Here is a 174,793-nt window from a genome sequence, read left to right as displayed (position 1 = left end):
GTCCTTGACGATGGTGCCCGCGGTGCGCGCCGGGCGCGCCGCCGCGGAGTCGACGGCCGTCCAGGCGCCCTCGAGGCCGACCTCGTCCGCCTCGAGGTCCAGGTCGGACAGGTCCCAGGACTGAACCGGCTTCTTCTTGGCGGCCATGATGCCCTTGAAGGACGGGTAACGCGCCTCGCCCGACTGGTCGGTGACCGACACGACGGCCGGCAGGGAGGCCTCCAGCTGCTCGGACGCGGCATCGCCGTCGCGGCGGCCCTTGACCGTGCCGTCCTCGACCGACACCTCGGACAGCAGGGTGACCTGCGGAACGCCCAGACGCTCGGCCAGCAGCGCCGGGACCACACCCGCGGTGCCGTCGGTGGAGGCCATGCCGGAGATCACCAGGTCGAAACCGGCCTTCTCGACGGCCTTGGCCAGCACCAGGGAGGTACCGATGACGTCCGTGCCGTGCAGGTCGTCGTCCTCGACGTGGATGGCCTTGTCGGCACCCATCGACAGCGCCTTGCGCAGCGCGTCCTTGGCGTCCTCGGGACCCACCGTCAGGACGGTGATCTCCACGTCGTCGTCCGAGTTCTCGGAGATCTGCAGCGCCTGCTCGACCGCGTACTCGTCGAGCTCGGAGAGCAGACCGTCCACGTCGTCCCGGTCCACGGTCAGGTCATCGGCGAAGTGCCGGTCGCCAGTGGCGTCGGGCACGTACTTCACAGTGACAACGATCCTCAAGCTCACAGAACGCCCCTCGGCAGTGGTTCGGCACGCGTGCAGTCGGCACAGCATCTCCGTACCGGAAAGGCATCGGTTGATTTCACCCTTGCGGTACTCAGTACCTCATTGTGCACACCGAGTGCCATTGAGTGGTCGTGCGATCTGTCACATGAACGTTCGATCAGTGCGCCGTGGAGCAGCGGTCGGGAGGCGACCCACCACTGACGCCGCCCCTTCGAACAGGGCTGTCATACGCCCGTGCGGCCCTCCACGATGCGCCGCAGCGACGGGAGGAGAGCGTCCATGTCCTGGCCGGTCCTGAAAGCGATGACGGTGGTACCGGGGCCTGCCTCCGGTATGGCGCCAGGGCCCGGAAAGAGGGCCAGCACCTCTCGCATCGCCTCGTCCATTTCCGCGACCGGACCGGAGGACTCCCCCCTGAGCCATCGGCGCAGTACGTGATTGTGAGCCGCGACCACCGCCGCGGCCATCAGTTCGGCCGAGAGCGACGCCGACTCGGTCGAATCCCCTCTCCGGTCGGCGATGAATTCCCGGAAAAGGCGCTGGTACCGGGCCACACTGGCGATCTCCCGGTCTCTCAGCGCCGCCACCTTGCTCGTAAGGGCATATCGGCGCCTGGCCAGATCACCCTCGTCCAAGTAGTGCAGCAGTACGAGCCGAACCGCGTCCGAGACCGCGCCCAGAGCCGTGTGGCGGCTCGATGTCCTCAGCCGGTCCCTGATCAGTTCCAGGAGGCGGTCGTGGTCGGGGAAGATGACATCTTCCTTGGACCGGTAATGCCGGAAGAACGTCGTACGCCCGAGGCCCGCTCGCCCCACGATGTCGTCTATGGTCGTCTGCTCGTATCCGCGCTCGTCGAAGAGGGCGAACGCGGCGTCTGCCAGTCGGGCTCTTGCGGGTGGCTTGCTCATGACCGGTCATCCTTCCCGGTCAGACCGCGGAGATGCCACTTGCCCAGCGGAACGAGCGTCGCCCTCCTGTCGATCAGTTGGGTCCCCGCCTGTTCACCATCGCGGCCGCCGGCCCCGCACAGGACGCGCCGGCCGAAAAGTCGGCGACACCGACCCCTGTGGACACGGGCCTCACCTCTCTTCATACGCGAGACGACGGCCGACAAGCCGGCTCGGGGCGCCGCGTGCCCGGCGGCGCCCCCTCGTCTCCCTCAGCCGGCGGTGGCGTAGTCCGGCAGGGCGGGTTCAGCGGAGACAGGTGGCGCCGTCAGGTACTCCAGGCCGAGGTGGGCGACAGTGCCCAGCAGAGCGACGGACGCGATCATGTCGGCGTCGTCGTACGCGACCTTCAGGCAGTCGATGCGACTGACGCGGCGTGGATCGGCCGGGCCGGAATGGTCGAGGGCGTCGGTCACCAGGGCGAACCCGACCGCGTCCCAGAGCAGTCCGGCGTGACCGGTGACCCTCAGCGGGCAGACGTCCTGAAGCCAGCTGGTGGTGATCCCGGGCATCCGCGCGGTGGACGGCTGGGGAACCGCCAGCTCGTCCTGGAGCGTGGCAATGGATGTGTACGACGGACCGGCGGGCAGCGGCGCCCGACGCAGTGCGGCGATGGCCGCCGAGCCCTGCCGCATCTGCCAGGCTATGCCGGAACAAGAGCCCAGGGCGCAGCGGAGGTTGGCCTGCAGAGTGCCGTCGAGCGGAGCACCCAGGCCGATCACGTCGTCCAGGTCGGCGGCGATGTCCGGCCAGAAGCGGGCGGCCCACAGAGGGTAGAGCGCGCCCTGGCTGTGGCCGACGGTGGAGATCGGGCGGCCGCTGGTGGCACGCATGACGCGGATGGCGCGGACCACGTACTGAGCGGACTGCTGGAGGGGGACGCCCGCCCGCTCGGGCAGGGTCACCGTGCACACCGGGTGTCCTTGGGCGGCCAGCGCGCGCTGGTAACCCCAGCTCCAGGATTCCTGCGGGGTGGAGCTGGTGCCGTGGACCAACAGCACGGGGGTGTCGGCCGGATGCGCCAGGTCGGCGGAGCAGGACAGCGCCGCGTCCAGGGTGGCGACCGGTGTGGTCAGCGCGGGCCCGGGCGGGACGGTGGTCTCGGCTCGGGCGGCGGGAGCGGCGGTCACAGTGGCGATCAGCACCAGGCCGAGAGACCAGAGCGCGGCGGATGCGCGAGCCCGCATGTCTCCCGCCGCCCTTCTCATCGCTCTCCTGGCGGTTGTGAACATGGTGGAACTCATGGGGCGACTCCGTGGGGAGGGCGACGCGTCCGGTGCGCCGCCGCTGCCTGTCATGGCAGCACGGCGTCAACCTGCTGTTAACAGGCACGAGTTGGAACGGGAGGGACGGCACAATGCGGGCCTGGAGCCGCTGTGGCGCCACACACGTTCAGGTCGGGCAGCCCGTCGACCACTCAAGGTTTCCCGGGAGGGCCGGCCCATTCCGAGGCGGTGGCAGCGGGCAGGTGCCCTGTCGTGTCCGACGACGGAACTGACCGATTGCGTGCCACGGCCGACGGGGGCCCGGATGGTGGTCAGTCCGTGACCGGGAATGCCGGCGAATCGACCAACGCCTGTACAGAAAGGGCGAGTTCGACCATCTCCCCGGGTACGCCGAGCCTGCGGCCCGTCAGTTGCTCGAGGCGCCGCAGCCGGTTGAGAACGGTGTTGCGGTGACAGCCCAGGCGTTCTGCGGCCGGTCGTGTGGAGCCGTCGTTGTCCAGCCAGGCGATGAGGGTGTGCAGGAGCTGGTCTCGCTCCTCGACGGGCAGGACCAGGACCGGGGCGAGGATCCTGCCGCCGAGGACCCCGGCCAGCTCCGCGTCGGCGGCGACCATGGCCGCGATCGGCGCGTCCTCCCAGAGCACCACCGGACGGCCGGGCGCGGCGGCGGCACGGGCGGCCCGCGCCAGCCGGGCAGCCTTCGGCAGCTCGGCCAGGCCGCCGACGACCGGGCCGATACCCGCGTACGGGGCGGCCCGGCCGTCGCTCGTTGCGGCCCCGGCAACACTGTCGGAGTCCGCGGCCAAGGCCTGTCGAACGGCATCCGCCAGCACTTCCAGCGGCTGGTCGCGCAGCCACGCCACCAGCACCTCACCGTCCGGCAGCGCGGTGGCGAGCACCCGGCCGGTGAACTCCGGCAGCTCGCCCAGGCGGCGTCCCGTGACGGCGACGGCGTAGCGGCCCTGGCCCGGCACCCCCAGCAGGGCCGCGGCTCCGCCGCGCACCAGGCCGTCCGCCGGACGCTCCAGCATGGTGGCGAGAAGGGCCCGGCCGCGGGCGACCGGATCGACGGCGGCGGGACCGAGGATCTGCCGGTAGGTGTCCACCACCACGGCGGCGTTCCGCTCCCGTGCCTCGCGCATCCGCTCGGTGACGTGCAGCAGCAGATGAGCCTCGGTGGGCTGCAGTTCGGCGGCGGTGTCGATCAGCCGCTCCCACAGCAGGGCCCCGACGGTGGCCAGTGCCTGGAGCATGGCGTCCAACGGGACACCCTGTCGGGCACGCTGCGCGGCGATCCGGTGGACGGGCCCGGCGGCGTGGTCGGCGTCCGACCCGTCGGCGAGCCGGTCCAGGGAGGCGGCGACGGCGGCGCCGAGGGTGGCGTGCAGGTCACCCGGTCCGGAGAGGTAGCCGGGCACACCGCCTTCCAGTGCGCGCAGCCTGTCGGCCAGTTCGGTAGTGAGCGCGTCGTGGGCGGGCGCCAGATGGCGGGCGGCTTCGGCGAGCAGCGCATCGGCGCGTTCGGGGTCGCCGGGGACAACCGGTGCTCCGGGCACTGGTGCGGTCTTCGGCGCCCCTCTGTCTGCCGAGGAAATGTCGCTCACCGCTGCCCCGACAGTTGACAGGCGTTCAGCGCGAGGGTCAGTTCGATGAGGTCGCGGGGCCGGAAGACGGAGCGGCCGGTGAGCTGTTCCAGGCGGTTGAGCCGCTTCAGGACGGTGTTGCGGTGGCAGTAGAGCATGGTGGCGGCGCGCTCCATGGAGCCGTCCGCGGTGAGCCAGGCGTCCAGCGTGCCGAGCAGGGTCGTCCTGTCCGCGGGCGCCGCCCGCAGCACCCCGCCCAGTGTCCCGTCGGCGAGCTCCCGAGCCAGGTCCGGCCGGCCGGCGGCAACAGCAGCGGCGAACCGGCAGTCCAGCAGGGCCACTTCGCTGTCCCCTAGGCAGGTGCGCAGCGCGCGTTCGGCCAACCGCCGCGCCTTGGGGAGGTCGGCCACGCCCTCGACGGGTGGGCTCACCCCGGCGCGCGTGCCGGGTGGGGCTGTCAGCGTCGCGGCGAACGCGGTGGTACTCATCGTCCCGGTCCCGGCGATCAACAGCCCGTCCCATGGGCGCGGCAGCCTGATCACGGGCACGGTGGCCGTGCAGCGGACGGCGTCGCGGCCGCGTGCCGCCACCACGGTCAGGCCACCCTGCCGGGACAGACCGAGGATGTCGGCCGCGGCGTACGCGTTGCCCACGGGGAGCTTGCCGTCCAGGTAGCGGCCGAGGGTTTCCCCGGCTCGACTCCCGTCGGCGCCTTCGAGGCTTCGGCTCCTGACGGCCTGACGGTAGGCATCGGCGATCATACGACTGTCGCGGTCGAAGAGGTCCCAGACGCTGGTCGCGGCGCGGGCCATCAGTGTGGCCCGCGCCGCGTCGTGGGCCTCGGCGGCGGCGACCAGGGACTGCCAGAACAGCTCGGTGCCGGTCTTGTAATTACGCAGCACGCAGTCCAGCGGTACGCCCTGCCGGGCACGGTGGGTACCGAGTCGGTAGAGCAGCTCGGCGGAGTCGCTGCCTGCGGCTTCAGGGTCGGCGAGGCCGGTCAGGGCGGCTGCGAGGATGTCGCGGATCACCTGGTCGATGTCTGTGGGCGCGTGTACGGGGTCGCCGTACAGCGGTTCGCTCTCCCGGATGACGCGGGCCATCCGGATGGCCAGAGGGCCCAGCTGCTCTTGGACTCGCAGCGCCGCAGCGCTCAGCAGTTCGTCGGATGCCCTTTCCACGTGGACACTCCTTTTTGCAGTGCGGTGCGGTTGTTCCTGTGAGGACCCGGTGTCGCTCTCCGATGAACATAAATCGAACGCTCGATCAAATCGGACGTCCTTGTTGTACCCGAAGCAGCCGCCCGCCGGGAAGACGCGTGCCAAGGTTCGGACAACACACCGGAAGGGCCGGCCGCCCGTCCGGGCAGCCGACCCCGAAAGTGCGCGCAGTGCCGACTACCCCGTGAAGGCCACCGGGAGGCACGGCACGGACACCGGGTGCGCCGGGTCCAGAGCATTCAGTACCAGGGCCAACGAACGGCGGCCGAACAGCAGCTGGACGTGTCCGGACAGGTCGGCCGGGCAGCCGTCCTGGAGCGTGACATTGGTGACATCGGGGCCGGACAGGAACGCGCTGGTGTACGGGGTCACCAGCTCGTCGTGTCGGCTCGCGATGGCGACGTACCGGACACCGGGCTGCGTGTCACCGCCCGCGTTCAGGTTCGCCAACCAGTCCGAGCCAGTCAGGAACTGGGTGCACGACTGGCAGGCGATGCCGACCAGTTTGTTGCTGTACCCGATCGTCCCGAGGTACTGCTCCAGGCTGACCACCCCGCTCACCGAGGTGCCGTGGTCGGGCCCGGCCAGTCCCACCATCGTGCCCGTCTTGGCGGCCCCTCCGAGGTACTTGAGGTAGTAGCGGGGCATGGTGGCACCCTGGGAGTGACCCACCAGATCCACCTTGGCGGCACCGGTGGAGGAGCGCACCTTGTCGACGAAGGACGACAGCACGACGGCACTGTCCTCCATGGGGGCCAGGCCCTTCACGGGATCGCCGGCCGGGGCGCCGTAGTTGAAGGTGTAGACGCAGTAGCCCGCGTTCCGCAGGAGCGGGGCGAGGGAGTCCCAGGCGTACCGCATGTTCTCGAAAGTGCCGTGGACCAGCACCACCGGGCGGGGATGGGCGTCGGAGGGCGTACAGGACCAGTCGTTGGCTCCGGGCGGCGCGTTCTCCGGGGCGGCCAGACTGGGGGCCAGACCGGTCACCTCGGAGTACGGCACGGGCAGCGGGAGCGCCGACGCGGGCGTGGCCATGGCCATCCCGGTGAACGCTGCCAGCGCGGTAGCCACCGCGGAGAGCGCCGTGAGGCGGCGCGGCCGTAGTCTGCGGGACGGAAGGACCGCACGGGATCTGCGGGCCATGCGGGATGTGCGCATCGCGGCTCCTATGGGGAAGGTCCCCCGGTGGGGTGGGGGTCGTGCGAGGTGATGTGCGGTGCGGGCCGTCCCTCATGACAGGGACGGGTGGCCGGGTCCTGCCGCACCTGGCAGCGGCGCGGTGCGGCAGAACCCGGGATCTTGGGTGGGGGCAGTCAGGAGCGGGTCGTCTCGGCGGGCTCGTCCGGGGTGACGGCCCCTTCGGCACCGGCGGCCCCTGCGCCGCCGTCCTGCCGCTTCCGGCCCAGCAGCGCCGCCCAGAGCGCCAGCCCGAGTGCGAGCAGCAGCGCCCCGGCAGGGGCGACGGTGCCGATCAGCAGCCGCCCCCGGTCAGCGGTCTTCGCCCTGTCCACGGCCTCGGCGGTGGACTTCTTGGTCAGTTCCATCCGGAGGTCGGTCACCGGCAGCACGTCCACCGGCCCCGCGGCACCCGCGGCCTGTCCGACCACTCTCTGGTGGACCCTCTGCCCGAGGACCACTCCGGTCCCGGTGTCCACCCATGCCGTCGCGGTGCCGGTCGCCCTGTAGGTGAGCGGCACTGTGGTGCCCGCCGACTTGAGCGTCTCGGCGAGCTGCCCCTGGGCGTCCGCCGGGAGAGTCCTGGCCAGCCCGCCGACCAGCGCGGTGGGCAGCGCCGGGGGCAGGGCGCCGACGGTCGCGGCATTGGGCGCGGCCGAGGACTCGATCAGGAACTTGTAGGCGGTGCGCCCGGCGAAGGACACCGTGCCCTGGTAACGGGCCTCGACGGAGGTGCCGGTGAGGGTGTCCCAGAACTGGTAGTTCCTGGCCTTGGGGTGCACCGGGAAGCCGGCGACCAGGCCCTGGTGGTCCTCGGCCTTCCAGCCGTCCGGACCCTTGGCGTCACCAAGATTCTCGCGGTCCACGGCCCAGATGTGGGTGCCGTCGGTCAGCTTGGTGCCGCCGGCGGCCGTGACCACGGTGTGGTCCTGCATCCGCGCTGTACCCCCCTCGACGGCGGTCACCTCGACGGTGCGGGTGGCGGTGATCGGCACATCGCGGTCGACGACGTGGGCGATGTCCCCGGTGGACAGCGCCTTCTTGTCCAGGACGGCCGCGGTGCCGGTGTAGTGGACGGCCGACTTCAGGTCCGAGGGGACCTGGTCGACGGCGGGGAGCACCGCGAATCGGCCGACTCCGGCGGCGGCGGCCAGCACGACCGCTCCGGCGGCACAGGCGACAACGGACTTCTTCATGGCACTCCTACGGGAAGGAACACGTGGCACGGGGCGACTCGCCGCACCACGACGCGCGAACGAGAACAGGAACGGAACGTGGGGGGCGTGGGGGAGGCAGCAGATGCGGCGGCGCAGTGACGCCGGGGGCTCCGCCGGAGCTCGTGGCCCGGGGTGACGCGAAGCACAGCAGCACCTCGCACCGGCCGTCCAGATCTGTCGCCGCTCGGTGGGTGGCGGCACAACGCGGGGCTCCGCCGCTGTGGGCGCACACGGGATTGCCTCGCCGAGGATGGGCTTCCCCGGCTCCGCGGGTCAGGCTGCCGGTGCGGGCGGCACGCCCGCGAGAACCATCGCCGCGTCGCCGGACGAACGTCACGCGGAGCGCGGCCGCACACGCGCCGCGCTCTAGGGAAGAGGACCTGATGGCCACTGCAGTCGAATACGACCGCCTCTACATCGGAGGCCGCTGGGTCGAGCCCCATGGCACCGACACCATCACCGTTGTGTCGCCGCACACCGAGGAGGTGATCGGCCGCGTGCCGCACGCCTCCACCGAGGATGTGGACGCCGCGGTGGCCGCCGCCCGGGAGGCGTTCGACCACGGCCCCTGGCCCCTGACACCGATGGCCGAGCGGCTGGAGGTCATCACCCGGATCAAGGACGGCCTCACGGCCCGTGCCCCGAAGCTCGCCGCGCTGATCTCGTCGCAGAACGGCTCCCCGATCACCTGGGCCGTGCCCGGTCAGGTGATGAGCGCGGTGGCCACCTACGCCACCACCGTCGGTGTCGCGCGCGAGCTGGTGTTCGAGGAGCCCCGGCACGGCATGGGCGGGCCGGTCCTGGTCCGTCAGGAGCCGGTGGGCGTGGTGGCGGCCGTGGTGCCGTGGAACGTCCCGCAGTTCGTCACCGCCACCAAGCTGGCCCCGGCGCTGGCGGCCGGTTGCACCGTCGTGCTCAAGGCCTCGCCGGAGACGCCGCTGGACGCGTACGTCTTGGCCGAGGTCGCCGAGCAGGCCGGACTCCCGGCGGGTGTGCTCAACGTTCTGGCCGCCGACCGTGACGTCTCCTCGTACCTGGTCGGTCATCCGGGCATCGACAAGGTGGCCTTCACCGGCTCGGTCAGCGCCGGCAAGAAGGTGATGGAGTCGGCCGCGGCCAACCTCCACCGGATCACCCTGGAGCTGGGCGGGAAGTCCGCCGCGATCATCCTGGAGGACGCCGACCTCGCCCAGGTCGTACCGGCGATCATGGCCGGTTCGTACATGAACAACGGCCAGGCCTGCATCGCGCTGACCCGGATCCTGGTCCCCGCCTCCCGCTACGACGAGATCGCCGCCGCCCTGACCAAGGCGGTCGCCTCGCTCCGGGTGGGAGATCCCCTGGACCCGGCCACCCAGGTCGGCCCTCTGGTCGCCCGGCGCCAGCAGCAGCGCAGCCTGGACTACATCAGGATCGCCCGCGAGGAAGGCGCGACCCTGCTCACGGGCGGCGGCGTCCCCGCTTCGCAGGACCGCGGCTGGTACGTCGAGCCCACCCTCCTCGGCGATGTCGACAACTCCATGCGGATCGCCCGTGAGGAGGTCTTCGGCCCGGTTGTCTGCCTGATCAGGTACGAGAGCGAGGAGGAGGCCGTACGGATCGCCAACGATTCCGACTTCGGTCTCTCCGGAGCCGTCTGGGCCGGTGACCTCGAGCACGGCCTCGCGATCGCCCGGCGGATCCGCACCGGCACCATCAGCGTCAACACCCTCCGGGTCGACTTCCTCGGCCCGTTCGGCGGCTTCAAGAACTCCGGCATCGGCCGCGAGTTCGGGCTGGAGGGCCTGATGGCCTACCTGGAGCCCAAGACCGTCTACCTCCCCCAGACCGCCAAGCTCCCCGCGACGACCCCTCGAAGGAAGACCGTGCGCGCAGCCATCCTGCAGCAGACCGGCGACGACACCCTCGACATCCGGGACGACGTCACCACACCGGCGGTGACGTCGGGCAAGGTCCGGATCCGGATCCGCGCCGCGAGCCTGTGCCACTCCGATGTCTCCGGGATGAACGGCACGCTGGGCCTGCCCACACCCTTCGTCCCCGGCCACGAGGGCGCGGGCGAGATCCTGGAGGTCGGCGAGGGCGTCACCCACGTCAAGCCCGGCGACCGCGTCGTGGTCTGCTGGATGCCCCCGTGCGGAAGGTGTCCGTCCTGCGCGCGCGGCGAGGGCAACCTCTGCCCCAGCGGCATGGCCAACCTCACCACCCCCAACTTCGGCGCCGCCGGGAGTCCGGTCTTCGGGTTCATGGGCACCGGCACCTTCGCCGAGGAGATCGTCGTCCCCGCCAACGTCGCCGTCGCCATCCCCGACGACGTGCCGTACGAGGTGGCCGCGCTGATCGGCTGCGGTGTCACCACCGGCGTCGGCGCGGTGCTCAACACCGCGAAGGTGGAACCGGGTTCGAAGGTCGCCGTGATCGGCTGCGGGGGCGTCGGGATCAGCGCGGTCCAGGGCGCGAAGGTCGCCGGCGCCTCGGTGATCGTCGCCGTCGATCCGGTGGAGGGACGTCGGCAGTGGGCGCTGGACCTGGGCGCCACGCACGCCGTCGCCCCCGAGGGCCTTTCCGCGCTCAGCGCCGAACTCACCGGCGGCGAAGGCTTCGACCACGTCTTCGAGGTGGTCGGCAAGCCGGCGACGCTGCGCTCGGCCTACGACCACACCCGGCGCGGCGGCACGGTTTGCCTGGTGGGCGTGGGCGCCAAGACCGACTTCCCCCAGATCAACATGAGCGAACTCGTCCTGCACGAGAAGAAGATCGTGCCGTCCTTCTACGGCGGCGCGGACGTCCTCAAGAGCTTCGAGCGAATCATCGAGCTGTGGCGGTCCGGGGAGATCGACCTGGAGAAGATGATCACCCATCGGGTTCCGCTGGGCGAGGCCGACGAGGCGGTCCGCCAGATGCACAGCGGCGAGGCCCTGCGTACCGTCCTCACCATGGACTGACACAGCGTCACCATTGCCAGGCGCCCTGGCGCGGGAACCCTTCCGGCTCCCGCGCCAGGGCGCTTTTGCTCGTCAACAGAGCAGCACCTGGCCGAATATGACGCAACATCAGAACGAGATTCACGAACCACGGCGAGTAAACACGCACAACCGCGGGGCAACCGCCTGTGCCGGCACAGCCTCTCCGAGGGAAGACGTCGACACTGCGGTCGAATGCCGACAGGGTCGAGGTGGCATCGCCCCACAGCGACTCCCGAAGTGCCGACGGCACGCCGGCGGGCGCGTGCCCCTTCCCGCGCATTCGGCGCACCCCCTGTCACGGAACAAAGGAACACTGTCGTGCGGCCACCGCCCTACACCCCTGCCCACGTCCCGGCTCCCGACTCCGGGCCCGCCCGCACGGACCGGGCCCGTTGGACCGCCCTCGCGGTGGGCGGCTCCGCTCCCCTGCTGCTGACGGCCCTGGAGCTGGGACCCGGCGCAACACTCGGCGCAGACCTCGGCGGCGGGTTCACCCTCGGAATGCTCCTGCTGGCCCTCCAGACGGTGCTCGCGGTGGCCACGGCCTTCGCCTTCGACCGGTGGTGCGCCCGCTCCCACGACGACGCGGAGGCGGAACTGTGATCACCGCCGTCCTCGCCACCGCCGCCCGTGACCAGCCGACAGCGCTGGGATTCTCCCTCAAGACCCTGGTCGTCATCGCGTTCATCGTGGTGGTCGACATCGTGATCCTGCTCAGCCTGATGGCAGCCGGACAGCGTGACGACCCCGAGGAGTTCTACACCGCCGGCCGCCGCCTGGGCCGGATCGGCGGCGCCTTCGCACTGGCAGGCGACTACGTCTCGGCAGCCACTCTCCTCAGTGCCACCGGCCTGGTCACCCTCTACGGCTACGACGGACTCACAGTGGCGGCCGGCGCGGTCGTGGGCCTGGGACTGCTCGCCCTGCTCGCCCAGCCGCTGCGCCGGGCCGGACACTTCACCATCGGCGACATCCTCGCCTCCGGAGTGCCCGGCAGCGCCCCTCGCATCGCGGCAGGCGTGGCGACCCTTGCCGTCTCGCTGCCCTACCTGGTGCTCCAGCTCTCCGGAGTCGGCAGTGCCACGGCCCAGCTGATCGGCCTGGCCTCGAACGGGTCCCAGCAGGCATGCACGGTCTTCCTCGGCCTGCTGATGATCCTCTTCACTGTCGTGGGCGGGATGTACAGCGCCAGCCGGCTTCAGGTGATCAAGGCGGCAGTGGTGTTCGTGGTGGTCGCCGGCACCGCGCTGGTGACCCTGAGCCGGTTCGACTGGGACCCAGGGGCCCTCGTCCACGCCGCCGCGGAGAACAGCACCGACCCGGACCACTTCTATCAGCCGGGGATGTACCTGGGCCGGGACTTCGCCGGACGACTCGACCTGATCAGCCTCCAGCTCTCCGTCGCACTGGGCGCGGCCAGCCTTCCTCACCTGACGATGCGGTTCGCCTCCGCGCCCGACGGTCCCACCGCACGCCGCAGCGCCACTCTCGCACTGGGCGGGGTCGCCGTCTTCGTCCTGGCCTCGATCGTCCTCGGGTTGGGCGGCACGGCGCTGCTCGGCTCGGCCACGGTCGCCGAGGCCGACCCCAGCGGCAACAGCGCGCTGATGATGCTCACCAGCGGACTCGGCGTCACGCTCGGCCCCGCCGTCGCGTCCCTTGTGTTCGTGGTGATGGCGCTGGCGGTCTTCCTCACCGTACTGGCGGTGGTCTCCGCGATCACTCTGGCCTGCGGGGCCGCGCTGGCGCACGACATCCGCGCCCAGCTCGCCCGGCGACGCGACCGAGAGGCGGGCGACGAGATCACCGCGGCCCGCTGGGCCATGGTGACCGTCGGGACGCTGGGTATCCTCTGCGCGCTGGGGGCGCAGGGGTCCAACGTCCAGTTCATCGCGGGGCTGGCACTCTGCGCGGCAGCCTCGTCCGTACTGCCCGCACAGATCTACAGCCTCTTCTGGACGCGCTACAACCGCACGGGGCTGCTGTTCACCCTCTACGGCGGGCTGGCGGTGGCATTCCTGCTGCAACTCTTTTCCCCGACCGTGTCCGGCACGCCCCAGGCGCTCTTCCCGCACCAGGACTTCGCGTTCGTGCCGCTGCACTTCCCAGGCCTGATCGCCATACCGGCAGGATTCCTGCTGGGCTGGCTGGGCACCTGGGCGGGGCCGCCGAAGCCCCTGCCGGAAGCCGACGTGCCGACGCGCCCTGAGCCCCGTGGGTCCCGGAGCCGGCACCGGACCGAAGTCGCGGCGACAGGCCGAGGACGGCGGCACCGCTGGACCGAATGAAATCCCTGCCACCGCGTACGCCTGCGCCGGGCACTCTCCTTCGGGTTCGGCCGAACGCGCACGGGTGCGGCCGGCCCGGGCGTACGCGGCAGCACGCCCGGACCTGCCGCCCGTTGCGCGGCGCGCCCGGAACCTCCGGCCTTCACGGCACCCCGAGAGCCGCAACAAAAACAGTCAGGTCTGACTCTTAACCCTTCCGCACTAAACAGTCAGCACTGTATGTTTAGTGGCGGCCGGCACGGACGTCGGCGCAGTCGACGCCCCGCTGCGGGGCGAAACAGCAAGGAGCAGCCATGCCCGCGGACGTGCCGGAGTACCGCACACTCTTCATCGGTGGCCGCTGGGTCGAGCCCTCCGGCACGGACGTGATCGAGGTGGTCTCACCCCACGACGGCGCTCTCGTCGGCCGGGTCCCGCACGCGACCCGCGAGGACGTGGACCGCGCGATCACCAGCGCCCGTGCCGCGTTCGACGACGGCCCATGGCCTCGGATGACCATGGAAGAGCGCCTGACGGTCCTGGACCGGATGCAGAAACTCATGGCGGCCCGCGCGCAGGAGTTCGCGGCCCTCATCTCCCGCCAGAACGGCTCCCCCATCGGCTGGAGCGTCACCAACCAGGTCCTCGGAGCCGTCGGACACTTCGCCGTCACCGCCCGGGCCGCCGCCGCCCTTCCCATGGAGGAGCAGCGCCAGGGCATGCGTTCCCCGCTGGTGGTACGCCGCGAACCCGTAGGTGTCGTCGCGGCCGTCGTCCCGTGGAACGTGCCCCAGTTCACCGCGGCCTCCAAGCTCGCCCCCGCGCTGGCCGCCGGCTGCACCGTGGTCCTCAAGCCGTCGCCGGAGACACCTCTGGACGCGTACCTCCTCGCGGAGATCGCCGCCGAGGCAGGCTTGCCCGAGGGTGTGCTGTCGGTGCTGCCCGCCGACCGTGAGGTGAGCGCGTACCTCGTCGCCCACCCCGGCGTCGACAAGGTCGCGTTCACCGGATCCGTCGCCGCCGGCAAGCGCGTGATGGAGGCAGCCGCCCGCAACCTCACCCGCGTCACCCTCGAACTCGGCGGTAAATCTGCCCTGATCGTGCTCCCGGACGCCGACGCCGACATCGTCGTCCGTACGGTCCTGACCGGCTCGTTCCTCAACAACGGCCAGGCATGTGTGGCCCTGACCCGCGTTCTGCTGCCGCGTGCCCGGTATGAAGAACTGGCCGTCCGCCTGACCGAGGCGGTGGCCGCCCTCAAGGTCGGCGACCCGCTGGACCCCACCACCGAGGTCGGCCCGCTCGTCACCAAGCGCCAGCAGGCACGCAACCTCGACTACATCCGCATCGGCGTCGAAGAGGGAGCGACCCTGCTGACCGGCGGCGGGGTGCCGCAGGGCCTGGAGGCCGGCGCCTACGTCCAGCCCACCCTCCTCGGTGACGTCACCAACGACATGCGCGTCGCCCGCGAAGAGATCTTCGGCCCCGTCGTCTGCCTCATGCCGTACGACGACGAGGACGAGGCCGTACGCATCGCCGACGACTCCGACTACGGCCTCTCCGGCGCGGTCGTCACCGCCGACACCGACCACGGCCTGGAGATCGCCCGCCGCATTCGCACCGGCACCTTCACCGTCAACGGCTTCTCCATCGACCTGACCGCGCCCTTCGGCGGCTTCAAGAACTCCGGAATCGGCCGCGAGTTCGGTACCGCGGGCCTGACGGCCTATCTGGAACAGAAGGCGATCGCGCTGCCCGCGACCTGAGCGGTCCACCCCGCGTTCCGGCCTCGCTCAGCCCAAGAGGCCGGAATCCAGGGCCCCGGTCGGGCGATCTTCCCCCGGACCCCCCGACCGGGGCCCACTCCCCCACCCTCATCACCCACTGGTGGCAGCGCTGCCACCCTGAGGAGTCACCATGCTCGCCGCCCTCATCACCACGCCCGGCCAGGAGAAGCTGGAGATCCGCGACGACGTCGAGGCCACCGGCTTCGGCCCCGGCAAGGTCCGCGTCGCCATCAAGGCCACCGGCCTGTGCCACTCCGACCTCTCCGGCATGTCCGGCAGGATCCCCGGCCCCGCCCCGCTCGTCCTCGGCCACGAGGGCGCAGGCGAGGTCCTGGAGGTCGGCGACGGCGTCACCCACGTCCGGCCCGGCGACCGGGTCATCGTCAACTGGCGCCCGGCCTGCGGCCGTTGCCCGCACTGCCGCATCGGCGAGTCCAACCTGTGCGACAGCGGCTCCCAGGCCATGCGCACACCGGGGTTCACCTCCCAGGGCACGGACCTGTACCGCTTCATGGGCGCCGGCACCTTCGCCGAGGAGGTCGTCCTCGACGCAGGATTCGCCGCACCGCTGCCCCACGATGTCTCGTACGAGGCCGCCGCTCTCATCGGCTGCGGTGTCACCACCGGAATCGGTGCAGCGATCAACTCCAGCGGCGTCAAGCCGGGGGAGAACGTGGCCGTCATCGGATGCGGCGGTGTCGGGATCAGCGCCGTGATGGGCGCGAAGGCCGCGGGCGCCGCGCAGATCGTCGCCGTCGACCCGGTGGCCCGCCGCCGGGACTGGGCTCGCGACTTCGGCGCCACCACCGCCGTCGCCCCCGACGAACTGGCCGACGCCGTGGCCGACCTCACCGGCGGCCTCGGCTTCGACCACGTCATCGAGGCCGTCGGGCGGCCCGGCACCGTGCGCTCCGCGTACGAGGCCGCCCGTCGCGGAGGGACCGTGTGCCTCGTCGGAGTCGGCGGCTTCGAGGACATGCTGCCGGTCAATCTCCTCGAACTCTTCGCCGGCGCCAAGCGCATCGTCCCCTCCGTGTACGGCGGCGACGACGTGACCCGCACCTACGACCGCATCATCGGCCTGCTGCGCGCGGGCCGGATCGATCTCGAAGCCCTCGTCACCCACCGCCTGCCTCTGTCCCAGGTGAACGACGCCCTCGACCTGATGCGCAGCGGTGAGGCCCTGCGCGTCATGCTCACCAGCGACTGAGTTCCGCCTGCGCGGGTGGCTGCCTCCCTGCGCCGCGCACAGCAGCCACCCGCCACCGACCCGTAGACTTTCCGCATGTCACAGCCCTCCCGCCCGACTCGTACCCGGCGCGTTCAGCAACGCGCCCTGAACACCCGGGAGCTGCTGCTCGACACCACGGTCGACGTTTTGGTCGACCAGGGCTACGCGGGTTTCTCCACGAACGCCGTCGGAGAGGCCGCTGGCGTCACCCGGGGCCGGCTCGTCCACCACTTCCCGACCAAGCTCGCGCTCATCGAGGCCACCCTCGACCACCTCGTCGAGCTCTACCGGTCACGGGTCCCCCTGCATCTGCGGCTCATCACCGAGGGGCCGGCCGAGGGCCGTCTGGTTCGGGCACTCGACACCTTGTGGAGCCTGAAGCGGACTCGTGAGTACCAGGCCTGTCTGGAACTCATGGCGGGAGTCCGGGGCGACCCGGACATACGGCGCACCCTGCGCGCGTTCGAGCGCAACCTGGACACGGCGCTGTCCGACGCGGTCCACCAGCTTGCCGGCACGCGCGCCGAGCAGCCCGGCTTCGAGCCGAGCCTGACCACCACCATCCACGCCATGCGCGGTCTCCTGCTCACCGCCCGGGCGCTCGGCCTGAGCGACGGGGAACTGGAAGCCGAATGGTCCGCCATGCGCGGCCGCCTCGTCCTGCTCTTCACCGAGTTCGATCCCGAGGGGATCTGACGCAACCTGTCAGGGCCCGGACGAGGGGGATCGCTGCGGCGGCGACGTGTGCAAGAGAGCCGTAGTTCCTGCGCCGGCGGCAACCGTGGCAACCGTCGTCACCACCGCGAGCAGCAATGCCGTGACTGGTGCGCTCAGGGATGACAGTTTCCTCCCACTGGGTATGGCCGACCATGGCGGCAGGGCTGCTGTGACAAGTCTGCGTTCCCCATAGAGGCCCAGGAGCATGCTGGATTCCAGGAGTTCACCCAGACGAAGCAGTACGGTGCGCGTCGCCGCGCGCGGCGACGCGCTCATCACTCCTTCGGTCACCCGTCGGCTCATCGCCGAGTTCGCCGACCGCCCGGACAACACTCGCGAACCCGACCAGCGCCTCGACGCCCTGACCAGCCGCGAACGTGAGGTCATGCGACTGATCGCAGCCGGCCGCACCGACGACGAAATCGCCACGCAACTGGTGGTCTCCCCGCTGACCGCGAAGACCCACGTCAGCCGCATCATGGCCAGACTCGGTGCCCGCGACAGATCCCAAGTCGTGGTCATGGCCTACGAGTACCGCATGGTCAGCCCCGGCCGGCTCACGGACTGAACCCACGCCTGCCGCAGGTCCATCGCTCGTCGCGTTGGGCTGTGGGTTCTCATCCGATCACGTGGACGCAGGAAGGCGGCGTGACCCCATGTGTGTCAGGGACTTGGCGCTTCTGCCACTCCCTACAGTTGCTTCGCCGGCCTCGGCGCAGGGACTCACGGTGTGACGATGGGGAAGTCCTGGTCCCCGGGATCCAGCAGGGCGGTGAGGCGGCCGAGCACGGACGCATCCCCCTCGACCCTTACGCCCGCCCGCTCCAGCGCCTCCGGGGTCAGTCCGGTGCCGACCAGTTGCGACATGGCGGGGACCGTGGTGGTGAGGCTGACGTCGGCGGCGGTCCGCTGGGGTGCCGCGCTGTAGCTCAGCACGCCGTTGGTCAAGCGGAGCCGGTAGCACGTACCGACGTCGGTGAGGTGGACGTCGACGGTGAGCTTCTCGTCCCAGGCCCTGGGGCCGTCGATCTGGATGGCGATGGCGTCGAACAGCATCGTCGGTGTGAGGTGGGCGATGATGTCCGGCGCCGCGGTGACCGTGGGAGTGCCGAACCGGCCCTCGCGCAGCTCGGTCGCGCCGGAGAGGTAGAAGTTGCGCCAGGTGCCGTTCTCGGCACCGTATCCGAGCTGCTCGAACGTATCGGCCAGCAGGTCGCGGCCCGCCGCGTGGTCGGGATGGGCGAAGACGAGGTGACTCAGTACCTCCGCCGCCCAGCGGAAGTCGCCCGCATCGAAGGAGGCGCGCGCCTTCTCCACCACGGCGTCGGCGCCGCCCATGAACTCCACGTAGCGCTTGCCTGCCTCGACCGGGGGATGCTGCCACAGCCGGGCCGGGTTGCCGTCGAACCAGCCCATGTAGCGCTGGTAGATCGCCTTGAGGTTGTGGCTGACGGAACCGTAGTACCCGCGGGTGTTCCAGGCGTTCTCCAGCGCCGGCGGAAGCGGCAGGTGCTCGGCGATCTCGGTTCCGGTCCAGCCCTTGTTGAGCAGGCGCAGGCACTGGTCGTGCAGGTAGCCGTACAGGTCGCGCTGAGTCTCCAGGAAGTGGACGACGCGCTCCTGCCCCCAGGTGGGCCAGTGGTGGGAGGCGAAGACGACCTCCGTCGCCTCGCCGAACAGGTCGATCGTCTCGGTCAGCGCGCGCGACCAGGCCCGCGGGTCACGGACCACCGCGCCGCGCAGGGTCAACAGGTTGTGCAGGGTGTGAGTGGCGTCCTCGGCCGCGCACAGCGCCCTGAAATCGGGGAAGTGGATGAGGATTTCGGCAGGTGCCTCGGTGTTCGGGGCCATCTGGAAGACCATCCGGACCCCGTCGACGGTCTCCTCCTGGCCCGTCGTGGTGATGGTCACGGTCGGCGGGATCAGGGTGACCGTGCCCGTCGAGGTCGTCTGCCCGAGTCCGGCACCGACCTGCCCCTGCGGGCCGCGGGCAAGCGCGGCGCCGTACATGTAGGCGGCGCGCCGACCCATCGCCGTGCCGGCGTACACGTTCTCGGCGACGGCGTGCTCGGTGAAGTCCTGCGGCGCGATCACGGGAACACGCCCGGAATCCACATCCTCCTGCGTGGTGACGCCCTTGACACCACCGAAGTGGTCGACGTGCGAGTGCGTGTAGACGACGCCGACGACGGGCTGATCGCCACGGTGTTCGCGGTACAGCGCCAGCGCCGCCGCGGCGGTCTCCGTCGAGATCAGCGGATCGATGACGATCACGCCGGTGGCGCCCTCGACGAAGGTGATGTTCGACAGATCGAGCCCGCGGACCTGGTAGATCCCCTCAACGACCTCGAACAGCCCTTGCTGCGTCACCAGTTGAGACTGACGCCAGAGACTCGGGTTCACCGTGTCGAGGGCATCGCCCCCGAGGAAGGCATAGGTGTCGTCGTCCCAGACGACCCGGCCATCCTCTGCGGTAACGGCACTCGGTGCGCGCCGGGCGATCAGCCCGCGCGCAGCGTCCTCGAAATCCTGCGTATCGGAGAACATGAGGCGCTGCCTGAGCTCCGCCTGCTGCTGGACGATACCCGGCTGAGCTTCCTTCGATGGAGAGGCCATACCGGAATTTACGCATGATGAGGTGACATGGCCGGGCAGCGACTCGGATCACCGGTCTGCTTCACACGTCAGCGGATCCTCGTGGACGTGGCGATGAAGAAACCGACGGTCCGTGAGCCCCGTCATCCGAGCTGGTGTGCGCTGCCGGAGTGAACCGCCCCGGCTCTGGTCGGGACTCCAGATATCAGGTCGACCGCTCCGTCGCCGAGGTCACCACCCCGACGACGCGGCTCATCCTCGCCCTCGCGGGGTCCACGCCGCCCGGGTCGCCCAGATCGCCAACTTCATGCTCGCGGACGTCGATCTCGGCGACCGACGGCTGACCATCGCGGGACGCGCCCGCCCCCTTGACGACCTCACCTTGAAGCTGTTGCTGGACTGACCGAACTGCAGGACCATGCCGCCCTCGGGCGCATGGGCGAGATCCGTGCGACCGATGTCGTCACCAGCGCTTCCCATGCACTCGTCGCCGGCCTCGACAGTCCCGCCCTGCAGATGTTGGCCGCGTGTACACACGCGGAGGCGGATCACGACGTCCCAGATCTCCTCCCCTCAGCGCTCGACGAACTGGGCCTCACCTTCTAGTGACCTGAGTCAGAGATCCGCGGCCGGCCTGCCGCGGGCGCGAGCTGAGGCCAGGCCCTCGCGGGTACCGGAGACGTACAGCTCGCGGATGAACTCCGCCAGGGCGGCGAAGACGTGGAAGACCAGGCGCCCGCCGGTGGTGGTGTCCAGGCGCTCGTGCAGCGAGGTGAAGCCGATCGCCCCGCTCCGCAGCTCGCCGACCATGTTCACCAGGTCCTTGAGCGAGCGGCCGTAGCGGTCGAGCACGGGGACCACCAGGGTGTCGCCGGGCTGGAGAAAGGCGTGGCACGCCTTCGGCTCTGGCCGCAGGTCGTCCTTGCCGTCCGTCCGATGGCCCCCTCTGGCGTCGGCCCGGTCTCGGCCGCGCGTCAGGAGTGGCCGGGGTCGAGGTGTCCGGCCGCGGTGGCGTTCCATCCGTGTTCGAGGAGATCGAAGGCGGCGTCGACGGCTTGTTCGGGGTTCTCGGATCGGTGGGCGAAGGCGGAGGCCTCCAGGGCGAAGCGGGCCAGGGCGGCGCTGCGTGGGTCGCCCGGTGCGGCGCCGGCGTCGTGGGTGATGGCGCTGGTGAGGGCGTCCTGGTGGCGCATCCACATGCGGTGGGCGTAGTCGCTGAGGGCGGGGGTGTTGGCCACCAGGGTGAAGAAGTCGGCGTAGCGGGGGTCGGAGTCGGCTCCACGCAGGCGGACGCGCTTGACGTGTGCGCACAGCGCCTGGGGGACGCTCGTGCCAGGGGCGCGGTCGCGGACGGCGGCGACGAGTGCGGCTTCCTGGTGGGCGTCCTCGTCGAAGACGAGGGCCTCCTTGCTGGGGAAGTGCTTGAGGAGCGTGGTGGTGGAGACGTCGGCCGCCTCGGCGATCTCGTGCAGGGTCACCGCGTCGTAGCCGCGGGCGAGGAAGAGGTTCAGGGCGGCGTCGGCGAGCGCCTGGCGGGTGGCGGCCTTCTTGCGTTCGCGCCGTCCCGCCGGAGCCGGCGTCGAGGTCGGGCCAGGGGTTGTCATGCCGCCATCGTACATAAAGATGCCTGACTCAAAAAGTTGCACCGTTGCACTTTTTTGCTGGTTGTGTTTTTCTGGAACGGCGGGAGTGCGAATCGCCGCCCCGTCCCTCCTTCCTCGTCCCATCCCTCCCTGTCCGAGAGGACTGGATCAGCCATGTCCCATGCCGCCCCACCCTCCGCCCCGCCCGCGGTACCCGAGCACGTGCACCGGGTGCCGCCGGGCGTGAAGCGCCCCGAAAACGCCCCCGCCGGCGCGGCCCACTGACACCACCCCGCACGCCAGGACCATTTCCGCGCCGGCCACTCAGCGCCGCACGACGAACGGAGTACCACCGTGAACACCACTCCCGCGCCCCGCATCGCGATCATCGGCGCCGGCCCCGGCGGCCTGACCTGCGCCCGCATCCTCCAGCGCCACAAGATTCCCGTCACCGTCTACGACGGCGAAGCGGGCCCCGACGTGCGCAACCAGGGCGGAACCCTTGACCTGCACGAGGACAACGGCCAGATCGCCCTGCGCGAAGCCGGGCTGCTGGAGCAGTTCTTCCGCCTGTCCCGCCCCGAAGGGCAGGAGATGCGCCAGATGGACCCGGGCGGCGCGATCCTCTTCCACCACACCCCCGAGGAGGGCGAACTCTTCAAGCCGGAGATCGACCGCGGCGACCTGCGCGACCTCCTCCTCGACTCCCTCACCCCCGGCACCGTCCGCTGGGGCCACTCCCTCACGTCCGTCGACGGCGCCGAGCAGGGTCCCCGCCTGCTGCGCTTCGCCGACGGCACCACCGTCGAGGCCGACCTCGTCGTCGGCGCCGACGGCGCCTGGTCGAAGGTGCGACGAGCCATCTCTCCGGCCGTCCCTGAATACAGCGGGGTGAGCTTCCTCGAAGCCTGGTTCCACGACGTCGACAACCGGCACCCCGAGATCGCCGAACTCGTCGGCCGGGGCAGCGCCGCCGCGGCCGACGGCGAGCGTGGCCTGTTCGCCCAGCGCAACAGCGGCGACCACATCCGCGTCTACATCATCCAGCGCGTCCCCGCCGACTGGATCACCGCAAGCGGCCTGACCATCCAGGACACCGACGGCATCCGCGCACTCCTGTTGGAGCGCTACCGCGACTGGTCGCCCCGCCTGCGCCGACTCCTCACGGACAACGACGGCCTCTACGTGGACCGCCCGATCAACGCCCTTCCGGTGCCCCACACGTGGCAGCACAACCCCACCGTCACCCTGCTCGGCGACGCCGCCCACCTCATGCCCCCGCTCGGCGTCGGCGTCAACCTCGCCATGCTCGACGCCTGCGAACTCGCCCTTGCCATCACCAACAGCAACAGCATCGACGACGCCATCGACTCCTACGAAAAAATCATGCTGCCCCGCTCCCACAAGATGCAGGAACTCCTTGAACACGGCGCCGAGGAACTCCTGTCCACCGAACTGCCCGACTTCGCCACCAACGACAACAGCCACTGACTCCTGCGCCAAGGGGCGTCACCCCGGGCCGCAACAGCAGCCACCGCACACTCGAACCCCAGGCCCGCTACGGCTTCGACGGGCAAACCATCGGACGCGGCCCTTCCGACCCTGTTGCGCAACGGCATGCCGGACATCGATCATTAATTGGGCATCCCATATGCGTGATATGCGAAAATTTGCGAAGAGAGCCGATGTCATATGACCAGCGGGATCGTTGAGCACCGAAAGCTGCTGGTGGGTGGGGAGTGGAGGGCGCCGCATGCGAGCGGCCTGATCCACGTCTACTCCGCCAACACCGAGAGGGAGATCGGCTCGGTTCCCGACTCCGACCGGGCCGATGTCGACGCGGCTGTCACCGCGGCGCGCGCCGCATTCGACGACCCGCGGGGGTGGGCCCACTGGGCGCCAGGCGCGCGGGCCGACGCGATGCTCAGGTTCGCCCGTGCCGTCGACGACCGGGCCGAGGCCATCGCCCCGCTGGTGAGCGACCAGATGGGCATGCCGCTCTTCCTGTCGAACTCCGCCGACTCCCGCCGTCCAGGGCATCTGCTCCGCTACTACGCCGGACTGATCTCGGCCGGTCCCGATGGCGTGGGCGAGGAGATCCGCGAGGGTGCCGCCGGTAGCCGGACGTTGGTGCGCCGGGTCCCGCTCGGTGTGGTGGCCGCCGTGGTGCCATGGAACTTCCCCAACACGATGGCGGCTCTCAAGTACGCGCCCGCGCTGGCCGCCGGCTGCACCGTCGTCCTCAAACCCTCCCCCGAGACCGCCCTTGACGCCGTCCTGGTCGGCGAGGCTGCGCTGGAGGCCGGCCTGCCCGCCGGGGTGATCAACATCATGCCGGGCGGGCGTGATACCGGTGCGTACCTGGTGGGGCATCTGGGGGTGGACAAGGTTGCCTTCACCGGCTCCACGGCGGCGGGCCGACGGATCGGCGAGGTCTGCGGTCGGCTGCTGCGCCCGGTCACGCTGGAGCTCGGCGGCAAGTCCGCGGCCGTGGTGCTCGGCGACGCGAACCTCGACCTGGGCGCGGTCGGGGCGCAGCTCGCGCCCACCCTGTTCGCCAACAACGGCCAGACGTGCTTCCTCACCAGCCGTGTGTTGGCGCCACGCGGCCGGTACGAGGAGGTCGTGGACACCGTCGCCACCCTGGCACGGTCCCTGACGGTGGGTAACTCCCTCGACCCGGCCACCCAGGTGGGCCCCCTGGTGAGCGCGCGGCAGCGCGACCGCGTGGAGGGCTACATCGCCAAGGGCAGGGCGCAGGGCGCGCGTATCGTGGTCGGCGGAGGCCGTCCCGCCGGGCAGCGGACCGGCTGGTTCGTCGAACCGACCGTCTTCGCCGACGTGGACAACTCCCACACGATCGCCCGCGAGGAGATCTTCGGCCCGGTCGTAACGGTCACCGCATACGAGGACGACGACGACGCCGTACGCATCGCCAACGACTCGGAATACGGCCTGGCCGCCACGATCTGGACGAGCGACCACGACCGCGGTGTCGGCCTGGCCCGGCGCATCGTGACGGGCAGCGTCGGCATCAACCACTACGCGCCGGACCTGGAATCCCCCACGACGATGATCAAGTCGAGCGGGATCGGTCTGAAGTTCGGCCCCGAGGCGCTGCTGTCGTACCAGCGCTACCAGTCCGTCTACCTATGACACACGGGAACGAAGGCTGGTGACCGCCGTGGAGCACTTCGACTACATCGTGGTGGGTGGTGGCACCGCGGGCTGCGTCGTCGCCGCCCGGCTGTCCCAGGATCCGGGCGTGCGGGTGCTCCTGCTGGAGGCGGGCGCCGCCGAACCTACCGCCGACATGGCCGACCCGACGGCCTGGCCGCGGCTCGCGCGCACGTCGGTGGACTGGGGCGACGAGACCGTACCGCAGCACGGCACCCACGACGACGTGATCGTTTTCCCGCGGGGAAAGGTGCTGGGCGGATCCAGCGGCATCAACGGCATGATGCACATCCGGGGTCACCGCTCGGCGTACGACGCCTGGGAGGCCGCGGGAGCGGCGGGCTGGAACTACGAGGCTCTGCTGCCCTACTTCAAGCGCAGCGAACGGGTGGACGGGGGCGACCCGCGCTACCGCGGCACGACAGGGCCGATGCACATCGGCCCCGCGCCCACCACCGACCCGCTGTGGGACATGTGTTTCGAAGCCGCGGTGGAGGCGGGCCATCCCCCCAACAACGACAGCAACGCCGCGGATGCGGAAGGCACGTCCTGGAACGACATGACCGTCGTCGACGGACGACGGCAGACCGCGGCGGACGCCTACCTGACTCCCGCGGCCGGACGGGCCAACCTGACCGTCATCGCCCGCGCCCACGCGAGGCGGCTCCTCATGGACGGCACGACGTGCCGGGGCGTCGCCTACTGCATCGGCGACCGGTCGCACACAGCGACCGCGGAGCGCGAGGTGGTCCTCACCGCTGGCGCCGTCGGCACACCGCAGCTGCTCCTGCTCTCCGGGATCGGACCGGGACAGCACCTGCGCGAGCTCGACATCGAGGTGCGATGCGACCTGCCGGGCGTCGGGGCGAACCTCCAGGACCACCCGAAGTCCCAGGTCGCCTACACCACCACACGCCGCGTGCACAACGGCCGGTACGCGCGCAAGCCGCATGTGCTGCTGCGCAGCGAACCCTCGGTCGAGCCCGACCTCCAGATCCTCTTCGTCGAGTTCCCGGTCCACCCCCGGTGGGTACCGGGCCCGCAGGACGGGTACTCCGTCATCTTCTCGCTGATGACCCCGGCCGCCCGCGGATCCGTGCGGCTGTCGAGCGCTGACCCCGAGCGCGCGCCCCTCATCGACCCCGGCTACCTGAACCACCCGGACGACATCCGCCGCATGGCCATCGGACTGCGCGTCGCCCGGCGGATCGGAGCGGCCCCCGCCTTCGCCCCAGCACGCGACAGGGAACTCTTCCCGGGCCCGGAAACGCAGACGGACACCGCCTGCCACACCTATCTGCGAGCCACCGCCACCACCTACTTCCACCCCGCCGGGACCTGCAGGATCGGCACCGACGCACTGTCGGTCACCGACTCCCGGCTGCGCGTCCACGCAGTCGCCAACCTGCGCGTGGCCGACGCCTCGGTCATGCCGTCCCTGGTCTCCGGCAACACCAACGCCACCGTCCTGGCGATCGCGGAACGTGCGGCGAGCATCATCTCCGGCGAAGAAACACCCGGCTCCTGAACTCCCGCACAGACGTTGCCTTCCCTGGGCATGAGAGACAACCGACCTGAGCCGTACCGAGATGTGTGGAGTCCCTGATGCCAGGGTCACAGTCCTGGGGCCAGCAACGAGTCCCGCAGTCCGTCTGAAACAAGATCACCGGACTCCACGAAACTCGAGGCAGCTCACCGGTGCGGCTTGACGTCCCCGACTACCGAGCCTTGGTCGGTGAGCGGACAGCAGTCCGAGGCCACGGCGGCGGGCTCTGCAGGCACCGACATCCCTTCCGCTCGGCACCGGCGAGAACGAATTCGGCCCCGGCACCTCGCAAAGAGGTGCCGAGACCGCCGTAAGTCCGCGTCAGACCACGTAGTCGAACCACTTGCACGTGTCGTCGTCTAGCGCGGTGACGGTGTAGACGGCGGCACCAGTGCCGGAGAAAATGAGGTACGAGTGGTTCTGGTTCTGTGCGGGCCCGCCCAGGACCGGTCGGATCGCTACCGGGGCGAAGCCACTTGGCCATGGTGCAGGCGTTGTCCGGTTCCCGCGTCCCCCGGCCCGCCACAGGAGCAACGGGGCCGCGCCGACACTCGCTGCGGAGGACAACTGCCGTCAGGTGGCGGCGGCCGAACCCTCCAGCCCCGTCCGCCAAGGAACACCTGCCGCATATGCGCCAAGGGTTCCCGGAGGTGTTTGAGAGCAAGCCTGAATTCGGCGAAGCTGGGGCACTCACGCAGAGCGAATGCCGTGCAGCGAACCTCCTGCCGGCCAGCAGGAAGCAGCCGATCAGCAGGGGGGACCGGGCATGGCAGCGCCGGAGCATGCGGAGCACGACAAGGATGTTCCTGCGGCTGCGCCTGCTGCCGCGCTCGCAAGGGCACTGAAAGCCATCGGGGGCGGGGCGTACATCGTCGACGAGCGGGGTCGCATCATCGCCGTCAACGCCCACGCCGAAGACCTGCTGGGGCGGCCGGCCGGCGATCTGCTCGGCCAGGACGCACACGACCTGCTGCACAGGGACGCCCATGGTCGTCCTCTACCGGCGACGCAGTGCCGTATGCGGCAGGCCTTCCACGCCCGCCGCGTCGCCCAGGCGGAGCTGGACCACTTCGTACGCGGAGACGGATCTGTGCTGCCCATCTCCTGGACGATCGCCCCCTACGAAATCGACGGCAAAGCGAGCGGCACTCTGGTGGTTTTCGACGCCTCCACTCGAGCGCCTGAAGCGGGTTCTCGGCCAGAGGCGGTGGACGGGCCGCTGCCGGAGTTGGAGCGGCTCGCGCTGTTGGCGGAGACCACCACGCGGCTGACCTCGACCCTGGAGGTCGAGGAGACGCTGCGCCGCCTGGTGGCGCTGGTGGTGCCGCGACTGGCGGACTGGACCGTCATCGACTTGATCACCGAGCACGACGAGGTGTGGCGCAAAGCAGTCGTCCGCGCCGAGGGTGACACTCTGGTGTATCACGAGGAACTCCAGGGCCCGATGCCGCCGATCCCCAAGGAGTCCCCGATGCCGCTGTCCCGGGCACTGCGCGGAGTGGCGTCCACTCTGGCCGGACCCGAGACCTACCAGCGGGAGCCGGACTCCGGTATCGCGGTGGAGCAGCGCCGTCTCTTCGACGCCACTGGTATCCGCTCGGCAGCCATCACCCCCATCCGCAGCCCCCGCGAGGTACTCGGAGCCCTTACCCTGGGCCGCGCCGGCCATCGGGCAGACTTCACCCCCACCGATCTGTCCCTGATCGAGGACATCACCCGCCGGGCCGGCCTCGCCCTGGACAACGCCCGCCTCTACCAGCGCCAGCGCAAGGTCGCCGAGACCATGCAGAACCATCTGCTGCCCCAGATGCCGCGAGTGCCTGGTCTGGAGATGACGGTCCGATACCTGCCCGCACCCGACGCCTCGCAGGTCGGCGGCGACTGGTACGACGCCTTCCCTCTGTCCGACGGCGCCACCGCCCTTGCCATCGGCGACGTCGTGGGACACGATCTTGAAGCCGCGGCAGGCATGGCGCAGGTCCGCAACATGCTGCGCGCCTACGCCTGGTCCCAGACGAAGCCCCCCAGCCGGATCATCGAACGGCTCGACGAAGCGATCCGGCACATCACCGATGTCACCCTGGCCACCATGATCCTCGCCCGGCTGGAGGAGGCGGACCATGGTCATTGGAAGCTGTCCTGGAGCAACGCGGGCCATCCACCACCCCTGTTGATCAGCCACGACGGCTTGGCCGAGTACCTCACCGACGGCCACGGCATCCTCCTGGGCGTCGCAGCGGGCAGCCGCCCCGACGCCACGGCCCTGCTGCCGCCCGGATCCACCCTCGTGCTCTACACCGACGGCCTCATCGAAGAACTCGGTCACACCCTCGACGAGGGCCTGCAACGGCTGCGCCGGAACGCCGCCGCCCTCGCCCACCGCCCGCTGACCTCGTTCACCGACCAACTGCTGTCCCGGGTCCGGCCCGCCGAGAACGACGACGACGTCGCCCTCCTCGCCCTGCGGGCACCTGCCCCGGCATGACCTGGCCGGCAAGCCAGGGATGATCCGGTCAGCTGCAGTCCCTCGGCGTCGGTGCGGGAATGCCGTGCTGCAGGACGTTGAGCGGTCCCCTGGTGATCGGCTCGGGCGTGTCGGCACGGACGAACATAATTCGGCTGTGGACCTGAGACCGGAGTTGTTACCCCAGCCCGTGAGTCAGCAGCGGCTCGACGAGCTGTGCGCCGAGGTGGAGCGGATCGCTGACCTGCTGGAAACCCGCCCGGAGGCAGCGGGCGAGGCGATCGAGGCCTTCAACGCGATGACCGGCCACGACTACGAAGCTCTCGACTTCGCCGAGTACTACGGCAGCAGGAGCCTGGAGGAGTTCGCGCGGGAGGCTGCCCGGCTGGCTCGCCCCGTGGTCGCGGACATCACCCGTGACGAGCTCGTGGAGATCGTTCGCAGACTCCTGATGGCCACCCCGGAGAGCGACCACTACCTGCAGCTCCTGGAGGCGAACGTGTCGCATCCCCGGGTGAGTGACCTGATCTTCCATCCCTCAGACGCCCTCGAAGATGCGTCTGCGGAGCAGATCGTCGACGAGGCTCTCCAATACCGACCCATCGCACTCTGAGCTGCGGGGGAGGTCAGCCGGCCGTGGCCCGCTGTTCGGCGCGGGCGCGGGTCGTGGTGAGGCGGTAGGAGTTGGAGTACCGGTGAGCACGCTGTTGCCGGCCGCAAAGGAGGGTGCCATCGGCACCCGCCATCCCGCGTCCTCACTGTTTCTTGCCGCCAGGGCCGGCAGTCGTTCTCGGGTGCGCTGGTCCATGCGGGCCTTGATTCGTTTGGTGCGCTTGTCCGGTGCCGCAACGGCATGAAATGCGCCGGACTTGCGGCCGCGTTCAAAGGCCGGCGGAATCCGCGGTCGGGGTCGCGGGCCTGATCGGGGATCGAAGGCGGCGAATCAGTCGTGCGGGACTGGATTGACCATGCCCGGTGACGTATGGATCTCGTCGTCAGGCTGCTCGATGCCGTCGAGGAAGTGGTCGAACAGCATCAACGCGTCGTGGTCCTGGAAGCGGACGCCGGAACAAGCAGCGGCAGGGGTGCGGAACGTGCCCGGGGCGAAGACGTCACCTGGATCGCCCACGGCAGCCCGGCCGACGCCAGACCGCGAGTCACGGCAGGTGCCCGCGGCCGGTGAACCGCACTGCCATGCCCGGGTCCGGGGAGATGTGACGGACACTGGGCGGCAGGAGAAGGGAGGCCGACCGTGCTGACCATGGTCCGTGAGCAGCTGGGCCAGGCCCTGTTCCGTCGTGTCGCGGGCCCCGACGGGCCGGTGACACGGGCCCGTATCCACGACACCCCCGGCCCACGCTGGTTCGGACCGCACCGCCCGATCCGTACGGTCCACGGTGATGCCTCGATGTTCATCGGCGGGCTGAGCGCACTGCTGTTGCAGTCCTTGCATCCGCACGCCATGGCAGCGGTGGCCGGGCACTCCGGCTACCGCGGGGACCCCTGGGGCCGGCTCCAGCGCACCAGCACCTTCCTGGCCGTGACGACCTACGGCACCGCCGCGGACGCCCAGCAAGCGGTCGACCAGGTACGTCGCATCCACGAGCGGATCCGAGGAACAACGGCCGAGTGCGTGCCGTACCACGCAGCGGATCCGCACCTGCTCGGCTGGGTGCACGCCGCCGAGACCGACAGCTTCCTGCGGGCCCACGAACGCTACGGAGCCTGCCCCCTGGACGCTGCCGGCTACGACGCCTACGTGGCCGACGCCGCGCGCGTCGCCGAGGCGCTGGGGGTGAGCGACCCACCGTGCGACCGCCGCGAGCTGTCCGACCGCCTGACCGCCTACCGGCCCGAGCTGCGAGCCACGGCCGAGGCCCGGAGTGCCGCCCGCTTCCTGTTGCTCCGACCTCCTGTGCCACTTACGGTGCGGCCCTTCTACGGCGGTCTGGCTGCAAGCGCCGTCGCCCTGCTCCCGCCGTGGGCCCGCGGCATGCTGTGGCTACCCCGTGTGCCGGTCGTCGAGGACCTCGCCGTACGCGCCACCGGCCAGGCCCTGACCCGGACCATCCGCTGGGCCATGGCACCACGACAGTCCCGGCCGGAGTGAGCGATTACCCGGCTCCTCCCTCCCACCGTCCTCCGGCCACATGTCCACCGGGGACGCCCGAGCCCAGGAACCATTCGCCCGTCGGTGCGCGGCAGTGTGACCCGCTCTCGCGATCACGCCGCCCTCGCCCGCCGCGCCGTCCCCGCCCGAGCTCCCTCTCGCGTGCAGGACGCCGTTGGTGACGCCGGTCAGCTCCGTATGCCGACGCAGAGATTGCGCCAGGTTGCCCTGGCCGGGGGGGCCTTGCCGGTCCGCAACTGGGAGGCGTCCTGGGAGAAGGCGGTGTACCGGACATGGTGGCGGGCCCCGTACCCCAGTGGCCGCAGGCACTCGACGCCCTGTGATCCGACTGGAAGACCGCGCCTGCCGACGCTTCGGAGAAGACGTCGAGGGGATGAAGCGGCCCTCCGCCCCGGATGGGCTGCCTTGCCGGTGCGCTTGACAGACGGGCCCGGCCCCCTGTTGTAATTGAATCTGTTACAACACGAGCCGCCCGAGACGGGAGAGTCCGATGGCCGCCAGCAGTCGCATGACCGTGGCCGTGCACGCATTGACGTGGATGGCGCTCACCTGCCCTCGACGCCCCGGCGGGATCGTGACCTCCGACAGGATCGCGGCGAGTGTCAATACGAACCCGGTGGTGATCCGCCGGGTCCTCGGCGGCCTGCGAGCGGCCGGCCTGGTCGCGTCAGTGCGTGGTCAGGGTGCAGGTGTGAAGCTCGGGCGACCCCCGGAGTCGATCACCTTGAAGGATGTCTACGAAGCCGTCGAATCCGACCCGCTCATCGCATTGCATTCAGCCCTCCCCAATCAGGAGTGCCCCGTCGGCCTGGGTCTCCCGCCGGTGCTGCAAGGCGTGTACGACCGCGCCGAGGACGCGATGAAGAAGGAGTTGGCAACGATCACCATCGCCGACGTCCTGAAGCAAACGATCACCGCTGCCTGAAAGGTGGCGGTTCGGTAATACCCGTTTATTTCCGGTCGATCTTCGGATCGGCCATTCTTTGAACCAGTGATGTAACAGACATGGTTACATCACCAGGAGGACCCCCGCGTGTACCGATCACTCCTCGTACTGACTGCGGCGCTCTTCGCCATCGGCACGGACAGCTTCGTCATCGCCGGCATCCTGCCCGACGCCGGGCGCTTCCTGGGTGTCGGCATCGGAGCCGCCGGATGGCTGATCACGGCCTACGCCTTCACCTACGCCGTCCTCGGTCCCGTCATGGCGGCACTCACCACGCGCTGGCCACGACGCACCCTGTTCCTCACCGGGCTCGGCATCTTCGTCGTGGGCAACCTTCTGACCGCATTTGCTCCAAGCTTCGGTATCGCCCTGTCCGCACGGGCGCTGGCCGGGCTGGGCGGCTCGATGGTGACCCCGACCGCGATAGCCGCGGCCGCCGCGCTCGCTCCGCCGGAGCGCCGGGGGCGTGCGATATCCACGGTGATGGCCGGCCTCAGCGCGGCGACCGCGCTCGGTGCACCCATCGGCACGGCCATCGGCAGCCTCACCGGCGACTGGCGCATCACCATGGTGTTCGTCTCCGCTCTCGGAGCTGCTGCGGCGCTGGCCATCGCGCTTGTGCTGCCCAAGATCCCCAACCCGCCGCCGGTCCCGCTGCGGACGCGTCTGGCGCCGCTCGGCGACCGCCGTATCGGCATGGGCCTCCTGACGACACTCCTACTGTTCACCGGCCTGTACATCGTCTACTCCTACATCGCGGACGGCCTGGACCGCGCGACCGGTGGCAGCGGCACCACGCTCGCAATATTGCTGTTCGTCTGGGGTGCGGCCTCGACGATCGGCACGCTCGGTTCAGGGCACCTGGTCGACCGGATCGGCGCCCGCCGGATCATCAACATCGCCCTTGCGGCACTCGCCATCGACTTCGCGCTGATGCCATGGTCCAGTGCGCACATCGGCACAGCCGTCGTCGCGCTGATCGTGTGGGGCCTGTGCGGCTGGGGATTCATCACGCCGCAGACCCACCGCCTGATCGGAGCAATGCCGGCGGCTGCCCCGATGCTGACGGGCCTCCACTCCGCGACGCTCTACGTCGGAGTCTCCATCGCCCCCGTCGTCGGCCAGGGCGCGCTGAACTGGTCCGGCGTGCACTGGCTCGGCCCCATCAGCGCCGTACTGATCGTCCTCGCCTTCGCCGCTGCCGAGATCACACACCTGATCATCCGCCACCACCAGCAGGAGCAGGAGCAGCCTGCTGCCGAACCGGCTCTGGCCCGGTGACCGCGAGCGCCGCACTGCCCTGACACCGAGGGGTGCCGCACAGGAGCGTGAAAACGCGCTCAGCCTGGGCACACCGCGCACGCCGCTGGACGCATCACACGCCCCCCACGGACTCGGCGACAACGGGGTCGCCGATCCCGGCGCGAACATTTCGCGCGTTCCCGGCAAACATAAGAACGACGCATCGAAAGCACAGAAAGTAGCTCATCATGGCTCTCGCATACGACGTCCTCGTCACCCTTCCTCCTCCGGCGGTCCTGCCCGACGGTTCCTCGGTCCGGCCGCTGCCCGCCTGGTCCCCGATGTCGGCGACCCTCATCCACGGGGAGCGGGACGCCATCCTGATCGACGCCCCACACCTGCAGGAGCAGTCCCGGCAGGTGGCCGAGTGGGTACTGGCCTCGGGCAAGAACCTGGTCGCCATGTACGCCACTCATGGCCACGGCGACCACTGGTTCGGTTTCTCCGAGGTCGCCAAGCACTTTCCCGAGGCGCGGATGATCGCCACCGAAGGCACCGTGGCCCTGGCGGAGTTCACCGCCGGAAAGCGCATGGCGTTCTGGAACAGCCAGTTTCCAGGTCAGATCGTCAAGGACATCGTGCTGCCCGAGGTGATCGACGACTACACCTTCCTCCTGGAGGGCGAAGAGGTCCGGTTCGTCGAGGCCGGCGACAGCGACGGACCGGACACCACGTTCGTGCACGTGCCCTCCATCGGCCTCGTCGTCGCGGGCGACATCGTCTACAACGGCGTCCACCCCTACCTCGCCGGCGGCGAGAAGGCCCGGCCGCTGCCCGAGCGGCGCGCGGACTGGATCGCCGCCATCGACAAGATCGCCGCGGTCCATCCCCGCGCCGTCGTCGCCGGACACAAGAACCCCGCCAACGACGACGACCCCCGCCACCTGGACGAGACCCGCAAGTACCTGCAGGACACCGAGGAAGTGGCCGCCGTCGCCCGCCACGCCAAGGAGTTCGCCGACCTGATGCTGCTGCGCCACCTGGACCGCATCAATCCCACCATCCTGGCCCTGACCGCCGAACACCTCTACCCCGGAACGACCGTCGACGGACGCGCCGTCGAGTGGTGACACACCACTCCCGCGGGCACCGGCACCACGGCCCAAACCGGCCACGTCGGGCCAACCGCCAAAACGACGGGGGGCTGACACGAAAACGACTCGTGAGGCAGTCAGTCGGTCAGGCTGTGATGGGTCCGAAGCGGATGGTGGACCTTCCCGCGTGAGGTGGACACGCGTCTTTGATCACGCGGCGAGCGTGAGCTCGGCGGCGCGGTGTCTGCGTTCATATTCGTCGAGACTGAGGTGGCCGTTGACGGAGTGCCGACGGCGGGTGTTGTAGAGAGTCAGCCTGATCGTCGCTCCCCAGCTCCGTGGTTGCCGGTAGGAGCGCACGTGACTGGTCGGAGGCCCGGCTACTGCTGATCGTGGCCGGGCCGGCAGCGTTGGCCACCGACCCGGCCCGATGGGTCACGTTCCAGGTCACCACCCAGTGGGCCGTCGGCTTCCCCGGCTCCGCCGTGTCAGGCCGGCCGGAAGAGCACCAGCGCCTGTCGCCGTCCCACGAGAATGCTCGGACGACCGTCTTGAGCATGTGACGGAAACCACCCTCGACAGCGACCCGTTTCCCACTGGAACGCGATCAGTGCCAGAGCGTGTGGCGGTGCGGACGCCACGGACCATGGCCCGGCGTCACGGTCCCTGCCGACGGTGCGGCGCTCGGGCCGCCAGTGGGCTGAATCACCGTGGCCGGGGCCTGCGCTCCCCCGCTGGCCCACAGCGCGTCGACACGCGCGCGCTCGGTGGCATCGGGGTAGCGGTTGGTGCAGGACGGGCCGGGGCCGCCACCCGACATCAGCTCGCTGCACGGCCCGCTGTAGTTGTCCGGCAGGCCCAGCACGTGCCCGGTCTCGTGGGTGACGACACGGATCGAGTCGTTCTGCTGGGTCTGGGTGTAGTCGAGGAAGATCTGGCCTCGTCCGTGCCCGTCGGTAGAGGCGTGGGACCCGCGCGGGTCGTTGCCCTCGTAGTAGGAGAAGTCGGCCCCGCTCGAAGCCTCCTCGAGCTTCACGTTGGACTCGGAGCTGTTCCAGATCGCCGCCGCGCTCGATATCTGCGAACGGAAGCTCGGCGCCTGGGAGGCGTTGTAGTGAAGGGTCACCGCCTGCCCACTGGGCAGGGTGGCGCCCTTCTCGGCGGCCGACTTGACCACGGCCTCGAAGAACGCCTTGTTGTTCGCAGCCTCCTCTGCCGACCCGTCGTACCCCGCCGCGGAGATACCGGCGGAAGCGGACGGAACAACGGCCGGCTGAGCGCTCGCCGGCACCGTGGCCCCAAGCGCGCTGGAGGCGAGACCCAGGCCGAGAGCGAGGGCGAGGAGTCGCGGGGACATGCGGAACGAATTCATGTGGGGGGCTCCTACTGACTCGGTGACGCCGAGCACCACAGCGCGCGGTCGACTCGGCGTAAACACCGGTTCCGAACTGCAGCGACGTCCTGTCGGTCGAATTTTTAGAACGGCTCGACAGGACGCGCAATGGGTCCCATCACTACGACGCTTCGTAGGCTCCAAGGCCTCGCCAGGGCGGTGCGCGGGCCTCTGGTCCGCACATGGCGGCAGGAGGCAGAACTGTCGCAGCGTCAGAAGCCTTACGTCATAGGGCAGTGGGCGCGCGGGCCAGACGGGTGGAAGTCCGGGATGCTCAGCGGTATCCACATTCGGACCAATTCGGACAAATGCCCCGAGTTCACTGCGTCGCGTCTACTAAGCGCGCTAGTTGCCTCGGGGAGCCCTGTGACCGACGTCATGGAATATGGGCTTTTTGCTTCTTTCGCACCCCTTGGCCACAAGTGATCCCCCATGCAGTCACTCTCGACGCTGGGCACCCGCCCTCCCCGCTGAGCCGCCGCCGCTCAGCCCTGATCAAGATGGAAGCCGGTCACGTCCGCTGCCGTGGTGCACCGACAGCTACTCGGTGAAGTCGTTCCGAGGCTGAGCGGTCACTTCGGTGGGCAGGGTGGCGTCGCCGGTCTCTGACTCGATCAAGTGGAGGACGGCCTTCGCGAGGAGGCCTAGGAGGTGTCTCTTTGATCCCTTGGTTCTTGGAGGTACAGGCCTCCACCTGACGGTTGGCGGCCACACGCGTGAGACTCTGTCCTGATGAATACATTCACGGCCCGGCTGGACGACGCGTGGGAGTGGTGGGCAGCCGCTATTGAGGAAGCGCAGGAGAGACGCTGGGTTCGTGATGCCGTGGAGCGGCAGGTGGTGGCGGACATCATGGCCGCGACCAACGCCCTGCATGGCGGCCGACTAGCTCCGTTCACCGAGGACTCGTGGCACGTACGCATCGGGCGGATCGCCAACTGGGCGGGGGTACTCCGGCTTGCCGCCCGAGCAGGAGGGTGGGACCTCCAGCCTGTTGTCGGTCACCGCCCGAAACACTCTGCGGGTATGTCCGAGCTGTTGTCTGGCATCTACGCGATCGGCGAGCAGGGCGAGGAATGGATGACACAGCTTCTTCGGGAGGGCCGGGTACCGCCAGAGAAGGAGATCGCTCAGGCGGAGGGTTTCCTGACCGGACCAGGGTCCATGGAGGATCTTGAGCTGTTCTTCTACGACAGCTGATAGACATCCCGCGCGGTCAGCACCGCGCCCAGATGAGGATGGCGGCGAAGTGGAGTGCAGCCTCGTAAGCGACGGCGAGCTTGTCCGTCCGCATGGCCTGCGGTGACGCGGAGCGTCAGAGGGCGAGCGCGACTGTCGCTGGCCAGGTGGACCTTCGTGCTCAGGCCGCCGCGGGAGCGACCGAGCGCGTGGTCGTCGGGTTCGGCCCGGTCCGGCGCCCCCTTTCCTGGCCTCGGCGGCATGCTGATGGGCCCGGCAGACGGTGGAGTCCACTGACACGGTCCAACCGATGTCGTCATCATTGTCGGCTGCGGCCAGGACAGCGACGAGGATTCTTTCCCAGGCTCCGTCCACGGCCCACCGGATCAGCCGTTCGTGAGCTGTCTGGAACGTGCCGAGTTCGTCTGGCAGGTCCCGCCAGGGCGAGCAGGTGCGGCACTTACACGCGATGGCCTCAAGGGTCCTGCGATGGTCGGCCCATCGCCGACCGCGGACCGGATCGGCCGGCATCAGCGGCTCGATCCGGCCCCGCATCGCATCAGTGATCACTAACCGGACAGACACATCCGATCAACTGACCAGCTGATCAAAGAGACACGCTCTCGCCCCATGCAGCAGCGGGCCTCGGTCTGGAGCGCACCGAGGTGACCGCCGTCGGGGGCCCGGCTCCGTGAGTGTCGACCTGCAGGTCCGGGAACCTTGCGAGCATGCAGCGCTGCCGGAAGCGCTCGTACCGGTGGACGGTCCAGTCCATGACCCGTCAGACGCCTACGCCGGCGAGATCCGGACACGGACAGACCCTCTGCCAAGGACGTGGTCAGGACTGCGCCCATCGGGGCATCACCGCCCGATACAGCAGACCCACTACCACCGAGGGCATCGCCAAGCAGGCCGACGACTTCGAACGCCGTTGGCGCGCCCTTCCCAAGAGTGCCGACGCAATGTAGTCCAGCTGGTAGTGCCTCCTCGTCCTGCACCAGGCCCTCACCCCCCAGGCGGCCGCGAACGCTCTGGTCATCGGCGCGAGCAAGGGAGCCGTACGGACCGAAGTGGGCCGCAGCCAGACAGCGGTCCCACCGAGCGCTTCCTGACCGACGGTTCCCGCGACGGCCCCGCCGGCTACGCGGAGGTCCGCGCGGCGCCGGCAAGCAGGGCGCGCAGGGGCGCCGTGTCGGGCGTGTCGGCCACGGCGGTGTCGACGGCGTCGTCCATGGCCTTCTCCCACTCCTCCGGGAGGGCGAGTCCGGGCACCCCTGACCATGCGATGTCGGGGGTGGCGTGTCCGTCCTTGACCAGGCGCAGATGGATCAGGCCCACGAGCCCGTCGAAGATCCTGGGACGGACGAAGTTGCGGGCCGACGGCCCGACCAGCCGTGAAGCCTGCGCGGGCTTGGGCATGCGGTCGGCGACCGCCGACCACAGCAGACCACAGCAGACCATGGTCGAACGCGTCGAGCACCGTCTCCAGGCAGGGCGGTTCGACGTCCGCTCTCGAAGCCGGGGCATCGTGCTGCGCGAGCTCCGTCTTCCCGGCATCCCGCGCCTGGGTGTCCTGCGCTTCGGCGCGCAGCGCCCTGGCGACGGCGAGCCGGAGCGGCCGGGACCACTCCTCGGCGTCGACGATCGCTCGGGCCATGACGAGGTCGTCCCAGCTCATGCGCCGCAGCAGCGTGGCCTCGGGCGGCAGTGTGCGGGTCTCCAGCTCGGCGAACACCCGGTCCGGGTCATGGAGCAGGGTGAGCCCGGTAGGCGCGTCGGCCGACTCGGTTCCCCCCATCGTCCGTGATCTCCGTGAGCACCTCGTGCCACTGAAGAAGGCAGCCCATCATGAGTGAAGCCCCGCACTTGAGGTCGTCCACCCGTACGGTCGTCATCGGCGCCGGCATCGCCGGCCTGCTGGCTGCCGCCGCGGTCAAGGACCATGTCGACTCCGTGGAAGTCCTCGAGGCCCACGAACTGCCTGACAGACCCGGACCGCGCGTGGGAGTCCCGCAGGGTGTTCACATCCACTTCCTGCACGCCGGCGGGGCCGAGGCCATCGACAGCCTCCTGCCCTCCACCATCGACCTGCTGCTGGACGCCGGCGCCAACCGGGTACCCATGACCACCAACATGGTCATCTACTCGCCCGAGGGCTGGTACCGGCGCTGGCAGCGGACCACGCACTTCCTGATCTCCGCGAGCCGCGACCTCACCGACTTCGTCGTCCGGCAACAGCTGATCAAGGACCCCAAGGTCAGCATCCGGACGAACACCAAGGCAGTCGGACTGCTCGGGGACCGGCGCAAGGTCACCGGCGTGCGTATCCTCGCTGCCGGTCACAGGGAGGCAGTGCTGCGCGCCGATCTGGTGATCGACGCCTCCGGCCGGAGCACTCGCATGCCTCAGTGGCTTGCCGAGCTGGGTATCACAGGTCTGGGCGAGGACCGGATCGAGTCGGGCCTCGTCTACGCCAGCCGTTTCTATCGTGCGCCGGTACCTACCAAGGACTGGCCCGTGGTCGGAGTGAACGCGGACCCCCGTCTGCCTCAGCCCGCAGGCGCCGGTGGGATTCTGCCCATCGAGGGTGACCGCTGGCACGTCAGTCTGATGGGTGCCCCCGGCGGACACCCCACACGGGACGCTGATGCTTTCGTACCCTTCGCCCGCACCCTTCGCCACCCCGTCCTGGCCGACCTCCTCCGCCACGCCGAGCCGCTCACCGACGTCAGCGTCACCCACAGCACCGCCAACCACCGCTACTTCTACGAGCGACTCGCCGCCTGGCCCGACGGCCTGGTGGCACTGGGCGACTCCGTCGCGGCCTTCAACCCCGTATACGCACAGGGCATATCAGTAGCCGCACAAGGCGCCGTCGCCCTGCGCGACCAACTCTCGAACGTCCTTGCACCAGGCCTGGCGCGGCGCGCCCAGCGTGCTGTCGGCCGCCCCGTCACCACCGCATGGGACCTGGCCGTGGGGCAGGACATCCTCTTCTCCACCACAACGGGCAGAAGCCCCAACCTCGCCGACCGCCTTCTGCAGCGCTACGTCAGCCATCTGTCCCGCACCGCCACCGGATCCTTCCACGCCGCCACAGCCCTCACCGACGTACTGGCCCTCCAGGCACCGCCCACCTCCCTCGTCAAACCCAGCGTGTTACTCGCCGCCCTGGTCGGCCCCCGGCGCCCGCAACTGCACCAGCCCCCCTTCACACCGGCGGAACGCAGACTTCTGGACAGCCTCAACACGGTCTGATCGGACAGACGCCGGCCCGGCGGCGGCTCACGCCGAGTCCTGCAGGCGATCGGGAAGCCGCCATCGGGTCATCAAGCGGATGACGTCATGACTGTTCGGTTATCAACTCCCGAGCCCCGATGGGGCGAAATCCCCGCGACTGCCCCGCCTTTCCCAGGTCAACCGCAGTCGGGCCCCCTTCACCGCGCGGCCTGAGATCATCCGTTCAACGATCATTTCGAGCCAATTGGTGATCGTTGAAATCTTGGACAGGAGGCGCGTACAGTGCCCGGCAAGCGCAGCGTTCACTCCAGAACCTCCGGGGAGTACGTCGATGAATCCTGCCCCGTCTCTGGCCGAGACACTGGAACGCCTTGAGGCACTCATCAGTGAGCAGAGCTTGCAGCGGTTGGACTTGCTCGACGCCAAGAAGCTGGCGGCGAAAACGGCTCTGCCCGAAGACGCTGTCCTCAGCCTGCTGCGGGGCGACGCCCTCCCGGCCGACACCGTCAATGACCGGGTCCGGACTCGTCTCAAGGCCCTGTCGAACGCGTACCTGGCACGCAACGGCCTGCGGATGTCGGACCTCGCCGGCAGCATCTCCCGACAGCTGGGAGTCTCCTCGTTCTGGGCGCGGCAGGTCTGCGCCGGCGACAAGGTGCCCAGCATTGAACTGCTGCACGGCCTGGTCGACTTCTTCCACGTCGAAGGAGGGGAAGCGTTCTTCACCGCCCCGGCGTCCGAGTCGCTCAACCGTGTGCTGCTGGGCGTTCTCGCCGCGCGGCAGCCGGAAGCTTCGGCGACGACAGCCGTCGGCGATCCTCTGGCTCCGGCGTGGTCCGGACATGACGATGTCAGGGGCATTGCCCTTCGGCAGGCTCTGGACCTGCCACCTGAGCGGTGGAAGGTGCTCAACGCGACGTTGAAGGCCCTGCTGGAAATCGACGAGAGCGAAGAAGGCCAGTGAGAACAACACAGCGGGTCGATGCAGGCCTCGCAGGGAACTTACGGCCGTCCGCCGACGACGAGGACTCGGAATCCTCGATCGGCCTGTCGGTAGGTCAGGACCTGCGGGACCATACGCCCTGCGCGTTCCCGCCTGTGGAAGTCGTCCCGGCGTTCGGCCGTGCTCCGCAGGATCCGCTCCGGGAACCGGAACGTGAGTCCTGGGCTCAGTCGCCGACAGATCACAGCAGCGCTCAACGGATCACCTCCCGGTGGGAACGGACTTCACCGTCCAGGCGACGGAGCGCACCCGAACCGTCCGCGGATGCGCGCCTGGGGCGGGCGCCTGGCGTGAACGAAGGTGCGCGGTGAGCACGGGAATACGGGCCATGAGACGGCTGAGTGCCCTGCTGGTCAACGCCTTCAAGGCGCCGGGCCGCGACGAGGACCTCATACCGGCCGTCAGCGCTGCCCTGGCCAAGGTGCGGGGCCGCCCTGTCCGGCTGCGGGCTGTGGCGTTCCCGCGCGGGACCGCCAGCGGACTGTGGATCGACCGCACAACCCATGATGTGATCGCCTATGAAGAGCACACGGACCTGGACCACCAGATGGTGATCATCGGACATGAGGCCTGGCCCATGTTCGAGGGGCACTGCGGCTCCCTCACTGCGCACGGGCCTGCAGCGGCGCGTTCCATGGACGAGCAGGTAAGCAACGCAGTACGGGACATCGTGGCTGCACTCTCCGAGCCCGAAGAGGCGGAACCGCCGGCTGGCCCGGATGGACATCGGCCTGCATGTCGCCATGCGAGCGGACGACGCCGGCGCCCTCCACCAGGAGGAGGCCGCTGAAATCTTTGGCGTCCGTTTCGCCACGGCTGTCCAGGCCGTCCTGGCGGAGGCGCGTGCCGCCGTGGATCCGGTGAATCTCGCGGGCCGTATCCAGGTCTCCCTGATTCACCGCATCCGCTGATGCCCATCCGAAGCGCAAGGGGCTGCCCGCGCCACGCCCCGAGGAGGACCACAGCCCGGTGAGCCATGGACCCAACAACATTGCCTTCTACGCATGCGGCTTCGCCTTGCTCCTGATCTGCCTGCTCAAAGTCCCAGCGCTCTTACGCAAACGCCACGACATGCTGCTCAGCGCAGTCGTCCTGCTGCTCTTCGACGGGGCTCTGGTCTTCTTCTTCGCCGCGCCGGACTCCATCGCCGCCATCAACCGATTCACCGGGGTGCCCAACTTCGCAGCCCCTGTGGCGTATTCGGCACTGACTGTCTTCGGGGGCGCGAGCCTTCTACTGATCATCAACTGGCGCCCGGCACCACCCGAGCAGACCCGGTGGGCATCGCGGGTCTGCATCGCCGCCTACAGCTTCGCGGTGGTCTCCATCAACGTCCTCTTCTGGCTGGGCAGCGCACCGGTGGAGCAGCTCACCGTCTTCGACGGGTACTACGCCGGCACCCCGTTCATACGAGAGATGATCCTGACGTACCTCGTGGCTCAGGGCGCGGCGACCATGACCACGGCTGTTCTGTGCTGGCGATGGTCGCGGGAGGTCCAGGGTTCCCTCCGTGTCGGTCTGCGGATTCTGGCCTGGGGCTATGTGCTTCACGTGTGCTACGACGTCATCAAGCTGGTCGCGATCGCGGCTCGCTGGACGGGGCACGACTGGGACTTCCTCATCGACCAGGTCGCTCCGCAGACGGCGGCCCCGTCCGCCGTACTCGTCGTCCTCGGATTCGGTCTTCCCCTGGCCGGACCACGAATAGCCCAGGCTGTGCAGTCCTTGAAGCAGTTGCGGGAACTTGCGCCGCTGTGGACTGAACTGGAGCGTGTACCCACTCCCGGAGCCTACGACGCTCTGCTCGCGCTGGCGCCGTACTACGACACCGCGGTGCGTGAGCAGGCCTACCACAGCGCCGTGGCCCGCGGCGAAGCCCGGCAGACCAGCGAGGTCATAGCGGACGCCGCCATGATCGAAATTGCCGGCACACGGCAACGCCGAACAGGCGCCGGCCTCGACGAGCCCGCGGAGACTCAGCCCTGGCGCTCGCGTGACCTGATCCCCTTGTCCAACGCCCTTGCCTCGCCCGTCCTGTCAGGCATCCGTGCGCACTACAGTGCCCCCGCCGAAAGCAGCCATCATGACTGAAGCATCGCACCGGAGATCCACCAGCGCCGTCGTCATCGGCGGCAGCCTCGCAGGGATGCTCGCGGCGGCCGCCGTCCAGGGCAGCGTCGACACCGTCGAGATCATCGAAGCCGACAGCCTGCCGGACGGCCCAGAGCCGCGCACCGGCGTTCCCCAGGCCGCGCACTTCCACCCGCTCCTGTCGGGCGGAGCAAAGGCGATCGACGCACTGCTGCCCGGCACGGTCGAACGGCTGCGGAACGCGGGCGCCAACCAGGTACCCATGACGACCAACATGGTCTACCTCTCCCCTGAAGGCTGGTACCGCCGGTGGCAGCACGACACCCACTACCTGCTGGCCGCCAGCCGGAATCTGACCGACGCCGTGATCCGCCAACAGGTCCTCCAGAGCCCTCGGGTCAGCGTGCGACCGAACACCCGGGTCACTGCCCTCATGGGCGATTCCCGCAGAGTCACCGGGGTTCGGCTTCGCACCGCCGGCGGTGACGAGACACAGATCTCCGCCGACCTCGTCATCGACGCCTCCGGCCGGGCCACTCGCACCCCGCAGTGGCTACCGGAACTGGGCGTCGACGGCCTGGTCTCGGACAGCGTCGACTCGGGCATGGCCTATGCCAGCCGGATCTACCGGGCTCCCGTCTCCACACGAGACTGGCCGGTGATCAACGTACTGGCCGATCCTCGGTACCCCGGCGCGGCGGGCGGCATTCTCCCGATAGAGGACGACCGCTGGCACGTCAGCCTCTACGGTCCCCCCGGTGCGCACCCCACGCGTGAACCGGGCGCCTTCGAGGAGTACGCGCGCAGCCTGCGCCACCCGATCGTGGCCGATCTCATTTCCCGGGCGGAACCACTCACCGACGTCACCGTCACCCACAGCACCGCCAACACACGCCACTACTACGAGCGTCTCAAGGCTTGGCCCGAGGGTCTGATCGTGCTGGGGGACGCCGTCGCAGCGTTCAATCCCATTTACGGCCACGGCATGTCGGTGGCCGCCCAGGGGGCACTCGCCCTGCATCGCCTGCTGTCCTCCGGACCTGCCGAGGGCCTGGCCCGAAAGGCCCAGCGGTCCATCGCCCGTCCTGTGAACATCGCCTGGTCCCTGGCTGTCGGACAGGACATCCACTACCCCACCACCCAGGGCAAGAAGCCCAACTTTACCGACCGACTACTGCGCCGCTACGTCAGCCGCCTGTCCTATACGGCAACGGGCAACTTCCGCGTCGCAACAGCACTCACCGACGTACTGACGCTGGAGGCGTCGCCCGACACCCTGGTACGCCCCGCCATCCTCGCCGCAGCCGTCGCCGGTCCTCTGCGGCCCCGCACGAACGGACCGACTTTCACTGCCGGAGAACGGCATCGTATGGAAAACGCGGCTATACCGCTTCCCACTGGACCGTAGGACGCTTTATCGGACCGGGCGATGTCGAGGGTGGTGCACAGCCGCTTCACGCTGTACCGGCTTTGGCGGTCGGCGACGAACTGAAAGCAGTTCACCTGCGCGTCTCCGCCGGAATCCTTCGCCGGAACGCGCAGGATCTCGCATTCCTCCTCCAGCTCGCGGGCCTTCTTGCACAAAGCGGCATTCCCCGACTCCGACGGCGTCGGCGGTTCGGTCGGCACCTCCGCCCGGTATCTACGCGACCGGCTCGCACCAACTGCCCGCACCCAGTTCCGCAGGGTCTCGGGATTGGCGGCGCCACGGTGACCTGCCATGGCCCAGGCACGGTCTACCGGGCTTCCGCCGGCATGCCGCAGTCTCCGACCTGCGGTCACGTCTATGCCAGGACGTCGGCTGCCGCGTCCGGCGACAGGTACGCGCTGATCGCCACGCCGACGTGGTCGATCGCCTGGCGGGTCACCGCCTGCGGCGGCGGACAGACCGGCCAGCTCACTCAGACTCAGCGGTCCCAGTTGCATGTGGCGATCGGCGAGGTCCGGGTCGTCAGGTAGCGCCGCCGGAAGGACAGAAAACGGTGAGCAAGACCCAAGAACGCTTGGACGCAGCCCCCCACGGATTACCCGGGCACGAACGGGTGGCAAGGTCGGTGGCACCGCCAGCCTTTCGGGTTGTCGGCACGGAACATGGGGGCGCCGCCGGGGGCCGCGCGCGGGCAGCGCCCTCATGTGGTCCGTCAGCTCGGGATGGCGTCGCCCGCGGGGGCCTCGCTGCGCCGGTCGGGCTTGGCGACGAACAGGTACACCAGGCCCAGGCCGATGACCAGGACAGCCGAGATGATCACCAGGTAGTTGTCGTACCAGGCCGCGGCCGGGGTGCGCGGCCACGCCATGTTGACCGCGGCCGCTACTCCGTAGACCAGGGCGGCGATGTTCACCGGCAGGCCCCAGGCGCCGAGGCGGAACGTGCCGCTGGGCCGCCAGCCCCTCAGCCGTGCCCGCAGCGCGGCCAGGACGACCATCTGGAAGCCGATGTAGATCCCCAGCGCGGCGAAGGAGACGATGCGGGTCAGCGCGTCGGCGGAGATCGTCGAGCCGAGGATCACCAGCGCGGGCAGGATCGCGGTCACGGCCAGCGCGTACGGGGGCACATGCCGGGCCGGGGAGAACCGGGCCAGGTAGGTGCTGCCGAAGATCATGCGGTCGCGGGCGTAGGACTGCAGCAGCCGGCTGCCGGCGGCCTGCAGGCTCAGGGCACAGGACAGGAACGAGATCAGTACGACGCAGAGCACGATCCGTGTGCCGATGTCGCCGAAGGCGCCGCGCAGGACCGTGTACACGGGGTCGGCGTCCTGGCCGCTGATCACCGCCCCGAAGTCGGGCACCGCGAGCAGCAGGGCGACGGCCACGAAGGTCGCGGCGGCACCGCCGACGTAGATCGTCATGCGCATCGACTTGGGAATGCGCCGGGTGGGATCGCTGACCTCCTCCGCGACGTCACCGCAGGCTTCGAAGCCGTAGTAGAGATAGAGGCCGACCAGACCGGACGCGAGGAAGGCGGAGGTGTACGAGCCCGACGACCCGGCGCCGAAGGTGTGCAGCACGACACCCAGACCGTGCTCGCGATGGGTGGTCAGCAGCCAGATCCCCACCACTACGGCACCCGCGAGCTCGGCGGCGAAGCCGAAGATGGCGGCCGAGGTCATGACCCGGGTGCCGCCGAGGTTGAGCAGGGTGGCGATGAGGATGACGGCCAGGGCGCACAGGACGGTGCTGGTGGTCCCGGGTGCGAATCCCAGGATCAGCGCGACGAACGGGCCGGCGCCGTAACTGACCGAGGCGATGGTCGCCAGCAGTGCCAGCGCGTACACCCAGCCCGCCATCCAGGCCCAGCGGCGTCCCCACAGCCGGCGTGCCCACGGGTAGATGCCCCCGGAGACCGGGAACTGGGCGACGATCTCGCCGTACACCAGGGAGACGAGCAACTGGCCGACGCCCGCGATGACCAGACTCCAGATCATCGGCGGGCCGCCGGTGGCCAGGGCGAAGCCGAACAGGGTGTAGACGCCGACGACGGGCGAGAGGTACGTGAAACCGAGGGCGAAGTTGCCCCACAGGCTCATCTCCCGCTTGTACTCGGAGGTATAGCCGAGGGCGGCCAGCGCGGCGTCGTCCGCCGGCGGAGAGGATTCGTCGCCCGTTCTCAATGCATTGGTTTCGGCCATCGGGGCTCCCAGGTCTGTTCTCGGAGGCTCGACGGGAACGCTTCGCAGCCCCGTTCGAGTGGGCTCATGCTAGGTTTCCGCCACTCGGCGGCAGCCGCGCCGAATCGTTGAGATTCAGCCTCGCCGCCGCTCCAACCTGTCCAGGGACGTGACGTCTTGGACCAGTGCTGTCCGGAGCGTTGACATGCCGGTGACCATCGCCGATCTCCTCAGCCTTCCCGGGCTGGGCCTTCGCCTGCTCACCGGGGATCCGCAGCGGGTCGTACGGTGGGCGCACACCGTGGAGTTGCCCGATCCGGCCCCCTGGCTGCAGGGCAGCGAGCTCGTGCTGACCACCGGTCTGCGGCTCGGCCGCTCCGCACAGGCGCAGCGCGAGTACGCCGACCGGCTGGCCGACGGGAAGGTCACCGGGATCGGCTTCGGCACCGGCCTGAGCTACGACCGGACGCCGACGGCGCTCGTCAAGCAATGCGCCGCCCGCGGCCTGGTGTTGGTGGAAGTCCCGCTGGCCACACCGTTCCTGGCCGTCATCCAGGCTGTCGCCGCAGCACTGGCGCAGCAGCAGAACGCGGCCTTCAGACGGGTGTTGGCCCACCAGCACCAGATGACCAGGGCCGCACTCGGCAAGGGCATCCCCGGCATCCTGCGGCACCTGGCCAAGGCGCTCGACGCCGAGGTGGCGGTGACCGACGCCCATCACCTGGTCCTCGGATCGGCGCCCGGGGACGGCGCCGCTCTTGTCGAACGGGTGCGGGTCGAGGTCGGTTCGGACGGCGTCCGGGCGGCGGGACCGCTGGGGCTGAGCGTCTGCGACGGAAGCAGACACCTCATGGTCCAGTCGCTCGGGGTCGCCGGGACCCGGCGCGGGCTGCTGGCGGTGGCGGCCGACGCGGAGTTCACGCCCCTCGACCAGTTGCTGCTCACCCACGCGGCCTCACTGCTGTCGCTGGAACTCGAACGGCCGCAGGAGGTCGTACAGGCACACCGGGCGCTGCGCGCAGCCGTCCTGGGCACACTGCTCGACGGCGGCCTCACCGCGCAGGCCGCACACCGGTCGTTGCGGCACCTCGGCTTCGCACCGGCCGACCGGCTGGTGGTCCTGCTGTTGCTGCAGTCCAGATACCAGCGGCCGGCCCTCGTGCAGCAGGCCGCACGCAGCCTCGACGACCTTGCCTCATGTCCCTATCTCCTGCGGGAGGAAGAGGACGGCGTGGTGGTCGTGACCCGCATCGCGGATCTGGAGACGGTGCTGGACGCCCTCGAAGCGGCCGACGTGACCATCGGGGTCAGCGGCGGCACGACACCGGACGACCTGTCCGCCGCGCTGCGCGCCGCACGATACGCGGCCGCCCAGGCAAAGGCGGATCGCCGACGAGTGGCGCGTTACGGGCAGTTGCGGCTTCCCGCGCTCCTCGCGGACGCCACCGTGCGCACGGCCGTCGGCCACCTGGCCGACGACCTGCTGACGCCACTCGAGGAACATCCGGTGCTTTACCAGTCGTTGGAGGCCTTCCTGCAGCACAACGGCGGGTGGGAACCGGCTTCCCGGGCACTGGGCGTGCACCGGCACACCTTGCGCCACCGCATGGCACGCGTGTCGGAACTCACCGGCCTCGACCTGGAATCGGCCCAGGACCGGGCGGCCCTGCTGCTGGCGGTCCTCTCACGCCGGTTGTAGAGCGGTACGGAGCGGTCCTCGCGCCATCCCCGGCCCCGCGGGCGCGACCGGGGATGTCTTCCGTCCCGGCCGGATGCCTGCGGCCCGCGACGCCGCCGACAGGGCGACGGCCTGTGTCAGCTGTCCCGCAGGATCCCCTCCAACGCGGCCACCGCGTGCCCCCGGTGCTCGTCGAGCAGGCGTACCGCTTCCTCCACCTGCCCGGCCCGCAGCGCGTCCAGCACCATGCGGTGCTCACGCAGCACATGGTCGCGGTGGCCCTCTTCGGCGTAGTACAGGGCGCGGTAGGCGTCGGTGGTGTCCCAGAGGGTGGCGATCAGCCGGACCAGGCGCGGCATGCCCGCCGCCTCGTAGAGGATGAAGTGGAAGTCACGGTTCGCCAGCGTCATCGCGGTGACGTCGGCTGCTTGCGCCGCGGTCTCCACCTCACCCTGGGCCGCCTCCAGCGCCTCCATCGTCGCCGCGTCCCACCGCGCACCCGCCTGCCGTACGGCCTCGGCCTCCAGGATCTCCCGCAGGCGGTAGACCTCGCGGAGGTCGACCAGGGACAGGACGGCGACGAAGTAGCCGCGGTGCGCCTCGTGGCGCACCAGGCCCTCCGCCTCAAGCGTCTTCAGGGCCTCCCGCAGAGGGAGCCTGCTGACGCCGAGCCGCTCGGCCAGCGCGTCCTGCCGGACCGGTGCGCCCGGCTCCAGCTGTCCGCTGGTGATGGCCCGTCTGAGCTCCCCCAGCACGAACTGCTGGGTGGTGGGCGGTCGCCGCCTCGGGGTCGGGCTGGTCATGGCGGAGCTCTCCAATAATGCCGTCGTGGCCGGTGGAACAGGCCGGTGGATCAGGCCGGTGGAACAGGCTGGTGGAACAGATGGGCGGGTCAGTGGTCCGGTCGCCTGATGGTGGCAGCCCGTGGAGCAGGGTGTTCGGACGGACGGTCTACGGAGTCGCGTCCAGCGGGCCGGGACGCCGCCCGAACCGGGCGAGGACCTCGCCGGTGTGCTCGCCGAGCCGCGGCGGCGCGCTGCGGTAGACGGCGGGCGTGGCACCCAGCCGGATGGGGTTGGCGACCTGCTCCACCGGCTGGTCGCGCCGCGGATCGCGGATCGTGACCCGGGCTTGCAGACCGAGCCCGTCGGCGAGCTCGAAGGCCGCCGCCAGATCGTTGATCGGTCCGCACGGCACGCCGGCGGCGGTGAGGACCTCGAACCATGTCTGCGCCGGACGCGTGCGCAGCGGTGCGTCGAGTGCGGCGAGCAGGTCCTCACGGTGGGCGACCCGGGCCGGGTTGGTGGCGAAACGCGGGTCGCCGGACAGTTCGGGGACACCCAGCTCGCGGCAGAGCGCCGCGAATTGCCGGTCGTTGCCGACGGCGAGGGCGAGGGGCCGGTCGGCCGCCTCCACCACTTCGTACGGCGCGATGGACGGATGCCGGTTGCCCATGGCCTGCGGGACGATCCCGCCGGCGACGTACGCCGAGGACTGATTGCTGAGCGCGGAGAGAAGCGAGGCGAGCAGGGAGACCTCCACCCGCTGCCCCTCCCCCGTGCGCTCGCGATGGCGCAGCGCGGCGAGCACGCCCATGCCCGCGTGCAGCCCGGTGATGATGTCGACGAGGGCGACACCGGCCTTGGTACCGGATCCGTCCGGCTCGCCGGTGACACTCATCAGGCCGCCCATCGCCTGTACCAGGAGGTCGTATCCGGGCAGCGCGGCGCCGCCGTCCGTCCCGAAGCCGGTGACCGAGCAGTAGACCAGGCCGGGGTTGAGGGCGCTCAGCGCCTCGTAGCCGAGGCCCAGGCGCTCCATGGTGCCCGGCCGGAAGTTCTCCACGAGCACGTCGGCGCGTACGGCGATGTCCCGTGCGGCGGCCCGGTCTCCGTCGTCCGTCAGGTCCAGGACGACGGAACGCTTGTTGCGGTTGACGCCCAGGAAGTAGGTCGCCTCGCCGTCGGCGTAGGGCGGGCCCCAGGCCCGGGTCTCGTCGCCGCTGACCGGGCGTTCGATCTTGACGACCTCGGCGCCGAGGTCGGCCAGGAGCATCGTCAGGTACGGTGCCGCCAGCACGCGGCCGAAGTCCGCGACGACGATCCCGGACAGGGCCCCGGGCGGGGCCGTTCGGTCAGGTGACATGCGGGCTCCCTTCATGTCTTGGCAAGCACTGGGCGTGCGGCTACGATCCGAATTGGATCCAACATCCCAGATCCGATATCCGTGACCGGCATGCTAGCGCCACCCCTCACCGTTGTCAGCACGTCAGGAGAGCCCGTGTCCGCCCAGCCCGTGCACCCCCTCGATCTGTTCGGGATCGACACCCTGCTCAGCGACGAGGAGCGCGACATCCGCGACACCGTCCGCGCCATGGGCGACCGCGAGCTACGGCCGCACATCGCCGAATGGTTCGAGACGGGCACCATCCCGGCCCGCGAACTCGCCCTCTCACTCGGCGAGTTGGGCGTCCTCGGAATGCATCTGCAGGGCTACGGCTGCGCCGGCACCAGCGCGGTCGCCTACGGCCTCGCCTGCATGGAGCTGGAAGCCGTCGACTCCGGCCTGCGCAGCCTGGTCTCCGTCCAGGGCTCGCTGGCGATGTACGCGATCTGGAAGTACGGCTCCGAGGAGCAGAAGCAGCAGTGGCTGCCCGGCATGGCCGCCGGCCGCTTCATCGGATGCTTCGGGCTGACCGAACCGGACGCAGGCTCCGACCCCGGCTCCATGCGCACCCGCGCCACGCGCGACGGATCCGACTGGATCCTCAACGGCACCAAGATGTGGATCACCAACGGCTCGGTGTCGGACGTGGCGGTGGTCTGGGCCCGCACCGACGACGGCGTGCGCGGCTTCCTCGTCCCCGCGGGCACTCCCGGCTTCACCCGCAACGACATCAAGCAGAAGCTGTCCCTGCGGGCCTCCGTCACCAGCGAGCTGGTCCTGGAGGACGTCCGCCTCCCCGCGGACGCGATGCTGCCCCAGGCGCGGGGCCTGTCCGGCCCGCTCGGCTGCCTCAACGAAGCCAGGTTCGGCATCGTCTTCGGCGCGCTGGGCGCCGCCCGGGACTGCCTGGAGACGGCGATCTCGTACGCCGTCGACCGCACCGTCTTCGATCGCCCGCTGGCCGGCTTCCAGCTCACCCAGCAGAAACTGGCAGACATGTCCCTCGAACTCGGCAAGGGCATGCTGCTCGCCGTACACCTGGGCCGCCTGAAGGACGCGGACCGGATCACCCCGGAGCGGATCAGCGTCGGCAAGCTCAACAACGTCCGGGAGGCGATCGCGATCGCCCGCGAGTGCCGCACCGTCCTCGGCGCGAACGGCATCACCCTCGAATACCCGGTACTGCGTCACGCCAACAACCTCGAGTCGGTTCTCACCTATGAAGGCACCAGCGAGGTCCACTCGTTGGTCATCGGCGGCGCGGTGACCGGTATCGCCGCCTTTCGCTGAGCGTCTCGGCCCGACGCCGGCCCCGGAACGGGGCCAGGCGCTCGGAGCGGGCGCTTCCTGGGCCCGTTCGCGCCCCAACGAAGCACCGCGCCGGACGGCATCGCCACGGAACCACTTCAGGCACACGCCAGGGGAACAGCATCGCAGGCATGCGTTGCGGAAGACGGTCGGCCGCATGCTCACCGGTCTGCGGCCGGTCGCCATCCCCGTCCGCCGCCAGGGCACTTCGATGACGACATCTGCATGGGCCAGCTCAGTGGCGGCGTGTTGGGCGGCTGGGAGTAGCTCGCGACACTACGAAGTGCCCCGCTCCCTTACCTCATCAGCGGCGAGGCAGCGGGGCGCTCGTGTCCGGTCAGCCGCCTTCGCCGTCTCACCCTGGGCAACCGTCCAGTCACAGGTCGGTGACGACGGGTGAACTGCCTACCTCGGGCGTGACAGCCGTGCTCTAGCGTGGTCCGCCTGAACCAGGACCACTCGGGGGGAAACGTGCGAACCCGCATCATCGGCACCATTACAGCAGCGGTCACCATCGGCCTGCTCGCAGCCTGCGGACCCAACGACACAGGCACAACATCGCCTGATACGCCGTCGGCCGGACAAAACACCAGCCGTGCCGCCGACGGCAAAGCCGGCAACGCCAAGGCCAGCGTCCCCAACTTCGTCGGCATGGGCCTGCAGTCCGCCCAAGACGGAGCGCAGGCGGCAGGCTTCTACACACTCACCTCGCATGACTCGCTGGGCAGAGACCGCATGCAGATCCTCGACCGTGACTGGAAGGTCTGCTCCCAGAACGTGAAGGCCGGCAGCAAGCAGGCTACGGACACCAAGCTGGACTTCGGGGCGGTGAAGCTCGACGAGACCTGCCCCGCGAAGGATCAGGCCCCGCCGTCTGCCGCGGACGGCACCATGCCGGACTTCCGCGGTAAGAGCGTGAAGGCGGCCCGGGGCGCCCTCGACTCGGGCACGTCGATCACCGTCACCGACGCCGGCGCCGACGACCGCATGGTGCTGATCGAGTCCAACTGGCAGGTGTGCACCCAGAGCCCGGCCGGCGGGGCGAAACTGAGCGGGCAACCAGTGACGTTCACTGCGGTCAAGTTCGGCGAGTCCTGCCCCTGACACGGCAAGTCGCCCCGCTCGTCCTGCCGGGGCAGGACGAGCGGGGCGTCCTCAGTTCTCGTCGTCGGGCATGGGCCGGGCACGGTCAGTTCGCGGGCGCTGACTATCCGGCAAGTGGTGTTGCCGGAGCAGCCTCAGTTGCCGTGGTGCACGGTGAGCTGTTCCCCGTCCCAGAGGAGCGTGTCGCCGGGCCCGGCAACGAATGGTGTTTCGCTGCCGCGTTGGATGACGTATCCGTCGGGTCCTGCGATGGCCTGGTATCCGTGTTGCCGGCACCAGCGTTGGGGGATGTCGATGAGTGTCGCCCAGGTGATGGTGATGCGGGTGGGGTCGACGGCTTCGCGGTTGCCGACCATGCGCCGAAACAGCTTCGCCGTCTCCTGGAGCGCCCACCGGTCGCGTTGCCACACCCGCAGGCCGACGGCCTCGGACTCGTAGTCCTGAGCAAGGTCGAGGAGCGTGCCGCTTACGACGCCCACTCGTGACCCTCGCGGTCGGGGTGCCCGGCGAATGACAGGGTCATAGCCTCGACAGCCGCCATCATCTGGCTTCGCACGTCGACGCGGCCTTCGGGCTCGCCCCAAAAGATCCGGTTCACGACGCGCTGTTGGACTTCCTCGGCCACGCCCTCATTGGTCATGGCGCGGTCGGCGGCGATCAGCATCTGCCTCATCGACTCGACCTGTGCCTGCTGACCGGGACCACGGAGGAGTGTCTCTCGCATGCCGGCCTGCTGGTCAAACCAGCGGCCGAGGGTGTCGTCCACGAACTCGTTCACGTGCTTGCCTTCCTCGCCCACACTCGGTGCAACTCCACACCCAGTCTGTCCCTGTCTGCGTTGCCGGTCTCATCGGCAGCTTGATCGACTTCTTCGCCCCGGACCGCCAGCCCGTCGGCGAAGATGGCGCCGCGGCAGGAGGCGGCGTAGTCGCGGGCTGTGCTGCCCAGCCCGCTCATGGCGTGGGTGGTGAAGGAAACGACGGTCTTGCCGGTGAAGTCGTGCTGCTCCGTGGATGCCGTCATGATCATAGGTGCGCGGACGTTCCAGATGGGACTTCCCAGCAGCACGGTGCTGTACCCGTCCAGATCGGGCAACGCGCTCTTGATGGCGGGGCGGGCGTCGGTGTCCTGTTCACGGACGTTGCGCTTGACGGTCGCGTCGTAGCTTTCCGGGTAGGGATCGGCGGGCTCGATCCGATGCACGTCGCAGCCGATGAGGCCGTGGATCTTGCGAGCCAACACCTCGGTGTTACCGGCCTTCAGCGTGGTGCGGTCGCCGTAGTGGTAGTTCTCGCCGGGCCGCGAGAAGTACGCGAGCAGCACCCTGCCTCGTACCGAGCCGCTCGTGGTTGGTCTCGTCGCGGCGCTGCGCCGGCCGGATGCTCGGTCGTTGTTCGCGGCTGAGCAGCCGGCGAGGGGCGGTGCGGTCATGGCGGCGGCTCCGGTGAGCAGCGCGGCGCGCAGGATCGTGCGGCGCCGGGCTGACGCACGGTCCTGCTGGTTCACAGAAAGTCCTTCGCGCGGGTGGGCCGAAGCGAGAAGGGACGAGCGGCTGCCCGCGATTGCGGCCTACCGCCCGTCCCGGAGCGTGTGCGTGTCAGGCGTCCAGGCGGCGCCCCGCGAGCCAGGTGACCATCTTGGGATCGTGGTGGTCGAAGAACAGGGAGCTGCCCGTGTCGAGGGTGGCGATCCGGGCCATCTGCTCGTCGGAGAGCTGGAAGTCGAAGACGTCGATGTTCTCGGCCATGCGCTCGGCGCGCACCGACTTGGGGATGGCGACGACGCCGCGCTGAGTCAGCCAGCGCAGCACGACCTGCGCGACCGACTTGCCGTACTCCTTGCCGATCCCGGCCAGGAGCGGGTTGGTGAACAGGTCGTTCCTTCCCTCGGCGAAGCCGCCCCACGACTGGATCTGCACGCCGTGCTCGCCCATGAGGTCCTGGTAGTCGGCCCGCTGGAAGAACGGGTGGGTCTCGATCTGGTTGACCTGCGGGGTGATCTCGTTGTTGAGGATCAGGTCGATCAAGCGGTCGGGGTAGAAGTTGGCGACGCCGATCGCCTTCGCCGCGCCCTCGCGGTTGAGTGCCTCCATGGCGCGCCACTGACCGTAGACGTCGCCGAAGGGCTGGTGCATCAGGTACAGGTCGAGGTGGTCCAGGCCCAGCTTGCTCAGGGACGTCTCGAACGCGCGGCGGGTGTTGTCCTGGGCGGGGGCGTCCTGGACCCACAGTTTCGTGGTGACGAAAAGCTCCTCGCGCGCGATGCCGCTGGACTTGATGGCTCGGCCGACGGCTTCTTCGTTGCCGTAGGCGGCGGCGGTGTCCAGCAGGCGGTAGCCGGCGGCCAGAGCCTCGGAGACGGCGCGCTCGGTGTCCTCGGCGGGGATCTGATAGACGCCGAACCCGAGGATCGGCATCTCGACGCCGTTGTTGAGGGTGACGGTCTGCATGAGCGGGATGTCCTTCGCTGTGCGGGTGGGAGCGGGTGGTCAGAGGCGGACGAGGGCCTTGAGGACCTGACGGTCGGCCATCGCCCGGTAGGCGTCCGGTGCCTGGTCGAGGGTGAAGGTCCGGTCGAAGACACGGCCGGGGGCGATCGTCCCGTCCAGGACGTCGGGCAGCAGCTGCTCGATGTAGGCGCGGGCGGGGCTGGCACCGCCGGTCAGGGTGATGTTCCGCATGAACTCCGCCGGCCCGATCGGACCCTGCTCGTACTGCGGGACGCCCAGGCGGCTGATGGTGCCGCCGTCCAGGACCGCGCCCAGCGCGGTGTCTAGGGCCTGGCGGGTGCCGACGGCCTCGATCACCTTGTCCACGCCGCCGGTCAGCTCACGGATACGGGCGATGCCCTCCTCGCCCCGCTCGGCGACGACGTCGGTGGCACCGAACTCGCGGCCCAGGCCGGTGCGGGCTTCGTGGCGGCCGGCCAGCACGATCCGCTCGGCACCGAGTCGCTTGGCGGCGATCACCGCGCACAGGCCGACCGCGCCGTCCCCGACCACGAGCACGGCATCGCCGCGGCCTACGCCGGCGGTGACGGCGCCGTGGTGGCCGGTGGTCATCACGTCCGACAGGGCCAGCAGCGACGGCAGCAACGTGGAGTCGGCGGCCACCGGCAGCTTCACCAGGGTGCCGTCCGCGCAGGGGACGCGGACGGCTTCGCCCTGGCCGCCGTCGACGCCGTCGAAGCCGTACCGACCGCCGTTGCGGCACGAGATGTGCAGGCCCCTGGCGCAGTAGTCGCAGGTGTTGTCGCTGTAGGTGAACGGGGCGACGACCAGATCACCGGCCTTCAGGCCGGTCACTTCCGCGCCGGTCTCCTCCACGACGCCGAGGAACTCATGCCCCATGGGGCGGCCGGTGTCGGTGGCGGGCATCGACGCATACGGCCACAGGTCGCTGCCGCACACACAGGAGGCGACGACGCGCACCACGGCGTCGGCCGGCTGGACGATCTTCGGGTCGGGCCGGTCCTCGACACGGACGTCACCGGCTCCGTACATCACTGCTGCACGCATGAAAGGTGTTACTCCAAACGGGGGTCGTGCTGTGTGGTCGGGACGACGGATGTCAGCGTTCGAGCATGCGGGCCTGGGCCTCGGTGTGGGTGGCGCCGGCGGCGGGCGGCAGGCTGGCGAGCCGGTCGAGCTGCTCGGCGGTGAGCGTGACCGTGTCGGCTGCGGAGTTCTCCTCGACCCGGCTGACGCGCTTGGTGCCGGGGATCGGGGCGATGTCGTCACCTTGGGCGAGCAGCCAGGCCAGCGCCACCTGCCCGGGCGTGGCACCAGCCTCATCGGCCAGGGCCTTGACCTCGTCGGCCAGCGCCAGGTTGCGCTGGAAGTTCTCCCCCGTGAAGCGGGGATTGTCGCGCCGGAAGTCGTTCTCGTCGAACTGGTCGGTGGAGCGGACGGTGCCGGTCAGGAAACCGCGGCCCAGCGGGGAGAACGGCACGAGACCGATGTTCAGCTCCCGCAGAACAGGCAGCACGCGCTCCTCGATCCCGCGGGTGAACAGCGAGTACTCGGACTGCACCGCGGTGACCGGCTGGACGGCGTGGGCACGGCGGATCGTGTCCGGGCCCGCCTCCGAGAGGCCGAAGGCGCGCACCTTACCCTCGGCAATCAGCTCGCCCACTGCGCCGGCGGTCTCCTCGATCGGCGTGTTCGGGTCCACCCGATGCTGGTAGTACAGGTCGATGTGGTCGGTGCCCAGCCGCTTGAGGGAGCCCTCGACGGCGGTGCGTATGTTGGCAGGGCTGGAGTCCAGGTTCCAGGCACCGTCGCCGCCGTGCGAGACCAGGCCGAACTTGGTGGCCAGCACCACCTTGTCCCGGCGGCCCTTCAGCGCCCGGCCGAGCAGTTCCTCGTTGGTGTAGGGGCCGTAGATCTCGGCGGTGTCGATCAGGGTGACGCCCAGCTCCTGCGCCCGGTGCACGGTCCTGATCGACTCCGCGTCGTCGGTGCCTGAGCCGGTGTAGCCGTGGGACATGCCCATCGCGCCCAGCCCGATCCGGGAAACCTCCAGGTCACGCAGCTTGATGTAGCGCATTTCGCCTTCTCCGGTCCGTAGCGTTGCCCGTTCCTCACACTCGCCCGGCCCGGCAGGGCATCCCGGTCAGAGCCAGGCGGCGAGGAAACGGCGTCTTCCTCACTCACCTTCGCCCGGATTGCGCCCCTGTGGCAGGGCGGGCTCTTCAGGGGTAATGACAGGGCCCCCCACGGCCCCGCGGGGCGGGTGCCCGTCGGGTGAGACTGGAGTCATGGCATCGACGAGCGCGCCCAGCGAGGGCGCCGAGCTGGGCCGCTACCTGCGCGCCCGCCGCACCCAGACCAGCCCCGAACACGTCGGCCTCACCATCGGGGCCGGCATCCGCCGCACCCCCGGCCTGCGCCGCGAGGAGCTGGCCACCCTCGCCGGCATCAGCATCGACTACTACGTGCGCCTGGAACGCGGCAAGGAGACCCGCCCCAGCCCCGCCGTCCTCGACTCGCTCGCCCGCGCCCTGCACATGGACGACCAGGAGCACCAGCACCTGCGCGAGCTGGCCGCCCGCGCCGCCCGCTATGTCTCCGAGCCGCCGCCCGCTCCCAGCCGCACCGTGCGCCCCCATCTGAAGCTGCTGCTGGAGTCACTGCGCCCGAACCCCGCGTACGTCATCAGCCGCAGCATGGACATGCTGGCCTGGAACCCCGGCGGCCTCGCCCTGTACGCGGGCCTGGAGGACTGGCCCGTCAAGCACCGCAACCTGGCCCGCTACCTCTTCCTCCACCCGGCGGCGCGCGACCTCTTCACCGACTGGGACCGGCAGATCACCTCGTGCGTCGCCCGCCTGCGCGCCATCGCCGGCACGGCTCCGGACGCCCCCGACCTCACCAACCTCGTCGGTGAGCTCCTTCTGAAGAGCCCCGACTTCGCGGGCCTGTGGGAACGCTATGAAGTCACCGGCCGCAAGCCCGCCCACAAGACGTTCCAGCACCCGCAGGTCGGAACCATCACCCTCACCTCGCAGTCACTGCACGTCGAAGGCACCCCCGGCCAACGTATCGGCGTCTACACCGCCGAACCCGGCAGCCCCGACCACGACGCCCTGCTGCTGCTCGACATGACCGCGCCCCAACCCACCGGACGTCCTGCTGCCACTCCGAAATCCACCGGCCGCCAGCGGTAAGCAGCTTGCGCCCTGATTGGCTTCCTGCCCCCGGATCGTCACCCGCGCCCGGCAGAAAGCCCAGGGCCCGTCGGCCACCGGGTCACGGTGAAACACCAGTCGGCGGTCCTGTCTCGCATCCCGTGACCACTCCCTGCAGCGGCAGGCACGCGTCCGGCACGACTGCTTCGCCCTCCCCGACCGTCGCGAACCCCGCTGCCCGCGCCGGATTCGGGCGCGGCCGGTCACGGCTGCATGCTGCGAGGGGTGACGTCCGTGAGGGGCTGTTCCGCCCATATGGTCTTGCCGACGGCGTCGTAGCGGGTTCCCCAGCGGTGGGAGCACTCGGCGACGAGGAAGAGCCCGCGCCCGCCTTCGTCGACGGTGGCGGCCCGCCGGATGTGCGGTGAGCTGCTGCCCGCGTCGCTGACCTCACAGATCAGCATCCGGTCCAGGACGAGCCGCAGCCGGATCGGCGGGGCGCCGTAGCGGATGGCGTTGGTGACCAGTTCGCTGACGATGAGTTCGGTGGTGAAGGTCAGATGACTCAGCCCCCACTGGTCGAGCCTTCGTGCCACGAGCGAGCGGGTCCTGGCGACGGCGGCGGGGTCGCAGGGCAGGTCCCAGGTGGCGACATGCGCGGCGTCGAGCGAGCGGGTGCGGGCCAGGAGCAACGCAAGGTCGTCCTCGGCCGCCAAGTGGGGGGCTACTGAGTCAGCCACGGCCTGGCCGATGTGGTTCGGCGAAAGGCGGCTCTGTGCGATGAGCGCGCTGAGCCGTTCCCGCAGTGCCGGATCTGCGTGACTGGCTGCCAGCAGGCTTCGTCCGTACAGGACGAGGGTGCTGCCCTCGGTGAGTTCGATCTCGTGCGGCTCGAAGACGGGATCGCCCAGTCCCAAGGGCTCGTTGGAGGGCAGATCCGCCAAGTGGACCTGGCCGGCCGGATCGGAGACGACGGGCGGAGGGTGTCCGGCGCTCGCCATGACACAGCGGCGGGAAACGGGGTCGTAGACCGCGTACAGGCAGGTGGCCCCGACGAGTTTCTCCAAGATGGCTGCGGACCCTGCCGTATGTTCGCGTTCGACCAGCCGCGGCACCATGTCGTCGAGCCGGGCCAGTACCTCGTCGGGGGCGAGGTCGAGCTGGGCGAGCGTGCGTACGGCGGAGCAGATCTGTCCGATGCAGGCGACGGCCTCGACACCGGTGGCGGGTGTGTCGCCGACCGCGAGGGCCACGCGGGCGCCGGAGAGGGGGATCACGTCAAACCAACAGCCGCTCCCTCCGGCGTGCGCGTGGGCCGGACGGTATTGGTGCGCGACCTCGACGGCGCTCTGATCAGGGACGCTGCGTGGGAGCATGCTCTGCTGGAGCGTCACGGCGGCGGCACGCTCATGGGTGTAGCGGCGGGCGTTGTCCACGCAGACGGCGGCGCGGGCGACCAGTTCCTGCACGAAGACCAGGTCGTCGGGTTCGAAAGCGTCCGGACGGGCCGCCGTGCGGTACAGATGGGCCACCCCGAGAACGGTGTCCCTGGCGCGCAGGGGCACCACCATCATGGAGTGGGTCCCGTGCGTCAGCATGGTTCGGATCCTCGGGTCAGGAGAGTTCCGGACCCAGTCGACGTCGGGGCCGACGGCAGTCAGCAATCGGGGCTGCCCGTCGGAGAGGGTCTGGGCATGGGGTGAGTCGGGGCGGAACTCCTGACGCTCCCCGAGCAGCCGGAGCCCTTCGGTGAGCCCCGGATGGGAGGCCTTGCGGGCCACGAGGCGCAGCGCCGTGTCGCCAGCACCCGAGGTCGTGACTGCCTCGCCCGTGACGACGTCATCCAGGAGGTCGATCGCGGTGAAGTCGGCCAGGCGCGGGACGAGTGCATCGGCAAGTTCCTGGGCCGTGCGCCTGACGTCGAGTGTCGTTCCGATGCGGGCGCTGGCTTCGTCGAGGAGGGCCAGTCGCTCACGGGCCCGGTGACGGTCGGTGATGTCCATGACCAGATCTGTGACGCCCAGGCGCCGGCCGTCCTGTCCGGTCAGCGCGAACGACGACGTCATCCATACGTGGTCCCTGCCCGGATCAGCAGGCGTACGACCACGGTGCTCCGTACCGACGACGGACAGGCCCGTCTCCAGGACCCGTGCGAGCTGGCTCTCGATCGCGGCGACGTCGAGCCCAGGCAGGACCTCACTGAGCCGGTGGCCGAGGAGCTCGGCGTTGGGCACACCATGCATGCGTTCCAGCGCAGGGTTCGCACGGACCAGGCGCAGCTGGGTGTCGAACACGGCCACGCCGATCGGTGACTGTGTGAACAGCGCGTCCAGGATCGCCAGGTCCGCCTCGTGCGGCATGGGCCCCGCCGGCGCATACGCTCTCCAGCGGCGGCCGGGTGTTTCGGCCGGAACGCCCATCCCATGGGTCCCGTCGTTCGCTGTCGACATCCCTCTCCGTCCCAGGGTAGGCAGGCACCGGGAGGTCCGGCCCGGTGATCAATGCCGTCTCCCCGGCAGGCCGCCCACTCCGGCCGATCATCGGTTTCGGAGATCGGCCGGGCGGGATTGTGCTCGGGTACTGCTCAGACGTCGGCCCCGATCGCACGCTTGAGGATCTTGCCGGTGGGCCCCTTGGTCAGGGCGTCGACGAGCCGGATCTCACGCGGGTACTTCTACGGAGCCACCCGCCGGCGCACGAAGTGCTGCAGTTCTTCGGCGCCGGCCCGGCTGCCGGGACGCAAGGCGACCACGGCGGCGACCTCCTCGCCGAGGAGGTCGTGGCGAACGCCGATCACCGCCGCCTCCGCGACGGCGGGGTGTTCGTAGCGCGCGATGAGGAGCGCGGCGGTGCGGCCGGCCAGGGCGTGCAGTTCGGCGTAGGTGAGCTGCTGGTCCTCGAGTTCGACGGCGACCCGGTCGCCGTGGGCGTGGGCGGCGCGCGTGAGGAAGTCGTTGAGGTTCCTTCGGGTTTCCTCCTGGTCACCCGCGCAGAGCGGAGGCGAGGACGGCGGGCAGTCGGGCGGGGCTCGGCATGGTGGTGAAGCGTGTGACGTGTTCGAGGGTGGTGCGACCGGTGCGGTTGGTGACGAAGTACGGCGGCTTGGGCGACAGCGAGGGGGAGCCGGTGAACAGGCCGCGGGGGGCGGGGGCGAAGGGGGCGCGCAGCACGGTCTTCTCGATGTCTTCGATCATGAAGGCGTTGTTGACGAAGCCGATACCGCTGCCGATCGCCTGCCGGGTGTGGCCGGGATGGGCACCCCAGGGGGTGTATCCCAGCAGGAAGCCGACGCCGGACCAGGAGTTGACGCCGATGGTGCCGTAACGCAGTTCGTCCAAGGCCGCTTCCACCGCACCGGACCCGGTCCGCTCGGTCCGGGGGTGCACGATCAGGGTCGCGCCCAGTGTGCCGGGCAGGACGGTGTTGGCGAAGTCGACGGCATGGCGCAGGAAATGTGCGGGAGTCTCTCCCGGCAGGCGCACGACGCCCAGCGCGCTGGCGAAGACCTCGCCGGTGAGGAGCATGTCGTCGTGGTCGGTGATGTCCGGGACCAGTATCCGGCTGTCGCCGGCGTGGCGTTCGGCCTGCGGGTGAGCCGCGAGGACGGCCTGAAGCCGGTGGTGGGCCCCGGGGTAATAGTCGGTGCGCGCCGGCAGGGCACGCAGCACCCGTCCGATCTCCTCCAGCAGCAGTTCGGTTCCGTGCCAGGAGCGGGGCAGCACCAGCACCTGGCTGGCGATGCAGTTGTGGCCGGAGTTGTTCATCTTGCTCGTGACGATGTGCTCGGCCTGGAAGCGGAAGTCCGCCCTGCTCCAACGCCCCGGCACCACGATGCACGGGCTGACCCCGCCCAGCTCGCTCGTGAACTGCTTGTCGATCAGCGGGGTGTCCTCGCGGCGACGCCGCTCGGCGTGTTCGTCGGTGCCCCAGACGATGGCGTCGTGGGTGCGGTCGCTCCCGGTCACGTGGATGGAATCCACACCCTCGTGGGCGGTGAGGTAGGCGCCCTCGAACGGGCCTCCGTCCACGAACCGCAGCCAGCCTCGCTGGATGTACTCGGCGAAGATCCGCTCGAAGTGCGGCCGCAGATAGGCGTTGACCGGGTTCATCTTGGCGATGACGACCTGGCCTTCGGCGTAGAGCTTGTGCAGGATGTCGGTCGCGGTGAGCGCGGCGACGTTGCCGGCGCCCAGGACCAGCGCCACGCCGGGCTGCTGCACGCCGTCCCGGTACGGTGCGGCCGCGCGGCTTCGCACCTGCTCGGCGGTGATACCCGCCTGTATCCGCACCTGGGCGGAACAGCCGCCCAGCAGCACGCGGTCCCAACCGGTGGCAGGAAAGACGTCCACCCAGGTACGGCCGCCCCGTTCGTGCACCGCGTCGGCGTGCAGCGGTTCGAGGTCTGCGGCCAGGCGCCGCAACACGTGCAGCCGCGCGGTGACGTGCTGGGCCAGCGCCCACGGACCGCCGGCCCAGTCCTCCGCGGCCCAGGCAGAGTCGGGGCCGTATCCCTTGGCTCGTGCGCCCGCCGCGGCCAGGTCGGCCGCGCCGTCGCGGATCCTGGGCATGAGTCCTTCCAGCAGTCCGACGCGTTCGGCCAGTGGCGCGGTTGCCCAGAACGCGGCGTTTTGGCGCAGCTCCCTCAGAGCGTGGTCGAGGACGGTCGTGTCGAGGGCGGGGCTGTTCACGTCACTCCCTGGCGGGGCCAACAAGCAGAGTCGGAAAGGGGATTTCAGGCGGCGCGACGGCGAACGTCGCGGTCGAGACGATCAGCGTGAAGGTGGCCGCGCCACCGAACGGGCGGCACAGCCACCAGGGGCCGTTACGGCAGTGGACCGACAGCGCTCGGGTGGTGCCGGTCGAGGAGAAAGGTGCTCAGGACAGCGGGACGCCGGCGATCGCGATGCGCTCCATCACCCGGCGCTGGGGGTAGTAGTCGTTGATCGCGTAGTGCTGGACGGCGATGTTGTCCCAGATCGCGATCGAGTCGGGCTGCCAGCGGAAACGCACCTGGAGCTCCGGAATGCGCGCCTGCAGACCGAGCTCGTGCAGCAGGCTCCGGCTCTCGTCCTCGGGCAGTCCGACGATGCGGGTGGTGAAGGGCTCGTTGACGTAGAGGGTCTTGCGCCCGGTGCGCGGATGCCGCACGACGACCGGGTGCTCGACCGGAGGCAGGGTCAGGCGCAGGGCCGCGATCTGGTCCGGGGTCATGAACGTGCCCCAGCTCGGCTCCCAGTCGTGTACGGCGGTCAGGCCCTCGATGCGCTGCTTCATCTCGTCGCTGAGGTTGTCGTATGCGGCGCCCATGTCGGCCCACATGGTGTCACCGCCTGCCGCCGGGACCTCTACCGAGCGGAGCACCGACCCCAGGGCGGGCGCGGCCATGAACGAGTGGTCGCTGTGCCAGATGTTCTCCTGCCCGATGGCCGTCGCATCCTTCGCCAGTCGGGAGACGCCGACGGTGTCGCCCTTGGGAAAGAACGGGTTCGGCTCCGGCTCGCCCCACACCGCGGCCAGGGCCAGGTGGGTGTCGACGTCGAAGTCGTGCTGGTCGCGGAAGAAGATCACTTTCCACTCGAGCAGCGCCTGCCGCAGCTCCTCCGCCAGCACCGCGTCGATCGGCTGCGTCAGATCCACCCCGCTGACGGCCGCCCCGATGTGCTGCGTCATCGGAGCGATCTGCAGCAGCCGGTACTCGGCCGGTGCCGTACCGGGCGCGGTCCGTTCCAGCACACGCCGACCGAAGTGGATCAGCGGCTTCTCCAGCAGGGGGTTCTTGTCGGCTCCGGCGGTCTTCATGCGTTCCTCCACGGGCGCATCCAAAAATCGTTACCGGAAGTATCGATATCGAAGGGCATGACCGCAAGAGCCCTTCCATGATCATCTCGCTGCGCCACCCCGAGAGCCACGACCTCGACCCGGCGGCCACAGCGGCAGACGGTCGCCAGATGGGCGACGAACCCTCGCGAGCCTCTTGCTTACGGTAAAAACGGGCATATCCATCTCCCGTCACCTGAAGGGAGCTCATGCGCCGAGGCTGTGAGCGTCGCGGCCACTCATGCGACAAGCGCCCCACCCGGGTCGCCATCGGTCAATTGCAGGGCACAGGTCTTGCCGCCCCACCCAACCGTATCGATACTGCACGTAACTTTTTTCTGTCGCCGTGATCGGCGCGGGCCGACGCACCTCCGATCCGCCACGCCCTCTTCCCCGTGCTGCACGGCGACCACTCGTACCCCGGATCAGCTACTTTCGCGGAGCCCCCGTGCCCAATACCGATCTCACACCCGTCACGCTCATCGCCCCCTGCACGACGAGCCGCAGCCACAGACGACAGGCCTGGACGGTCACCGGTTTGCTGGTGGTCTTCATGATGGTCAACTTCGCCGACAAGTCCGTCCTCGGGCTGGCGGCCGATCCGATACGCCATGACCTGGGCCTTTCGGCGACCGGATTCGGCCTGGCCAACAGCGCGTTCTTCCTGCTCTTCTCACTGTTCGGCGCCATGGGCGGGCTGCTGGCGGACCGGGTGCGACCACGATGGCTGCTGCTGGGGATGGCACTGCTGTGGTCGATCGCCCAGATACCGATGGCCCTGGGCGGAGGGCTGGCCGCATTGGTCGTGTCGCGGATCGTGCTCGGTGCCGCGGAAGGACCTGCCTTTCCGGTGGCCCAGCACAGCGCCCTGGCGTGGTTCCCGGACAGCCGGCGCAACCTGCCCGGAGCACTGCTCAGCGTAGGCATCGCGCTCGGCGTGGTGCTCGCCGCGCCGAGCCTGACCTGGGTGATCCAGCACCACGGCTGGCGCTCCTCCTTCGCCGCCGTCGCCGTCGCCGGCGTGATCTGGGCGGCGATCTGGACCGTCTTCGGAGGAGACCGACCATCGCAGGCCGGGGCTCACCATGTCATGGCCGAACCCGGAAACGACGAGGAAGAAAGCTCCCCCGCCCCCTCGTACCGCCGCATCCTGACCACCAGAACCTGGATCGGGGCCACGATCGGCTACTTCAGCACCTACTGGATGATCGCCCTGTCACTGGTGTGGGTGCCCTCCTACCTGCACGACGGCCTGGGCTACTCCACCACCACGGCCGCCGGCCTGGTCGCCGGACTCTGGGCGATCAACGCCATCATCTTGCTCAGTCAGGCAGGGGTGACCGGCTGGCTGCTGCGACGTGGCGTGAGCAGCCGGTGGGCCCGTGGCCGCGTCGGCGGCATCAGCCTGCTGGTCTCCGCACTCGGCTGCGGCGCACTGTCGCAGACCGCTCGCGGACCGGTCACCGTGCTCCTCCTGTTCGTCGGCTTCGGCCTGTGCGGGGCGATGTCTACCGTCGCGGTGACAACGGTCGCCGAACTCGTTCCGGCCCGTCGGCGCGGAGGCGCACTCGGCCTGATGAACGCCGCGGTCACCACAGGCGGTCTGATCGCCCCGGTCCTGACCGGATACCTGGTCGACACCCAGGGCAGCACCGGCTACCAGCACGCCGTACTCCTCGCAGCCGCTCTGCTCCTGCTGGGGGGAACGGCCGCTGTGACACTGATGGACCCAGCCCGCGACGCTCGGCTTCTGACCCCCTCGACGGTCGCCGCCGACCGCTGATCCGCGCTGCCCCCTGGCGACGGGCGGGAAGGTCCGCAGGCACCCCGCACCCACAGCCCGCGATTCCTCAGGCCTCTGAGTGACCGACCGCCCGGACGACCAGGTCCACCAAGTCCTCCACGAAGCGCTCGTTGGGCAGTTCGCGCTCCGCCAACAAGCGGTACACCATCGGTGCCGCCACCAGCGTGGCGGCCGACCGGATGTCGACATCGGGCCGCACCTCGCCCCGGGCGATGCCCCGCTGGAGGACGCGGCGCGTCTCGGCCATCATCCGCTCCGTGTAGTCCACGTACTCACCGCGGGCCCCGTCCGCCTCGGCGGCCGACGCCATCAGCTCCGTCAGCAGCCGCGCCGTACCCGGCTGGCGGTACGCCACCAGGCGCGCCGCCAGCACCTCACGCAGCTCGGCCCGAACGTCCCCGAGGTCCGGAACCGACAGCGGACCGATACGTGACTCGGCCGCTGCGATGATCAAGGCCTGCTTGGACGGCCACCGCCGGTAGATGGCGGGCTTGCTCACCCCGGCACGCGCAGCCACGGCATCCATCGTGACCGCTTTCACGCCCTGTTCGGTCACCAACTCGATCACTGCTTCGAGGGTGTCCTCCGTGACCCGCTCCTGCCGCGGCCGCCCCGGTCCGCGCTCGGCCCTCTGCGTCTGTGCCCCGACCATGCTCCGAGAATACCGGGCTCGAAGAGCCCCCAGCGCGTGAGAGGCCACCGTCGGACGGCAGGCCGAATCCCCGCGAACAACGCCATCCACCGAAGGGCTTCGGCACCTGGCAGCGGGTCCGCTCGTTCCCCGGCACCCTCCGCAGACCTATGTCGATGTTGAGCTGCAGTCGGCGGCCGGCGGGGCCTCGCGCGTCATCGGCAAGGTGGGCAGCATGCCTCGCCACAGGTATCGCTCGCCTGTGATCTCGAAGCCGTGGCGTCGGTAGAAGCGGATCGCGCGTTCGTTGTAGTCGACGACGCCCAGACGAATGCGTGCAGGTCCCGCCCAGGCAAGGAACTCGGTCATCATCCGGCCACCGAGTCCGTGCCCCTGGGCTTGGTTCAGCAAATACATCGGTCCCAGGGTGACCGACTCCGATTCGTCCCAGTGCCCGCAGAAATAGCCGACGATCTCCGTCTCGGACCGGACGACACGGCAGAAGTGCGGGGCCGGGTGCCGGTTCGCCACCTCGATGAACTCCCGCCACTGCGCGATGCCTTCCGCGGTGGCGGACGAACCGCGGTGCTCACGGATCCAGGACTCATCGATACCCGCCTCTGCGTTGGGGTAGTTCTGCAGCCAGTTCCGCAGGTGCAAGGGCCCCAATGTTGTGGCGTCGTCGGGGTGAGCTTCGGTGATCGCAAAGGTCATGCCAGGCAATACTGGTGCCTTGGCCAGGTCACCGTGCAACCGCCCCCGGGGAACGGCTGCCGGCCCGACGGGACTTCCGGGTGCCGGCGAGCGGGCAGGAGTCGGTGCCGGTCTCCATGACGGGCCCGGCTCGGATGAGGATCGCAGCAAGGCAGAGGGCTGCCTGGCGGACGGTGGAGCCAGGTCTGTGCCAGAGAGACCCCATCACAAACAGAACAGCGATTCTGTTAGGGTCGACCACAAAAGGAGCCACCATTCTTTTTGTGGGAGGTGCGGTGCCTCGCCTCACCGACGCGCGCAAGGAGCTCCGGCGTACGCAGATCGCCGAGGCCGCCGTCCGCTGCTTCAGCCGCAACGGCCTGGAGCGGACCTCGATCGCCGACATCAGCGCCGAATCCGGCCTCTCGACCGGCTCGATCTACGCGCACTACCGCAACAAGGCCGACCTGGTCCGGGCCTCCGCCCGCGAAGTACTCGCCAAGCGCGCCGACGTCCTCGGCGAGTACGCCGCGGCCGACGCCCCACCCGGCCCCGACGAACTGCTCTCCCGCCTGATCGCCGCGATCGACCCGGCCGAGGCTCGGGTCGGCGTACAGACCTGGGGCGAGGCAACCACCGACCCGGACATCCGCGACATCGTCGTCGACACGACCGACCGGATGCGCGCGATGCTGCACGACTGCGTCACGGCCTGGCTCATCAAGGTCGAGCACCACGAGCCGGCCCGGGCCCGGGAGCATGCCACCCCGATCGCCCACCGGGTCATGGCGCTCTACCAGGCCGAACTGCTGTACACCGCCTTGCGTGCACCGACCGAGGAGACAGCGCAATGACCACCCTGACCGCTTCGTTGGCCGCCCGCACCGTTTTCCGGATCGGCTACGGCGCCATGCAGCTCGAGCGCCTGCACGACCGCCGCGACGAGGCCGTCGCGCTGCTGCGCCGCGCGGTCGAGCTGGGCGTCGACCACGTGGACACCGCCGAGTTCTACGGCTTCGGATTCGTCAACGACGTGATCCGCGAGGCACTGCGCCCCCAGGACGACGTCCTGGTCGTCACGAAGGTGGGAGCCGACCCCAACCCCGGCGGGCACCTGCCGCTGCGTCCGGCACAGCGGCCCGAGCAGCTGCGCGCCAGCGTCGAGGACAACCTGCGCAGCCTGGGCGTCGACCGGCTCACGGTCGTCAACCTGCGCCGCCTGGACACCGGCCCCGGGCTGCGCCCCCAGGGCGACCAGGTCGTCGACCTCGACGACCAGCTCGCGGTGATGACCGCCCTGCGCGACGAGGGCAAGATCGGCGCGATCGGTCTGAGCAGCGTCACCCTCGACGGCCTGCGCCGCGCCCTGCCCGCCGGCGTCGTCTGCGTCCAGAACGCCTACAGTCTCGTCTCCCGCGGCGACGAGGACATGCTGCAGCTGTGCGCGGCCGAGGGCATCGCCTGGGTGCCCTTCTTCCCGCTCGGCGGGTCCTTCCCCGACCTGCCCAAAGCGACCGACGAGCCGACAGTGCACGCCGTGGCCGAGTCCCTGGGCGTCACCCCCTCCCAGGTCGGCCTCGCCTGGCTGCTGCACCACGCCCCGAACGTGCTGCTCATCCCCGGCACCGCCAACACCGCCCACCTGGAAGCCAACATCGCGGTCGGCGAGATCACCCTCGACGCCGCGGCCCTCGCCGTCCTCGACGGCATCGAGTCCCGCTCCAACGACGTCGCCATCGGCTGACCGGCCTCAGCGCGGCCCGGCTCGCGACCGCGCCCCACACGCCGAACACCTGACGAACCGCCAGGCCACGCTGGCAAAGCCGGCGTTATCCGACACGAAGGACAGATCATGAAGGCCATCATCTACCGCGACAACGGCGCCCCCGACGTTCTCCGGTTAGTCGACCGTGACGTGCCCGAGCCCGGGCCCGGCGAGGTTCGTGTACGGGTCGCCGTGTCCGGCGTCAACCCGACCGACTGGCAGGCGCGCTCCGGTGCCGGCCACCCCAAGCACTTCCATGAGGTCACCCCGCACCTCGACGGCGCCGGCACGATCGACGCCGTCGGCGAGGGTGTCGACCACAGCCGGGTCGGCCAGCGCGTCTGGCTGTTCATGGCCGCCGCCGGGCGGCCCACCGGCACCGCCGCCGAATTCACCGTCGTACCCGCCGGACAGGCCGTGCCGCTGCCCGACGACACCGGCTTCGACATCGGCGCCTCACTCGGCGTCCCCGCGCTGACCGCGCACCGCGCCCTCACCGTCGCCGAGGACGGGCCGCGTCGGCTGGGGCCCGGGGCACTCGACGGGAAGGTGGTGCTCGCCGCGGGCGGGGCCGGAGCGGTCGGACACGCGGTGATCCAGCTCGCCCGCTGGGCCGGCGCCACCGTGATCAGCACGGTCAGCAGCCCGGAGAAGGCCCGCCTGGCCACCGCCGCCGGAGCCCACCACGTGATCGACTACCGCGAGGGCGACCCGGCCGCCGACATCCGCAAGATCACCCCGGACGGCGTCGACATCGTTGCCGAGGTGGCGCTCGGGGCGAACCTCGCCCTGGACCTTGCCGTACTGCGAACGCGCGGCACGATCTCGACCTACGCCAACGACGGCGGCGTGCCGGTCGAACTGGACGTACTCCAGAACATGGTGCTCAACGCGCGCTTCCAGTTCCTGATCCTCTACTTCGCCGGCCCCGAGGCACGCGACGCGGCCGCCCGGGACGTCGCCGCCGCAGTGCGCGACGGCGCGCTGCCGGTCGGCGAGGAGCACGGCCTGCCGCTGATCCGCTTTCCCCTCGACCGCACCGCCGACGCGCACCGAGCGGTCGAGAGCCGCGCGGTCGGCAAGGTCCTGGTGGACGTCACGGTCTGACGTCCAGTCGGCCACCGCGCACACGCCGCGACCACCCCCGGCAACCCGGCCTGCGGCGGCCGGGTGGGGGCGTCACCCCGGGGCCAGGTGAGGGCCGTGTTCACGTGCGATGAATCTCGTCCAGGCAATCAAGCCCGAGGTGGTTTGCGATTCCGGCCAACAGCCCGTGCCATCGCGTGCGTTGCGACCGTGGCAGCCGCGGCCAACGCAAGGCCCTGCACGACGTCGCGGGGACGGGCCGGGCGCAGCACCCCGGCCCGCCGCAGACGGCCGCGGGCCCAGAGTGTGAAGGGAATGACCACCATAGGAGAGGTGGCCGAGCCCGGTGTGTATCCGCGGACCACGGCGGCCTGGGCGAGATGCACCAGACCATGCAGCCCAAATCCGTTGAGGGCCCCCTGATAGAAGGCGGAGCGCCCACCGGTGCGGTACCCGTCGGCCGCCGCTGCGGCCACGACGACGGCCATCCCGGCAACGGCGGTCGCGAACTCGCGCTCGTCGATGGACTCCAGATGCCGCCATATCCGATCCGGTACCCGCGGAAACCGTCCCCGCAGCCCGGGCACCTGAGAACGCGCCCACCGCGGTACCAGAATCACTTCCTCCGCATCGTGCGCTGCCCACGCGGCGAGTAACCCGAATGTCACACCCGCACCGACGCCCCATTGCCCGCCCTCATGTCCCCGCATGGACGGACAGTCTCGCAGCACAGCCGGCTCCACGAACAAGACGCGAGCGACAAGCTACGACTTGGGCGAAATGGCCAAGTGGGGTTGTTCGGCGGCGCCTTGCACCAGCGGCTAGCGGGCCGCTCCCATCGCGCGGGCCGCTGCGGCGAGTTGGGCATCGGACAGGTCGAGCCCGACCACGGTGGCGCCCTCGGCGGCGGGTCGCTCAGTTCCACGAGGCTCGGATTGCTGGTGTAGAGCCGCCGGCTTCCCCCGGGCGGACGGCTCACGCCGTGTGTGTGCAGAGATCAGGGTCGGCGGCGGAGACGTAGGCGTCCTGGGCCGCTGGACGACACCGGCCGGGGCCGGCGGCGGGATTCGAACCCGCGTCACCCGCTTGATAGGCGAAGTATCCGCAGCCTGCGCACCTGCACGTCGAGGACCCTAGCGGACCGGGCTGGTGTCGGGCATCCGCGATTCCCCGGTGCCGAGGGCACCGGGGTGGCGTTCCCGGACGTGGGCGACCGGGGGCGGTGTCGCCAAGGTCGAACGCGCCGCCGTCGGTGGTGGGGCTCAGGCGCCCAGGGCGTGGACCATGTTGACGATGGCGGTCATCTGCGGTGCGCTCCGTACGGCGTAGTCGGATCCGGTGTAGCCGAACCAGTCCCAGCAGCCCTGCGGGTTGATCGGCCAGACGCTGGAGACGGCCTGCGGGTAGAGGACGACCAGGTTGTTGGTGTCGGCGTAGGTGTCGAGGTTCCCCTTCTCCGCAAAGGCCGTACCGAGGAGTTGCTGGGCGGACAGGCAGCCGTGCAGGGCCACCACCAGCTTGCAGGGAGCGCCGTTCGCGCAGGCCGGAGGGACGTAGAGCTGCCCGGTGGAGTCCATCGACAGGGCACGGGCCGAGCCGCCGGGAGCGTAGGCGTTCTGGTCGAAGTGCGTGAGGGTGCCCTCGGGGGTGCCGGTGTTGCGTGGATCGACCCCGCCGAGCCAGGTGGTGAGCATCTCGCGCTGCGGGTCGTTGTGACAGTCGTTCAGGAACGGCGGCAGGGTGAGGGCGCAGGGGACGACGCCGTCGGGGGTGGGCCACGAGTGTCCGGCCGGGTCCCAGTCGTGGTACGTGACGTCGGCGCCGAAGTGCCGGTAGAAGTCGACGCCGGCCCGGGAGACCAGCGGGTTGACCACCGGGTCGAGGTAGCCGTGGTACGTGTAGACCGGCTTGCCCCGCAGGTTCGCGACCGGGTCGATGCGGCCCTCGGACGCCCAGTCCTCGGCCTGCCGCTCCAGGTCGTCGACGCCCAGGCCGAGGTCGCAGGTGACGAACTTGATCACGTGCCCCTGACCGCAGTCGTACGGCCCGGCGGCGAAGACGCCGGCGCCGTCGAAGGTGGCGGAGTAGGCGACCTGGAGCTGGGTCGCCATGAAGCCGCCGGAGGAGACGCCGGTGACATAGGTGCCGGTGATGTTCAGATCCGGAAGGGTCGGCGTGGCCGCCCTGGCCGACACGGCCGGGCCGGCCGCCGCGAGGGTGAACGCGACCCCGAGGGCGGCGAGGGCCTGCGTCGCCCTGCGCAGGGAGCGGAATCTCATGGAGCACACTCCGTTGTGTGAGGAGGGGAGGACCGCCCGGGCGGACGGTCTCGTACGGAGGCACGGCGGCGACGGAACCGGAAGGTCCGTGCCGTCCGGCCCGGAACGCTTCGTGCCGGCCGGGCGGGACCCGGCCGAGGGCACAGGAGAGGGGGACGCGGACACGGGTGGACCGGTGAGCGCGGGCACCGCGCACGCCGCCCGGATCAGCCGGGCGCGTCGGCAGGGTCCGCCGACACCGTGATCGCGCGTTTGAGGATCTTGCCGGTCGGCCCCTTGGGCAGGTCGGCGATCCGGACGAGACGCGGGTACTTGTACGGGGCGACGCGGGCGCGGACGAAGTCGCGCAGCTCGTCGGGGCTGCTGACGGCGCCGCTTCGGAGGGTGACCACGGCGGCGATCTCTTCCCCGAGGGTGGGGTGCGGGACGCCGACCACGGCGGCTTCGGCGACCGCGGGGTGCTCGTAGAGAACCTCCTCGATCTCCCGGGGATAGACGTTGAAGCCGCCGCGGATGATCAGGTCCTTCTTCCGGTCGACGACCCGGAAGAGGCCGTCCGGGTCACGGACGCCGATGTCACCGGTGCGCAGCCAGCCGTCCACAATCGTCTCGGCGGTGGCCTCGGGGCGCCGCCAGTACCCCTTCATGACGTTGTGTCCGCAGACCGCGATCTCGCCCGGCTCGCCGTCCGGGAGCGGGCGGCCCCGGTCGTCCTGGATCCGCATCCGCACGCCCTCGATCGGGGTGCCGATGGTGCCGGGCCGGCGGGGGCCCTCCGGGTGGTTGAAGGAGGCGACCGGCGAGGTCTCCGAGAGGCCGTACCCCTCCAGGACGGTGCAGCCGAAGGCCGTCTCGAAGCCGCGCAGGACCTCGACCGGCAGGGCCGCGCCGCCTGAGATGCACAGACGCAGCGACGACGCGTCGGCCGTCCCCGGTCCGCCCCGGGCGAGCAGCGCGGCGTACATGGTCGGCACGCCGAGGAAGACCGTCACCCGGTCGCGCTCGATGAGCGCCGGCACCTCGGCGGGGTCGAACCGCGCCAGCAGGGTCAGACAGGCGCCCGCCGCGACGGCACAGTTCAGGCCGACGACCTGGCCGAAGGAGTGGAACAGCGGCAGCCCGCCGAAGATCACATCGTCCTCGTCGAGCCGCAGCAGGGTGCGGGCACAGACCTCGGTGTTGCGCATGAGGTTGGCGTGGGTGAGTGCGGCGCCCTTGGGGGTGCCGGTGGTGCCCGAGGTGTAGAGGATGACGGCCGTGTCCTCGCCGGCACGGTCCGCCACCTCGGTTACGGGCTCGTGCGTCGCCACCGGTTCGCGCAGGCCTGCGGGGCCCACCACCAGGTGCGGGGTACCGCAGTCCGCGGCCGCCGCACACCCTTCGGCCGCGTGGTCCTCCCAGGTCAGCAGCAGCGCCGCGCCCGAGTCGGCGAGACAGTGGCGGACCTCGCGCGCCTTGAGCAGCGGGTTCATCGGCACCACCACGGCACCGGCGCGCAGGATGGCGTAGTAGAGGACGGCGAAGGCCGGGACGTTCGGCACCATCAGCCCCACCCGGTCGCCGGGGCCCACGCCGTGGCCCCGCAGCACGGCCGCCGTCCGTGCCGAGCCGTCCTCCAGTTCGGCGTAGCTGAGGGTCTCCGTGCCCAGGCGCACGGCGATCCGGGCGGGGACGCGTGCCGCGCTCGCGGTCAGCAGGGTCGCGAGGTTCGCCGGCTCGGCAGGGCGGGTGGCGGGACGGCTCACGGGCGGGCTCCTCCGGGGATGGCGGCGGGCTGCCGGAGTGGACAGCACGGCCAGGCTTCCAACCAATCGATTGGTTGTTTCAGGAACGTTGCGAGACACCATCCGGCTTCTGGGTTACGGTGTCAACCAATCGATTGGTTGGAAATCTCGCCGAGTCCTCAGGAGCAGCCGTGGAACTTCCCGACTGGGAGCCCCGCCGGGTCGTCGCCATGGGGGTGGCTCTCCCCGAGGGCGTCACACCGCCGGGCACCCGGGGCAAGATCCTCGAGGCGGGGCTGGAACTGTTCGCCGAGTCCGGCTTCGCCGGCGCCTCGATCCGGCAGATCGCGGGCATCGTCGGCATCAACTCCGCCACCCTGTACGCGCACTACCCGTCCAAGGGGCACGTGCTGGCCGAGCTGGTGCGCATCGGCCACGAGGAGATGCGCACCCGGCTGACGGAAGCGGCCGACGGCACCCGTGACGACAGCGCCGCCCGGCAGCTGGCCGCCCTGGTCCGTGCTCATGTGCTGCTCCACACCGACTATCCGCTGCTTGCGGTGGTCACCAACAGCGAACTGCACGCCCTGTCACCCGAACTGGCCGCGCCTTCGCTCCGGTTGCGCGAGGAATGCCGCCGCCTGCTCGCCGACGTCCTCGAACGCGGCATGAAGAACGGCGAGTTCGAGCTCGACGACCCGCTGCTGGCGATCACCGCGATCGGCGGCCTCGGGGTGCAGGTCGCGCAGTGGTTCGGCCCCGCTCTCCAGCGCACCCGAGAACAGGTCGCCGAACAGTACGCGCACTTCGCCCTGCGCATCGTCAGCGCCGGACACTGAGCAAACCGGCTCCCCGTACCCCCTGTGCACGAAGGAGTGCCCATGCGACCGGTCCTCGCGACCCGCCACGGCCTGGTCCGCGGTGTCACCGGCCCTGCCGGGATCGCCGGCTTCAGGAACATCCCCTACGCGGCCGCTCCCACCGGGCCGCTGCGCTTCGCGCCGCCACGGCGGCCGGCCGCGTGGGACGGGATCCGTGACGCCGACGCGTACGGCCCCACCGCGCCTCAGGCACCGTACCCGCCGCCGATGGACCGCCTGCTCCCCGAGGCACTCGTCCCGGGCGACGACTTCCTCAACCTCAACGTGTGGACCCCGGAACCGGCCGGACGGCTGCCGGTCCTGGTCTGGCTCCACGGTGGGGCCTTCACCAACGGCTGCGGTTCGCTCACCGGCTACGACGGCACCGCGTTCGCCCGCGACGGCGTCGTCCTGGTCACCCTCAACTACCGTCTCGGCGTGGAGGGTTTCCTGCACCTCGGTCCCGGCGACCCCGCACCGGCCAACCTCGGTCTGCTGGACCAGATCGCCGCGCTCGAGTGGGTCCGCGACAACATCGCCTCCTTCGGCGGCGACCCCGACCGCGTCACCGTCTTCGGCCAGTCGGCCGGCGCCATGAGCATCGGCGCCCTGCTGGCCATGCCTGCGGCCAAGGGCCTCTTCCACCGCGCGGCGCTGCAGAGCGGAGCGGCCCATCACGCGCTCTCCCCCGAAAGCGCCGCCCTGGTCGCCGCCCGCCTCGCGGCGATCCTCGAGGTACCGCCGACCCGGCCCGCCCTCGCCACCGTGCCCGTCGACCGGCTGCTGGCCGCGCAGCTCCGGCTGCGCGGCGAGATCTCCGCCCGCCCCGACCCGGCCCTGTGGGGTGAAGCGGCACTCAACCTGATGCCCTTCGAACCGGTGGTCGACAACGACACCCTCCCCCACGCACCGCTGGACGCGATCGCCGCGGGCGCAGCGGCGGGTGTCGACGTCCTGGTGGGCTGCACCAGTGACGAGTTCCACCTGTTCACCGTGCCCTCCGGGCTGAGCGCCCTGGTGACCGACGAGCTCGTGGAACGCACCGCCGCCGCGTACGGCCTGCCGCCCGGCAGCGGCGTCGCCGCCTACCGCGCGGCCGCCCCCGGAGCGAGCCCCGGCGAGGTGTTCGCGGACATCGCCACCGACTGGTTCTACCGCCTGCCCGCGCTGCGCCTGGCAGAGGCCCAGGCACGCCACGGTGCTCGCGCCTTCGTCTACGAGTTCGCCTGGCCCTCCCCCGCCTTCGGCGGCACGCTGGGCGCGTGCCATGCGCTGGACGTCCCCTTCGTCTTCGACAACCTGGCCGACCCGGCCTTCGCACCCCTGCTCGGCGACCACCCGCCCCAGGCGATCGCCGACAGCATGCACGCCGCCTGGGTCTCCTTCGCGACCACCGGCGATCCCGGCTGGCCCGCCTACGGGGCTCCGCAGCGGACCGTCCGCCGCTTCGCGGCGACGGCGGCCACCGGTCATGACCCGCACAGCGGTCTTCGGACCCTGTGGGACGGTCTGCGCTGAGGGCGCGCGCCGTCCGCCTTCGCGCGGCCGGACTTCACGTCGTACGGGGTTGCGGATTTCGGAAGGGGCGTCCTGCTCGTGCTCGAAGGGCACGGTGTAGGTGCTGGCATCGTCTGCCACCTGGTATCGGAGGGGCTCGCCCAGGGCTGTCAGATGCCCTTGAAGACCGGGGGTCGGCGCTCGATGAGGGAGACGATGCCTTCCGTGGCATCAGCGGTCGCGAACAGCCGCGGCCCGACGTCGTTGCGCAGGCCGGCGCCGGATGCCTCGATGTGTGCAGCCAGTACGGTGCGTGCGTCGGCCAGGGTGGCCTGCACAGCGAGCGGGGCCTGGGCGGCGATGCGGCGGGCCAGCTCCAGGGCGCGACCCAGTTCCTGGCCTGCCGGCACCACTTCCTGCACGATGCCCATGCGCCAGGCTTCCTGGACATCGAACTGGTCGCCGGTGAGCAGGTAGCGCATGGCGTTGCCCCAGCCGACGCGGTGTGGCAGGCGTATCGTCGCTCCGCCGAGTGCCAGGATGCCGCGCGTGACCTCTTGCTGACCGAAGACCGTGTCGTCCGCTGCGATGCAGATCTCGCTGTTGAGGACGAGTTCCAGCCCCGCGGTGAAACAGCGGCCGTGGACGGCGGTGACGACGGGCTTGGTTGCGGGCTCCCGGTACAGACCCCATGGGTCACGTCCGCCCTCGGGGATGATGCTGTCGTCGCCGACGGCCAGTCTCGGTGCGAGGGAGGCCAGATCGAGTCCTCCGGTGAAATGCTTGCCGTTGCCGTGGATGACCGCGACGCGCAGGTCGGGGTCGTCCGAGAGCCGGGTGAGGGCATGGGACAGGTCCGTGATCATGTCTGCGTCGACGGCGTTGGCCTTGTCGGGCCGGTTGAGCGCGATGCGCAGGACGGGGCCGTCCTGCTCGACCAGTACCTTGGCGGAAGCGGTGTGCGAGCCGCCGTTTGTCTGCTGCGTGGGTGCCATGTGGTTCACCGTAGGAAGTGCGCTGGTGCCCGATGCGACATCGGCAGGGGAGTTTGCGACATGCAGATCGGTGTGGTGGCGCTCGACGGATGCTGGGACTCAGGGGTCACTTCCGTGCTCGATGTGCTGCGGACGGCCGATGCTGCCCGGCCGCGCGTCGATGCCACGATCCCCGCGCTGGAGTGCATGTTCGTGACCCCGACGGACGAACCGGTCCGCACGGCGGGTGGCCTGCTGATACCGGCGGGCCGCTTGATCGACAACTGTGTGGCCGCGGCAGATCTGGATCTTCTCCTCGTTCCCGCGCTGGCCGCGCAGAGTCCGGCGACCGTGGTCGACTTCCTGATGCGACCGGACGTCCGAGGGGTACGCGCGGCGCTGCGGCGCTGGGCGGACGGTGGCGGATCCCTTGCGGCGGCCTGCACGGGCACTTTTGTTCTCGCCGAGGCCGGACTGCTGGATCAGCGGCAGGCCACCACCACGTGGTGGCTGTCCGATCTTTTTCGGCATCGCTATCCGGCTGTGCGGCTGGACATGTCGCGGATGGTGGTGAGCGATGCCGGCGTCGTCACAGCGGGCGCGGCCTTCGCGCACATCGATCTGGCTCTCGGTATCGTCGCACGGGTCAGTCCCCGACTGGCTGCCGAGACAGCCGGCGCTCTGCTCATCGAGGAGCGTCCGACGCCGAGCACCGGGGCGATGTCCGACTATCTCGAGGGTCATGATCAGTTGACCAGCGACTTCGAGGCATGGGCGCGTGCGCATCTGCACAGTCCTGTCGGAGTGGCTGACGCGGCGCTGGCTCTCGGGGTCACCCGGCGCACTCTGGAGCGTCGTGTCCGGGACCGGCTGGGAACGTCCCCCTACGCTTTCATCCGGTCGCTGCGGGCGGAGCGGGCGGAACATCTTCGTGTCACAACGGCGATGCCGACCGCGGACATTGCCCGGCAGGTCGGCTACCAGGACGCCACCACGGTGCGTCGACTCCGGGGCGGCAGGCAGCAGTTCCCGAGATGATCAGGCCACCCGCCCGTCGGGGCGATTGATTTCGACAGCCTGTCCCGCGCAGCAGCGGCAACTGCCGTCGGCGGCCAGGTCGATCTCGGCGGCCGGTGTGCCCCGGGAGCACCTGAGGCTCACTGACTCACACCGTCATCCGTACTGCTCGGTCATCCGTACTGCTCGGCGCAAGGGACCTCAGTACATCGAGGCAGGCTCGGATCGCAGGTTCGTGGCCTGCCTCGATCCGGGTGACGATCTCGATCGTACGAGCGAGCGCGGGGTCGGCCACCGGCCGCGCGACAAGCGTGGGCGGGAGATGAACCGCGGCCATGCGAGGGAGGACGACAGGGTGGCCGCCGCTCGCTGCGAGGGCGATCATGGCGTTGAAGTCGGAGCAGGTGTGTTGTATCCGCGGGGTGAATCCCGCCGCCCGGCAGGCGTGGAGGACGGATGCGCCGCAGGCGGTGTCCGCGGGGGCCATGATCCACGGAGTGGGTGCGAGATCCCGCAATGCGATGGGAGATCCCTCCGCGGCGGCCGCGGGGTGATCACGCCGGACTACGGCGGTCAGCGGGTCGACATGCAACTGGTGGGTCTCGACGCCCAGGGGCACGGGATCAGCGAGGTTCGTGTAGCGGTAGACCAGCGCGAGGTCGACGCGCCGCTGGAGCAGCAGGCGCACGGCGAGCTCGGGTTCGGCCTCGGTGATGTGCAGGCTCAGCCCGGGGTGGGCGTCCTCCAGCGCCTGGCCGAGCGGGGCTGCCAGCGGGGCGAGGGCACTGGGGAAGGCGGCGAGGTGCAGTGGCCCGATCGGCTCCGTGGCATGGCTGCGCAGGTGGCGTTGCGCGCGCTCAAGAGCGTCGAGCACGTGCTCGGTGTCTTCGGCCAACCGGTGCCCGGCTGGCGTCAGGTAGATGGACCGGCCCGTGCGTTCCAGCAGGCGCGTGCGGGTCTCCTCCTCCAGGAGCCGGAGCTGCTGCGAGACGGCGGAGGGGGTGACACCGTGCAGGTCCGCCACAGCGGTCACGGTGCCGTGTGCGGCCAGATCACGCAGAAGGACCAGTCGTCGAACATCGAGCATTAGTTCAGCTTAAATGAATGGTGTACCTGATGTAGCTGGACAGAAACGACCTCGTGCGACGACGCTGGGCGGCCTGTCCCACCCCGTTCAGCAGCATCAGGAGTCCCCCGCATGCGCGCCACCGTGATCCATGGACCGAACGACATCCGCATCGAGGAGGTCCCGGACCCCCGGATCCAGCACCCTGCGGACGCTGTGGTGCGCGTGGTCAGCGCATGCATCTGCGGCAGCGACCTCTGGGCCTACCGCGGGGTGGCCTCGCGCGTGGCCGGGCAGCGCATCGGGCACGAGTTCCTCGGCGTCGTGGAGGAGGTCGGCTCTGCGGTCACCGGTTTTGCTCCAGGCGACTTCGTGGTCGCGCCCTTCGTCTGGTCGGACGGCACGTGCGACTACTGCCGGCAGGGTCTGCAGACCTCCTGCACGCACGGCGGGTTCTGGGGAGAGGTCGGATCCGACGGGGGCCAGGGGGAAGCGGTCCGTGTGCCCTACGCCGACGGGACCCTGGTCGCACTGCCCCAGGACGCCGTCACCGACGAGAAGCTCCACCCCGGTCTGCTGGCCCTCTCCGACGTGATGAGCACCGGACACCACGCCGCCGTCTCGGCGCGGGTCCGTCCCGGAGCCACGGTCGCCGTCGTGGGCGACGGAGCGGTCGGCCTGTGCGGCGTGCTCGCCGCCCGCCGTCTCGGCGCCGACCGGATCATCGCGCTCGGCCGCCACCGCACCCGCACGGACATCGCCCGCTCGTTCGGTGCCACCGACGTCGTCGCCGAGCGCGGCGAGGCCGCTGTCGAGGCGGTCCGGGAAATGACCGGCGGCCAGGGCGCACACGCCGTACTGGAAGCCGTCGGCACCGAGGAATCGATGCGTACCGCCATCTCCATCACGCGTGACGGCGGTGCCGTGGGCTATGTCGGCGTACCGCACGGCGGCAGCGCCGGCGCGGACATCGCTCAGATGTTCAACCGCAACATCACTCTGGCGGGTGGCGTCGCCCCGGCCCGCGCCTACATGTCCGAACTGCTCACCGACGTGCTGGCGGGCGTCATCGATCCCGCGCCGGTATTCGACCGCACCGTCGACCTCGACGGTGTGCCCGACGGTTACCGCGCCATGGACGACCGGTCGGCGCTGAAAGTGCGCATCACCTTCTGATTAGTCCAAAGGGGAGCTTCATGAAGATCGTCATTGCCGGCGGGCACGGCCGGATCGCCCGGCGTCTGGGCCGCCTGCTCACCGCCCGGGGAGACAGCGTCGTCGGGCTCATCCGCAACCCCGTCCACAGCAGTGAACTGTCGGACGACGGTATGCGGCCGATCGTCTGCGACCTGGAGGCGGCTACGTCCGACGACGTCGCTGCGGCCCTGGCCGGAGCCGATGCCGTGGTCTTCGCCGCCGGCGCAGGCCCGGGCAGCGGAGCCGCCCGGAAACACACCGTCGACCATCAGGCCGCCGTGCTTCTGGCCGAGGCCGCCTTGCAGGCAGGGATCCGGCGGTACGTCATGGTCTCCACCCGCGGCGCCGGCAGTCCGCCCCCAGCTCACGCCGACGAGGTCTGGGCCGCCTACGTGCACGCCAAGACCGCCGCCGACGACCACGTCATGGCACAGGACCTCGACTGGACCATCCTGCGCCCGGCAGCCCTCACCGACGATCCTGGCACCGGCACGGTGCGTCTCACCGCGGAGCGGAGCGTGGGCCAGGTCACCCGCGACGACGTCGCCGAGGTCCTGGCTGCCCTGCTCGCCACACCTGTCACCGCGGGGCTCGTCCTGGAACTTGCCCAAGGACCTGATCCCGTCGCCGAAGCGGTGGCCGGTGCAGCGAACAACCGCACGGGCGACCCCTGCCCATGACAGCCGACGCCGGCGGGGCAGTCCACTGCACAGTTCCACGTCCGCAAGAATCTGCCGCTCCATGCCACCATGCTGGGCATGGAAGCCTCTGACGCGACAGCCGCTGCCCGCCAGGTGCACCACCGGTGGCGTGTTCGGGAGGTACCCGACGGAGACTTCATCGTGTTCGCCGACGGCTCTCTGTCGGTGATGAACCTCGTACGTCTCTCCCCACCCGGACAGCCTGACAGCCTACGGGCGGAGCAGTGGCAGTGGATCGAGCACCTGCGAGCCACCGAGTGGAGTTCCAACAACTGGGCGGAAGTCGGCTCTGTGCTCTCCTCGCAGACTCGTGCCGGAAGCCGAGCCCTGGCAGGAGAGTCAGCCAATCACGGGAGTATCGGCTGGGTCGCCCTGACCCGGGACGATGACGAATGCACCTTGGAATGGGTCGCCATCTCCAACTGGTCCAATCCGTTCTCCGAGGTCACTCTGGACGAGACCACAGTGACCGCTGTCAGCACTGCAGGCCGTATCTGGACCTTCCCTCGAAGCGTCCCTCAGCAAGTGAAGATCGCCGAAGATCCGGCCTACCCGTGGTGTGGTTGATGCGCGCCGTCCTCTGGCGCTGCTTGGGGAATCGACGGCGCAGGGAAGAGACCCTTGCCGGCCACCTCTTGCTTGTTGTTGGCCAGTCTGCTGCTGACTGTGCTGACGCAGGCCCAGGTCGTGCCCCAGGAACTCCGCACAGCGGGTGCGAGGTTCGCGGTGAGCGGTCCGGGTGGAGTGCAGGCCCGGACCGCCCAGCGAAGTCGCCGGCCGCGGCTCAGGCGCCGGTTGCCGCGGAGTAACGGGCGGCGACGTCTTCCCAGTTGACCAGATCCCACAGCTTGGTGACGTAGTCCGGACGGACGTTCTTGTACTGCAAGTAGTAGGCGTGCTCCCAAGCGTCGAAGACCAGCAGCGGGGTGGCGCCCTGGCCGACGTTGCCGTGGTGGTCATAGACCTGTTCCACGATCAGCCGCTTGCCAAGGGGCTCCCAGGCGAGCACGCCCCAGCCGGAGCCCTGGACGGAAGCGGTCGCGACGGTGAGCTGCTTCTTGAATGCTTCGAAGCCTCCGAGATGTTCGCCGATGGCGTCGGCGAGGGCACCGTCGGGGCGGTCGCCGCCGTCGGGAGAGAGGTTCTGCCAGAAGATCGAGTGCAGGACGTGGCCGGAGAGGTTGAAGGCGAAGGTCTTCTCCAGCCCGACCAGCGAGGTCGGGGTGATCTGGTCCTTGTCCCGGATTTCGGCGATCTGCTCCAGGGTGTCGTTGGCTCCCTTCACGTAGGCGGCGTGGTGCTTGGCGTGGTGCAGTTCCAGGATCTGCCCGGTGATGGCCGGTTCCAGCGCGGCGTAGTCGTAGGGCAGGTCAGGAAGCGCGTAGGTGCCCATCTGGCACGTCCCCTTTCCGGGTGGGTGATCTTCCGGGCACAGCCTATGCTCTTATTGCGATGAACTTGCAACAACGAAGTAGGTGCATCAATATGGGTGGTGGCGGGGTCGGCCCGTCAGTCTCCGGTGTCAGAACGCCTTCCGTCCGTCGGCGTGTCCTTCCTGGAGAGTGATCGTCTTCTCACCCGGCGTCCGCCGGATCCGGCCGGCCCCGCTCGTTCGCGGCCTGACTCTGCCGGGAAGTCAGACAGCGCTCTGGTCCTGGTCGGGGAGGCGGTCGGCCGTCGGTCCGGAATGGAACGGCCACCCTCACACAGAGGACGCCGTCCACGCCGCCTGGCCGCCGAATGCATTCGAGCCCGCGGGCGCCGCCTCGCACGGCTTGACGAACGCCGTAACCGATCAGGCGGACTTGTGGCGGGCGCCGCCCTCGATGTGGATCGTCTCGCCGGAGACGAAGCCCGCACGCAGGAGCCACATCACCGTGTCCACGACGTCGCCGGCCTCACCGTGGCGTCCGACGAAGGTTCCGTCCGCGCTCTTGCTCAGCAAGGCGGTCTTCTTGTCACCGAGGCGATCCCATGCACCCGAGTCCACGACGCCGGGCGAGACGGCATTGACCCGTACCGGTGCCAGATCCGCCGCCAGGTGGCGCGCGGCGTACTCGACCGCACCGTTCGTGACGCCCTTGACGAGTGATCCCCGCCCAGGGCGCCAGCCGACCACACCGGAGAACAGCACCATCGACCCGGTCGGCCGCAGGACCGGCGCAAAGTGCTTGGCCACCAGCATCGGGCCGACCACCTTCGCCGTGAACGCGGCCAGCAGCCTGTCGCGGTCCAGCTCGGTCGCGCGAACATCGTGCGGCGCCGAACCGGTCGTCACGATGTGGTCGATTCCGTCCTTCAGCCGTTCCGCCGCGGCCGCGAGCGTCGACTCGTCCTGCAGATCGACCCGCACCGCCGTGGCACCGATCTCGCCGGCCAGCACGTCGGCCGCAGCCAGATCGCGGGCACCGACGACAACCTCGTACCCGTCCTTCGCCGCACGCCTCGCGACCGCCGCGCCCAACGCCCGCGCACCGCCGATGACAAGGATCCGTTCCATGTCTCTCGACTCCCTTCCGTTAGGATCGAGCACCACGGTATGGATTTGATACCGGTATCTTCAACGGAACCGGGAGCAGCGATGGGCAAGGCATACAACGTCATGGCGGCGACCTGCCCGAGCCGCACGGTGCTGCACCGAATCGGCGCCCGCTGGACCGTGTTCGTCGTCAACGCCCTCGACGACGGACCTCGCCGCTTCAGTGAACTGAAGGGGCATATCCGGGGCATCACCCCGAAGGTCCTGACCGAAACCCTGCGCTCCCTGGAAGCCGACGGTCTGGTCAGCCGCCACGCGTACGACGAGAACCCACCCCGCGTCGAATACGCCCTCACGCCCCTGGGCCGCTCTCTGCTCATCCCGCTCCGCGCCGTACGACTCTGGGCCGAGGAACACGTCCCTGACATCGAGGCGGCCCGATCCCGCCGACCAACGCTCTGACCCATGCGTCCACTGCCGGCATGAACCGGTCGCGGCCGTGCGGCGGGCCGAGCGCTCGAGTTGGCGAGCCGTGCCTTCCGATGGGCAGGACAGGGCTGCAGGCAGGCGGGGGCAGAGCCACACCGACGCTTGACCTCAACCAAACTTGAACTTCTAGGTTCCTTCCGGAGCCGCAGGAACCGACCAGCGGTGCCTTTCGAGGAGGTTCGCCGTGACCGAGCGCACAGCCCACATCGAGATCCCCGACCGCTATCACTATGCCGTGATCCCGCACATCATGGTCGACGACGCCGCCGCGGCGATCGACTTCTATCAGCGGGCGTTCGGCGCCCGTGAGGACTTCAGGATCGACGCTCCGGGCGGCGGAATTCTGCACGCCGAGATCACCGTCGGACGGTCGGCCCTGATGCTGGGCGACGCCGGCGTGGACGAGGCAGAGGCAGCCTCCTTCGCCGCACCGACCTCGCTCGGCGGAGGTACGTCCGTCACGCTGCACGTCTTCGTGCCGGACGTCGACAGCCTGGCGGAGCGTGCAGAAGCCGCCGGCGCTGAGATCCTCCAGCCTCCGAAGGACATGTTCCACGGTGACCGCACCGTCATTCTCAAGGACCCTTCGGGGCATATTTGGGTATTTCTGACCCACGTGGAGGACGTCTCGCAGGAGGAGCTTCGGCGCCGCCTGACCGCAGCCGGCTGACTGGACCCCGTGCGTGCGGTGATCCGGACCGAATTCCGAGCGCCGTACCTGACGGAACTCGCCGACTGAACCGCTCGATCAAGCCTGGGCTGCTTGCCGCCGGTAGCAGCCGGCCCGGGATCGGGCCTGGTGACGACGCCGCCAGTGGGACCATTTGAGGAGCGCGGGGTGGCTCCACAGCAATGCAGAGCCACCCCGTCAGGTGTCCTCCCGTCCAAACGTCTCCCGGACGCGATTCACTTCGTGCGCGTCCCCGCATGCTTGGTTCCAGCCCAGGTCATTCGTCGTCGGTGGATTTCTGGACGAAGGTGGCGTGGAATCGGCGTGTTTCATCCACGATGCGGCTTGGGCCGGTCAGGGTGACGGTGGCTGTCAGGCGAGCAGCTGTACTCGATGACGCCAGACGGAGCTCCAGGTCGCCTGGTTCGACGATGCGGTAGCCGTCATGGCCGGTGAAGGAGGCGATGTCGGCGGGAACGGTGATGTGAAGGCGACGGGTTTCGCCCGGTGCGAGGGGCACTCGGCTGTAGCCGATGAGGCGCTGTACCGGCTGGACGACGGAGGCGACCGGGTCGTGGAGGTAGAGCTGGACGACTTCGGTGCCGGGCCGTTCGCCTGTGTTGCGGATGGTGCAGGCGAGGGTGAACTCGTCTTCTGTTGAGGCCTGCTGAGTCTGAACCGTGAGATCGCTCCAGGCGAATGTCGTATAGCTGAGGCCGTGGCCGAATCCGAACGCGGGGGTCGGATCGATATTGGAGACATCGCTGGCCTGGGCCAGGCGGGCACCGAGGTATGTGGTCGGCTGGGCGCCGGGGCTCCGGGGCACGCTGACGGGCAGGCGTCCCGAGGGATCGGTGCGGCCGCTGAGTATGCCGGCGATCGCGCGGGTGCCTTCGGCTCCCGGGAAGAAGGACTGCACGATCGCTGCGGACTCCTCCACGGCACGGCCGAGGGCGTATGGCCGCCCTGCGAGCAGCACGGTGACGACCGGGCGGCCGGAGTCGAGGAGTGCGTCGAGGAGGTGCTGCTGGGCTCCGGGGAGGGTGAGTGACTCCGCGTCGCATCCTTCGCCGCTGGTGCCACGGCCGAACAGGCCGGCGCGGTCGCCGAGGACAGCGATGACGATGTCCGCGTTCCGGGCGGCATGTACTGCCTCGTCGATCCCGGAGAGGTCTCCGTCGTCGATGCCGGTGCCACGGGTGAGGGTGATGTCCGTGTCGGGGAAATCGGCCGTAAGGGTGTCGTGGAGGGTGGGCAGGTCTATCCCGATGGGGATGTCCGGGTGCTGGACGCCGACGTGCATGGGGAAGGAGTAGCAGCCGAGGACGGCTGTGGCCTCTGCCGCGTTGGGGCCGATCAGGGCGATGCGGCGTGGCGCTGCCAGCGGCAGCACACCGTCGTTGCTGAGGAGGACCACCGCCTTCTCGGCTATTTCGCGGGCCAGTTCGCGGTTGGAGGCAGGATCCAGGTCGACCTTGCCGCGCAGTGCGTCGGGGTCGTCGAGGTCGGCACCGCTCAGTGCGGCGGGCACTGGACTCCAGTCCGGGTCGAGCATGCCGAGCTGAGCCTTTTGGTGGAGGACCCGGCTCAGGGCGCCGTCGATGAGCGACTCCGGGATGCGGCCGTCCTTGACCGCCTCGACGAGTGGTTCGCCGAAGGTCTTGACGGTGGGCAGTTCGACGTCGACGCCCGCTGTGAGGGCCGTGTTTGCGGCGCCGGCCCAGTCCGCTGCGACGCCGTGCAGGGTTTTGAGGAACGCGATGCCGAAGTAGTCCGCTACGACCGTGCCGTCGAAGCCCCAGGTGTCCCGGAGCAGGTCGGTCAGCAGCCGCCTGTCAGCGGCGGCGGGTACGCCGTCGTTGTCGTTGTAGGCGTGCATGACGGAGCGGGCGCCGCCCTCGCGTATGGCCATCTCGAACGGGGGCAGCAGGATGTCGGCCCGTTCCCGGGGTCCGATCGCCGAGGGAGCGAGGTTGCGTCCTGCGCGGGAGGCGGAGTAGCCGACGAAGTGCTTGAGGGTGGCGACGATTCCTGCCGCCTCCAGTCCTTGCACGTACGCTGTGCCGATGGTGGCCACGAGGTACGGGTCCTCGCCGATCGTCTCCTCCACGCGGCCCCAGCGGGCGTCGCGCACCACGTCGAGGACTGGTGCGAGTCCCTGATGGATGCCGACCGAGCGCATGTCACGGCCGATGGTCGTGGCCATGCGCCGCACGATCTGAGGGTCGAATGTGGCACCCCAGGACAGCGGGACGGGGTAAGCGGTGGCTCCCCAGGCGGCAAAGCCGGCCAGGCATTCCTCGTGTGCGAGAGCGGGGATGCCGAAGCGGTTGGTCGAGACGATACGGGCCTGGGTGCGCTGAAGGGAAAGGGCCCCGAGCGCGGGGTCGACGGGCACGGTGCCGAAGGGCCGGGTCAGCTGTCCCAGTCCGGTGGGCATCAGCGCGTCGAGGTCGACAGGGTCCTCCATGTCGTGCTGGTGGGGAGCCACTTCGCCACCGTGGGCGGAGGCGCCGACCCACACGCCATAGAGCTGGGCCGTCTTCTCCTCCAGAGTCATCGCGTCCATCAGGGAGGCGACTCTGGCGGCTAGGGGACGGGCCGCATCGTTCCAGGGCGGGGTCTGGGGGGAGGTCTCTACGGCCACGGGGCGGTCACTTTCCTCCGACGCCCATCAGGCCCTGGACCAGGGCGCGACGGGCGAACAGGTAGACGAGCAGGACGGGCAGCATGGACAGCATCACGGCCCCGAGGAGGCCGGGGATGTCGATGCCGTGTTCGGTCTGGAAGTTGTACAGACCCAGCGTGATCACCTTGGTGGAGTCGGACTGGGTCAGCACGAGCGGGAAGAGGAAGCCGTTCCATGCCTGGAGCGCGGAGAACACGGTGATCGTGGACAGGCCCCCACGGGACAGTGGTACGACCAACTGGAAGAACATGCGCCGCGGAGTCGCACCGTCCACGGCCATGGCCTCGAACAGTTCGGGCGAGATGTCCCGCATGGCGCCACTGAGGATCAGCGCCGACATCGGCAGGCAGAACGCGGCTGTCGGCAGGATGACGCCGAGCAGGTTGTCGTACAGCCCTGCTTCGCTGATGAGGTAGAACATCGGGACGATGACGGCCTGGGCCGGAATGGCAAGGCCCAGCAGGAACAGGCGGAAGACCACAGAGGTCACTTTGCTGCGGCTGCGGACGATGGCGTACGAGAGCGGCGGCACCAGTACCAGCACCAGGCCTACCACGGCTGCCGTGACGACAATGGTGTTGACGAAGTATCGGCCGAAGCCTGAGTCGAAGGCGTTGAGGTAGTTGTCGAAGGTGAAGGTGTCAGGCACCGACACCGGGCCGTTCTGCGCGTAGTCGCCGCGGGTGCGCAGGGTCGCCGCGAGCATCACGTACAGGGGCAGGCCGACCAGGAACAGCCAGACGACGGAGCCGACGCCGGCCAGGTAGTTGGGACGGCGCCTCATGACACACCCTCCATGGAGCTGCGCATCTTGTCGTAGCCCGATACGCGGACGACGATGAGCGAGATGATGGTCGACGCGACGACCAGGGTGAGGGCGATGGCGGACCCGGTACCGAAATCGAAGCTCTTGAAGGCCTTTTCGTACATGTAGTAGGCGCTGATGGTGGTGTCGGTGCCGGGGCCTCCCTGCGTGAGGATGAGGACCGTCTCGAACGTGGTCAGACCGCCGACCGTCATCAGGATCATCGAGGTGATCATCGCGTTGCGCAGTTGCGGCAGCGTGATGTGGAAGAACTGCCGGTAGCGGCCTGCTCCGTCGATCTCTGCGGCCTGGTAGAGCACCTGTGGGACGGCTCGGGCAGCACCTTGGTAGATCAGAGTGTGGAAGGGAGTGAACTGCCAGGTGCTCACGAACGCCAGCACCCCGATGGCCGTGGTCTGCTCGCCGAACAGGTTGCCGTCACCGAAGAGCCAGGTGGCATCGGCTGGGATGCCGAAGTTGGGGTCGAGCAGCGCTCGCCACAGGACGGAAACCGCGGTGGCCGACAGCAGCAGCGGGACGAAGTAGATGGCGGACAGCACGGCTCGGTTGCGCTGGTAGCCGGCAGCCCAGACCCCCAGGACGATGCTGAGCGGCGTCTGTATGAGGATGCCGAGTGCCGTCAGGAGCAGGGTCACCCAGATGCTCTTGAGCATCACAGGGTCGTCCAGAAGCCGTGACCAGTTGTCCGTGCCGACGAATTGAGGCGATCCGAGCCCGTTCCAGCTCATGAAGGACAGCACCGCAACCATGACCAGGGGAACGATTGCGAAGACAGCGAAGAACAAGGTGGCGGGCAGGGCCCAGGTGAAGCCGGGTCTTCCCACGTTTGCTGCGGACGAGCCGGCCGGCCGCCGCCGGGCCTCCTTGCGAGACCTGGCGGCGGGCTGGGTGCTCGTGATCTGTGTCGTCATGAGCCGTTCATTCGTTCGGAAGTGCTTGCATGGCCTTGATGAAGCCGTCCGCGTCCATCTGACCGTTGAAGAACTGCTGCACGGCCTGCTGGATCGGGGTGCCGGCCGACGGCGGGTACGCCTGGTCCCAGGACAGCTGGAACGCGGGGGCCTTTGCGACCAGGTCGTACTGGAAGCGCGAGTAGTCGGGATTGGCCGAGGAGTCCAGGAAGGACGAGGTGTTCGTGGTCGTCGGCAGGTTGCCGATGGCCAGCTGCGCCTTCACGAACTCATCCGAGTACATGAGCTTCAGGAACTCGGCGACGGCTTCGGGGTGCTTGGTCTTCTTCAGCACCGAGTAGAAGTTGTTGGTGTTCCCGACGACGTTCGCAGCGTCGCCCTTGCCGCCGGAAATGGCCGGGAATGTGGTGTAGCCGAGGTCCTTCTCCGCGAAGTCCTTGGCGTCCGTCTGCTGCTGGGCGTAGTACCACGAGCCCATGAGCTCGAAGCCGGCCTTGCCGGAGGCCAGCAGTGCCGGTGAGGCCCCGTTGGTGTACTTCACCGAGTCGTAGTTCTTCCCGAAGGCGCCGGCGTCCACGAGGTCCCTGAGCATGCTCAGTGCCTTCTTGCTGTCGGCGCTCTCCCACACCGACTTGTCGCCCTGGATGGCCTTCTCGAACAGGCCCGGTCCTGCGACGCGGTCGTAGAGGTACTCGAACCACATGAGGGTCGGCCATCTGTCACCGCCGCCCAGGGCGATGGGCGTGACGCCTTCGGCCTTGAGCTTCTTGACCGCGGCGAGCAGTTCGTCCCAGGTCTGGGGCGGCTTGATTCCCGCCTGGTCGAGAACCTTCTTGTTGTGGAACAGCAGGACGGGCTGGGTGCCACGCATCGGCACGCCGTAGGGCTTGCCGTCGACCACTGCGCTGTTGAAGACCGAGGGGAGGAACTTGTTGTCCAGATCCGGGTTCTTCTTGATGAAATCGTCCAGCGGCAGCAACAGGTCGGCCTTGACGAACGGCTGGATGCTGCCGCCGCCCCAGTTGAAGAAGATGTCCGGCGCCTGCGGGGTGTTGATGATCGTCTGGAGCTTCTGCTGATAGTCGGCACCGGGGATGGTGTCGAGGACAGCCTTGACGTCGGACGTCTTGTTGAACGTGCTGACTATCTGCTTCTCAACCTTGTTGCTGGCGTCCCCGTAGACCAGAACATGGATCTTGCCGTCGTCCGACGACGCCTGGCCGTTGCCGGCGCCGCAGGCGGACAGGGGCAACGCCAGGGCAAGCGTCGCACCGGCGGCGACCAGTCTGGGCAAGCGTGCGCGTGTCTTCATCGTTCGCCTTTCGAAAGTTTCGGCCTCATTACCGAAATTCTCTGCGGTGGGGACACTAGGACAGGCCCGAGACTCGGTCAACAGTCATGCATGCACGCGTCTGAACCGTTACCGATGTCGGTGCCTATACCCTGCACACATGGGCAATGACGACGAGACGAACGGCCGGGTGACCCTGGCTGAGGTGGCGAAACTTGCGAGCGTCTCGCTTCCGACAGTTTCGAAGGTCCTCAACGGCCGTACCGACGTGTCCCGTGCGACCCGGGCCAAGGTCGAGCGGCTGCTGGAGGTCCACGGCTACCGCCGCCGCCCCCGGACGGCACCGTGGCCCGGGCTTGTTGAACTCGTGTTCCACGAGCTGGACAGCATCTGGGCGATGGAGCTGGTCAAGGGGGTGGAGCAGGTCGCGAGGGAGAACCATGCGACGGTGGTGCTCACCGTGAGCGGCACACGGCATACGCCTGGGCCGGAATGGCTCGAAGGAGTGCTGCAAAGACGGCCGCTGGGCGTCGTCCTGGTCTTCTCCACGCTTCCGCAGGACGTCAAACGGCAGCTCAGGTCAGCGGCCATTCCCTTCGTGGTCGTCGACCCCGCAGGCGACCCCGACCCCGATGTGCCGTCGGTGGGCTCGGCGAACTGGGCCGGCGGTCTTGCGGCCACCCGGCATCTCACGGCACTGAACCACGAGCGGGTCGCGATCATCACCGGACCCAAGGACATGCTGTGCTCACGCGCCCGCCTGGACGGCTATCGCTCCGCCCTGGCGATGGCGGCCCTGGACGTGGACCCGCGGCTGATACGGTTCGGCGATTTCCATGTGCAGGGCGGCTTCGAGCACGCGATGAGCCTGCTGGACGAACAGGACCGGCCGACGGCGATCTTCGCGGGCAGCGATCTCCAGGCGCTCGGCGTGCTCGAGGCGGCGCGACTCAAAGGGCTGCGCGTACCGCAAGACCTGTCCGTGGTCGGCTACGACGACGTACCGCTCGCGCAGTGGTCGAGCCCGCCGCTGACCACGGTGCACCAGCCACTTCGCCAGATGGCCGAGGAGGCGTCGCGCATGCTGTTCAACCAGGACGAACCCGGTAAGGGTGCCCAGCGCATCGAGCTGGCCACGCATCTGGTGGAGCGACAGAGCACGGCCCCGCCCGGCAAGTCGTGAGGACCCCGACCCCGACCCCGCCCCGCCCCGCCAGCAGCGCCGAGCTGGGCGAGCTGGGCGAGCTGGGCGAGCTGGGCGAGCTGGGCGAGCTGGGCGAGCTGGGCGAGCTGGGCGAGCTGGGCGAGCTGGGCGAGCTGCCACAGGGAGCGGTTTTGAGCGGCGTACTCCGCCGGTCCCCCGCGTCGGCAGCCGGGCTCGCGACCAGGGGCAGCAGGACCAGGAAGGACGTCATCGCATCGGTCATGACATATTGCGGGGCCTTCACTCACACTCCTCGGCCGGGACAGCACGGAAGGTGACCAAAAGCCGGGCAGGGCTTCACTCACCGTGTACGGTTCGAATGTTTCGATACTTTTCTCGCAACGCGTGATGCGCCATCGTATTGTCCGCTCACGCAAGGGCCAACCCTGGGCGCAATCAGCACAGTTGACAGGCCTGCAACCCGCATCGCATCAGTCGGTCAGCGCGGCAGTGCCGGCGACCACCTGCCCGGCGGGGCATCCATGCGGCCATTCCCGGTTCCGGCAGATCGACACCGTCTGCGGCGCGGCGGTCGGGCATGTCCGGTCCAGCGCCGCTGTGCCGGGCCGAGGAGGAGGTCCTCGAGCCGGTGGCCGAACGCGCCGCCACCACGGATCCTGAACTCATGTCCGATGCAGCATCCCGAGCCGAGCGGCGGATCGCGCTGGTCCGGGACGATGTGGCCGCACGCCTGGCGCTGGCGCAGGATTTCTACGCACAGGCCTGCGAGCCCCTGCGCCGATACGGTCACGCCGAGCTGAGCTTTCTGCGATGGTCGGCCGCACGCGGAGTGCTCGCCGCAGAGTCCGGTGCGCGTCCGGGCAGCGCATGGTGGCGTGCCGTGAACGAGGGGCTTCTCAGGGACAAGGTGGAGGCGCGTCTGCTGTGCGCCGGTGCCCCTGGGGAGGCAAGCGCCAGAAGCGTCGAGTACTGGGTGGACTGCATCCGCAGGCCGTCGCCCGCCGCCTGGTACCGCGCCCACAACGCCAGCATCGTCGCCGGCTACCTGCGCCACGAGAACCTGGCCGCGCCGGAAGCACAGGTGGAGCGGTTCATGATGAACGTCGCCCTGCTGCGCGTCCTGTTCACCCACGCCATGCTGGTGCGACCGCGGCTCATGCTGGGGTGGCTGGCCCCGTTCGGGCCACGGCTGGTCGACCCCCGCTACGCGACCGTGAAGTGGTTCCTCGACCTCGGCCGGTCCTTCCCGCCGGTGTACCCCGTCGCGTTGCCCACCGAGGACACCATCCTCGACGAACACGCCCTCGCCCGGATGCTCGACTACGGCGTGATCGCCCCCAGACTGCCGGCGCTGTACGCACTCTCGGCCGCGACGCTCGAAGAGCCCCGCCTGATGACTCTCCTGGACGCAGGCGTGCCGGCGTACGTCTGGACCAGGGCGGAACGCCCGCTCTGGTACGTCGGCAACACGGGCGCCCATCTGCGCCTCATCGCCCGCATGACCGGCGTACACCTTCGGTGGCCCCCCTCACCCGCCGGCCGCCGCAATGTCCCGCTGTACGGCTGAAGCCCACTGCCCCGGTCGCCGGCCGCCGTGGCCGCGGCGGCCGTCACCGCCCCGGACACACCCGTCCCCCGCAAGCGATCTGGCACTCTGGTGAGGTGCACCCCACGCCCATCACGCCCGAGGCGCCGGACGCAGTGCTCAGTCCGCTCCTCACCCAGCAGTGGCTCGACCTCACCTTCATCCACTGGGCCGTCGACCCCGCAGACGTCGCCCCGCTGCTGCCGCACGGGCTCACCGCGGACACGTACGACGGGGTCACCTACGTCGGTCTGGTCGCCTTCCGGATGGAGAAGGTGGGCTGGCTACGGCTGCCCGGGGTGCCGTATTTCGGCTCCTTCCCTGAGACCAACGTGCGCCTCTACTCGGTCGACGCGCATGGCCGCCGCGGGGTCGTCTTCCGGTCCATGGACGCCTCCCGGCTCGTGCCGGTGCTCCTGGGACGCCTCGGCTTCCGGCTCCCCTACCTGTGGTCCCGCATGGACGTACGAGCGGACGGCGACACCGTCACGTACCGCAGTGACCGGCTCCGCCCCGGAACCTCCCGGGCACGCAGCCGGATCGTCGTCACGGTCGGCCACCCCATTCCGGAGCCGACGGAGCTGGAGCATTTCCTCACCGCCCGCTGGGGCATGCACAACACCTTCGCCGGCGGTACCGGCTACCTGGCCAACGACCATCCGCGCTGGCCGCTCCACCGCGCGCAGCTGCTGGACTGCGAGGAGAACCTCCTCGCGGCGGCCGGACTCCCGGCTCTCGGCGGGCCGCCGGTCAGCGTCCTGTACTCGCCCGGAGTCCCGGTACGCCTCGGCAAGCCCACCGGCCTGCCACCCCGCAGCCATGTCCCGCCGAGGCAGCCCTGACCCCGGCCGGAGTCCCGTACGGGGACGGGCGGTCGGCGTGGTCACGGCCGCCGGCCCTGGAGACCCTCACCTGAAATGCCGATGCGGCGCACCGGACCGGGCAGCGTGGCCCGTTCGCCTTCTCCCTGATGGCACCGGGAACGAGGCACGATTCCCGAGCCGCTCGCGGACGCGCTCGCGGACGCGCTCGCGGACGCGCTCGCGGACGCGCTCGCGGACGCGCTCGCGGACGCGGTCGTGGACGCGGTCGTGGACGGTCGGCGCAGGTGTCAGCCGGCGCGAAGACCGACCGCCAGCGTCAGTTCAAGGACCCGGTGCGGCAACGCAAGATCCGGAAACAGCTCCCGCAGCTGCGACATCCGGTACCGGACCGTCTGGGGATGGACGAACAGCGCCGCCGCCACCTCGTCCCGCCTGCCCTGGTGCAGCAGCCACGCCCGCAACGTCTCCTCCAGCCGCCGTGCCGTCGCGACAGGCAGGCTCCGCAACGGTGCGAGGGCTCGGGCACGCAGGTCCGCGAACGCGTCCACGTCGGCGCTCAGCACCAGCTCGGGCAGGTGGTCCTCGGTGTCGCGGATATCGGAGGAGAAGGAGCGCGCGCGTACGGCTCGTGCGTACGAGGCGGACGCACAAGTCCATGGTCGGGCCGGGCCGACCACGGCGGTGCGGTCGGTCAGCTGCCGCAAGAGATGTGATCGGTCGGCATCGGGGACGAGCAGCACACCGGTGGCGTCCGGCAGATCGTCGAGGACGAGGGTGCTCGGGTCGAGCGCGCGGCAGGCAGGCCGGGCCTGGGCGGCGGGCAGCAGGACCGCGGTCAGCGAAACCGGAGGCTGCCACCCGGCCCGTTGAGCGGAGGCCAGCAGCACGTCCGGGCTCGCGTCGGCGAGGAGGTCGCGGGCCAGCTGTTCCAGGTGGCGCTCGTGGGCCCTGCCCCGGGCGGCCAGTTCGTCGGCGTGGCCCGCGGCGCTCGCGGCGGAGAGCTCGTCGATGTAGGCGAAGGTCAGCTCGGCGAACTTGGCGACCTCGGCGGCGGGCAGACCTGCGGGTACGGCACCCTCTGCCAGGCATCGCCAGGCCACTCGGGCGCCGACGCGGTAGGCGCTGAGCAGGGCGTCCATCGAACGACCGTCGCGGACCTCGCCGCGGCCCAGCTCGTAGGCCGCGTCACCGCCGTCGCCGCCTGTGGCGTTCCCGCTCGCAAGGTCCAGGTAGTGCCCCAGGGCGGTGCGGACGGCTCGGCGGATGGTGGCGCCCATGTGGCCCGAAAGGGCGTTGGCGTAGGGAGGGACCTCTTCGATGATCGCCTGGACGACTTCGTCGGCGGTGGTCTTCAGCGCGGCCCGAAGTACGGTGACCGTCGTCTCATCCAGAGCCAGTTCGCTGGCCTTCCGGGTTACATGGCTCACGTTTTTATTCCCTGCGAACAATTCCGCTGATCAGTTTCACGTCCTGCGGTCAGGACTTTACGCCCTGGGACGCAGCAAGCTGGGGTCATGACGAGTACAACCCTCCGCGGCAGGGCGTGGAATCTGCTGGAGATGGTCACGACACCGCTGCTGCCGTCGGACTACCTCGACCTGGTCAGCCCGCTGCGTGCGGGCGCCGACCTGCGGGGGCGCATCGAGGCCGTGCACCCCGAGACGGGTGACGCCGCGACCGTCGTGATCAGGCCGGGACGGGGTTGGCGCGGCCACACGGCCGGTCAGTACGTGCGGATCGGTGTCGACGTCGACGGGGTGCGCCTGTGGCGTGCCTACTCCATCACCTCACCGACAGACCGCGAGGACGGCCGCGTCACGATCACCGTGAAAGCGATCCCGGACGGCAAGGTCAGCAACCACCTGGTCCGCCGGGCGAAACCGGGCACGCTGATCCAGCTCGACCAGGCGACCGGTGACTTCGTGCTGCCCCGGGCCAAGCCCGCCAAGGTGCTCTACCTGACGGCCGGCAGCGGCATCACGCCGGTGATGGGCATGCTGCGCGACACCGAGTTCGACGACGTCGTCATGGTCCACTGCGCGCCCCAGCCGCAAGACGTGATCTTCCGCGACGAACTGCACGACCTGGTCGCGGACAAGAAGCTGCGGCTCACCGAGGTGCACACCGACACGGACGGCAAGCTCGACATCGCCCGTCTCGGCGAACTCGTACCCGACTGGGCCGAGCGCGAGACCTGGGCCTGCGGGCCCGCGGGCCTGCTCGACGCCGCCGAAGAGCACTGGACCGAGCACGGCGTACCGGAGCGCCTGCACACCGAACGCTTCCGCCCCGGCATCGTCGTCACCGGCGACGGCGGCGAGGTCACGTTCAGCGCCACCGGCAAGAGTGTCGACGCGGACGGCGCCACCCCGTTGCTGGACATCGGCGAGGAGGCCGGCGTGCTCATGCCCTCCGGCTGCCGCATGGGCATCTGCTTCGGCTGCGTCACGCCGCTCAAGGCGGGCGCCGTCCGCGACCTGCGCACCGGCGAGATCACCGAGGCCGAGCCGGGCGTCCTCATCCAGACCTGCGTGTCCGCCGCGGCGGGCCCCTGCGACATCGAACGGTAGGAACACCTTGACCGCCATCGACCCCACCGCCCACCTGACCGCGGAGCAGATCGAGGAGCTCGGCCGCGAGCTGGACGCGATCCGCGACGAGGTGATCGCCAGCCGTGGCGAGAAGGACGCCGCCTACATCCGTAAGGTCATCTCGGCGCAGCGCAAGCTGGAGCTGGCCAGCAGGGGCGTGCTGCTGTTCTCGTTCTTCCCGCCCGCGTGGCTGCTCGGCACCGCGGGTCTGTCCGTGGCGAAGATCATGGACAACATGGAGATCGGCCACAACATCCTGCACGGCCAGTGGGACTGGATGCGCGACCCGAAGATCCACTCCACCACCTGGGAGTGGGATCACGTCTCACCGGCCGATCAGTGGAAGCACTCGCACAACGAGCTGCACCACACGTACACCAACGTGATCGGCAAGGACAACGACCTCGGCTACGGCATCATGCGCGTCGACGAGGACCAGAAGTGGCACCCGTTCCACCTCGGCCAGCCGCTGTGGAACTTCATCAACGCCTGCTTCTTCGAGTACGGCATCGCGGCGTACGACCTGGAGCTCGGCAAGAACCTGCACAAGCGCCGCCGCAAGAACCCCGAGTTCCGCGCCCGGGCCAAGGACGTGGGCCGCAAGATCCGCAAGCAGGTGCTCAAGGACTACGTGATCCACCCGCTGCTGTCGGGCCCGTCGTTCCTGACCACGCTCGCCGCCACGTTCACCGCGAACCTGGTCCGCAACATCTGGTCCCACTCGGTGATCATGTGTGGGCACTTCCCCGAGGGCGTGCAGGTTTTCGAGCGCCGGTCGATCAAGGGCGAGACGCGCGGCCAGTGGTACCTGCGCCAGATGATGGGTTCGGCAAACATCAGCGGCAGCAAGGCCATGCACTTCATGACCGGCAACCTGTCGCACCAGATCGAGCACCACCTGTTCCCGGACCTGCCGAGCAACCGGTACGCCGAGGTCGCGGTGAAGGTGCGCGCACTGTTCGAGAAGTACGAGTTGGAGTACGTCAGCGGGCCGCTGCCCAAGCAGGTGTTCTCCGCGTGGCGCAAGGTCGTCCGGCTCTCGCTGCCGAACAAGAAGCCCAAGGTCAAGACGCCGGACCGCGAGCCGGAGCTCGTCGCGGCCTGATGTGGTCGGGCCGGCAGTGCGTACGCGCACTCGGTTTGCCGACGGGCGGACCGGGTGGAAGGCATGGCCTGTGACGTGGACACTGCCGGAACCGACGCTCGCCGCCCCTGCGTCCGACCCTGCGCTGCTGCCGAGGCGGTTCCGGCGTCACGTCATTCGGCTCCGTCGCTGATCTTGTGATGCGGGGCAGATACAGTTGCCCTGCGGACCGAGAGGTGTGACGGTGAGCTCAACAGGGTTGTGGGTGGTCGGCGTCATCCCTGACGAGGAGGCCCGCGCACTACCAGATCGCTACATCCACCTCATACGGCCAGGCGACTGGGAAAGGCCGCCAGGTTTTGGTGAGACGCTTGCGTGGTGGTCGAACGGCGGCGACCAAGAGCTTTTCTTCGAGCTTCCCGCGGAGCCTTCAGAACCCTTGGCACCCACGCCGGCCGCCCAGCGATTCGCGGGCTTCGTTGAGGACGCCAACGCGTCTACCGAGGCGGCGGAGGCCATGCGGGACGCGAGCATGACGCTCATGCCCGAGACGGAGGGCGCCGGCCTCTTTGTCGCGACTGCCCGCAAGGCAAACCCGGTCGCGGCCCTGTGCTACGGACTTGGCGCACAGGGATCGGCGTTGCTTCCCGGCTGGTTTGGGGACTTCCTGCTGTCCGCCGAGGAGGTTCGGACCGCCCTGCCCCGGGCCGAGGAAGCCCTCCTCCTCTCCAGCACACAGCGAAGCGCGGTCCTCACTCGGATCACCGCCTGGATGACCTCGATGGGTGACGCCCCCGATTTCGATGCGATGGAACTCATCGAGGCGCCGCTGCGGGTTATTCGACACGCCACAGAGACCGGAACCGGCGCTGCTGCGTTCAGCCGCTGGTACTGACCTCAGTTTCCTGCCGTTCAGAAGCAGGCGCTCACGGGCTGCTGAGAATGCGCCGCCGAAGGAGGTCGAGGTTCGCGCGGCCGTAGCCCATGCGTTTGATGAGCTTGGTCCTGGTGACCTGGCCTTCGACCTGGCCTGAGCTCCATCGGGTCGAGAGCGCGGCGGTCACCGCATCCAGCTCCCGCTTCATGCCGTTGACCAGGGAGTGCAGGGCGGGCAGGTCATCGGCCAGGACGCGCTCCACCCAGGCGGGGAGTTGGTCACCCCGCAGCTCGCGCATCATGGTGGCGAACTCGCGGACGTGGTGGGTGACGGCATCGAGCCCGGGGCAGCCGGTCCAGCCAGGTGGCGGAACAGCACCTCGAAACTCCGCGAAGAACACGCGAGTCACGATCACAGACGCCACTGACACCGGCAGCGTCACGAGATCAACGACGGAGCCCGTCATTCCCCACGCTCACGTTTACGGGTTTCCCCAGGAAGGGCAGCGGTCGCGAATGGCCCACTGGGCGCGAGGAGATGGCGTTGCCGTAAGTCCCTGACAACTAGAGTGCGAGGCCGGGGCCGAGAAAGGGAGTAGCACTGGTGGACGAGGACGAGAGCCTACGCCTCTACGGTCTCAACCCAGTCGGCAGCGACCTCGCCGAAGTGCGCGAACTGCTGAGAGATCAGACGGAGCGTGAGCGACGCTCTCAGGGCGCGGGCGACACCGCACTGATGAAGCTCTGCTGCGTCCAGTTGTTCAATGCCGGCGTCATCGATGACGTACTCCTCATCTGGAGCGCGAAGAGCGCGAGCATGGACGCCGCCTGCTCGATCGATGTCCAGCTGCTGTGCGGACGGGGACTCACCGAGACAAAGGCATATCTCTCACGCCTTCGTACACCGGAAGCGGAGGCGGCCCATCAGCGGCTGCTCAAGTGCGAGGAGGCGGGCGATTTCGAGGACTTCCGCGTCGAGGAGTACTCGGCTCAGTACGCCGACTACTACGGGTGAGAAAGCTGGTCGCGATCCATTTTCCCCGCTTCTTGGGCGGTTTGAGTGTCAAGGTCGGCCCCGCCGGTTGCGAGGTGGCACCGCCGTCGAGACGGCCTCGCGCTACCCGTCGGCACCGTGGCGGAGCTTGAGGACGGCGAGTTCGACGGTGCCGGCGCGGGTCTCCCACTCGCGCGGGCGGTCACCGTTGCGGTGCTTGACGCGTTCGTCGCCGACCTGGCCGTGCCGATCTCCTTCGAGCCTTCGACATCTCGAAGATCGGCCGGTGGCCGTTCTCATATCCGGAACCTCACCCCGACGCCGGAACAGACACCCGGATCAGGCGGGAACCGGTACACCGCTTCCAAGGACGCAACCTCGCTCCCAAATCGCTGGAAAGGGCAAACTGGCCTTGTCATACTGGTGCTATGTGCACTCGTGGGGGGATTCCGAACCGGCATTACGTGTGCTTGCCCTGCCGTTCTTCGTTCAAGAAGCGCGGCGCACGGGCAAGCCGATGCCCGCGCTGCGGTGGAGAGCTGATCGACGCGGGCCAGGACCTCGCTGTGCCGAAGCGGCGGGACACCGCCGGGTGGCGGACGTTGACTGCCCTGCTGAACGCGGGTGTCACGTTCCACTCCAGCTGCTGTGATGGGCCCGGCTGGCGGCCTCGGACACCGCGCGAGGTACGCGAGCGGCTGGCCGCCGCGGCCGGCACCGGCGTACCGCTCAACGTGGCGCTGACGACGGTCGACATCGACGAGCTGCGTTCAGGGCGCACCGCACGCTGACCCGTCGGCATGACCCGGTCCCCTACTGCGCGGCGGCATGCGCCTGAATGAGACCGTCGTTCGACTGCCAACTTCAAGATCGTGTCATCGCGCTGATCCGTTCGCTCCCGCGGGCGGAGTACGAGCAGATCGTGGACCGTGAGCTGTCCACGGCCGACAGCCGTATCCAGGGTTCGAGCCCGGCCGAGCTGCTGGCCGTACGACGGCAACTCGTCGAGCTACCAGAGGCCTTGGCGTCGCTTCTCGCCGAAGTGCGCCAGCGTGACGCCGACACACGCGGCGTCCGGGTTGCCGAACCACGGGATGATCTGGCCGCCTCTCTCAGAACCCAGGACTGGTACCGCGCCAATCGCGTCGCCCGCAGGTTGCGCCACGAGGGTGTGGACACGGACGAGCTGGAGGGGATCGAGCGTTGCACCTACAGCGGACCAGATCCGTTCTCGTTGCCATCTCGGTCGTTTACCTAGCAATTTGGTACGCCGTGCTCTCCTGCAATTCGTGACCAAGCCACTCGGGCGTACGCTGCGCCCGAGGCTCCTGTGCCGTTCGGGGAGATGGCCGAAGCAGCAGCCTGCAGGCGCATGAGCCGCTTCGGCTCCGTACCCCGCCGCACTCGACCTGCCACACACTCTGGCCAACCAGGTCACGAGGCCATCGACCTGCAAGGACAACTGCCCCTGCAGCAGAGTGCTCCAGCCACGCTCCTGCCCCGGCGCCATGAACGCCGACGGGGCCACATCGACGACACCCCCAACTCTTTTGGTGTCCGTGTACGCACAACCGAGTCGACGCCATGCCTGTCTTGCGTGTGGGCGACACCCGGACTCGCGGGGGCCGCATGCCGCCCGCACCCGGTGGGCGGCGCACCGAAAGGGGCAGACGGCGACATGCCGAAGCGGAAAACGCACAGCGACCGACACAGACCATCGCGTTTACGCACACACCCCCTCCTAGCCCTCGCCGTCTCGCTCGCACTGCTGGCCGGGACCGCGGGGCCGGCGACGGCTGTGACCGAGGGGGCGCCGACTGTCCGGAGGGCCGCCCCGGTCGCGCTCGCCGAGTCCGGACTCGCCCGCTCCTCGCTGGTCACGCAGGCCGACGGAGACCTCACGTTCACCCTTGACACGGGCACTGCCTACGATCCTCAGGCCGTGCAGCGCCAGCTCGACGACGACGGAAGTCAGGGCCAGCTGAGCGACACGATCCGGCAGGTGATCGACCAGGATCTGGGCGACATCGACGACGACACGAACTGGGTCGCGTTCGACGGCGTGGTGAACACGGTCGGTACCACCGGCCTGTCCCTCACCGTCCCTGCCGCGGATGTGCAGACGGCCGAGACGTGGAAGCAGTCCCTCATCGCGATGGCCGCGGGCTACCTGACGAAGCTCGCGACCACCGCGGCCTGCTTCCTGGTCCTGCCCGAGGCCGCCCTCGCGTGCCCCGCGGTCGGACGGCTCACCGGCGCCCTGGTCAAGGGCCTGGCGACGCAATACTTCAACCATGAGCTCAAGGACCCGAAGGCCTATGCCAAGACGTTTCTCGACGCGCTCAAGGCAACCGTAAAGGGGGCCGCGAGATCCAGTCTGCTCGCCTGGTTGAAGCGTACGTACCCGGCCGACATGGCCCTCATCGCCGCTTCGATCAACGACATGTTCGCCACCTGGGCCCAGGCCGCGGGCGGGTGGATCGCCCAAGTACTCCGGGACATGGCCGACTTGCTGCCCGACGGCATCGCCGAATGGGGGCCGCCGCCCACGACGACGGACACTCCTCAGTTGCGCGTCATGGTCGTGGGCGATTCCATGACCGAGGGGATGGAGGGCGACTGGACCTGGCGTTACCGGCTGTGGCAGTGGTTCCAGGACCAGCAGGTCAATGTCGACTTCGTCGGCCCGTACAAGGGAACCAAACAGCCCGACGCCGGCGGCCCACCCGCACCGCCCCCCTTGCAGGGGGAGATCGAGAACCCGTCGGCCACTCCCCCGCCCGTCTCCGGCGCCTACGCACGGGGCGTGCCCCCGAACTTCGACAGTGACCACTTCGCCGTGTGGGGCCGCCAGGCCGCCCAGGACAAGTCCCTGATCGGGCCGATGGTCGCGCAGTACAAGCCCGACCTGATCCTGTTCGGCATCGGGTTCAACGACATGGGCTGGTTCGTCAGCGACGCGAACGGCACGCTCGACAGCATGAACACCCTGGTCGACCAGGCTCGCGCGGCGAAGCCGGACGTCAAGATGGCCGTGGCGAACGTCCCGCAGCGCCTGTTCATCAACGGCCGCCAGGACCTGGTGGACAAGACCAACCAGTACAACGCCCTGCTCAAGGACGCGATCCCGACCTGGAGCACCTCCGCCTCCCCCGTGAAGCTGGTCGACTGGGCGGGCTCCTACAGCTGCAACCCGCAGGCGTGCCCCGCCGGATACGACGGACTGCACCCCAACGCCACGGGTGAGTACCAGATCGCCTACGCCTACGCGCGCACCCTCAACAAGGAGTTCGGCATCGGCCTGTCCACGCCGAGCGGCATCCCCTCGTTCCCCGGGCGGCCGACCTCGCCGGTGACGGGGCTGAAGGCCGAAGCCGTCCCCAGCGGAGTGAAGGTGAGCTGGGACCCGGTGTTCGGCGCCCGCGGATACACCGTGCGCTACCGGATGGTGGGCGCCACGGCCTGGAACGAGGTGGTGGTACCGACCAACCGCTACGACACCACGTGGACCGAGGACGGCTGGACCTGGGAGTACCAGGTGCGCACCGACAACTACACCGACGGCGCGTCGGCGTGGTCCATGACCAGCGCGACCGCGCACCCCGAGACCGCCGCCGCCCCGGGGAACATCGTCACCCGTGCGACCTCCACCGGCGTCGACGTGTCCTGGGACGCGGCGAAGGGTCCGTACACCGACAGCATCGACCGGTACGAGATCATCACCTGGGACAAGGACGTACCCGGGGCGTACATCAGCAGCACGGCCGTCAGGGGCACGTCCGTGCACATCGACGGGCTCACACCGAGCCATCATTACCTCGTCGCGGTGGCGACCTGGAACCGGGCGGGCGGTGGCATGCCGGGCGTGGCCCGGTCCGTGACCGTCGGCGCGGGGACGCCGGCCGTGCCGACCAACGTCACCATCAAGTCCATCGACGCCACCACCGTCCAGCTGGACTGGCAGGGTTCAACAGGAGCCGCCGGATACCGGGTGTGGACGCGGAACATCAACGACCCCGGCCACACGTACACGGCGGACGACTACGTCTCCGACACCCCTCAGCGCCAGATCGCCTTCTTGTTCCCGGGCAACTGGAACTTCGAGTTCTGCGTCAGCGCCATCAACGGCGCACTCGAATCCGACCGTTCCTCCTGTGTCTCCGTCCCCCTCCCGCCCCCTTCGACCGGCGGATCCCAACCTCCGCCGTCCACGATGAGCCGTCAGTCGACAGCGCACCCGGTCGAGGCTCCTCAACTCGATGAGGGCCGTCTGGCCCAGCAGCAAAGGGACTTGACCGCCGCAGCCGCACCGCGCGGCTGAGTGCGACGGGCCTGACGTGGCCGTGCCCATGAGCCGACCCGGCTCGTGGGCACGGCACGGGTTCGGCCCGCCGCGGCCGCCGGATCGGGCGCCCGCACATCGCCGCGAGCTCCGGCCCCGAAGGTGTGACATCGGCGATTCGGGCGATCGGCTTGCGGTCGACGATGTCCGCTTTGGGGTGGCAAGCGTGATGAGGTGGCAGCACCCCGCGACCACGAAAGACTGCAGTGCCGGTCACAGCCACTCGTCGACGACCGCGAAGACGACGTTGCCTCGTAGGGGGATCGCGAGTCTGCGCAGATGGCCAGTTCCCAGAGGGCACGGTCAGCACCGATCTGCCACGGCGGCGGTAAAACGCGCGACGAGCGCGGCAACCGCGGCACGCAGTTCCTCCCCGCCCTCGACGCGGAAGGCGAACGGCAACCTCGCCAGCCATTCCTGCGCGTACATGTCCGGGTTGCGGGTGCTGCCGACCAGCACGCATCCGTCCTTCAAGGGCTCAAGGCGTCCCATGGGCGGCCGGATCCACGGAGCCACCTCGGTCAGGGGGGCGTCGAACACCACGCGGGTGGAGAACTCCCAACCGAAACCCAGGTTCTCCTCGAGCACCGCTACCGGGTCGAGGCCCTTGGGCGGCTCGAACCCGTGGTCGGTCGGCCGGACCGCGCGGACCCGGTCGACCCGGTAGGTGCGGATCGCATCCGCGCGATGGGAATGGCACAGCAAGTACCAGCGCCCGTGGCGGACGACGATGGACCAGGGATCCACCTCCGCCTCCCACTCGTTGCCGGCCTCGCTGTGGTACGTGACCCACACGCGGCGCCGGGCCGCGATGGCGTCGACGAGTTCGCTGGTGATGGCCGGATCAGGGTGGGCCGAGTACGGGTTCGCTGCGGCCGACGCGTACTCCCGCAGCATTGCCGCCTGCTGGCCGACGCTCTCCGGAAGCGCCTTGACGACCTTGCCCAGAGCGGTGCCGATCAGGTCGTCGGTGTCGGTCGCGGTCGGCCGACCGCTGAGTACCGCCATCACCAGGCCGAGGGCCTCGGACTGCGTGAAGTGCACAGGGGGCAGCCTCGTCCCGCGCCCCAGCCGGTAGCCGCCATGCGGCCCCCGGGCCGACTCCACGGGGATGCCGGCCTCTCGGAGGATCCCGACGTACCGGCGCGCGGCTCGCTCCGTGACGCCCAGCCGCACGGCGAGTTCGCCGGCTGTCGTGCCAGGGCGGGTCTGGAGGATCTCCAGGGCGCGCAGCGCACGCGCGGTGGGACTGAGATCGTTCGCCACGGGAGCAGGCTAATCCCCTCCGCTGAGCTCCGCGGTGAAAAGAGTCCCGGGGCTTCCCCCCAAGCCCCGGGAGGCGAGGGGCAACCGGGTCCGGTTCCCCTACGTGGACCGCCGGCGGACTTCACCCAAGGCGCTTGGGTGGTCGCAGGACAAACCGGCAGTGGATTGTCCGGATCTCGTCCTACGGTGACATCCACGAAGCTGGAGAAGGGGAACTGACCATGGACATTCTGCTCATCGGTGGCCTGTGGTTGAACGGAGCCGTGTGGGGCCGTGTCGCGTCCGCGCTGGAGTCGCTCGGCCATCGCCCCGTGCCGCTCACCCTCCCCGGCCAGGGGGACGGCTCCGTGTCCGCCACGCTCGAAGACCAGTTGGCGACGGTGCTAGCCGCGGTGGACGCGGCGCCCGGCAAGCCCATGGTGGTGGGGCATTCCGCTGCCTGCACGCTGGCCTGGCTGGCCGCCGACCGACGGCCGGAGCGGCTGGCCAAGGTCGCCCTCATCGGCGGATTTCCGACCGCCCACGGTCACCCGTATGCCGACTTCTTCGAGGTGAGTGACGACGTCATGCCCTTCCCCGGCTGGGGCCCGTTCGAGGGGCCGGACGCCGCAGACCTCGACGAGGGGGCCAGGCGAGAGCTGGCGGCCGCCGCGATTCCCGTGCCCGCAGGTGTGGCCAAGGCAGTTGTGCGGCTCGCAGACGAACGGCGGTTCGACGTTCCGGTCGTGGTCGTATGTCCGGAGTTCACGCCCGCGCAAGCGCAGGAATGGATCAAAGTCGGTGACGTCCCGGAGCTCGCCCGGGCCAAGCACGTCGACTTTGTCGACATCGACTCGGGCCACTGGCCCATGGTCACGCAGCCTGCCGAGCTGGCCCAGATCCTGGCCGCGGCAGCCGACGCGGCCTGACAGCTCTTTGGACCGGTCAGGAGGGCGCGCCGGACAGAACTTCCACCTTGCCGGTGTCGAGCGAGTAGTAGGCGCCGACCACGGCAAGGGCGCCCTTGCTCACCAGCGGGGCGAGGTCCTGGTTGGAGCGCAGATCGGCCGCGGTCAACGTGACCTGGGCACGGGCCATGCTCTCGACCGGGTCGGCGCCGCCTTCCCGGACCGCCTGCTCGTAAGCCGGCTGCAAGGCCTTGACGATCGCCTGCAGGCTGCCGGGCAGTGGTTTGCCGTCACGAATGGATGCGTACGCCGCCTTGACGGCGCCGCAGCGCTGATGACCGAGGACCACGACGAGGGGGGTGCCGCTCGTCATGGGCCCGTACTCGACAGAACCAGTGACCACCGGTCCGACCGCCTCCCCGCCCGTACGCATCACGTAGAGGTCACCCAGGCCGGTGTCGAAGAGGAGTTCAGGCGGCACCCGGGAGTCGATACACGACAGGACCGACCCGAAAGGCTCCTGCTCCTGGGCCACGAACTGACGCCGGTCCGGATCCCGGTCCGGGTGTTGCAGCTCCCCGCTCACCCAGCGCTCGTTGCCGTCCATCAGCCTCGCGAACGCCGCGGCAGGCGTGGTGGGGCGTGCTTCCGGCGAAGCGCTGGCCGCCGAAGCGGCGACCCTCACCGGTGAGCACCCCGCAAGCGCGACCACGCCGCCCACGACTCCGCCGGCAAGCAGCGCTCTACGATCCGGACGCCCGCCTCTGTCCATCGGTCGCTTCCCCTCGATACCACCCAGACACGTCCCTGCGTTCTGACCAGGCCAATTCTTCATCCGGTGCGGGTGTCCTGGCCGCAGGCGCAAGCAGGCGGGGGCCACATTGCCGCAGACGGCCCACAGAACGAGCCGGGGCGGCAGCATGAGAACTCCGGTGAGCAACCGCTGTCTGGCCAGGTCACCAAGCTGATGCCGTCAGGCATTTTTAGTCCAGGTCGCCGACGGAACCGGTGGTCAGAACCTCCACCAGGGCTTCGACAGCGGCCACGGCCTCCGGGGTGGCCAGCACGAGCACTGGATCGGGGGTCTGCAACAGGAAACCACTCCAGACCCGGAAGACGGCGCTGCCGTCCACCCCCTCCTTCGCGAAGGAGATACATCCCGGCAGATATCTCACGTCGTCACGCCCTCCGGGCACCCAAGGCGCAGGACCGTCCAGGAATCGGAGGTAGTTGTGACTGGTGGAGGGATACCACTGGCTCAACGCGCTCGCCCGGGCGGCCAGCACCAGCTCCTCCTCGACAGGAGGCACCCACGAGTCCGTGTCCCGCAGCAACGCATCATGCCTTGTGCGCATCGCATCTGCCAATCCCAGTCGTCGTCCAGCGACCACGGGGCGCCATCTCCCATGCGTCGAGTCTGAACCAACTCCTGAGCGCAGGTAACCCCAACCGGATCGCACTGGAACGCACAGTCTCCGATGCACGAGTCAGGACACCTTTGCGGTGATCGAGTTCAAGGGGCTCATCGCAGGAAGCCCTCGTAGTTGTGCTGCTCGATCTGGCTGTTGATCTGTTTGACCGTCTCCAGACCGACACTCACGATGATCAGGATGCTCGTTCCGGTGAGCTGATTGGCGCCGCCGAAGCTGGCGAACGCCACGGTGGGCACCAGGGCGATCAAGCCCAGATAGAGCGACCCCGGCCAGGTCAGTCTGTTGAGGACGTAGCTCAGGTACTGGGCTGTGGGACTGCCCGCGCGGATACCCGGGATGAATCCGCCGGCCTGTCTGATGTTCCCCGCGACTTCCTCCGGGTTGAATGTGATCGACACATAGAAGAAGGAGAAGAACACGATCAGCAGGAAGTAGATGAGCACATAGAACGGATGATCGCCCTTGACCAGATTGTTCATGATCCAGGTCGCCCAGCCGGACTTCGAGTGCGAGAACTGTGCGATCAGCGCAGGGATATAGAGGAGGGACGAGGCGAAGATGACGGGCACCACACCGGCCTGGTTGACCTTCAGCGGAATATAGGTTGCCGTTCCGCCGTACAGCTTGCGCCCGACCATCCGTTTCGCGTATTGCACCGGAACGCGACGCTGGGCCTGTTCCACGAATACGACCAGGCCGACCATGGCGATTCCGACGAGAATGATGATGCCGAAGACGAGCCACCCGTCGGCGATCGTGCCTTGCTGCTTCACCGCCCACAGCGCCGCCGGGAGTGTGGAGGCGATGGAGATGAAGATGAGGATCGACATTCCATTGCCGATGCCCCGTTCGGTGATCAGCTCTCCGAACCACATCACGCAGGCCGTCCCCGTGGTGATCGACAGCACCATCGTCACGGTGACGAAGATCGAGGTGTCCGGCACGACGCTTGCCGCCGTCGGACAGTTGGGGAAGAGTGCACCGGTACGAGCCGTGGTGACCAGGCCGGTGCCTTGCAGGACCGCCAGTGCCACCGTGAGATAGCGGGTGTACTGAGTGATTTTTCCCTGCCCGGCCGCGCCCTCCTTCTTCAAGGACTCCAGCCTTGGAATGACCACGGTCAGCAGTTGGAGAATGATGCTCGCCGTGATGTAGGGCAGGATGCCCAGTGCGAAGACGGTGATCTGCAGCAGGGCCCCGCCACTGAAGGCATTGACCAGGCCCAGCAGGCCATTGTTGCCGGAGGTCGCCGCATCCACGCAGGCTTGGACACTTCTGTAGTCCACCCCGGGAATGGGGACATGCGTCCCGATCCGGTACAGCACGATGATGCCGAGCGTAAAGAGGAGCTTTTTACGCAGGTCGGGGGTCTTGAACACCTTGGCGAACGCGCTGTACAAGCGTTCCTCCTTCACCCAAGCACCAAAACGCAAAGGCGACAGTTCGTCGATCAGACCTTGAGAATTCGACGCAGATCATTCACGGCGCCACAGACATGGGCGAATATCGACCAACACGCGCGGCACGCGTGCTCCGACCAGGCGATATCAATGAATGACCGGTGACAGACACCATCTTCGAGCGGGTTCGCCGGTCCAGCAACCGGAGCGTTCCGCGGCAGTCGCCGTCGGACGAGGCCCGGTCCGGTACACCGGCCTCTACGGAATCAGAAACTCGAACTCGGGACGGTCCCATGCCACGACGGGCGGGTCCGCCAACGCGGTCCCGGTGCGTACTGCGCCCACGCCGCGGTAGAAGCCCTCGGCAGGAGGATGCGACACCACCCGGACACGGTCGAGCCCGGCGGCCCGGGCTTCGGACTTCATGTGCGAGACGAGCTGCCGCCCGATGCCTCGTCCCTGTGCCTCGTCAGCGACGAACATCAGGTCGAGCTCCGGCGGGGCCAGAACGAGCGAGTAGAACCCCAGGACACGGCTCTCGTGCTCGTCGGCGGCCACGGCCACGAATACGCGGTGGGCCTCGATATAGGCGGGACCGACCCGATAGTCGGCAACCATGGCCGCGTACCGCCCTTCGTAGGCGCGTGAGCCACGTACGAGCCGGGTGAGACGCTTGGCGTCCCGCCCGACGGCCCTCCGTATCGTGGTCGGCCCACTCCTGCGCGTAACGATCGACCTCATGATGCGAGTATTACGTACCGGCAGGCTCCTCCATTCGGCGGGGTGCTCGATCGGCGTAAGGCGCGCCGGCAGCACGAGCGGCGCTGTCGGCACGGCATCATGCCGCTCCGCCGAGTCCAGCGGGCCGGGCGTGCCGCCTTCCGTGAACTCGGGCCCCGGCCGCCACGGCCCCATGTACTGCCCGCGCCGCACACGGGCGGACCCGGCGGGGCTTTGAAGGATTCAGAGCATCAGCATCAGTCGGGTGTTCGGTACGAGCTTCCGGTTCACGCTGGTGCTCTGCACGAAGATCGTGAAGTCGTCGTTGTGGTCGGGCGTGACGCGCACTTCCACGTCCGGCAGGCCGAGCAGGGCTCGGGCCTCGGGTCCCGAGAACACCCGGTCCGTCTTCTTCTCCAGCACCGCGATCTGCTTCCGTGCCTGGATCTTCTCGGACTTGCTCAGCTGGTAGAACGCGCCACCGGTGCGGTAGGTGTGCCCGCACTCGACGACCCAGTCCCGTATCGCCGCGTCACGCGTCACCGGGACCAGCCGGTACCCCGACGGATCCACCGCAGCGAGGCCGGCCGCCTCGATGGTGTCCTTGTTGACCGCTTCCGCACCCATGGAGAACACCGCCCGCGAGCCCCGGATGCCCTGGGAGCGGCCCACCATGAATTTCTCGGTCGCCTCCTGGATGACCTGCCCGGCCTCCTCCAGACCCTGGGTGCTCGTGGCGTCCCAGACGGCGATGTTGTCCTTCGGGAAGCCGCACTGCATGGCCTCGCGCTTGCCCATCTGGTCCGGCACGAGAACGGCCAGCGTCCAGTTGTCCTCCTGCTTCGCGATCATCTCGGCCACGGCGTTCACCAGTGCACGCGGATCCCTGACAGGGGCGTCCGGACCGCGATGGCTCGCGTTCTCCTGCCCGTCCGTGAGGACGAACGTCAGGAAGCTGTGGTCGCCGTAGAGTTGGGCCGTCTGTGCCAGCTCCTGCTGTGACTTCAGCGCGGCTGCCAGCAGAGCCGTCATTCCACCGACTCGGTACAACTGCTTCAGCGATGGCATCCGCAGCACGTCCTTGTCGTAGATGACGCACTCCACCTTGTCGGCGAAGACGTACACCGTGACACGGGTCTCCTGGTCCAGTTCCCTCGACCGGCGGGCGAGATACGCGATCTGCTGGTCGGCGACTTCAATGATCTTGCGGCTCAGGTGCGACATGGACGAGCTGGCATCCAGCACAAGAGCGACGTGATTGATGTAGTTCTGGGTTCCGGCCATGACAGCTCCCCCTCGTTCCGACTCGATGCCTCCACTGTCCCACCCACCACTGACAATCGATCTTGGCTCCCGGGAGCGGAACGCTCATGATGGGGCATGGTGACGTCCGATCAGATCGCTGCCGGCATCAGCAGCAACCCTGTCGCCGTCCGCCGCACCCTCGGGCGTCTGCGTGATGCAGGTCTGGTGGAGTCACGACATGCGCTGAGCGCGCCCTCGAGGTTTCGGCTTGCTCCTTCGAGACGTCCAGGTGTTCGCGCCGCGCGCTGCTCAGGCAGGTGCGTCCGGTCGGGCGCTGATCCCGGCCAGGCCGGTCAGCGGCCCCAACGAGGCGATCTCACGGGGCCGTTGCCCGGCGGCCGGTCCGCCGGGCAACGGCACCGCGCGCAGATGGCCGCCGAGGTCGGAGACGTAGGCGATGCCCGCCTCGCCGTCGACAGCGAGGCCGATCGCCTCCTGGAACCCGTCGGCAAGGATCTCGGGGGCCGTGCCCCGCTCTCCGTCCGGCGGAAGAGGCGCCCGGTTGAGCGTGTTCCCGGTCGGCGGTGTGCCACGGTCGGTCCAGTACAGCCAGTCGCCGTCGACCTCCAGGTCGATCGGCTCGGGCAGGCCCGCCCACAACACCTCGATGTCGGAGCGGTTCGCGGCGGTCCGGCCCGCGGGGATCTCCAGGCCGACACGCAGGATCCGGCCCATACCGCCCTTGGCCGGACCCTTCTGCGTCCAGTACAGGTGGCCGCGGACGGGGTCCACCGCAACGCCGACGCACTCGCCCATGATCCCCTCGTCGGCCGGGTTCACGACCAGGTCGGTCAGACCGGTGCCGTCCACGCGGACGGTGCTGACCCGATGGCCCTCGCGATCGCCCCAGTAGAGCCTGCCCTCGCCGTCGGAGGTCAGCTGCTTGCCGGTGGTCATCGCCCCGGGCGGGACCAGATCACGCCGCGATCCGCCGTCCAGGCCGACGGCCTGCACGCTGCCGTTGCGTGCGGAGAAGTCCAGGCCGATTTCCCCTGGAACGGCCGGATCGACCCCGGGCGCGCCCATCGTGGTCCAGTAGACGATTCCGTCCTCCACCACGATGCCGTCCGGTGCGGGACCCGTATCCGGCAGGAAGGTGGACACCCGCCCGTCCGGGATGCGCACTCGCAGCACGCTGCCCGATTCGACCTCCAGGGCCAGCAGTTCCTGCCACACGGTGATCGCTCCTCCTCGTCGTCACCCGCCGCCTTGCCCGCTCCAGGCCCGGTCACTTCTCCTGTTCGTCGGCAGACGGCGGTTGTGGCCAGCCCAGCGGTTCGAGAACGGCGCGGGTGCGCCCGTCCCGCAGGGCGGCCAGCTTCTCGTAGGCCGACCGGCCGGTGCCGTAGGCCTCTTCGACCGCGTCGAGAACCTCGCCGATCCGGGCGGGGTCCGGGTGACCGATCTCGAACGTCATCTGCGAGCCGACATGCTCCACCAGGTGGCGGAAGCCCGCCGGACCGCCGCCGAGGGCGCCGCTCTGGAAGGGGCCGACGGTCGCCCAGCGCAGGCCGAGTGAGGCCCGGACCAGGTCGTCGAGGTCCGCCACGTCGATGACGCCCTGCTGCACCAGGTAGGCGGCCTGCTCGTCGAAGACCTTCTGCAGCCGGTTGCCGACGAACCCCGGAATCTCCCTCTTCAACCGGACCGGCAGCTTGCCCAACTCGCGATAGACCTCTACCGCCCGCTCCACCGTGCCGACCGCGGTGGCGGGTCCCGGCACCACCTCGACCAGGGGCATCAGCTCCGGCGGGTTGAACGGATGCCCTATCACGATCCGATCGGCCGCCGGGTTTCCCGCCGAGATGTCGGACGGGAGCAACGAGGACGACGAGGAGGCCAGCACCACGTCGTCACGCGTGTGCGCGGCCAGCGTGGCGAACATCTGCTCCTTGATCTCGATCCGCTCCGGCCCGGATTCCTGCACGAAGTCCGTGCCCTCGGCCGCGGAGGCCAGGTCGGCGCAGAGTGTGACCGGCACACCGGCGAGTTGTCGGTCCACCACGTCCGCCAGGTCCGGCCGGGGGTCGCTGATCCGCACCTCCCAGCCGGCCGCGCCGAACAGGCGGGCCCAGGAGAGCCCGATCACTCCCGCACCTACGAGTGTCACTACCGCCATGACGAACACTCCTGCCGAGACGAGGCGGACGAGGAAGGACGTACGGCTTCCCGTCGGGCGAGCGGACGGGAAGCCGAGCAGGGTCAGCGCGTCGTGGTGAGCCAGACCGGCTCGTCGGCGCCCATCGGGCTGAGCACCGTCGTGAAGTCCCCCTGCCGCAGGGAGGAGAACTCCAGCTGATCCTGCTCCCGATCTTCTCGACCTCGATCAACGGGAGGTCGGCCGGCTCATCGGTGTACTGCGGTTCGGTGAAGAACCCCTCCAGGACCCCGCCTTGGCCAGGACGATGTCCGCGTCCGCCGCCGCCTTTTCGAGCTCGTCCGCGTACCAGCCGGCAATGCCCGCATTCAGGGCGTCGGCGGTGTCCGGGCAGCCGAAAAAAGGCGAGTGCCTTACTGCGGAGTCCCGGATAAACGTTCAGGGCGACGACGCTCCTGCCGTCCCTCGTCCTGCGGAAGAACGACATGTCGATGAAGGCGTTGCGCTTGTTCCATTTCATCGACGCCTTCCTGCCGTTGATCAGTTCCCACCGGAGGCCCGTGAAGCCGGCGAACCGGCGGAACGCCTTCCGTACGTCGATGGAGACGTCCTCGGGCTCCCCGCCACGGTCCCGCCGGATCGCCGACGCGGCGACTCCCTTCCCCGCCAGGGCCAGCGCGGCGACGGACCCGAACCGGAAGCGGCCGGGTACCAGCGGGTCCGCCCCGGAGGTGAACGCCACCGGTCCCCCGCAGTCGTCCGGTGTCGAGCCGGCCTCGCGCGGAATCTCCTCGAGATGACCGTCGAAATCGAATTCATCCGACGAGACCGGGTTCTCGAGCGCATGATGAAGCCGTTCGGTCAAATTCACCGTCTTACCGTTTCTTCTGAAGCGACTCCGCTGGTCAGCAGCCCACTCCATTCGGCGAGCCGCCCGTGGACAGATCACCGACACCCTGAAGACAAATTCCTAGTCTATCTGTCCAGGCCGGAATTGCCATGTTCTGAAGAAGCGGTCCGGCCTGCGTGGGAGCCTGGCCAGTCCGTGGTCCCCGGAGCGGTGACAGATCAGGCCGGCCGGTCCTCTCATGCCCGGTCTGACACCTCCAGCTGGGCGGTCATGAGGCGGACGATTTCCCTCTGGTGCTGGGCCAGGAAGAAGTGGCCGCCGGGGAAGACCTTCAGCGTGAAGGGGCCGTCGGTGTGCCCGGACCAGGCGGCGGCCTCCTCCACGGTGACCTTCGGGTCGTCGTCGCCTACGAGGCAGGTCACGGGGCAGCGCAGGGGCGGCCCGGGTTCCCAGGTGTATGTTTCGGCCGCGCGGTAGTCCGCCCGGATGGCCGGGAGGATCATGCGCAGGACTTCCTCGTCGCCCAGCAGTTGGGGGTTGGTGCCGCTGAGGCCGCGCATCTCGGCGACGAGACCGTCGTCGTCGCGCAGGTGGACGGTCTCGTCGCGGTGCGTGGACGGGGCACGGCGACCGGAGGCGACGAGGGCGGCGGGCATGACGCCCCGCTCCTGTTCCAGCCGTCGGGTGATCTCGTAGGCGAGGGAGGCGCCCATGCTGTGGCCGAACAGGGCGATGGGCCGGTCGGTCCAGGGCCGGAGGGCCTCGTAGATCTTGTCGGCGAGCGCCGGTACGGAGTCCAGGAGCGGTTCGCTGCGGCGGTCCTGGCGTCCGGGGTACTGCACGCACAGCACCTCGACGCTGTCGGGCATGGACCGGGACATGGGGAAGTAGAAGCTGGCGGAGCCGCCCGCGTGGGGCAGGCAGACCAGCCGGACGCGGCTGTCGGGGCGCGGGTGGAACCTGCGGATCCAGAGGCGGTTGTCCTCGGTGAGCGGGGAGTTCACAAAGATCGTTCCTTTCGGTTCGGGTTGGACCGCCCACCGTGGCGGGGCGTTCACCGGAAGGGGCGGGGCCGGGCTCCGCCCCGCCCCTGGTCAGGAAGCCGCGACGTCCTCCTTGATGATGCGCTCGACGTTCCGCTCCGCCAGCGCCGTGATGGTCACGAACGGGTTGACGCCGATGCTGCCGGGGATGAGCGAGCCGTCGGTCACGTAGAGGTTCTTGTATCCGGCGACGCGGCCGTAGTTGTCGGTGGCCTTGCCGAGGACGCAGCCGCCGAGCGGGTGGTAGCAGAAGTCGTCGGCGAAGGCCTTGATCTGCTTGCCGAAGAGGTCGTACCGGTAGATGGTGGCGTTGGCCTGGTTGATGCGGTCGAACAGCGACTTCGCGGCTGCGACCGCGGGCGCGTTCTGGTCCCGGGTCCAGCGCAGGTCCGCCCGATCCTTGGCGGCGTCGTAGACGAAGGTGCCGCGCTCCGGGTTCTTCGTGATGGCCAGGTAGAGGCTGGCCCAGGTCTCGACACCCGCCGGCAAGGGGGCGATCTCGGCGAAGACGGGGGCGTTCGGGTTGTCCCAGTCGTCGATGCCGAGGGCGGGGATCGACGACTGCTTGGTGCCCGTGGGGTTCCATATGTGGTTGGCGCGGGCGGTCATGATGTTGCCGTTGGGGCCCCAGGCCGCGCCGACCTCGGGGCTGAGGTCGGGGAGGGTGCCGGTGTCCCGGGCGCGCAGCAGCAGTTCGGTCGAGCCGAGGCTTCCGGCGCCGAGGAAGAGGTGGCGGCAGGCGACCTCCTTGGTCGCGAGCAGCTTGCCGCCGGTGTCCCGCTGTTCGACGGTCAGCAGGTACGTGCCGTCGTTCTGCCGACGGATCGTCCTGACCTGGTGCAAGGTCTCGATGGTGACGTTGCCGGTGCCCAGGGCGGCCGCCAGGTAGCTCTTGTCGAGTGAGACCTTGCCGTGGTTGTTGCCGTAGATGACCTCGCCGGCCAGCGCGGACTTGGGCACCGCACCGTCCGCCTCACGGCGCATGTAGTCCCAGTCGTAGACGTTGGGCACGAAGGTGGTGCTCAAGCCGGCGTTCGAGGCCTGTCCGCGCGAGACACGCGCGAACCCGTACCAGTCGGTCTGCTCGAACCAGCTCTTGTCGATGGTGTTGACCCGGAGGGTGGAGTTCGCGCGGGGGAAGTACTTGGTGTACATCTCGTCGGCGTCGACCTGGGGCAGCACCTCCTCGAAGTACGAGCGCCGGGGTGTGACCGCCATGCCGCCGTTGACGAGCGAGCCGCCGCCGACACCGCGGCCCACGTACACGGACATCTGGTCGAAGTTGACCCGGTCCAGTACACCTGCGTAGGGCTCGATGTCCCGGTTGGCCAGGTCGAGCCACAGGAAGGAGCCGAGCGGGGCCTCGGTGCGGGTCTTGAACCAGCTGGAGCGCTTGTCGGGCTTGAGCATTCCGGAGAACACCTCGCCGTCCGGACCGGGCTGGTTCCACAACTGCCCCATCTCCAGCATCAGGGTGGGGACCCCTGCCTCGCCGAGCCGCAGGGCCGAGACGGCCGCACCGTAACCGGTGCCGACCACGACGGCGGGGACGAACGTGCCGCCGGAACCACCGGCTGCGGTGGCAGCGGCCGCCCGGGGGGCGGCGGTGATGGTGGTCTGCCCCGCGAGCGCGGCGGCCCCCAAGGCCGCCAGGCCGAGCATGCGCCGACGCGACAGAGGCTGGTGTGCAATCACGCTGTGTCTCCTGAGCTTCGGAAAGAGGGAAGAAAAAAGGAGGAGGAATGAGGAATCGGAAGGCTGGGCCGTGGCGGTCTGGGGTGCGGCAAACCGTGTGAGAGCCTCGCAAATGCCGCGAAAGCAGGATCAGTTGGGCCGATCCTGCGAAGGCCATGCCTGGAGGTTCGGTCGCCCGCGCCCGGAAGAGGGCGATACGGTACGGCCCTCTCCCGGACGCGGACCGCACTCACGCACGCCTTCCGGCGTCCGCCGGGCCGGGCGGCAGAGGGCAGAACGCGGCCGGTTCGGGCCGTCCGGCGAGCCGTAACCTGTGGTAAGCGCTGGCGAGATGCTCGTCCGCTGCGCGTGCACGCACGCGCAGCGGCTCCGCCAGATGCTTGCCGGATACCGGGTGAGCGGCGGGTCCGGCGGCCCTGCGTCCGGCCCGGGTGAAGGCTGCCACGGCCGCCCGCACGAGCGGCCGCCCGGCGCGGGCGCCGTGCCCGGTCACTTCACGAAGTCGTCCACGACCTGGGGCGGCCAGGTGCCGACCTTGAGCACGCCCAGTGAGTAGGCACGGGAGACCAGCGCGGCACGGTTGGGCACCTTCAACTTCCGCAGCAGGCAGGTCACGTGGTACTCGACGCCCTGCCGGCTGAGGTAGAGCCTTGCCGCCAGGGGGACGGTGGAGACGCCGGCGGCGATCCCTTCGAGGATCCGCGCGTCCATCGCGGAGAGGATCTTCTTGTGCCTGGTCACCACAGGTGTCTGCTCGGCGTCCCCGGCCGTGGGCATCATGACCAGGATCGCGGTCGTGTCCGGCAGGACGCCGCGCACCGCGACCGCGGTGAGAGGAACGGTGAAGGCGGACTGCGCGCCGGGCCCCACGGCGATGACGGGTGTGACGAATCTCTGGTGTTTCCCTTCCAGCAATTTCAATAATTGACGCATCAACGGCTTCTGCACGCTCGGGTGCACGACGTCACGGAAATTGCGACCGCAGATGTCCTCGGACGACCCGTTGAACTGTCTGAAGAACTCCTGGTTCGCCTGCTGGATGGTCAAGGTTTTATCGAGGCTCGCCATGCACAGGCCCGGAGTTGCAGGTGCTTGACTCAGCAAGAGAGGCCCCCGTCAGGAAACTTGAGCGAAATAAACCCGGACGCTGGCGAACGGCCGTGACGGCTGTCAGCAGGGGCGTCATCGGCCCTGGGACCAGCGGTGACTCCAGATGCCGAACATCGTGCGCCACGACCCTTGCGGAGTTCTGGTCGAGCCGCTGACGGCACCTTGCCGCCACCCGCCGTCGTTTTCCGGCCCCTTGTCGAAATCCTTGCCGGACACCTGGCGCTTTCTTGCCGATGGAACCTTCTCCGGCTTGGAGGGCGTCGTTCTCCATGTCAGGATCCAGAGAAGATGGTGCAAGACCAGCCAGCTCGAACCGTGCGTCAGTCATATCCGCAAGCGCGATGGGGACCGTTCATGCCTTTACCTCCGCCCGCAGCCGTGTCACCCCGGACGACCGGCCGGGCCGAACTCCTCCTGAGCGTTCTGGGGCCCATGTCGGCGCGACACGACGGGCATGACCTGCCGCTCGGCCCGCCACGCCGGCGCACCCTGCTGGCCCTGCTGCTCATCCGCCTCGGCCGCGTGGTGCCCACCGAACTGCTCATCGAGGAACTGTGGAGCGCCCAAGCGCCCCGGCACGCCGTCGCCGCACTCCAGAGCCACGTCTCCCATCTGCGACGGTCCTTGCGCGCAAAGACGGGAACAGGCCAAATTTCGGTGCTGCGCCATCGGACACCGGGCTACGTCCTCGATCTCGATCCCGAACAGGTCGACGCCTTCCGTTTCGAGCGTCTGGTCACCGACGGACGAAGGCTGCTGGAGCAGCGCGATCCGGGCGCCGCGCAGGCACGGCTCACCGAGGCCCTGGGACTGTGGCGCGGCTCGCCGTACGCGGAGTTCGACGGCCATCCGCCGCTCAGCGACGAGTGCGCCCGACTCGAACAGATCCGGCTCGCCGCCGTCGAGTCCCGCGCCGAGGCACGCCTGGTTCTCGGCGCGGCCGAGGAGGTGGCCGCCGATCTGGACGGGGAGGCGCGCCGTCATCCCACCCGGGAGCGGCTGGTCGGCCACCTCATGACGGCACTGTCCCGGCTCGGGCGGCAGGCCGAGGCGCTCGAGGTGTACGAGCGGACGCGCAGTCATCTGGTCGAGGAGTTCGGCGTGGACACCGCGGCCGAACTGCGCCGGGTCAGGGGCGCGATCCTGCGTCAGGAACCAGGAGCGAGCGCCCCCTCGAAGCTGCTGTCTCCCCCACCGTCCGAGTCCACCGCAGCGTCGTACGTCCCGCCGGTGATGGACGAGACCGGTGACATCGGAGCAGGGAACCCCGAGGGCCTGCGGGACTTCGGGGGCCCCTGGACCGGCGGAACGGCCGTCACGGTCCGGGGATACGGACCCGCGGTGGCACCCGGCGGCACGGGCGGGCCGGACGAGTCCGGCACGGCCGTCGACCGCGAGGGGAGCACGGGGACCGACGCGCAACCGAGCGAGCGAACCGATGGGCCACCGGGCTCGCGGGTGGATGCCGACGGCGCGCAGGCCGGGTCCTCCCGGTTGCGGCCCGTACCTGGACCGGAACACGAGCCGGCTGCCGCCCGGGAAGCCGGGGAGTCCCCGGAGTTCGAGTCGGAGTGGGCTCCTGCCCCCTCGCCGTTCACCGGCCGTGGCCAGGAACTCGACCGGCTGACGACCGCCGCCGCGAGCGCCGTCGTGGGCCACGGCCATGTGGCCGGTGTGCTCGGCCCCCCAGGAGTCGGAAAGACCCGCCTGCTGCTCGAACTCGCGGCACGTCTGGAGAGCATGGACGCGCACGAGAAGGGCTCCAGGGTGGAGGTGCTCTGGAGCCACTGCTTCCCCGGCGAGGGCGTGCCCGCCTACTGGCTGTGGACGCAGATCCTGCGGCGGCTGTCCGCGACCCGGCCGGATGCCTTCCGCGAGGCGACCGAACCGTTCGGCGCCCTGCTCGCCCCGCTGATGCCCGAGCGGTCGCCGGCCCGGACCGGGGGCCCGGGATGGGCCTCCGACTGGTCCCAGGCCCGCTTCCTCGCCCACGATGCGGTCTGCGAGGTACTTCTCACCCTCGCCGCGCAGCAGCCGCTCGTACTGCTCCTCGAGGATCTGCAATGGGCGGACACCGCCTCCCTCGACCTGCTCAGGCTGCTGAGCACCCGCTGCCAGGGCCATCCCATCAGCATCGTGCTCACGGCGCGGGCGTTCGAGGCCGAGTCGGACGCGACGCTGCGCCGGATGGTCTCCGAGGTGCTGCGCGGCCCCAGGACCGAAACGCTGCGGCTCGGCGGGCTTTCCCTGCAGGCCGTAGGAGCCCTCGTCGAGGCACACGCGGGCCCTGGTGTGGACCCGAAGGTCGTCGAGGTGTTGCACCGGCGCAGCGAAGGCAACCCGTACTCGGTGATCCAACTCCTCTCTCTCGTGGACGATGCGCGGGGGCTCCGTCGCCCGGACGCGGTCGACACGCTCCTGGCCCACATTCCCACCGGAGTGCGCGAGGCGCTGCACCAGCGGTTCGCCGCGCTGCCCGAGCCGGTCCTGCGGGTGCTGCACCTGTGCGCGGTCATCGGCGCCGAGGTGGACACCGACCTGCTGCACCGGACCGCCACCGAGGACGAACCGGTCGCCGCGGGACTTGAGTCGGCCATCCGGGCCGGCCTGCTCGGGGAGGACCCGCACCATCCGGGGCGGCTGCACTTCGCCCATGCCCTGGTCCAGGAGACGCTCGTCGACGAGCTCCCCCGCGAGGACCGCCACCGTCTGCACGCCAGGGTCGCCGACGCGCTGTGCGCGCGCAGGCGCGGGCAGGTGGGCGACGAGGAGATCGAGCGGGTGGCGCATCACAGCTGGCACGCCAAGAGTGCGCTGCCCGCCGCCGAGGTGCTGCCTCGGCTGCTGCTCGCCGCCGAACACGCCGAACAGTCCATGGCGTACGAGCAGTTGGAGATCTGGCTGCGCCGCGCCGTACAGCTGGTCGGCTTCCTGCCGCCGGACGATCCCGCCACCAGGAGGCTGGAACAGGACCTGCACATCCAGCTCGGCCAGGTACTCGCCACCACGCGCGGCTACGGCCACCCCGAGGCCGAGACGGCACTGACGCGCGGCCGCGCCCTCAGCACGGCCGCTCATGCCCCCGAGGACCCGTCGGTGCTCTGGGCCCTGTGCACGGCACACCTGGTCACCGGCCGCTACGACGCCTCGCGGCAGTTCTCCGGCCTGCTGCGGGACATCTCGCGGCAGACCTGGGAGCCCGTGGCGGCGCTCGGTGCGGCGTACGGCGAAGGCATCGTGCTGCATGTGCGGGGAACGCTGTCGCAGGCCCTCGCCGAACTGGAGCGCGGCGTCGAGATAGCGGATCGTTTCGCCAAGGACGATCACACCCTGGCGCGAACCTTCCAGCACGACCCTCGCGTCTCCTGCCGCTCCTACGACACCTTCACCCACTGGCTCCTTGGACACCGGCAGACCGCCGGCACGCGCAGACGTGAGCTGTTGAGCCTCACCAGGTACGAAAGCAGGCCGTCCGACCGCTCCTTCGCCCTGTACGTGGACGGGGTCGTGGCGGCTTGGGAGGGTGACACCCGCACCGCACTCGCCTCGAGCGCCGAGGGCATCCGCGTCGCGGGCGAACACGGACTGCTCTACTGGAAGGCGATGCTGGGCGTCGTCCAAGGGTGGGGCCTGGCACACACCGGACATCACGACGGCGGCCTCGCCCTCATGCACACCTCACTTGCTGAACTGGGCCAGTCCAGGACGTATTTGCGCCACCCGCTCCACCTGGGTCTGCTGGGCCAGGCGCAGCATCACAGCGGGTGGACCGAGGACGCGAGGACCACCTTCCGCAAGCTGCTGGCCGCCGTCGAACAACGCCGCGAGCGCGTGTACCTCCACCCGGCACTGCCCGCGACCCCGCTGCTCCACGAACTGCTGAGCCACGGCGCCGACGACGTGCTCCCGGGACGGGGCCCAGGACGGGACGGGCGCGCCTCCGGCCGACGGGTGTGAGGGATCCACGCTCTGCCTCGTCAGGCGGCTCACCCAGGTCCCTGTCCCGTGAGGCGGTACCGCTCAGTCCTCGTGGATCGCGACCGCCTGTACCGGACAGGCCTGGGGGACGTCGTGCACATGCGGGTCCCCCGCCCCGTCCTCATGTCCCGGGACCAGGGCGACCAGCGCGTCGTCGTCCTGGGTGAAGACGCCGGGTGCGGTCATGACGCACTGGCCGGAGCCGATGCACCGGTCGCGGTCGATGGTGATGCGCATGGCGTGGCTGCCTCTCGTTCATCGGTTTCTCGGACCATCGGCAGTGCGGTGGTTCATCGGTGCCTGATGGGCCGCGGGACACGGGACACGGGTTCCGGTTCGTCGGCGAGGCCGCCGTCGCCGTGTTCGGTGACGGCGGCCTCGGCGAACGGGACTGCGTCCCGGCCGGCCTGGGGCAGGGCCGCCGTTGCGTCGGACCGTCCCCTGCGGCAGGCGGCTTCAGGTCACCAGGTGACGGGCAGCTCGTGCACGCCGTAGAAGACCATGTCGCTGCGGAAGCGGAGCTCCTCGACCGGCTTGGCCAGGCGCAGCGTCGGGAAACGGCGGAACAGGGTCTCGAAGACGATCTGCAGCTCGATCCGGGCGAGTTGCTGTCCTATGCACTGGTGTGCGCCGAAGCCGAAGGCCAGATGCGGGGCGGGGCGGCGGGTGATGTCGAACCGCTCCGGCTCCTCCACGAAGGCGGGGTCGAAGTCGGCGGCGAGGACGTGCGCGACGACCTGCTCGCCCTCGGCGATGCGCACGCCACCGAGCTCCACGTCCCGGGTGGCGACGCGCTCGCCGCCGAACTGGCCGATGGTGAGGTAGCGCAGCAGTTCCTCGACCGCGTTGCCGATCAGCGACGGGTCCTCGCGCAGCAGGGCCAGCTGGTCGGGGCGGTCCAGGAGCAGTGCCGCACCGAGGCCGATCATGCAGGCGGTGGTGTCGTGGGCCGCTATCAGCAGGGTGCCGGCCGCGTTCATGAGGAACATGTCGTCGAGGACGCCCTCGGGGTCCTCGGTGGTGATCAGCGCCGAGATCAGGTCGTCCCCGGGGTCGGCCCGGCGCTCCTGGACGAGCTGGTAGAGCAGCCCGCCCAGGCGCATGCCGGCGGCCTCGGTGGCGGCGGCGTCCTGGTCGACCCGCATCATCGCCTCGGCGATGTCCTGGAACTCCGCCCGGCGCTCGGCCGGGACACCGAACAGGTCGGAGATCACCATGGACGGCACCGGGTTGGCGAAGGTCTTCACCAGGTCGACCGGGCCGCCCTGCGCCTCGATGGCGTCGAGGTGCTCGTCGACGATGCGCTGGATGTTCGGCCGGAGCGCCTGCATGCGCCGGACGGTGAACTCCTTGACGAGCAGCTTGCGGTCCGACGTGTGCTCCGGCTCGTCCTGCCACAGCAGGCTGCCGCGGCCGGGCTTCTGGGTGACGACGCCGTCCTGGGTGTGCAGCGCGTGGGGCACCTGGACGCTGAACGAGGGGTCGCGCAGCAGGGCACGCACCTCCTCGTAACCGGTCACCAGCCATGCCTCGTGGCCGCTGGTGAAGGTGGCCCGGGTCACCGGGGCGGCCGTCCGGATACCGTCGAGGCCGTCCGGCGGCAGGAACGGGCAGCTGCGGGCCTTGGGGACGGCGGGCACGTCGGCGGTGGGCTCGGGCATGACTCTCCTTGCGCTTGTGGAAGGGGGGTTCGTACGACGGGACGGTCAGGCGGCGGCGAGTTCGAGCGTGGTACCGCCGCGCCGGGGCGCGTTCACGAGGACGGCCATGTTCCCGGAGGGGTGCACGTTGTCGTGCATCATCTGGTGCATGCGCCCGATGTCCTGGAAGCCGTCGCATACGGACAGACAGGGGTCGAGCATGCCGGCGCCGACGAGGTTGATGACCTCGCGGCACTGGCGGGTGTCGGCGTAGTGCGAGCCCTGGAGGCGCTTGGAGCGCATCCACAGGTGGCGCAGGTCGACGTCTCCGTTGTAGCCGGAGGTGCCGCCGCAGATCACCACCATGCCGGCGTTGTCGCACAGGTACATCGAGGTCGGCAGGGTGTCCTGGCCACTGTGCTCCAGCACGATCCGCGGGGACCTGCGCTCGCCGAGGATCTCCCAGACCTTCTTGCCGACCCCGCGGGCGCCGCGCAGGAACCGCGCCGACGCCTCGGCGTCCCCGACGTCTGGCAGCCGGCCCCAGTGGTCGAAGTCGTGGCGGTTGATGGTGCCCGCCGCCCCGAGGCGGCGGCAGTACGCGGAGCGGTCCTCGCTGGAGACCACGGCGATCGGGATGCCGCCGGCCAGCCTGACGAGCTGGATGGCCATCGAGCCCAGACCGCCCGCACCGCCCCAGATCAGCACGGGGTCGCCGGGGCGGACCGTGTTGCCCTGCCAGCCGAACAACTGCCGGTAGGCGGTGGGCCCGGTGAGCAGAAAGGCCGCCGACTCCTCCCACGACAGATGGGCGGGCTTGGGGTGGCACTGGTACTCGTCGACGCGGCAGAACTGCGCGAAGGAGCCGTAGTTGGTCTCGTACCCCCAGGCCTTGATGCTCTCCGAGACCAGCGGGTCCGTGCCCAGCCGGATGTCCGCGGCGGCCTCGTCCCACTGGCCGCTGGTGAGCAGCACATGGTCGCCCACCTCGACACTGCGGACGCCTTCACCGACCGCCCACACCACGCCGGAGGCCTCCGAGCCTCCGATGTGGAAGTCCTCGGGCTGGCCCTGGCGCTGCCGCATGCCGATGACGTCGACCGGCGCGCCCAGCGAGGACCACACATTGTTGTAGTTGATACCGGCGGCCATCACATAGACCAGGACCTGGCCCCGGCCCACGGCCGGGGTGTCGACGACCTCGGTGCGGAACGCCTGCTTCGGCTCTCCGAAGCGGTTCTGGCGGATCACCGAGGCGTACATCTGTCGCGGGACCTCGCCGAGGGGCGGGGTCTCGCCTATCTCGTAGAGAGCCTTCGTCATGGTTTCTCCCCCACATCTGCTCTGTCCGGGTCGGAGCTGCCCGCGGTGGTCGCGGGCCGGTCATGCGGTCGTTGTGTTCTCAAGGCGCGGCAGGTTCGGGCGTGCGGTCGTTGCGTCCTCAAGGCGCGGCAGGTTCGGGCGTGCGGTCGTTGCGTCCTCAAGGTGCGGCAGCTTCGGGCATGCGGTCCTTGCGCCCTCAAGGTGCGGCAGGGCCGGACGCATCGGTGACGACGTCCGCGAGCCAGGAATCCACCGCCGCCGCGGTGGTGCCGGCGTGGTCCTCCAGCATCGAGTAGTGGTTTCCGGTCACTTCGACGGTCGTGTCCACGTGCTCGGGCGGTGCCGCGCGCCCGGCGCCGTCACCGTCCCCGGCCGGCACGGGCTCGCTCGCCCGTACGAGCAGGGTCGGCGCGGCGATCCGCGGCGCGGCCCAGTCGTCGAACAGGCTCATGTAGCGGCCCATCGCGGTGAGCTGTTCGCCGCCGGACCTCATGAAGTCCAGGCGCTGCGACTGCGCCTGGGCCATCGCGCCCAGCACCTGGTGGTCGAAGGGGACCTGCCGGCTGAAGCTGTCGACCATGACCACGGCCGCCGGCTGCTCGCCCATGGCCTCCAGGTGTGCCGCCACTCCGTGGGCGATCCAGCCGCCCGAGGAGTAGCCGAGCAGGACAACCGGCTTTCCGCCGGCGCACTCCCGTACGGTCTGCGCGTGCAGGCGGAACACGGCGTCCGGATCGGACGGGACCGGCTCGCCCTGCTCGTAGCCGGGGTTGACCAGCGCCCACACGTCCAGCCGGTCGCGGAAGGGGGCGGCGAACCGCGCGTACTGGTGCGCCCCGGCCGGTACGACGTACGGGGAGAAGCACATCAGCGCGTAGGGACGGTCGCCCTGCGCCAGGTGCACCGGCGCGGGCCGCTGGGTGAGCTCCTCGGGCCGGGCGAACGAGGGCCGGAAGCGGGCCGCCTCCATCAGCATCCCCATGGCCTCGCCGGCCGTCCCGTTCTCGCTCGCGTGCCGGTAGAGCTGGACCAGCATGTCGGCGGGCCGCTCCTCCTCCGTGCCCTGGCGAGCGTCCCGGAGCCGTGTCACCAGGTGCTTGGCGAGCCTGGCGGGCGTGGGATGGTCGAAGGCCAGTCCGGCGGGCAGGCGCACACCGGTCGCCGCCGACAGGCGCCGGCGCAGGTCGATCGCGGTGAGCGAGTCGAAGCCGAGCTCCAGGAAGTGCGCGGTGGGCAGCACGTCCTCGGCCGACGCGTGACCGAGGACCACGGCGCTCTGGGAGCGGACGTGTTCCAGCAGCCGCTCCTCCTGCTCGGCCAAGGCGAGCCCGGCGAGCTCGGTCGCCAGCTCCGCTCCGGCACCGGTCCCCTCGTCGGCGGACCGCTCGGTCTCCAGGAGCCGCTGTACGTCGGGCAGGTCGGCGAGCAGCGGGCTGGGCCGTCCCACGGTGAAGGCGGGCAGGAACTTGTCCCAGTCGACCGGGGCGACGACGAGGGCCGCCTCGTTGTGGTCGACGGCCTGGCACAGGGCGGTGATCGCGAGCTCGGGGGCCATGACGCCCAGGCCCCGCCGTTCGCCTCGCTCCTGCACCGCGTCGTCGACCATGCCGCCGCCCGCCCAGCCGCCCCAGGCGACCGAGGTCGCGGTCAGGCCGCGGGCCCGCCTGCGCAGTGCCAGGGCGTCGAGGAAGGCGTTGGCGCAGGCGTAGGAGGCCTGCCCGCCGCTGCCCCAGACGCCGGCCCCGGAGGCGAAGAGGACGAACGCGTCCAGTTCACGGCCGTCGAGCAGTTCGTCCAGATGGACGGCGCCGGTGACCTTGGCGGCCGCGGTCTCGGCGAACTCGTCGAGACCGGCGTCGGCCAGCATGGACGACCGTGCCGTGCCGGCGGCGTGCAGCACCGCGGTGAGCGGGTGCCGGGACTCGATGCCGGTGAGCAGCCGCGCGACCGCGTCGCGGTCGGCCATGTCGCAGGCGGTGATGGTGACTTCGACGCCCAGGGCGGTCAGCTCCGCGTGCAGTTCCCGCGCACCGGGGGCGTCGGGGCCGCTCCTGCTGGTGAGCACCAGGTGCTGCGCGCCCGCGCCGGCCAGCCAGCGGGCCAGGTGCCGGCCCACGCCGCCGGTTCCGCCGGTGACCAGGACGGTCCCGCGAGGCCGCCACGGTGTCGCGGGCTGCGCGTCGACGGGCCGTGCCCGGACCATGCGCCGGCCGTACACGCCGTCGGCACGTACGGCGAGCTGATCCTCGTCGTGCCGGGCCAGCACCGCGGCCAGGCGGCGCAGCGCGTGCTCGTCCAGCTTCTCGGGCAGGTCCACGAGACCGCCCCAGCGCCGGGGCAGTTCCAGCGCGGCGACGACGCCCAGGCCCCAGAGCTGCGCCTGATCGGCGTCGCGCAGCGGGTCGGCGGGTCCGGTGGACACGGCTCCGCGGGTCGCACACCACAGCGGTGCCCGGACGTCCACGTCGCCCAGCGCCTGGAGCAGGGTGACGGTCGTGGCGAGGCTCGCGGACAGCGTCGGGTGGGCCGGGTGGCGGCCGGGGGCGAGGCCGAGCATCGACAGGACACCGGCGGGCTGTTCGCCACCGAGTTCCTCGGCGAGCCGCTTCGCCACCTGCGACCGGTCGCAGTCGACGGGAAGTTCGACGACCCGCACCTTGGCGCCATGGGCGCCGAGCACACCGACGACGCAGGGCGCCCACTGCTCGTCCGCCAGTCCGGCGGGCAGGACGGCGAGCCACAGACCGTCCAGGCCGGGGGCCGGGTCATCGGTCAGCCGCCGGAAGGAGACGCGGTAGCGCCAGCCGTCCACCGTGGACTTCTCGCGGCTGCGTCGGCGCCACGCGGACAGCACCGGCAGCGCCGGGCCGACGAGACCGGCGTCGTCCGCCCCGAGTTCATCGGCGAGCCCGGACAGGTCCGTGTTCTCCACCAGCTCCCAGAACCCGGCCTCGACCGGATCGGTGCCCGCGGGCACCGGGTCGGCGCTCTCCAGCCAGTACCTCTGCCGCTGGAACGCGTACGTCGGCAGGTCCACGCGCCGTGGCGGACGCCCGGCGAAGGGGACCGTCAAGTCGACGTGTACGCCGCTCACGTGCAGTTCGGACACGGAGCGCAGGAAACGGTCCATGCCGCCCTGGTCCCTGCGCAGCGAGGCGCCGGTCACGGCGTCGGCACCGGTCTCCTCCGCGGTCTCCTGCACCGAGCCGGCCAGCAGCGGGTGCGCGCTGCACTCGACGAACACCCCGTGCCCGTCCGCCAGCAGCGACCGTACGGTCCGCTCGAACTCCACCGTGTGCCGCGCGTTGCTGTACCAGTACTCGGCGTCCAGGGCGGTGGTGTCCAGTACGGTGCCGGTCACCGTGGAGTAGAAGGGGATGTCCGCCGTGCCCGGCGCGACCGGGGCCAGCAGGTCGAGCAGTTCGGGGCGCAGGCTCTCGACCTGGGCGGAGTGCCCGGCGCCGGTGGCGCCGCGGACCTTGCGCACGCGCACGCCCTCGGCTTCGAGCTCCGCCAGGAGCTCGTCGACCGCGTCGGGCTCTCCGGAGACGGTCAGGGCGGCGGGCCCGTTCACGGCGGCGACCGACAGCCGGTCCCCGTACTTCTCCAGTCTCGCGCGCACCCGGTCGGCGGGCATGGCGACCGCGAGCATGGCGCCCTTGCCGATGAGTCTGGTCAGCGAGCGGCTGCGCAGGGCCACGATCCGGGCCGCGTCGTCCAGGGTCAGCGCCCCCGCGACGTACGCGGCGGCGACCTCGCCCTGCGAGTGGCCGACGACGGCGGCGGGCGTCACACCGTGGGAGCGCCACAGGGCGGCCAGCGACACCATCACCGTGAACAGCGCGGGCTGGGCGACCTCCACCTCGGCCACGTCCGGCGCGTCGGGCTCGGCGCGCAGGACGTCGATCAGCGGCCAGTCGAGGTAGGGGGCGAACGCCTCGGCGCAGGCCTTCGCCTGCTCGGCGAAGACCGGGGAGGTGTCCAGTAGTTCGCGGGCCATCCCGGTCCACTGCGAGCCGTGGCCGGGGAAGACGAAGGCGACCTTGCCGGAGGCCGCGGCGGTGCCCTGGACCACCGCGTCCGTGGGTGCGCCGTCGGCGAGCGCCGCCAGCCCGGCCCGCAGCTCGTGCCGATCCCGGCCGACCACCACGGCCCGCTGCTCCAGCTGCGTCCGCGTGGTGATAAGTGCGCGGCCGACGTCGGGCAGGGAGAGCCCTTCGGCGCGGTCGAGGTGGTGCAGCAGCCGGCGGGCCTGCTCGCGCAGGGACCGGGCGGTCTTCGCCGACAGCGCCCACGGATACACGTCCAGGGGCGAGACGTCGGTCGTGTCCCGCGCCGCAGGGGTTTGCACGCCCTGGGCGGCGGGCGCGGTACGCGTGGGCGGCTCGCCCTCGGGGGCGGGCTGGGTCTTCGGGGCAGGCGCGCCCTCGGGCGCGGGCGCGGCCTTCAGAGCAGGCTCGCCCTCGGCCGCGAGCGCGGCCCGCGGGGCCTGCTCGATGACGGTGTGCACGTTGGTGCCGCTCATCCCGAACGAGGAGACGGCCGCACGCCGTGGCCTGTCCCGGTCGGGCCAGGCGGTCTGCTCGGTGAGCAGACGCACGTTCCCGCCGGACCAGTCGACGTCCGGGGTCGGCTCGTCGATGTGCAGCGTCCGCGGCAGGATGCCGTTGCGGATGGCCATCACCATCTTGATGACGCCGCCGACGCCCGCGGCCGCCTGCGCGTGGCCGATGTTGGACTTCAGCGAGCCCAGCCACAGCGGTCGGCCCTCGGAACGCTCCTTGCCGTACGTGGCGAGCAGTGCCTGCGCCTCGATCGGGTCGCCGAGCCGGGTTCCGGTGCCGTGGGCCTCCACGGCGTCCACCTCGTCCGGGGCGAGCCGAGCGTTGGCCAGCGCCTGCCGGATGACCTGCTGCTGGGCCTTGCCGCTGGGCGCGGTCAGGCCGTTGGACGCACCGTCCTGGTTGACCGCGCTGCCCCGTACGACGGCCAGGACCTCGTGCCCGTTGCGCACGGCGTCGGACAGCCGCTCCACCAGGACCAGGCCCACGCCCTCGGCGAATCCGGTGCCGTCGGCGGACGCGGAGAACGCCTTGCAGCGGCCGTCGGCGGACAGCGCGCGCTGCCGGCTCGACATCGTGAAGGCGGACGGTCCGGCCATCACCATCACGCCGCCGGCCAGGGCCATGGAGCACTCGCCGCCCCGCAGCGCCTGCACGGCGAGGTGGAGAGCGGTCAGCGAGGACGAGCACGCCGTGTCGACGGTGACCGAGGGGCCTTGCAGTCCGAAGGTGTAGGAGAGCCGTCCGGAGATCACGCTGGCCGCGTTGCCGCTGGGGATGTACCCCTCGACACCGTCGGGCACCTTGAGGGGGCGGCCGGTGTAGTCCTGGTAGCCGGAGCCGACGAAGACGCCGGTGGCGGTGGAGCGCATCGCGTGGGGTGCGATCCCGGCGCGCTCGAAGACCTCCCAGGTGGTCTCCAGCAACAGGCGCTGCTGCGGGTCCATGGCTACGGCCTCGCGGGGGCTGATCCCGAAGACCGCGGGGTCGAACTCGTCCGCGTCGTGCAGGAATCCGCCCTGGGTGGTGTACGTGGTGCCGGGGTGATCGGGGTCCGGGTGGTAGAGCCGCTCGACGTCCCAGCCGCGGTTGCCGGGGAAGCGGGAGATCGCGTCGCGGCCGGAGGCGACCAGCTCCCACAGGTCCTCGGGCGAGCGCACGCCACCGGGGTAGCGGCAGGCCATGCCGATGATGGCGATCGGCTCGGCCGGCGCCGCGGCGGCCGCGGCGGTGGCCTTCTCGTCCTGGCCTCCGGTGAGTTCGGCAAGCAGGTGGGTGGCGAGGTCCGCGGCCGTGGGGTGGTCGAAGACCAACGTCGTGGGCAGGGCCAGGCCGGTGGCCTCGTTGATCCGGTTGCGGAGTTCCACCGCGGTCAGGGAGTCGAAGCCGAGGTCCCGGAAGGGCCGGTCGGTCTCGACGGCGCCCGCTCCGCGGTGGCCGAGGACGGCGGCCGCGTGCGTGCGCACGAGGTCCACGAGGGCGCGTGCACGGTCCTCGTGCGACAGCCGGGCCAGGCTCTCGGCGAGTGCCCCGGAGCCGTGGCCCGTCCCGGGCGCGTCCTCGGCGAGCGTCGCCCTCACCTCGGGGAGGTCGCCGAGCAGTGGGCTGGGCCGGCCGAGGGTGAACGGCACGATGAAGCGTGGCCAGTCCACGTCGGCCACGGTCAGCAGGGTCTCGTCGCGGTCGAGCGCGTGCTGCAGGGCGGTGATCGCAGATGCGGGAGTCATCGCGCGCAGGCCGCGGCGGCGCAGCCGCTCCTCGTCGTCGCCGTCCTCGACCATGCCGCCGTCGGCCCAGGGGCCCCACGAGACGGCGGTCGCGGTGAGGCCGCGGTCGCGGCGCTGCCGGGCGAGAGCGTCGAGGAAGGCGTTGCCGGCGGCGTAGGCGGCCTGGCCGCCGCTGCCCCAGACGCCGGAGACGGAGGAGAAGAGGACGAAGGCGTCGAGCTCCTGATCGCCCAGCAGCTCGTCCAGGTGCGCCGCACCGCCCGCCTTGGCGGCCAGAGCGGCGGCGAAGGCGTCCGGAGTGGTGGCGTCCACCGTGCCGGCGTCAGCGACTCCGGCGGCGTGCACGACGGCGGTGAAGGTGTGCTCGGCGAGCAGGGCCGCCACGGCGTCGCGGTCGGCCACGTCGCAGGCGGCGAGCGTGACGCGGGCGCCGAGGGCTTCCAGCTCCTCCCGCAGGGTGGCGGCTCCCGGGGCGTCCGCGCCCCGGCGACTGGTCAGGACGAGGTGTTCGGCGCCGCCGCGCGCCAGCCAGCGGGCGACGTGCCCGCCCAGCGCACCCGTACCACCGGTGACGAGGACGGTGCCGCGCGGCTGCCGGCGGCGGGCGGCCGCCCGTGCCGGTGCGTGGACGAGCCGCCGGGCGAAGACGCCGGAGGCACGGACGGCGAGCTGGTCCTCCTCCCACCGGCCCGTCAGCGCCTGTCCCAGTACCTCGGCCAGGCGTGCCGCGGCCCGGTCGTCGACGGACTCCGGCAGGTCGATCAGGCCGCCCCAGCGCCGGGGCAGCTCCAGGGCGACGGTGCGACCCAGACCCCACACCTGGGCGTGCCGGGCGTCGCGTAACGCGTCGGATCCGCTCACGGCCACCGCGCCCGAGGTGAGGCACCACAGCGGGGCGTCGACGCCCGCGTCGCCCAGGGCCTGGACGAGCCGCAGGGTGGGCAGCACCGGGTCGCCGGTGAGGAGCAGGGACAGCACGCCGTCGACCGGCCCGATCCCGGCCAGCTCCCCGGCCAGAGCGGCGCGATCGACCGCCGCGCCGACGACCAGCGTCCGCAGAGTGGCGCCGCGAGCCGTGAACGCTGCGCGGACCGCGGCGATCTGCTCGTTCTCCTCCTCCGGCACGGCGAACAGCCAGGTGCCGCCGCTGCCGGCCGGAGCGGGCTCGCCCAGGCGCTTCCACGACTCGCGGTAGCGCCAGTCGTCGACGGCGGACTGCTCCTTGCGCTGCCGCCGCCACGACGACAGCTTCGGCAGCACGTCGCTGAACGCGTCCCCTGCGCCGATGTCGAGGGTCTCGGCAAGGACCCGCAGGTCCTCGCGCTCGACGGTCTCCCAGAACTCCGCGTCCACCGGATCCGCCACGGAGGCGGCCTTGTCCGGGGCGTCGACCCAGTACCGCTCGTGCTGGAAGGCGTAGGTGGGCAGGTCGGTCTTCCGCGCACCGGCGAAGAAGGGGTTCCAGTCCACGGACACGCCGTGCGTGTGCACTTGGGCCAGGGCCGTCACGAGTGCCTGCCGCTCGGGGCGGTCTGCTCGCAGTACGGGGATGGTGACGACGTCGTCCACACAGCCCTGCGCCATACCGCTCAGGACACCGCCCGGGCCGATCTCGACGAAGGTCTTCACGCCCAGGTCGTGCAGGGTCCGGACGCCGTCGGCGAAGCGGACGGCCTCGCGCACGTGCCGGACCCAGTACTCGGGGGTGTAGGCCTCGACGAGCCGACCCGTGAGGTTGGAGACGACGGGGAGCCGCGGCTTCTCGAAGGTCAGGCCACGGACGACCTCGGCGAACTCCTCCAGCATCGGGTCCATCAGCGGCGAGTGGAACGCGTGACTGACCTTCAGCCGTGATGTCTTGCGACCCTGCGCGGCGAAGCCCGCGGCGATCGCCAGGGTCGCGGTCTCGTCGCCGGAAATCACCACCGCGGAGGGGCCGTTGACCGCGGCGATGCCCACCCCGTCGGTGAGGTGGGACAGGACTTCCTCCTCGGTGGCCTGCACGGCGACCATCACGCCGCCCGCGGGCAGGGCCTGCATCAGCGCGGCACGCGCGGACACCAGCTTCGCCGCGTCACCGAGGGACAGCGCACCGGCCACATGCGCGGCGGCGATCTCGCCCACGGAGTGGCCCCCTACGAAGTCGGGCCGGACGCCCAGGGATTCGAGGAGCCGGAACAGGGCCACCTCGACCGCGAAGAGCGCGGGCTGGGTGCACCCGGTCCGGTGAAGCGTCGCGGTATCCACGTCGACCGGGGCGTCCAAGTGCGCGCACACCTCGTCGTAGGCCGTGGCGAAGGCAGGAAACGCCGCGTAAAGCTCGCGTCCCATGCCGATGCGCTGCGAGCCCTGCCCGGAGAAGAGGAAGCCGGTCCTGCCGCCGGCCGGACGCCCCAGCAGCACACGGGACGAGGGGGTCCCGGCGGCCAAGTCCGCCAGTCCGAGGAGGAGTTCTTCACGGTTCTCCCCCACGACCGCGGCCCGGTGGCGCATCGCCGCGCGGGTCGTGGCGAGCGACAGCCCGACGTCCTGCGGCCGGACCTCGCCCCGTACCCAGGGCAGCAGCCGGGCCGCCTGGGCCTGCAGCGCCGCATCGCTCCTGGCGGAGAGCACCCATGCCAGGGGGCCGTCGGCGGGAGCCCCCGCGGGCTCCTCGTCCTGTACCGGCGGGGCCTGTTCGATGATGGTGTGGGCGTTGGTGCCGCTGACACCGAAGGACGACACGGCGGCCCGGCGCGGGTGGTCGGTCTCCGGCCACCGCACGGCCTCGGTCAACAGCCGTACCGTGCCAGCCGACCAGTCCACGTGCGGCGTCGGCTCGTCCACGTGCAGGGTCCGCGGCAGCACGCCGTGGCGCATGGCCATGACCATCTTGATGATGCCGCCGACACCCGCGGCCGCCTGCGAGTGGCCGATGTTGGACTTCAGCGACCCCAGCCACAGCGGCTGTCCTTCGGGTCGCTCCTGGCCGTACGTGGCGAGCAGTGCCTGCGCCTCGATCGGGTCGCCCAGCGTCGTCCCCGTACCGTGCGCCTCCACGGCGTCGATCTGGGCGGGAGACAGGCCGGCCGATGCCAGGGCCTGGCGGATGACCCGCTGTTGCGCGGGGCCGTTGGGCGCGGTCAGGCCGTTGGACGCCCCGTCCTGGTTGACGGCGCTGCCGCGGACGACGGCCAGCACCCGGTGCCCGTTGCGCCGGGCGTCGGACAGCCGCTCCACCAGGAGCATGCCGACGCCCTCCGCCCAGCCGGTGCCGTCGGCCCCGGCGCCAAAGGCCTTGCACCGGCCGTCGGGGGCCAGCCCGCGCTGGCGGCTGAACTCCACGAACGCGGTGGGCGTGGTCATCACCTGCACGCCGCCGGCCAGCGCCATGGAGCACTCACCGCCGCGCAGCGCCTGGATCGCCCAGTGCAGCGCCACCAGCGAGGACGAACACGCCGTGTCCACGGTGACCGCCGGGCCCTCCAGGCCGAAGGTGTAGGCGATACGGCCGGACATCACGCTGGCGGAGTTGCCGGTGCCGAGATGGCCGTCGGACTCGCCGCCCATCCCGACCAGGAGGTTGACGTAGTCCTGGTAGCCGGAGCCGACGAAGACCGCGGTACGGCTGCCGCGCACCGACTCCGCGTCGATGCCGGCCCGCTCGAACGTCTCCCACGTGGTCTCCAGCAACAACCGCTGCTGCGGATCCATCGCCACCGCTTCACGCGGACTGATCCCGAAGAACCCCGGGTCGAACTCCCCCGCCCCGTACAGGAATCCACCGCGGCGCGCGTACGTCTTCCCCGTCGCCTCCGGGTCCGGGTCGTAGAGGTCCTCCACGTCCCAGCCCCGGTCCGCCGGGAACTCACCGACCGCGTCACCACCGGAGACCACCAACTGCCACAGATCCTCCGGCGAACGCACCCCGCCCGGATACCGGCAGGCCATACCGACGATCGCGATGGGTTCCTGGTCCTTCTCCTCGACCTCGCGAAGGCGCTCACGGGCCTGACGAAGGTCACCGGTGACGCGCTTGAGATACTCCAGAAGCCTGTCTTCGTTGCTGCTCATCCGCCTCATCCGTCCTCGGCTGTCGTCAAAGGTAGAGCGCCAAGAACTAGGAAATTTCTAGATCTTGATCGATCAGATCGAAGATGTCGTCGACCGTCGCGTCCTGGAGCTGCCGCTGCGCCTCGGCGGTCTCCGCGCCTTGCCCCGCGGCGGAGTTCACCAGGGACAACAGTTCCTGCAGCCGCCTCCGCACCCCGGTCCGGACCGTCTCCTCGGCGGAGGCGGACATCGAGATCACCGACTCCAGCCGGTCGAGTTCGCTGAACACCGACACCTCGTCCGGGCACGTCCCGCCGACGAGTTCGCTCCGCAGGTGGCGGGCGATCGCCTCGGGCGTCGGATGGTCGAAGACCAGCGTCGCGGGCAGGGTCAGGCCGGTGTCGGCGGTGAGCAGGTTGCGCAGCTCCACCGCGGTCAGGGAGTCGAAGCCGAGGTCCCGGAACGCCAGGTCCGGTTCCACCGCCGCGGATCCGCTGTGGCCCAGTACTGCCGCCGCGTGCACGCAGACCGTGTCCACGAGCAGGCGTTGCTGCTCGTCCTCGGAGAGCGTGGACAGCTTCGCCCTGAGCGCGGACGGCTCCGCGGCCTGCTCGGCGGGCTCCTCCGCAAGGGCGTCCCTGACCTCGGGCAGGTCGCTCAGCAGCGCGCTCGGCCTGCTGACGGTGAACGGGACGACGAACCTCTCCCAGTCCACGTCGGCCACGGTGAGCGTGCCGTCCCCGCCGCTCAGCGCACCGTGCAGCGCGGAGATCGCCCGCTCCGGCCGCAGCACGGTCAACCCGCGCTGCCGCAGCCGTTCCTCGTCCCCGGCGTCGGCGACCATACCGCCCTCGCCCCACGGGCCCCAGGCGATCGCCGTCGCGGCAAGGCCCCGGGCACGCCGGTGCTGCGCCAGGCCGTCGAGGAAGGCGTTCGCGGCCGAGTACGCGGCCTGCCCGCCGCCTCCCCACACCCCGGAGACGGAGGAGAAGAGGACGAAGGCGTCCAGTTCCTGATCTCCGAGCAGTTCGTGGAGGTGCACGGCCCCGAGGGCCTTCGCGGCGACCGTCGCGGCGAAGTCGCCCAGGTTCGTCTCGGCGAGCATGCCCGCTTCGGCGGTGCCGGCCGTGTGGACGACGGCGGTCACCGGGTGCTCGGCAAGCAGCGCGGCCAGCGCCTCACGGTCGGCCACGTCACAGGCGGCGACGGTCACGCGCACGCCCGTCTCCTCCAGTTCGCCCTTGAGGCGGACGGCGCCGGGGGCGTCGAGACCGCGGCGGCCGGCGAGCACCAGGTGCTCCGCACCCGCACCGGCGAGCCAGCGGGCCACGTGCCCGCCCAGCGCACCCGTACCACCGGTGACCAGGACGGTGCCGCGCGGCGACCACGAACGGCCGCCGCGGGCCGCGGGCAGACGAGACAGGCGCCGGGCGAACACCCCGCGGTCACGGATCGCGACCTGGTCCTCGGCCAACCGTTCCTCGGCTGACTGGCTGAGCACCGCGGCGAGGCGGTCGGCGACCCGGCCGTCGGCCGTGTCCGGGAGGTCGATCAGACCGCCCCAGCGCCGCGCGTGCTCCAGCGCCGCCACCCGGCCCAGACCCCAGACCAGGGACTGATACGGGTCAGCCACCTCATCGGCGGAGCTCACGCCCACCGCGTTCCGAGTCGCGCACCACAGCGGGGCGCCGATGCCCGTATCGCCCAGGGCCTGGATGAGCAGCACGGACAGCGTCACGCCGACGGGCATCACGGCGGCCTGCGAGGCGGCCTCGGGAGCGGCCTCGGCGTCGACGGCGAGCAGGGACAGGACGCCCGCCACGGTCTCGCCGCCGGCCGCTCGAACGAGTTGCGCGGTCAGGTCCTCACGGCAGGTGGCCGGCTCGACCGGGACCGGCAGTGGGGTCAGGCCCCGCGCGGTGAGCGCGCGGAGCCAGGCGGCGACCCAGTCGTCGCCGAGTTGCGCGGCGCTGATCGGAACCAGCCATATGCCGTTGCGGGCAGGGTCCGCCGGGGAGGGGTCGGGTATCGCTTTCCAGGTGACGCCGTAGCGCCAGCCGTCCACGGTGGACTGCTCCTTGCGCTGGCGGCGCCACGACGACAGCCTCGGCAGCACGTCGCTGAACTTGTCCCCGGCGTCGATGTCGAGGGTGTCGGCGAGGGCTCGCAGGTCCTCGCGCTCGACGGTCTCCCAGAACTCCGCGTCCACCGGATCCGCCACGGCGGTGGCAGCGGTTTCGGGGGCGTCGACCCAGTACCGCTCGTGCTGGAAGGCGTAGGTGGGCAGGTCGGTCTTCCGCGCACCGGCGAAGAATGTGTTCCAGTCCACGGACACGCCGTGCGTGTGCAGTTGGGCCAACGCCGTCACGAGTGCCTGCCGCTCGGAGCGTTCAGCTCGGAGTACGGGGATGGTGACGACGTCGTCCACACAGCCCTGCGCCAGGCCGCTCAGAACACCGCCGGGGCCGATCTCCACGAACGTGGTCACGCCCAACCCGCCCAGAGTCTCGACACCGTCGGCGAAGCGCACCGCTTCGCGCACATGCCGCACCCAGTACTCCGGCGTGTACGCCTCGGCCAGACGACCGGTGAGGTTCGAAACCACCGGAATCCGCGGCTCGTTGAAGACCAGACCGCCGACGACCTCGGCGAACTCCTCCAGCATCGGGTCCATCAGCGGCGAATGGAACGCATGGCTGACCTTCAACCGGGAGGTCTTGCGGCCCTGTTGCGCGAAGACCTCGGCGACCTCCAGCACGGCATCCTCGGCACCGGAAATCACAACGGACCGAGGCCCGTTGAGCGCCGCGATGCCGACGTCATCGGTCAGATGCGGCAGCACTTCCGCCTCGGTGGCCTGGACCGCCACCATCGCACCACCGGCGGGCAGGGCCTGCATCAACGCGGCACGCGCCGACACCAGCCTCACCGCATCGTCCAGCGACAGCACCCCGGCCACATGAGCGGCCGCGATCTCACCCACCGAATGCCCGGCCACGTAACCCGGCCGCACACCCCACGACTCCAGCAACCGGAACAACGCCACCTCCACCGCGAAAAGCGCGGGCTGGGCACACCCGGTCCGATGCAGAGTCTCGGCACCGACATCGACCGGCACCTCCAGACGCGCACACACCTCGTCATACGCATCGGCGAAGACCGGGAACGCCCCGTACAACTCCCGCCCCATACCGACCCGCTGCGAACCCTGACCCGAGAACAGGAAGCCGACCTTGCCCCCCGGGCGGCCCTGGACGACTCCGGGGGACGGCATTCCGGCTGCCAGGCGCTCCAGTCCACGACGGAAGTCGTCACCGCTCTCACCGATGACGGCCGCCCTGTGGCGCAGGGCGCTGCGGGTGGTGGCCAGCGAGAAGCCGACATCGGCCGGTGACGTGCCGTCCTCCGCGACGACCAACAGCCGTCGTGCCTGGCCGCGCAACGCAGCGCTGCTCTTGGCGGAGAGCACCCACGGCAGGAGCGCCGGGGCCGGGGCGGCGGTGACCTCTTCGGCCGGGGCCGGCGGGGCCTGTTCGATGATGGTGTGGGCGTTGGTGCCGCTGACGCCGAAGGACGAGACCGCGGCCCGGCGCGGGCGGTCCGACTCGGGCCAGTCGACGGCCTCGGTCAACAGCCGGACATCACCGGCCGACCAGTCCACGTGCGGCGTCGGCTCGTCGACATGCAAGGTCTGCGGGAGCACGCCGTGGCGCATCGCCATGACCATCTTGATCACACCGGCGACACCCGCGGCGGCCTGGGCGTGGCCGATGTTGGACTTGAGCGAGCCCAGCCACAGCGGCTGTCCCTCGGGGCGCTCCTGGCCGTACGTCGCGAGCAGTGCCTGCGCCTCGATCGGGTCGCCCAGCCTCGTGCCCGTGCCATGGGCCTCCACCGCGTCGACGTCGACGGTGGTGAGGCCCGCGGAGGTGAGTGCCTGCCGGATCACCCGCTGCTGCGCGGGGCCGTTGGGCGCGGTCAGACCGTTGGACGCCCCGTCCTGGTTGACGGCGCTGCCGCGAACCACCGCCAGCACCTGATGCCCGTTGCGGCGGGCGTCGGACAGCCGCTCCACCAGGAGCATGCCGACACCCTCCGCCCAGCCCGTGCCGTCGGCACCGGACGCGAACGCCTTGCACCGGCCGTCCGGCGACAGGCCGCGCTGGCGGCTGAACTCCACGAAGGCACGCGGGGTGGACATCACCATCACGCCCCCGGCCAGCGCCATGGAGCATTCGCCGTTACGGAGGGCCTGGACCGCCCAGTGCAGGGCCACGAGCGACGACGAGCACGCCGTGTCGACGGTGACGGCCGGTCCTTCCAGGCCGAGGGTGTAGGCGATACGGCCGGACATGATGCTCGCCGAGTTGCCCGTGCCGAAGAAGCCCTCGGAGTCGTCGATCGCGTTGAAGGCCTGGGCGGCGTAGTCCTGGTAGCCGGAGCCGACGAAAACTCCGGTACGGCTGCCGCGCACCGACTCCGCGTCGATGCCGGCCCGCTCGAACGTCTCCCACGTGGTCTCCAGCAGCAACCGCTGCTGCGGATCCATCGCCACCGCTTCACGCGGGCTGATCCCGAAGAACCCCGGGTCGAACTCCCCCGCCCCGTACAGGAATCCACCGCGGCGCGTGTACGTCTTGCCGGACGCGTCCGGGTCCGGGTCGTAGAGGTCCTCCACGTCCCAGCCCCGGTCCGCCGGGAACTCACCGACCGCGTCACCACCGGAGACCACCAACTGCCACAGATCCTCCGGCGAACGCACCCCGCCCGGATACCGGCAGGCCATACCGACGATCGCGATGGGGTCGTCGTCCTCGGCGGGTGCGGCCGCAGCTTCCGGTGCGGCCGCGCTGGTGAGGCCGGTGAGCTCGATGCGCAGCTGCCGGGCGAGTGCCTGGGCGTTGGGGTGGTCGAAGACCAGCGTGGGCGGCAGTGCGAGCCCGGTCTCGGCGTTGAGCTTGTTGCGCAGTTCGACGGCGGTCAGGGAGTCGAAGCCCAGGTCCTTGAAGGCCCGGTCGGCCTCGACCTCGCCGGCGCCGTCGTGGCCGAGGACGGCCGCCGCGTGGGTGCGGACGAGGTCGACCAGCAGCGCGTGCTGCTCGTTCTCGGGCATTGCGGTGAGGCGGTCGGCCAGGGGTGAGGCGGCGGCCGTGACGGGCCCGTCGGCCGTGCTGCCCGCAGTGAGGATCCGCTCGGCCTCCGGGAGGTCGCCGAGCAGGGCGCTCGGACGGCCCATGGTGAACGGGGGCAGGAACCGGTCCCAGTCGACGTCGGCCACTGTGGCGGTCGCCTCGCCGGAGTCCAGCGCCTGCCGGAGGCCGGCCACGGCGAGCGCGGCGGGCATCGGGATCAGGCCGCGGCGGCGCAGTCGTTCGTCCGCGCCGTCGGCCTCGGCCATGCCGCCGCCGGCCCACGGGCCCCAGGCCACGGAGATCGCCGGCAGGCCCTGGGCGCGGCGGCGTTCGGCGAGTCCGTCGAGCAGGGCGTTGGCCGCCGCGTAGGCGGCCTGGTGGCCGCTGCCCCACACGCCCGCGATGGACGAGAAGAGGACGAAGGCGTCGAGTTCCCGGCCGGCGAGGAGCGCGTCGAGGTGCAGGGCGCCGGCTGCCTTGGCGGACAGCACGTCGGCGAAGGAGCCCGGTGCCATGTCCTCCAGCGGCTCCAGGTGGTCCACGCCCGCGGTGTGGACGACGGCGTTGACCGGGTGCTCGGCGAGCAGCGCGGCCAGCGCCTCACGGTCGGCGACGTCGCACGCGGCGACGGTGACACGGACACCGGTCGCCTCCAGCTCCGCGAGGAGCCCGGCCGCGCCTGGCGCGTCGGGGCCGCGGCGGCCGGCGAGCACGAGGTGTTCGGCACCGGCACCGGCGAGCCAGCGAGCGACGTGCCCGCCCAGCGCACCCGTACCACCGGTGATCAGCACCGTGCCGCGCGGTGTCCACCGCTGCCCGGCCCGCGTGTTCCTGCGGGCGACGGTGTGGGACAGCCGGCGGCCGAACACACCGCGGGCGCGGATCGCGATCTGGTCCTCGGCCGACCGACCCCCTGCCGACCGTTCCTCGGCCGACCGGTCTCCTACCGACCGTTCCTCGGCCGACCGGCCGAGCACCGCGGCGAGACGGTCGGCGACCCGGTCGTCGACCGTGTCCGGGAGGTCGATCAGACCGCCCCAGCGCCGGGAATGCTCCAGCGCCGCCACCCGGCCCAGACCCCAGACGGCGTTCTGGGTGGCGCTCGGCACCGTGTCCGCACGGCCGGTGGACATGGCGGACCTGGTCAGCGCCCACAGCGGGGCGTCGATGCCCGCGTCGCCCAGGGCCTGGACGAGCGCGAGCGACAGCGCGGTGCCGACGGAGAGGTCCGGGTGTCCAATGTGGGGCCGCTCGTCGGTGCCGAGCAGGGAGATCACCCCGTCGACCGGGGTCTCCCGGACGGCGTCGCCGAGCTGCCGCAGCAGTGCGCCGCGGTCGGCGGCCGGGCCGACCGTCACCCGGAGCAACCGGGCCCCGCGGGCGGCGAGCCCGTCGGACACGGCGGCGGTCCACTCGGCGGCCTCCGTGGCCCTCGTGTCCCCTGCGTCCTCGGTGTCTTCAGTGTCCTGGGTGTCCTCGGTAACCAGGAACAGCCAGGCTCCCGACAGCTCGTGCGCCCGCAGACCGCTGAGCGGCTTCCAGCCCGTACGGTAGGACCAGCCTTCCACCACGGACTCCCGACGCTGCTGCCGGCGCCACGCGGACAGCCGGGGCAGCACCGCGTCCAGCTGCTCGGCGGGCAGGTCGAGGGTGGCGGCGAGGGACGCGGCGTCCTCGCGCTCCACCGTCTCCCAGAACCCGGCCTCCACGGCGTCGGTCCCCGCGACGGCGGCGGCCGCGGTCGCGGCGGTCTCCAGCCAGTACCGCTGGTGCTGGAAGGCGTAGGTGGGCAGGTCGGCGCGCCGGGCGCCGCGGCTGGCGAAGAACGCCCGCCAGTCGACGGGAACACCGTGCACGTGGAGTTGCGCGAGGGCGCCGGTGACCGCCTCCGGTTCGGGGCTGCCCGACCGCGCGGACGGAATGGTCACCGCGCCGTCCAGGCACCCCTGGGCCATGGCACTGAGGACCGTGCCGGGGCCGGTCTCCACGAACGTGGTCACGCCCAGCTCGCCCAGGGTCCGGATACCGTCGGCGAAGCGCACGGCCTCGCGGACGTGCCGGACCCAGTAGTCCGCCGTGTACGTGTCGATGAGCTCACCGGTGAGGTTCGAGACAACCGGTGTCCGGGGTGTCTCGAAGCGCAGACCGCCGACGACTCGGGCGAAGTCCGCCAGCACGGGGTCCATCAGCGGCGAGTGGAAGGCGTGGCTCACGGTGAGCCGGGAGGTCTTGCGGCCCTCCCGGGTGAAGTGGTCCGCGACGGCGGCTACGGCGGCCTCGGCTCCGGAGACCACGACGGACCGCGGGCCGTTGACCGCCGCGATGCCGAGGTCGTCGGTGAGGTGCGGCAGCACCTCGTCCTCGGTGGCCTGGACGGCGATCATCGCCCCGCCGGCGGGCAGGGCCTGCATCAGCGCGGCACGAACCGTCACCAGTGTGGCCGCGTCCTCCAGCGACAGGGCACCGGCCACGTGCGCGGCCGCGATCTCGCCCACGGAGTGCCCGGCCACGAAGTCCGGCCGCACGCCCCACGATTCGAGCAGGCGGTGCACGGCGACCTCGTGCGCGAACAGCGCGGGCTGGGTGAAGACGGTGCGGTTCAGCTCCTCGCCGTCCTCGTGACCGTTCTCGCCGAAGGCCACGTCCCGCAGTGGCCGGTCGAGGTGCCGGTCGAGATGGGCGCACACCTCGTCGTACGCCTCCGCGAAGACCGGGAACGCCTCGTACAGTTCCCGCCCCATGCCGATGCGCTGCGAGCCCTGCCCGGAGAACAGGAACCCGACCCGGCCGGCGCCGGCGCGGCCGAGGGCGACGCCGGGAGCGGGCACCCCGGCTGCCAGGGCCCGTAGGCCCTCGGCGATCCGGCTGCGGTCGGCACCGACCACGGCGGCGCGGTGCTCCAGGGCGGTCCGGGTGGTGGCCAGCGAGAAGCCGACGTCGGTGAGGGACGGTCCGGCGCCGTCGACGGTGAGGGACGGTTCGGCGCCGACAGCGGTGAGGGACGGTTCGGCGCCGACAGCGGTGAGGGACGGTTCGGCGCCGACAGCGGTGAGCGAGAGCAGGCGTTCGGCCTGGGCGCGCAGCGCGGCCTCGGACTTACCGGACAGCACCCACGGCACGGTCGCCGAGGCGACCTCGACCGGTGCGACGGCGGCCGGTTCGGCCGGTGGGGCCTGCTCGATGATGGTGTGGGCGTTGGTGCCGCTGACGCCGAAGGACGAGATCGCGGCCCGGCGCGGACGGTCCGTCTCCGGCCAGCCGACGGCGTCCGTCAGCAGCCGCACGGCACCCGCCGACCAGTCCACGTGCGGCGTAGGCTCGTCGGCGTGCAGCGTCCGCGGAAGGACGCCGTGGCGCATCGCCATCACCATCTTGATCACACCGGCCACGCCGGACGCCGCCTGGGCATGGCCGATGTTGGACTTCAGCGAACCGAGCCACAGCGGCCGGTCCCGCGGGCGCTCCTGGCCGTACGTGGCGAGCAGCGCCTGCGCCTCGATCGGGTCGCCCAGAGCGGTGCCCGTACCGTGCGCCTCCACCGCGTCGACGTCGGCCTCGGTGAGCCCGGCGGAGGCCAGGGCCTGCCGGATGACCCGCTGCTGCGCCGGGCCGTTGGGCGCGGTCAGCCCGTTCGACGCGCCGTCCTGGTTCACAGCACTGCCCCGTACCACCGCCAGGACCTCGTGGCCGTTGTGCACGGCGTCGGACAGGCGCTCCACGAGCACCACACCCACACCCTCCGCCCAGCCCGTGCCGTCCGCGCCCGCGCCGAACGCCTTGCACCGGCCGTCGGGCGACAGACCGCGCTGACGGCTGAACTCCACGAACGCGGCCGGTACGGCCATGACGTTCACCCCGCCCGCGACGGCCATCGTGCTCTCGCCGTTGCGCAGCGACTGGATGGCCAGGTGCAGGGCGACCAGCGAGGACGAGCAGGCCGTGTCGACGGTGACGGCCGGGCCCTCCAGGCCGAACGAATACGCCACGCGCCCGGAGACGACGCTCGCGGCGCTGCCGGTGAGCAGGTGGCCCTCGACGCCTTCCGGGACCTGCGGCAGGCCCGCGCCATAACCCTGGTAGGACATGCCGACGAACACGCCGGTGCGGCTGCCCTTCAAAGAGGCCGGGTCGATACCGGCCCGCTCGAACGCCTCCCACGAGGCCTCCAGCAGCAGTCGCTGCTGCGGGTCCATCGCGAGCGCCTCGCGCGGCGAGATCCCGAACAGCGCGGCGTCGAAGTCGCCGGCGTCGTAGAGGAAGCCGCCGTCGCGCGCGTACGTCCTGCCAGGAGTGCCCGGGTCGGGGTCGTAGAGGGCCTCGACGTCCCAGCCGCGGTCCTCGGGGAAGCCGGAGATCGCGTCGCCGCCGGCCATCACGAGCTGCCACAGGTCCTCGGGCGAGCCGACGCCACCGGGAAGGCGGCAGCTCATGGCCACGATCGCGATGGGCTCGTCGCCGACGGCGGCGGTGCGCTGCTCCTGCGGCACGGCGTCCTGCGAACCGAGCAGTCCGGCGCGCAGGAACCGGGCCAGGGTCGTGGCGTCGGGGTGGTCGAAGACCAGGGTGGTGGGGAGCTTCAGGCCGGTGTCGGCCGTGAGCTTGTTGCGCAGTTCGACGGCGGTGAGGGAGTCGAAGCCGAGGTCGTTGAAGGCCCGGCCGGGCTCCACCGCCGCGGCGTCCTCGTGGCCGAGCACGGCGGCCGCGTGCGTGCGGACGAGATCCACCAGCGTGCGGTCCTGCTCGCCCGCGGACAGCCCGGTCAGCTTCGCGGCGAGCGCGTTTCCGGCTTCGGCTCCGCCGGAGTCCGGCGCCTCCAGGGCGCGGCGCGCCTCGGGTACGTCGGAGAACAGGGCGCTGGGGCGGACGACGGTGAACGGGCCGATGAACCGCTCCCACTCGAAGTCCGCGACGGTGAGGGCGGTGTCGCCGTCGGCCAGCGCCTGCTGGAGGGCGGAGACCGCGAGGGCGGGCCGCATGGGCGGCAGGCCTCGGCGGCGCAGCATCTCCTCTCCGTCGCCGACGTCGGCCATGCCTCCTTCGGCCCAGCCGCCCCAGGAGACGGCGAGCGCGGTGCGTCCGTGGGCCCGCCGGTGCTCGGCGAGGGCGTCCAGGTAGGCGTTGGCGGCCGCGTAGGCGCCCTGGCCTGCGCCGCCCCAGATGCCGGCGCCCGAGGAGAACATGACGAACGCGTCGAGTTCCTGACCGGCCAGCAGTTCGTCCAGGTGCGTGGCACCCGCGGCCTTGGCCGCCACCGTGCCGGCGAACCCGGCCGCATCGGAGTCCTCGATCATGGCGTGGTCGCCGACGCCGGCGGCATGGACGACGGCGTTGACGGGGTGCTCGGCCAGCAGCGCTTGCAGGGCGTCACGGTCGGCCGCGTCACAGGCCACGACGGTCGCGGCCGCGCCGAGCTCCTCCAGCTCCGCGACGAGCTCCGCGGCGCCGGGCGCCGCGGGGCCTCGGCGGCTGGTGAGCACCAGATGCTCCGCACCCGCGTCGGCGAGCCAGCGGGCGACGTGCCCGCCCAGCGCACCCGTACCACCGGTGATCAGCACCGTACCGCGCGGCGACCACTTCCGGGCGGGGCCGGTCGCGCGGGCGGCCCGGACGAGCCGGCGCCCGAAGACACCCGAGGCGCGGACCGCCACCTGGTCCTCGACCGTCTGGCCGAGGACGGCGGCCACCCGAGCCGCAGTGCGGGCGTCCAGCAGATCAGGAAGGTCGAGCAGACCGCCCCAGCGCTGCGGGTGTTCCAGCGCCGCCGCGCGGCCGAAGCCCCACACCTGCGACTGCAGCGGGCGGTCCACGCGGTCGGAGCGGCCGGTGGCCACCGCGCCGCGCGTGGCGCACCACAGTGGGACGTCGACACCCGCGTCGCCGAGCGCCTGCACCAGGCAGAGGGTCGCGGCGAGGCCGTGCGACAGGCCGGGGTGACCGGCCGAGGCACTCTCGTCCTCGGCGAGCAGGGACAGCACGCCGGTCAGCGGCCCGACGCCCGCCAGTTCGCGGACCAGCGTCCCGCGGTCGGTGCCGGGACCGGCGACGAGCGTCACCAGTTCCAGGCCGCGCTCGCCGAGCGCGGTGCGCACCGAGGCGGTCCACTCGCTCTCGCCGGCCACGACGAGCAGCCAGGTCCCGGACGCGCCGGGCTGAGGAAGCGGCCCGAGCGGCTTCCATGTGACGCGGTAGCGCCAGCCGTCGACCACGGTCTGCTCGCGGCGCTGACGGCGCCACGCGGACAGCCGGGGCAGGAGCGCGCTCAGCGAGGCGTCCGCATCGACGCCCAGGGTCGCGGCGAGGGACTCCGCGTCCTCGCGCTCCACGCTGTCCCAGAAGCCGGAGTCCGCCGCGTCGGCCGGGGTGACCGCGGCCAGACCCTCGTCCCCGTCCTCGTCCGCGTCCAGCCAGAAGCGCTCGCGCTGGAAGGCGTAGGTGGGCAGGGTGACGCGGTGAGCGCCGGGGAAGAGGGCCTGCCAGTCCACTTCGGCGCCGCTGACGTGCAGTTCGGCGAGCGCGGTGACGGCGGCCTGCTGCTCGGGGCGGTCTGCTCGGAGTACGGGGATGGTGACGACGTCGTCCACACAGCCCTGCGCCAGGCCGCTCAGAACACCGCCGGGACCGATCTCCACGAACGTGGTCACGCCCAGATCGCCGAGGGTCTTGATGCCGTCGGCGAAGCGCACCGCTTCGCGCACGTGCCGCACCCAGTACTCCGGCGTGTACGCCTCGGCCAGACGACCGGTGAGGTTAGAAACCACCGGAATCCGCGACTCGTTGAAGACCAGACCGCCGACGACCTCCCCGAACTCCTCCAGCATCGGCTCCATCAACGGCGAATGGAACGCGTGACTGACCTTCAACCGGGACGTCTTACGCCCCTGAGCGGCGAACACCTCGGCAATCGCCCCAACCGCGTCCTCCGCACCCGAAATGACCACAGAGCCAGGGCCGTTGACCGCCGCGATGCCGACCTCGTCGGTCAGATGCGGCAGCACCTCGTCCTCGGTCGCCTGCACCGCGACCATCGCACCACCAGCGGGCAGGGCCTCCATCAACGCGGCACGTGCCGACACCAGCTTCACCGCGTCGTCCAGCGACAGCACCCCGGCCACATGCGCGGCCGCGATCTCACCCACCGAATGCCCGGCCACGTAATCCGGCCGCACACCCCACGATTCGAGAAGCCGGAACAACGCCACCTCGAGGGCGAACAACGCGGGCTGAGCACACCCGGTCCGATGCAAGGTCTCGGCCTCGACATCGACCGGCACCTCCAGACGCGCACACACCTCGTCATACGCATCGGCGAAAACGGGGAACGCCCCATACAACTCACGCCCCATACCGACCCGCTGCGAACCCTGACCCGAGAACAGGAAGCCGACCTTGCCCCCCGGGCGGGCGCGCCCCAGCGTCACGTTCGCCGCCTGTCGGCCCGCGGCGAGGGCGGTGAGGGCTTGCCGGAGCTTGTCCGAGCCCTCTGCCAGGAGCACCGCGCGGTCCTCGAACGTCTCGCGGGCGGCCAGGGAGAGGCCGATGTCGGAAGCCGTCCAGCAGTCGTTCGCGTCGAGGTGGCCGGTCAGCCGGGCCGCCTGGGCACGCAGCGCCCGCTCGCCCTTGCCCGACAGCACCCACGGCACGAGCGCGCCGGAGTCGGGCGTGGGAGGCAACTCCTGCGTGGCGGGGGCCTGCTCGATGATGGTGTGAGCGTTGGTGCCGCTGACGCCGAAGGACGAGACCGCGGCCCGGCGCGGACGGTCCGACTCGGGCCAGTCGACGGCCTCCGTCAGCAGCCGCACGGCGCCCGCCGACCAGTCCACGTGCGGCGTCGGCTCGTCCACGTGCAGCGTCTGCGGCAGCACACCGTGCCGCATCGCCATGACCATCTTGATCACACCGGCGACACCCGCGGCGGCCTGCGTGTGGCCGATGTTGGACTTCAACGAACCGAGCAGAAGCGGCCGTTCACGCTCTTGTCCGTAGGTCGCAAGGAGCGCCTGCGCCTCGATCGGGTCGCCCAGCGTCGTGCCCGTACCGTGCGCCTCGACGACATCCACATCGCCCGGAGCGAGCCCGGCGGAGGCCAGGGCCTGCCGGATGACCCGCTGCTGTGCCGGGCCGTTGGGCGCGGTCAGCCCGTTGGACGCCCCGTCCTGGTTCACGGCACTGCCCCGCACCACCGCCAGCACCTCGTGACCGTTGCGCACGGCGTCGGAGAAGCGCTCCACGAGCACCACACCCACACCCTCCGCCCAGCCCGTGCCGTCCGCGCCCGCGCCGAACGCCTTGCACCGTCCGTCGGGCGACAGACCGCGCTGACGGCTGAACTCCACGAAAACGCTCGGACTGGCCATGACGGTGACGCCGCCAGCCAGCGCCATCGTGCATTCGCCGTTGCGCAGCGACTGCATCGCCAGGTGCAGGGCGACCAGGGACGACGAGCAGGCCGTGTCGATCGTGACGGCGGGCCCTTCAAGTCCGAAGGTGTAGGCCACCCGGCCGGAGACGACGCTGGACGCACCGCCGACGAGCCGGTGTCCTTCGACGCCTTCCGGCGTGCGGCGCACCTCGGCTCCGTAGCCCTGGTAGGCCATGCCGACGAAGACGCCGGTGCGGCTGCCGCGCAGCTGCGCGGGGGCGATCCCGGCCCGCTCGAAGGCCTCCCAGGAGGTCTCCAGCAGCAGGCGCTGCTGCGGGTCCATCGCCAGGGCCTCACGCGGAGAGATCCCGAAGAAGTCGGCGTCGAAGTCGGTGGCGTCGTAGAGGAAGCCGCCGTCGCGCGCGTACGTCCTGCCGGGGCGATCGGGGTCGGGGTCGTAGAGGGCCTCGACGTCCCAGCCGCGGTTCGACGGGAACGCGGAGATGGCGTCGCCGCCGGACATCACCAGGTCCCACAGCGCTTCGGGCGAGTCGACGCCGCCGGGCAGGTGGCAGCTCATCGCCACGATGGCGATGGGCTCGTCGTCGGCGGCCCCGTGCCGCTCCTGCTCCACCGCGGCCTTCGATCCGAGCAGCTCGCTCTGCAGGAAGCGGGCGAGCGCCGTGGCGTTGGGGTGGTCGAAGACCAGCGTGGGCGGCAGCGCGAGACCGGTCGCCGTGTTCACCTTGTTGCGGAGTTCGACGGCGGTCAGGGAGTCGAAGCCGAGGTCCTTGAACGCCCGGTCGGGCTCGACCTCCGCCGCCGAGGAGTGGCCCAGGACGGCCGCGACGTGCCCGCGGACCAGGTCGATCAAGGTCTTCGTGCGCTCGGCCTCCGGCAGGCCGGCGAGCCGGGCCGCCAGGGGCGCGGCGCCGGTGGCGGCGGCCGGTGCGGTGGTGCCGGCGTGCTGCACCTCGGGCAACTCGGACAGCAGGGCGCTCGGGCGGCCGAGGGTGAACGGTCCGATGAACCGTTCCCAGTCGATGTCGGCCACGACGACCGCGGTGTCGTCGCAGTCCAGGGCACGCTGGACCGCGGTCACGGCGCGTGCGGCGGGCAGGGTGACGACGCCGCGGCGGCGCAGGTGCTCCTCGTCGGCGTCGGTGACCATGCCGCCGTCGGCCCACGGGCCCCAGGCGATCGCGGTCGCGGCCAGGCCCCGAGCCCTCCGCCGCGCCGCGAGCCCGTCGAGGAAGGCGTTGCCGGCCGCGTAGGCGGTCTGCATTCCGCTGCCCCATACGCCGGCGATCGAGGAGAACATCACGAAGGCGTCGAGCTCGCGGTCGCCGAGCAGTTCGTCCAGGTGCGCGGCGCCGCCGGCCTTGGCCGCCACCGTGCGGGCGAAGTCGGCCGGCGTCAACTCGTCGAAGGGGGCGAACTGTTCCACACCCGCGGCGTGGAAGACGGAGCTGAAGGTGTACTCGGCGAGCAGCGCCGTCACCGCGTCGCGGTCGGCGACATCGCACACGGCGAGGGTGACCCGCGCTCCCGTCTGCTCCAGTTCGGCCTTGAGCTCGGTCGCGCCGGGCGCGTCGGCGCCGCGGCGGCTCGTGAGCACCAGGTGCTCCGCACCGGCACCGGCGAGCCAGCGGGCGACGTGCCCGCCCAGCGCACCCGTACCACCGGTGATCAGCACCGTGCCGCGCGGCGACCAGGGCCGGCCGGCACCGCTTCGGGCGTGGGCCAGCCGGGCGGTGAACACGCCGGTGGCGCGGACGGCGACCTGGTCCTCCTGGCCATCGGCAGCGCCGGCTCCCTGCCCCAATACGGCGGCGACACGGCCGGCGGCGCGCTCGTCGACGGCCGCGGGCAGGTCGATCAGGCCGCCCCAGCGCCGGGGGTGTTCCAGGGCCAGGGCGCGGCCGAGGCCCCATACCTGGTTCTGCACCGCGCTGAGCGGTGCGTCGTCGGAGCGGCCGGTGGCGGCCGCGCCACGGGTGGCGCACCACAGCGGCGCGTCGATGCCGGCGTCGCCGAGTGCCTGGGCCAGGGCCACGGTCTGCGCGAAGCCCCGGGAGAGCGCGGGGTGTTCGGGCGAGGGGGTCTCGTCGGTCGCCAGCAGCGACAGGACGCCGTCGAGCGATCCCGCTTCGGCCACGGCCCGGGTCAGCTCGCCGGCCAGGGACGTGCGATCGGCGTCGGCGCCGACCGTCAGCGGGATCAGGTGCGCGCCGCGTCCGGCCAGGGCCGCGCGGACCGTGTCGGCCCACTCGTCGCCCTCGGGCGCGGCGAACAGCCATGTGCTGCCGGAGAGGTCGCCTGCGGACGGACCGTTCAGCGGCTGCCAGGCCAGCTGGTAGCGCCAGCCGTCCACGACGGACCGCTCGCGCCGCCGGCGCCGCCAGGCCGACAACTTCGGGACCACGACGTCCAGTTCCTTGGGGCTCAGCCCCAGCGTGGCGGCCAGGGACTGGGCGTCCTCCCGCTCGACGCTCGCCCAGAACTCGGCGTCGACCGCGTCCACGGCGGCCGTCTCGGCCTCGGGGGCCTCAAGCCAGTAGCGCTGCTGCTGGAAGGCGTACGTGGGCAGGTCGACGCGCCGGGCGCCCGGGAAGAAGGCCTGCCAGTCCACTTCGGCGCCGCTGACGTGCAGTTCGGCGAGCGCGGTGACGGCGGCCTGCTGCTCGGGGCGGTCACCTCGGAGTACGGGGATGGTGACGACGTCGTCCACACAGCCCTGCGCCAGGCCGCTGAGGACACTGCCGGGGCCGATCTCCACGAACGTGGTCACACCCAGCTCGTGCAGGGTCCGCACCCCGTCGGCGAAACGGACCGCTTCACGGACGTGCCGGACCCAGTATTCGGGGGTGTAGGGCTCGGCCAGACGACCGGTGAGGTTCGAAACCACGGGAATCCGCGGCTCGTTGAAGACCAGACTGCCGACGACCTCGGCGAACTCCTCCAGCATCGGATCCATCAACGGCGAGTGGAACGCATGGCTGACCTTCAACCGGGAGGTCTTGCGGCCCTGTTGCGCGAAGACCTCGGCGATCTCCAGCACGGCGTCCTCGGCACCGGAGATCACAACGGACTGCGGGCCGTTGACCGCCGCGATGCCCGTGCCGTCGGTCAGATGCGGCAGCACCTCGTCCTCGGTCGCCTGCACCGCCACCATCGCACCGCCCGCAGGCAACGCCTGCATCAGCGCAGCTCGCGCCGACACCAGCCTCGCCGCGTCCTCCAGCGACAACACGCCCGCGACATGAGCGGCCGCGATCTCACCGACCGAATGCCCGGCCACGTAATCGGGCCGCACACCCCACGACTCCAGCAGACGGAACAGCGCCACCTCGACCGCGAACAACGCCGGCTGGGTGCAACCGGTCCGGTCGAGCTGCTCCGCGTCCGCGTCCGGTGTGAGGTCGAGGTGGGCGCGGATCTCGTCGTAGGCGGCGGCGAACGCCGGGAAGGCGTCGTAGAGTTCGCGGCCCATGCCGACTCGCTGCGAGCCCTGGCCGGAGAACAGGAAGCCGGTCTTGCCGCCGTGCCGGGCCGCGTTGTGGACGACGGCCGCGGACGGCGTACCGGATGCCAATGCCCGTACGCCTTCTATGAGTTCCTCCAGGTTCTCGCCGACGACGGCTGCCCGGCGGTCCCAGGCGGTGCGCGTCGTGGCGAGGGAGAAGCCGAGGTCGGCCGGGGTGCTCCCGGGGCCGCTCCGGCCGTCCTCCAGGAAGGAGAGCAGACGCTCCGCCTGGGCGCGCAGGGCCGCGTCGCTCTTCGCCGAGAGCACCCACGGCAGCGGGCCGGCGTTCGGGGCCGCGGCCGGCTCCACGGCGGGCTCTTCGTCGAGGGCCGGGGCCTGCTCGATGATCAGGTGCGCGTTGGTGCCGCTGACGCCGAAGGACGAGACCGCCGCGCGGCGGGGGCGGTCCGACTCGGGCCACTGGACGGCCTCGGTCAGGAGCCTGACGCCGCCCGCCGACCAGTCGACCTGGGCGGTCGGCTCGTCCACGTGCAGCGTCTGCGGCAGGACGCCGTTGCGGAGGGCCATCACCATCTTGATCACACCGGCGACGCCCGCGGCGGCCTGTGTGTGACCGATGTTGGACTTGACGGATCCCAGCCACAGCGGCCGCTCGCCCGAGTGCTCGTGACCGTACGTGGCGAGCAGTGCCTCCGCCTCGATCGGGTCGCCGAGCGTGGTGGCCGTGCCGTGCGCCTCGACCGCGTCGACCTGGGAGGCGGTCAGTCGTGCGTTCTCCAGCGCCTGCCGGATCACGCGCTCCTGCGACGGGCCGTTCGGGGCCGTGAGGCCGTTGGAGGCGCCGTCCTGGTTGACGGCGCTGCCGCGGATGACGGCGAGCACGTCGTGGCCGAGCCGGCGGGCGTCGGACAGCCGCTCCAGCAGGAGCACGCCGACGCCCTCGGACATGCCCGTGCCGTCGGCGGTCGAGGAGAACGCGCGGCAGCGGCCGTCGGACGACAGGCCGCGTTGCGCACTGAACGCGATGAAGGTGTTCGGCGTGGCCATCACGGTCACGCCGCCGGCCAGGGCCATCGAGCACTCGCCGCGGCGCAGCGCCTGGGCGGCCAGGTGGAGCGCCACCAGCGAGGACGAGCAGGCCGTGTCGACGGTGACCGCCGGGCCTTCGAGACCGAGGACGTAGGAGATGCGGCCGGACACCACGGCTGCGGTGTTCGCGGTGACGAGGTGGGCCTCGATGTCGCTGTCGCCCTGCCGCTGGAGGTAGGCGTGGTCCTGGCCGTTGGTGCCGACGAACACACCGGCCCGGGTGCCGCGTGCGGTGACGGGGTCGATGCCCGCGCTTTCGAAGGCCTCCCAGGAGGTCTGCAGGAGCAGCCGCTGCTGCGGGTCCATGACCAGTGCCTCGCGGGGGGAGATCCCGAAGAACGCGGGGTCGAACTCGCCGGCGTCGTGGAGGAATCCGCCCTCGCGCACGTACGTGCGGCCCGTCCGCCCGGGCTCGGGGTCGTAGATCGTGTCCAGGTCCCAGCCGCGGTCGGTGGGGAACCCGGACACTCCGTCGCCGCCCGAGGCGACCAGTTGCCACAGGTCTTCGGGCGAGCCGACGCCGCCCGGGTAGCGGCAGGCCATCCCGACGACGGCGATGGGCTCGGTGTCCTTCGCCTCCAGCTCACCCAGCTGCCTGCGGGTCTGGCGCAGGTCCACCGTCACGCGCTTGAGGTAATCCCTGAGCTTGTCGTCGTTCGACATGTTTTACGTCCTCGGTAGCAGTGCGTGAGATGAGTCAGTGGGAGCCGAGCTCTTGGTCGATGAGGTCGAACATCTCGTCGTCGGTGGCGGCGTCGATCCGGTCCAGGTCGAGGTCGCGATCGATGCCGGGGCCCGCGTCGGCGGTGTTCGCCGCGGCATCCTGGTGGGTGTCCGTCCACTTCCAGAGCAGCGCCTTGAGCCGGGCGGTGACCTTGTCCCGTACCGGGTCCTCCGGGGCGAGGGCGGTGAGCTGCGCCTCCAGCCGGTCCAGTTCGGCGAGCACGGGCGGGGCCTCGGCCGTGAGGTCGAGCACCAGGTCCTTGTGGAGGAGCCGGGCGATCGCGACCGGGTTGGGGTGGTCGAAGACGAGGGTGGGCTTGAGCCGGAGCCCGGTCGCGGCCCTGAGCCGGTTGCGCAGTTCCACGGCGGTCAGGGAGTCGAAGCCGATGTCCTTGAAGGCCGTGGTGGGCTCGATGCGGGCGGCGGTGGCGTGGCCGAGGGCGGCTGCCGCCTGATGGCGCACCAGGTCCAGCAGGACCTTCTCCTGGTCGGCCTCCGGTATCCCGGCGAGGCGGCGGGCCAGTGCGGTGGTCCCTGCGGCCGGGGCGCCGTCGGCCGCGGCGCCGGTGTCGCCGACGAGGCCGCGGAGGACGGCGGGCAGCATGCCGGAGCGGGCCATGGCGCGCAGTCCCGGAACGTCCAGCCGGACCGGCACGATCACCGGCCGGTCCGCGGTGAGAGCGGCGTCGAACAGGGCCAGCCCCTCCGCCGGGGTGAACGGTACGACTCCGGCCCGCCCCATCCGGCTGCGGTCGGTGTCGGTGATCCGGTCGCCCATGCCGCCGTTGTCCGTCCACAGGCCCCACGCCAGCGAGGTGCCGGGCAGGCCCTCGGCCCGGCGCTGCCGCGCCAGTCCGTCCAGGAAGGCGTTCGCGGCGGCGTAGCCGGCCGCGCCGGCGCTGCCCAGGACTCCGGCCAGGGAGGAGAAGAGCACGAAAGCGGAGAGGTCCAGGTCCCGGGTCAGCTCGTGCAGGTGCAGCGCCCCGTCGGCCTTCGGCCGCAGCACGGTGTCGAGGCGCTCCGGGGTCAGGGCGGTGACCACGCCGTCGTCCAGGGCCGCCGCCGCGTGCACCACGGCCACGAGCGGGTGCTCCGCCGGGACGCAGGCCAGCAGTTCGGCGAGGGCGTCCCGGTCCGCGATGTCGCAGGCGGCCACGTCGACGTGCGCGCCCAGTTCGGAGAGGGCGGCGACGAGTTCGCCGATGCCTTCGGCCGCGGGGCCGCGACGGCCGGCCAGCAGCAGCCGCCGTGCGCCGTGTTCGGTGACGAGGTGCCGGGCGAGCGATCGTCCGAGGCCACCGGTCGCGCCGGTGATCAGCACGGTCCCCTCGGGGTCCCACGCGTGACCGGTGGGCTCCTCGGGCGGGGTGACCCGGACGAGACGCGGCACGTACAGCTTCCCGTCGCGCACCGCGGCCTGCGGCTCGTCCAGGGCGGCGAGCGCGGCGGCCAGCGCCGGGTCGAGGCCGCCGTTCGTGACCACGGCGCCGTTCGTGACCACGCCCCCGTTGGTGACCAAGCCCCCGCTGGTGACCGAGTCGTCCGCGTCGACGAGCAGGAGCCGGTCGGGGTGCTCGCTCTGGGCCGACTTCACGAGACCGGAGACCGCGACGTGCGCGAGGTCCGGGACTGTGCCGTCCAGCTCGACGGCTCCGCGCGTCATCACGACGAGCCTCGCGTCGGAGAACCGCTCGTCGGCGACCCACTCCTGGACAGCCGACAGCACTTCGGCCAGCAGCCCGCGTGTCGCCGCGGCGGTATCGCCCTCGCTCGGGGCGCAGGGCAGGAGGACGTGGGCGGGTGTGGCCGCACCGCCGTCGACGGCCATGCGGAGCGCGTCGAGGTCGGCGTGGGAACCCTCGTCGCCGAGGACCGCCCATTCGGCTTCGGCTTCGGCAGCGGTGGCGGGAGCGGGTGCGGAAGCCGCGGTGTGCTCGACCCAGTCGGTCTCGAACATCCAGTCCTGGTGCGCCACACGCGAGGCCAGCACCTGCTGCGTGGACATCGACCGGGTCCGGACGGACGCGACCGAGGCGACGGGAGAGCCGTCGGCGTCGCACAGCTCGATCGCCACCGCGTCGTCGTCGGCGGGCCGTATGCGTATGCGTACGGCCCCGGACCCCGGAATGTGCACGGACATGCCGCTCCAGGCGTGGGGCATGAGCACCTCGTCCGGGCCTTCGGCACGGTGCGACGCCACCATGCCGAGGGCGGCGTCCAGCAGTACGGGGTGCAGGGCGTAGCGGTCCGCCCGGTCCCGCTCCGCGGCAGTCAGTACGGCCTCGGCGTACAGCTCGTCCCCGGCGCGCCAGGCGGCGCGCAGCCCCGGACGGCCCTCGACGTCCACGGGTTCGGCACCCGTCGGCGGCCACATCGTCATGTCGTACTCCGGCGCCGGAGCGTTCCGGGTGAGCTCTCCGGTGGCGTGGCAGACCCACGGCTCGCCGGTGCCGCCCGCGGCGGGCCGGCTGAAGACGCGTACCGAGCGCCGGTCAGGGTCGTCGCCTGGACCGACCTGCACCTGGATGCGGACGGCGCCCTGTTCGGCCAGGACCAGCGGGACGTCCACGTCCAGCTGTTCCAGGTACGGGATCCCGGCCTGCCGTCCCGCGGACAGGGCGAACTCCACGAACGCGGCGACCGGCAGCACCGGCACGCCGCCGACCGTGTGTTCCGCGATCCAGGGCATGTCGACCGGGGACAGCCGGCCGGTGAACAGCACGTCCTGCGTACCGGCGGTCTCCACCACCGCGCCGAGCAGGGCGTGGCCGGAGGAGTCCAGGCCCGCCGAGGAGACGTCGAGCGCGGCCGTACCCGACAGCCAGTAGCGCTCGCGCTGGAAGGCGTACGTGGGCAGGTCGACGCGGCGGGCACCGGGGAACAGCTGGTGCCAGTCCGGGGAGACACCGTGCGCATGCAACTGCCCGAGGGCGAGAGTGAGCGCCCGGGGTTCGGGACGGTCGTGACGCAGGGCGGGAACGGTGACGATGTCCACGTCGTCGAGGCAGCCCTGGGCGAGAGCACTCAGCACGCCACCGGGGCCGATCTCCACGAACGTGGTCACACCCAGCTCGTGCAGGGTCCGCACACCGTCGGCGAAACGGACCGCCTCACGGACATGCCGCACCCAGTACTCGGGCGTGTACGCCTCGGCAGGCCGGCCGGTGAGGTTGGAGACCACCGGGATCCGGGGCGCGCTGAACGTCAGACCGCGGACGACGTCGGCGAACTCCTCCAGCATCGGATCCATCAACGGCGAATGGAACGCGTGACTCACCTTCAGCCGGGACGTCTTACGACCTTGAGCGGCGAACACCTCGGCAATCGCCGCAACCGCGTCCTCCGCACCCGAAATGACCACAGAGCCAGGGCCGTTGACCGCCGCGATGCCGACCTCGTCGGTCAGGTGCGGCAGCACCTCGTCCTCGGTGGCCTGGACCGCCACCATCGCGCCGCCGACGGGCAGTGCCTGCATCAGCGCGGCACGCGCCGACACCAGCCTCGCCGCGTCCTCCAGCGACAACACGCCCGCGACATGAGCGGCCGCGATCTCACCCACCGAATGCCCGGCCACAAAGTCCGGCCGCACACCCCACGATTCGAGAAGCCGGAACAACGCCACCTCGAGGGCGAACAACGCGGGCTGTGCCGAACCCGTCCGGTGCAACTCCTCCGAGTCGACATCGACCGGCGCGTCCAGGAGCGCGCACACCTCGTCGTACGCCGCGGCGAACACCGGGTACGCCGCGTACAGTTCGCGCCCCATCCCCAGCCGCTGCGAGCCCTGGCCCGAGAACAGGAACCCGACCTTGGCCCGGTCGGCCCCGGCGCGCCCGGTCACCACCTGCGCCGCGGGCTCGCCCGCAGCGAGGGCGGTCAGCCCCGCGCGCAGCTCTTCCCCGTCGGCTCCGACGACCGCCGCCCGGTGCTCCAGCGCCGAGCGGGTGGCCGCCAGCGAGAACCCCACGTCGGCCGGGGACACGGCCGCCGACTCCACGGACGACAGCAGTCGTCGTGCCTGCTCCCGCAGCGCTTCCCCGGTCTTCGCGGAGAGTACCCATGGCACCACCGTGGTCCGGGCCCGCGGCAGTTCCCCGGCCGCACCCTCGCCGTCGGTCCCGCCGTCGGCCGGGTCCTGGGCCTCCGGTTCGGGCGCCTGCTCGACGACGACGTGCGCGTTGGTGCCGCTGATCCCGAACGAAGAGATCCCGGCCCGGCGAGGGTGATCGGTCTGCGGCCATGCGGTCGCCTCGGTCAGCAGCTCGACCGAACCGGCCGACCAGTCGACCTGCGGGGTCGGCCGGTCCACGTGGAGCGTCTTCGGCAGCAAACCGTGCTGCATCGCCAGCACCATCTTCATGACGCCGGCGACGCCCGCGGCGGCCTGCGTGTGGCCGATGTTGGACTTCAGCGAGCCGAGCAGGAGCGGTCGTTCGCGTTCTTGTCCATAGGTCGCAAGCAGCGCCTGCGCCTCGATCGGGTCGCCGAGGTTCGTGCCCGTGCCGTGTGCTTCGACGGCGTCGACCTCCTCGGCGGACAGCCGGGCGCCGGCCAGCGCTTCGAGGATCACGCGCTGCTGCGAGGGGCCGTTGGGCGCGGTCAGGCCGTTGGACGCGCCGTCCTGGTTGACGGCGCTGCTCCGGACGACGGCGAGCACTTTGTGGCCGAGCCGGCGGGCGTCCCGCAGCCGCTCCACGAGCAGCAGGCCGGCGCCTTCGGACCAGGACGCGCCGTCCGCCGCCGCCGCGAAGGACTTGCAGCGGCCGTCGGGGGCGAGTCCGCGCTGGCGGCTGAACTCGATGAAGGCGCTCGGGCCCGCCATGACCGTCACGCCGCCGGCGAGTGCCAGGGAGCACTCGCCGCCCCGCAGCGCCTGCACGGCCAGGTGCAGGGCGACGAGCGAGGACGAGCAGGCGGTGTCGACGGTGACCGCGGGGCCCTCGAATCCGAAGGTGTAGGCGATGCGCCCGGAGGCGACGCTGCCGGAGTTGCCGGTGCTCATCAGCCCCTCGACCCCTTCGGGGAGGACGCCGGGTGTGAAGCCGTAGTCGTGGTACATGAGGCCGGCGAAGACGCCGGTGCGGCTGCCCTTGAGGCCGGCGGGGTCGATGCCCGCGTGCTCGAAGGCCTCCCAGGCGGTCTCCAGCAGCAGCCGCTGCTGCGGGTCCATGGCCAGCGCCTCCCGCGGCGAGATCCCGAAGAAGTCCGCGTCGAAGTCGGCCGCGTCGTGCAGGAAGCCACCGTGCCGGGTGCAGACCTTGCCGGGCTGCTCGGGGTCGGGGTCGTAGAGCGTGTCGACGTCCCAGCCTCGGTCCTCGGGGAACTGCGAGATGGCGTCTTCGCCCTCGGCCAGCAGCCGCCACAGCTGTTCGGGGGAGCCGACGCCGCCGGGGAACCGGCAGCTCATGCCCACAATGGCGATCGGCTCCTGGTCACGGGCCTCCAGTTCGCGCACTCGCCGCCGGACCTGGCGCAGGTCCGTGGTGGCCCGCTTGAGGTAGTCCCGGAGCTTGTCCTCGTTCATCATCGGTGTCGCCCGCCCCCTTTGGCCTGCGCAGTTCAGGAGATGCCGAGTTCGTCGTCGAGGAGCTCGTACAGCTCTTCGTCGCTCGCCGAGCTGAGGTCGTCTTCGTCCCCGGCTCCGCCGGCGCCTCCCGGATCGGCCGGCTCGTCCCCGTTCCAGCGGGCGAGCAGCGCCTGGAGACGCATGTTGATCTTGGTGCGGGTGATGTTGTCGACGCCGTCCGCTCCGGTGCCGTCGAGGGCGCCGTCGAGGGCGGCGGCGAGGCGGTCGAGCTCGTCGAAGACCGGTGCCGTCCCGGCCGTACCACCGGGGAGGTCCTTCAGCACCCGTCGCGCGAGCGCCGCGGGCGTCGGGTGGTCGAAGACCAGCGTCGCGGGCAGCCGCAGGCCGGTGGCCTGGTTCATCCGGTTGCGGAGCTCCACCGCGGTCAGCGAGTCGAAGCCCAGGTCGCCGAAGGCCTGGTCGGGCTGGACGGCCTTGGCCGAGCTGTGGCCGAGGACGGCGGCGACCTCGGAGCGGACGAGGTCCAGGACCGCCTCTTCGCGCTCGCTCTCGGGCAGGCCCGCGATCCGTTGCGCCAGCGGTACGGGAGTCGCCCGGTCGATGCGCCGCGGCCGGCCGCCGACGAGCGCCCTGAGCAGCGGTGGCACCGGTGCGTTCGCGTTCCGCAGGGCGGCGAGGTCCAGCCGTGCGGCCACCACCAGGGGCTCCTGCAGCGCGAGTGCGGCGTCGAGGAGTTCCAGGCCGTCCTCGTCGGACAGGGGCAGCACGCCGCCGCGGGCGAGCCGGGTCCGGTCGGCGCCGCCGAGGCCCTCGGTCATGGTGCCGGTGCGCTGCCACAGGCCCCACGGCAGTGACACCGCGGGCAGCCCCTGGGCGCGGCGGTGCCGGGCGAAGGCGTCGAGGAAGGCGTTGGCCGCGGCGTAGTTGGCCTGGCCGGGGGTGCCGAGCGTACCCGCGAGCGAGGAGAAGACCACGAACGCCGAGACGTCGCCCGCCAGTTCGTGCAGATTCAGCACCGCGTCGACCTTGGGTCGCAGCACCTTCTCCAGGCGCTCCGGCGTGAGCGAACCGATCACGCCGTCGTCGAGGACGCCGGCCGTGTGGACGACGGCCGTCACCGGCGTCCCGGACAGCACCTCGGCGAGGGCGTCCCGGTCGGCCACGTCGCAGGCCGCCCAGCGCACTTCGGCACCCGCGGCGGTCAGTTCCGCCCGGAGCTCCGCCGCGCCCTCGGCGTCCGCGCCGCGCCGGCTCATCAGCAGCAAGCTGCGTACGCCGTGCTCGGCGACCAGGTGCCGGGCGACGAGCCCGCCCAGGGCGCCGGACGCGCCGGTCAGGAGCACCATGCCGGTCCCGAAGTCCGGGGTGGCCCGTGGGGAGTCGGCGGCGGCCCTGGCGAGCCGGGGCAGCAGGAGCGCGTCGCCGCGCAGCGCGGCCTGCGGCTCCCCGGAGGCGAGGAGCCGGGGGACGGCCGTCGCCACGGCCCGCTCCCCGTCGGCGCTCGGGTCGATGTCGAGAAGGACGATGCGGTCCGGGTTCTCCGACTGTGCCGACCGGACCAGGCCCCACACGGCCGCCTGCACCGGGTCGCCCGCTTCCGGCTCGTCCCCGGCGGCGACCGCGCCCCGGGTCACCAGCACCAGGCGGGCGGGCCGGTCCTCGGCCGGCCACCACTGCACCAGCCGGAGCACTTCGGCGAGGACGCTCCGGACCCGTTCGGCATCGGTACCCGACCCGCCGGGGCAGGGGACGACGACGGCGTCCGTGTCCGCCTGCGCCCCGGTCTCCGCCGCGGGGGCGGCGAGGAGCTCGGCGATGTCGTCGTAGGTCCGTACGACCCTTGTCCGCGCGTCGGCCGTGGCGACGAGCGGTGCCCACTCCACGGTGAACAGGGAGTCCCGGGAGCTCGTGCGCAGCTGCTCGGCCGACACCGGGCGCAGCGTCAGCGACTCGACCGAGATGACGGGACGGCCCGTGCCGTCGGCGGCCTCCAGCCGTACCGTGTCCCCGCCGGCCGGGGAGAGCCGTACCCGCAGGCCCGCCGCTCCGGTTCCGTGCAGTGTGACGCCGGACCACGCGAAGGGCAGCAGGGGCCCATCCGCGGCCGGTACGAGGCCACCCGCGCCCAGCGCGTGCAGCGCGGAGTCGAGCAGGGCCGGGTGCACGCCGAACGCGTCGGCGTCCGCCTGCGCCTCGTCGGTGACGGCGAGTTCGGCGTAGACCGCGTCGTGGCCGCGCCAGGCGGCACGCAGCCCCTGGAAGAGCGGGCCGTAGCTCAGGCCGAGGTCCGCCAGCCGGTCGTAGAAGCCGTCCAGGTCCACCGGCCGGGCGTCGGCCGGGGGCCAGCTGCTCAGATCGGTCCCGGCGGGGGACGCGCCGGTGGTGAGGGTGCCGGTGGCGTTGCGGATCCAGGGGCCGTCCCCGGCTCGCGAGTGCACGCTCAGCGGGCGGCGGCCGGAGGCGTCCTGGGCACCCACGAGGACCTGGAGCGCGACGCCGCCGTGCTCGGGCAGCACCAGCGGTGCCTGCAGGGTGAGTTCCTCGACCAGGTCGCAGCCGGTCTCGGCCGCCGCGTGGGCGGCCAGTTCCACGAAGGCCGTGCCCGGCAGCAGCACCGTGCCCAGCACCGCGTGGTCGGCCAGCCAGGGCTGGGCCCGCAGGGACAGCAGCCCGGTCAGCAGGTGGCCGCCGGCGTCCGGCAGCTCCACCGCCGCGCCCAGGAACGGGTGGTCGGCGGCGTCCAGCCCGGCCGTTCGCACGTCACCGGCCGGGGCGCCCGCCTCCAGCCAGTACCGCTCGTGCTGGAACGCGTAGGTCGGGAGGTCGACGCGGCGCGCGCCCGGCAGGACGGCGTCCCAGTCGATGGCGACACCGCGCACGTGGGCCTGGGCCAGGGCCAGCATCAGCCGACTCCGTCCGCCGTCGCGGCGGCGCAGTGTCGGTACGACCACGGCGTCCGCGTCGGCGGCCTCTATGGCGTCCTGGATGCCCGCCAGCTGGACGGGGTGCGGACTGACTTCGACGAACACGTCGTGCCCGTCGGCCAGAGCGGCCCGGATCGCGTCGTGGAACCGTACCGTCTGCCGCATGTTGCGGTACCAGTAGCCGGAGCCCAGCTCGTCCGCGGCCAGTTTCCCGCCCGTCACCGTGGAGTAGAAGGGCACGGAGCCGGGGAGCGGGCTGATGCCGGCGAACCCCTCGTTCGCCTGCGCTTCGACGCGTTCGATCTGCGGCGAGTGCGCGGCGTAGTCGACGGCGACCTTGCGGGCCTGGATGCCCTCCTGCCGGCAGTGTTCGAGGAGTTCGTCGAGGGCGTCGGTGTCCCCGGAGACCACGACGGTGGCGGGCCCGTTCACGGCGGCGATGCCGAGCCGGCCGGTCCACCGGCCGACCAGTTCCCGTGCCTGCTCGTCCGGGAGCGGCACCGAGGCCATGGCGCCGCGGCCCTGGAGTTCGCGGACCGCGAGGCTGCGCCGCACCACGATGCGCGCTCCGTCCTCCAGGGAGAGCGCTCCGGCGATCACCGCCGCGGAGACCTCGCCCTGGGAGTGCCCGACGACCGCGTCGGGGCTCACTCCGAAGGAGCGCCACACCTCGGCGAGGGCGACCGTCATCGCCCACAGCACGGGCTGCAGCACGTCGACCCGGTCCTGTTCGACCTCGGAGGTGCCGCGCAGCACCGAGGTCAGCGACCAGTCCACGTGCGGCGCGAGGGCGCGTTCGCAGGCTTCGATCCGGTCGCGGAAGACCGGGAAGGTCTCCAGCAGTTCGGCGGCCATGCCCACCCACTGCGACCCCTGCCCGGGGAAGACGAAGACGGTCCTGCCGCCGGTGCGTGCGGTCCCGGTCACCACGCCGGGCGGCGTGGCGCCGTCGGCGACACCGGCCAGTCCCCGACGGAGCTCTTCGGGGCTCTCCGCGACCACCACGGCGCGGTGTTCGAAGGCCGCCCTGGTCGTGGCCAGCGAGTACGCCGCGTCGGCCGCCGGAACCACCTCGCCGTCGTCGCTCCTGTGGTCGTCGCCGTCGTCGGCAAGTTCGTTGTCGTTGTCGGCAAGGTCGTTGTCGTCGTCGTCCAGGTAGGACGCGAGGCGGGCGGCCTGGGCCCGCAGCGCCGCCTCGGTCCTGCCGGAGAGCACCCACGGCACGGCCGAGCCGGCGCCGGGCGCCGGGGGCAGTTCCTCGGTCGCGGGGGCCTGCTCGATGATCGTGTGGGCGTTGGTGCCGCTGACGCCGAAGGACGACACGGCAGCACGGCGCGGGCGGTCCGTCTCCGGCCAGTCGACGGCCTCCGTCAGCAGCCGCACGGCGCCCGCCGACCAGTCCACGTGCGGCGTCGGCTCGTCCACGTGGAGCGTCTGCGGCAGCACACCGTGCCGCATCGCCATCACCATCTTGATCACACCGGCCACGCCCGCCGCGGCCTGCGTGTGACCGATGTTGGACTTCAGCGAGCCCAGCCACAACGGCCGGTCGCCGTCCCGTCCCTGGCCGTACGTGGCGATCAGCGCCTGCGCCTCGATCGGGTCACCCAGCCTGGTGCCCGTACCGTGCGCCTCCACCGCGTCGACGTCGGCGGTGGTGAGGCCCGCGGAGGTGAGTGCCTGCCGGATCACCCGCTGCTGCGAAGGGCCGTTGGGCGCGGTCAGACCGTTGGACGCACCGTCCTGGTTCACCGCGCTTGCCCGCACGACGGCCAGCACCCGGTGGCCGTTGCGCTCCGCGTCGGACAGCCGCTCCACCAGCAGCATGCCGACGCCCTCCGCCCAGCCCGTGCCGTCGGCACCGGCCGCGAACGCCTTGCACCGGCCGTCGGGCGACAGCCCCCGCTGCCTGCTGAACTCCACGAAGACCGTCGGACCGGCCATGACCGTGACGCCCCCGGCCAGCGCCATCGTGCACTCGCCGCTGCGCAGCGCCTGGACGGCCAGATGGAGGGCGACGAGCGACGACGAGCACGCCGTGTCGACCGTGACCGCCGGACCCTCCAGGCCGAACGTGTAGGACACGCGCCCGGAGGCGACGCTGCCGGAGACTCCGGTGGTGAGTAGGCCCTCGACGCCCTCGGCCGGTTCGCGCGGGCCCTGGCCGTAGTCGTGGTACATCAGGCCCGTGAAGACGCCGGTACGGCTGCCGCGAACTGTCGTCGGGTCGATCCCGGCGCGTTCGAACGCCTCCCAGGACGCCTCCAGGAGCAGCCGCTGCTGCGGGTCCATCGCCAGGGCCTCGCGAGGGCTGATGCCGAAGAAGCCGGCGTCGAACTCGGCCGCCTCGTGCAGGAAGCCGCCGTCGCGCGCGTAGGACTTGCCGAGACGCTCGGGGTCGGGGTCGTAGAGCCCGTCGACGTCCCAGCCACGGTCGTCCGGGAACCGGGAGATGCCGTCCCGGCCGGAGGCCACCAGCCGCCACAGGTCCTCCGGCGAGCGGACCCCGCCCGGGAGGCGGCAGCTCATGCCGACGATGGCGATCGGCTCGTCGGCGGCGGCCGCGGCCTGCCGCACCGGGGTCGCGGCCGTGGCGGCCGGGGCCTCGCCGAGGAGTTCGGTGCCGATGTACCGCGCGAGGGCGGCCGGGGTGGGGTGGTCGAAGACGAGGGTGGCGGACAGACGCAGGCCGGTGGCGGTGGAGAGCCGGTTGCGCAGTTCCACGGCCGTCAGCGAGTCGAAGCCCAGGTCCTGGAAGGCGTGCGCGGGCTGTACGCCCCGGGGCGAGGAGTGACCGAGCACGGCGGCGGACTCGGCCCGGACCAGTTCCAGGAGGGCCTCGTCGCGCTCGTCGGCGGCCAGTCCTGCGAGGCGTTCGGCCAGGGATCCGGTGGCGGCTCGCTGGGCCGCGCCACGTAGGGAGACGCGGACGAGTCCGCGCAGCGGGGCCGGTACGGTTTCCGCCCCCCGGTTGCGCAGGGCGGCGGTGTCGAGACGGACGGGGACGAGCACGGGCTCGTCGGAGGCGAGAGCCGCGTCGAACAGCCTCAGGCCTTCCTCGGTGGCGAGCGGCAGGATGCCGGAGCGCGCCATCCGCGACCTGCCCGTCGCGTCGAGGGCGTCGGCCATGGCGCCCTCCTGCTCCCACAGGCCCCACGCCAGTGAGACCGTGGGCCGCCCCTGGGCGTGGCGGTACCGGGCGAAGGCGTCGAGGAAGGCGTTGGCCGCGGCGTAGTTGCCCTGGCCGGGGTTGCCGAAGACGCCCGCCGCGGAGGAGAACAGCACGAACGTCGTGTTCTGGCCGGTGAGCTCGTGCAGGTTGAGTACGGCGTCGGCCTTGGGCGCGAGGACGGCGCCCATACGCTCCGGGGTGAGCGCGGCGATCACGCCGTCGTCGAGCACGCCGGCGGTGTGCACGACGGAGTCGACCGGGACGGCGGCCAGCAGCCGGGCCAGGGCGTCACGGTCGGCGAGGTCGCAGGCGGCCCACGTCGCTTCGGCGCCGAGCGCCGCGAGTTCGGCCTTCAGGTCCGCGGCGCCCGGGGCGTCCGCGCCACGGCGGCTGACGAGCAGCAGCCGGCGCACGCCGTGTCCGGTCACCAGATGACGGGCAAGGGTTCGGCCCAGCGCGCCGGAGGCACCGGTGAGCAGCACGGTGCCGAGGCCGGAGGCAGCGCCCTCGGCGAGGACGGAAGCACCGTCCTCGGCGGGGGCGGAAACACCGTCCTCGGCGAGGGCGGAGGCAGCGCCCTCAGCGGGGGCGGAGGCAGCGCCCTCAGCGGGGGCGGAGGCAGCGCCCTCGGCGGGGGCGGAGGCCGCTTCGTCCGCGGGGCCGGTGGACGCGTCCTTCGCAAGACCGTCGGCTGCGTCCTCTGTTGCCGGGGAGGCGGCGCGGGCCAGGCGCGGTGCGCCGACCTCTCCTTCGCGGACGACGACGTGGGGCTCGCCGGACAGCACGATGCCGGGCACGAGCGCCACCGCCTCATCCGGGCGGTCGGTTTCGAGCAGCACGATCCGGCCGGGGTTCTCCGCCTGGGCCGAGCGCACCAGTCCGCCCGCCGCGGCGTGCGCGAGGTCGTCGCAGCGCGCCACCAGCACAAGACGCGGCGTCCGGTCCTCGGCGAACCAGCGCTGGACCAGCCGCAGCACGTCGGTGGTGACCGCACGGACCCGCTCGGCCCCGGTCGCCCCTTCCGGGCCGTCGGGGCACGGGACCACGACCACGTCCGGCTGCGAGGGCCCGTCGGCCTCGGCCAGCGCGGCGATGTCCGGAACGTACGCGACCGCCGTTCCGGCCGCGTCGGTGGAGGGCAGGGTCAACGGCACCCGCTCGACGGTGAACATCGTGTCACCGGAGCGCTTGCGGAACTGCTCGGCCGACATCGCGCGCAGTGTCAGCGACTCGACGGACGCCACCGGCTCGCCGGCGCCGTCGGCCACCAGCAAGGACACCGCGTTCGTTCCGGCCGGCGCCAGCCTGACCCGTACGGTGGACGCGCCCGTGGCGCGCACGGACACCCCGGACCAGGCGAACGGCAGGAGCGGCCCGTCCGCTTCGCCCACGGGGAAACCGCTCGCGCCGATCGCGTGCAGCGCCGCGTCCAGCAGAGCCGGGTGCAGGAGGAAGGAACCGGTGTCCGTGCCGTCGGGGAGCGCGACTTCCGCGAAGACCGCCTCGCCCGCGCGCCAGGCGCTCCGCAGTCCGCGGAACGCCGGTCCGTAGGCCAGGCCGAGGGCGGCCAGCCGGTCGTAGAAACCGTCGAGGCCGACCGGCTCGGAGCCCGGCGGCGGCCACGTCGTGAGCGCCCGGCCCCCGGTCGCGGCACCCGCCGCTTCGGTCCCCACGGTGACGAACCCGGTCGCGTGGCGGACCCACGGCAGGTCGGCGTCGTCCTCGGGGCGCGAGTGCACGGTCAGCGGCCTGCGGCCGGTGCCGTCGGCCGCGCCGACCCACACCTGGACCGCGACGCCGCCCTGCTCGGGTACCACCAGGGGCGCTTCGAGGGTGAGGTCCTCCAGCAGTTCGCAACCAACTTCGTCGGCGGCGCGCACGGCCAGTTCGACGAACGCGGTGCCCGGCAGCAGCACGGTTCCGAGCACGGCGTGGTCGTTCAGCCACGGGTGCGTGCGCAGGGACAACCGACCGGTCAGCAGCCGCTCGTCGCCGCCGGCCAGACTGACGGCGGCGCCGAGCAGCGGGTGGTCGGCCGAACCCAGGCCGGCGGCGCGGACGTCGCCGGGAGCGGCGGGTAAGGCGTCGAGCCAGTAGTGCTCGTACTGGAAGGCGTAGGTGGGCAGGTCGACGCGGCGGGCGCCGGGGAAGAAGGCGTGCCAGTCCGGGGAGACACCGTGTGCGTGCAGTTCGGAGACGGCGGCGACGAGTGCGGCCCGCTCGGGGCGGTCGGCGCGCAGAGCGGGCACGGTGACGATGTCCGCGTCGTCGTCCAGGCAGCCTTGGGCGAGGCCGCTCAGCACGCCCCCCGGCCCGATCTCGACGAACGTCGTCACGCCCAGGTCGTGCAAGGTCCGGACGCCGTCGGCGAAGCGGACCGCCTCACGGACGTGCCGGACCCAGTACTCCGGCGTGTAGGCCGCGGCCAGGCGGCCGGTGAGATTGGAGACCACCGGAATACGCGGCTTCCCGAAGGCCAGCCCGCGAACGACCCCCGCGAACTCCTCCAGCATCGGGTCCATCAACGGCGAATGGAACGCATGACTGACCTTCAACCGGGACGTCTTACGACCCTGCTCCCGGAAGACCTCGGCGATCCCGGTGACCGCGCCCTCCTCGCCGGACACCACGACCGACCGGGGACCGTTGACCGCCGCGATGCCGACACCGTCGGTGAGATGCGCAAGGACTTCGTCCTCGGCGGCCTGGACGGCGACCATCGCCCCGCCGACGGGCAGCGCCTGCATCAGCGCGGCACGCGCCGACACCAGCCTCGCCGCATCCTCCAGCGACAACACCCCGGCCACATGCGCGGCCGCGATCTCACCCACCGAGTGACCGGCCACGTAATCCGGCCGGACACCCCACGACTCCAGGAGCCGAAACAACGCCACCTCGAACGCGAACAGTGCGGGCTGGGCGGCGCCCGTGTGGTGCAGTTCTTCCGAGCCGACGTCGACGGGGGCGTCCAGAAGCGCGCACACCTCGTCGTACGCGGCGGCAAACACCGGGTACGACGCGTACAACTCGCGCCCCATACCGATCCGTTGCGATCCCTGACCCGAGAACAAGAACCCGACGCGCCCGCCGGTGCCGGAGAGACCGCGCGCGACGCCCCGGGCCGGGGAACCGGAGGCCACGGCCCGCAGTCCCTCGGCGAGTTCCGCCGGCGTCTCGCCCTGGACCACGGCGCGGTGCTCCAGGGCCGTGCGCGTCGTGGCGAGCGAGAACGCGACGTCGAGCGGGGGGACCTCGGCGTCCGTGCGAGACAGCAGGCGTTCGGCCTGTGCGCGCAGGGCCTCCTCGGTCTTGCCGGAGATCACCCACGGCACCGGTCCGCCCACGGCCGGGCGCACGGCGTCCGGGGTGACGATCGCGGCTGGGCGCGCGGCCTCCGGGGCGACGGCCGCGGCGCTCCCCGTGCCTTCCTCCGGCGCTTCCGGGGTCTCGGTGTCCTGTGCGAACGCTTCGGCCGACGGGGCTTCCTCGATGATCGTGTGCGCGTTGGTGCCGCTGATCCCGAAGGAGGAGATGCCGGCCCGGCGCGGCTGGTCCGACGCCGGCCAGGGCGTGCGCTCGGTGAGCAGCCGTACGGCGCCCGTCGACCAGTCGACGTGCGGGGACGGCGCGTCGACGTGCAGCGTGCGCGGCAGTTCGCCGTGGCGCATGGCCATGACCATCTTGATGATGCCCGCCACACCGGCCGCGGCCTGGGTGTGCCCGATGTTGGACTTGATCGAGCCCAGCCACAGCGGCTTGTCGCCGGGACGGTCCTGCCCGTACGTCGCGAGGAGCGCCTGCGCCTCGATCGGGTCGCCGAGCCGGGTGCCCGTGCCGTGCGCCTCCACCGCGTCGACCTGTGCGGTGGTCAGCCGGGCGGCGGCCAGGGCCTGGCGGATCACCCGTTGCTGGGAAGGGCCGTTGGGGGCGGTCAGGCCGTTGGACGCGCCGTCCTGGTTGACGGCGGAGCCCCGGACGACCGCGAGGATCTCGTGTCCGTTGCGGCGGGCGTCCGCGAGGCGCTCCACGAGCAGCAGGCCGGCGCCCTCGCCCCAGCCGGTGCCGTCGGCACCGGCCGCGAACGCCTTGCAGCGGCCGTCGGGCGCCAGTCCGCGCTGGCGGCTGAAGCCGACGAAGGTGGCGGGGCCGACCATCGCGGTGACACCGCCCGCCACGGCCAGCGAGCACTCGCCGTTGCGTAGCGACTGGACGGCCAGGTGCAGGGCCACCAGGGACGACGAGCAGGCCGTGTCGACCGTGACGGCCGGGCCTTCGAGGCCGAAGGTGTAGGCGACCCGGCCGGAGGCGACACTGCCCGAGGTACCCGTTCCCAGGTAACCCTCCAGGTCCTGCGGGGAGTTCTGGAGGGCGGCGAGGAACTCGTGGTTCATCACGCCGGCGAACACGCCGGTCCTGCTCCCCGCCAGCGACGCGGCATCGATACCGGCCCGCTCGAAGAGCTCCCACGACGTCTCCAGCAGCAGCCGCTGCTGGGGGTCCATGGCGAGCGCCTCGCGGGGCGAGATCCCGAAGAGGCCGGCGTCGAACCGCGCCAGGTCGCGCAGGAACGCGCCCTCACGGGCGTAGCTGGTCCCGCGGACCTCCGGGTCCGGGTCGTAGAGAGAGTCCAGGTCCCAGCCGCGGTCGGCGGGGAATTCCGAGACGGCGTCGCGGCCGCCCGCGACCAACTCCCACAGGTCCTCGGGCGAGTCGACCCCTCCGGGGTAGCGGCAGCTCATCCCGATGATGGCCACCGGCTCCCCGGCGGCGTCCTCGTAGTCACGGAGGCGCCGCCGGGTCTCCTGGAGATCTGCGGTGACTCGCTTCAGGAAATAGCGGAGCTTGTCTTCGTTCGCCACCGAAATCTTCCCCCACCCCTGCGAAGAATTGCCGGAATTCGGCAAGAGGTCACCGGACCGCGCCGGAGCGGTCAGGAAATCCCGAATTCCTTGCCGAGCAGATCGAATACTTCGTCGTCCGTGGCCGATTCCAGATCACTGCCGCCCGTACCAGGGTCTTCCTCGACCTGCGTCTTGCCGGATTCACCGGCAATCGCCAATACGGTCCGGAGCTTTGACACGATCCGGTCGCGAGTCTCACTCGCCGCCAACTTCGTGACCAATTCTCGTTCGACCCTGTCCAGATCGGCAAGTAGGGAATCCACTAGGGCTGGTTCGCCGGCCCCCGCCGTCTCCGCGAGCACGTGACGGGCCAGAAGAGTAGGTGTCGGGTGGTCGAAGAGCAGCGTCGCGGGGAGCCGCAGCCCGGTGGCCTTGTTCAGCCGGTTGCGCAGTTCGACGGCCGTGAGGGAGTCGAAGCCCAGGTCCTGGAAGGCGTGTTCCGGCCGGACCGTACGATCCGACACATGCCCCAGGACCACGGCCGCCTCGGCCCGGACCAGGTCCAGCACGGTCTTCTCCCGCTCGGCCTCCGGCAGTCCCGCCAGGCGCTGGGCCAGCGAGGATGCGGAGGGAGCGGCACCGGCCTGCACGGTCCTGCGGGCAACCGCGGCCGGCACGAGGGCGCGCAGTACCGGCGGTGCCTCACCGGTGCGCAGCACCCCAGTGTCGATGCGGGCCGGGGCGAGTACCGCCTCGTCCGAAGCCAGTGCCGCGTCGAACAGCCGCATCCCCTCCTCCGGAGGCAGCGGCAGCACGCCGCTGCGCGCCATCCGCGCCCGGTCGGTCTCGGCGAGGCCGTCCGTCATCGCACCGGGCTGTTCCCACACACCCCATGCCAGCGATGTGGCGGGCAGCCCCTCGCGGCGCCGCTGTGCGGAGAAGGCGTCGAGGAAGGAATTCGCCGCCGCGTAGCTCGCCTGACCGGCGCTGCCGACCAGGCCGGCGACGGACGAGAACACCACGAAGGCGGTCAGGCCCATTTCCCGGGTGCACTCGTGCAGGTTCAGCACGGCGTCCACCTTGGGGCGGAAGACCTCCTTCATCCTCTCCGGGGTGAGCGCGGCGATCACACCGTCGTCGAGGACGCCGGCCGTGTGCACCACGGCCGTGACCGGCGTACCGGACAACACCTCGGCGAGGGCGTCCCGGTCGGCCGCGTCGCAAGCCGCCCAACGCACCTCGGCGCCCCACGCGGCCAGTTCGGCCTCCAGCTCGACCGCACCAGGTGCATCCGCACCACGACGACTGAGCAGCAACAGGCTGCGCACACCATGCTCCGCGACCAGATGCCGGGCGAACAACCCGCCCAGTGCACCCGACGCACCCGTCACCAGAACAGTGCCGGAACCGAAATCCGGTGTGCCCGTAGCCGTGCCGACGGCCTTCACCAGACGCGGTACGAACACCTCCCCGCCGACCACCGCGACCTGCGACTCACCGGAAGCCAGCACGGCCGGCAGCACACCAACCGCTCCGTCGGTCTCCTCGGCCTCCACCAGCACGATCCGGTCCGGATCCTCCGACTGCGCGGACCGCACCAGCCCCCACACCGCAGCATGAGCCAGATCACCCGGACGCGTCACCAACACCAGACGCCCCGCACGCTCCCCCGCCAACCACCACTGCACCAGCGCCAGAACCTCACCCACGACACCGTGCACACGCTCCGCGGTCTCCGTACCTGACCCCGCCGGGCACGGAACGACCGTGACCACCGCGACTTCGGGAAGGGCCGGCTCGGCGGACAGGGCGGCCAGGTCCGCGTAGCTCCGCATATCGAGCCCGACGGCAGCGTCGACCTCGGTGAGGGCCGCGGGCTGCCATGCGAGGCCGAACAGCGAGTCTTCGGCACGCCTGCCGGAGCCGCCCGCCATGAGCAGTTGCTCGCGTGACACCGGCCGCAGCGACAGGGAGCCGACCGTGGCCACCAGACCACCCGAGGCGTCGGCCACGGTCAGCGACACCGCGTCCGTACGCGTGCGGGAGATCTTGACCCGCAGCGCCGTCGCCCCCGCGGCACGCACACCCACTTCGGACCAGGCGAAGGGCAGCAGCGACCCGTCGACGACGGGGACGAGTCCGCCCGCGCCGATCGCGTGGAGCGCCGCGTCCAGCAGCGCCGGATGCAGGGCGAACGCGCCCGCCTCCGTGCCCTCGGGAAGGACGACCTCGGCCAGAACGTCGTCCCCGCTGCGCCACACCGACCTCAGGCCCCGGAAAGCCGGGCCGTAGCCCAGGCCAAGTCCGTCCAGCTCCTCGTAGAACCCGGTCAGTTCGACGGCCTCGGCACCCGCCGGCGGCCACGCGCCGAGGTCCGCGCCGTGCGGCGGCTCGGGCAGTGCGTCCGTCAGGAAGCCGACCGCGTGCCGCACCCACGGCGCGTCGTCCGGGGCGTCCTCCCGTCGCGAGTGCACGCTCAGCGCGCGCCTACCGGGCTCCTCCTCGGCCCCGACCCACACCTGCACGGCCACACCACCGCGCTCCGGGACGACCAGCGGTGCCTCCAGCGTCAGGTCCTCGACCTGCGCGCAACCGGCCTCGTCGCCCGCACGCACCACCAGCTCCACCAGCGCGGTACCCGGCAGCAGCACGCTGTCCATGACCGTGTGGTCGGCAAGCCAGGGATGCGTCCTGAGCGACAGCCGCCCGGTGACCAGCAACCCGTCGGCTCCAGGCAGCGCGACCACCGCGCCGGCCAACGGGTGCTCCGCCGCTCCCAGTCCGAGTCCCGTGGCGGCGGCGCTGCCGGTGAACTCCTCGGGCGCGTCGAGCCAGTAGCGCTCGTACTGGAAGGCGTAGGTGGGCAGGTCGACGCGGCGGGCGCCGGAGAAGAGCGCCTGCCAGTCCGGCGAGACGCCGTGCACGTGCAGTTCGGCCAGCGCTGTGACGACGGACTGCGGCTCGGCGCGGTCGGTCCGTACGACGGGGACGGTGACGATGTCCGCGTCGTCGTCCAGGCAGCCTTGGGCGAGGGCGCTCAGCACACCGCCCGGACCGATCTCGACGAACGTCGTCACGCCCAGGTCGTGCAAGGTCCGGACGCCGTCGGCGAAGCGGACCGCCTCACGGACGTGCCGGACCCAGTACTCCGGCGTGTAGGCCGCGGCCAGGCGGCCGGTGAGATTGGAGACCACCGGAATACGCGGCTTCCCGAAGGCCAGCCCACGGACGACCCCCGCAAACTCCTCCAGCATCGGGTCCATCAACGGCGAATGGAACGCATGACTGACCTTCAGCCGGGACGTCTTACGACCCTGCTCCCGGAAGACCTCGGCGATCCCGGTGACCGCGCCCTCCTCACCGGACACCACAACGGACCGGGGACCATTGACCGCCGCGATGCCGACGCCGTCGGTGAGATACGCAAGGACTTCGTCCTCGGTCGCTTGGACGGCGACCATCGCCCCGCCGGCCGGCAGCGCCTGCATCAGCGCGGCACGCGCCGACACCAGCCTCGCCGCATCCTCCAGCGACAACACCCCGGCCACGTGCGCGGCCGCGATCTCACCCACCGAGTGACCCGCCACGTAATCCGGCCGGACACCCCACGACTCCAGGAGCCGAAACAACGCCACCTCGAACGCGAACAGCGCGGGCTGCGCCGATCCCGTCCGATGAAGCTCCTCCGAGCCGACGTCGACGGGGGCGTCCAGAAGCGCGCACACCTCGTCGTACGCCGTGGCGAACACGGGGTACGACGCGTACAGCTCGCGCCCCATACCGACCCGCTGCGAACCCTGACCCGAGAACAGGAACCCGACCTTGCCGCCGGTACCCGGTTCACCCAGGACGACCCGGGTGGACGAAGACCCTGCGGCCAGCGCGCGGAGCCCTTCGAGGAGATCGTCCCGGGTCTCCCCCACCACGGCAGCTCGGTGCTCCATGACCGAGCGTGCGGTCGCGAGCGAGAAGCCGACGTCGGCCGGCCGCAGTTCCGCGTTCGTGGCCAGGGACAGCAGACGCTCCGCCTGCGCCCGCAGCGCCGCCTCCGTCCTGCCCGACAGCACCCACGGCACGACCGCGCCGGAATCGGGCACGGGCGGCCGCTCCGCCGAAGCGGGCGCCTGCTCGACGAGCACGTGGGCGTTGGTGCCGCTGATGCCGAAGGACGACACGGCGGCCCGGCGCGGGCGGTCCGACTCGGGCCAGTCGACGGCCTCGGTCAGCAGTCGGACATCACCGGCCGACCAGTCCACGTGCGGCGTCGGCTCCTCGACATGAAGGGTCCGCGGCAGCAC

111 protein-coding genes and 6 pseudogenes are annotated in these 174,793 nt (G+C 70.6%); 55 read left to right on the top strand and 62 right to left on the bottom strand.

Annotated features, from left to right (window positions below):
• From ACZ7OY_RS34695 to ACZ7OY_RS34665, 7 genes are all read right to left on the bottom strand, one after another.
• Positions 1-732: electron transfer flavoprotein subunit beta/FixA family protein (locus ACZ7OY_RS34695; protein ID WP_471915150.1), on the bottom strand; the 732-nt coding region annotated here is incomplete at its 3' end.
• A gap of 224 nt (positions 733-956) precedes the next feature.
• On the bottom strand, positions 957-1,640 hold the full coding sequence (locus tag ACZ7OY_RS34690) for a TetR/AcrR family transcriptional regulator (protein WP_471915149.1): 684 nt from the start codon (positions 1,638-1,640) through the stop codon (positions 957-959).
• 251 nt (positions 1,641-1,891) lie between these two features.
• Positions 1,892-2,866 carry an esterase/lipase family protein gene (locus ACZ7OY_RS34685; RefSeq protein ID WP_471915148.1) on the bottom strand — a complete coding sequence of 325 codons (975 nt, stop codon included), beginning with the start codon at positions 2,864-2,866 and terminating at the stop codon, positions 1,892-1,894.
• 350 nt (positions 2,867-3,216) lie between these two features.
• On the bottom strand, positions 3,217-4,461 hold the full coding sequence (locus tag ACZ7OY_RS34680) for a PucR family transcriptional regulator (RefSeq protein WP_471915147.1): 1,245 nt from the start codon (positions 4,459-4,461) through the stop codon (positions 3,217-3,219).
• A 44-nt stretch (positions 4,462-4,505) separates the two neighbouring features.
• Positions 4,506-5,669 (bottom strand): PucR family transcriptional regulator, encoded by a 1,164-nt coding sequence (locus tag ACZ7OY_RS34675; protein ID WP_471915146.1) that lies wholly within the window; start codon positions 5,667-5,669, stop codon positions 4,506-4,508.
• Positions 5,670-5,885: 216 nt separating this feature from the next.
• Positions 5,886-6,866, bottom strand: coding sequence for an esterase/lipase family protein (locus ACZ7OY_RS34670; protein WP_471915145.1), 981 nt, complete (start codon positions 6,864-6,866; stop codon positions 5,886-5,888).
• A gap of 155 nt (positions 6,867-7,021) precedes the next feature.
• Positions 7,022-8,080: a porin PorA family protein gene (locus ACZ7OY_RS34665; RefSeq protein WP_471915144.1), complete on the bottom strand. Its 1,059-nt coding sequence runs from the start codon at positions 8,078-8,080 to the stop codon at positions 7,022-7,024.
• A gap of 404 nt (positions 8,081-8,484) precedes the next feature.
• Between ACZ7OY_RS34665 and ACZ7OY_RS34660 the strand changes: the two are divergent.
• The 8 genes and pseudogenes from ACZ7OY_RS34660 to ACZ7OY_RS34625 form a co-directional block, all read left to right on the top strand.
• Positions 8,485-9,924 (top strand): annotated as a pseudogene (locus ACZ7OY_RS34660) (aldehyde dehydrogenase); the annotation flags it as partial.
• A gap of 42 nt (positions 9,925-9,966) precedes the next feature.
• A complete protein-coding gene (locus tag ACZ7OY_RS34655; protein ID WP_471915158.1) occupies positions 9,967-11,046 on the top strand; it encodes a Zn-dependent alcohol dehydrogenase in 1,080 nt (359 codons plus the stop codon).
• Between the two features lie 339 nt (positions 11,047-11,385).
• The gene (locus ACZ7OY_RS34650; protein ID WP_471915143.1) at positions 11,386-11,670 is read left to right on the top strand and encodes a hypothetical protein; all 285 of its coding nucleotides are present in this window, start codon (positions 11,386-11,388) and stop codon (positions 11,668-11,670) included.
• Positions 11,667-13,355 (top strand): sodium/solute symporter, encoded by a 1,689-nt coding sequence (locus ACZ7OY_RS34645; protein WP_471915142.1) that lies wholly within the window; start codon positions 11,667-11,669, stop codon positions 13,353-13,355. Before ACZ7OY_RS34650 ends, ACZ7OY_RS34645 begins: the two co-directional genes overlap by 4 nt.
• A 293-nt stretch (positions 13,356-13,648) precedes the next feature.
• On the top strand, positions 13,649-15,100 hold the full coding sequence (locus tag ACZ7OY_RS34640; protein ID WP_471915141.1) for an aldehyde dehydrogenase: 1,452 nt from the start codon (positions 13,649-13,651) through the stop codon (positions 15,098-15,100).
• Positions 15,101-15,251: 151 nt separating this feature from the next.
• Entirely contained in the window at positions 15,252-16,331 is a 1,080-nt protein-coding gene (locus ACZ7OY_RS34635) for a Zn-dependent alcohol dehydrogenase (protein ID WP_471915140.1), read from the top strand.
• A gap of 75 nt (positions 16,332-16,406) precedes the next feature.
• Positions 16,407-17,048, top strand: a complete 642-nt coding sequence (locus ACZ7OY_RS34630) for a TetR/AcrR family transcriptional regulator (RefSeq protein ID WP_471915139.1) — start codon at positions 16,407-16,409, stop codon at positions 17,046-17,048.
• A gap of 265 nt (positions 17,049-17,313) precedes the next feature.
• A pseudogene (locus ACZ7OY_RS34625) lies at positions 17,314-17,637 on the top strand (response regulator transcription factor); the annotation flags it as partial.
• Positions 17,638-17,792: 155 nt separating this feature from the next.
• Here ACZ7OY_RS34625 and ACZ7OY_RS34620 read toward each other — a convergent pair.
• Positions 17,793-19,685, bottom strand: a complete 1,893-nt coding sequence (locus ACZ7OY_RS34620; protein WP_471915138.1) for an alkyl/aryl-sulfatase — start codon at positions 19,683-19,685, stop codon at positions 17,793-17,795.
• Positions 19,686-19,797: 112 nt separating this feature from the next.
• On the opposite strand from ACZ7OY_RS34620, the gene ACZ7OY_RS34615 reads away from it, so the two are divergent.
• Positions 19,798-20,067: a hypothetical protein gene (locus ACZ7OY_RS34615; RefSeq protein WP_471915137.1), complete on the top strand. Its 270-nt coding sequence runs from the start codon at positions 19,798-19,800 to the stop codon at positions 20,065-20,067.
• Between the two features lie 32 nt (positions 20,068-20,099).
• A complete protein-coding gene (locus ACZ7OY_RS34610) occupies positions 20,100-20,270 on the top strand; it encodes a hypothetical protein (RefSeq protein ID WP_471915136.1) in 171 nt (56 codons plus the stop codon).
• Positions 20,271-20,279: 9 nt separating this feature from the next.
• On the opposite strand, the gene ACZ7OY_RS34605 is transcribed toward ACZ7OY_RS34610, so the two are convergent.
• Both ACZ7OY_RS34605 and ACZ7OY_RS34600 read right to left on the bottom strand, forming a co-directional pair.
• Entirely contained in the window at positions 20,280-20,684 is a 405-nt protein-coding gene (locus tag ACZ7OY_RS34605; RefSeq protein ID WP_471915135.1) for a recombinase family protein, read from the bottom strand.
• Positions 20,639-21,268 (bottom strand): TetR/AcrR family transcriptional regulator, encoded by a 630-nt coding sequence (locus ACZ7OY_RS34600; RefSeq protein ID WP_471915134.1) that lies wholly within the window; start codon positions 21,266-21,268, stop codon positions 20,639-20,641. The genes ACZ7OY_RS34605 and ACZ7OY_RS34600 overlap by 46 nt, the downstream gene beginning before the upstream one ends.
• Before the next feature lie 333 nt (positions 21,269-21,601).
• Here ACZ7OY_RS34600 and ACZ7OY_RS34595 point away from each other — a divergent pair, with 333 nt between their 5' ends.
• The 5 genes from ACZ7OY_RS34595 to ACZ7OY_RS34575 all read left to right on the top strand — a co-directional run bounded on the left by ACZ7OY_RS34595 (position 21,602) and on the right by ACZ7OY_RS34575 (position 29,047).
• Positions 21,602-22,738, top strand: coding sequence for an FAD-dependent oxidoreductase (locus ACZ7OY_RS34595; protein ID WP_471915133.1), 1,137 nt, complete (start codon positions 21,602-21,604; stop codon positions 22,736-22,738).
• 201 nt (positions 22,739-22,939) lie between these two features.
• Entirely contained in the window at positions 22,940-24,403 is a 1,464-nt protein-coding gene (locus ACZ7OY_RS34590; RefSeq protein WP_471915132.1) for an aldehyde dehydrogenase, read from the top strand.
• Positions 24,404-24,422: 19 nt separating this feature from the next.
• Positions 24,423-25,952 carry a GMC family oxidoreductase gene (locus ACZ7OY_RS34585; protein WP_471915131.1) on the top strand — a complete coding sequence of 510 codons (1,530 nt, stop codon included), beginning with the start codon at positions 24,423-24,425 and terminating at the stop codon, positions 25,950-25,952.
• A 784-nt stretch (positions 25,953-26,736) separates the two neighbouring features.
• A complete protein-coding gene (locus ACZ7OY_RS34580; RefSeq protein ID WP_471915130.1) occupies positions 26,737-28,455 on the top strand; it encodes a PP2C family protein-serine/threonine phosphatase in 1,719 nt (572 codons plus the stop codon).
• Between the two features lie 169 nt (positions 28,456-28,624).
• Positions 28,625-29,047 (top strand): bacteriocin immunity protein, encoded by a 423-nt coding sequence (locus ACZ7OY_RS34575; RefSeq protein ID WP_471915129.1) that lies wholly within the window; start codon positions 28,625-28,627, stop codon positions 29,045-29,047.
• Between the two features lie 330 nt (positions 29,048-29,377).
• Here the strand turns inward: ACZ7OY_RS34575 and ACZ7OY_RS34570 are convergent, their stop codons facing one another.
• A complete protein-coding gene (locus ACZ7OY_RS34570) occupies positions 29,378-29,563 on the bottom strand; it encodes a hypothetical protein (RefSeq protein WP_471915128.1) in 186 nt (61 codons plus the stop codon).
• A gap of 132 nt (positions 29,564-29,695) precedes the next feature.
• On the opposite strand from ACZ7OY_RS34570, the gene ACZ7OY_RS34565 reads away from it, so the two are divergent.
• From ACZ7OY_RS34565 to ACZ7OY_RS34550, 4 genes are all read left to right on the top strand, one after another.
• The gene (locus ACZ7OY_RS34565) at positions 29,696-30,544 is read left to right on the top strand and encodes an oxygenase MpaB family protein (RefSeq protein ID WP_471915157.1); all 849 of its coding nucleotides are present in this window, start codon (positions 29,696-29,698) and stop codon (positions 30,542-30,544) included.
• A 511-nt stretch (positions 30,545-31,055) separates the two neighbouring features.
• Positions 31,056-31,490 (top strand): Rrf2 family transcriptional regulator, encoded by a 435-nt coding sequence (locus ACZ7OY_RS34560; RefSeq protein WP_471915127.1) that lies wholly within the window; start codon positions 31,056-31,058, stop codon positions 31,488-31,490.
• A 108-nt stretch (positions 31,491-31,598) separates the two neighbouring features.
• Positions 31,599-32,792, top strand: a complete 1,194-nt coding sequence (locus tag ACZ7OY_RS34555) for an MFS transporter (protein WP_471915126.1) — start codon at positions 31,599-31,601, stop codon at positions 32,790-32,792.
• Between the two features lie 209 nt (positions 32,793-33,001).
• On the top strand, positions 33,002-33,883 hold the full coding sequence (locus ACZ7OY_RS34550) for an MBL fold metallo-hydrolase (RefSeq protein WP_471915125.1): 882 nt from the start codon (positions 33,002-33,004) through the stop codon (positions 33,881-33,883).
• A gap of 571 nt (positions 33,884-34,454) precedes the next feature.
• Here the strand turns inward: ACZ7OY_RS34550 and snpA are convergent.
• Positions 34,455-35,219, bottom strand: coding sequence for a snapalysin (gene snpA / locus ACZ7OY_RS34545; RefSeq protein WP_471915124.1), 765 nt, complete (start codon positions 35,217-35,219; stop codon positions 34,455-34,457).
• Between the two features lie 753 nt (positions 35,220-35,972).
• Between snpA and ACZ7OY_RS34540 the strand changes: the two genes are divergently transcribed.
• Positions 35,973-36,440 carry a hypothetical protein gene (locus tag ACZ7OY_RS34540; protein ID WP_471915123.1) on the top strand — a complete coding sequence of 156 codons (468 nt, stop codon included), beginning with the start codon at positions 35,973-35,975 and terminating at the stop codon, positions 36,438-36,440.
• A gap of 89 nt (positions 36,441-36,529) precedes the next feature.
• Here ACZ7OY_RS34540 and ACZ7OY_RS34535 read toward each other — a convergent pair.
• Positions 36,530-37,004, bottom strand: a pseudogene (locus ACZ7OY_RS34535) (IS5 family transposase); the annotation flags it as partial.
• Positions 37,005-37,405: 401 nt separating this feature from the next.
• Between ACZ7OY_RS34535 and ACZ7OY_RS34530 the strand changes: the two are divergent.
• Positions 37,406-37,531 (top strand): annotated as a pseudogene (locus ACZ7OY_RS34530) (EamA family transporter); the annotation flags it as partial.
• Positions 37,532-37,559: 28 nt separating this feature from the next.
• On the opposite strand, the gene ACZ7OY_RS34525 reads toward ACZ7OY_RS34530, so the two are convergent.
• Positions 37,560-37,880 (bottom strand): hypothetical protein, encoded by a 321-nt coding sequence (locus tag ACZ7OY_RS34525; protein ID WP_471915122.1) that lies wholly within the window; start codon positions 37,878-37,880, stop codon positions 37,560-37,562.
• A 387-nt stretch (positions 37,881-38,267) separates the two neighbouring features.
• Here ACZ7OY_RS34525 and ACZ7OY_RS34520 point away from each other — a divergent pair, with 387 nt between their 5' ends.
• From ACZ7OY_RS34520 to ACZ7OY_RS34495, 6 genes are all read left to right on the top strand, one after another.
• A complete protein-coding gene (locus tag ACZ7OY_RS34520; protein WP_471915121.1) occupies positions 38,268-39,677 on the top strand; it encodes an NAD(P)/FAD-dependent oxidoreductase in 1,410 nt (469 codons plus the stop codon).
• Positions 39,678-39,990: 313 nt separating this feature from the next.
• Positions 39,991-40,623, top strand: a complete 633-nt coding sequence (locus ACZ7OY_RS34515; protein ID WP_471915120.1) for a hypothetical protein — start codon at positions 39,991-39,993, stop codon at positions 40,621-40,623.
• Positions 40,624-41,381: 758 nt separating this feature from the next.
• Positions 41,382-41,573 (top strand): hypothetical protein, encoded by a 192-nt coding sequence (locus tag ACZ7OY_RS34510; protein WP_471915119.1) that lies wholly within the window; start codon positions 41,382-41,384, stop codon positions 41,571-41,573.
• 58 nt (positions 41,574-41,631) lie between these two features.
• On the top strand, positions 41,632-42,753 hold the full coding sequence (locus ACZ7OY_RS34505; protein WP_471915118.1) for an MAB_1171c family putative transporter: 1,122 nt from the start codon (positions 41,632-41,634) through the stop codon (positions 42,751-42,753).
• Positions 42,746-44,161, top strand: a complete 1,416-nt coding sequence (locus ACZ7OY_RS34500) for an NAD(P)/FAD-dependent oxidoreductase (RefSeq protein WP_471915156.1) — start codon at positions 42,746-42,748, stop codon at positions 44,159-44,161. Before ACZ7OY_RS34505 ends, ACZ7OY_RS34500 begins: the two co-directional genes overlap by 8 nt.
• A 347-nt stretch (positions 44,162-44,508) precedes the next feature.
• Positions 44,509-44,712 (top strand): hypothetical protein, encoded by a 204-nt coding sequence (locus ACZ7OY_RS34495; RefSeq protein ID WP_471915117.1) that lies wholly within the window; start codon positions 44,509-44,511, stop codon positions 44,710-44,712.
• Positions 44,713-44,894: 182 nt separating this feature from the next.
• On the opposite strand, the gene ACZ7OY_RS34490 is transcribed toward ACZ7OY_RS34495, so the two are convergent.
• Positions 44,895-46,382, bottom strand: coding sequence for an APC family permease (locus ACZ7OY_RS34490; RefSeq protein WP_471915116.1), 1,488 nt, complete (start codon positions 46,380-46,382; stop codon positions 44,895-44,897).
• A gap of 184 nt (positions 46,383-46,566) precedes the next feature.
• Between ACZ7OY_RS34490 and ACZ7OY_RS34485 the strand changes: the two genes are divergently transcribed.
• Positions 46,567-48,060, top strand: coding sequence for a PucR family transcriptional regulator (locus ACZ7OY_RS34485; RefSeq protein WP_471915115.1), 1,494 nt, complete (start codon positions 46,567-46,569; stop codon positions 48,058-48,060).
• A gap of 116 nt (positions 48,061-48,176) precedes the next feature.
• Here ACZ7OY_RS34485 and ACZ7OY_RS34480 read toward each other — a convergent pair whose 3' ends face one another.
• Together ACZ7OY_RS34480 and ACZ7OY_RS34475 are read right to left on the bottom strand one after the other, a co-directional pair.
• On the bottom strand, positions 48,177-48,842 hold the full coding sequence (locus ACZ7OY_RS34480; protein ID WP_471915114.1) for a GntR family transcriptional regulator: 666 nt from the start codon (positions 48,840-48,842) through the stop codon (positions 48,177-48,179).
• A gap of 148 nt (positions 48,843-48,990) precedes the next feature.
• Positions 48,991-50,184: a CaiB/BaiF CoA transferase family protein gene (locus tag ACZ7OY_RS34475; RefSeq protein ID WP_471915113.1), complete on the bottom strand. Its 1,194-nt coding sequence runs from the start codon at positions 50,182-50,184 to the stop codon at positions 48,991-48,993.
• A 90-nt stretch (positions 50,185-50,274) separates the two neighbouring features.
• Between ACZ7OY_RS34475 and ACZ7OY_RS34470 the strand changes: the two genes are divergently transcribed.
• Both ACZ7OY_RS34470 and ACZ7OY_RS34465 read left to right on the top strand, forming a co-directional pair.
• Positions 50,275-51,495, top strand: coding sequence for an acyl-CoA dehydrogenase family protein (locus ACZ7OY_RS34470; protein WP_471915112.1), 1,221 nt, complete (start codon positions 50,275-50,277; stop codon positions 51,493-51,495).
• Positions 51,496-51,957: 462 nt separating this feature from the next.
• Positions 51,958-52,617: a hypothetical protein gene (locus tag ACZ7OY_RS34465; protein WP_471915155.1), complete on the top strand. Its 660-nt coding sequence runs from the start codon at positions 51,958-51,960 to the stop codon at positions 52,615-52,617.
• Positions 52,618-52,751: 134 nt separating this feature from the next.
• Here the strand turns inward: ACZ7OY_RS34465 and ACZ7OY_RS34460 are convergent, their stop codons facing one another.
• The 6 genes from ACZ7OY_RS34460 to ACZ7OY_RS34435 all read right to left on the bottom strand — a co-directional run bounded on the left by ACZ7OY_RS34460 (position 52,752) and on the right by ACZ7OY_RS34435 (position 57,164).
• Positions 52,752-53,096 carry a hypothetical protein gene (locus tag ACZ7OY_RS34460; RefSeq protein WP_471915111.1) on the bottom strand — a complete coding sequence of 115 codons (345 nt, stop codon included), beginning with the start codon at positions 53,094-53,096 and terminating at the stop codon, positions 52,752-52,754.
• Positions 53,084-53,395: a hypothetical protein gene (locus tag ACZ7OY_RS34455; protein WP_471915110.1), complete on the bottom strand. Its 312-nt coding sequence runs from the start codon at positions 53,393-53,395 to the stop codon at positions 53,084-53,086. Before ACZ7OY_RS34455 ends, ACZ7OY_RS34460 begins: the two co-directional genes overlap by 13 nt.
• Entirely contained in the window at positions 53,392-54,123 is a 732-nt protein-coding gene (locus tag ACZ7OY_RS34450) for a flavodoxin (protein ID WP_471915109.1), read from the bottom strand. The genes ACZ7OY_RS34455 and ACZ7OY_RS34450 overlap by 4 nt, the downstream gene beginning before the upstream one ends.
• A gap of 91 nt (positions 54,124-54,214) precedes the next feature.
• A complete protein-coding gene (locus ACZ7OY_RS34445) occupies positions 54,215-55,066 on the bottom strand; it encodes an aldo/keto reductase (protein WP_471915108.1) in 852 nt (283 codons plus the stop codon).
• 39 nt (positions 55,067-55,105) lie between these two features.
• Entirely contained in the window at positions 55,106-56,134 is a 1,029-nt protein-coding gene (locus ACZ7OY_RS34440; protein ID WP_471915107.1) for a zinc-binding dehydrogenase, read from the bottom strand.
• A 52-nt stretch (positions 56,135-56,186) separates the two neighbouring features.
• A complete protein-coding gene (locus ACZ7OY_RS34435) occupies positions 56,187-57,164 on the bottom strand; it encodes an aldo/keto reductase (RefSeq protein ID WP_471915106.1) in 978 nt (325 codons plus the stop codon).
• 211 nt (positions 57,165-57,375) lie between these two features.
• Between ACZ7OY_RS34435 and ACZ7OY_RS34430 the strand changes: the two genes are divergently transcribed.
• Positions 57,376-58,284, top strand: a complete 909-nt coding sequence (locus tag ACZ7OY_RS34430) for a helix-turn-helix transcriptional regulator (protein WP_471915105.1) — start codon at positions 57,376-57,378, stop codon at positions 58,282-58,284.
• Between the two features lie 224 nt (positions 58,285-58,508).
• Here ACZ7OY_RS34430 and ACZ7OY_RS34425 read toward each other — a convergent pair whose 3' ends face one another.
• From ACZ7OY_RS34425 to ACZ7OY_RS34410, 4 genes and pseudogenes are all read right to left on the bottom strand, one after another.
• Positions 58,509-60,605, bottom strand: a complete 2,097-nt coding sequence (locus ACZ7OY_RS34425; RefSeq protein ID WP_471915104.1) for a SpoIIE family protein phosphatase — start codon at positions 60,603-60,605, stop codon at positions 58,509-58,511.
• 224 nt (positions 60,606-60,829) lie between these two features.
• Positions 60,830-61,072, bottom strand: a pseudogene (locus tag ACZ7OY_RS34420) (AMP-binding enzyme); the annotation flags it as partial.
• A 154-nt stretch (positions 61,073-61,226) separates the two neighbouring features.
• Entirely contained in the window at positions 61,227-62,933 is a 1,707-nt protein-coding gene (locus ACZ7OY_RS34415; RefSeq protein WP_471915103.1) for an aldehyde dehydrogenase family protein, read from the bottom strand.
• A gap of 187 nt (positions 62,934-63,120) precedes the next feature.
• Positions 63,121-64,044 carry a TauD/TfdA dioxygenase family protein gene (locus ACZ7OY_RS34410; protein ID WP_471915102.1) on the bottom strand — a complete coding sequence of 308 codons (924 nt, stop codon included), beginning with the start codon at positions 64,042-64,044 and terminating at the stop codon, positions 63,121-63,123.
• 466 nt (positions 64,045-64,510) lie between these two features.
• Here ACZ7OY_RS34410 and ACZ7OY_RS34405 point away from each other — a divergent pair, with 466 nt between their 5' ends.
• Positions 64,511-65,845 (top strand): MFS transporter, encoded by a 1,335-nt coding sequence (locus ACZ7OY_RS34405; protein WP_471915101.1) that lies wholly within the window; start codon positions 64,511-64,513, stop codon positions 65,843-65,845.
• A gap of 67 nt (positions 65,846-65,912) precedes the next feature.
• Here the strand turns inward: ACZ7OY_RS34405 and ACZ7OY_RS34400 are convergent, their stop codons facing one another.
• Together ACZ7OY_RS34400 and ACZ7OY_RS34395 are read right to left on the bottom strand one after the other, a co-directional pair.
• A complete protein-coding gene (locus tag ACZ7OY_RS34400; RefSeq protein ID WP_471915100.1) occupies positions 65,913-66,518 on the bottom strand; it encodes a TetR/AcrR family transcriptional regulator in 606 nt (201 codons plus the stop codon).
• Between the two features lie 147 nt (positions 66,519-66,665).
• Entirely contained in the window at positions 66,666-67,211 is a 546-nt protein-coding gene (locus ACZ7OY_RS34395; RefSeq protein ID WP_471915099.1) for a GNAT family N-acetyltransferase, read from the bottom strand.
• 275 nt (positions 67,212-67,486) lie between these two features.
• Here ACZ7OY_RS34395 and ACZ7OY_RS34390 point away from each other — a divergent pair, with 275 nt between their 5' ends.
• From ACZ7OY_RS34390 to ACZ7OY_RS34380, 3 genes are all read left to right on the top strand, one after another.
• Positions 67,487-68,044, top strand: a complete 558-nt coding sequence (locus ACZ7OY_RS34390) for a TetR/AcrR family transcriptional regulator (protein WP_471915098.1) — start codon at positions 67,487-67,489, stop codon at positions 68,042-68,044.
• Positions 68,041-68,934, top strand: coding sequence for an aldo/keto reductase (locus tag ACZ7OY_RS34385; RefSeq protein ID WP_471915097.1), 894 nt, complete (start codon positions 68,041-68,043; stop codon positions 68,932-68,934). Before ACZ7OY_RS34390 ends, ACZ7OY_RS34385 begins: the two co-directional genes overlap by 4 nt.
• A 108-nt stretch (positions 68,935-69,042) precedes the next feature.
• Positions 69,043-70,062 carry an NADPH:quinone reductase gene (locus ACZ7OY_RS34380; RefSeq protein WP_471915096.1) on the top strand — a complete coding sequence of 340 codons (1,020 nt, stop codon included), beginning with the start codon at positions 69,043-69,045 and terminating at the stop codon, positions 70,060-70,062.
• 128 nt (positions 70,063-70,190) lie between these two features.
• On the opposite strand, the gene ACZ7OY_RS34375 is transcribed toward ACZ7OY_RS34380, so the two are convergent.
• The 3 genes from ACZ7OY_RS34375 to ACZ7OY_RS34365 all read right to left on the bottom strand — a co-directional run bounded on the left by ACZ7OY_RS34375 (position 70,191) and on the right by ACZ7OY_RS34365 (position 74,065).
• Positions 70,191-70,751, bottom strand: coding sequence for an HXXEE domain-containing protein (locus ACZ7OY_RS34375; RefSeq protein WP_471915095.1), 561 nt, complete (start codon positions 70,749-70,751; stop codon positions 70,191-70,193).
• A 552-nt stretch (positions 70,752-71,303) separates the two neighbouring features.
• Positions 71,304-72,320 carry an extracellular catalytic domain type 2 short-chain-length polyhydroxyalkanoate depolymerase gene (locus ACZ7OY_RS34370; RefSeq protein WP_471915094.1) on the bottom strand — a complete coding sequence of 339 codons (1,017 nt, stop codon included), beginning with the start codon at positions 72,318-72,320 and terminating at the stop codon, positions 71,304-71,306.
• Positions 72,321-72,526: 206 nt separating this feature from the next.
• Complete coding sequence (locus ACZ7OY_RS34365; protein ID WP_471915093.1) at positions 72,527-74,065, bottom strand: long-chain-fatty-acid--CoA ligase; 1,539 nt, start codon at positions 74,063-74,065, stop codon at positions 72,527-72,529.
• 170 nt (positions 74,066-74,235) lie between these two features.
• Here ACZ7OY_RS34365 and ACZ7OY_RS34360 point away from each other — a divergent pair, with 170 nt between their 5' ends.
• The gene (locus ACZ7OY_RS34360; protein ID WP_471915092.1) at positions 74,236-74,883 is read left to right on the top strand and encodes a TetR/AcrR family transcriptional regulator; all 648 of its coding nucleotides are present in this window, start codon (positions 74,236-74,238) and stop codon (positions 74,881-74,883) included.
• Between the two features lie 42 nt (positions 74,884-74,925).
• Positions 74,926-76,422, top strand: coding sequence for a carboxylesterase/lipase family protein (locus tag ACZ7OY_RS34355; RefSeq protein WP_471915091.1), 1,497 nt, complete (start codon positions 74,926-74,928; stop codon positions 76,420-76,422).
• 149 nt (positions 76,423-76,571) lie between these two features.
• Here ACZ7OY_RS34355 and ACZ7OY_RS34350 read toward each other — a convergent pair whose 3' ends face one another.
• Entirely contained in the window at positions 76,572-77,396 is an 825-nt protein-coding gene (locus ACZ7OY_RS34350; RefSeq protein ID WP_471915090.1) for a crotonase/enoyl-CoA hydratase family protein, read from the bottom strand.
• A gap of 60 nt (positions 77,397-77,456) precedes the next feature.
• Between ACZ7OY_RS34350 and ACZ7OY_RS34345 the strand changes: the two genes are divergently transcribed.
• The gene (locus tag ACZ7OY_RS34345; RefSeq protein ID WP_471915089.1) at positions 77,457-78,413 is read left to right on the top strand and encodes a GlxA family transcriptional regulator; all 957 of its coding nucleotides are present in this window, start codon (positions 77,457-77,459) and stop codon (positions 78,411-78,413) included.
• Positions 78,414-78,540: 127 nt separating this feature from the next.
• On the opposite strand, the gene ACZ7OY_RS34340 is transcribed toward ACZ7OY_RS34345, so the two are convergent.
• The gene (locus ACZ7OY_RS34340; protein ID WP_471915088.1) at positions 78,541-79,479 is read right to left on the bottom strand and encodes a LysR family transcriptional regulator; all 939 of its coding nucleotides are present in this window, start codon (positions 79,477-79,479) and stop codon (positions 78,541-78,543) included.
• Positions 79,480-79,590: 111 nt separating this feature from the next.
• Between ACZ7OY_RS34340 and ACZ7OY_RS34335 the strand changes: the two genes are divergently transcribed.
• The 3 genes from ACZ7OY_RS34335 (at position 79,591) to ACZ7OY_RS34325 (ending at position 81,923) form a co-directional block, all read left to right on the top strand.
• Entirely contained in the window at positions 79,591-80,634 is a 1,044-nt protein-coding gene (locus tag ACZ7OY_RS34335; protein WP_471915087.1) for a zinc-dependent alcohol dehydrogenase family protein, read from the top strand.
• Positions 80,635-80,654: 20 nt separating this feature from the next.
• Positions 80,655-81,335: an NAD(P)H-binding protein gene (locus ACZ7OY_RS34330; protein WP_471915086.1), complete on the top strand. Its 681-nt coding sequence runs from the start codon at positions 80,655-80,657 to the stop codon at positions 81,333-81,335.
• Between the two features lie 78 nt (positions 81,336-81,413).
• A complete protein-coding gene (locus tag ACZ7OY_RS34325; protein ID WP_471915085.1) occupies positions 81,414-81,923 on the top strand; it encodes a hypothetical protein in 510 nt (169 codons plus the stop codon).
• Positions 81,924-82,140: 217 nt separating this feature from the next.
• Here the strand turns inward: ACZ7OY_RS34325 and ACZ7OY_RS34320 are convergent, their stop codons facing one another.
• Both ACZ7OY_RS34320 and ACZ7OY_RS34315 read right to left on the bottom strand, forming a co-directional pair.
• Complete coding sequence (locus tag ACZ7OY_RS34320; RefSeq protein ID WP_471915084.1) at positions 82,141-82,749, bottom strand: superoxide dismutase; 609 nt, start codon at positions 82,747-82,749, stop codon at positions 82,141-82,143.
• A 402-nt stretch (positions 82,750-83,151) separates the two neighbouring features.
• A complete protein-coding gene (locus ACZ7OY_RS34315) occupies positions 83,152-83,856 on the bottom strand; it encodes an SDR family NAD(P)-dependent oxidoreductase (protein ID WP_471915083.1) in 705 nt (234 codons plus the stop codon).
• 81 nt (positions 83,857-83,937) lie between these two features.
• Between ACZ7OY_RS34315 and ACZ7OY_RS34310 the strand changes: the two genes are divergently transcribed.
• Both ACZ7OY_RS34310 and ACZ7OY_RS34305 read left to right on the top strand, forming a co-directional pair.
• A complete protein-coding gene (locus ACZ7OY_RS34310; RefSeq protein WP_384724822.1) occupies positions 83,938-84,297 on the top strand; it encodes a winged helix-turn-helix transcriptional regulator in 360 nt (119 codons plus the stop codon).
• Positions 84,298-84,508: 211 nt separating this feature from the next.
• Positions 84,509-84,994: a VOC family protein gene (locus ACZ7OY_RS34305; protein ID WP_471915082.1), complete on the top strand. Its 486-nt coding sequence runs from the start codon at positions 84,509-84,511 to the stop codon at positions 84,992-84,994.
• A gap of 277 nt (positions 84,995-85,271) precedes the next feature.
• On the opposite strand, the gene ACZ7OY_RS34300 is transcribed toward ACZ7OY_RS34305, so the two are convergent.
• The 4 genes from ACZ7OY_RS34300 to ACZ7OY_RS34285 are packed head-to-tail and all read right to left on the bottom strand — an operon-like array spanning position 85,272 to position 90,732.
• Positions 85,272-87,641 (bottom strand): beta-xylosidase/alpha-l-arabinosidase, encoded by a 2,370-nt coding sequence (locus ACZ7OY_RS34300; protein ID WP_471915081.1) that lies wholly within the window; start codon positions 87,639-87,641, stop codon positions 85,272-85,274.
• Between the two features lie 7 nt (positions 87,642-87,648).
• Positions 87,649-88,467 (bottom strand): carbohydrate ABC transporter permease, encoded by an 819-nt coding sequence (locus ACZ7OY_RS34295; RefSeq protein ID WP_471915080.1) that lies wholly within the window; start codon positions 88,465-88,467, stop codon positions 87,649-87,651.
• Positions 88,464-89,420 carry a carbohydrate ABC transporter permease gene (locus tag ACZ7OY_RS34290; protein WP_375980539.1) on the bottom strand — a complete coding sequence of 319 codons (957 nt, stop codon included), beginning with the start codon at positions 89,418-89,420 and terminating at the stop codon, positions 88,464-88,466. Before ACZ7OY_RS34290 ends, ACZ7OY_RS34295 begins: the two co-directional genes overlap by 4 nt.
• Before the next feature lie 7 nt (positions 89,421-89,427).
• Positions 89,428-90,732: an ABC transporter substrate-binding protein gene (locus ACZ7OY_RS34285; protein ID WP_471915079.1), complete on the bottom strand. Its 1,305-nt coding sequence runs from the start codon at positions 90,730-90,732 to the stop codon at positions 89,428-89,430.
• A 139-nt stretch (positions 90,733-90,871) separates the two neighbouring features.
• On the opposite strand from ACZ7OY_RS34285, the gene ACZ7OY_RS34280 reads away from it, so the two are divergent.
• From ACZ7OY_RS34280 to ACZ7OY_RS34270, 3 genes are all read left to right on the top strand, one after another.
• Entirely contained in the window at positions 90,872-91,894 is a 1,023-nt protein-coding gene (locus tag ACZ7OY_RS34280; RefSeq protein WP_471915078.1) for a LacI family DNA-binding transcriptional regulator, read from the top strand.
• 646 nt (positions 91,895-92,540) lie between these two features.
• The gene (locus ACZ7OY_RS34275) at positions 92,541-93,443 is read left to right on the top strand and encodes a hypothetical protein (RefSeq protein ID WP_471915077.1); all 903 of its coding nucleotides are present in this window, start codon (positions 92,541-92,543) and stop codon (positions 93,441-93,443) included.
• Positions 93,444-93,538: 95 nt separating this feature from the next.
• Positions 93,539-94,303 carry a YqjF family protein gene (locus ACZ7OY_RS34270; protein ID WP_471915076.1) on the top strand — a complete coding sequence of 255 codons (765 nt, stop codon included), beginning with the start codon at positions 93,539-93,541 and terminating at the stop codon, positions 94,301-94,303.
• Positions 94,304-94,572: 269 nt separating this feature from the next.
• On the opposite strand, the gene ACZ7OY_RS34265 is transcribed toward ACZ7OY_RS34270, so the two are convergent.
• Positions 94,573-95,712, bottom strand: a complete 1,140-nt coding sequence (locus tag ACZ7OY_RS34265; RefSeq protein ID WP_471915075.1) for a PucR family transcriptional regulator — start codon at positions 95,710-95,712, stop codon at positions 94,573-94,575.
• A gap of 87 nt (positions 95,713-95,799) precedes the next feature.
• On the opposite strand from ACZ7OY_RS34265, the gene ACZ7OY_RS34260 reads away from it, so the two are divergent.
• The 3 genes from ACZ7OY_RS34260 (at position 95,800) to ACZ7OY_RS34250 (ending at position 98,855) form a co-directional block, all read left to right on the top strand.
• The gene (locus ACZ7OY_RS34260) at positions 95,800-96,855 is read left to right on the top strand and encodes a ferredoxin reductase (protein WP_471915074.1); all 1,056 of its coding nucleotides are present in this window, start codon (positions 95,800-95,802) and stop codon (positions 96,853-96,855) included.
• 7 nt (positions 96,856-96,862) lie between these two features.
• Positions 96,863-97,981 (top strand): fatty acid desaturase family protein, encoded by a 1,119-nt coding sequence (locus ACZ7OY_RS34255; RefSeq protein ID WP_471915073.1) that lies wholly within the window; start codon positions 96,863-96,865, stop codon positions 97,979-97,981.
• A 223-nt stretch (positions 97,982-98,204) separates the two neighbouring features.
• Positions 98,205-98,855: a hypothetical protein gene (locus ACZ7OY_RS34250; RefSeq protein WP_471915072.1), complete on the top strand. Its 651-nt coding sequence runs from the start codon at positions 98,205-98,207 to the stop codon at positions 98,853-98,855.
• A gap of 31 nt (positions 98,856-98,886) precedes the next feature.
• Here ACZ7OY_RS34250 and ACZ7OY_RS34245 read toward each other — a convergent pair whose 3' ends face one another.
• Entirely contained in the window at positions 98,887-99,135 is a 249-nt protein-coding gene (locus ACZ7OY_RS34245; protein WP_471915154.1) for a transposase, read from the bottom strand.
• 305 nt (positions 99,136-99,440) lie between these two features.
• Here ACZ7OY_RS34245 and ACZ7OY_RS34240 point away from each other — a divergent pair, with 305 nt between their 5' ends.
• Complete coding sequence (locus ACZ7OY_RS34240) at positions 99,441-99,851, top strand: hypothetical protein (protein WP_471915071.1); 411 nt, start codon at positions 99,441-99,443, stop codon at positions 99,849-99,851.
• A gap of 111 nt (positions 99,852-99,962) precedes the next feature.
• Here ACZ7OY_RS34240 and ACZ7OY_RS34235 read toward each other — a convergent pair.
• Positions 99,963-100,076 (bottom strand): annotated as a pseudogene (locus ACZ7OY_RS34235) (transposase); the annotation flags it as partial.
• Between the two features lie 356 nt (positions 100,077-100,432).
• Between ACZ7OY_RS34235 and ACZ7OY_RS34230 the strand changes: the two are divergent.
• From ACZ7OY_RS34230 to ACZ7OY_RS34220, 3 genes are all read left to right on the top strand, one after another.
• A complete protein-coding gene (locus ACZ7OY_RS34230; RefSeq protein WP_471915070.1) occupies positions 100,433-100,621 on the top strand; it encodes a hypothetical protein in 189 nt (62 codons plus the stop codon).
• A 131-nt stretch (positions 100,622-100,752) separates the two neighbouring features.
• Entirely contained in the window at positions 100,753-101,088 is a 336-nt protein-coding gene (locus tag ACZ7OY_RS34225; RefSeq protein WP_471915069.1) for a hypothetical protein, read from the top strand.
• Positions 101,089-101,772: 684 nt separating this feature from the next.
• Positions 101,773-104,151 (top strand): fibronectin type III domain-containing protein, encoded by a 2,379-nt coding sequence (locus ACZ7OY_RS34220; protein ID WP_471915068.1) that lies wholly within the window; start codon positions 101,773-101,775, stop codon positions 104,149-104,151.
• A gap of 324 nt (positions 104,152-104,475) precedes the next feature.
• Here ACZ7OY_RS34220 and ACZ7OY_RS34215 read toward each other — a convergent pair whose 3' ends face one another.
• Positions 104,476-105,438, bottom strand: a complete 963-nt coding sequence (locus ACZ7OY_RS34215) for a helix-turn-helix transcriptional regulator (RefSeq protein ID WP_471915067.1) — start codon at positions 105,436-105,438, stop codon at positions 104,476-104,478.
• A 221-nt stretch (positions 105,439-105,659) separates the two neighbouring features.
• On the opposite strand from ACZ7OY_RS34215, the gene ACZ7OY_RS34210 reads away from it, so the two are divergent.
• Positions 105,660-106,346, top strand: coding sequence for an alpha/beta fold hydrolase (locus ACZ7OY_RS34210; protein WP_471915066.1), 687 nt, complete (start codon positions 105,660-105,662; stop codon positions 106,344-106,346).
• 16 nt (positions 106,347-106,362) lie between these two features.
• Here ACZ7OY_RS34210 and ACZ7OY_RS34205 read toward each other — a convergent pair whose 3' ends face one another.
• The 10 genes from ACZ7OY_RS34205 to ACZ7OY_RS34160 all read right to left on the bottom strand — a co-directional run bounded on the left by ACZ7OY_RS34205 (position 106,363) and on the right by ACZ7OY_RS34160 (position 117,916).
• Complete coding sequence (locus tag ACZ7OY_RS34205; protein WP_471915065.1) at positions 106,363-107,046, bottom strand: carbonic anhydrase; 684 nt, start codon at positions 107,044-107,046, stop codon at positions 106,363-106,365.
• 262 nt (positions 107,047-107,308) lie between these two features.
• Complete coding sequence (locus tag ACZ7OY_RS34200) at positions 107,309-107,635, bottom strand: hypothetical protein (RefSeq protein WP_471915064.1); 327 nt, start codon at positions 107,633-107,635, stop codon at positions 107,309-107,311.
• Between the two features lie 212 nt (positions 107,636-107,847).
• On the bottom strand, positions 107,848-109,158 hold the full coding sequence (secY, locus tag ACZ7OY_RS34195; RefSeq protein ID WP_471915063.1) for a preprotein translocase subunit SecY: 1,311 nt from the start codon (positions 109,156-109,158) through the stop codon (positions 107,848-107,850).
• A 258-nt stretch (positions 109,159-109,416) separates the two neighbouring features.
• On the bottom strand, positions 109,417-109,899 hold the full coding sequence (locus tag ACZ7OY_RS34190; protein ID WP_471915062.1) for a GNAT family N-acetyltransferase: 483 nt from the start codon (positions 109,897-109,899) through the stop codon (positions 109,417-109,419).
• A gap of 222 nt (positions 109,900-110,121) precedes the next feature.
• Positions 110,122-111,162 carry a vWA domain-containing protein gene (locus tag ACZ7OY_RS34185; RefSeq protein WP_471915061.1) on the bottom strand — a complete coding sequence of 347 codons (1,041 nt, stop codon included), beginning with the start codon at positions 111,160-111,162 and terminating at the stop codon, positions 110,122-110,124.
• A 270-nt stretch (positions 111,163-111,432) separates the two neighbouring features.
• Entirely contained in the window at positions 111,433-112,359 is a 927-nt protein-coding gene (locus ACZ7OY_RS34180) for an NHL repeat-containing protein (protein ID WP_471915060.1), read from the bottom strand.
• Between the two features lie 52 nt (positions 112,360-112,411).
• Positions 112,412-113,302 (bottom strand): 3-hydroxyacyl-CoA dehydrogenase NAD-binding domain-containing protein, encoded by an 891-nt coding sequence (locus ACZ7OY_RS34175; protein ID WP_471915059.1) that lies wholly within the window; start codon positions 113,300-113,302, stop codon positions 112,412-112,414.
• Between the two features lie 1,065 nt (positions 113,303-114,367).
• Positions 114,368-115,135 carry a thioesterase II family protein gene (locus ACZ7OY_RS34170; protein WP_471915058.1) on the bottom strand — a complete coding sequence of 256 codons (768 nt, stop codon included), beginning with the start codon at positions 115,133-115,135 and terminating at the stop codon, positions 114,368-114,370.
• Between the two features lie 90 nt (positions 115,136-115,225).
• Complete coding sequence (locus ACZ7OY_RS34165) at positions 115,226-116,836, bottom strand: GMC oxidoreductase (RefSeq protein WP_471915153.1); 1,611 nt, start codon at positions 116,834-116,836, stop codon at positions 115,226-115,228.
• Between the two features lie 522 nt (positions 116,837-117,358).
• Positions 117,359-117,916: a helix-turn-helix transcriptional regulator gene (locus tag ACZ7OY_RS34160; RefSeq protein ID WP_471915057.1), complete on the bottom strand. Its 558-nt coding sequence runs from the start codon at positions 117,914-117,916 to the stop codon at positions 117,359-117,361.
• Positions 117,917-118,411: 495 nt separating this feature from the next.
• Between ACZ7OY_RS34160 and ACZ7OY_RS34155 the strand changes: the two genes are divergently transcribed.
• The gene (locus tag ACZ7OY_RS34155; RefSeq protein WP_471915056.1) at positions 118,412-121,936 is read left to right on the top strand and encodes an ATP-binding protein; all 3,525 of its coding nucleotides are present in this window, start codon (positions 118,412-118,414) and stop codon (positions 121,934-121,936) included.
• A 63-nt stretch (positions 121,937-121,999) separates the two neighbouring features.
• On the opposite strand, the gene ACZ7OY_RS34150 is transcribed toward ACZ7OY_RS34155, so the two are convergent.
• The 8 genes from ACZ7OY_RS34150 to ACZ7OY_RS34115 form a co-directional block, all read right to left on the bottom strand.
• Positions 122,000-122,194, bottom strand: coding sequence for a ferredoxin (locus ACZ7OY_RS34150; protein ID WP_471915055.1), 195 nt, complete (start codon positions 122,192-122,194; stop codon positions 122,000-122,002).
• Between the two features lie 224 nt (positions 122,195-122,418).
• On the bottom strand, positions 122,419-123,618 hold the full coding sequence (locus tag ACZ7OY_RS34145) for a cytochrome P450 (RefSeq protein WP_471915054.1): 1,200 nt from the start codon (positions 123,616-123,618) through the stop codon (positions 122,419-122,421).
• 45 nt (positions 123,619-123,663) lie between these two features.
• Complete coding sequence (gene ccrA, locus ACZ7OY_RS34140; RefSeq protein WP_471915053.1) at positions 123,664-124,920, bottom strand: crotonyl-CoA carboxylase/reductase; 1,257 nt, start codon at positions 124,918-124,920, stop codon at positions 123,664-123,666.
• A gap of 196 nt (positions 124,921-125,116) precedes the next feature.
• Complete coding sequence (locus ACZ7OY_RS34135) at positions 125,117-135,271, bottom strand: type I polyketide synthase (protein WP_471915052.1); 10,155 nt, start codon at positions 135,269-135,271, stop codon at positions 125,117-125,119.
• Between the two features lie 37 nt (positions 135,272-135,308).
• Entirely contained in the window at positions 135,309-153,971 is an 18,663-nt protein-coding gene (locus ACZ7OY_RS34130) for a type I polyketide synthase (RefSeq protein ID WP_471915051.1), read from the bottom strand.
• A gap of 34 nt (positions 153,972-154,005) precedes the next feature.
• Positions 154,006-159,555, bottom strand: a complete 5,550-nt coding sequence (locus ACZ7OY_RS34125; protein WP_471915152.1) for an SDR family NAD(P)-dependent oxidoreductase — start codon at positions 159,553-159,555, stop codon at positions 154,006-154,008.
• Between the two features lie 35 nt (positions 159,556-159,590).
• Positions 159,591-170,513, bottom strand: a complete 10,923-nt coding sequence (locus ACZ7OY_RS34120) for an SDR family NAD(P)-dependent oxidoreductase (protein WP_471915050.1) — start codon at positions 170,511-170,513, stop codon at positions 159,591-159,593.
• Between the two features lie 71 nt (positions 170,514-170,584).
• Positions 170,585-174,793, bottom strand: a 4,209-nt coding sequence (locus tag ACZ7OY_RS34115; RefSeq protein WP_471915151.1) for a type I polyketide synthase, incomplete at its 5' end; no start/stop codon positions are given.

Source organism: Streptomyces sp. NPDC107559 (assembly GCF_055657365.1).
Note: the sequence above shows the minus strand (reverse complement) of the source record. Positions and strands in the feature narration are given on the sequence as shown.

Bases quoted from the DNA above. Each gene is read 5' to 3' on its own strand.
- ACZ7OY_RS34690 (WP_471915149.1), bottom strand. From the start codon at position 1,640: ATGAGCAAGCCACCCGCAAGAGCCCGACTGGCAGACGCCGCGTTCGCC.
- ACZ7OY_RS34685 (WP_471915148.1), bottom strand. From the start codon at position 2,866: ATGCGGGCTCGCGCATCCGCCGCGCTCTGGTCTCTCGGCCTGGTGCTG.
- ACZ7OY_RS34670 (WP_471915145.1), bottom strand. From the start codon at position 6,866: ATGCGCACATCCCGCATGGCCCGCAGATCCCGTGCGGTCCTTCCGTCC.
- ACZ7OY_RS34665 (WP_471915144.1), bottom strand. From the start codon at position 8,080: ATGAAGAAGTCCGTTGTCGCCTGTGCCGCCGGAGCGGTCGTGCTGGCC.
- ACZ7OY_RS34640 (WP_471915141.1), top strand. From the start codon at position 13,649: ATGCCCGCGGACGTGCCGGAGTACCGCACACTCTTCATCGGTGGCCGC.
- ACZ7OY_RS34635 (WP_471915140.1), top strand. From the start codon at position 15,252: ATGCTCGCCGCCCTCATCACCACGCCCGGCCAGGAGAAGCTGGAGATC.
- ACZ7OY_RS34630 (WP_471915139.1), top strand. From the start codon at position 16,407: ATGTCACAGCCCTCCCGCCCGACTCGTACCCGGCGCGTTCAGCAACGC.
- ACZ7OY_RS34620 (WP_471915138.1), bottom strand. From the start codon at position 19,685: ATGGCCTCTCCATCGAAGGAAGCTCAGCCGGGTATCGTCCAGCAGCAG.
- ACZ7OY_RS34610 (WP_471915136.1), top strand. From the start codon at position 20,100: ATGGGCGAGATCCGTGCGACCGATGTCGTCACCAGCGCTTCCCATGCA.
- ACZ7OY_RS34605 (WP_471915135.1), bottom strand. From the start codon at position 20,684: ATGGAACGCCACCGCGGCCGGACACCTCGACCCCGGCCACTCCTGACG.
- ACZ7OY_RS34600 (WP_471915134.1), bottom strand. From the start codon at position 21,268: ATGACAACCCCTGGCCCGACCTCGACGCCGGCTCCGGCGGGACGGCGC.
- ACZ7OY_RS34590 (WP_471915132.1), top strand. From the start codon at position 22,940: ATGACCAGCGGGATCGTTGAGCACCGAAAGCTGCTGGTGGGTGGGGAG.
- ACZ7OY_RS34580 (WP_471915130.1), top strand. From the start codon at position 26,737: ATGGCAGCGCCGGAGCATGCGGAGCACGACAAGGATGTTCCTGCGGCT.
- ACZ7OY_RS34565 (WP_471915157.1), top strand. From the start codon at position 29,696: ATGGTCCGTGAGCAGCTGGGCCAGGCCCTGTTCCGTCGTGTCGCGGGC.
- ACZ7OY_RS34560 (WP_471915127.1), top strand. From the start codon at position 31,056: ATGGCCGCCAGCAGTCGCATGACCGTGGCCGTGCACGCATTGACGTGG.
- ACZ7OY_RS34550 (WP_471915125.1), top strand. From the start codon at position 33,002: ATGGCTCTCGCATACGACGTCCTCGTCACCCTTCCTCCTCCGGCGGTC.
- snpA (WP_471915124.1), bottom strand. From the start codon at position 35,219: ATGAATTCGTTCCGCATGTCCCCGCGACTCCTCGCCCTCGCTCTCGGC.
- ACZ7OY_RS34540 (WP_471915123.1), top strand. From the start codon at position 35,973: ATGAATACATTCACGGCCCGGCTGGACGACGCGTGGGAGTGGTGGGCA.
- ACZ7OY_RS34525 (WP_471915122.1), bottom strand. From the start codon at position 37,880: ATGGTCTGCTGTGGTCTGCTGTGGTCGGCGGTCGCCGACCGCATGCCC.
- ACZ7OY_RS34520 (WP_471915121.1), top strand. From the start codon at position 38,268: ATGAGTGAAGCCCCGCACTTGAGGTCGTCCACCCGTACGGTCGTCATC.
- ACZ7OY_RS34515 (WP_471915120.1), top strand. From the start codon at position 39,991: ATGAATCCTGCCCCGTCTCTGGCCGAGACACTGGAACGCCTTGAGGCA.
- ACZ7OY_RS34510 (WP_471915119.1), top strand. From the start codon at position 41,382: ATGGACATCGGCCTGCATGTCGCCATGCGAGCGGACGACGCCGGCGCC.
- ACZ7OY_RS34500 (WP_471915156.1), top strand. From the start codon at position 42,746: ATGACTGAAGCATCGCACCGGAGATCCACCAGCGCCGTCGTCATCGGC.
- ACZ7OY_RS34495 (WP_471915117.1), top strand. From the start codon at position 44,509: ATGCCGCAGTCTCCGACCTGCGGTCACGTCTATGCCAGGACGTCGGCT.
- ACZ7OY_RS34490 (WP_471915116.1), bottom strand. From the start codon at position 46,382: ATGGCCGAAACCAATGCATTGAGAACGGGCGACGAATCCTCTCCGCCG.
- ACZ7OY_RS34485 (WP_471915115.1), top strand. From the start codon at position 46,567: ATGCCGGTGACCATCGCCGATCTCCTCAGCCTTCCCGGGCTGGGCCTT.
- ACZ7OY_RS34480 (WP_471915114.1), bottom strand. From the start codon at position 48,842: ATGACCAGCCCGACCCCGAGGCGGCGACCGCCCACCACCCAGCAGTTC.
- ACZ7OY_RS34475 (WP_471915113.1), bottom strand. From the start codon at position 50,184: ATGTCACCTGACCGAACGGCCCCGCCCGGGGCCCTGTCCGGGATCGTC.
- ACZ7OY_RS34470 (WP_471915112.1), top strand. From the start codon at position 50,275: ATGCTAGCGCCACCCCTCACCGTTGTCAGCACGTCAGGAGAGCCCGTG.
- ACZ7OY_RS34445 (WP_471915108.1), bottom strand. From the start codon at position 55,066: ATGCAGACCGTCACCCTCAACAACGGCGTCGAGATGCCGATCCTCGGG.
- ACZ7OY_RS34440 (WP_471915107.1), bottom strand. From the start codon at position 56,134: ATGCGTGCAGCAGTGATGTACGGAGCCGGTGACGTCCGTGTCGAGGAC.
- ACZ7OY_RS34435 (WP_471915106.1), bottom strand. From the start codon at position 57,164: ATGCGCTACATCAAGCTGCGTGACCTGGAGGTTTCCCGGATCGGGCTG.
- ACZ7OY_RS34430 (WP_471915105.1), top strand. From the start codon at position 57,376: ATGGCATCGACGAGCGCGCCCAGCGAGGGCGCCGAGCTGGGCCGCTAC.
- ACZ7OY_RS34425 (WP_471915104.1), bottom strand. From the start codon at position 60,605: ATGCCGCACGAGGCGGACCTGGCGATCCTGGACGCGCTGTTCACACAG.
- ACZ7OY_RS34410 (WP_471915102.1), bottom strand. From the start codon at position 64,044: ATGAAGACCGCCGGAGCCGACAAGAACCCCCTGCTGGAGAAGCCGCTG.
- ACZ7OY_RS34400 (WP_471915100.1), bottom strand. From the start codon at position 66,518: ATGGTCGGGGCACAGACGCAGAGGGCCGAGCGCGGACCGGGGCGGCCG.
- ACZ7OY_RS34395 (WP_471915099.1), bottom strand. From the start codon at position 67,211: ATGACCTTTGCGATCACCGAAGCTCACCCCGACGACGCCACAACATTG.
- ACZ7OY_RS34385 (WP_471915097.1), top strand. From the start codon at position 68,041: ATGACCACCCTGACCGCTTCGTTGGCCGCCCGCACCGTTTTCCGGATC.
- ACZ7OY_RS34380 (WP_471915096.1), top strand. From the start codon at position 69,043: ATGAAGGCCATCATCTACCGCGACAACGGCGCCCCCGACGTTCTCCGG.
- ACZ7OY_RS34375 (WP_471915095.1), bottom strand. From the start codon at position 70,751: ATGCGGGGACATGAGGGCGGGCAATGGGGCGTCGGTGCGGGTGTGACA.
- ACZ7OY_RS34370 (WP_471915094.1), bottom strand. From the start codon at position 72,320: ATGAGATTCCGCTCCCTGCGCAGGGCGACGCAGGCCCTCGCCGCCCTC.
- ACZ7OY_RS34355 (WP_471915091.1), top strand. From the start codon at position 74,926: ATGCGACCGGTCCTCGCGACCCGCCACGGCCTGGTCCGCGGTGTCACC.
- ACZ7OY_RS34350 (WP_471915090.1), bottom strand. From the start codon at position 77,396: ATGGCACCCACGCAGCAGACAAACGGCGGCTCGCACACCGCTTCCGCC.
- ACZ7OY_RS34345 (WP_471915089.1), top strand. From the start codon at position 77,457: ATGCAGATCGGTGTGGTGGCGCTCGACGGATGCTGGGACTCAGGGGTC.
- ACZ7OY_RS34340 (WP_471915088.1), bottom strand. From the start codon at position 79,479: ATGCTCGATGTTCGACGACTGGTCCTTCTGCGTGATCTGGCCGCACAC.
- ACZ7OY_RS34335 (WP_471915087.1), top strand. From the start codon at position 79,591: ATGCGCGCCACCGTGATCCATGGACCGAACGACATCCGCATCGAGGAG.
- ACZ7OY_RS34330 (WP_471915086.1), top strand. From the start codon at position 80,655: ATGAAGATCGTCATTGCCGGCGGGCACGGCCGGATCGCCCGGCGTCTG.
- ACZ7OY_RS34325 (WP_471915085.1), top strand. From the start codon at position 81,414: ATGGAAGCCTCTGACGCGACAGCCGCTGCCCGCCAGGTGCACCACCGG.
- ACZ7OY_RS34320 (WP_471915084.1), bottom strand. From the start codon at position 82,749: ATGGGCACCTACGCGCTTCCTGACCTGCCCTACGACTACGCCGCGCTG.
- ACZ7OY_RS34315 (WP_471915083.1), bottom strand. From the start codon at position 83,856: ATGGAACGGATCCTTGTCATCGGCGGTGCGCGGGCGTTGGGCGCGGCG.
- ACZ7OY_RS34310 (WP_384724822.1), top strand. From the start codon at position 83,938: ATGGGCAAGGCATACAACGTCATGGCGGCGACCTGCCCGAGCCGCACG.
- ACZ7OY_RS34295 (WP_471915080.1), bottom strand. From the start codon at position 88,467: ATGAGGCGCCGTCCCAACTACCTGGCCGGCGTCGGCTCCGTCGTCTGG.
- ACZ7OY_RS34290 (WP_375980539.1), bottom strand. From the start codon at position 89,420: ATGACGACACAGATCACGAGCACCCAGCCCGCCGCCAGGTCTCGCAAG.
- ACZ7OY_RS34285 (WP_471915079.1), bottom strand. From the start codon at position 90,732: ATGAAGACACGCGCACGCTTGCCCAGACTGGTCGCCGCCGGTGCGACG.
- ACZ7OY_RS34280 (WP_471915078.1), top strand. From the start codon at position 90,872: ATGGGCAATGACGACGAGACGAACGGCCGGGTGACCCTGGCTGAGGTG.
- ACZ7OY_RS34275 (WP_471915077.1), top strand. From the start codon at position 92,541: ATGTCCGATGCAGCATCCCGAGCCGAGCGGCGGATCGCGCTGGTCCGG.
- ACZ7OY_RS34260 (WP_471915074.1), top strand. From the start codon at position 95,800: ATGACGAGTACAACCCTCCGCGGCAGGGCGTGGAATCTGCTGGAGATG.
- ACZ7OY_RS34245 (WP_471915154.1), bottom strand. From the start codon at position 99,135: ATGCGCGAGCTGCGGGGTGACCAACTCCCCGCCTGGGTGGAGCGCGTC.
- ACZ7OY_RS34210 (WP_471915066.1), top strand. From the start codon at position 105,660: ATGGACATTCTGCTCATCGGTGGCCTGTGGTTGAACGGAGCCGTGTGG.
- ACZ7OY_RS34190 (WP_471915062.1), bottom strand. From the start codon at position 109,899: ATGAGGTCGATCGTTACGCGCAGGAGTGGGCCGACCACGATACGGAGG.
- ACZ7OY_RS34185 (WP_471915061.1), bottom strand. From the start codon at position 111,162: ATGGCCGGAACCCAGAACTACATCAATCACGTCGCTCTTGTGCTGGAT.
- ACZ7OY_RS34175 (WP_471915059.1), bottom strand. From the start codon at position 113,302: ATGGCGGTAGTGACACTCGTAGGTGCGGGAGTGATCGGGCTCTCCTGG.
- ACZ7OY_RS34165 (WP_471915153.1), bottom strand. From the start codon at position 116,836: ATGCTCGGCCTGGCGGCCTTGGGGGCCGCCGCGCTCGCGGGGCAGACC.
- ACZ7OY_RS34155 (WP_471915056.1), top strand. From the start codon at position 118,412: ATGTCGGCGCGACACGACGGGCATGACCTGCCGCTCGGCCCGCCACGC.
- ACZ7OY_RS34150 (WP_471915055.1), bottom strand. From the start codon at position 122,194: ATGCGCATCACCATCGACCGCGACCGGTGCATCGGCTCCGGCCAGTGC.
- ACZ7OY_RS34145 (WP_471915054.1), bottom strand. From the start codon at position 123,618: ATGCCCGAGCCCACCGCCGACGTGCCCGCCGTCCCCAAGGCCCGCAGC.
- ccrA (WP_471915053.1), bottom strand. From the start codon at position 124,920: ATGACGAAGGCTCTCTACGAGATAGGCGAGACCCCGCCCCTCGGCGAG.
- ACZ7OY_RS34135 (WP_471915052.1), bottom strand. From the start codon at position 135,271: ATGAGGCGGATGAGCAGCAACGAAGACAGGCTTCTGGAGTATCTCAAG.
- ACZ7OY_RS34130 (WP_471915051.1), bottom strand. From the start codon at position 153,971: ATGTCGAACGACGACAAGCTCAGGGATTACCTCAAGCGCGTGACGGTG.
- ACZ7OY_RS34125 (WP_471915152.1), bottom strand. From the start codon at position 159,555: ATGAACGAGGACAAGCTCCGGGACTACCTCAAGCGGGCCACCACGGAC.